Consider the following 224,738-nt stretch of genomic DNA (forward strand, 5'->3'; position numbering starts at 1 on the left):
GGCCACCAGCGCATGCACGCCCTCGAGGCTCGGCGTCAACGACAGCGCCAGGCCACCCAGCCCGACCCAGCCCGCCAGCAGCAGCGCCCAGGCCGTGGCGCGCGCGATGGTCAGGCGCGGCGAGAAGGCGTCCGGCGCGGCAGCATCGTTCATGGCGTGGCGGCGAGTGCCGGCGAGGCGGGCCATGTCAAGCGGTGGCCGGTCGCTGCCGCGAAGCGTTCGATGTCCTCGGGCGTGTCGATGTCGATGCGGTAGCGGCGGTTGTCGGTGTCGAACCAGCGCACGCGTTCGGGATGCGCTTGCCGCCACTTGCGGCAGGCGAGGTTGGCATCGCCGGCGAGCCATTCGTCGCGCAGCGCGGCATCGAAGATGACGGGGTTGCCAGGCGAGGTCTCACCGCCTTCTTCGCGCACGCGCGGCACGACCATGGCCGCGTCGCCGCGCTTCTTGAAGGCGCCGATGAGGTCGATCACGTCTTGCGCGTCGATCATGGGCTGGTCGGCCAGCGCCACCATCACGGCGTCGAGCCTGGGCGACAGGGCCTGCAGGCCGATGCGTACCGACGAAGGCTGGCCCGCATCGGGATCCGGGTTGTGCACCAGCGTGATCGGGAAGGTGCGTACCGCCGCCTCGACCGCTTCCGCATGGTGGCCGAGCACCACCACGACTTCGTCCACGCCGGCGCCCGAGAGTGCGATCAGCTGGCGCAGGATCAGCGGCACGCCGCCGAGTTCCAGCAGCGCCTTGGGCCGCCCGCCCAGGCGCGACCCTGCGCCGGCCGCGAGCAGCACGGCGCCCACCGTCATGCGGCTGTACAAGCCGCTGTTGCCCTTGAGGATGCAGCCCATGGTCGATGGCTCCTTTCAACGCAGCGCGCTCATCAGCGCAGGCAGCACCGCGGCGATGCTCGCGAGGTCCGCGCCCGGCGCGAGCAGGTCGAGGTGCGGCAGGGCGGCCTGCATGCCCTGGCTGACCGGGGCATAGCCCGGCCTGTTGCACAGCGGGTTGAGCCAGACGATGCGGCGTGCGCGGCGGCGCAGTTGCACCAGCGCGTCCGACAGCTGCGAGGGCTCGCCGGTGTCGTAGCCATCGCTCATGACGATGACGGCGGTGCGCGAATGCACGATGCGCGGCGCATGCTCCCGGTTGAACTGCGCCAGGCTCTCGCCGATGCGCGTGCCGCCGGCCCAGCCCTGGGCGATGAGGTGCAGTTGCTCCTGCGCGCGCCACGGGTCGGGGTCGTGCAGCGCGCGCGTCACCGCGGTCACGCGGGTGTGGAAGATGAAGCTGTGCACGTCCGTCAGCTCGGCGCCGAGGGCGCGTGCCAGGCGCAGGTAGAAGAAGCTGTAGGCGGCCATCGAGCGGCTCACGTCGATCAGCAGCACGATGCGCGGGCGCACGCGTCGGCGGTCCTTCCACGCGAGATGAAAAGGCGTCCCGCCGCTGGCCACGCTGCGGCGGATGGTGGCGCGCAGGTCGAGGCGGCGGCCGTGCAGGGCGGTGGCCTGGCGGCGCAACTCGATGTGCTTCAGCCGGCGCGCGAAGCGGCGCATCAAGGCCTCGATGTCGAGCGTGTGTTCGCGTGCGACGAGGTCGCGGAAATCGGCGGAACTCAGGACCTGCTGGCGGCTCGCGGTGTCGCGGCGTTGCGCGCCCTTGTCATCGTCGTTGGCGGCATCGCCCTCGCGCGGATGGCTGGCCGACCGGTCGCCGCTCATGCCTTCGGCATCGGGTCCGCGACGTTCGGGGCGCTGCCATTTGTTGGCGGGCAGGAACCAGGCATCGAAGAGTTCGTCGAAGCGATGCCATTCGTCGCGGCGGCCGCACAGCAGCGCCTGCAGGCTCCAGCGCAGGACGGGCCGGTCCAGCACATCGATGCGCTGCGCGGCCTGCAGGACGTCGACCGCATCGGCGCCGCCGACGGAAAAGCCATTGGCGCGCAGGAAGCCGGGGAAGCCGGCCAGGCGCTGCGCGGCCCGCTCGCCTGCCGCGGGGGCTTGGAATGTCAGCATGCGGCCGCCAGTCGCGCCACCACGGCGCGCGGTAAGGCGGCACGGTCATCGCGTGTCTTGATGAGCGCGCTGAGCGTTTCCATGATGCGCTCGGCGCCGTCGATGTCGATCACCGAGATGCCCAGGCGCAGCAGCGCGGCGGTCCAGTCGAGCGTCTCGGCGATGCCGGGCTTCTTCTGCAAGTCCATGCGCCGCACGGACTGCACGAAGGAGACAATCTGCTGCGCCAGTTGGGCTGCTGCATCGGGCGCCTTCTTGTGCACGATGGCGAGTTCCTTCTCGTGGTCGGGATAGTCGATGAACTGGTAGAGGCAGCGGCGGCGTAGCGCGTCGGACAGCTCGCGCGTGCCGTTCGACGTGATCACCACGATCGGCCGGCTGGTGGCATGCACGGTGCCGAGCTCGGGGATCGACAACTGGAAGTCGGAGAGCAGTTCCAGCAGGTAGGCCTCGAAGGCTTCGTCCGCGCGGTCGACCTCGTCGATCAGCAGCACCGGTGGTTCGTCGCAGGTGATGGCCTCTAGCAGCGGGCGCTTGAGCAGGTAGCGCTCGGAGAAGATGTCCTGCTCTTTCTGGGCAAGGTCCTTCGAGCTTGCGCGCTCGTCCTGCTCGAGCAGCTTGATGGCGAGCAACTGGCGCTGGTAGTTCCACTCGTACATCGCCGCGTGCGCGTCCAGGCCTTCATAGCATTGCAGGCGGATCAGGCGGGTGTTGCGCACCGCGGCCAGGACCTTCGCGACCTCGGTCTTGCCGACGCCGGCATCGCCTTCGAGCAGCAGCGGGCGTCCGAGGTCCTGCATCAGCAGCAGCGCAGCCACGAGGCCCGGCTCCGCGACATAGCCCGCGTCGCCGAGTTGCTGCTGCAAGCCGGCGAGCGCGAGGGAGCGCTCGGAGGTGCTCATGCGCGTCTGGCGCCGAAGAGCGAGCGCAGCCAGTCCTTGAAGATGGCCCATGCGATCGCGAAGGCGTTGAGTTGCGCGGCTTCGGCAGGGGCTGTCGAGGCTGCGACCATCGCAACGGAAGGCGCCGCGGAAGTCGACACCGACGCGCCGGGCGAGCGCACGGGCGTTGCGGAACCGACTTGCGCTGACCCCGCCGCGCCGGATGCCAGGGACGCCGCTTCGGTGGACGCCGCTGTCGATGCCGACGATGACGCCGGAGTGAGCGTCGTTGGCGATGCCAACGATGCCGCCGCAGTGGGCGACATTGCCCCTGTCAACGCCGCCTCCGAAGCGAACGTCGTTCCTGATACGCCGGTGCCTGCCAATGTGGATGCCGCTGGCGATCCAGCCGCGACGCCCGCGCCGGATGGCACCTCCGCCGCTATCGCCGGTGAAGCGGGCTCCGCAGGCCCACCCACCGGCCCCGCCGCCCGCACCGCCTTCACCCGCCCCGCAAAGTTCGCCGCGAACTGCTTCAGCACCTGGTCCGCCACCGAATCCATCATGCGTCCGCCGAAGGCCGCGGCCTTGCCGCTCATCGCGACCTCGCTCGTGCCCACGAGGTTGCAGGCAGCCGCATCGATCGCCTCGACACGCGCCGTCAGATCCATCGACGCACCCGAGCTGCCCGTGCTGTCGGTGCCCTTGCCCATGAGCCGCAGCGTCCGGCCGGTCGCATCGAGCGCCAGGATCTCCACGTCACCCCGGAACGACATGCTGGCCGGCCCGAACTTCACGCCAACCGTGCCCTTGAAGTGCGTCGCGTCGATGCGCTCGGTGATCTTCGCGCCGGGCATGCAACCCGCGACGGCGTCGATGTCTTGCAGGACCGTCCATGCCGCGTCCGAGGACCCGGGCATGGGAAAGGTCTTTTCGAGCTGTACCTTCATGGGCGCTTGTCGATGCCCAGCGCGTGGCATTGCTTCCACACGCGCCAGGCGTTGTGCGGCATGTCCATGTGCGTCACGCCCAGGTGCGAGAACGCATCGATCACCGCGTTGCTGAAGCAGGGGATGCCGCCCACGTGCGGCGACTCGGCCACGCCCTTGGCGCCGATCGGGTGGTGCGGGCACGGCGTCACCGTGTGGTCGGTCTCCCAGTGCGGCGTTTCCATCGCGGTTGGCAGGAAGTAGTCCATCAGGCTGTTGCCCAAGTGGTTGCCGTTCTCGTCGAAGGGAATCTGCTGGCCCATCGCCACCGCGAAGGCTTCGGTCAGGCCGCCGTGGATCTGGCCTTCGATGACCATCGGATTGATGCGCGTGCCGCAGTCGTCGAGCGCGTAGAAGCGGCGCACGTGGACCACGCCGGTGAACTTGTCGACGTCGACCACGCAGAGGTAGGTGCCGAAGGGGTAGGTCATGTTCGGCGGGTCGTAGTAGGAGACCGCGTTCAGCCCCTGCTCCATGCCGGCCGGGATGTTGCTGGTGTGCGAGACCATGCAGATTTCCTTCATGGTCTTGGCCGCGCTCGGATTGCCCTTGACCTTGAAGCGGTCGATCTCCCATTCGAGGTCGCCCTCGGCCACTTCGAGCAGGTGCGCGGCGATCTTCTTCGCCTTGTCCTTGATCTTGCGTGCGGCCATCGCGGTCGCCGCGCCCGACACCGGTGTGGAGCGCGAGCCCCAGGTGCCGGCGCCGTAGGGGGCCTTGTCGGTGTCGCCCTCTTCCACCACGATGTCGCTGGCCGGCAGGCCGAGCTCGGTCGCGATGATCTGTGCATAAGTGGTCGCGTGGCCCTGGCCTTGGGTCATGGTGCCGAGCCGCGCGATCACGCCGCCGGTCGGATGCACGCGGATCTCGCAGCTGTCGAACAGGCCGATGCCGAGGATGTCGCAGACCTTGGTCGGCCCGGCGCCGACGATCTCGGTGAAGGTCGCGAGGCCGATGCCCATCAGCGTTTCCGAATTCGGATCGGCGCGGCGTGCCGCCTGCTCGCGGCGCAATCCCTCGTAGTCGCAGGCCTTGAGCACCTTGTCCAGCGCGGGCTCGTAGTTGCCACTGTCCAGCGTCCAGCCGAGCGAGGTGGTGTAGGGGAAGTCCTCCGTCTTCACGAAGTTGCGTCGGCGTATCTCGGCCTTGTCGATGCCGAGCTTGAGCGCCAGGATGTCGATCATGCGTTCGATGAGGTACACGGCCTCGGTCACGCGCAGCGAGCAGCGGTAGGCCACGCCGCCCGGTGCCTTGTTGGTGTAGACCGCATCGACGCGGCAGTAGGCATTCGGGATCGCATACGAGCCGGTGCAGATCGAGAACAACCCGGCCGGCAGCTTGGTCGCCGACACATGCGAGTTGAAGGCGCCGTGGTCTGCGAGTGCCGTGAAGCGCAGGCCCTTGATGCGGCCCTGGCTGTCCGCCGCCAGCTCACCGACGCCGTGGTAGTCCCGCGCGAAGCCGGTGGTCGAGATGTTGTCGATGCGCGATTCGATCCACTTCACCGGCACGCCCGTGACGATCGACGCGACGATCGCCACCACATACCCCGGATACACCGGCACCTTGTTGCCGAAGCCGCCGCCGATGTCGCCGCCCACCACGCGGATCTTGCTTTCCGCCACGCCCGAGAGCATCGCGAGCACGGTGCGCACCAGGTGCGGTGCCTGCGTCGTCATGTAGACGGTGAGGTAGCCGGTGGCCTTGTTGAAGGAGGCGACGCAGCCACAGGTCTCCAGCGGGCAGGGATGCACGCGCGGGTTCAGGATCTCCTCGCGCACCGTGATCTCCGCGCTGGCGAAGGCCGCATCGGCCGCGGCCTTGTCGCCGGCCTCCCAGGTGAAGATGTGGTTGGGATGGGTGCGCGGGCCGTGGCCCACCTCGGTCTTGTCGGCGATGTCCTCTCGGATGACCACCGCGTCGAGGTCCATCGACTTCTTGGGGTCGACGATGGCCGGCAACTCCTCGTAGTCGACCTCCACCAGCGCCGCGCCATCGGCCGCGGCATAGCGGTCGGTGCCCAGCACCATCGCCACTTCCTGCATCTGGAAGCAGACCTTCTTGTCGGCCAGCACCGCCTGCACGTCGCCGCCGAGCGTGGGCATCCAGTGCAGGTTGACCGGCTTGAGGTCATCGGCCGTGAGCACCGCCACGACGCCCGGCGCAGCCAGTGCCTTCGACTTGTCGATGGACTTGATGCGCGCATGCGCGTAGGGGCTGCGCACGACTGCGCCGAAGAGCATGCCGGGCAGCTTGATGTCGTCGACATAGCTGCCCTGGCCGCGGATGAACCGCGCGTCTTCCTTGCGCAGCAGGGAGGTGCCCATGCCTTGCAGATTGAGTTCGCGCTGCTGGAGTTCGGACATGTCGCCCATGGAAACCTCCGGTGGTGATCGGGTGGGGATGGGCGCTGTCAGGCCGTGACAGGCTGCTGTGCCGGGGTGGCTTCCTCGGCCGCGGCAGCGGCGGCAGGCGCTGCGCTGGCGGCCTTTGCGGCGGCGAGCTTCTTCGCGGCGGACTGCACCGCCTTCACGATGTTCTGGTAGCCGGTACATCGGCACAGGTTGCCGGCGATGCCGTAGCGGATCTCCTGTTCGCTCGGATCCGGGTTCTCCTGCAACAGCCGCCAGGCGCGCGTGATCATCCCGGGCGTGCAGTAGCCGCATTGGAGGCCATGTTCCTCATGGAAGGCCTGTTGCAGCGCGTGCAGCACGCCGGCTTGTTCCAGGCCCTCGATGGTCACCATCTCGGAACCATCGCACTGCACGGTGAGCACGGTGCAAGACTTGACCGACATGCCATCGAGGTCGACCGTGCAGGCCCCGCAATGCGAGGTCTCGCAGCCGATGTGCGGGCCGGTGTGCGCGAGCCGTTCGCGCAGCGTGTGGATCAAGAGTTCGCGCGGCTCGACCGACACGTCGACGGGCTTGCCGTTGAGCTTGAACGACACGGTGTGATTGTTCGCCATCCTGCTGTCTCCTGGTGTCAGTGTTGGGTGCGGGCCCACGCGGCCTGCAAGGCGCGGCGGGTCATCTCGCCGCACATCGCGACCTTGTATTGGGCGTCGCCACGCTGGTCGGGTGCCGGGTCGCAGATGGCCATGGCCAAGCGCGCGGCTTCGGCGAGGCTTGCGTTGTCGATGGGCTGGCCGATGAGGGATTGCTCGGCATCGTTCGCCCTGAGCGCGGTTGATGCTGCGTTGGTCAGCGCGATGCGGACGCTGGCGACTTTCGCGCCATCCATCTGCAACTGCACCGCTGTCGCCGCCGTGGCAAAGTCGCCCGTCTTGCGCTTGAGCTTCTGGTACGACCATCCGGTCCCCGCCGGCGGGATCGGGATGCGGATCTCCGACAGGATCTCATCCGGCTCCAGCAGCGTCGAATACATGCCGAGGAAGTAGCCATCGGCCTTCACGACACGCTCGCCCTGCGCGCCCGCCAGCACGAACGATGCATCGAGTGCCAGCATCAGCGCCGGGTGGTCGTTGCCCGGGTCGCCATGCGAGATGTCGCCGCCGATGGTGCCCTTGTAGCGCACCTGCGGATCGGCGATCCAGCCCGCGCCTTCGACCAGCAAGGGCAGCTTCTCGGCCAGCAGCGCCGAGGTCAGCAGGTCGTTCTCGGTCGTCATCGCGCCGATGTGGATCGCGTCGCCGACCTGCCGGATGCCGCGCAGCCCCGGCACCTTGCCCAGGTCGATCAGGTGCGTCGGCGTCGCAAAGCGCAGCTTCATCATCGGCAACAGGCTGTGGCCGCCTGCCAGCAGCTTGGCGTCGGGGCCGAGTTCGCCGAGCAGGCGGATGGCATCGGCCACCGAGCGGGGTGCGTGGTATTCGAATGCGGCTGGCGTCATGGTCGCTGTCTCCAAATGCAACGGCTTCGACCATATCTACAGTGCGGTGCAGCAAGCGCAGGCATTGCACGAACCGCGCGCCGCCGTACACGAACGGCGGCGTTCAGCGCACGAAGAACGCAGAACGGGCTGCGATCAGGGAGACCCTGAACAAGTCCTCGCGAGGGCGAGCGCCGAGGATGCGCGATCCGCGAAGGACTTGTTCAGAGTCTCCTCAGCGCTCGGCCACGGTCTCGGCAATGCCGAGCCGGTCGAGCAGCCGCGGCACGCTGGTGCGCGCTACCGGCAATCCATGGTCGTCGCCACCGCTCAGCTTGAGCATGACCTTGCCGTCGTCGCGCACGATCTGTTCTGCGAAGTCGAGGTTCGCGACGTAGCTGCGATGGATGCGCAGGAAGGAGCCGCTGTCGAGCCGTCCCTCGAGGTCGCTGATGGTGAGGTTGCAGAAGCTCGACCCCTGCGCCGTGTGCACCCAGGTGTAGTGGCCCTCGGAGCGGATGTAGCGCACGGTGGACGCATCCACCAGCACGATACGGTTGCCCGAGACGGTCGGAATCTTGAGCAGTTGCCGCTTGGTGCCGGGCCGCTGGCCGGCTGCGTCGTCGCGCGTCACGGCATCGGTGATGTCGTAGAACACCAGCGTGTAGCCGAAGGTGTCGCCGCGGCCGTCCGACATCTTGCTCACCTTGATCAGCAACACGCTCTCGGGGATGTTGATGATCATCGTCATCGGCGGCGGATTGCTGACCGGGCATTCGGCCTGGTCGAGCAGGAACTTGACCTTCGACTGGGAGCGTTCCGGGTGGAACGAGAGCACCATCTTCTCGAAGGGCTGCTTGTCTTCCACCGGCAGCGCGCGCCGGGCAAAGCTGTTCATCGCGACGACCTTGAGGTCGCGGTCGAGCTGGACCAGCCCGACATCGCTGCGCTCCAGCAGGTAGAGCGGGCTGCTGCTTGTTGTCCCCACGCGTGCATCCACGGTCGAATCCCCGTTTGAACGGAAAGTACCATTTAAGCGCCCGGACCCTCGGGGCGCATCGGGTAAAGCCCAAGGCCGGGCCCGGCGAAGGGCAATCTTTTTGACCCTGCCGCATCCGGCGAGCCTGCCAGCAACGAAACTCCATCCCCATCCATGATCCGGCCCCCTGGCTTTCCGACCTCGCAATGACAGACACCGTTCTACTCCCCGGCTTCATGGCCGTGCACGGCAACCACCCCGAAGCCCTGCGCGACCTCATGCTGGCCTGGATGGCGAGCCACCCCCTGGCGCCGCTGGAAGACGAATGGGTGCTGGTGCAGAGCAACGGCGTGGCGCAGTGGCTCAAGCTCTCGTTGGCGCGCGATGCGGACCAGGGCGGCGTGGGCGTTGCCGCCGCGATCCAGACCGAGCTGCCTTCCAGCTTCATCTGGCAGGCCTACCGGGCCGTGCTCGGCGCACAGGGCGTGCCGGCAACATCGCCCTTCGACAAGACGCTGCTGGTCTGGCGCCTCATGCGCCTGCTGCCCGCGCTGCTGGCCGAGGACGTGTTCGCGCCGCTGTCACGCTTCCTCGTCGACGACAAGGACCTGCGCAAGCGCCACCAGCTGGCCGAGCGCCTGGCCGACCTGTTCGACCAGTACCAGGTCTACCGCGCCGACTGGCTCGCGGACTGGGCCGCGGGCCGGGACGAGATCGTGGCCAGCCGGGGCGGTCGCCAACCCATCCCGCCGGAACTCCGCTGGCAGCCGCGGCTCTGGCGCGCGCTGCTCGATGACGTCGGCCCCGAGGGCGCCACGAGCAGCCGGGCCGCCGTGCACCAGCGCTTCATGGCCAGGGCTGCGGAGTGGCAAGGCGAGCGGCCGGCCGCATTGCCGCGCCGGCTGGTGGTGTTCGGCATCTCGTCGCTGCCGCAGCAGTCGCTGGAAGTGCTGGCGATGCTCGCGCGCTGGGTGCAGGTTCTGATGTGCGTGCACAACCCCTGCGAGCACGACTGGTCCCACATCGTGGCCGACAAGGACCTGCTGCGCGCCGAGCGCTGGCGCCAGCAACGCCGCCCCGGCAGCGAAGGCCCGATCGCCGACGAGGCGCTGCACCTGCATGCGCAACCCTTGCTCGCGGCCTGGGGCAAGCAGGGCCGCGACTTCATCCGTCTGCTGGACCTGCACGACGAGCAGGAAGCCTATGCGCAGCGCTTCGAGGCTATCGGCCAGCGCATCGCCTGCTTCGATGCCAACCCGCAGGACACCGTGTTGCGCCAGTTGCAGGACGACATCCGCGACCTGCGCCCGCTGCCCGAGACCCGCGCCGCCTGGCCCGAGATCGATCCGAGCGACGACCGCTCCATCGCCTTCCACGTCACGCACGGCCCCCAGCGCGAAGTCGAGGTGCTGCACGACCAGCTGCTCGCTGCCTTCGCCGCCGACGCCACGCTGCATCCACGCGACGTGATCGTGATGGTGCCGGACGTGGCCGCCTACGCGCCGCACGTCCAGGCCGTGTTCGGCCTGCTCACGCCGGACGATCCGCGACACATCCCCTTCACGCTCGCCGACCAGGGCCAGCGCCACCACGACCCGCTGCTGGGCGCACTGGAAAAACTGCTGGCGCTGCCGCAGTCGCGCATCGCGGTGAGCGACGTGCTGGACTGGCTGGAGGTGCCCGCATTGCGCGCGCGCTTCGGCATCGAGGAAAGCCAGGTGCCGCTGCTGCACCGCTGGATCTCCGCGGCCAACATCCGCTGGGGCCTGCACGCGGAGCAGCGCCAATCGCTGGACCTGCCCGAGGCGCTGGCGCAGAACAGCTGGGACTTCGGCCTGCAGCGCATGTTGCTGGGCTATGCCGTCGGTTCCAGCGAGGCCTGGGCCGGCGTGGAGCCGCTCGATGAAGTGGGCGGCCTCGACGCCGCCTTGCTCGGCCCGCTGGTGCAACTGTCGACCACGCTCGAAGCGCACTGGCGCACGCTCGCCACGCCGGCCGCGCCCAAGGCATGGGGCGAACGCCTGCGCGCCCTGCTGGCCGACTTCTTCGAAGCGGGCGAAGACGCCGACGGCTTCACGCTGATGCGGCTCGGGACCTCGCTGCAGGACTGGCTCGTCGCCTGCGACAACGCCGGCCTCGTCGAGGAACTTCCGCTGTCGGTGGTGCGCGAACACTGGCTCGCCCAGATCGACCAGCCGACGCTCAACCAGCCCTTCTTCGCCGGCGCAGTGACCTTCGCGACGCTGATGCCGATGCGCGCCATCCCCTTCCGCGTGGTGGCGCTGCTGGGCATGAACGACGGCGACTATCCGCGCAGCCGCGTGCCGATGGACTTCGACCTGATGGGCCACGACTACCGCCCCGGCGACCGCTCGCGCCGCGAGGACGATCGCTACCTGTTCCTCGAAGCGGTGCTGTCGGCGCGCGAGAAGCTGCACATCAGCTGGGTCGGGCACAGCATCCTGGACAACTCCGAACGACCGCCCTCGGTGCTGGTGGCGCAGTTGCGCGATCACCTGGCCGCGGGCTGGCGAGGGGCCGGCGACGAGGACTTGCCGCAAGACAAGGCGGGCCAGCGCCTGCTGCACGCGCTGACGGTCGAGCACCGGCTGCAGCCCTTCCACCCCGCCTACTTCACGCTCGGTGGCGACGACCGCCTGTTCAGCTACGCGACCGGATGGCGCGTCGACACTTCGTCGCCGGAGAACGCACCAGACGACCAGGCACTGCCACCGCGTCCATTCGAAGGCCCGCTGACGCTGCGCATGCTCGCCGACTTCCTCAAGGAGCCGCCGCGCGCCTTCTTCCGCTTGCGCCTCGGCGTCTTCCTCGATTCCCGCGAGAGCGCGAGCGAGGACCAGGAGCCCTTCGACCTCGACGCGCTGGAGAACTGGAAGCTGCAGGACGAACTGATCCAGTCGCAACGCAGCGCGCTGGAAGCCGGCGCGCTGCGCGAAGACGCGATGAACGACCAGCTCGAACGCATCGCGCGTCGCGGCGCACTGCCGGTGGGCCCCTTCGGCATCCTTCAACAGCAGGCACTCGCCGAGCCCATGGAGCCCATGTTCGCCGAGTACGCCAAGGCGCAGGCCGAGTGGCCCACGGTGCTGCCCGACGAGGCACTGGACCATCTGCCCGACGGCCTTGATGAATCGCTGCGCCTCGTCGACTGGCTCGACGGCCTGCGCGCCAACGCCAACGGCGACCGCTGCAGGCTGGTGCTCCACAGCAGCAGCTTGGTCAAGGACGACCGCTACCGGCGCGACAAGCTGGGGCCTTTCTGGATCGCCCACGTTGCCGCGCATCTGGCCGGTGGATCGATCACCACCCACATCATCAGCAAGGCAGGCAACGTGATCCTGCAACCCCTGGCCACCGAGGACGCCCGCGCCTGGTGGTCCGCGCTGCTGGACGCATGGCAGCAGGGCCAGTGCCGTCCGCTGCCATTGGCACAGCAGACGGCCTTCGCCTGGCTCGACGCTGGCGGCACGCAGGCCGATGCGCCGCACGAAGCCGCGTTCGAAGCGGCACGCAAGTGCTACGGCGACGCGCGAGTCACCGGCAGCGGCGAGGTGCAATTCAGCGACTACCTGCTGCGCGCCTTCCCCGACTTCGACGCGCTCTGGTCTGGCGGCGAATTCGCGCAATGGACATTGGCCTTGCTCAAGCCCCTGGGCGACGCGGTGGGCAACGCCCGCATCAAGTCAGCCAAGGGCGCACCGGCCGCCGCCAGGGAGAACGCATGACCCGCGCCGTGACCCCTCCCTTGCTGCAGCCCCTGTCCTTCCCGCTGCGCGGCAGCCGCCTGATCGAGGCCAGCGCCGGCACCGGCAAGACCTTCACCATCGCCGCGCTGTACCTACGCCTGGTGCTCGGCCACGGCGGCGCGGCGGCCTTCACACGCGCGCTGACGCCGCCGGAGATCCTCGTCGTCACTTTCACCGAGGCCGCCACCAAGGAGCTTCGCGATCGCATCCGTGCGCGCCTGGCCGAGGCGGCGGAAGCCTTCGCGGTCGACCCGGCCACGGTCAGCCCGCCGGCGCCGGGCGACGACCTGCTCCACCAGTTGCGCGCCGACTACCCGCCCACCGAATGGCTGGGCTGCGCACGCGCCCTGCGCCTGGCCGCCGAGTGGATGGACGAAGCGGCCGTGTCGACCATCCACGGCTGGTGCAACCGCATGCTGCGCGAGCACGCCTTCGACAGCGGTGCTCTGTTCACGCAGACCCTCGAAGCCGACCAGGCCGAGCTTCGCGCCGAAGTGCTGCGCGACTACTGGCGCACCTTCTTCACGCCGCTGACGCTGGAGGATGCGACGCAGGTGAGCGAGTGGTGGGCGACGCCGGCGGTGCTGTCGCAATCGGTCCGCAACCTGCTGACGCTGACGCAGTCGCTGGAGGCAGGAACGGAGCCGGCCGTCGCGTTGCGGGCCGCGCGCGAGGAGGTGACCCGCGAGCTGGCCGACATGAAGGCGCCGTGGTCCAAGTGGGCTGACGAACTGGAGGCGATCTTCGACAAGGCCTGCGCCGCGAAGCAGGTCGATGGCCGCAAGCTGCAAGCCCGCTTCTACCAATCGTGGTTGAGCGACCTGCGCGACTGGGCCCACGGCGATGCGGTGCAACCCCTGCAGAAGGGCAGCACCGCGTGGACCCGCCTGACGCCCGGCGGCATCGCCGAAGCTTTCACCAAGGGCGTGCCGGCGCCGGACCATCCCGCGCTCGACGACATGCTCACCCTGCGCGAGCGCCTGGCCGCGCTGCCGGACGCGCATGACGAGGTGCTACGCCACGTCGCGCACTGGGCCGCCGCGCGCCTGGCCACCGAGCAGGCACGCCGGGCCGAGATGGGTTTCGACGAACTCCTCACGCGCCTCGACGCGGCCCTGCAAGGCCCGAACGGCCCGCGCCTGGCCGCGCTGATCCGCACGCAGTTCCCCGTCGCGCTGATCGACGAATTCCAGGACACCGACCCGCTGCAATACCGCATCTTCGACGCGGTGTACGGCGTCGCGGCCAACGCGCAGGACACGGCGCTGGTCCTCATCGGCGACCCCAAGCAGGCCATCTACGCCTTCCGCGGCGCGGACATCCACACCTACCTGGCCGCGCGCCGCGACGCCGCCGACCGCCATTCGACGCTGGGCACCAACTACCGCTCCACCACCGCGATGGTCGATGCGGTCAATCGCGTGTTCCGGCTGGCCGAGGACCGCGAGGACGGCAAGGGCGCCTTCCTCTTCCGCAGCGCGGACGACAACCCCCTGCCCTTCCACGCCGTCGAAGCGCAAGGCCGCAAGGAGCGATGGACCCGCGACGACGCGCCCGCACCCGCCCTCACCTGCTGGACCGTCGAAGGCGGCGAGACCATCGGCAGCGGCGAAGCGCAGCAATCGATGTCCGCCGCATGTGCCACCGAGATCGTGCGCCTGCTGGCCGGCGGCCAGGCCGGCACCACCGGCTTTGTCGACGCCGCCACCGGCACGCTGCGCCCCGTGCAGCCCGGCGACATCGCGATCCTCGTCAACAAGGGCGGCGAGGCGACGGCCGTGCGCCAGGCCTTGGGTGCGCGCAACGTGCGCAGCGTCTACCTCTCCGACAAGGGCCTGGTGTTCCAGAGCCCGGTCGCCGTCGAGCTGGAACGGCTGCTCATGGCCTGTGCCGAACCCGACGATGACCGCCCGCTGCGCGCCGCCCTGGCCTGCGCCGTACTCGCCCTGAGCTGGCCCGAACTCGACCGCCTCAACCATGACGAACTGGCCTGGGAAGACCGCGTGCTGCAGTTCCGCCGCTACCAGCAGATGTGGCAGCGCCAGGGCGTGCTGCCGATGCTGCGCCAGTTGCTGCAGGACTTTGCCGTGCCGCAGCGCCTCCTGGCCGCCGGCGACGACCGCACCCTCACCGACCTGCTGCACCTGGCCGAACTCCTGCAGCACGCCAGCGTCCAGGTCGAGGGCGAGCACGGGCTGATCCGCTGGCTGTCCGAGCAGCGCGGCGAGAGCGAGACCGACAACGAGAACGACGCGCGCAAGCTGCGGCTGGAAAGCGACGCCGACCTGGTCAAGGTGGTGACGGTGCACAAGTCGAAGGGCCTGGAGTACCCGCTGGTGTTCCTGCCCTTCGCGACCGCCTTCCGCGCCGCCACGGCGAAAGACCTGCCGCTCAAATGGCACGACGACCAGGGCCGGCTCGTGGTGGCATTGCAGGCCGGTGACGAAGCCGTTGCGCGCGTGGACGAGGAGCGCCTGGGCGAAGACCTGCGCAAGCTCTACGTCGCGCTGACCCGCGCCCGCTACGCAACCTGGGTGGGCGTGGCGCCGTTGTCCGGCGTGGAGCGCAGCGCGCTCGGGTACTTGCTCAACCCCTCTGGCGGGGTCCAGGCCGGCCCGCCCCCGGCGGGGGAGCCGGTCGCGCAGGCCAGGCTCGCCCGGCCTGCGGGCAATGGCCTGCCGCTGTCGCCGACGGCACTCAACGAAGCGCTCGCCGAACTGGCGCAGAGCGGCGACGGCATCGCCGTCCATGCCGCCCCCGCGCCCGACGACACGCGCTACCAGCCGCCAGCCACCGCGGTCCTGCCCGCGCCCGAACCGCCGCTGCCCGCCGGCCCGCGCGAGAGCTGGTGGATCGCCAGCTACTCGGCCCTGCGCAGCGTGGGCGCGATCGACGACACGCCCGTCGACGACACGACCCCCGCCTTGCCACCGGCCATGCTGCCCAGCCCCGCCACGGCCGCCGAGGACATCTACGCCGAGAGCCGCGTCGGCAGCGAATCGGTCGCTGAAGACGCGGACGCTGGGCACGCAGCCGAAGCCGCGGTCGGCGGGCTGCACGGCTTCCCGCGCGGCGCCGGCCCCGGCAGCTTCCTGCACGGCCTGCTCGAATGGGTCGGCCGCAAGGGCTTCGCGCGCGTGCATGCCGATGCGGACGCGCAAGCCGACCTGGCCGACCTGATCGCCCGGCGCTGCAACCTGAACGGCTGGAGCACCTGGATCGAGCCCTTGCGCAACTGGATGCTCGACTGGCTCGGCACGCCGTTGCGGCTCGATGCGTTGATCTCTCAAGGAGACGTGGCTTCGCCAACTCGACTTGATGAACCCTTGCGGGTGGCGGGCGAGGCGCTGGCCGACCCTGGGGCCACGGGCGCCACGTCCGTGAGCCCCGCATCGCTGGGCCGCGTGCAGATCGAGATGGAGTTCTGGCTGGCCGCGCAGCAGGTCGACACGCGCGCGCTGGACGCGCTGGTCACGCGCCACACGCTCGATGCCGCGCCCCGCCCGAAGCTGCTGCCGCAGCAGGTCAACGGCATGCTCAAGGGCTTCATCGACCTGGTGTTCGAGCACGAGGGCCGCTACTTCGTGGCCGACTACAAGTCCAACTGGCTCGGCCCGCGCGACGCCGACTACACGCCCGCTGCCCTGCGCAAGGCCGTGCTCCATCACCGCTACGAACTGCAATACGTGCTCTACATCTTCGCGCTCCATCGCCTGCTGCGATCGCGGCTGCCCGACTACGACTACGAGCGCCATGTCGGTGGGGCCGTCTATGTGTTCCTGCGCGGCCATGCGGCGCCGGGGCAAGGCCTGCATTGCGAGCGGCCGCCGAGGGTGCTGATCGACGCGCTCGATGCGCTCTTCAGCGGCACCGCAGTGCGGCGCGCGGAGGTCGCCCCATGATCACGCCAGTCGTCATGCCTCGCGTCTTCCTCAGCCCCTTGCCGGAACGCCACGCGCCGTTGCTCGCCGACCTGGACCGATGGGTCGCGCAAGGCTGGCTGCGCGCGCTGGACCGCAGCTTCGCCGCGTTCCTCTCCCAGCAGGCGCCCGACGCCGACCCGCTGCTGATCCTCGGCGCCGCGCTCGCAAGCCACCAGTTGGGTCGCGGCCATGCCTGCCTGGACTTGCGCGCGGCGTTGGCCGATGCGGGCCAGGCCTTGTCGATGCCACCCGAAGGCCTGGCGCGGGAGGTCGAGGGCCTGCCGCCGACGCCGCCCTCCACCCTGCTCGCGGGCGTCACGCTGGCCAGGTGGAACAAGGCCCTCAAGCATCCCGCGCTGGTCGCCGCCGGCCCCGGCGCCACGCCGCTGGTCCACGCCGGCGACCGCCTGTACCTGCGCCGCTACTGGCAGTACGAACAATCGGTGAGCGAGGCCATCGCCCGCCGTGTCGCGATGCCCACGCCCGCCGCTGGGCCCGAGGTGCAGTCCGACTTGGCGGCAGCGCTGGACGCCCTGTTCCCGCCCCGCGACGGCTCCGGTACCGACTGGCAGAAGATCGCCTGCGCCATCGCGGTGCGGCAGGGCTTCAGCATCATCACCGGCGGTCCCGGCACCGGCAAGACGACGACCGTGGTGCGCCTGCTGGCCATATTGCAGCACCTGGCGCTGTCGGCGGGCCACGGCGCGGCCGGACGCCTGCGCATCCGCCTCGCAGCGCCCACCGGCAAGGCAGCGGCACGCTTGAACGAATCCATCGCCGGCGCGGTCGCGCGCCTGCCGCTGCAGGGCCTGCCCAACGCCGAAGCCGTGCGCGCCGCCATCCCGACCGACGTCAGCACCGTCCACCGCCTGCTCGGCAGCCGCCCCGACACGCGGCACTTCCGACACAACGCGCGCAACCCGCTGCCGCTCGACCTGCTGGTGCTCGACGAAGCCTCGATGCTCGACCTGGAGATGATGGCCTCGGTGTTCGCCGCGCTGCCGCCGCACGCGCGTCTCATCCTGCTGGGCGACAAGGACCAGCTCGCCTCGGTGGAAGCTGGCGCGGTGCTGGGCGACCTCTGCGCACGCGCCGACGCCGGCCACTACAACGCCGACACGGCGGCGTGGCTGCAGGCCGTCACCGGCGAATTCTTCGACCCCGAACTGTGCGACGCCACCGGCAAGCCGCTCGACCAGGCCGTCGTCAAGCTGCGCGTGAGCCACCGCTTCAGCGCACAGAGCGGCATCGGCAAGCTGGCCGAGGCCGTCAACGCCGGCGATGGCCTGAAGGTGCAACACGTCTTCGACAGGGGCTATCCGGATGTGTCGCAGCAATGGCCCGTCGACGACGCGACGCTGCGGCGGCTGGTGGTCGACGGCGCTGCCGAAGGCTTTGCCGCTCAGGGCCGAGGTCGGGTCGAGGGCGACAACCAGCCCGTGGCCCCGCCGGTCGGCTACCGCCACTACCTGACGCTGATGCGCGAGCGCCAGCCGGGCATCGACGCGCCGCAGCCCGCGTTCGACGCGTGGGCGCAAGAGGTGCTGACAGCCTACGGCCAGTTCCAGTTGCTGTGCGCGCTGCGTGGCGGGCCGCAGGGCGTCGAAGGACTGAACCTGCGCATCGCGGCGCTGCTGCGCACCGAGAACCTTCTCGAAGCCGAACACGGCGGCTGGTACCCGGGCCGCCCCGTGCTGGTCACGCGCAACGACTACGGACTGGGCCTGATGAACGGCGACGTGGGCGTGACGCTGGTATTGCCGACGACGCCGCCGGGCGAATCACGACCGCGCTGGATCCTGCGCGTCGCCTTCGCCGCCAGCGACGGCAAGGGTGGCATCCACTGGGTGCTGCCCAGCCGCCTGCGCGCGGTGGAAACGGTGTTCGCGATGACCGTGCACAAGTCGCAAGGTTCCGAGTTCACGCACACCGCCTTGCTGCTGCCGGAGCGGCCGAGCCCGATCGTGACGCGCGAGTTGGTCTACACCGGCATCACGCGCGCACGCCACTGGTTCACGCTCGCGGCGGCGCCGCAACTGCTGCAGGCCGCGATTGCGCGGCGGGTCGATCGTGTCGGTGGACTGGCGGGCAAGCTGGCCGCATCCGTGGCACCGCGGTGATGGCGGAACTCCCAAGCGCCTGAAAGCAAAAAGACCGGAAGCCTTGAAGCCTCCGGTCTTGAATGTGAGTCGCGGGGGCTCCCCCGATTCCTCTGGCTCCGCTCAAACCCAGGCAGCGCGCAGCAATGCAGCGGCGTCTTCGGTGCCGCAGGTGATGCCGCCCACCGCACCCCACTCCGGATCGAAGCGGCTGTTGATGAAGGCTTGCGCCGCAATCGGCTCGGCATGCTGGAGCATCAGGCAGGACTGCACCGTCAGCGCCAGGCGCTTCGTGAAGCGGCGAGCCTTGCGTTCCAGCGCATCAGGCGGGAGTTGCAAGTCATCGCGCAACGCTTGCACCTGGGCCATCACGCGCGGTTCGTTCGCCGCGATCTCGCCCAGGCGGACCAGCACCATCAGCGCGTCGTTCGGGTTGCGCGAAATGGCGCGCAACACGTCCAGGCACATCACGTTGCCCGAGCCTTCCCAGATCGAGTTGACCGGCGCCTCGCGGAAGAGGCGACCCATCGGACCGGTCTCCACATAGCCGTTGCCGCCGAACACTTCCATCGCCTCGGCCGTCACGGCGATCGCTCGCTTGGTGACCCAGAACTTGGCCGCCGGCGTGAGGACGCGGCGCCAGGCCATGTCCAGCGGTTCGGTCGACGCGAAGTGCTCGGCCAGGTCCATCACCAGCAGCGTGGCGGCTTCGGATTCGAGCGCCATGTCGGCGAGCACCTCGGTCATCAGCGGCTGGTCGACCAATGCCTTGCCGAAGGCATGGCGATTGCGGGTGTAGTGCAGCGCCTGGGCGAAGGCCGCACGCATCTGGGCCGCGCCGGCGAGCGCGCAGTCGAGGCGGGTGATGGCCGCCATGGAGATGATGGTCGGGATGCCGCGGCCTTCCTCGCCGACCAGCACGCCCCAGGCACCATGAAACTCCACCTCGCTGCTGGAGTTGGAACGGTTGCCCACCTTGTTTTTCAGGCGCTGGATGTGGATCGGGTTCTTGGTGCCGTCCGGCTTCCAGCGCGGGACGTAGAAGCAGGAGGCGCCGCGCTCATCGGTCTTGGCCAGCACCAGGTGGGCATCGCACATCGGCGCGGAGAAGAACCACTTGTGGCCGGTGAGCTCGAACTCTTCTCCGAGCGGCCCGCTGCCGATGGGCACCGCGCGGGTGATGTTGGTGCGCAGGTCGCTGCCGCCCTGCTTTTCCGTCATGCCCATGCCGACGGTCATCGACCGCTTCTGGGCGACCGGGATGTCGCGCTCGTCATGTTCCATCGAGGCGAGCTTGTCGGCGATCGAGGCGTAGAGGGCGGGATTGAGTTTCAGCACCGGGACGCTGCCCTTGGTCATGGTCGTCGGGCAGGTGGAGCCGGCCTCGACCTGGCACTGCATGTAGAGCGTGGCGGCATAGGCGGCCCATGCGGAGGGGCGGCTGTCGTTGCTGGGCCGGTTGGCCATGCCGTTGCGGCGCGCCATGGCCATCATCTTGTGCCACGCCGGATGGAACTTGACCCAGTCGATGCGCTCGCCGGTGCGCGAGAGCGTGTGCAGTTCGGGCTCGTAGGTATTGGCGTCCTCGCCGGCCTGCAGTGTCTCGGCCGAGCCGTATTCGGCACCCTGGGCCACGAGTTCGGCATCGCACCATTCGGCGCCGGCCCGCTTGACCGCGCGGCGCAGCACGGGGTCGCTGGTGTAGAGGTTGTAGTCCTTCAGGTCGATGGCCTGGTTGTTGGGGTGGATGCCGATCATGATGTTTTATCCCTTGGTTTTTTTAGCGCGCACGACCATCAGCAGGAGGATTCCCGAGACGATGTATGCCGCCATCACAGCGTACATGCTGTAGACGCCGTTGCCGGTCGCCTTGGTGATGGCCGCGTTGACCGACGGGCTCACCGACGGGCCGAAGGCGCCCAGGCTGCTGATGAAGGCGATGCCGCCGGCCGCGGACGACTTGGGCAGGTACTCCGTCACCGCGGTCCAGAACAGCGGCGTGGCGGCGGCGACGCCGATCACCGCGAAGGACAGCGCTGCCAGCGAGGGCACCAGTGCGCCGGTCAGCAGGGTGGTGATGCCCAGGCCGATCGCTGCGATGAACACGCACGCGAAGTAGTGCCAGCGACGCTCGCCGTTCTTGTCGGAACTGCGACCCAGCCAGATCATCCCGACCACGCCCACCGCATTGGGGATGGCCGCATAGATGCCGACCATCAGCACGTCGTTCACGCCCCAACTCTGGATCAGCGTGGGCAGCCAGAACACCAGCGCATAGGTGGCGCCCAGCAGGAGGAAGTACGCCAGCGACAGCAGGTACACCTTGGGGTCACGCAGCGACTTGCCGAACGAGTGACCGGCCTTGCCGCTGGTGTCGATGTCGTTCTCGAGGTTGAACTGCAGCAGGTTCTTCTCGGCCGGGCTCAGCCATTTCGCCTGGGCCGGCTTGTCATCGAGCCAGAAGAAGAGGACCACGCCGAGGATCGCCGCTGGCATTCCCTGCACCAGGAACAACCACTGCCAGCCATGCCAGCCATTGACGCCGTCCAGGAACTTCAGCGTCGCGCCGCTCATCGGCCCGGCCACCACGCTCATGAGGGTGGTGGCCGACATGAAGATCGCGATCACCTGGCCACGCCGGATCGACGGGTACCAGTAGGTGAAGTACAGGATGATGCCGGGGAAGAAACCCGCTTCGAATGCACCGAGCAGGAAGCGGACCACGTAGAACTCCGTCGGCGTGGTGACGAACATCATCGCCGTCGCCGCCAGGCCCCACAGCACCATGATGCGCAGCATCGTCTTGCGCGCGCCGATCTTCACCAGCATCAGGTTGCTGGGCACTTCGAAGATCAGGTAGCCGATGAAGAAGATGCCCGCGCCGAGGCCGTAGACCTCGTTGCTGAAGGGCAGCGTCTGCTTCATACCCAGCTGCGCATAGCCGATGTTGATGCGGTCGAGGTAGGCGACCATGTAGGCCACCAGCAGCACCGGCAACAGGCGCCAGCCAACCTTCGAATACAACGATTCGGCCCGACCCATCTCGGCCGGCGTTGGCATGGTCGCCAGACCCACTGTCGCACTGGAACTCATTCTCTTGTCTCCTCAGGTTGATGCCGCGGGTTGCGGCACATGGCGGCGCCCCGGAGTGCGCCCATTGTTTTGGTGGTGTCGTGGCTTCGGAAGATCACGGTGACTGCCTTGCATTGAGGCGAATCATCTTGAGATCCCGGGTGAATCGCGCTGCCGCCGCACAGGGCGGCCGGTGGCCCTGGGGTCATGGCGGCGGCCACGACTTTGGCGTTGCAGTTCGTTCGGACTTGATTCCCTCCCTCCGCGCCGTGAGCGCGTCGACCCCATGGAGGTTAGGCCTCTTGTGCCGCTGCGACCTTCCCGTTAGTGACAATGTCGCGCATTCGTTGCCTGTCGTTTTCCCTGATTGATGCGGCGCAATCAACCGGCAAGGCAAATAATTGCGAATGGTCGCGACCGTGAACACCCCGTCGAATCCGCCCTGGTCCATGGCCACCGACGGCCCGGTGCTGGCGCATCTTCCAGCCGAGGCAGTCGAGTTGCTGCTGCAGCGAGGACAGCGCAAGCACTGGCAGCGCGGCCAGTCCATCGTTTCGCGCGGAGACAAGTTGCAGGCGGTGATGATCGTGCTCGAGGGCCGGGTCCGAGCTTCCACGCTGACCTCCGATGGGGACGAGAGCCTGCTGGGCTGGCTCAAGGAGTACGAGTTGTTCGGCGTGCCCAACGTGCTCGGCGGCATGCCGTTCGCCGTCAACATCATTGCCGACAGCCCCGCTGTCATCCTGCAGGTGGCGAGCGAGGACTTCATGGAAGTGCTGCACCAGGTGCCGGAGGCCGCGATCGGCGTTGCCGTGGCCCTGAGCCATCGCGTGGGGTTGATGTTCGACATCATCAACGCCAGCGGCTATCGCACCCTGACCTCGCGTGTCAGGGCGCAACTGCTGCGCATCGCCGAGCAGTTCGGGCAGAAGGACGGCGAGGGACAGACGGTGCTCGAGATTGCCCAGGACGACCTCGCCGCGGCGGTCGGCGCCTCGCGGCAGCGCGTGCACATGGAACTGCGCAAGCTCGAGGATGCGGGCTTCCTCAAGCTCGCATACCGGAAGATCATCCTGGTGGCCCCGTCGTTCGACGGGTGAACGCCTGGATCAAGCCGCGGAGGCTTTCTCCGGCCGGCGCTTTTCCGGCGGCTTGGCCGTTGCGTCGCGCACCGCGACGTGTTGCGACAGGATGCAAAGCTCCTCGAACGCCGGCAGGATGTAGGAACCCAGCACTTCGATGTCCGGCACCGTGCGGCGGCAGGCCAGCAGGCCGAATGCCAGTTGGTCGTTGTAGCCGTGGATGGTCATGTTCAGCGCCATGCCGTGGGAGATGGCCGACACCGGAAGGTAGGTGGTCATCTTCCCGCCTGCCATGTAGAGCGGCTCGCGCGGACGCGGCACGTTGGAGATGAGCACGTTGGCAACGGCCGGCAGCCGTTCGGACAGCTTCGAGCGGCCCATGAGCGAAGCCATGCCCGAGGCCAGCATGGGTACGCCCAACGAGGGGAAATCCATCGGGATCGCGCCGCGCATGCCTCCGGCGTTCTGCTTCATCTCCTGCGCCGAGGCCTTGATGCCCGCCAGCCGCTTGAGGGGATCACCCTCGTTGGTGAACAGCTCCACGCGCCCCATCGTGACCTGGTTGTTGGCGGAGGTATCGCCTTCGGCGCGCACCGAGATGGGCACAGCGGCCATCAGCGATTCGTCGGGCAATTCGTTCGCGTCCTTGAGATAGCGGCGCAGCGCCGTGCTGCAGATCCACATGCCCACGTCGTTGACGGACGCGCCGTGGAGCTTGGCCACCCGCTTCACGTCGTCGACGAGCAGGCTCACGCCAGTGAAGCTGCGCTGGTTCGTGATGGTCACGTTGAAGGGGGTGCGAGGGGCGGCCTTGAACTTCATCGTCTTCAATTGCGCGAGCAGGCCATTGCTTGCCGCGCCCTTGGCCCATTCCTTGTTGCCCTCGTCCCATGCCGCGTACATGGCACGGGCCGTGCGCGGGAGCATGGTGACCAGCTTGGCCGTTTGCGCGACGTTGTTCTGGACCGCTGCGCCGAGCAGTTCCGCGAAGCCGAGCTGATAGCGGCCGGCTGACTTGCGGCGGTGAGGCTTGCGGATGACGCGCGGCTCGGGCGTCGCGTCGAACATGGCGCTCGCGAACGCGACGCCGGCCTTGCCGTCGATGCCCGCGTGGTGCAGCTTCATGTAGAACGCGCGGCTGTTGCCCGGCAAGCCGTCGATGGCATAGAACTCCCACAGCGGGCGGCTGCGGTCGAGCAAGGTGGAGTGCAGCCGCGCGATCAGCGCATGCAGGCGAACTTCGCTGTAGGGCGCCGGAAGCGTGACGTGCCGGATGTGCTGGTCGAGGTCGATGTCGTCGTCCTCGATCCAGATCGGGTTGGCCAGTTCGAAGGGCATGGCCGCCAGCTTGCGCGTGAACACCGGCGCCAGGTGCATGCGCTGGGCGACGTGGGCCTTGACGTCCTCGAACCAGTTGCCTGCATAGCCATCCGGCATCTCGAAGTGGTGCAGGCTGCCGACGTGCATCGGTGTCTCGGCGGTTTCCATGTGCAGGAAGCCGGCGTCCAGGGCGCTGAGGTGGTTCATTTCGTTCATGCGGTGCTCGCTTGGTTTGGTGAAGAGCCGTGACGTCTTGCACGGCCGGTCACTCTATGCAGCGGGCCGCGGCCGAAAATGCGCCGTTGTGACAGTCAAGGGAAAACGCTGAGGTAGATCGGCGGCCGATTGACGCCAATGCGCGTGTTGCAGGCGACGACTGCAGATAGCCTCGGGCGGCGGTCGGCCGGGAGGCGCGCGCCGTCGCCAGGCAGCCCCAGTCATCGAAGGAGACAAACCATGAACATCAATTCGCTTTTCGAAAGCAACGTCCGCAAGTACCCATCGAAGCCGTTCTTGCGCTATCAAGGCCAGAGCCATACCTACGCCCAGGTGCTGGACCAGTCGCGCCGTGCTGCCGCGGTGCTCCAGGCCCAGGGCGCCGCGGCCGGCGACAAGGTGGCGGTGATGGGCTACAACACGCCCGGCGTCGTGGTCGCGATGCTCGGTGCATGGCGGCTCGGCTGCGTGGTCGTGCCGGTCAATCACAAGATGCAGGCCCCCGAAGTCGACTACGTGCTGTCGCACTCCGGCGCCCGCATCTGCGTGTTCGACGGTGCGCTGGCGCCGGTGATCGACAAGCTGTCGGTGCGCGTCGCCGCGCTGAGCACCGATTCGGCGGCGGAAGGCCATGCATCCTTCGACGCTGCGATCGAGCAGGCGCAGGGCATCGACGGCAGCGAGCCGGCCGCCGCCGATGCGGCCGAGGTGCTCTACACCTCCGGGACCACCGGCAAGCCCAAGGGCTGCCTGCACAGCCACCATGCCGTGTGCCATGTCGCGTTGACCACCGCGGCGGCGCTGTCGATGACGCGCAACGAGCGAACCTTGATCGCCATGCCTATCTGGCACTCGTCGCCGCTCAACAACTGGTTCATGGGCACGATGTACGTCGGCGGCACCGTCGTGCTCATGCGCGAGTTCCATCCGCGCCACTTCCTCCAGGTCATCCAGGACGAAAAGGTGACGCTGTTCTTCGGCGCGCCCGTGGCCTACACGATGCCGCTGCAGGTGGTCCCCGATTTCGACAGCTTCGACCTGAGTTCGGTGCGGGCCTACATCTACGGCGGCGGACCGATCGGCGCCGACGTGGCCCGCAGGCTGTCGGCGGCGTACAAGAGCGATTGCTTCTTCCAGGTGTACGGCATGACCGAAACTGGCCCCGGCGGCACCGTGCTCTATCCGGAAGAACAGATCGACAAGGCCGGCTCCATCGGCCGCGTCGCGACGCCCGGCATCGACATGCGCGTGGTGCGTGAAGACGGCAGCGATGCCAGGCCGGGCGACATCGGCGAGATCTGGATCAAGGCCGAGTCGGCCATGATGGAATACCTCGACGACGCCGACGCCACGGCCAAGTCCATGAGCAACGGCTGGTACAAGTCGGGCGACCTGGCCCGGCTCGATGCCGACGGCTACCTCTTCATGGCCGACCGCAGCAAGGACATGATCATCACCGGCGGCGAGAACGTCTATTCGAAGGAAGTGGAAGACGCGGTGTCGGCGCATCCCTCTGTCGCCGGCGTGGCCGTGGTGGGCCGTCCGCATCCGGAATGGGGCGAAACCGTGGTCGCGTTCGTGGTCCCGCAACCTGGCGCAGCGATCGATGTCGACAACTTGCGAGCCTTTCTGACGGAGCGGATCGCCAAGTACAAGATTCCGCGCGAGTTCATCATGCGCGCTGATTTGCCGCACACGCCGACGGGCAAGGTGCAAAAGCACATGCTGCGGAAGGAAATGGAAGAAAGCGCGGCACACTGAGCGACAGGGCGATCGTGCTGGCAGGCTGTGTGAGCCTGCCTCGCGGAGAAACGAAAAAGGCCGGAAGCTCTTGGAAGCTTCCGGCCTTTGCATTTGGTCGCCGCCAGGAACCTAAAATCGGCCTGAAACCCGCATGGATCCTTGATGTCGTCGGCTTGGTGGCAGAATATGCCCCCAAATGTGCCCCCACCGCATCAAGGATGCTATGAAACTGACCGACGCAAAGCTGCGCAACCTCAACACGACCGGCAAACACGCCGATGGCCGCGGCCTGTATCTCGAAGTCACGGCTGCCGGCGGCCGCTACTGGCGCCAGAAGTACCGGTTTGCCGGCAAGGAGAAGCGCTTGGCGCTCGGCGTCTATCCCGATGTCTCGCTCAAGGATGCCCGCGACAAATGCGCCATCGCGAAGCAGGCACTTGACCGTGGCGAGGATCCGGGCGCACTGCGCAAAGCCGCAAAGGTTCAGGCGGCACATGAATCTGCAAATTCCTTGGAGATCGTGACCCGCGACTGGCTGGCCCACCAATCCGGTCGCTGGGATCCCGTCACGCTCGCGCGTGCCACCGCTTCGTTGGAAGCAGACATCTTTCCGACGCTCGGCAGCCTGCCCATGGCGAGCATCACGGCGCGTGATGTGATGAACGCCGTGAAAAAGATTGAAAAGCGCGGATCAAGCGAGGTGGCTGTGCGGGTGCTGCAGCGAATCAAGAGCACCTTCCGCTACGCCGTGACACATGGGCGCATTGATCACAACCCCATGCTCGACTTAGTGCCCTCGGAAATCCTCAAGCCGCGCCGCGTGCAGCATCGGCCCGCACTCGCCGATCGCGAACTTCCAACATTCTTCAAGAAGCTGGCCGAGTATGAAGGCGACCCCCACACCTTGCACGCGCTGCGACTGCTGATGTTGACCGCCGTACGACCGGGCGAAGTGCGCGGAGCGCGTTGGAGTGAATTTGATCTCGACGCGGCGCTGTGGCGGATTCCCGCGGAGCGCATGAAGATGCGCTCGGAGCACCTGGTGCCGCTGTCGGTGCAGGCCATCGATGTGCTCAAAGCGATGCAGCCACTCAGCAGCGACCGGGACCTGGTCTTCCCGAGCCCTTTTTACCCAAGCAAATCGCTCAGCGAGAACACCATCAACAGCGCCCTCGCGCGCATGGGCTACAAGGGCACTGCGACAGCGCACGGCTTCCGATCTCTCTTTTCGACGGTGGCCAACGAAGCCGGCTGGTCTCCCGACGTGATCGAGCGCCAGCTCGCCCATGTCGAGCGCAACCAGGTACGCGCGGCATACAACCGGTCAACCTATTTGCAAGACCGCGAAAAGCTCATGCAATGGTGGGCCGACTATCTGGATGGCCGAAAAGTCGGGAAGGTTATTGCACTCCGCAAGCGTATGAATTGAGCACCAACGACGCGCCTCAACATTTACTACTTGCCGAAATGTTTTCGAAAATTGCTTGAAGCTGCCCCAGAATCATGCCATGAGAAAAAAATCTACCCTGCCAGTCCGAGTCGACATTGACGCTGGATACGAAGTCCTGTCTTGCACGCTGACGATGGAGGATTGGCATTGCATCCAAGCCGGCGAAGTGTTCTGCTGCGAAGTCCCCTATTGGTACGAAGGCAAGAAATTTACCAGCGATTGGACTTTCAACGGATCGCGGGCCGGCACGCTCTATGTCGGCTACGACGACGGCGGCGTGCACCTTGACGGTCGACTCAGCGAGGCACGCGTTTTTCTGAACGAAGAGCCAGTTAAAGGGTGGCAAACCAAGGCAAAAGAACCTGCTGCAGCCGCTGACCCTCCGTTAGCACAGCCGAAGTTCGATTGGGAAGAGCATCTTCAGGAACTAGATGCGAGGTTGAGGGCGGCCGGCCGTACGGTCACCGTTATCGAGCCATCGGATACTAACGTGTTCACGGCAACGTTTCCGCAAGGCCGCCGACCAAATTCGACGGAGCGCGGATAGACAAAAGAAATCGGCTGCGTGAATTATCTAGTTATTAACGAGACGAATCTCCGGCGCCCCAAACGAATAGCGCCAAAGGATTACTGCAGACGAACGTAATCCAGTTAAGCAGCACTGCGTGCAGTGCGCGGCGAATTTAGAAGAAAGCTTGAACTCGAATGTTGACGTCGATCGAATTTTTGAGCTGTCACTGGTATTCGGAACGAGAAGACAGAGTGCGTCTACTCCGAATCAACTGCGAAAGACATCCACCTTGGTTTCCAGGCAGCGGCGCAGGCTGAGGTCGTTGGCTCCCACGCCAAACCAACTGTCCGGTTTCTGAAAAAAGTCCAGACCGCGGCCTATTTTGATAGTCCAGCCGTTGTCGATCCGGATTTCGCGATCGTGCAGGTTTTCGTTAACCTTGACCTCCAGCGCGACGTCCAATTCCAACAAACTTTGCTTGAGCTCATCCAGGCGTGAAGCCAGTTCCTGCAAATTGGTGGCCTCGTCGTAGCTGGTCACAAGCACGATGTTGCGCACCGAAGGCGCCTTGATCACGGCCTCGCAAAAGCGTACGAAGTTCTGTACCTGATGCGTGGCGCGAATATAGGGATCCTCGATGGTGATGGTGCGCGCGCCGCGCAGGTAGGGCAGCGCAATGGTTTCGTAGCTATGACCTGAATCACCATAGTGGATCGTGTAGTGCTGCTCTCCCAATACGGCTTCAGTCGGCGCAAGCTCGGCAGGCTGCACCAAGACATTGGCCAATGCGTTGGCGTCCAGCGCAGGCGTACCAACGGCCGTTGGCGTGGACAATGCAGCGGCCGCCGGCGCGGGCGGCGCGGACGGCACCAGCGGCGGCAGCGACGCGTCCCCATGGATGCTGCGTCGGCTCGGCTCCAGAGTAGCCGTGGCCGTTCGTGACTCAGGGCAGAACACCACAACCTCTTGGCCGGCGGTGTCGAAGTAGGACAAATTGATGCGCGCGTACTCGTCATCGGTCTTGCGCTTGTTCATCTGTTCCTTGACCCGTCGGCGGCCCTCCACCGCGTAGGCCACATATTCCTCGAACTCAGCGTCGGTCGGGCTGCCGTTCGGGTGGAGGATCTTCAGGAAGGCGCAGACGGTCTTCTTGATGCCTTTCTCGTCGCGCCCTTCAACCGCACGACCCAGCTTGATGCGCTTGCTGACCTCCTCGTAGCGATTGGTCTGCTTAAGCTGGTGGTGAAAGGCCTCGGCCAGGTAGTCGGTGATGAAGCCGTAGCGTCCCGTCAAAAACTCGCTGCTGTTCTTGGGCATTTCCCAGCCCGGCAGGTAGCAGGCAAAACGGTCCTGCACCGCCAGGTCGAACTCCTTGGGCAGCGGCTGGAACAGGTCGTAGACCTCGGAGTGGACGATCTGCTCCACCGACAGGTCCAGGTTGCCAACGAAGGCCATGGACGCGTCGGCGATCACCTCCACGCCACGCGAGAAACGGCCGTTGGCCATGAAGTCCTTCATGATCTGGATCGTGTCCGGATCTTTCACCTTCAGGCCGCCCACCTCGTCAAAGGCCACGGTGTCCCAGTAGCCGACCAGACCAATCTTATGGCGTTGGCTGTTGTAGAACAGCACCGCCTTCGTGGCTTGGCCACCGCTGATCAGCGTGGAATACGGCGAGAACTCGCTAAAGAAATACGACTTGCCGGTGCCGCGAGGCCCCAGCTCGATGAAATTGTAATTGGCCTCAATCAGCGGGGCCAGGCGAGCGATGAAGTGGAACTTCACTCGCTGAGTTAACTTGCTCGGCTCCAGGCCCACCGAGCGGAGGATCACATCCATCCACTCGTCGCGGCTGAAGCCCGAGCGGCCTTCGCAGTAGCGGTCGAAGTCGAAGCGGCTGAGCTGGATGGGTCGCAGGTCTTCCACGTAGAAGGTGTACTTGTCGTCCTCCACTTCGTTGAAGGCCACCGTGATCTCCGCCCACAGGCCGCCCTGAAGCAGACGGTCGGTGTCACGGTAGTATTTCTCGCTGATGGCCACACGCCTGGAATCGAAATTCTCGAGTGCGGCCCAGTGCCGCCGGTCTTTCTCGACGTAGTTGACGTGCACCTTGTCGATGAAGCGGTGCTTGCCCTTGGTGGCCACTCGCGACTGCGCTGCGTTGGCATCGTTGGGGCGAACGTAGTTCTCGTTCAACGTGTCCAGCACAGCTTCCATGCCGGCCTGGATCTCCGCCGGGTCATCGCTGGCGCAGTAGCGCGCCAGCAAGAACTCCAGCACGAACGTAGGCACGTTGGTGCCCTTCTTGATGCGGTGAAGCAGGTCCTTGCGCACCACCTTGCCATCGAATGCGGCGGCCAGCTTGCGGTCCAGATCGTCGGGGCTATATTCCATGGTTTACACCGTGTAGTCAGTCGCCAGATCGATCTGGCAGTAGGCGACATTTGTCTTCGGGTCGAGCGCCTTCACCTTGAACTTGCCCTCGAAGTCCAAAAGCATTTTCAAGGCCACTTGCACCTTTTCGCCGGCGCGCAGCGTAAGCGTTCCAGTGGCGGCGTTCACGGCGCCGCCGGCGCGGGCTTCACCCACCACTTGGCCCTTAGCATCCTGCGCTTCCAGCAGAATCTCGAACGCGCTGTCAGCCGAAAACATATCGGCGCCATCCACGGCGACCTCGATCACCGGCACGCGCGTCGTCACCTTCGTCGCGCCGTTCTTGTAGCTCAGCCGAACCACGGCACGGGTCATCTCGGGCTGGGCTTGCAACTTGATCTGCAGCGTCAGCACTGGCACCACGCATTCCTGCAACGATGCGCCGCCGTGGAAGTACGACAGCCCAGCACGGTAGGTGGCCAGCGTCATGGGCCCGGCCACTTTGGCCACATCGCCACGCAGCCCCGCTTTGTCAGCCGCCAGCACAAAATGGGTGCTGCCCACCGCGCCATCGCCCAAAGCTAAGCGGTCGTGCTCGATCAGCCAATTGCCATCGGGCTTACCGCACACGTCACCCGCACCAGCATGGGTATTGATGAAGAAGCCGTGGTCGGTGGCGATCACCACTTCACGGAAACCGGCTTCGGCCAGACGGTGGACGGCCACGCGGATGCGGCGCAGCGCATTGATGATTTCGGCCGGCGCGGTGTCAGGGTGGTTCTCGAAGTGGCTGTCGATCTCCACCGCGCGCAGCACCAACAGGTCGGCATCGGCGGGCACGTCAAATCGGCCGCGCACGTATTCTTCCAGGCGCCCTTCGGCAAAGCGTTGGCCGTAGCGCTTGCGCAGCACCTCCATGCGCTGCCCCACTGTGGTCAAAGGCTGGTCGCCGAGCATGGGCACCAGCGCCGTGCCATCACGGCGCAGGCTCAACAGTTGGCCGGCGCCTGGTAGCAGCGCGGCCATGCCCACCGGCGTGATGGTGGGCAGCGGCGCAAGGGCCGCCTGCAGGGTCACGGCACCGTCCTCAGCCAGCTGCTGCTCCAAGGCCACTCCCAACTCATAGCGCAGCGCATCGATCATCAGATAGGCCACCTTGTGACCGTGCTGCTGCAGCTTGGGCGCCACCAGGCGGTCGAACACGTCGGCATTGGCCAGTTGCTCCGGTAGCGGCCAGCCACCGACCTGCAGGTGGCGCGTGAAGGCCAGCTGCGCCTTCTCCGCAAGGCGGCCGTAGGCGCGTCGAGCTTGCTGACGGACGGGCTTCATCTCGCCCTGCGTGTCTTGCCACTCGAAGTCGCCCAAGGCCTGTTCGAACTCGCGCTGCAGGCGGTCTGCCTCACGCAGCTGGCCCGTGTAGAAGGCCAGAAGGCGCGCCATGTCCTTGCTGTGCTGGGGCAGTTGCTGATCAAGTTCGTCGCAGCGCAGGCCCAGCTCCAGCGCGGCGCGCAGCAAGTCCCACTTCAGGCGGCTTTCACCACGCGCTGCCCACACGGAGCGGCGCTGGTGCTCCAGCACTAGACGCACTGCGTCTACGTCGTCGCGCAGCAGGGCCGCGATGCCGCGGGCCAGCGCGCTACGTTCTTCGAATGGAAAGGTCTCGCGCGGACCCAAGTCTTGGATGGTGGCGCAGTGCTGGGCCAAAGCCAACTCTTGCTCCAGTGTCTGCGCCCGGTCGATGTAGACCGGCTGGGTGCGGTGGTCGCTGCGCAAGTCGTCACACAGCGCAAAAACCACTATCTGGCCGGCGACAGGGGCACGCGGCAAGTCTTGCAAAGCGGCGGGCAGCGGACTGGGCAGGTCAAACGCGAACTCGCTGAACAGCACATAGCGCCACAGTTCCTCGGCAATGCTCGCCCAGCTGCGCCCACGGGTTCGCAACGTAAGCTCCAGGCTGGCCTTCAGCAGCTCGCGCGCCTCGTTCACCCAGGTGTCACTGGTTTTCAGGGCCCGCTCTTGCGCTGCGTTGGGCGCCATCAGCGACAGCAGGATGTCGCGGCCCGATTCCACGTCCAGCAAGGCGCGCAGGTTGGGCCAGCCTAGGCCGCCGCCCAGTGCATCGATCACCGCAAACGAGGGTTGGGCGTCGGCATCGAAGATGCGCCGCAGTTCCAGTGTCTGGTCGGGTTTCGCCGCCAGGCAGAGGCTTTCAAAACGATCGCCATCGCCATCGGGGAACACCCGGCCGCAGGCTGCGTAAGGGCTAAAAGGATCATGCTGCCGGGCCTCGTCGCTCAGCGGCGCAGGTACGGGCACATAGATCAGCAGGTGGTCGATGCCGCCCTGGCCCAGCGCCACCAGCGCCTGCGTGGCCTGCTCGCGGCTGGTAATGCTGCTGCCGCTGGCATCCACCACAGTGCAGCGCTCGTCGGCCAGGGCCTGGCAGATTGCTTGGTAGCGAAGCTCGGGGTCGTAAACCACCAACACGCCCTTGTCGGCCATGCGGGGCGCCAGAATCTCCTGCCGGACAAAGGTTTCTATACGCATTGTTGTGGGTGGTGTAGGCAGATTCCAAGAATCAGACGGCCTTCTTGCGGCCTCGGGTTTTCTTGGGCGCCGCTTCGGGTTCGATGTACAGATCTTCCAATCCGTGGGCGATGGCCAGGCTCTTGTCGGCCTTGCACTTCCCGCGCACGCGCTCGGGCCAATAGGTCATAGCGAGGTGCGCCCAGTCGTAGTCGCCTTTCTCCAGCTTGGCCCAGGTGTCCTTCAACAGCTTCTGCCAGGGCTTGTGGCGGAACAGCGGCCACAGAGGAGCAGCGTTGATCTGCACGCCGTCATCGTGATTGGGTTGGTAGGTGTCAGCCAGATCCTGCAAGGTGTCGCGCAGATCGCTCAATTCCAGCGCCAAGGTCTGCAGTGCCTCGAGTCGTTTCTCGTCATCGCGCGTGCGCGCTGTGCCCTTACTTTGCAAAGCGGCCACGTCGTCGCCCGCCTGCTTGAGCTTGGGTTCGACGAAGTCGTTGATGGCGGTATACAGCGTCTGGCGGCTGAGGCTGGGGTAATACACCCATAGCGTGTAGCCACCTGAAACTGTACTCATTGGCCAGTAGATAGGGGCCTTGCGTCGACTCTTGGAATAGCGCTGCAGGTGGAGGGAGAAGAAGTCCTTCTGCAGCCAGCGGCGCAAGTCTTCGGACACCAGGGCGTCCACGTGGGTCAGCACCTCTTCCACCACGCGCAACAGGTCGTGTGGATGACCGGGATCGTCCACCAGGATACCAGCGTGGGCGTGGAAGGGCGCCGCGCCATCGGGCAGCATACCGGGGCTCTTGGCGGACAGCGGGTCGAAGGGTTCCGGATCGGGCGGCGCAGTTCTCTCGCCGGTGGCCAGGCGCCAGTCGAAGCGGCCGAAGGCCACGCCCACGGCCCAGGACAACAAGCCGTCGGTCTGAGCGACGGGTGCGGTGTTGTCTTCGTCGTCGGCCTCGTCGTCTGCACCGGTCCCGGAGTCCCCATTGTTGCCGGCCGCGTTGTGGCCGGGCTGCGCGGCCGTGCGATGGTCCTCGCCGACGCCGTAGAGGTCGGCCGCAATTGTTTCGACTTCGGACTGGATGCGGGCCAGCTCAGTTTCGATTGCCGGCGGATCATAGTAGCCAGTCCGCTCGCGAAGTGCGGACGAGAGGGCAAACGCGTGTGAAGTTTCGACGACCGAATCCAACGTACGCTGGAGGGTCCAGGCTCGGCGAGCACAATCGGCAAGCCTTCGCATTCTTGCGCTGTCGATTTCTGGAATTGGGACCTTCTGTATAACCCCAACCTCAAATGAATGCGCGGCCCCGCCAGCGCGAACATCGCCAGCCGCAAGTTGCAACTTTATAAATTCGTAAAATGCCGAACTATTGCTGAGCGCGAGAAGCGCGAGAAGTACTTCCGAATCATCGCCGGATACAAATATTGCGGGACCCTTATTTGTAAATATACAACCCTTCGGCATGGCGCGCATCGATAGACGACTCTTCGTTCTCAGCGACCATGTGAGTCCCCTTCGGGAGTAGAAGGCAGGATTTCGAAGAACGCTCCCCGGAAAGTCCTTTACTTCTATGCCGTCTCTTGCCCACCTTGTAGTCAAATATATGTCGGCATACATGGGCGAGTACGGCCCACCCTTTGCAAGCGGACGCCAAGAAGCGTCCGATTCAGAGTCAACCTCCCAAGCCAAGCGCATGAACCGAAAGTCATCACCAGTTTGCAAGCCAACTCGTGCTGTCCGCTCATCAGTCTCGAAGGATTGCATCCTTTCGAAGGTTTTCCGAATTCGAGAACTCGCCCAATACGCAAATGGCGAGCCAGGTATCAACTGAAACTCTTGCGGCGCTGCACTGAATATTCGAGCAGAGGCACTGTTTGCCCTAAATGCCGAAACCGCTTCGTCTAGCCCAAGTTTTTTGTCCAAATCCTCCAGCAATCGAATGATGATCATGAATCGCGCTCCAGAACATAGGCGGCTGACTCCACCAACGCATCATCCATAACGCCAAGCCCCAAATCCGCCATTGCAACGGCCTCTGAGCCCCCGAGTACGATGTTTTTTCTCCATTGCTCAAATGAAGCCAGAAAAAATGGGGTCCTTGACGTAATTGCCCCTAGTCGGCCTCCTACACGTAGAAGGTTAATACCTCGTTCTACAAAGACGGCCAGCAGGTCGTTCTTTCCGTGCGGGTAAGTCCTTGATAGCGCATCCTTCGTGATCATGGCCGGCGCGCCGAACGGCGGATTCATCACCACCACGTCAAACTCCTCGCGGCACAGATCAATCAACCGCAGCCCCTGCAAGGCATCCTGCGCAAATAGGCGCCCCTGGTAGGTGGCCTTGGCCGCCTGCGCAAAATCGGTGAGTGCTGCCCGCAGCCGAGTCTCGGCCTTGCGCCACTGCTCCGCATCCGCATCCTGGAACAAGCTGCCGTGCTCGCCAAAGACCTCGCGCACCAAGCTGGGCAGGTCGCGCTCCACCTGCAGTAGTACGCCCAACTCGGGCACGCCCTTCAGCAGTTGCAGCGTCTTGGTGAACAGCTCGGCATCTAGGCTATCCAACTGTGCCGAGAACTGCTCGCGCAGTTCCTTCTCGGCCGGCGGCGCGGTAGCGGCAATGATGTGGCTTCGCTCGATTTCCGGCCGGGCGTTGGCCTTGATGCCTTCGTCGTGCCACGCCCGTTGTGCCCGCAACCACAGTGCCAGCGAGGCGATTTGCGCAGCGCGCGGGTCGATGTCTACGCCGTAGATGTTGTGCTCGATCACCAGGCGCGGCACGTCGCGCAGGTAGGCCTGCTGGTCGGCATAGGTCCGGCACAGCGGCAGCAACCCAGCACTGGGCTGGGTGCTCACGTCCAGGCTACCGGCGCCGTGGGTGTGCTCCCAATCCCAGGCCTCGCGATAGATGGTCAGGAACAGGTCGAAGGCATACAGGCCGAAATGCATGGAGCCGCAGGCCGGGTCAAGTAGCTTCAGGGTGCGTGGGTCGCGCAGGCGCAGCGCGTTGAAGGGCTGTTCATCGGGCTTGACCAGCAGGTACTGGCAGCGCTCGCGCAGACTGGTCTGGCCGACGGTGGCGTCGAACCACAGGCGGCCCAGCGTGTTGTCCACCAGGAACTCCACTACGTAGCGTGGAGTGAAGAACTGGTTGCGCACGGCGAGTTCGCGGCTGTCGCGCGGGGCCTGACTGGCGTCGCGCATGGCTTTGCGTTCTTCCTTGCTGTTGAAGTATTGGTAGATCCAGCCGATGGTTTCGTCTTGCGCCCACAGCGGTTGGATCTCATGATGGTTCAACGCGGTCAGCACCTGCAGAAGCGCGCCCTCGCGAGGGAACAGGCGGCACTGTGGCGCGAAGCGGTCGAACAACGCCGGCAATTCTTGCGAGAATTCATCGAACAGGCTAAAGAGAAAATGGCGATAGGCCACGCCCGTTTCGCCCAGGGCACTGCCGGCGGCGAACTTGTAGAGCTCGAACGCCTTGGACTGCTGGCCTTGACCGACGGCGGGCAGCAGCACACCACGTGCTTCCATCATCAGCAGCGCGGCCAGGCGATTGAGCACGGTGAACGCCTGCTCACGCACGATGCGGTCGATGACAGGCACTCGCCGGGCCATGCTCTCTGCGGCGCCATCGGCCGCGAGATAGTGGTCCAAGGTCTGGCGCAACACTTCGGCGATGTCGCGTTCGGCGGCAGAGAGATGTGGCAGCCGCTCCAACGGCGTCACGTCCCCGGTATGCGGGTCCAGGCCGTAGGTTTGCTGCACTTGGATACGGAACTCGTCGGTCAGCAGCCCCCTGCATTCGGTGACCAGCTTCTGCAGCCGGCCGCGGGTCTTGTCGTCAAAGGCCACGGCTGTCAGTCCTCTAGCTTCAGGTCCAGCTCGAAGGCATGGGCGTAGCGCAGTTCGCCGCGGAGGCGCTGCAGGTCTTGAATCAGCGCGTCCAAATCGGTCAGCGTGGTGATGTGGCCCCGGGCCTTGATGTGGCGCTGGATTGTGAGTTTGGGCTCCTGTACCCCAGCGCCGGCGGGGAGCTCGGTTTCGGCCTTGATGCGGGCCTGCACGCGTTCGCGGCCCAGGCGTTCAATGCGGGCCTTGGCGTCTTGGGCGTGGGTCTGGATGCCGAACTCGTGGTTCACCAGGGTGCGCAGACCCTCGGCATCGGGCTCGGCCTGCACGGCCAGGGCGTCCAAGTCGGCCAGCAGTTCCTGCTGCTCTTGCTGGGTCAGCTCGGCCCATTCCGGCACGCGCTGCAACTCGGCGGCCACCTGTTTCAGGCGCTGTGCCTGCGTGGCTTGCTGGGCCAGGGCGGCCTCGCGTATGCGCGCGTGCTGGGCGGTCAAGCGGCTGCTCAGGTCAGCGGCGGCGCGGTAGAAGTCGTCTTGCGCCAGTTGAGCGTCCAACTGGCTGAAGGGCTCGGCCAGGTCGGCCTTTAACGCTGCGGGCGCGCCAGTGTTGGGCAGGTGGTCCACCAGGGTGCGCAATGCGCGCAGCTCGCGGAGCGTAGCTTCCAGGCCTTGCTCCAGCGCTTGGCGCAGTTCGGCTGCCCACCTCAGGCCGGCATACAGCGGAGACTCGGGCTTACCTAGTCGCTGAGACGCGTCGGATGCATCGCTGAGCAACACCTCTGCCAGTTCATGGCTCAGCGTATTGAGTCGATCTTCGCCCGGCAGGTCCAGGCTCTTCAGTTTCTCGGCCAGCGGCGCGTAGCGCTGCTGCAGGCCGGGGAAAAGGCGGATGGTGGCCTTGCTGATGTCGTCTTCCAGCGGCACCACCAAGTCACCGCTGAGGTCAGTCAGCCGCTCGGCCGCCAGTGCCAACATGTCCATCGAAGGCTTGTCTTCGCGCAGTGACACGCCCACATTCTTGAAGCTGTTGTTGGTCTTCAACGCGTCCACGGCCTGCTGGCCATTGACGGTAACTTCTCGCCCGGCAACCTTGAGCTTCACCTCACCTGCCACCAACAGCGCAGCCACCAGATAGCGCAGCGTATCGGGCGACCAGCCGAAAGGCGCGTCGGCAAACCGGTCCGACAAGCTCTTGCCCTCGATCACGCCCATGCGCTCGATGGTGTCGCGGATGCTTACGAGGGCTTTGTGCTCCACCTTCACCGAGGGCTTTCCAGACTTGATCTGCACCAGGCCCAGCGGGTCGATCTGCAAGGTGATGGCGGCCAAGTTGCCAGCGCGCAGGAAGCGCTCGGCGGTGTCGGTGGACACACGCACCGGCGCTTCGCCATAGCGGTCGAACACCTGCTCGGCTACGCTGGCCAGTTGCTTGCGGGCGGCATCCAACAGCTGTGGAGCCTGTGATTCCGCCGCCGCTACTTGGCCACGGAAGATGAAGGAGCCTTGCAGTAGGCTGCGGCGGATCAGGCGTTGCAGATCCCCTTCGAGGCGACCGGCACGGTCGAGCTGACCGCTGCAGTAATCTTTGACCTCCTGGTCGGGGTCGTTGCGGTGCTTGTTAGCGATCTCGCGGCAGCGAAAGACCTCGGCCGTCAATTCGTCGATCTCAGGCGTGGCTCGACCGATCAGGAACACCTGGTATTTACCTGCGGCCTGGCGCGATTCTTCTTGCAGGCGGGTGCGAGTGGCTTCGTACTCTTTGGGATCGGTGAACTCCACCAGCGTCTGGATGGGGTTGCGATCCCCCGCCAGCGGTGTATGTAGGCCGCCAGGACCTTGGGCTTTCAGGCCCGATTGCACGGCCAGCGTGCCGTTCAGCTGGGTGCTGGGCAGCGGGGAATACACCTCGGTCAAGGCAGAGTTCGCGATGCGCTTGAGTTCTACGCCACGCAGCGGGATTTGACTACGTTCCTGTTCGACGTTGTTGAGCTTTTCGCTGAAGAAGCGCAACTGTCCGTCTTGCTCGCCGAATGGAACAAAGCGATCGGTGATGAGCTCTTCGATAGCGCGGTTGACGTCGTCGGCTCGGTTGGCGGCCGCCACGCCATCGTGCATGAGGCCGGCCACGTTCTGTCGCGTGACCGGCAGGTTGCCCAGTATCTGCAGGATGGCGACGGTCTTGCCCACCTGCTGGTGCAACGGTGAGCCAGCAAAGCGGTTGCGGCAGACGTCTTGCACAGGCTTGTGCAGGTTGGGGAAGGCGCGTTGGATGTCTTTGTCGAGCGCGTCGAACAGTGTGGCGGTGGTGGCCAGCCAGCCTACTGACTGGTCGGCCACAGCGGCGCGCCCGGCATCGGAGTCGATCAATATGTCTTGTATGACCTTGATTGCGGAGCGCAGCCCGATGCCGCCGGTGGACCGCGCGAGTGCGCCCAACAAGTGCAGCAGGATGTCGAAATGCGCTGGAAGGAAAGGGTAGAGATTGACGAAGGTCTGGCGGTCGAAATCGGCGCCAAAAGCGCGCGCGTCTTCAAGCTTGGTGTGGTGACGCAATGCTTGGCCGTGCTGGTCGAACAACGCGCCAAGGGCGCCTACGCCGTGAGGCGATTTTCCTAGCAAGCGGGTGAAGCAAATTTCCTTGATGTCATTGGCTTCCAGGTCGATCTGGATCGGGAAGCGATCCTTCAGCTTGAAGAGTTGCGGCGAGTTGAGCGCGGCGCGCGGGTCATCCTCGGTCAACGTCTGTTGGGCAGTGCCGATGATCCATACCTTGCCGCCGCCCAGGGCCTTGAGGTTCTTGGACAGGCCGTCAAGGTTGAGGATGAGGTTTTGGCGTGAGCCAACGTACTGGCCCACCTCGTCGATGATGAAGATGATGTAGTCCTTGCCCGAGGCCTCTCGGGCAATAGCCAGCATCTCCTTGACGCGATCGTTCTCGAACACCACCACATCGCTTGTCTCGGTGGTGAACGAGGTTTCCGTCTTGAATAGCTGCGGGTACAGCTGGTGCGCAATGCCCGGCACCAGGCTGTCGACTACCAGGTCGTCATTGCGGTACTGCGACCAAGGTTCGCCGCCAGTGGCTCCCTTAAACAGGTTCAGGAATTCGTCGTAGCGGCCCTCCTTGCGCAGTCGGCGTTCCAGCGCCGCCACCTTCAAGTTGCGCGAGTAGCCGGCCCACTGCAGCACCTTGTAGAAGAGGACTGTGGACACCTCTTCCATCGTGGCGCCTGCCAGCTGCTCGCTGGCCAGATCCAGCAGCAGCACGGCGGCAGGGAAGCGCTTGGCGACGGTGCTGAGCAGTTGGCGCGTGGTGTTGCGCTTGAGGCGGTCTTGAAGGTGTTGCCTAAACGGGGCGCCATCGATTTGGATGCGGTCATCAAACGCGAGGCCCAGGTACTTGGTGAACGAGCTCTTGCCTGAGCCGTAGAAACCAGAGACCCAAACGCCGACCTCGTTTTCGCCGCCGGCATCCATGGCCGCCTGCATCTTCAACAGCAATTTGTTGAACTGCTCGTCGATGCTGTCGGTGACCACGTATTCGGTGATTTCCTTCTTCAGCCGTTCTTCCTGCGAGACACCGTAGGCGATGACCTTTTCGATGCTGCGGTAGATGTCCTTGGACGGGTCAAAGAGTTGCTTAATGTTCATGATCAGAAATTCCGGATTCAGCCGCCCACATGGACCGAACGGTAGTTGCCGTCTTCCGGGTAGAAGCCCAAGAACTTGAGACGTGTCTTGCCGGTGCGCACGCCCGGGTAAAGGAAGACCGTGGGCACATGGAATTTGCCCTGCAACTGGCCTTCGACGACGCCAATGCGCATATAGGGGTGCAGGGCTTCCAGATCGGTGACCAGCAGTATCGAGCGGAGCTTACCTTCCAACTCTGCGAGACGCGCCTCCAGCCGTTGCTGCAACGCACCTTGAGCCACGGCGTTGGCCAGCGACTTGTTTGTCTTCTCCCAGGTCAGGGGCGCCTTCTGGTCGGCCGCCACCCAGATCTTGCGCATTGGGGCATTGGCCAGGATGTCGCCTACCTCATGTGCCACGGAGAATCGGTGAACGGCCCAGCCTTCATTGGCTAGGCGGCTTTCCCAGGCGGCATGGCGCCGCTTCACGTCTAGGATCTGCTCCGGGTGGAAGACGAGGTAGAAGATTGGTTCGAAGCTGGCATGGCCGAACTCGCGGCCATGTTTGATGCGTTCGATCAGCTCATTGAAATCATGGTCGAGCGAGGACATCGATCAGTTCCTCCATGGTTTTGTAGTGCCAACCGATGTGGACCACCTCTCCCGCGGCCTGAAGGATGAGGTAGCCCTGCAGCGACAAGCGTTTCAGGACGTCACGAACGTCGTTGGGCTGCAAACCGAGTAGTTGCCAATCAGAGTGCGCAACGATCTGGTTGTCAGCCAAGCCCTGAAACTTGAGGTCGTGTGCCAGGTAGGCCGCTACGCGGTCCTGCACGCGGAGTGCTTGAATGCGCCGCGGGCCGCGGACGTTGTTGGAGAGCAGTTCGTAGTCGGCGCAGCAACTCAGCAAATAAGTGCCCACCCGGCGAACAGTGCCATCGGCCCAGGGCTTCTGAGTTCGCCCCCCTCGAACTCCTGCGAGAACGAACTCCTTCGCGTCATCCAGCGTCAGGGAGTCACGGCCGGCGGCGTAACGCGGCCAGTACAGCTGCGAAACGAAGTCCGCCAGGATCAGGTTGGCGCGAGCGGTGTGGATCAGTAGAAGCTGCAGAAACTCTGCGCGGCTGAGAAGGTCCGCGAGTCGCTTCAATGCGCGAGCGACACCAACGTCGCGCATATAACGTGGCGCGAAGCATTCGATGACGACGTTTCGCAAGCGCCGGGCGGTCACGCGCGCGAATAGGCCCGAATCCAACGCGCGAGCCAGCAAAGTTTGTGGCTCTATGCCGGTCTCATAGAGGGAGAGCAGCAGCCGGGTCTCCTCGACGAGTCCTAGGCCCGCCTGCAACTGCGTCGTGTAGAACTTCGGACGCGCCATTAGACCCGCCGAACGAAGGGGAAGGTTCGGATTCCCCGTTGGAATGCGTCAATGTACAGGCCTGCAAGGACTTGCATTAGCGGCGTCGGGTCGTCGTCGAAGTGACCAGCGACGACAACTGCGCCTTCAGCTGCCTTGCCGGCGGTCGACAACACTCTTAGCCGCGCGAGCGCGGTGGCCTGCGACTCCGTCTGCCTTTGAAGTTCTGAAGCAAAAGCACTGTCGTTCAGCGCGGTAGCGATGCCCTGCTCAAAGACCTCGGGCAGGCGGAAGAGGTGATGCGTCCGACCTACACCGATGAACTCGTCATGCAGGCGCGCGACGGCGGCCGTGACTCCGTGGCACTGCGCCTGGAAAGTGGTTCGCGCGAATACCGGTACGAGAAATGCGCCAGTCCTCGCACCAAAGAATTGGCTAGTAACCCAGCCTGCATGTTGCTCGGCCATGTAGCCGATGACCACCCGGATCTCTGCTGCGCGCTGAAAAACGTCAGACATGTGGTTTCTATGGAAATGATGAAGCGTCGCGCTCGGCAGTTTCTTTGACCTGACATCGCTGCGCCCCTCTAAATCGCGAGTAAGTGCCGGTCGCAAGGCACCGATCTCTTAGAGAAGGTCAAGCTGCCTAAAAGTGCACCGAATTGTGACACGGGCCGGGCGGACCAAATCCCGCAGCGTAGTTGCACTGTCCAGCGCATTGACCCTTCGAAAGCACTGGCAGGTCCAAGGGCGACACGTCGTGGTCGTCTTCGTAGCCACAGCGCAGGCTGCGCGCGATGCACTTGGGGTCGCGTGGATCACCGAGCACGACCGCAGCCGCACGACCCAGACTCGTGCGTTCATTCACGCGCCAGCAGACGCAGCCCACGGGGATTTCATCGCCCTTGAAGTTGGCCTCGATACGGGGCACCTCGTCGTGCGCGTAAGGGTTCCTCAACGGCCTGCAGAGGCCCCGCCTCCTACCGCGGGCCCTAGACTGCACGACTCCCACGCTCAGGAAAGCACCAATGGCGAAGGCCGCTGTCGAATTCGTTGCCCAAGGCACAAAGCTCCACCTCGTCTACCGACCGGACATCAGGGACCCCGAGCACCTGCGCATAGACCTCGCCAAGGGCAAATTGGTGACCATCAAGGGCACCTACCACCTGACCGAGGCTTACTTATTCAAGGGCCGGGTGAAGCGCGACCCGAACGACTGGGAGGACGACGATTTAGTGATGCGCTTCGTGGTCGCCAAGGCCGAGGGCAAATACTTTGTCTTCGACCCGGCGGTCTTGAACGTCGACGTGCCGGTCATGGTCGCCCGCGACTCCCGGCCGACTTGGAAATGGTTCACCGCCGAGGAGCGAACCTCCGTGATGCGGCGGCTGGCCGAGCTCAGGCCCACCCGCATAGTGATCGGTGGACCCCTCCAGGACGCCATCCCCGTCGCGGAATATGAGAAGCTGATCAACCAGTTTCCCTCGCCACACGAGATGCGGTTGTACGTGCAGTCGCGCCTAGCTGTCGTCTTCCGCGAGCTCACGGACGCAAACGTCGACGCCGGCGAAAAGCTCGGCAAATATGTGGCGAAGCGGGTCAAGGTCAAACCGAAGGACCTGATCCAGCCGTTCCGACAATTGGAAGTCTCGAAATATGAATTCTTGCACTCCAACTTGCTGGCGATGCTCCAGGACGATGCTGGGATGCCGGAGCGGCAGTGGCAAGCCCAGATTCTGGACATCGTCCGGCTGCTCAACCCTAAATACATCGCGGCCTTTGCGTCTGTCACGATCAAGGACAGCCTCACCGGCGGGCACCGCCAGGTCGACATCATGCTGGTCGACGTAAACGGCCACGTCGACGTCATCGAGATCAAAAAACCGTTCGATGCACGCATCGTCACGACGACCACCTACCGAGACAACCACGTTCCGCACCGAGAGCTCGTCGGCACCGTCATGCAAGTGGAGAAGTACCTGTTCCACATGAGCCGGTGGGGGACGGCGGGTGAAGACGCGCTCACGAAGCGCTACAGGGCAGAGTTGCCGCCACAGTTGAAGCTGCGCATCGTCAATCCCTGCGGGCTCATCATCATGGGGCGCGATGACGACCTCACGACCGAGCAGAGAGGAGACTTTGAGATGTATCGACGCCAGCACAAGAACGTCATCGACGTAGTCACGTACGACGACCTGCTGCGCCGGCTTGAACGAGTGTTGCAGCAGCTCAAGGCGGGCCGCTGATCGGACTGGGGCGCCTACGGGCCGACCGTGTCACTTTAGAGTTCCACCAACTGCCAACACAGCCCAGGAACTCCCGGGAATCGGTGGCCGCGAGCCAATCCGTGCGCGTAACTGCAGCGCCATGGTTCTATAGCGCTGCCAGAGCTGCCTCGGACAAATTGAAGTCCTTGAACAGCATTGCTGGCGCGCTCATAGCGCCATCCTGCGCAAAGCAAAGGACTGCGAATAGTCGTGCGGCAGACGCCATCGAACCCCGCTGCGACAGCCTTTTATTGAGCGAGCGTACGAAATCGACCGAATTCGGACAGCGTTGCGAATCACTGTTCAAAACCTAGCTTGACGGACTTGTGGACATGGGCCAAGATATGGACATCCTTTATGGACATATTTGGAGGCCCCCTACGATGTCTCGCGTGTTTGCATACTGCCGCGTCAGCACCGCCAATCAGACCACCGACAACCAAGTCCAGGAGATCGCCGCGGCTGGCTTCAGTGTGACCGCCCAACGAACAGTCACCGAAACTGTCTCCGGGTCCGTAGCAACTTCTGAGCGAGAGGGTTTCGGCAAACTCTTGGACAGGCTAGAAACAGGCGACGTGCTCGTCGTCACGAAGCTGGACCGCCTTGGGCGCAATGCGATGGACGTGAGGGCCACGGTGGAGGCGCTCACGGGACTCGGAGTTCGAGTTCACTGCCTTGCGCTCGGCGGGGTGGATCTGACGAGCCCGGCAGGCAAGATGACGATGGGCGTGATCGCAGCAGTCGCAGAGTTCGAGCGCGATCTCTTGATCGAACGCACCCAGTCAGGATTGGCGCGAGCCAAGGCTGAGGGCAAGACGTTGGGGCGACCGTCAGCGCTGTCGCCAACTCAAATTGCAGAGGTGCGTCGCCGCCTGTCGGCAGGCGAGACCACCGCGGCGATCGCTCGGGCTCTAAAGACCAGTCGTCAAACGATCATGCGGGCTCGTGCACCCGATCAGCAAATTTCCGCGTAACCCTTCGGATCGAATGCTGATGGCGACGGTCTACCGCGCGTTGCCGGGTGTCTCTTGTCTGTTGGCAGGCAGCAGCAGAGAGCTCAACCCGGCCTGTCCTCACTGGCGGCCGGCCAGGTACGCAGCGGGAGCCGCCCTCCGACCTTGAAGCTCGAAGTGGAATGAACGGCCAATTGTGTTGAAAAACTCGGTTTCGGCGTTGCGACGCAGTCGATTTCAACGCACGAGGCGTCGAAGGGGCACCCGACCTACCGCAGAAGGAAATTCGCCTGAGCGGCTCTACGCGGCTCTGATGAGCATCGATACAAGACGCGCGCTCTACGCCTGACATTTGGGCGCCGGCAAGCCTTGTCGGCAACTCGAGTTTTTACCACAATTGGCCATCACCAGCCGTTCAATGTGGATGAAGAAAGCGGCCACTCGACGCCGCTCACGACCCAAACCTGACCCAACTCGTCCCCGACGCTGTTCGGGTCGAGCGACCGGTGTACCTTAGTAGCCGCTGAGTTCGTCGAGAACTTCAGGCTGGGAGCAACCGGTCGTATGCCTTTTACTGCCTCCCATTCCTTTCAGCGCGCACACCTACGCTTTCCAGGTATGCGAGGACTACGGTCAGCATGTCTTGCTGATGCACGACCTTGCGGGAATGCTCTTTTTTTCCGCCTCTCACTATATATGCGCTGTCACCATCGATCACGAGATACGTCGATGCGTGGCGCATCTCAAGCGTCTGCCAACTCCATTCAACTGTTAGGCGCGAAAGGCCATCGCCGCCATCACCCGCGCGCATCGCTATTCCTCGCTGGATTGCCGTTTCTTCATCGAGGCCAGGCGCCGGACGGTAGTGCCGTAACCGTATCGCAAATAGAACGCAAGCCCGCGATGACCTGACCGCCCAAACGAGCTTCTCAATCAGATACTTCTTCTGACCCTCGTCATGGATAGTGCCGAGGTTTAGATACTCCCGATCCAGAAATACACGAAAACCCAACGACCTAAGTTGCTCATCCAGCCAATTAGCTTGCTCAGCAGTTCTGATCCAGCTATAGCTGACGAATACGTCAAACTGGCCCGGTGATGGGGTCACATTCGAGAGGTTTTCTACATCCAATACGACATTGCGCGGAATTGCCGCCAAACCTCGGGGAGGCGAGAACGTGGGTGCGTCATTAGGGACGTTGAAAATAGCTTCGTCATAGTTTGCTACCTTCACGAGTTCACAAAAACGCGCCCAAGCCAATTTCGGATACTTGCCCAGTCTCCCAAAAACCCAATTGTCAAAATGCTTCGGGTAACTTTGCGTCAGGTACTTTCTGAGCACTTCTTCAAATGGGTAATGATAACAATCCGCTTCGGCGTGCCATGTGGGCTGATTAATTTCGTCCCCTACTAGACCCCTTGGCGAAGGCACCGAGACGCGCGCTCGAGCCAAGATCACAAAGTTTGTAGCTGATATTTGGTAAGTTGCTGGAGGCTCTGCATTTGCGAGCCTCGTGTCTGCGATGCATGCAATAAATCGAAGAGCGCTATCGTCGAAGGCCTGAACATCATCAAAGACAATTACGCCACATTTTCTCGTTTCTATGAACCGTGACAAGGTCTCGCCGGGTGGCTTTTCAAAGCCCGAAGGCGACCCTCCCAACGCTGCGGTCGCATCAAAATCGGCGCACTCGAGTAGGCGAGCCGTACAGTCGTATACAAGGTTTCTGTCGCCGAAACATGCTTGCGCCACACGTTCCGCTATCGATGACGACTTTAGCGTTGTCTCAGCGAAATCCAGGCAAGCAGGAAGACAGCCGCCGAGCTTCAAAATGAACGAGAGGACGCCTCGCCATACCTGATCCTCCCAACTTGTGCAGGAACGTTCCCATTGTGCGCGCGCCGATTCGTATGCATCCGGGGCAAGGACCTCATCCGTTCGTCCTACGGCCGGACGGAGCAGCTTCTCGAGGTCGTCGAGGAGTGCGAGCACCGACGTAGACGCTCTCGCGAATTCGGCGCGTAGGGCGATCACGGCCGCGAGTCTGAGGTCGCACTCGTCATCTGGGTTCCAAGCCTGAGGCGGCTGCAACTCGTACTCGGTCCCCATGGATCGTCGCCGTTGCAACTCCCGGCTGCAGGCGGCCCCAAGCCAATCGGCCATGTCCGGGGCCAACTGTGGCCATGTGTTCATGGCGTCGATCAGCGCGATGAGCTCGTCATCCGTGCATGCGGCGAGATCGGCTTTGATCGGATCGAGGTTTGCTCCCATCTTCGCGCTCCCTTGTTTCCAGGCTGCTATCAACCGCCGGTCGGCATCGGGTCGAAAGCAACTGGTCGATTCGTTGCCTCTTGGTGGCCCTGAATTTTGCACGTCTGATTCTGGGAATTTCTCGTTGCACCTACGGAGTCCACCTACGTATCTTGCCCACGGAGACTGGCCATTGCCGACGCGAGAACTTCTGCCGGCGATCTTCCGGAGATAGCCGTTCATTGACTTTGACGAAGGTCAGCTTCTTCTGAAGCTGATGAACCGCACCGGACCCGATCCAGTCTTTGCCACTGCAGCCGCGAGCGGCCGCTGCTCCACGCTCTGCGGCCATTTCACCAGTGAGTCGCCTCCACCTATCCCCGCAGCACCGTTTGCCGATCGTGGCTCGGCGCCGGGTCTTCGCGTCGAAGTTGGTCTGTCGGCCCGACTCATTGGGGGCGCTCGTGCCAGGCGTTTTTTGAGCGAAGCATAGAAAGAATGGGAGCAGCGCGCGTAGCGCAACAGGTCTCACGATGGTGCGGCCCCATCGCCGCTTTCGATCTTGCCCAACCCCAGGACTTGCGCCACTTCTTGCATGAGCGTGATGTTGGGCTCATGTGCTGCCGTTTTGGCGTACTGCAGGTGGTGTCGCGCAAGCGAGGTGGCTAATTGTCTGATGGTCTCGGGAAAGCGTCCGAGCAGTGGCAACAACACCGCGAGCCCTTCCCCGGCGCCCAATGCCGCCTCCGTGTGCTGGCCCATAGCGGCCAGCACCATCGACCTCATGCCAAGACTCCCTGCAAGGTCGGGCACGAAGGCGTCGGGCCGGGCCTGGGCGAGGCCGCGGTAGACCTGCACCGCCTCCTCGATGGCGGCCAGCGCGTCCTCGCGGCGGCCGAGGTCGGACAGCCTGTTGCCCAGATTGTGCAGGCTCGTAGCCAGGTTGGGCAGGAAGGCGTCGGGCAGGGCTTGGGCGAGGCCCCGGCGGATCGTCACGGCCTCCTCGGTGGCGGCCAGCGCGTCCTCGCGGAGGCCGAGGTCGGACAGCCTGTTGCCCAGATTGTTCAGGCTCGTAGCCAGGTTGGGCAGGAAGGCGTCGGGCCGGGCGTGGGCGAGGCCCCGGCGGATCGTCACGGCCTCCTCGGTGGCGGCCAGCGCGTCCTCGCGGCGGCCGAGCTCGGACAGCATGTTGCCCAGATTGCTCAGGCTCGTAGCCAGATCGGCCAGGAAGGCGTCGGGCCGGGCTCGGGCGAGGCCGCGGTGGACCTGCACCGCCTCCTCGGTGGCGGCCAGCGCGTCCTCGCGGCGGCCAAGCTTGGACAGCATGCTGCCCAGATTGTTCAGGCTCGCAGCCAGGTTGGGCAGGAAGGCGTCGGGCCGGGCTTGGGCGAGGCCGCGGTAGACCTGCACCGCCTCCTCGATGGCGGCCAGCGCGTCCTCGCGGCGGCCGAGCTTGGACAGCACGTTGCCCAGATTGTTCCGGCTCATCGCCAGATCGGGCAGGAAGGCGTCGGGCCGGGCCTGGGCGAGGCCGCGGTAGACCTGCACCGCCTCCTCTGTGGCGGCCAGCGCGTCCTCGCGGCGGCCGAGGTCGGACAGCGGTTTGCCCAGATTGCTCAGGCTCAGCGCCAGGTCGGGCAGGAAGGCGTCGGGCCGGGCTTGAGCGAGGCCGCGGCAGATCTTCACGGCCTCCTCGGTGGCGGCCAGCGCGTCCTCGCGGCGGCCGAGGTCGGACAGCATGTTGCCCAGATTGTTTAGGCTCGTAGCCAAGTTGGGCAGGAAGGCGTCGGGCCGGGCTTGGGCGAGGCCGCGGTAGACCTGCACCGCCTCCTCGGTGGCGGCCAGCGCGTCCTCGCGGCGGCCCGCTGCCGACAAGCGCAGCCCCCAAGTCCCCCAACGGGCGGCGAGTCCGGCCCATCCATCGACGCCGACCAGCGTGTCGCTGCGAGGGGCTGCGCGCTCTTGCTCGAGGCGACACCACGCCACGTCCATGGCAACCTGGTCGAGCGCGAGCGTCTGCAGAGGAAGAGCCTCGTCGAGCGCGGCCAGCGCCGGCACATCGAGGCGGGCGATGCCGGCCTGCAGGCGTTGCAGCAAGTGCCCTGGCGTCTCGACGATGGTCGCGACGACAGCGGGCGCCCAGCGCGTGAGATGAGATTGCACCAGCCGATCGAGCAGGGGCGCGACCCGCTTCGAGCCGTGTGGGCCATGCTCGGGCGCCGTCACCCGTTGGAGCACCGTCGTGAGCTGTCCCCGGCGCAGCGAGGTGTCATCGGTTCCCAGTTCGGCTTGTGCATCGACCCAGGTAACGCAGGCTTCGAGCAAGCGCAGGTCGGCTGCGCGCGCCACCAGCCGCTCACCCAACAGGTCAGGCTCGAGGGGACGCAGGCCACCGGCGCCGTCGCCATAGAGCCGGCCGAGGCGCCTCAGCACCGAAGCCATGTCCGCCGGTGCCTCGCGAGAACCCTGGTAGTACGAATCAAGCGCCATCAGCGCCTCCGCTGCCGCCGCGTCGGCTGCGCCCTGAACCAGTGTGAGCTGCGCGAGGCCACGCTCGAGCTCGGTGAGCGCCGCCTCGTCGAGCATGCCGCACACCCGAGCCCAATGGCGCCGCTCGAGGCCGAGCACCTGGTCGAGCAGTTCGGCAACACCCGCGGTTTCATACGCGGGCGCACTGCAGGCCAGCCACACCAAGGCCTCCATCTGGATCGAAAGCGGTCGGCTCCGCTTCTCGCCGCCTTCGATGCGCCGACGCAGGGCGGCCGGCGGATCGGCCGCCGGGCCCGCCAGACCCTGCATGGTGAGCACCCGCCGATAGGTGGCGCAACTCGTCTCGAACAGTGCGCGCCGCTGCGCGGGTGATCCGAAGACCGCCAGTTCCAGCACCGCGGGCCGACCGGGCTGCGCGCGCAACAGCATACGTAGGCTTGCCTGCTCGTCGGCCAGACGCGACCACCACTCCCCGGCGCTGCGTGCCAGCAGCACCAGACGCACGGGCCGCCGCGCCAGCTCTGGGCTTACTTCGATCCATTGCGCCAATTCGAGCAGTTCGTCCTGCCGTCCCTCGGCGTAGTCCAGCACCAGCAGCAGCCCCGGCTCGTCGCCAAGCTCAACGAGCTGGCGCAGCGCCTGGCGCCGCTGGCTCCGATGGGCGTCGTCGGCGTTGGCCGGGGCGTGCTCCACGAAGCCGGCCATCCAGCCATGCTCGCGCCGCAATTGAGCCGCCACTTCGATCAGCAACCGCGTCTTGCCGATCCCGCCCGGGCCGTGAAGCAGGCGTCCGGCGGCCCGGCGCGAGCGGTTCAGGGCCCAGTCGATCAGCGCGGCGCGTTGCCCCGTGGCGTCGAGGTAGTCCACCTGTTCGTATCGCGCTTGCAGCAGTTGGCTCGGCGAGATGTCGAGCACGTCGGCGGGCAGCGCTTCCTGTTTGGCATCGATCAGCCTGTGACCATGCTGGCGGAAGTAGAGCTCGTGCAGCGGGACGACGGTGGCGACCGGGTGGCCAGTCATCACGCCGGCGACTGCGCGCAGGATTCGCTCTGTCGCGCACAAGTCTTCGACGTGATGGATGTTGAACGGCTCAGGGATCTGTGCGAAGGGCGTGGTGGCCGGGCGCACGTTGACGAGCTTGCGAGCTGCATGCGCCACCATGGCTTCGGCGTAGACGTACTCCGACACCTGCGCGCCGGCAGTCCAGAGCACGACGACCACGCGCGCCGCGTCGAGCGCGGCGCGGATCTGCGTGGCGTATGGCCCGCGTGCCTCGAGCGCATGGTCCCACCAAACCGAGCTGGGGCCGTACTGCGCCTCGATCGCCGCGGCGAGTTCGCGCGTCAGTTCGCGGTGCTTCGACGAGTAGCTGATGAAGATTTCTTGGGCCAAGACCGTATCGCAGATGCTGTACGCGTCCCATCTTCCGCGCGCTATGCGCAGTTGGCAATCCACACAAGTGGGCACCGAACACGCCCATGTGAAACACGTGCTGGGGCGTCAAGCCCGTCGGCGACGCGGAGACCCCCGGTGGGGTCGCGATGGTCCATGAGAGTTGGGGCTCCGGTGTGGATCCGCCACTCCGAAACAGCGAGGGCCAAGGCCACCCGGCGCAGGACTGCTGCTGCTGTCTGCGCAGCGAGTGACCCGCGTCAAGCACACTTCCGACGGGTGACCCGGGATCCTCAATGCCCGCTTATGGCGGCAGTAGGCGGTGCACTCGCCAATGCCCTCGATTGTCGATCTACGTGGCGTCGCGAAATCGAAACGGCAGACCGAGCCCTTGTGCAACCGTGTTGGCCTCGTCGATTCCGCTATAAAGCTGTGCCCCGAAGTAGGAGCTTCCCGGCTGATCGCCATCAACGATCTCGACGTCAAGTTGATGGCGCAGGTCCGCGTCGAGGTCCTCGAAAAACCGCGTCGCCACACCTTGCCCACCCCAGCAGCGTGGGAAATGTTCGACATCACTCCAGTCAATCGAATCGGCCAGGCAGTCTTCTACGATGCCGCGCAAGCGTGGCAATGCGGCCTCACCCTCGTGGAGGATGTACGCCGCCCAACCGTTCTCCTCATCTTCAAGCGCCTCCTCGAGCGCCTGCATGCGCTTGCGATCGCGGAGCTTGAGGGTGTCCCAGTTGTCTGCAAGTTCCTGCCGAAGATCGTCGAGTTCCGAATTCGCATGGAATTGAAAAATGAACTTCAGGGGATAGCGGTCCTCCACTTCGCTGATCAGCTGCTCGAGCGTCGTCAGGTCGTTGCTCTGAATTGAAAAGACGTCGGCGTAGATCGATGGCTCCTTGGCCGAACCCGCCGCGATCGTGCCGCTGTCGTCGATCACGTCAAAAAACCACGGGTCCTCAACGAGGCGCCTCCACTCTTGGTCGACCAGCGCGTTCGAGACTTTCGCACCGGGCGAGGACATGACCAGGGACGCGCCCACGGCGAAGAGGTTTGCAAGCATCTGCCGACGGTTCAGAAAGATTGACATGTCAATTCCTTTCAGCGGAAGTTGCGATGGATCGACGGGCAAACAAGTCAGCGCACGCGCTCGCCGCCACGAGGTCCTCAGCTGGCTGCGTGCTATCAGCCTTTTCCTCACCGCCCGATTGCTCTCGCGAACACTCGCGCTCTGACGCGCCGGGTTGCTGACGAATGGGGAGGAGCCATGCATCAGGATGCTCGACCGAATTGCGCAGGGGAAATTCGGTGTGGACGCTGCCGTCGAACTCGAGAAATGTCCATGGTGCCGATGTCACCGGCGTGATCAGCCAGGTAGGGCCGACGTCAGCGCGTGAAATGACCGGACCTCGAACTTGGACGAGTCGACCAAGGTTTGCTTCACAGCCTTCAAAATCCCGCACGACGAAGGCCAAGTCGCCCTCTTTGCACTGCAACTGCATGATGAACTCCGCGCCTCCTGGCGATGGTGGCATCGCCAAGTGCGCAAGGAGGCTGACAGCGCAGGCGACGCTTTAGCAGCATTTTTTTAAGTCGCCCTGCAAGTGGTCATAAATCAGCGACTGCGAGTACTCTACTGCTCGCCTTCGCGGACCTCAAGGGGGTAAGGTGGTGATCAATGGGCTACGACTTCATCGGGGACATCCATGGCCAAGCCGGCAAGCTCGAGGCGCTCCTGCGCGAGCTGGGCTACGTCGAGAAGGCCAGCGGCTGGGCCCCTCCGTACCGACGCAAGGCCGCCTTCCTCGGCGACTTGATCGACCGTGGCCCTGAGCAGGTCAAGGTGGTCAAGATCGTCCGCGCGATGGTCGACAACGGACACGCGCTCTCGGTATTGGGCAACCACGAATTCAACGCGATCGGGTTCGTGACGCCGCGCCTTGATGACCCGACCGGCTTCTTGCGTCGGCATAGCCCCAAGAACATTGCGCAGCATGCCGAGTTTCTGCGCCAGGTCGGATGTGGCTCTGCCCTCCAACTCGAGTTGGTCGAATGGTTCAAGACCTTGCCACCGGTGCTCGACCTGGGCGGAGCCCGCGTGGTGCATGCCTGGTGGCACCAGCCGTATGTGGACCTGATCACGAAGCAGCTGCGGCCCGGAAAGGCAATGGACGAGGACTTCCTGCATGCCGCCTATGCCAGGGGATCGCCCGAGTACCTAGCGATGGCGGGCCTGACCAAGGGGCTGGAGATCCGCCTGCCGGCCGGCCACTCGTTCATGGACCACGGCGGCATCGAAAGGCATGACGTACGGGCGAAATGGTGGAAGGAAGGCGCGCGCAGTTTTCGCGACGTCGCCATCGTTGGCGCGCACCAGGACGATCGCATGCCGGAGTGCGACCTTCCGCCCGACTACCCGGGTGGCCCGGTCGCGGGCGCGCCGGTGTTCATCGGCCACTACTGGATGGAGGGCACGCCTCACCTGCAATCGCCGAAGGTAGCGTGCCTGGACTGGTCGGCTGCAAAAGCGGGGCCGCTCGTGGCGTACCGCTGGGACGGCGAGCAGGAGCTGGACGGCGAACGCTTCGTCGCAGCATGGTGAAGATGTATCCGACGCAAGAGAGGAGAAGTGGGCTGGGATGGGACGATCGACGATGACGTGCGATGCATCGTGCCGAGCGCCACCAAGGCGAAGGCAAGTCGTACGGCCAAGGCTGCTCGGTAGATCGATTGGGTCCAGGAAGCTCTAGATGGGCTCAGGAGCCCGTTTCGCCGAGCCTGCTACCAGAGTGGTGGGCCCACATCGGCGCGTTCTGCTGGCCGTTGACGAGCGCGACGATCAACGCCTCGGGATTGCCACAGCCATGCACTTGGTACGCGCCGGAGGTTGACAACGCCGAGACGAATCCCGTGGCGCGCGATTCTGCAGGCCGCCAAAACACTGGATGTGCATCCAGTACCATCCGGCGATGCGGGTGCGAATCGAGATGCGGGGAAAGGACGGGGTGTGGCTTGCGAAATTCCGCAAGCAGGTGGAGATCCGCGGCGAACTGGTGTGCGGCCTGCGCGAGATGGGCGGGCGGCCGGTGGCGTTCGTGCACCTGTCGCCGCTCGAGTTACTGCCCAACCAAGCGGCCTACGCGACGCCGGTGCTCTTCGAGCCGAAGCTGTGCGCCGCCGCGGGCGAGGAGTTCAGCCTGCAGGGTTGGGAGCAGACCGAGGAGCGCGCCTGGTGCGCGCAGGAGTGGGACTGCTGGCTGCTGCGGTAGAGACTTCCGCGAGCGCACGGGCTGGTGTCCTTTACGCCCAACATCTTGAGGACGCTCACCACCCGTCGCGGGACATCGCGCTACCGTTCGGCGACGACCAAGCCGCATAACATGCCGACCCCCAGCAATCCAGCCATCCGGCCGCTGCCCGTCGAGCAAAAGGAATTCTGTCGGCCTGGCGAGCCAGACTTGCAGCCGCTGATCAAGTCGCTACGCCAAGTGCCGGCCGACCCGATGACGCGCATGGCCTTGGCGCTCGATCAGGGCGGCGCGCTGTGGTCGCCTCGCTGCGTGAAGAAATCCGACTGAGAGCCGGCTCGGCGTCGCTTAACGGACGCCCGGCCAGCACGTTGTCCCGCCCACAGCACCGTAGCGCGCGCAGCGGCCGGGCGGCAGGCAGGCAGGCAGGCAGGAACGCGGGCACGCGAACAGCGCGTGACTCCCGCCTGCAAATCGGATTCGACGCAGCCGGAAGGTCACGAGTACGCGCCCTTGCCCTCTTCTGCTGCTCATGTTCGTGTGCTGCCGCTACTGCAACGTCCGACGAGGCTTTAGTCAGTCGGCGCTCCTACTGCGCGAGTACCTTACTCTTCCTCACGTCAAACTCCGCTTGGGTAATGATTCCCGAATCCAGAAGTTCTTTCAGCTGTTTCAGCTGGGTATAGACGTCGCCATGGGCCTTTGGACTGGCACTGGAATTGATGGAGTCGTTTTGGGGGCAAGCTTTGGCGCACGAACGCAGCGCGTATACGCAAAGATTGTTGCGGGCAATCGGGGTCATCGACGGGCCGCTCATGCATGCCTCGTGGTCCGCTTGGCAGGTAGATGTGCACGCAGCATCCTTCCCTGTGAGGTTTACCTCGGCGGCGCTTTGGCAACCTACTAGAACAAAGGCAGTTGCTGCCGCGAGGGAAATACTGAGGGTACGTCGAGTGCTAAACGGGAAAATTCTCATGGAGGTCTCTGGCGTGAATAACGTGAGCAGGAAACAGTAAATGTAATCATTTGTTATATAACGTTCAGCCAGCGATCGTGCTCCGGGGCCGGACTCGCCCGATGACTCTGGTTGATGTCGACGTGCGGCGAGATGATCTCCAGCTCGTTGCGCCCGTTTTTGAAGATCGACTGATCCCGCGCCACCGTTCCGGTAAGCACAAGCGCCTGGGCGTTCTGGCGGTAGCGATTGAGCAACGGGAAGGTCTGCGCGATGCCGCGATCCAAGGTCCAACTCAAGCCGTCCGCGTTGTTCTTATAGCAGCCGCGATAGACCGTGAGCATGGGTGGCATCGCGCGCAGTTGTGCAAGCTCCTCGGGCGTCATCATGTGCACGTGCTCTGCACGCTTGATGGCCTGGACCAACTGCGACGCAAGAACATCGCGATAGCCGGCAATGTTGTCGCAGCACTCCCATTGCTCGCCCAGCACGGCCAGCCACTCGGGCGCTCTCATGTGCTTGCGCAGGCCAAGGACAGCCTCCATGCGCGAGTAGCTATCGGCGAACTGAAGGCGCCTTTGCGCGTCGGCGCGGCTGGTCACGACGGCCCCACAATGGAGTTCTTGGCCTCGGCCAGCGCAGTATTCAGCGGGCCCAAGAACATGGCCGCCGAAGCGCACCGGCCCCTTGGCGGCGGCGGCGCGCCTGATGGCGTCTTGGGCTTCGAGCGCCGCCTCGATGGCGTCGCGCTCAACTTTAGTGCGATTGGGCAATTCAGTTCCCTGGTGGTGATTCGTTGCGGTAGTAGTGCGCCGGCATCGCGCCACCGCGCACCGGTCCGGCCGCGCCACGCATAGTGCGGAGGCGCGCCGCAGGGGCGGACGCGTGATCCGTTGCATTTGCGGCAAGTCCGTCGATGCTCTCGACCTGCTGCCGTTGCTGACGCATCAAGGCTGCGAGCTCGCGAAGCAAAGAGCGCATCGTTACCTGCGGCTTGTTGACGAGCCCGTTAGCTGACGACATCGCCTTGCCCTCTAGCGTTCGCGGGCCGGTCGACCGAGTCCACGGCGACCAAGTCCGAATTGCCTTTGCCTGCGCGGCGCGCCGCTCCGGTGTCCATCTGTTCGACAACGTTATTTCCTTCTTCATGTGTGATTAGTTCGACCCCGCCGACTTTCTTTTTTTTCTTTCGCGCGCGCTGCGATGCGAGGTCGGTCGGAAACGCCGAACTCATGTTGTTGACCTGCTGCGCACCATGCGCGATGTTCGCCTGATGGGCGAATACAGGGCCAGGGTTTTGAATTACCGCGATCGACTCAAACGTGGCCCGGCACTGGCTCTGAGCCTTCAGGGCCAGCCGCAAAAGGCGTTCTGCATCCGGCAGGTTCCCATCGAACTTCTTGCAAGCCCTCCTTGCAAGGTCACTGAAGACAGCATTCAACGCGACGGCCTGTGACGCCAGCATCGCCTCGGCGGGGCCGGCATCGCGGGCGTTAACACTGTCGACCAGTTCCTGCATGGCCTCGACGCCAGCAACAAGGTTGTCCGCCGCATCTTCGCTCGAGTACTCGAACGTCGTCATCACATTCTCAAGTCCGCCACGAACGAGCTGCCGCGCAAAGTCAACTTTGTTCTCGGCGTCGGTGCGATAGACAGGCAAGTCAATATATTTCATAAGTTAATTAATCTTCTGGATGGACGTACAACTTGAGAGCTTCATCCCCGGCTTCGGCGACGTATTGCATAGAAACCTTGTCGAACCAAAGCCCGATCTTTCCTTCCCATTCGCCGTGGCGCTGCTTGTCGCAGATCAGCAAGGCATCGGGGTCTCGATCGCTGACAGCTTTTTTGTCTTCACGCATTTTTTCTTTGGCCTTGTTGCGCCAGACGCTGATCACGTTGTCGACCTGGTCGGTGATGGCACCGGACCCCTTGTAGTCGTACTTCGTGGGCTTGTGATCTTCGCTGGGCGGCTTCTTGATGTGGTGCACGAGGTGGATGTGGATGCCGTAGTCGCGCGCGATTGCGGTCAACTCGTCGACCATCCGTTTCTGACCGTTGTAGTCGTCCTCGTCAGCGACGCACTTCATGAGGCTGTCCACGAAGAAGTGGGTGATCCCGCGCTCCTTGGCGCAGAAGCGGACGACCGCCGCGACCTGCGAGGGCGCCACGGTGCCCTGCTGGTCGTAGAGCCAAAGCCGCCCGGTGGTCCAGTCACGGAATTCTGTGTAGACCTCGATCAGAAGGTCGGCCGCCTTTTCGCTGCCGCGCATGGACGGGTGGTCGGGGTTTTGCCCGGAAAACTGCCGCCCCATTCGCTCCAGCGTTTTCAGCGGCTTCATTTCGAAGCTGGCAATGCAAACCTTCTCGCCCTGCGAGCACAGCGACAGCGCGACCTGGCCGGTGACAAGGCTCTTGCCTTGGCCGTTGGCGCCACCCCAGATGGTTACCTCACCCGGGCGAAACTGAACAAGGTTGTGCGTCTTGCGCCATGGCATAACCGCGCGCGGCTGAGTAATTGGTGAGCGGATGCGGTCGATCAGTTCCTGCACCCAAAGGTGTGCCGACTTGATCTTTTGCTGCAAATCGGTCTCGCGTTCGTACTTCGCGAAGTCGACCTCGTCGGGGATGATGATGTGTGCCATTTTCTTTCTTGTAGTGAATGATTTCTAAGTCCTGCTCGATCGTCGTGGTCACCGAATCGGCGCCGGCGTCGATCAGTGCGCGATGCAGCCTCAGCCCGCGCTCTTTGCCGCGCGCGGCCCAAAGATGAACCTGTAGCCCGATGACGCAGCGCAGATCAAGCGCTTCTGGGATCTCGTTTGCCGCGATGCCGATCTCGGCGTGCCATTTCAGGTCGAAGCAGTTGATCTCTTCATGCCAGTCGCGGGCGCGGATGTTGTGCCCGTCGGTGATATGCACCGCGCAAGGCACCTGCCCCGCGCGACGCATGACCTTCAGGGGCTCATCCCCGATCAAACGAACGACTCCTGTACGACATTGACCTCAGCGCCTTCCCAGCGGCGTCCGTTGAGATAGGAGAGAGGCGCCGGAATGAACTGGCCGTCGTTCTTGGTCCAGTCGAGCGATTGCTTGAGCGCCTCCAGGTGGTCGAGGATCTCGGCCGCGACGCTCTCGGCGCCGGCCTTCTTCCAGACCTGAAGACACTTGCCCTGCGCCTGCTTGCGAACGGATTTCGGCCAGGATGCCCAGAACGCGGCGAAGCCGGAAGGAGGATCGTTCAGCGCCGAGCGCGAGATGTCTCCTTCCTTTTCCTTTCCTTCCCTTCCCCCCTGCGCGTCGATCTCACCTGCGTCACCCGTGCCGACGCGTGCCTCACGCGTCATATCCGAGGGAGGTGCCGGCAGTCGGCTGGCTCCTTCGCGCGGATTAACTCGCTGGTGGGTGTTGAACGACGGCACCACTGCGTAGCCAGCGCCGTACACAACAACCAACTCGGCGTCGAGGAGTTCGGCGCACAACCCCGCGATGTCACAGTTGTCGGCGGGGAAGTACCGGAGCTTGAACGTCGAAGGCTTCCACAAGAGGCGCCCTTCTCGATCAGCCTCCAACCAGGTGGCGATATACAGCAGCCTTGCAAGCGGCGACAGCCCGACGACGTCGACGCTGGTGAAGAACTCCGGTTTGATCGTGCGGATATGAGCCATCAGGCAGATCCTCCCAAGACCGGCGTTGCGTCCACAAGCGCGCAAAGATCGTCGATGGTGTCGTGCTGCTTGATTCGCCCACAGTGCTTAGTGAAGTAAGTTGCAGCGCCGTCCGGCGTCTTCGCACAGTAGAGGTCATGTCCGCGTCGCGCCAAAAGGCCGGTTAGCAGCTGATGGGTCCACCGGCTCGGACGGCCGTCTGGAAGCGCGGAGATGAGCTTGATGGAGGTCAACTTTGGGGAAAGCGTTCCGGCCGGGTTGCTTGATTCGCCGCGCGAGGCTTTGCGCCGCTTCGATGACGTCCGGCGCGGGCGGAAAGGTGCCTGGGACAATCGTGCTGCGGGCTGTTCGGGCGTGTTTGTCCCTGGCCGCCGCATTGGGCCATTGAAATTGATGTTCATTTGGTGCTTGCGACCGACTTAGCCGGCCTGCAGGATGAGAGCCGTACCGCTTCACGCTTGGAAGCGGACGGGACCTAGGAGGAGGATGTGCGCGAGGGCGCTTCAACCAACGCTGTTAGTGGGCGGGCTTTCGCAATTGGTGTTCCAGAACTGACAGGAAGCCGTAAAGCTCCTGCGAGCCACACTCGTTATAGATCGCCATCGTGTCCTGGTAGAGCTGACCGTTGACGACGTGCCCCAGTTCCAGCTGGTGGAGGTAGTCATACGCTGCCGCTTCACCGCGCAAAATATCGCCATACGGAGAGCGTGTCGCGGCAACTCTTTCGATAGTCTTATTCTTGGCCATGATCAGGTGCTTCCCAAGGACTTGATAAGGGCCTGCAGATCCGACTTTTTCCAGAAGGTCATGCCGGACTCCCGCACAGGGGCGGGATAGCGGCCCTCCTTCACGCCCTTCCACCATGTTGAGCGGCTGACTGGGAACTCGGTGAGGACGCCCGCAAGGCGCAGCAGGCGTTCGGATTCGACGGTGGTGTGGCAGGTGTTTGTTGTTGCCATGATTTGTTCCTTGTTGTCGTCCCATCACCGAGCAATTGCAGCGCCGCATTGACCACGCTTTCGCGCGGTCATAAACTGCACCTCGTCCTTCCAAGACTGGGTTCTGTAGCCGCTCGGCTTAAGGACCTTTGGCAGCACCTGGCGAAGAGATTCGCCAAGGTGCGCCGCCTTTTAGACACGATGAACTCGCATCGGCCTGGGTCGAATATAGCGACCTTTGCTGTTCTGCGCACATCACTGATTTTCAATTTCCCTTTCAAATCAATGAGTTAGCGGTACTCGTGTATCAACATTGTGTTGAGCGCTCAACGCTTTCGTAGGTTTTTTCGCCAGTCCTCGGAACCATTGAAATTCCGTAGGCATCCTAGGGTTATTCCACTATGCGAAATTATTCGTTGCGAGTTCGCAACGATTTTGAGTCGACTGGGCGCGTCGCGATGACAAGAGAGCCGATCCGGCACCGCTCGCGGCGCTGACAAGTAACAGTGACCTCGGGTTGGCCGCTTCGACGGGAACTTGAGGTGGCGCTCGACCCATCGACGGCGTAGCCGCTGCCGCCGTCGGCAAATCCAAACCTGAACTACTTCGACGGCGCCAGCGGCGGCCAGTTCAAGATCGATTTTTTCCCGCCGGCGACGGCACGCTGAAGAGGGTCAACCGCTGCGGTGCCTGCACCGATGACCGCCCCATCATCTGGCGCGAGAACTTTCGTAACCGTTGAGCAAGCCTCTTATACAAATACGCCCGTAACACGCCAGGCGCCAAGCAGGCTTTCACGCTGATCGAACTGATGATCGTGGTGGCGGTCGTAGCCATCCTCGTGGCCATCGCGCTGCCGGACTACTCGCAATACATCAAACGCTCCCCGAAGGGCCGAGGCCCGCGCCGAGGTGTTCAAGGGCGAAGGCTGGCTGGAGCGTTACTTCACCAAAAACAACGACTACACAGTACGCCGACCAACACCACTAAGCCCGTCTTCACTGCATGTTCGGCGCGGTGCCCGCGGGCGGCCCTGCGCGCTACAACATCACACTGGACGCGAATATCAGTGAGCTACACGATGACGGGTGACTATTGGTGTTGGAGCGTAGCTGTAGGCGTAGAACTGCACGTCGGCCTGCGGGACTTAGAGTTTCCGCACACGTACAACTGTTGTCCCCGAAGATCGGGCGGCATCTTCTTGCCGAGCCCAGGCAGACGCAATTCGAGCATAGCGGCAAGCCCATCGACAGCGACTTTGTCGAAGGGGTCGAATGCTGGGTCGGTGAGCCTGACTTGTAGGGGCTGTTATTGGATTCAAGAGTCCGAGCTGTGCTGGGAGAAGCACGAGCAAGCCGCTCACGGCCTATCGCGATGAATACGAGCCGCGGCGCGAGGCGCGTCGATCGGCACAGCTCTTCAAGCTAAGACTACAGTTGTTACCGGTGCGACAGATACCAGACGTGGAGATGTGGCACCTTTGACGAGTGAGCACTGCCATCTTGGAAGCCGCAGTTGGGTCGCTCCAATTAGGAGCTCTCGGGCTGATCGCCGTCGACGCTCTCGCTGGCAAGTTCATGGCGCAGACCGGGCGTCGAAGTCCATGAAGAACCGCGTCGCCTGCCCCCCATTCGACAGTGCTGGCGAGCCAGTCCTCGATTTCCTCGTGCTGATGCTATGGGTAGTCGACCAGCAAGAGGTCCAATGGCGACGCGCGTTTAGACGACACACGCTTCCCGGCGACGAGGAAATCGTCAAACTCGAGGCTTGCAGCCTCGTAGGACTGGAGAGAAATCCCCGGGTCGGAGGCCGCAGCCAGGCGGCGGGCGCAGCGGTGGTTTGACCGCTCCACAGTTTTCGGCGAGCGCGCGCAACTCAAGAGGGCAGCACCGACTTGCTCAGCCATCACCTCGCTGCGAAACATGGCGCTTTCTGAGGCAGTCCGGAATATGCCCCCACTTCGCGAATCTGTGCCCCCAAAGATGCCCCCATGTACGCTCGGATTCGCGCATACTTGGATGGACGACATCGGACAGATCGAGCAGATCTCTCGAGGGGAAAACAAAAAAGTCCGGACGGTAAAGGACCGATCCGGACTCTAGAATGGTCCCGCCGCCAGGAATCGAACCTGGATCTCAGCCTTCGGAGGGCCGAATTCTATCCGTTGAAATACAGCGAGAGAGGTTTGCGCCGGTGCTGAACCGGAGCCTCGCATTATCGCCTATTGCGTGGCATGACCCGCATATTCAGGGGCTTTTGCGTCGACCCCCTTTGGCCCACTGCCTCGAGCGAATCCCAGGCCGGCGAGGTACGCATTGAAAGTGCATCGCCCCGTCGCCACCAGCGCGAAGGCCTCCGGATCCAGCAGCCAGTTCTGGATCAGCCCGCTGATCAGCGCATGCAGGCCCTGCGCGGCCATCGGCGCGGGCACGGTGAGCTTGACCTTGGCACTGCGCGCGGCCCGGCGCAGTGCGTCCTCGAAATCGCTCACGCAGGCATCACGGCATTCCTGATGGCGACGCTGCAGGGACGCGGTCTCGCCGGCGTACTCGACCTTGTGCGTTGCCACCTCGAAGACGCGGCGCACCTGCGGATCGGTCGCGACCTGGCGCAAGGCAGTGACCATCGCGTTCTCGATCACGTCCAGCGGGTCCAGCGCAGGATGCTCACCCATGCGTCGCGCGGCCTCGAGCGGCAAGGTGACGCGCTCCAGCATCGCGTGGAACAGATCGGCCTTGTCCTTGAAATGCCAATAGACGGCGCCGCGGGTGGCGCCCGCATGCTCGGCGATCTGCTGCAGCGAGGTGCTCGATACCCCCTGCTGCTGGAACAGCAACTCGGCCGCATCGAGCAGACGGTGGCGGGTGGCGAGTGCTTCTTCCTTCGTACGGCGTGCCAATGCACCTCCTCGGTTAAACAGGTTCCGGTCGACCGGCGCACCAATATACATACACCGCCGTATGTAAACTAGCGGGCCTGCCCAGGTCTCGGCATTGCCACGGTTTTTGCTTTGCAGACTGCGCCTGGTCCCGTCTCTCTCTCCTCGCTGTTCACTGGAAGGAACCGCATGCCTGCCTCGCATGTCACTCAACGTTTGTCGTTTTCGATGCGTGCACTCGTCGCCGCCGTCACCACAGTGACGCTGCTGGCCCTTGCCGGGTGCGGCAAGGGCGAGGCGCCGGCAGCAGGCGGCGGTGCGCCCGCAGGTGGCGCTGGTGGCGGCAAGCCGCCGGCGCCGGAAGTGGGCGTGGTCGTGGCGACGCCCGGCAACATCGGCCTGGTGACCGAACTGCCGGGCCGCCTCGAAGCCTCGCGTGTGGCGCAGGTGCGCGCCCGCGCCGCCGGCATCCTGCAGGAGCGGCTGTTTCGCGAAGGCAGCGACGTGAAGGCCGGGCAGCCGCTGTTCAAGATCGACCCGGCCCCCTACGCTGCGGCCGCGCAGAGCGCCGCAGCCGCCCTGGCGCGTGCCGAGGCCAACGCCGCGCAAGCCCAGGCGCTGGCCGATCGCTACAAGCCGCTGGTCGAGGCCAATGCGGTCAGCAAGCAGGAATACGCCACCGCCGTGGCGTCAGCCAAATCGGGCGTGGCCGACGTGGCCGTGGGGCGCGCGGCGGTGACGACCGCCAACATCAATCTCGCCTACGCCACCGTGACGGCGCCGATCTCGGGCCGCATCGGCCGCGCGCTGGTCACCGAAGGCGCACTGGTCGGCCAGGGCAATGACGTGACGCAGCTGGCGGTGATCCAGCAGATCAACCCGCTCTACGTGAACTTCACGCAATCGGCCACCGACGTGATCAAGCTGCGCCGCGCGATGGACGACGGCCAGTTCAAGCGGGCCGATGGCTCCGGCGCCGCCAGCGTCCGCATCGTGCTCGAGGACGGCACCGAATACCCGCTGGCCGGCAAGCTGCTGTTCACCGACCTGACGGTGGATGCGACGAGCGGCCAGGTCATGCTGCGCGCCGAGGTGCCCAACCCCAAGGGCAACCTGTTGCCGGGCCTCTATGTGCGCGTGCGCATCGAGCAGGCGCGGGTCAACGATGCCATCACCGTGCCGCAGCAGGCCGTGACGCGCACCCAGCAAGGCGACACGTTGTCGGTGGTCGAAGCCGACGGCAAGATCACCAAGCGCACCGTGAAGATCAGCGCCGCGCAGAACAACCAGTGGGTCGTGCTCGATGGCCTGAAGGCCGGCGAGCAGGTGATGGTGGACGGCTTCCAGAAGCTCCAGATGTTGCCCCCCGGCACGCCGGTGAAGGCCGTGCCGTGGAAGCCGGCGGAGTCTGCCACTGCCGCAGCCCCTGCGCAACCCGCCGCCCCCGCCCCTGCCGCCCCCGCCGAGGCGGACAAGCCGGCACCGGCCGCGAAGCAGTAAGGAGCCCGCCCGCATGGCCAAGTTCTTCATCGAGCGTCCGATCTTTGCGTGGGTGATCGCGCTGTTCATCATCGTGATGGGCAGCGTTGCCATCACGCAATTGCCGATCTCGCAGTATCCGCCGGTGGCGCCGCCCGCCATCGTCGTGACCGCCGCCTACCCCGGCGCGTCGGCGCAGACCCTTGAGGACAGTGTGCTGTCGGTGATCGAGCGCGAGATGAACGGCTCGCCCGGGCTGATCTACATGGAATCGGTGGCGCAGGCCGACGGCACCGGCACCATCACGATCAGCTTCGAGACCGGCACCAATCCCGACCTCGCGCAGGTGGACGTGCAGAACCGCCTGTCGCGCGCCTCGCCGCGGCTGCCGGCCGCGGTGACGCAGCAGGGCGTTCGCGTCGACAAGTCGCGCAACAACTTCCTGCTGTTCACGATCCTCTCGTCGGACAACCCGGCCATCGACCCGATCGCGCTGGGCGACTATGCCTCGCGCAACGTCGTGCCCGAACTGCAGCGCGTGCCCGGCATCGGCCAGGCGCAGCTGTTCGGCACCGAGCGCTCCATGCGCATCTGGATCGACCCGAACAAGCTGCAGGGCCTGAACCTGTCCGCCGGCGACGTCAACAACGCCATCCGCGGGCAGAACGCGCAGGTGGCCTCGGGGTCGATCGGCGACCTGCCCAACGTCACCGGCCAGGCCATCGCGGCGACGGTCGTGGTCAACGGCCAGCTCACCTCGGTCGAGCAGTTCGGCAACATCGTGCTGCGCGCCAACACCGACGGCTCCGCCGTCCGGCTGAAAGACGTGGCGCGCATCGAACTGGGCGGCCAGGCCTATTCGACCTCGGCGCGCCTGAACGGCCAGCCGGCCGTGGGCATCGGCGTGCAGCTGGCGCCGAGCGGCAACGCGCTGCAGTCGGCCAAGGCGATCCGCACCAAGATGACGGAGCTGGCCAAGTACTTCCCGCAAGGCGTGAAGTGGACCATTCCGTACGACAGCTCGCGCTTCGTCAGCATCTCCATCACCGAAGTGGTGAAGACGCTGCTGGAGGCCGTGGCGCTGGTGTTCGTGGTGATGTTCCTGTTCCTGCAGAACTGGCGCTACACGATCATCCCGACCATCGTGGTGCCGATCGCGCTGCTGGGCACCTTTGCCGTGCTGTTCGCACTGGGCTTCTCGATCAACGTGCTGACGATGTTCGGCATGGTGCTGGTGATCGGCATCGTGGTGGACGATGCGATCGTGGTGGTGGAGAACGTCGAGCGCATCATGAGCGAGGAAGGCCTGCCGCCGCTGGAGGCCACGCGCAAGGCCATGAAGCAGATCTCGGGTGCCATCATCGGCGTGACCGTGGTGCTGATCTCGGTGTTCGTGCCGCTGGCGTTCTTCGCCGGCTCCACCGGCAACATCTACCGCCAGTTCTCGGCGGTGATGGTGGCCTCCATCGCCTTCTCGGCCACGATGGCGCTGTCGCTCACGCCGGCACTGTGCGCCACGCTGCTGAAGCCGGTCGAGGCCGGGCACCACCATGAGAAGACCGGCTTCTTCGGCTGGTTCAACCGCGGCTTTTCCAGCACCGCCAAGGGCTACGAAAGCCTGGTGGCGCGCATCCTGAAGCGCGCGGCGCGCTACCTGATCATCTACGTGGCGATCATCGTGGCGGTGGTGTTCGTGTTCCGCAGCCTGCCCACCTCGTTCCTGCCGCAGGAAGACCAGGGCAACATCATCGTCAACATCCAGCTGCCGCCGGGCGCGACGCAGGAACGCACGCTGTCGGTGGTCAAGCAAGTGGAGGACTTCATCCTGAAGCAGCCCGAAGTGCAGAGCATGGTGGGCGTGCTGGGCTTCAGCTTCTCCGGCCAGGGGCAGAACGCGGGCCTCGCCTTCGTGACGCTGAAGGACTGGGACCAGCGCCGCGAAGCGGGCCACTCTGCCGATGCGCTCGCGCAGCGCGCCTTCGGCGCGCTGATGGGCGTGCGCGACGCCTTCATCTACCCGCTGTCGCCACCGCCGATTCCCGAACTGGGCAATGCCAGCGGCTTCACGTTCCGCCTGCAGGACCGCGGCGGCCTCGGTCACGAGGCGCTGATCAATGCGCGCAACCAGCTGCTGGGGATGGCGAGCCAGAGCAAGCTGCTGACGCAGGTCCGCCCCGATGGCCTGGAGGATGCGCCGCAACTGCAGATCGACATCGACCGCGACAAGGCGAACGCGCTGGGCGTGACCTTCGATGCGATCAACACGACGCTGTCGACCGCGCTCGGCTCCGCCTACATCAACGACTTTCCGAACCGCGGACGCCTGCAGCGCGTGGTGGTGCAGGCCGACGCGCCGGCGCGAATGCAGCCGGGCGACCTGCTCCAGCTCAACGCCAGCAACGTGCAGGGCCAGCCGGTGCCGCTGAGCACGTTCGCGACGACGCGCTGGGTCAATGGCGCGCAGCAGACGGTGCGATACAACGGCTATCCGGCCGTGCGCATCTCGGGCTCGGCCGCGACGGGCTACAGCTCGGGCGCGGCGATGAACGAGATGGAGCAACTGGCCGCGAAACTGCCGGCCGGCTTCGGTTTCGAATGGACCGGCCAGTCGCGCGAGGAAAAGCTCGCCGGCTCGCAGGCGATCATCCTGTACGGCTTCTCGATCCTCGCGGTGTTCCTGAGCCTGGCCGCGCTGTACGAGAGCTGGACCATTCCGCTGGCCGTGATCCTGGTGGTGCCGCTGGGCGTGCTGGGCGTGCTGCTGGCCACGCTGCTGCGCGCCTATTCGAACGACGTGTACTTCCAGGTGGGGCTGATCACGATCATCGGCCTCTCGGCGAAGAACGCGATCCTGATCATCGAGTTCGCGAAGGATCTGCAGGCCTCGGGGCGCGGCATCGTCGAGTCGGCGCTGGCGGCGGCGCACCTGCGGTTCCGGCCGATCGTCATGACCTCGCTGGCCTTCGGCCTCGGCGTGCTGCCGCTGGTGCTGGCCTCGGGCGCGGGCTCGGCCAGCCAGCGCGCGATCGGCACCGGGGTGCTGGGCGGCATGCTGACCGGCACCTCGCTGGCCGTACTCTTCGTTCCGGTGTTCTTCGTGGTGGTGCGCACGCTGTTCAAGGGCAGCAAGCGCCAGCATGAAGCGGACTTGCGCCATGCGCAGGCCGCAGGCATCCAGGAGGAAGCCCATGACTGATCGCGAGCACGCCATGTCTTCACGCAGCATGAAACTTATCCCACTCGCGTTGGCCGCGGCACTGTTCGTGACCGGCTGTTCGCTCGCGCCCACCTACGAGCGCCCGGCCGCACCGGTGCCGACCGTGTTCCCCGGCGACCCGTCGCAGCCCGGCGGCGCAGCCGCATCGACCGTGGCCTGGCAGGACTTCTTCACCGACCCGCGCCTGGCCCGGCTCATCGAGACGGCGCTCGCCAACAACCGCGACCTGCGCGTCTCGGTGCAGAACATCGAGCAGGCCCGCGCGCAGTTCCAGGTACAGCGCTCGGCGCTGTTCCCCAACGTCGGCGTATCGGCCAATGGCTCGCGCACCAGCCCCAATCCGTACCAGGCGATCGGCCTGGGCGGCAGCGTGCTGTCGCAGTATTCGGTCAACCTCGGCATCACCGCCTGGGAGCTCGACTTCTTCGGCCGCATCACCAGCCTGAAGGACTCGGCGCTGGCCCAGTACCTCGCGACGGAAGAGGCGCGCAATGCGGCGCAGATCAGCCTGATCGCAGCGGTGGCCAACGGCTGGCTGCAGTTGCTGGCCGACGAGGAACTGCTGGAGATCACGCGCCAGACCCTGGCCACGCGCGAAGACTCGCAGCGCCTGACCAAGATGCGCTTCGACAACGGCGTGTCGTCCGAAATCGACTTCCAGGCGACCAGTTCGCTCGCCGAGAACGCGCGCGCGGCTCTCGCGGCACTGCAGCGCCTGCGCATTCAGGACGAGAACGCGCTCGCCTTGCTGCTCGGCGCACCGGTGCCGGCCGAATCGATGAGCGGCATCCGCAGCCTCGAAGACGCCAGGCCCATGGCCGATGTGCCGGCCGGCCTGCCATCCGACCTGCTGACGGACCGGCCCGACATCCGCGCCGCCGAGCAACAGTTGATCGCTGCCAATGCCAACATCGGCGCAGCGCGTGCGGCCTTCTTCCCACGCGTGGCGCTGACCACGTCGATCGGCACGGCGAGCACGCAGTTCTCCAACCTGTTCGACAGCGGCACCAAGGCGTGGGCCTTTGCACCGCAGATCACCTTGCCGATCTTCGATGCGGGCCGCAACCAGGCCAACCTCGACTCGGCACGCGCAGGCCGCGAGATCGCCGTGGCGCAGTACGAGAAATCGATCCAGAGCGCTTTCCGCGAAGTGGGCGATGCGCTCGCTGGCCGGCAGACGTTCGGCGAGCAGGTGCGCGCATTGCGTGCATCGACGGATGCGGAAAACGTGCGCCTGAAGCTCAACACCTTGCGCTGGCGCAACGGCGTTGCCAACTCGCTCGACCTGCTCGACTCCCAGCGCGCGCTGTTCGTCGCGCAGCAGGCCGCGGTGCAGGCGCGGCTGCAGCAACTGCAGAACCAGGTCACGCTGTACAAGGCGCTGGGGGGCGGCTGGAAGGGATGAACGGGCGCAAGAAGCTTTGTTCCGCGGCCCGAGGCGAGCAATAGCCCTCCCTATAATCGCCGGTTGATTTGCAGACCCCCGAGAAGCCCCCGATTTTGAGGACGCCATGAGCGCAGACCCGCACTACCAGGCCACAGAAGAAGCCCACACTGGCCCCATCAAGAATCCCAAGCAGCTTCTGCTGGCGGTTTTTTTCTCGTTCGTCGTACCGATCGGGATCATCTTTGCACTGGTTGCCTACGTGGTGTCGGGCTCGCAGCCCGCTGGCGCGGCCAAGACCGAGCTCGACCTGTACGGTGTCACCAAGGAGGCGCGCGACACGGAAGTGGCGGATCGCCTGAAGCGCGTCGGCAGCATCGAGATCCGTGACGCCAACCGTCCGCTCGTGCAAGGCGAAGTGGTGTTCAAGACGCAATGCGCCGCTTGCCATGGCGCCCCCGGCCTGCCGACCGCACCACACTACGGCGACGCTGCCGCCTGGGGTCCGCGTATCGGCCAGGGCTATGCCACGCTGCTCGAACATGCGCTGAAGGGCAAGGGCGTGATGCCGCCCCAGGGCGGTGGCGACTTCGAAGACCTGGAAATCGGCCGTGCCGTGGTCTACATGGCCAATGCGGGTGGCGCCAAGTTCCCCGTGCCGGAACGGCCGGCCGAAGGCGCCGCGCCGGCGGCGGATGGTGCGGCGGCTCCTGCTGCGCCGGCTGCTGCGGCTCCTGCTGCTGCGGCTGCTGCTGCGACTGAAGGTGCACCGGCTGCTGCTGCGGCGGCGGCTCCTGCGGCAGCCCCTGCCGCCACCACCGCCGAGGCGGCGCCTGCTGCTGCACCGGCACCGGCCAAGTAAGCACGCAGACCCTGCAAGACGAAGCCGACCCCCGAGGTCGGCTTTTTCATTGGCGCGGTGGATGCCACGCGTGACTCGCTCGTTGCCGCACGCAAACCGAGTCCTTTGCCCGGCGCCGACGCCGACCCGCCCGGATGCCGGTGAAGCGCTACGCGCGCTGCGCGGCATGCATCGCCGCGGGGCTCATGACGTGCCCAAAGCGCGCGGGCAGATCGGCGGCGAGGACATCCTCCGGCTGCCAGCGCCCCTGCTCGATGGCTTCGGCCGCCACGCCCACATCCTGCGTGTGGACCAGGCCCAAGCCGGCATCCGCGACGAGATAGAGCTTTCCCGCTTCGTCCATCAGGCAGGCGGTGGGTTCGGCGGCAGCGCCGGTGTGCGCCGTCACGGCGAAGTCGCCCTCGGCAATGCGCCATACGAAAGGCGCCGCTTCCAGTTCCACATACACGCGCTGCGGCCCGTTCTGGAAGAACCATTGGCCGGCATCGTCGTGTTCGTAGTTGCGCTGGATGAAGTCGATCAGCTTGGCATGCTCCAGCAGCGAGCCCCGGGCCTCCACGAAGGATCCGGCCGCCTGCGTGCGATCGTCGCGCAGATACCAGTTGCCACGCGCATCGAGACCGAGCCAGCCGTAGCAATGCGGCACGTTGGGCCATTTGACAAGGGCTTGCTTGACGATGTCATCCATGCGGGCATTTTGCGCGCATGGATCCGGCACGCACGGCCCGGGTCCGAATGAATCTGCACCATGCCTGATCGCGCCGCATCGCGCCACCCGGTTGCGGGCATCCGCAGCCCCACAGGCGCGGTGCAGCCGCCCACCGCTATTGCGCCCGCAACCACTCCCCCACCGCCTGCGGCATCGTCTGCACATGCCCCGGCGGCAACCCGCGCGGAAAGCCCACGTGCCCGCCCTGCGCCGGTTGCCACAGCGTGACATTGGCCCCCACCTCACCCGGACGCGGCAGGCTGTCCGCCGGCACGAAGGGGTCGTTGGCCGCGTTGACCACCAGTGCCGGGATGCGGATCTCCGACAGGTGCGGCTTGGCCGAGCCGCGGCGCCAGTAGTCCTCGGTGTCCTTGAAGCCGTGCAGCGGCGCGGTGAAGACGTTGTCGAAGGTGTAGAGGTCGCGGGCCGCGACGAGCGCCTCGCGGTCGAACAGGCCGGGATGCTGTTCCAGCTTGGCCAGCGCCTTGGGCTTCATGGTCGACAGGAACATGCGCGTGTAGACCAGCTTGTTGAAGCCCTGGCCGATGGCGCGACCGCCGGCGGCCAGGTCGACCGGCGCCGACACCGCCGCCACGGACCGCACGATGCGGCTCGCGCCGTTGCCCGCTTCCTCGGCCCAGCGCAGCAGCGCATTGCCGCCAAGCGACACGCCCGCTGCATACATTTCGCCGCCGCCCGCGGCATCGTGCTTCGCGCGAAGCCGCCCGAGAATCCAGCCGATCTCCTCGAAGTCGCCCGAGTGGTAGGCGCGCGGCCCCAGGTTCAGCTCACCGCTGCAGCCGCGGAAGTGCGGCACCGCGAAGGCCATGCCGCGCGCCGCCGCAAAGGCCGCAAAAGCCTCGGCATAGTGGCTTCGCGACGAGCCTTCGAGCCCATGGAACAGCACCAGCAATGGCTGCCCCTTGCGCACCGGCGCTTCGAGAAAGTCCACATCGACGAAGTCGCCATCCGGCGTGGGCCAGCGCTCGCGCCGATAGACCGGTGCGGGGCCCTCGGTGCGACGGCCATAGAGTGCGGGCCAGATGGTTTGCAGGTTGCCACCGGGCAACCAGCGCGGGGCTGCGTAGGTCTGCATCAATGAAGGGTCTGGGGGAGTTCGCTCGCGTCGTCGGGTTCGCGGGCGGAGCCGGGGCTGGCATGGTGCGCGACCATGCGCCAGCCCTCGGCGGTCTTGTGATAGACGTTGGTGGCCAGCACGTAGGCGTGGCGAGGGCCGTCGGGCGTGAGCACCTCGATGCGCTCCAGCACGTTGTGCACCGCGCTGGCCAGCGACTCGACCTTGCGCACATGCGCCGGCGTGGCATGGATGGCGCCGTTGCCGAACATCTGCTCGAAGGCTGCCCGGATCGCCACCGGCCCGACCAGGCGCGGACCGCCAGGATGCACGCAGAACACCTCGTCCTCGTCGGACCAGCAGGCCATCAACGCCTCGACGTCGCCACGCTGCAGCGACTCGTAGAAGGCGGCCTCGACATCGTCGGCGGTGCCGCCCAGGGCGGCGGCTCGGTGAGGGGTCTTGGGCATGGCCCGATTTTGCCTTGCTCTCCCGTGATCGGTCCGATGGTCGGGAGGCTTTGATTCACGATCAACTGACAAATAAGTGTCGTCAAGCAAGAAATGTCAAGTCTTGACAGCCCGGCACGTTGGGCCGATCTTGCGCAGACAACTCCAGGGGATCGCATGCTCACCCAGACCACCCTTGCCGGGCCGGCGCCCGCGCCCTTCCTGGTGCGTCGCCGCATCGCCATCTGGCGGGTTCTGCTGGGCAGCATCCTGCTCGCGCTGTTGCTCGGGGAATCCGCGTCGCCGCCGCCGTGGCTGATGAGCGCGATGGTGCTGGTGGCGATTGCCTTCGTGAGCCTGGCGCTGGTGGGACGGCTGTGGTGCGCCCTCTACATCTCCGGACGCAAGGGAACGATGCTGGTGAAGGACGGCCCCTATTCGATGTCGCGCCATCCGCTCTATGTCTGCAACCTCATCGGCATGGTCGGGCTGGGCGCGCTCACGGGCTCCCTGCTGGTGTTGACCGTGCTGGTCGCCGCTTTCGCGATCCTGTATCCGGCGGTGATCAGGGCCGAGGAGCAGCTGATGCAGGACCGCTTTCCCGAGTACGCGGTGTACGCGCACGCCACGCCGGCCTTTGTCCCGCAGGTGGCGCTGTACCGCACGCCGGCCGAGTGGACCGTCAATGTCCGCGCCTACCTGCGCAACGCCCGTGATTCGATCTGGTTTCCCTTGATGACGGCGGTGATCGCGGGCATCCGGCATGCGCACGATATCGATGTGCTGCCGGAGTTGTTCGACTTGGTATAGGCCCCGAATGCGCCTGCGGCGCCACGTGCGGCCGCAGGAGGCGGCTGCTCTTGCGGGCGGGCCGTCCAAGCCTGCACGGGCAGGCCTCGAGCCGCGGCCCTCAGTCCCTCAAGCGGGTGCACCCAGCGGCACGGCAAAGTCGGTTCCGCGGGTGCCCCCGAATGAATTCCTGGCAACAACAGACTGCTTCACCTTGTTGTGCCTCCCAGCCAGCCGTCCACCACCTCGTCGAGGCTGCCTTGCGTGGCCCGCCACACGATCTCCGGCGAGGCCACGTGCACGCCCGGTGGCGCCACTTGCAGGGCGCGCTCGACGAACTCCGCGACCTTGCTCGCGCGCACCGGCTGCTCGCTGCTCGGCACCATGAAGCGAAAGATCGAAAGCATCCACGCGGCCAGTCGCTCGGCTGGATTCGCGAAGCGCTGCGCCGTCGGCTTCTGCGCCGAGCGCACGAGCAGCACGCGCTCGAAGCCCAATGCGACGACGGCATGCTCGTCGAGGCCGGCCAGGCCGTGCTTGAGGGCGTCGGGCATGCGGCCTTGCGCATGCGGTTGCACGACGGCGATGGTCCGCACGCCGCAGGCCTTCAACCAGCGCGCGAGCTCGGGCAGGTCGGTTGGCGCGGGTGTCCACAGCGCACGCTCGCGATCGTGAAAGAGCCGAGGCGGATCGAAGGACACCAGCGCCACGTCCGCCGCGCACAAGGGCCACTGCGCGATCGGCAAGGCGGGCACCTGCAAGGACGCGACGCCGCGCAAGCCATCGGTGATCGGCTCCTTCGCGAGCAACAGCAGCCGCGCATACCGTTGCGCCCCGGCCAGGCGGTTGAACAACTCGTTGCCCAGCGCACCCGTGGCGCCGGCCAGCAGCAGCGTGGATGCGGCGGTACGTGCAGGCGGTGGCACATGGCGGCCCGCGGCCTGAATCGCTTGAAAGGTATCGACCGCCATGGCATCTATGCTACCGTCGCCGCCTTGTCTTGCAGGAGGAACGAACGATGAAACGCTGGCTGTTCATGATCATGGTGGCCCTGTCGTTGACGGGCTGTGGTTACAACGATTTCCAGACGCTCGACGAGAGCAGCAAGTCGGCCTGGAGCGAGGTGCTCAACCAATACCAGCGGCGCGCGGACCTGGTGCCGAACATCGTGGCCAGCGTGAAGGGCGAGGCCAGCTTCGAGCAGGACACCTTGACCAAGGTGGTGGAAGCGCGGGCCAAGGCCACGTCGATCCAGGTCACGCCCGAGACGCTCAACAACCCCGAGGCCTTCAACAAGTTCCAGCAGGCGCAGGGCGAACTGTCGGGTGCGCTGTCGCGGCTCATGGTGGTGGCCGAGAAGTATCCGCAGCTGCAGGCCAATCAGGCTTTTCGTGACCTGCGCGTGACGCTGGAGGGCACCGAGAACCGCATCACCGTGGCCCGCAACAACTACATCAAGACGGTGCAGGCGTACAACGTGCTCTCGCGCAGCTTCCCGACCAACATCACGGCGAAGATCTTCGGCTATCCGCCGAAGCCGACCTTCAGCGTCGAGAACGAGGCCGAGATCTCGAAGCCGCCGAAGGTGGACTTCGAAAAGAAATAGGCGCGCTCCCGGTCTCCGCGCAAAACATGTGACTTCCCTCCAGGCTTCGCGCACCGCGTGCGCTTCCGCCCCTTGCCGAGAACGACGCAGTCGGCTTGGTCATTCCGGGTCCGAGGCGATTTCCGAAGGGACCGTGCCGGGGGCGGCACTGGTGAAGCGTGTCCTCGCCGCCCTCTTGCTGTTCACTCTGGTGCTGGGCACGGCCTTCGCGCAAAACGTGCAGCCGGTGCCCGCGCTCACGGCGCGCGTGATCGATCAGACCGGCACGCTCGATGCCACGCAGCGCCAGGTGCTGGAGGCCAAGCTCGCCGATTTCGAGACGAAGAAGGGCTCGCAGATCGTCGTGCTGATGGTCGCGACCACGGCGCCCGAGGACATCGCGAGCTATGCGTACCGCGTGGCGAGCACCTGGAAGATCGGGCGCAAGGACATCGGCGACGGCGTGCTGGTGATCGTTGCCAAGGACGATCGCAAGATGCGCATCGAGGTGGCCAAGGCCCTCGAAGGCGCGGTGCCCGACCTGGCGGCGGCGCGCATCATCGACAACGAGATGAAGCCGCGCTTCCGCAACAACGACTTCGCGGGCGGGCTCAGCGCTGCCACCGACCAGCTCATCGCGCGCATCAATGGCGAGGCGCTGCCGGAGCCGACGGCCCGCGACAGCGGCGACGATGGCTTCCACATTGGCGACGTGGACTGGGGCGAACTGGGCATCTTCCTGTTCTTCGGCGTGCTGGTGGTGGGACGGGTGGCACGCTCGATCCTGGGCAGCAAGCTGGGGCCGCTGGTCACTGGCGTGGGCGCGGGCGTGGTGGCGATGGTGATCACGTCGAGCATCGTGCTCGCGGTGATCGCGGGCATCGTGGCGCTGGTGTTCACGCTGGTGTCGGGCGCGATCGGCCTGCCGGCGTTGGGCGGCGGGCGGCGCGGCGGCTTTGGCGGGGGCGGCTTCGGTGGGGGGTTCGGCGGCGGTGGCGGCTTTGGCGGCGGCTCATCGGGCGGCGGCGGTTTCAGCTCCGGCGGGGGCGGCGATTTCGGTGGCGGCGGCGCCTCGGGGGATTGGTAGGCATGGCCGATTTCTTCTCCAGGCTCGGGCGCATCTGGCGCCATCGCTGGCTCGACGAGGCGCAGGTGCGCCGCGTGCTGCCCGAGGACATGCTGGAGCGGCTGACGCGCCGCGTGGCCGCCAGCGAGCATCGCCACACGGGCGAGATCCGCATCTGCGTCGAGGCCGGCCTGCCGATGTCCTACCTGTGGCGCGACGCCCCGGCGCGGCAGCGCGCGATCATGCTGTTCGGCAAGCTGCGCGTGTGGGACACCGAACAGAACAACGGCGTGCTGGTCTACCTGCTGCTGGCCGAGCACGCGATCGAGGTCGTGGCCGACCGCGGCATCGATGCGCATGTCGATGACGCCGAATGGGCGGCCATGACGAAGCGCATGGGCGCCGCCTTCCGCGAAGGCCGCTTCGAGGACGGGCTGACGCAGGCGCTGGAGGAAGTGTCGGCCTTGCTGGTCGAACACTTCCCGAGTGCGCCGGATACGCCCTCGCGCAACGAACTGCCCGATGCGCCCGTGATCCTGTGAACGTGCCGGCGGAACAAGCGGCACGCTTCATCGAGGAGGTGCTGCGCAACGATCACAACCGCGTCATCCTCGCGCGAATGCCGGCGCTGGCGCTGCCCGATGCGTGGCTGGTGGCGGGCTGCCTGTTCCAGACCGTATGGAGCCTCCGTGCCGGGCGCGCGCCGACCGATGGCATCCGCGACTACGACCTGTTCTATTTCGATGGCAGCGATTTGTCGGAGAAAGCCGAGCAGGCCGTGGGTGCACGCGTGCATCGCCTGTTCGAAGACCGCGGCATCGTGGTCGAGGCGAAGAACCAGGCGCGCGTCCATACCTGGTACGGCGACTGGTTCGGGCATGACTATCCGGCGCTGACCTGTGCCCGAGACGGCATCGACCGCTTCCTGGTGGCCGGCACCTGCGTCGCACTGCAACCGGGCCCGCACGGACCGACGCTGTATGCGCCGCACGGGCTCGACGCGATCTACGACGGCGTGCTGGCGCCGAATGCGCTGTGCGACCACCGTGCGCTGTACCTGCGCAAGGCCCGCGACTATGCGGCGCGCTGGCCCGGATTGCGGCTGGCTGAGGTAGCTGGGGGCGTTTGAAGCAGGAAATACGGAATCGGACTTGACCGTACGCGAAGGACGCGAAGAAACGCGAAGGACGCAAAAAAGTCAAAAGATAACCAAAGAAGCATTTTTTGGTTTCCTTTCGCGTCCTTCGCGAAACCTTCGTGTCCTTCGCGTACGGTCAAGTCCGCATTCCCGCTGCCTTGGAACCCCTGCGAACCCCCGCCACGGAAGACATGCCGCCAGGTTACTGGCTCGCCCGCGGCCCGCGGGTGAGCGCGGTGGCCGAGGCCAGTCGCTCGCTCGAACCGGACGCACGCGCGGCTGCCGACTTCACGTCAACGCCGTGGTCGTGCCGCGCCATCTGTGATGCGCATTTCGGCACGGCTCGCTTGTACTTGCTGTGCTTGGCGCTCGCGTTCTGGCAGCCTGGCGCGGAGGCCTTGGCGGTCAACGCGAAGAGCGTGCACATGAGCGAGATCGCCAGGGCGATGGCGACGGGAATCCAGCGTCGCTTGAAGACGGGTCTGATCGTTGGGGAATACATGGCAATCGGGAAATCTGAGATCGGGGTGCGCCAGGCCGCCGCCGGTGGGCGTGCGAGCCTTTATTGCGGGCTGCGCGGACGGGTTCTCCACCGGCCGTGCTCGCGATCTGGCGCTGCGAGTGGGGAGTGTCCGGTCGGCGTCCCCCCTCGACAATGGCCAGAGCGCGCTTTCAGAAGCGGCCCTCACGACTTTGGGAAAGGTCGCACAGGAAAAGGACTTCGTCAGGCTCCCAGGAGGCGGCGGTTGACCGAGTGGGTCGCGTCCAGCTCCAGTTGCACCGCGCGGGTGACGTTCGACAACGCCAGCAGCCTGCGGTTGTTCTCGCGCAGCCGCGCCGACATGCCGGTGCAAATGGCCAGCAGCAGCCGCGCCGCGACGGCCGGGTGGGTGTCGATCAGCGCCAGCAGCATGGCGCTCGACAGGATGGCCAGCTTGACGTCGGTGAGCGCGGTGCAGGTGGCCGAGCGGGGCGAGCCGTCGATGGCGCCCATGTCGCCGAGCAGGCTGCCGGGGCCGATCATCGAGATGACCAGCCGCTCGCCGGCGATGCCGTTGCCGCTCTCGGCGCGCAGGTCGCCCTCGAGCACCAGCGCCATGTAGCCGGTGTCCTCGGTCTCGCCCTCCTCCATCACCACCGTGCCCATGGTGACGAAGACCGGCTCCATCGAGTCCACGATGATCATCGCGTCGGCCAGGGTGAGCTGGGTCATGGGCGCGGACGCGATCAACAGCCGGGCCGCGCGCTCGCGCAGGTCGGGTGCGGCGAAGGAAGGATGGTCGAACAGCATCGAGGGTCTGGAACTAAAGTGCCGGCAACGTCCATACGTTGTTGCCACCGACGCCATGGAATCGCCGGTGCGGCATCGCTTCCATCAGCCAGCCGCCAGTGAACTCCCCGAAGGCAGGCAGGATAGCGCGGTCCGGTTCGCTCACGAAGCAGGGTAAGCGCAAACTGTCGCGTCCACGCCCATGCAACTTGCATACCGGATGCAGATGACCTGCCAGGACGAAATGCGTGGGGTGCGCTTGCGGATGGTGGCAGCAGGCGAAGGGACCGAGCAGCCAGGGCTCGTCGACCACGTCGATGTCCAGCGCACCGGGCGGATCGCCGGCGCGGCTGTCGTGGTTGCCGCGCACCAGCGTCATCGCGATGGCGGCATGGCCCGCGCGCCAGGCTTGCACCGCGGCGAGCACCGTGCGCGCCTGCGCGGCATGCAGGAAGTCGCCGAGGAACACGATGCGCCGCGGCGCACGGCGCGCGATCAGATCGTCGAGCCGCGCGAGGTTCTGCCGCGTCGTGCCGCCCGGCACCGGCTGGCCCAGCGCGCGGTACGTCGCGGCCTTGCCGAGGTGCAGGTCGGCGACGAACAGCGTGCCGCCGGCCGGCCACCAGAGCGCGCGTTGGGGCAGAAGGCAGAGGGACTCACCCGCCCATTGGACCTGGCAAGGCGATGTTTCGGATACGGATACGGACATGGGCGCAGTGTCCGTCGAGTGTCGCAAAGTTCGAATGCCCCCGGCGCGCCGAAGCCTCTCGTGGACAGCCCCAGCGCGTATGCACCCAGGGCGAGCAAAGCGAAGCCTGCCGCAGGCGCATTCGGGAGTGGGCTTAGTCCGGCACACCTTTCAATTCCGCCAGCCAGACCTCGGCCTCCGAATCGCTCGGCGCGCGCCAGTCGCCGCGCGGGGACAGCGAGCCGCCGGAGCCGACCTTCGGCCCGTTCGGCACGCAGGAGCGCTTGAACTGGCTGGTCTTGAAGAAGCGCCAGAGGAAGGTGCCGAGGTGGCGCTTGATGTCGCGCAGCCCGTACTCGTTGCGCACCAGTTCGTGCGAATCGTCCGGCCACGCGCCTTGCGTGAGGTCGTGCCATGCCGTGTAGGCGAGGAAGGCCACCTTGGTCGGGCGGAAGCCGTAGCGCAGCGTGTAGTAGAGATTGAAGTCCTGCAGCTCGTAGGGGCCGATGGTGTCCTCGGTCTTCTGGCTCGGCTGGTCGGCGCCGGGCGTGGACGGGATCAGTTCGGGGCTGACCTCGGTGTCGAGGATGGCGCGCAGTACGTCGCTGCCGTCACTGCCGATCTGGCCGGTGTCGGCGACCCAGCGCACCAGGTGCTTGATCAGCGTCTTCGGCACGCTGGCGTTGACGTTGTAGTGCGACATGTGGTCGCCCACGCCGTAGGTGCACCAGCCGAGTGCCAGCTCGCTGAGGTCGCCGGTGCCGACCACGATGCCGTTGTGCAGGTTGGCCAGGCGGAACAGGTGGCTGGTGCGCTCGCCGGCCTGCACGTTCTCGAAGGTGATGTCGTATCGGGGCGCCGCGTCGGAATGGGGATGCTCCAGGTCCTTGAGCATCTGCAGGCAGCTGGGACGGATGTCGATTTCCTGCGCCGAGCAACCGGTCGCGGCCATCAGCTTGTGCGCCTGCGAGAGGGTGCGGTCGCTGGTGGCAAAGCCGGGCATCGTGTAGGCCAGGATGTTGGCGCGCGGCAGCTTCAGGCGGTCCATGGCCTGCGCGCAGACCATCAGCGCGTGGGTCGAATCAAGGCCGCCGGAGACGCCGATGACCAGCTTCGAGATGCCGGTCGCCTCCATGCGCTGCACCAATGACTGCACCTGGATGTTGAACACCTCATGGCAGCGCTCGTCGCGCGTCCTGGCATTGGCCGGCACGTAGGGAAAGCGCTCCACCTTTCGCATGAGGCCATGCGGCGGCTGCGCCGGCACGGCCACGTCGAAGGGCACCGTGCGCCACTTCGACAGTTCGGCCTTGTGCTTCTGCACCGACACGCCGAAGGAGTTCTGCCGCATGCGCTCGCGCGAGACGCGCTCCAGGTCCACGTCGGCCGAGACGATGTGCGAGCTGTTGCTGAAGCGCTCGCTCTCGGCCAGCATCTCGCCGCTTTCGTAGATCAGGCCCTGGCCGTCCCAGGCCAGGTCGGTGGTCGACTCGCCGATGCCGGCCGACGAGTACAGGTAGGCCGCCAGGCAACGCGCCGAATGCAGGCTCACCAGCTGATGCCGATAGGCCGACTTGCCGATGGTGATGTTCGATGCGGAGAGGTTCACCAGCACCGTGGCGCCGGCCAGCGCGGCGTAGCTCGATGGCGGGATCGGCACCCAGACGTCCTCGCAGATCTCGACGTGCAGCTTGAGCAGCGGGATCTGCCGGCACTGGAACAACAGGTCGGCGCCGAAGGGGATGCGCTCGCCGCGCCAGTCGATCTCGGTGGACAGCGCGGCATCGGCGGCGTTGAACTGGCGGCCTTCGTAGAACTCGCCGTAGTTGGGCAGGTAGGTCTTGGGCAGCACGCCGAGCAGCTTGCCGCCGGCGACCACGGCGGCGCAATTGAAGAGCCGATGGTCGACCCGCAGCGGCAGGCCGACGATGGCCGCCGCGCCAATGGATGCCGAGGCTTCGACCACCTGCTGCAGCGCGACTCCGCACGCATCGAGCAAGGCGGCCTGGTGGAACAGGTCGTCGCAGGTGTAGGCCGACAGGCCCAGCTCGGGGAAGGCCACGACGACGGCGCCTTCGGCCGCCGCCTCTCGGTAGAGCCGGATCGCCTCCGCCGCGTTGAACACCGGATCGGCCACGCGATTGCGCGGCACGGCGACGGCGACGCGGGCGAAGCCATGCGCGTAGGGGTTGAGGAACGAGAGCTGCGGGTCAGTCATTCATGTCTTCCGATGGGACGTTCTGGGCGCCACGCGATGGTCGTCGAAAAGCGTGCTGCCCGGATTGTCGGATCACCGCGCGAAATCGTCTGACGCGGGGCCATGCCACGCAGCTGCATCATGGGACATCGTCGCGGGCATACTTCGCGGCCAACGGTCCACCCCCCCCAAGCCTGGAGCAAACGCCAATGACGACGCAGCAGGAAAGCAACGAGCCCGGCGCGCGCACTCATGTGGTCGACGGCGCCGCCGTGCTCGGCCATGAGGTGTACGGCCGCGGACCGATCCCGGTGCTGGTCATGAACGACTGGCTGTGCGACACCTCGACCTGGGACGACGCGCGCAAGTACCTCGACACCAGACGCTTCGCCTTCGCCCTCGTCGATCTACGCGGCTACGGCAGGTCGCGTGACCGCACCGGCACCTGCACACTGGCGGAGGCCGCAGCCGATGTCATGGCAGTGGCGCAGGCTCTTCGGTGGGATCGATTCGCGATCGTCGGGCATTCGATGAGTGCGCTCGTGGCGCTGCATCTCGCACAACACCATGCCGACCGCATCACGCGGGCCGTCGTGCTGACGCCGCCACCGCCCGCGGGTTTCGGCGCGGACGACGCGATGCTCGCGGCATCCCAAGGGCTCGCGCTGGCCGATGACGAGACGCGCCTGCAGAGCTTCACGCAGCGCTTCGGCGCCCGCCTGTCTCCGGGCTGGACGGCGTACAAGGCCGCTCGCTGGCGCACCTGCGCCGAGCCGTCCGCGGCGGCCGCGTACGTCGCCATGTTCGCCCGCGACGGCTTGCCCGATCCGCCTGCGCGCATCGCGCTGCCGGTGCTGGCCATCACCGGCGAGCAGGATGCGCCACCGATGCGCCGCGAGGCGGTCGAGCGCTCGCTGGGGCCGCTGTGCCACCAGCTCACCATTGAATCGCTGGCCGACTCGGGCCACTATCCGATGCAGGAGATGCCGCCATTGACCGTGGCGCTGGTCGAGCGGTTCCTTGGCGCATAGCGCACCGTCCGTCATTCATCCCACAGAAGAGGCATTCATGATCGATCACACAGGCTTGGGCGTCAGCGACTTCGCGCGAAGCAAGGCCTTCTACACCCAGGCGCTCGCGCCCATCGGCTATGCGCTGTTGATGGAAGTCCCCGCCGCGCTCAGCGGACACGGCGACAACGCGGGATTCGGCGTCGCGCCCAAGCCCGACTTCTGGATCGCCGCCGGCACGGCGAACGTCCCGCCCATCCACATCGCGTTCCGCGTCGACACACGGGCCCAGGTCGACGCCTTCCATGCCGCGGCCCTGGCCGCGGGCGGCAAGGACAACGGCGCACCGGGACTGCGGCCGCACTACCACCCGAACTACTACGGGGCGTTCGTGCGCGATCCGGACGGGCACAACATCGAGGCGGTATGCCACGCGCCCGCGTAGCGCTCCATCCATGACCTCCCTGTGTCTCCACGTCGATGCGCAGTTCGCGAGCCCGTACGCGATGTCCGTTTTCGTCGCGCTTCATGAAAAGGCGCTGGCCTTCGAGATGGCGACCGTGGACCTCGGCGCCGGTGAGCAGCATGCCGCGGTTTTCGCGGCGCTGTCGCTCACGCGCCGCGTGCCTGCCCTGGTTCACGACGGCTTTGCGTTGTCGGAGTCGTCGGCGATCACGGAATACATCGACGAGGTCTTCGAAGGCCATCCGCTGTATCCCACGCAGCCGCGCGACAAGGCGCGGGCGCGGCAAGTCCAGGCATGGCTGCGCAGCGACCTGATGCCGCTGCGGCAGGAGCGGCCCACGGAAGTCCTGTTCTACGGCGCCCGGCCGCCGGCGCTTTCCGCGACTGCACAAGAGGCCGCGGCCAAGCTCTGCGCGGCCGCGCAGAACCTGTTGCAGGAAGGCGCCAAGCACCTGTTCGGCCAATGGTCCATCGCCGATGTCGACCTTGCACTGATGCTGAACCGGCTCATCCTGAGCGGCGAGCCGGTGCCCCGGCGGCTCGAAACGTATGCGGCGCACCAATGGCTCCGGCCCACGGTGCAAATGTGGATCGACCAGCGACGGCCGCCGCTGTAGGCGAGCGCATTGGCGCGCGGCACCGACGCGCCCGGACACTTCAAGGTAAAGGCGCACGAAGGACGCTTGACAGCGCCCGCCCGCGGCAGTAGATCCATCCGAGCAGTCCAGCGCCCACCGCCTGAAGATCAACCGAGCGAGAGGAAGCCGCATGAGCCAGCCAGTTGCATCGCCGCGCAAGCCCGTCGTCCTGGCCCCTGGCGAGGGCCGCGCCTATCCGATGGGCCGGATCTCGGCCGTGTTCAAGGCCGACGAAGCGGAAACCGCGTCGCGCTACTCGGTCTCGGAATGGTGGCTCGAGCCGACGACGCAGGGGCCCGGCGCCCATTCGCACGACGAGGACGACCTGTTCTACGTCATCGAAGGCGCCATGAGCCTGCGCGTGGGCGATCCCTTCGAGCCCATGATGCCGGGCATTGCCGAGTGGTTCACCCGGAATCCGCCGAAGGACGCCGGCAGCTGAGGCAATTGAGCCCGCGAGCGACGGGCGCAGCGTCACGACGGGCACGACGGCCACGTCGAGCCAAGGCCGGGCGCTGGTTAGGATGGCAGCGATTTCCGAAGGACCTTCATGCCATTAGCGAGCGAGATCGCCAGTTTCCTGGCCGCCGAGTTTCCGCAATCCAAGTGCACCGTGCTCTCCGTGGGCGACAAGGCCGCGACCATCCGACACGAAGTCGGTATCGCCGAACTGCGGCCGGGCGGCACGGTCGCCGGCCCGGTGCTCATGACCGTCGCGGACGTGGCGCTGTACGTGGCCCTGCTGGGGGAGATCGGCATCGTCCCACTGGCGGTCACCACCAGCCTCAACATCAACTTCCTGCGCAAGCCATCGGCTGACCGGGCCATCATTGGCGAGTGCAAGCTCATCAAGCTGGGCCGGACGCTGGCGGTGGGCGAGGTGAGCCTCTATTCCGAAGGACTGGAGGAGCCGGTCGCGCATGTGGTCGGCACGTACGCGATTCCGCCCAGGACCGCCTGAGCCTTGCACTGCGCCAATCCGCCCCCAGTTCCGGCCCATGACCGAATCGCCGTCACTCCACATCGTCTGCCCGCACTGCCACACCACCAACCGCGTGCGCGAGGCGCAACTGGGCAGCGCGCCCGATTGCGGCAACTGCCACAAGCCGCTGTTCACGGCGCATTCGGCCGCGCTGGACGAAGCGGCGTTCGACCGCCACGTCGCGCGCAACGAAATCCCTGTGCTGGTCGATTTCTGGGCGCCCTGGTGCGGGCCATGCCGGCAGATGGCGCCGGGCTATGAGCAGGCCGCGGCGCAACTGGAGCCGCATGTGCGCGTGGCCAAGGTCGACACCGAGGCCGTGCCGAACCTGGGTGCGCGCTTCAACATCCGCAGCATTCCCACGCTGGCCCTCTTTCGCGGCGGCCGCGAGGTGGCGCGCCAGGCCGGCGCGATCGGTGCGGCGGATATCGTGCGCTGGGTGAAGGCGAACCGGGGGCGCTGAGGGGGCTACCGGGCATGGTCGACGGACGCGACCACGTACAGCACGCCATCCAGGCGCACCAGGTTGTACGACTCGCGCCAGGTGGCGAGCGTTTCCCCATTCACGCCGCCGATGTGCCAAGTGACGCTGGCCACCACGGCCTGGCTGCCGAGCGGCGTCACGACCAGGTCGTCGAAGCGGCCCGAATGGCAACCCTTGCCGCTGTAGTCCTCCACCATCATCTGGAAGTACGCCTCGACTTCCGCTTGCGTCTGAAAGCAGACCGCGCTGCCATCGCTTTGCACGGCAAGAAAGGGCGCGCGATACAGCCGCGCCACCTGGCGGCCGTCGAAAGTGCTGAAGGCGACGACGAATGCGTCGAAGAATGCGTTGACTTCCCTGTGCAGATCGATCGTGTCGTCCATCCGCTGTTTATACGCCCTGGACAGTTGCCGGGACAACGCGGAAGAAAGCATGCATTCGGAGGCGTGTCGTCGCGCTCACAACGGCGGCAGCGGCCGCGAGACCTTGCGCTCCCGGCGCCCCCTTCCCGCGCGCTCGCCACCTCCCGCCGACACGTTCTCCTGCCCGAACGCCAGCGTCTTCTTCACACGCTCCACATCCCCCATCGGCACCGCCCCGCCGGCGGCCTTCTCCAACTGCTCGACCATGCGCGCGATGCGGTCGGCGACGCTCTCGTTGGTGAGCTTCTCGCGGAACAGCTCGACCATCAGCGGGAACGAGAAGGGCGTGGGCCGCGCCAGCGTCTTCACCACCAGTTGCTGCGTCGCGATGCGCGCGAGGCTGGCGCGCAGGCGGGTGATTTCGAGTTCCTGCGCCAGCAGTTCCTGCTCGGCCTGCAGCAGCAACATGTTCTGCGGGTCGTACTTGCGAAACACCTCCCAGAACAGCGATGACGAAGCCTGCAGTTGCTTGTTGCTGCGCTTCTCGCCGGGGTAGCCCTGGAAGATCAGGCCCGACACGCGCGCGATCTCGCGGAAGCGGCGCCGGGCGAGTTCGGTCGCGTTGAGGCTCTCCAGCACCTCGTGCAGCAGCGTGCTTTCATCGCGCGCCTGCAGCACCTGCGGCAGCAACGCCGGCCAGTCGACTTCGGTGGCACTCAGCAGCTCGAAGCCGTAGTCGTTGACGGCGATCGAGAAGGTGCGCGGCGCCAGTTGCGCCACGCGCCAGGCGATCAGGTTGGCCAGGCCCATGTGGACCTGCCTTCCAGCGAACGGGTAGAGGAAGAGGTGCCAGCCCTCGCGCGTCTTGAGCAACTCCGCCAGCAGGGTCTGCGGCGTGGGCAGCGCCGACCACTGCTGCTGAAGCTCCAGCAGCGGGCGCACGCATTGCAACTCGGGCGACTCGTAGCGGCCCTCGCCGGCAAGCGCCAGTTGCTGCACGACCGCATCGGCCAGCGTCGTGGTCAACGGCATGCGGCCACCGTTCCAGCGCGGCACCGCCGGCCGCTTGCCTGATGCGCGGCGCACCCAGGCGGTCATCTCGCGGATGCGCACCAGCTCCAGCAGCCTGCCACCGAACAGGAAGCAGTCGCCCGGCTTCATGCGTGCGACGAATCCCTCCTCCACGCTGCCGATCTTCGCCCCGCCGACGTACTGCACCGCCATGCTCGCGTCGCTGACGATGGTGCCGATGTTCATGCGATGACGCCGCGCCAGCCGCGTGTCGGGCACGCGCCAGATGCCTTCGGCGTCGGGCACGGCGCGGCGGTAGTCGGGGTAGGCCGCGAGCGACGGACCGCCTTGCGCGACGAAGGACAGGCACCAGTCCCAACTTTCGCGACCGAGGTGTTCGTAGGCCGCCGTCTCGCGCACTTCGTCGTACAGCTCGTCGGGCCTGAAGCCGCCGCCGAGTGCCACGGTGACCAGGTGCTGCACCAGCACGTCGAGCGGCTGGATCGGCGTGCTGCGCGCCTCGATGTGGCCGGCCGCGATGGCGGCGCGCGCGGCGGCGCCCTCGACCATCTCGATGCTGTGCGTCGGCACCAGCGTGATGCGCGACGGACGACCGGGCGCGTGGCCGGAGCGCCCCGCCCGCTGCAGCAGGCGCGCGACGCCCTTGGGCGAACCGATCTGCAGCACGCGCTCGACCGGCAGGAAGTCCACGCCCAGGTCGAGGCTCGAGGTGCAGACCACGGCGCGCAGCTCGCCCTTCTTCAGGCCGGCCTCGACCCACTCGCGCACCGCACGGTCGAGCGAGCCATGGTGCAGCGCGATCACGCCGGCCCATTCGGGCCTGGCTTCGAGCATGGCCTGGTACCAGATCTCCGACTGCGAGCGCGTGTTGGTGAAGACCAGCGTGGTGCTGCTTCCTGCTATCTCGTCGATGACCTGCGGCAGCATCGTCAGGCCCAAGTGGCCGCCCCAGGGGAAGCGCTCGGCACGGCCGGGCAACAGGGAATCGATGACCAGGTCCTTCGGCACCTCGCCCTGCACCATCACGCCTTCTTGGCCGGCGAGCAGGGTGCGCATGGCCGCGGGCAGGTTGCCGAGCGTGGCCGACATGCCCCACACGCACAGCGCCGGATTCCAGCGGCGCAGGCGCGCGAGCGCCAGCTGCACCTGGACGCCGCGCTTGTTGCCGAGCAGCTCGTGCCACTCGTCGACGACGACCATCCGCACGGTGTCGAGCACGTCCCTGGCGTCGGCGCGGGAGAGCAGGACGGAGAGGCTTTCGGGCGTGGTGACGAGCACGGTCGGCAGGCGCGTGTTCTGCGCGCTGCGCTCGCCGGAGGGCGTGTCGCCGCTGCGGGCGCCGGAGGTCCAGTCGGGTTGGAGCGCTTCGAGCGGTTGCTGCAGGGCGCGCAGCGTGTCGGCGGCGAGGGCGCGCATGGGGGTGAGCCAGAGCACCGCGAGGGGTGGCGCTGATTTTCTGGCGGTTGCGGTTGCGGTTGCGGTTGCGGTTGCGGTTGCGGTTGCGGTTGCGGTTGCGGCTGCGGCTGCTGATTCAGTGCCCGCTACGGACGGCCGTGCAGCGGGCGCCTTGCCGAAAGCCTTCAGCGCGCCCAGCCACACCGCATACGTCTTGCCCGCCCCAGTGGTCGCATGCAGCAGGCCCGAGCGTCCATCGGCGATTGCCTTCCATACCTCGCGCTGGAACTTGAAGGGCTTCCAGCCACGCGAGGCAAGCCATGCGAGCAGATCGGCCTGCTTCACGGCGAGGCCCCTTCGTCCTCCGGCAACAGCCCGGGATCGGGAGAATCGTCCGCGGATTGCACGGCGCCACGCCGACGTGTGCCCGTACCCATGCCCGTACCCATGCCCGCGCCCGTGTCCGCTCCCGCAACAGGCGGCAGCAACGCAGCCAGCGTGTCGAGCGTGTCCGCCTCCTCCACCGGCTTGTCTTCCCGCCACCGCAGCATGCGCGGAAAGCGCACCGCGATGCCGCTCTTGTGCCGCGTGCTGCGCGCGATGCCTTCGAACCCCAGCTCGAACACAAGCGTCGGCCGCACGCTGCGCACCGGGCCGAAGCTCTCGACGGTGGTCTTGCGGATGACCGCATCGACGCGGCCCATCTCCGCATCGGTCAAGCCCGAGTACGCCTTGGCAAACGGCACCAGCTTGCGGTCCTCCTGCCCCGGCGCTGCGTCCCACACCGCGAAGGTGTAGTCGCTGTAGAGGCTCGCGCGACGCCCGTGGCCGCGCTGCGCATAGATCAGCACCGCGTCGATGCTGAGCGGATCGATCTTCCACTTCCACCAGGTACCGACGTCCTTGGTGCGGCCCACGCCATACGCGGCGCGGCGCTGCTTCAGCATCATCCCTTCGACGCCCATCTGGCGCGCGGCCTCGCGTTGGCGGGCCAGGTCGGCCCAGGTCGCGCCGGTGAGCATCGGGCTCGCGATGAGTTGCGGATGCCGCAGCTGCGCGACCAGTTCATCGAACAATGCGCGGCGCTCGTCCTGCGGCAGCGCGCGCAGGTCCCGGCCCTGCCATTCGAGCAGGTCGTAAGCGAGCAGCACCACGGGTATCTCGCGCAGCAGCTTGGCGCCCAGCGTCTTGCGGCCGATGCGGCGCTGCAACTCCGCAAAGGGCTGCACGCGACCTTCGCCCGCGGGCGAAGTCTCATCGCCGCGCCAGACGACGATCTCCCCGTCCAGCACGGTGCCATCGGGCAATGCCTCGCCCATGGTCGCGAGTTCCGGGAAGCGGTCCGTCACCAGTTCCTCGCCGCGCGACCACAGCCACACCGCGCCGGCACGCTTCACAAGCTGCGCGCGGATGCCGTCCCATTTCCATTCGACGATCCAGTCGGCGGGCGGCCCGAGCAGTGCGTCGAACTGCTCGATACCCACGTTGAAGGGATGCGCGAGGAAGAAGGGATAGGGCTGGCCGCTGGTCTTCTGGTTCTGTTCGCCGTCGCTCTCGGCTGCAATCAGCGCCGCATAGTCCTTCGCGGTCGGCTGCCCGCCGATGTGCGTGTAGCCCATCAGCCGCTGCGCGACGCGCTTGGCATCGATGCCGCCCACTGCCGCCAGCGCCTGCGTCACCTGCAGCTTCGACACGCCGACGCGGAAGGCGCCGGTGATGAGCTTGAAGTACACCAGCCGCTCGTCCGGCGCGAGTTGTCGCCACTGCGCGCGCAGCGTGTCGGCGAGTTGCTCCGGCGCGGTCTTGCGCAGCGGCAGCAGGTGTTGCTCGACCCAGGTCGCCAGGCCGAGGTCGTGTTGTTCCGAGGGTGGCGGCAGCAGCAACGCGATGGTTTCGGCCAGGTCGCCCACCGCCTCGTAGCTTTCGTCGAAGAGCCACTCCGGCAGGCCGGCCGCCTCCTGCGCGAGCAGGCGCAGCAGCTTCACCGGCACGAGCTGGCGCGGCTTGCCGCCCGCGAGGAAGTACACGGCCCAGGCCGCGTCCTGCGGTGGCGCGACGCGCAGGTAGCGCTGCAGCGCGGCCTGCTTGCCAAGGCTCGACGTCGTCGCGTCCAGTTCGCGATACAGCGCCGCAAACCTTTTCATGGCTGTTCTTTCGCGTCCTTCGCGGAACCTTCGCGTCCTTCGCGTACGGCCAAGTCCGCTCCCGCTCCCGATCCCGATCCCAATGCCGCCTCCGCCCGGTCCGCCACGTCTTCATCGCCGTACTCGGTCTTGAAGCCTTGCGCATCGAGCCCGTTCTCGCAGAGCCAGCGCACCATCACCGCGACGCTGCCGTGCGTCACCAGCACGCGCTCGGCGCCGGTGCCGGCGATGGCCAGCTGCAAGCCGGGCCAGTCGGCGTGGTCGCTCATCACGAAGCCGCGGTCGACGCCGCGCCGGCGCCGCGTCCCGCGCAACTGCATCCAGCCGCTGGCAAACGCATCCGCATAGTTGCCGAAGCGCCGCATCCACGGCGTGCCCTGCGCCGACGGCGGCGCCAGCACCAGTGCACGCTTGAGCATCGCCGCATCGACGCCCACGTCGGTCACGCGCACCGTCGGCGGCAGCGCCACGCCGGCCGCGCGGTACACCGCGTTCAGCGGTTCGACCGCGCCATGCACGACGATCGGCCCGATTGACGCGTCCACCCCATGCAGGATGCGCTGCGCCTTGCCGAAGGCATAGCAGAACAGCACCGACGCCCGGCCCTCCTCCGCATTGCGCCGCCACCAGTCGTCGATCTCGGCGAACAGCACGGCTTGCGTCGGCCAACGGTAGATCGGCAGGCCGAAGGTGGATTCGGTGATGAAGGTGTCGCAGGGCACCGGCTCGAACGGCGGGCAGGTGCCGTCGGGCTCGGTCTTGTAGTCGCCGGACGCCACCCACACGCGACCGCCATGTTCAAGTCGCACCTGCGCCGAGCCCAGTACGTGGCCGGCCGGATGCAGCGACACGCGCACGCCGTGGTGCTCGATGGTCTCGCCGTAGGCCAGCGTCTGCAACTGGATGTCGGCGCCGAGTCGCGTGCGCAGCGTGCCTTCGCTGTCGGCCTGCGCGAGGTAGTGCCCGTGGCCGACGCGCGCATGGTCGGAGTGCGCATGCGTGATGACGGCGCGCCCGACCGGACGCCAGGGGTCGATGTAGAAATCGCCGGGCGGGCAGTACAGGCCCTCGGGCCGCGCGACGACGAGGTCGCCGGGACGCGAGGCGGAACTGCCGGATGGTGCGGTTGGCTCGGACATCGGCTCCGTTATCGGCTCGGTCATCGGCTCGGTCATGGCGTGCCATCGTAGGCCGCCGCACGCGTGCGCGCACGGAACGGGGCGCCGCGAAGCGCTGTGGGCAGCGGACTACGTCGGGCCGCTGCGGCAGGCCGCCCGAATGATGCGGTCGGTCGGGTTCGGCTCGACGTCGAGGAACTGCATCGGCTTCGGCTCGGTCGTGTAGTCGGTGGTGATGGCCGGCAGGCCGGTCCACAAGGGCTCGGGGTAGAAGGTCGCGATGATGTAGCTGGCCTTGTTCGCGCGGCAATCGAAGGCGACCCGGGCCTCGTAGGAACGGTAGGGCAGCTTGTCCCAGTTGAGCCGGCGCTTCGACCGGTTGACCCGCATGTACATGTTCTTCACGCCGCTGGGCAGCGTCAGGGCCACGGGATCGACCTGCACCGTGTCCACGTCGGGCGATTGCGGATTGCCCACCACGGTGAACCATGCGGTTTCAGCGCATGCGCCCACCCCGGCGCAAGCCAGGCACATCGACACGAACCACTTCTTCACGCCGACTCCTTTCACCGTTGTTCACCACGGTGAACTGTAACGGCTGCGTCGGTTTTAAGGCGTCTCAAACCGCCCCGTGCGACTCCACGTAGAGCGCGTACAGCGAATGGCTGCTCGCCATGTACAGCCGGTTGCGCTTGGGCCCGCCAAACTCCAGGTTGGCGCAGCGTTCGGGCAGGCGGATGAAGCCGATCGGCTTGCCTTGCGGGCTGAACACCTTCACGCCGTCCATGTCTTCCGGCCTGGCCAGCGGCTGGTGCGCCTTCATGCCGCCGGGCACGTCGGTGGCCTCGGGCGCGAAGGCGCCGGTGTAGCCCCAGCCGCACCAGAGGTTGCCGTCGCGGTCGACACGGAAGCCGTCGATGGACGCCGGGCCGCCCGCGTCGATCAGCTTGGTCTTGCCCGACACGCTGCCGTCGGCGCCCACGTCATAGCTCCAGATGCTGCGGTTGGGCGTGCCCTTCCACTCGACCACGTAAAGCTTCTTCTCGTCGGGCGAGAAGGCGATGCCGTTCGGATTCAGCAGGTCGGTGATGACGGCCGTCAGGTTGCCGTCTGGTGCGAGGCGATAGACGTTGGTCGTGGCCTGCTCGGATGTACCGCGCGCACCCTCCCACTCGCCACCGATGCCGAAGATCGGATCGGTGAACCAGATGGTGTCGTCGGACTTCACCACGATGTCGTTCGGCGCGTTGAGGCGCTTGCCCTCGAACTTGTCGGCCAGCACCGTCACCTGGCCATTCTTCTCGGTGCGCACGATGCGCCGCGTCACCGAGTGCTCGCAGGTGACCAGGCGGCCCTGTCGGTCGCGCGTGTTGCCGTTGGCATAGTTGACGTTCTCCTTGTGCACGCTGAACTTGCCCGTCTTCTCGTCGAACTTCATGAGGCGGTTGTTCGGGATGTCGCTGCACAGGAGGTAGCCGCCTTCCGGGAAGTACACCGGGCCCTCCGCCCAGCGCATGCCGGTGCCGACCTGCTCGACCGTGCTGCTGTAGAGCCGGTACTTGGCAAAGCTCGGGTCGAGGATCAGCACCGCCGGGTCGGGGTACCGTTGCGCCGGCTTGAAGTCGAAGGACTGCGCGCCGGCCAGGCCGCCCAGCGCCGCGAGTCCCGCGCCGGCCGCCGACTTGAGGAAGCCGCGGCGCGCCTGAAGGCCAGTGTCATCTTGCATTTGTCTGTCTCCGTCTTGTTTTTCGAGGGAAACCCGCCCACCCGGCGGGCGCTTGCAGGTCTTCGCGGCTCAGCCTTGCGCGACCTCGTGCGAAGCCATCAGTTCCAGCGCCTTGACCAGCGCCGAATGGTCGAGCTGGTCCCAGCCGTTGGCGGCGCAGGCGCCCATGAGTTGCGCGGCGGAAGCCGTCTGCGGCAATGCGACGCCGATGGCCTTGGCACCCGACAGCGCGAGGGCCAGGTCCTTCTGGTGCAGCGCGATGCGGAAACCCGGATTGAAGGTGCGCTTGATCATGCGTTCGCCGTGCACTTCGAGGATGCGCGACGAGGCAAAGCCGCCCATCAGCGCCTGCCGCACCTTCGCCGGGTCGGCGCCGGCCTTGCTCGCGAACAGCAATGCCTCGCCCACGGCGGCGATGTTCAGCGCCACGATGATCTGGTTGGCCACCTTGGTGGTCTGCCCGTCGCCGACGCCGCCGACGTGCGTGATGTTCTTGCCCATCAGCTCGAACAGCGGCTTGGCCTTGGCAAAGGCTTCCTCGGTGCCGCCGACCATGATGGTCAGGCTCGCGGCCTTGGCGCCCACTTCGCCACCGGAGACCGGCGCGTCGAGGTAGTCGCAGCCCAGATCGGCGATCTTCTTCGCGAAGGCCTTGGTCTCGATCGGCGAGATGCTGCTCATGTCGATCACCGTCTTGCCCTTCGACAGGCCCTCGGCCACGCCGCCCTCGCCGAACAGCACCGCCTGCACGTCGGGCGTGTCCGGCACCATCAGGATGATGACCTCGGCCTGCTGCGCGACTTCCCTGGCGGAGGCGCAGGCCACGGCGTTGCTCGCCGCGATCTCCGCATTCACCTTGCTGCGCTTGACGTAGTAGAGCTGGTGGCCGGCGTTGACGAGGTGCATGGCCATGGGCGCGCCCATGATGCCGAGGCCGATGAAACCGATCTTCATGATGTGTTGTTCCTTCTGGGTTCAGTAAGTGGAGGAGCCGGACGAGGTTGCGACGACCGGCTCGGCGCGCATCTTCGACAAGACCGCCTGCGAGCCCGCAGCCATGAGCCGCGCGTCCGAGCTGACGGTGACGAACTGGAAGCCCTTGGCGATGCGGCTCATCGCGCCTTCGGGCGTGCCGTTGTGGATGCCTGCGACCAGGCCGTGGGCCTTGGCGCGTTCGAGGATGTGGTCGATGGCTTCCTGCGCCTTCGGGTCCACGTCGTCGAACACCGGCCGGCAGCCCAGGGCCAGCGACAGGTCCGACGGCCCGATGTAGACCGCATCGAGCCCTTCGACCGACATGATCGCGTCGAGGTTGTCGAGCGCCTGCGCGGTCTCGATCATGGCGAAGGTGACGATGGTGTCGTTGGCATGCGAGGCATAGTCGGCGCCGCCGTAGAGCAGCGCGCGGATCGGGCCGAAGCTCCGCGTGCCGCGCGGCGCGTAGTGGGTGTAGGCGACCAGCTTCTGCGCCTCTTCGCGCGTGCTGATCATCGGGCAGATGACGGCCATCGCGCCGGCATCCAGCGTCTTCATGAGCGCGCTCGGGTCCAGCCAGGGCACGCGCACGACAGGCACGGTGTCGGTGGTGGAGATCGCCTGCAGCATCGGGATCATGGCCTGGTAGTCGACCACGCCGTGCTGCAGGTCGATGGTCAGCGAGTCCCATCCCTGGTGCGCCATCGTCTCGGCGGAAAAGCTGTTGGCAATGGCCAGCCATCCGTTGATGGCGGCGCCGCCGGATTTCCAGAGTGTGCGCAAGCGGTTTTCTCTCATGGCGAACCTTCTCGTGGTTGTGTCGGGGTTGAAATCAGTTCAGCGGTCGAGCGCGGGGCGTTTCGGATCGAACTTCCAGCCCGGCACGAGGAACTGCATGGCGATCGCATCATCGCGCGACCCGAGCCCGTGTGCCTTGTAGAGCTGGTGCGCCTTCTCGACCTCCACCATATCGAGCTCGACGCCCAGGCCCGGCTTCTTCGGCACCTGCACCAGGCCACCGACGATCTGCAGCGGCTCCTTGGTCAGGCGCTGGCCGTCCTGCCAGATCCAGTGCGTGTCGATCGCGGTGACGCGACCGGGCGCGGCAGCGCCGACGTGGGTGAACATGGCCAGCGAAACGTCGAAGTGGTTGTTCGAATGCGAGCCCCAGGTCAGGCCCCAGTCGCGGCAGGTCTGCGCCACGCGCACCGAGCCGGCCATGGTCCAGAAGTGCGGGTCGGCCAACGGGATGTCGACCGATTGCAGCGCCAGCGCATGGCTGAGCTGTCGCCAGTCGGTGGCGATCATGTTGGTGGCCGTCGGCAGGCCGGTGGCGCGGCGGAACTCGGCCATCACTTCGCGGCCCGAAAAGCCATCCTCGGCGCCGCAAGGGTCCTCGGCATAGGCGACCACGCCGCGCATGTCGCGCATCAGGCGGATCGCGTCCTTCAGCAGCCAGCCGCCGTTCGGGTCCAGCGTGACGCGTGCCTGCGGAAAACGCTCGTGCAACGCGACGATGGCCTCGATCTCTTCTTCCGCACGCAGCGTCCCGCCCTTCAGCTTGAAGTCGTTGAAGCCGTAGCGCGCGTGGGCGGCCTCTGCCAGCTTGACGATGGCGTCGGGCGTCATGGCCGCTTCATGGCGCAGGCGGAGCCAGTCGTTGTCCGCGCCCGGGTCGCTGGCATAGGGCAGGTCGGTCTTCGCCTTGTCGCCGACGTAGAACAGGTAGCCGAGCATCTCGACCGCCTCGCGCTGCTGGCCTTCGCCGAGCAGCGCCGCGACCGGCACGCCGAGGTGCTTGCCCAGAAGGTCGAGCAGCGCCGACTCGATGGCCGTCACCGCGTGGATCGCGATGCGCAGGTCAAAGGTCTGCAAGCCGCGCCCGCCGCTGTCGCGGTCGGCGAACTTCTGCTGCACCTCCTGCACCAGCCGTTGCTGCGAGCCGAGCGGCTGGCCGACGATCAACTCGCGCGCGTCCTCCAGCGTCTGCCGGATCTTCTCGCCACCCGGCACTTCACCGACGCCGGTGTTGCCCGAGCTGTCGGTGAGGATCAGCAGATTGCGCGTGAAGAACGGCCCGTGCGCGCCGCTCAGGTTGAGCAACATGCTGTCGCGGCCCGCGACGGGAATCACGCGCAACTCGGTGATGACGGGGGTGGCTGAGGAAGCGGGTGCGTTCATGGTTCTACGTGGGGGTGTGACAGTAATGGGAGCCCGAATCAAGCGCAATCAGATTCGTCGGGCAAGCGCATCTCGACGAGCGCAATCAAGATTCGTGAGACTCCCCGGGGACCGGCTTGCCGGGCGACCGGTGTCGCCCCCGGTACGGGGTGGGAGCAGATACGCGAAGTGCGCGGCGACTTGGGGACGAGCCAAGCGCAACTGCGGAGCCGGCGTTGCCGACCCGTCGGTGTCGCCTCCGGTGGGGGTGGGCGCTCCACGCGCAGTGAGGCCAAGCTGGGGCGGAGCAACACTCAATCCGCCGTGATCTTTCCGATCTCGATCACCTTCTTCCAGCGCGCGTACTCGGCCTGCTGAAACGTGGCGAACTGCGCCGGCGTGTTGGCGACGACCTCGAGCCCGATGGCCGAGAACTGCTGCTTCACGCCCGGATCGTTGAGCGCGGCGACAGTGGCTTCGTGCATCTGCGCCTTGATGTCCGCCGGCAGTCCCTTGGGCGCGACCAACGCCTGCCAGGAATAGACGTCGACGCCCTTCACGCCCGCTTCGCCGAGGGTCGGCACGTCGGGCAGCACCGGCGAGCGCTTGTCGCCCGTGACGGCCAGCGCCTTGAGCTTGCCGGCCTTGATGTTCTGCACGACGGCGTTGACGTTCTGGAACGACGCATCGACCTGGCCGCCCAGCAGGTCGGTGATGGCCGGCGCCCCGCCCTTGTACGGCACGTGCAGGCCAGTCGTGCCGGTCTGCTGCCAGAACACCTCCGCCGTGAGGTGGTCGCTGGAGCCGTTGCCCGACGAGGCGAAGGTCATCTTGCCGGGGTTCTTTTTCTCGTTGGCGATGACGTCGGCCACGCTGTTCATCGCCGAATTGGCCGGCACCACCAGCACGTTGGGCGCCTGCACGGCGACGGTGATCGGGTCGAAGTCCTTGAGCGCGTCGTACTGCATGCCCTTGATCAGGTGCGGCGCGATCACCAGCGGGCCCAGCGAGGTCACGAGGAAGGTGTAGCCGTCGGGCGCGGCGCGCTTGACCTGCGTGGCGCCGATGGTGCCGGTCGCGCCGGCCCTGTTGTCGACCACGAAGGACTGGCCGAACTTCGCGCCGAGCCTGGTGCCGATCGCGCGGCCCACCATGTCGGTCGAGCCGCCGGCCGGGAATGGCACGACGATGGTCACCGGCTTGCTGGGCCAGGCCTGGGCGAAGGCGCCCGTGGCGGTTGCCACGCCGATGGCGAGCGCCGCGATTGCTTGCTTCATGAGCTTGTCTCCTGGAAATTCGCGCCGATCCTCGGTTTGGTAGCGCTATCTATTTGTTGAGGATTGAATGATAGCGCTACCGTCCATGCCGTCAAGTCCTTCGGTCACCTGGTTGAAGGAGACTCAGGCGCTTTCGCGCTCGACGATGGAAAAACCGACGTCGACCACCCGCTGCGCGATCTCGTGCCCTTCGGCCCGGTCGACGATGAACTGGGCGGCCTGGCGCCCTATCGCGGTGCCATCGATGCGGACCGTGGTCAGCGCGGGATGCAGGTCGGCCGAGAACTCCAGGTCACCGAAGCCGACCACGGCCAGCCGGCCGGGCACCGCGATGCCGCGCGACTGCGCCTCTGTCATCACGCCGAGCGCGAGCAGGTCGGAACTGCAGAACACCGCGTCGACGGAGGGGCTGCGTGCCAGCAACTCGCCCAGCGCGATCCGGCCGCTCTTGAGCGTGGTCGGCGCGGGCATCCGCACCACCGGCACCTCGCCCCGGCCGGCGGCCTGGGCCGCTTCCTGGAAGGCGGCCAGCCGCCGGATCGAACGCTCGTCATCGCCAGCCACCACCGCCAGCGACTGGCGCCCCTTCGCAACGAGGAATCCGGCCACCGCGCGCCCTACCTCGGCGTGGGAGAAGCCCACCAGCATGTCGAGCGGCGTGGGCGTCAGGTCCCAGGTCTCCACCACCGGAATGCCCGCGGCCATCAGCCGCTTGCGCCCCTCGGCCGAATGCACGATGCCGGTCAGGACGATGCCGTCGGGCCGCCGCCCGATGATGGCTTCGAGCAGCGCGTCCTCGCGTGAATCGACGTACCCGCTCTGGCCGAGCATCAGTTGGTAGCCGTGCGCCGCCAGCGCATCGGTGAGCGCCTGCACCGTCTGCTGGAACACCGGCCCGGAGATGGTCGGAACCACCGCGGCCACCAGCCGGCTGCGCGCCGACGCCAGGCCGCCGGCCAGCACGTTGCGCACATATCCGGTGCGGCTCACCGCATCGGTCACCTTGCGCAGCACGTCCGCGGACACCTGCGAAGGCTTGCTCAAGGCCCGCGAGGCGGTGATCGGCGCCACGCCGGCCAGCTTGGCCACGTCATGCAGGGTGACGGCGCCGCTGCCGCGCCGAGGACGTCGTGTGGGGCTGGCGGAACTGCTCATTCTTGCGATTCTACCGACGCGTTAGCGCTACCGCCGATGGATCGGCGACGTGGCGAAGCCATTCGGCATGCAACTTGCACTACGCTGCCGCCATGACCGCCATCAATCTCCCCGACGTCCTCGCCGAAGTCGAAGCCGTCTTCGCGCAATACCAGCAAGCGCTCGTGAGCAATGACGTGCCCGTGCTCGACATGCTGTTCTGGAACTCCCCCCACACGCTGCGCTATGGCGCGAGCGAGAACCTCTACGGCTACGACGCGATCCGCGATTTCCGCAAGGGCCGTCCGGCGGTCAACCTCGAACGCGAGATCACCGCCACCTCGGTCACCAGCTTCGGCCAGGACTTCGCCGTGACCAACGTCGAGTTCAGGCGCGCCGGCAGCGACCGCATCGGCCGGCAAAGCCAGACCTGGGTGCGCATGCCCGAAGGCTGGCGGGTGGTGTCTGCCCACGTCAGCCTGATGGGTTGAGCGGAATACGGGCGCGGCCTCGTTACTTCTTCGGCTGCTGCTTCATCATTTCCAGCACGTTCATCGTCTGCCCGCCCGGCATGACCATGTCGCCTGGCTTCTGGCCGGCCTTGCAGGGGCCGAGCCACTTGGCTTCCATGACGGTCTCGCCCTGGGTCCGGCCCATCATCGGCGGGTCGTAGGTGGAACGCATGACCATGCGGTAGGCGGAACCAAAGTCGCCGCTGATCACGCCGTGCGTGGTCGCGGTGCTGGCGGTGCCGCTGCCCAGGTCGATGCGGCACACCGAATCGACGACGAAGCCGCCGCCCTCGGCCCGCATTTCCTGCTTGCTGCACATCTTCTCGCCGATGCCCATGCCCATCTCGCGCATCGCCTTGTCGCTCGCGGTGTCGATGCATTGCTGGGTGACGTGCGCCGCGAGCGTCTTCGCGCCGGTGGCCCCACCGGTCTGCAAGCTCATCTCCCAGAGCCCGGGCTTGCGCGGCGGATAGTCGGTGGGCGAAGCGGCAAGCGCGCTGCCGCAGAGCAGGCAGAGCGCGACGCAAGTCAGCGGCTTTTTCAGGGTCGGGAACGGGGAAGGCGCAAGCATGCTGGGCTTGTACAGCCCCGCGCCGCGCACCGATATAGCGCAATCGGCATACGCCCGCCCGCCGCAGTGGCCACGTGCCACAGCGCACCTCAGCGGATGCGGCGGTTCAGCCGGCCCAGGGTGTCCACTTGGCCTCGCTCGCCGCGGACGCCACCGTGCGCTCGATGAAGCGCACGCCGCGCGCACCGTCTTCCACGTGTGGATAGTCGGCGACCAGCGGGTCGGCCTGGCTGCCGTCCAGCCTGGCGCGGATGTCGGCGACGACCCCGCCATACACATTGGCAAAGGCCTCGATGAAGCCTTCCGGATGCCCGGCGGGAATGCGGCTTGCGCGCTGCGCCGCCGGATGCAGCCACGGCGCGCCGCGCGTGTAGATACGCAGCGGTCCGTCGTGCGACAGGTGCTCGAGCCGGCTCGGCTGCTCCTGTCGCCAGACCAGCGTGCCGAGCGAGCCCGACACGCGCAGCCGCAGGTCGTTCTCGAGCCCGGCGTTGATCTGCGAGGCGATCAGCACGCCGCGCGCGCCGCCCTTGAAGCGCAGCAACAGGCTGCCGTCGTCGTCCAGCGCGCGGCCCGGCACGAAGCGCGTGAGGTCGGCGCAGAGGCTTTCGATCTCCAGCCCGGTCACCGTGGCGACGAGGTTCTCGGCGTGCGAGCCGATGTCGCCGATGGCCCCCGCCGCGCCGCTGCGCGCCGGGTCGGTGCGCCAGTCGGCCTGCTTGTTGCCGGTGCCTTCCAGGTGCGATGCCAGCCAGCCCTGGTTGTATTCGACGACGACCTTGCGCACCTCGCCGATCTTGCCGGCCTGCACCATCGCGCGGGCCTGCCGCACCATCGGATAGCCGGTGTAGTTGTAGGTCACGCCGAAGACCGTTCCCTGCCTTTGCACCGCCGCCACGAGCGCATCGGCCTGCGCGCAGGTGTGCACCAGCGGCTTGTCGCACACCACGTGAAAGCCCGCGTCGACGAAAGCCTGCGCCACAGGGTAGTGCACATGGTTGGGCGTGACGATCGCCACGAAGTCGATGCGTCGGTCGGCCGGGCGCTTCAGTTCGTCGGCGAGCAACGATTGCCAGTCGGCGTGGTTGCGGTCGTCGGCCAGCAGCAAGTCGCGGCCGGAGGCGCGCGCCTTGTCCGGCGTGGAGGACAACGCGCCCGCCACGAACTCGGCCTGCCCGTCCAGCGCGATCGCATGGCGATGGACCGCGCCGATGAAGGCATCGCGCCCGCCGCCGACCATGGCATAGCGCAGCTTGCGCGGGGAAGTTGAAGTGCTCATGGATGGGCCCAAGGTCTGGAAGTTGTCTGGCCCCTCTCCCTCCGGGAGAGGGAGCAATACCGGGGAGCGATCGCTCAGAACGGCGAATCGGGGTGGTAGAACTCCTTCGCGTTGTCCTTCGTGATCAGCACCGACGGAATGATCGTGGTCGCCGGCAGCTTCTCGCCCTTCAGCCGCGCTTCGGCCGTGAGCTTGATGGCGTCGTAGATGAACTTCGGCGAGTAGCTCACGTCGGCCGTGATGCGCTTGTCCTTGCCGTCCATGATGGTCTTGACCATGTCCTTCGCACCGGCGCCGCCGAAGATGACCTTGATGTCGTCGCGCTTTGCCTGTTCGATGGCCTTCAGCACGCCCACCGCCATGTCGTCGTCGGCGGCCCAGATCGCGTCGATGCTCTTGAAGCGCGTGAGGTAGTCCTGCGTCACCTTGAAGGCATCGTCGCGATTCCAGTTGGCGTACTTGGCGTCGAGCAGCTTCACGTCGGGGCTGCCCTTGAGTACCGAGTTGAAGGCGTCCATGCGTTCGTTGTCGAGCGTGGTCGCGATGCCGCGCAGCGCCACCACGTTGCCCTTGCCGCCCAGCTGCTTGACGATGTACTCGGCCGGGATCTTGCCGAAGGCCGTGTTGTCGCCGGCCACGTAGGCGTCTTGCGCACTGGTGTCGGTCAGGCCGCGGTCGACCACCGTCACGTAGGCGCCCTTGGCCTTCACCTGCGCCACCGGCTTGGTCAGCGCGGCCGATTCGAACGGGAACACGACCAGCGCGTTGATCTTGGTCACGGTCGACAGGTCCTGCAGCTGGTTCGCCTGCTCGCCGGCGTTGGCCGCCGTCTTGATCGTGATCTTCAGGTCCGGGTTGGCCTTCTCCAGGTCCTTCTTCGCCTGGTTGGCCCAGTAGTTGATGCCGCCCATGAAGCTGTGCGTGGCGGCCGGGATCGACACGCCGAGATTGACCTTCTCGGCGGCCAGCGCCGGCAGGCTGGCGAACGCAGCGGCCGCGACGGCGGTGAGTGCGATGCGACGGGTGATGGATGTCATGCGGGATGTCTCCTAGGGGTGGTTGGAACGACGGGAACGAACTAGCGACGACCGCGCTGCAGGAACGCGACGATGATGATCACGAAGCCCTGCACCGCCGCGTTGAGGTACACGCTGATGATGCTGGTGAGGTTCAGGATGTTGCTGATGACCGAGAGCAGGATCGCGCCGATCACCGTCCCGGTGATGCTGCCCGCGCCGCCCTTGAGCGCGGTGCCGCCGACGATCACGGCCGCGATGGCTTCCAACTCCCACAGCAGGCCGGTGGTCGGCGATGCGGAGCCCAGGCGCGGCACGTAAAGCAGCGTCGCAACACCCACGCAGACGCCGAGCAGCACGTAGGTCAGGATCTTCACCCGGTCCACGTCCACGGCGGCGTAGCGCGCCACCTGCTCGTTGGACCCGATCGCCTGCACGTAGCGCCCATAGGCCGTGCGGTTGAGGATCAGCGCGCCCACCACCGCGACGATGACGAACACCCACACCGGAATCGGAATCCCCGCGAGGCTCGCGTAATAGACCGGCGCGTAGAGGTCCGACAGATCGTTGTCCAGCGTCAGCGCGCCGCCGTTCGCAAAGTACGTGAGGTATGCCCGAAAGATCCCCAGCGTGCCCAGCGTCACGATGAAGGGCTCGATCCGCCCCTTGGTGATCAGCAGCCCGTGCGTCAGCCCGAACAGCGCACCCAGCACCACCGCCAGCCCCGCGCCCAGCACCACCGCCATCAGCGGCGAGCCCGTCGCCGGTCCCGCCCAATTGATGAACATGATCACGCTCCCCGCGATCAGCGCCGCCATCGAGCCCACCGACAAGTCGATGCCGCCCGAGATGATCACGAAGCACATGCCCACCGCGATGATCCCGATGAAGGCCGTGCGGGTGAGCACGTTCATCACGTTATCTGGCGTCGCGAAGTCGCTGTTGAGCAGCGTGCCGGCGATGCAGAGCAGCACCAGCCCCGCGACCGGCCCGATGCCGCGCAGGTGCTCGGTCCAGCGCGGCTTGGCCTCGGCGCGGTGCTGGGCGCCCTCGGACTCTTTAGTTTGTTCCGGTGGCATGAGCGATCAGCTCCTCTTCGGTGAGATGGTCCGCGTCCAGCGTGGCGACGATCCGGCCCGCGCGCATCACCGCGACGCGGTGGCACAGGCCGATCAGTTCCATCAACTCCGACGAGACGACGATCACGGCGAGCCCTTCGCGGGCCAGTCGCTGGATCAGGAAATAGATGTCGCGCTTGGCGCCGACGTCGACGCCGCGCGTCGGTTCGTCGAGCACCACGATCCTCGGCTTCGGCTGCAGCACCTTGGCCAGCGCGAGCTTCTGCTGGTTGCCGCCCGACAGCGACGACGCCTTCGCCTCCAGCGTTCCGGTGCGGATGCCGTAGTCCTTCACCGCCTGGCCGAGCGCCGCGCGTTCCGCATCGGGCCGCAGCCATGGGCGGGCGTATTGCTCCAGCGCCATCAGCGTGAGGTTCTGGCGCAGCCCGAAGTTCACGTGCAGGCCCTTGCCCTTGCGGTCCTCGCTCAGGTAGGTGAAGCCGTGCCGCGCCGCATCGCGCGGATTGCGCAGGCGCACCGGCTTGCCGAGGATCTGCACGTCGCCGCTCGACGGGCGCAGGCCCATCAGGCCTTCGAACAGTTCCGTGCGCCCCGCGCCCACCAGCCCGGCAAAGCCCAGGATCTCGCCCGGCCGCACCTCGAAGCTCGCCTCCCGCGCCCATCCGGGCACGCTGAAGTCGCGTACCTGCATCGCGGGCGGGGCGTCGTGCGCCACCAGGTCGCGCGGCGGAAAGAGATCGGCCAGCTCGCGTCCGACCATGAGGTTCGCCATCTGTTGCCGCGTGAGATCGGCCGTCGGCGCCCGCGCCACGAAGCGGCCATCGCGCATCACGATCACCTCGTCCGTCACGCGCTCCACTTCGTCGAGCTTGTGCGAGATGTAGACGATGGTCACGCCGTCCGCGCGCAACTGCGCGATGAGCTTGAACAGGCGCTCGGTCTCCCCCGGCGTGAGCGTGGCGGTCGGCTCGTCCATGATCAACAGCCGCGCGTGTCTGGCGATCGCCTTGGCAATCTCGACCAGCTGCTTCTCCGCGACGATGAGGCGCCGCACCTTTGTGCGCGGGTCGATCTTCAGCCCGACCTCGGCCAGCGCCGCCGAGGACTCGCGCTCCATCGCGGCGTCGTCGAGCCAGAACCCCTTCTTCTTCTCGTGGCCGAGAAAGATGTTCTGCGCCACGCTGAGGTCTTCCGCCAGGTTGAACTCCTGGTGGATCAGCACGATGCCCAGCGCCTCGGCGTCGCGCGAGTTGGCGAAGTGCTGAACCGCGCCGTTGACGCTCACGCTGCCGGCGGTGGGTTGCTCGTAGCCGGCGAGGATCTTCATCATCGTGGACTTGCCCGCGCCGTTCTCGCCCAGCAGCCCGTACACGCGCCCCGGCGCAAGCGAGAAGCTCACGCCATGCAGCACCTGCACCGGTCCGAAGGCCTTGACGATGTCGGTGAACTCGACCGCGACACTGCGCTTCACGGTTTGCGGCGAAACGACGGCGTTCATGCGATTGCTCCCGCGGCCAAGGGCCCGCACGCGCAGCGATTGGTCATGGCGCCACCCCGCGAACCTTCAAGGTCTCATGCAACGCGAGCACCCCGGCCCCGATCACGCCGCCCTGCATGCCCAGCGGCGTGTACTGGATCTCCAGGTGCCGCGTCGACAGCGCGAGCGAGCGCTGGTACACGCTCTGCCGCACGGCCGCCAGGAACAGCGGTCCGATGCCGGTGATGCCGCCGCCGATGAACACATGCGAAGGATTGAAGAAGTTGACGACCGACGCCAGCATCTGACCGATCAGGTTGCCGGCACGCTGGATGATGCCGTTCGCTGCGGCATCCCCCGCGCGGCTCGCCTCGCCGACATCGGTGGCCTCGATGCGCCCTTTCTCGCGCAGGCAGGCGGCCAGCGCCGCGCTCTCGCCCGCCTGGGCCGCCTCGACCGCCATGCGCGTAATGGCCGGTCCCGCCGCCATCGCTTCCACGCAACCCACGTTGCCACAGTGGCAACGCGGCCCTTCCTGGTCCACGCAGATGTGGCCCACGTCGCCGGCCGAACCCGCGGCGCCGCGGTACACCTCGCCATGGCAGACGATGCCGCAACCGATGCCCGTACCCACCTTGATCACCAGGAAATTGCTCAGCGAGCGGCGCAACCGCCACAACTCGCCGAGCGCCATCAAGTTGACGTCGTTGTCGACGAACACCGGCGCGGCATATTCCTCGCGCAGGTAGTCGCGGATCGAGAAGCTGTCCCAGGCCGGCATCAGCGGCGGGCTGACCAGTTGCCCGATCGCGAAGTTCACCGGCCCCGGCACCCCGATGCCGACGCCCAGCACATCCCTGGCCGTGAGCCCGGCTTGCGCCAGCAGCTCCCGCATCAGCGTGCGCACCCGCGCCAGCACCACGCCGGGCCCCTGCCGCACGTCTGCGGATTCGCCGTGCTGCGCCAGCAGCGTGAGGTCGGGACGCAGGATCGCCACGTCCAGGCTGGTCGCGCCGATGTCCACACCAATGAGCGCACCGAGGCCGGCGTTGAGCTGGAGGTTTTCCGCACGGCGGCCGCCCGACGAAGGCTGCAGGCCGTACTCGGCCAGCATGCCCTGGTCGATCAGGCCAGCGATCAGCGTATTGGTCTTGCTCTTGGAGAAGCCGAGGCGTTCCGCCATGCCATGCCGCGAGCCACCGGCCGACCAGAAGGCCGCCTCCAGCAACTGCATTTCATCGGCAGTGACCCCGCTCCAGCGCATCAGCAGCACCTTGTCTCCGTCGTTGTTCTTGCACGGCATCTGCGTGCCGGGCGAAGGCGGATACTAGGAGCTTGGCTTCAGCCGGGCAAGGCCTATCTTTGGTCTATTTCAGTCTGAAGATCATTCGTCGCCGGGGAGTTCGGCTGTGCAGCACGTTTTACCCACGTTGCCGCGCACACCGGTGCAATAGCCCCGTGTCTTGTTTTCATCGATGCCTCCCTGGGCACCGATGCTCGCCAGCCGTCACCCAGACGTGAAAAAGCCGCCCGAAGGCGGCCTTGCGAAAAGCGCGAATCTTGCGCTTACTTGGATTGGCGGTACTTGCGCAACGCTGCGATCTGCGCGGCCATAACGGCCAGTTCCGACTGCGCCATGGCGATGTCGATGTCGCTCTTCGCGTTCTTCAACGCCTCTTCGGCCGCGGCCTTGGACTTGTTCGCCTTCTCTTCATCCAGGTCCTTGCCGCGGATCGCGGTGTCGGACAGCACGGTGACAGAAGTCGGCTGCACTTCCAGGATGCCGCCGGCGACGAACACGAACTCTTCGCCGCCCTCGGCGGTCTCGATGCGCACCGCGCCGGGGCGGATGCGCGTGATCAGCGGCGTGTGGCGCGGATAGATGCCGAGCTCGCCGGCTTCACCGGGCAGCGCGACGAACTTGGCCTCGCCCGAGAAGATCTGCTCTTCCGCGCTGACCACGTCCACATGAATGGTGTTTGCCATTGGTTGTCCTTTGCCTTATTGAAGAAGGGTGCGGAAAGCAAGCAGTCAGCCGTCTGGTTAGGCGCCGCGCGGAGCCGTACAACAGTACGGCGAGCACGGCAACGACGCCAGACGGTCGAATGCGCCGCTTTACGCGACCTTCTTCGCCTTCTCGAAAGCCTCGTCGATACCGCCCACCATGTAGAACGCTTGTTCCGGCAGGTGGTCGGCTTCGCCGTTCACGATCATCTTGAAGCCGCGGATGGTTTCGGCCAGCGGCACGTACTTGCCAGGCGAGCCGGTGAACACTTCGGCCACATGGAACGGCTGCGACAAGAAACGCTGAATCTTCCGGGCGCGGGCCACGGCCAGCTTGTCGTCCGGTGCCAGTTCGTCCATGCCCAGAATCGCGATGATGTCGCGCAGTTCCTTGTAGCGCTGCAGCGTGCCTTGCACGGCGCGGGCCACGTTGTAGTGCTCTTCGCCGACCACGTTCGGGTCGAGCTGGCGCGAGGTCGAGTCCAGCGGGTCCACGGCCGGGTAGATACCCAGCGAAGCGATGTCACGCGACAGCACCACGGTGGAATCCAGGTGGGCGAAGGTCGTGGCGGGCGACGGGTCGGTCAAGTCGTCGGCTGGCACGTACACGGCCTGGATCGAGGTGATCGAGCCGACCTTGGTCGACGTGATCCGCTCTTGCAGGCGGCCCATTTCCTCGGCCAGCGTCGGCTGGTAGCCCACGGCGGAAGGCATGCGGCCCAGCAGCGCCGACACTTCGGTACCGGCCAGCGTGTAGCGGTAGATGTTGTCCACGAAGAACAGCACGTCACGGCCTTCGTCGCGGAACGACTCGGCAATGGTCAGGCCGGTCAGCGCCACGCGCAGACGGTTGCCCGGGGGTTCGTTCATCTGGCCGTAGACCATGGCCACCTTGGACTCGGCCAGGTTCTCCAGGTTCACGACGCCGGAGTCGGCCATCTCGTGATAGAAGTCGTTGCCTTCGCGGGTCCGTTCACCCACACCCGCGAACACCGACAGACCCGAGTGAGCCTTGGCGATGTTGTTGATGAGTTCCATCATGTTCACGGTCTTGCCCACGCCGGCGCCACCGAACAGGCCCACCTTGCCGCCCTTGGCGAACGGACACACAAGGTCGATCACCTTGATGCCGGTTTCCAGCAGGTCTTGCGAAGGCGACAGTTCGTCATACGCCGGTGCCTTGCGATGGATCGACGCGGTCAGCGTCTGGTCGACCGGGCCACGTTCGTCGATGGGCGCGCCGAGCACATCCATGATGCGGCCGAGGGTGCCCTTGCCCACGGGCACCGTGATCGGGGCTTGCGTGTTGGTCACGATCAGGCCGCGGCGCAAGCCGTCGGACGAACCGAGCGCAATGGTACGCACCACGCCGTCGCCGAGCTGCTGCTGCACTTCGAGTGTCAGCGCACTGCCTGCGAACTTCAGGGCGTCATAGATTTTCGGCATCTGGTCGCGCGGGAACTCCACGTCGACCACGGCGCCGATACATTGAACAATCTTGCCTTGCACTTCAGCCATTTTTCGATTCCTTCAAGATCTCAAACTTGCACTGGCTCTCGCCAAACCGTGTTCAGGGCCCACCGGGCACTTACTTCAACAAAAAACTGCGTAAATAACTTCTTGCAGAAGCGCCCGGACCCTGTTGTCAGACGCTTTTGCAAGAACGCCGGCTATCGCCAGCATTCCCGCACTTCCATCTTCAGCGCTTCACTTCTTTTCAGAAGCTGGCTTTTCCGCCTCCGCAGCCTTGGCTGGCTCGCCAGCCGGGGCCGGTGCTGCAGCAGGCGCCGCTTCTGCCGGAGCGGCAGCCGGAGCTGCTGCAGGCGCCGCCGCGGGTGCTTCGGCCGGAGCCGCCGCAGGCGCTGCGGCCGGGGCTTCTGCCGGAGCTGCCGCTGCAGGCGCCGGTGCTGGCGGCGCTGCAGGCGCCTCTTCCTTCTTCGAACAAGCCGTGAGCGCTGCCGCCACGGCGACCAGCGCGATAACCTTTTTCATTTTTCTGTCCCTGTACTGCGAAGCCTGTGATAACGCGACCTCAGCAGAACTTCTGGTGTCGCGGCAGCAATGCGGCCCCTTCCATTGCAAGTTTTCTTGTCAGACCCCAGCCGCCGCAGCCGCACCCGACACGATTTCGGACAGTTCCTTGGTAATGCCCGCCTGGCGTGTCTTGTTGTAGATGAGCTTCAGCTCGTCGATCACGTTGCCGGCGTTGTCGGTTGCCGCCTTCATGGCCACCATGCGAGCCGAGTGCTCGGAGGCCATGTTTTCGGCGACCGCCTGGTACACCAGCGATTCGACATAGCGAACCAGCAATTCATCGATCACGCTCTGCGCATCAGGCTCGTAGATGTAGTCCCACGAGTGCGTGCCGGCTTCGGGTTGCAGCGACTCGGCCGCCAATGGCAGGAGTTGCTCCACCATCGGCTCTTGCTTGATGGTGTTGATGAACTTGGTGTAGCACAGGTACACGGCCGAGAGCTTGCCTTCCGCATAGGCGTCGAGCAGCGTCTTGACCGGGCCAATGAGCTTTTCCAGGTGGGGGGTGTCTCCCAGGTGGGTGACATGCGCCACGACGCGCCCGCCAATGCGGTTCAGGAAGCCAAGGCCCTTGCTGCCGATCGCGACCGATTCAACGGTCTTGCCGGCAGCCTGTGCCTCGCGCAACTTGGCCGTGACCAGGCGCAGCAAGTTGGTGTTCAAGCCACCGCACAAGCCCTTGTCGCTGGTCACCACGATGAACCCGACAGCCTTCGCCTCGTTCGTCCTCATGAACGCGTGCGTGTACTCCGGGTTCGCCTTGCCAAGGTTGGCCGCGATGTTGCGAATCTTCTGGCTGTACGGGCGAGCGGCGCGCATGCGTTCCTGCGCCTTGCGCATCTTGGAAACCGAGACCATTTCCATGGCCTTGGTGATCTTCTTGGTGTTCTCCACCGATTTGATCTTGCCGCGGATTTCCTTACCAGCTGCCATGAGAGCTCCTTGTCAGTTCAGTGCGGTCGATCAGGCGAACGACTTCTTGAACGACGTGATGGCAGTCGTCAGCTCGGCTTCGGCTTCCTTGTCCAGCGCCTTCGTCTTCTCGATCTTGTCGAGCAGCGCGGCGTGGCTGGACTTCAGGAACTGGTGCAGGCCGTGTTCGAACGACAGCACCTTCTTGATGTCGAGGTCGTCCATGAAGCCCTTGTTCACCGCGAACAGCGTCGCGCCCATCAGCGAGATCGGCAGCGGGCTGTATTGCGACTGCTTCAGCAGTTCGGTCACGCGGGCACCGCGGTCGAGTTGCTTGCGGGTGGCTTCGTCCAGGTCGGAAGCGAACTGCGCGAACGCAGCCAGTTCACGGTACTGCGCCAGGTCGGTACGGATACCGCCGGACAGGCCCTTGATGACCTTGGTCTGCGCCGACGAACCCACGCGCGACACCGAGATACCGGCGTTGATGGCGGGGCGGATACCGGCATTGAACAGGTTGGTTTCCAGGAAGATCTGGCCGTCGGTGATCGAGATCACGTTGGTCGGCACAAACGCGGACACGTCGCCGGCTTGCGTCTCGATGATCGGCAGCGCGGTCAGCGAACCGGTCTTGCCCTTGACTTCACCCTTCGTGAAGGCTTCGACGTAGTCGGCGTTCACGCGGGCTGCGCGTTCGAGCAGGCGGCTGTGGAGATAGAACACGTCGCCGGGATAGGCTTCGCGGCCTGGCGGGCGGCGCAGCAGCAGCGACACTTGGCGATAGGCAACGGCTTGCTTCGACAGATCGTCATAGACGATCAGTGCGTCTTCGCCGCGGTCGCGGAAGTACTCGCCCATCGTGCAGCCGGAGTAGGCCGACACGTACTGCATGGCAGCCGACTCGGAAGCCGAAGCGGCCACGACGATGGTGTATTCCATCGCGCCAGCTTGTTCCAGCGCGCGCACCACGTTCTTGATCGACGAAGCCTTCTGGCCGATCGCAACGTAGACGCAGGTCATGTTCTGACCCTTCTGGTTGATGATCGCGTCGATTGCCACCGCCGTCTTGCCGGTCTGGCGGTCGCCGATGATCAGCTCGCGCTGGCCCCGGCCGATCGGCACCATCGAGTCGATCGCCTTCAGGCCGGTCTGCATCGGCTGGTCGACGGACTTGCGGGCGATCACGCCTGGCGCGACCTTCTCGATCACGTCGGTCATCTTGGCGTTGATCGGACCCTTGCCGTCGATGGGCTGGCCCAGTGCGTTCACCACGCGGCCGATCAGTTCGGGGCCGACGGGCACTTCCAAGATGCGGCCGGTGCACTTGACCGTGTCGCCTTCGGAAATGTGCTCGTACTCGCCCAGAATCACGGCGCCGACCGAGTCGCGCTCGAGGTTCAGCGCCAGGCCGAACGAAGGCGTGCCATCCGCGCTCGGCGGGAATTCCAGCATTTCGCCTTGCATCGCATCCGACAGGCCGTGCACGCGCACGATGCCGTCGGTCACCGAGACGACGGTGCCTTCGTTGCGGATGTTGGCGGAAACGCCAAGACCTTCGATACGGCTCTTGATGAGTTCGGAAATTTCTGCGGGATTGAGTTGCATGACTCGTTCCTTCTTTCTTTGTGAGGGGCCGAAGGCTTACGCCGCCAGCGCAACTTTCATTTGTTCAAGACGGGCCCGGACCGAAGTGTCGAGCACCTCGTCACCCACTGCCACGCGCACGCCGCCGATCAACGACGGGTCGAGCTTGACCGAGACCTGCAGCTTCCGATCGAAGCGCTTTTCCAGCGCCGTCGACAACTGCGCCAGCGCATCGCCGTCGATCGGGAATGCGCTGTACACGACGGCATCGGACGAGCCGCTGCGTGCGTTGGCGAGAACGCGGTATTGGCGCGCGATTTCAGGCAGCGCCGCGAAGCGCCCGTTCTCGAGCAGTGCGCCGAGGAAGTTGTTGGCCTGCGCCGACAGCGGTCCACCGGCAACGCTGGCGATCACGCCAAGCACTTGCTCGGGCGTGGCCTTCGGGTTGTCGGCGAATTGCTGCAACTGCGGCTCGGCCGCGATGGCGGCGACTTGCTCCAGCCAGGCGCCCGTACCTTGAAGGTCAGACGCGGCAGCCTTGAACAAGGCCTCGGCGTAGGGGCGTGCAATGGTGGCGATTTCTGCCATGTTGTTCCTCGATGCGCCTTCTGCTTCAGAGTTCGGTCTGCAGGCGGGCCAGCAAGTCGGCGTGAACCGCGGGGTTCACTTCCTTGCGCAGGATCTGCTCGGCGCCCTTGACGGCCAGCGCTGCAACCTGCTCGCGCAGTGCTTCACGGGCCTTGACGGCTTGCTGCTCGGCCTCGGCACGTGCAGCGGCGACGATCTTGTTGCCTTCTTCCGTGGCGCGGCCCTTGGCCTCTTCCACGATCGCTTGCGCGCGGCGCTCCGCATCAGCCAGGCGCTGCGCGGATTCGTTGCGTGCCTGGCTCAAGGCGGATTCGACCTTCTTGTCGGCCGCAGCCAGTTCGGTCTTGGCCTTGTCAGCCGCGGCCAGGCCGTCGGCGATCTTGACGGCGCGCTCGTCGAGCGCCTTCGCGATCGGTGGCCACACGAATTTCATCGTGAAGGCGACCAGGATCAGGAACACGATCAACTGGACGATTAAGGTACCGGTAATGCTCACTTTTCACCTCTCTATGCAATGGAACTCGCAGCCATTCCAGGCGGAATGACAACTGGATCCGAGGAGAAAAACTTACTTGGCCAGGGTGGCGATTTGCGCCAGGAACGGGTTGGCCGTTGCGAACCACAGCGCCACACCGGTACCGATGATGAACGATGCGTCGATCAGGCCGACCAGCAGGAACATCTTGGTTTGCAGTTCACCCATCAGCTCGGGCTGGCGTGCAGCCGATTCGAGGTACTTGCTGCCCATGATGCCGATGCCGACGCAAGCGCCGAATGCGCCGAGACCGATGATGAGGCCGGCGGCCAGGGCAACAAAGCTGATAACTTCCATGATGACTCCTAAGGGGACTTGGTTGACGAGAAAAAGAAAAACGGAAACTGAAAAGACGGATCAGTGGTGATCGTGGGCCTGGCCGATGTAGACCAGCGCCAGCATCATGAACACGAAGGCTTGCAGCGTGATGATCAGGATGTGGAAGATCGACCAGACGGTGCCTGCGATGATGTGACCGATCGCCAGGCCGATGCCGGTGGCCGACATCGTGAACGCTCCACCCATGAGGGCGATCAGCAGGAAGATCAGTTCGCCGGCATACATGTTGCCGAACAGCCGCATGCCGTGCGAGACGGTCTTGGCGACGAACTCGATGATCTGCATCGCGAAATTGAAGGGGTACAGCGCCCAATGGTTGCCGAACGGCGCCGTGAACAGCTCATGGACCCAGCCGCCAATGCCCTTGATCTTGACGTTATAGAACAGACAGACCAGCAGCACACCGACAGACAGGCCCATGGTCACCGACAGGTCGGCCGTGGCCACGACGCGCAGGTAGGCATGCTCGGGCTCGTGGCCCATGGCAGCATAGACCTTGCTCCAGAGGAACGGCAGCAGATCGACGGGCAGCAAGTCCATCGCATTGAGCATGAAGATCCAGACAAAGATCGTCAGCGCGAGCGGCGCGACCATCTTGCGGCTCTGCTTGTTATGGACGATGCCCTTGGCTTGCTGGTCGACCATTTCGACGAGGAACTCGACGGCAGCCTGGAAGCGCCCCGGGACACCCGAAGTCGCCTTGCGCGCGGCAAGCCACAAAATGAAACACCCGATCGCGCCGAGCGCGATCGAGAAGAACATGGAGTCGTAGTTGAAAACCGAGAAGTCGACAACCGCCTTGGGCTTGACGTTTTGCAGTTGCGTCAGATGGTGAATGATGTATTCACCAGCGGTCTGACCGTGTTCCGCAGCGTTTTCAGCAGCCATTCTGTTACTCGTTCTCTCGTTTCTTGCGTTTGGGGGCGAACATCAACGCCATCCAGTACGCTTGCATTGCCACCGCCAAACCGACCAGCATCGCAGGCCAGCTCAGCGCCGTAATCAGCTTTGGCGCCGCCAGCAACATTGCCAGCGTCAAAGCCATCTTGACCATTTCCCACACAAAGAATCCGACCATCGCAGTGGCCGGATTCAGGGAGGACAGGCGGCCCGTCAATCCGCGCGCGAAGACAGCAGCAGGAATAACCACTGACAGCGCGCCGTAACCGGCCGACCAACCCAGATTTTGCCTCCCGGTCAGGCCCCAGGTAGCCAACGCCACCAGCAAGCCTGCCACCACCTGACCCGAAATCACCCGCCAAGGGGAGACCGACGGACTCTTTTCCCGAAGCCGTTGCGCCTCCTCGGCAGTCAACGGCTTGAATTCTTCTTCTGGGTCTTCGAACCCGACATCGTGGGCTGTTTTTGTCATGTGCGTGCGCCCGGATGTCGAACCAGAATTTCACAAAGCCATTGATTATAGGTAAGAACCCAGCCCTTCCCGCCAGTTTGGCCGTCCGATGTCAGTGAAGGGTGTTGCAACAGCGCTGCGAAGCCTGTACACGGAGCTGCCGCAGGGCGTGCCGCCCATAATTCCGGGATGGACCCACACGCCTCCCCGCACGCCTCCCCGCACGCCTCCTATTTGCCTGACACCCTGTGCTACCTGGACGGTGCATTCACACCCCTGCGCGACGCCAGGATCAGCGTACTGGACCGCGGATTCATCTTCGGGGATGGCGTGTACGACGTGGTGCCGGCCTATCACGGCCGCCTGTTCTGCTTCGACGAACACATCGCCCGGCTGGGTCGCTCGCTTGCCGAGTTGCAGATCGAGAATCCGCACACGGAGAAGGAGTGGCGCGCCATCGCGCAGCAACTGATCGAACCCGTGGGCGGCCCTTCGCTGGCCGTGTACTTCCAGGTGACGCGCGGCGTCGCCCCCCGCGACCATGCGATGACGCGCGGCATTCGGCCCACCGTCTTCGCGATGGTCAACACGATGAAGCAGGTGCCCGACAGCGTGCGCGCAAAGGGCGTCGCGTGCGTGACGGCCGAGGACTTCCGGTGGCAGAAGGCGCACATCAAGAGCACCAGCCTGCTGGGCGCGGTGCTTGCGCGGCAGATCAGCATCGAGGCCGGCGCGACGGAGACCATCATGTTTCGCGGCGAGGCGCTGAGCGAAGCGTCGTCCAGCAATGTCTGGGTGGTGAAGGATGGCCGCGTCGCCGGGCCCGTGCCGGACGAGATGGTGCTGAAGGGCATCCGCTATGGCCTGCTGGAGCGCCTGTGTCACGAATGCGGCGCCCCTTTCGAGCTGCGGCGGATCACGCGGGAAGAAGTATTTGGCGCCGACGAGCTCATGCTGTCTTCCGCGAGCAAGGAGGTGCTGCCCGTGACCCTGCTGGACGGCATGCCCATTGGAACCGGCGCCCCCGGCCCCATTTACCACCGCTTGTATGCGGCCTACCAGCAGGCCAAGCAACGCAATGGAGTTTCCCCATGACCACCCCCAGTAACGACAAGATCGAGACGCGACAGGAGTCGCTGATCGAATACCCCTCTCAATTTCCGATCAAGGTGATGGGCGAGAACGCCGACGGCTTCGTGCACGCGGTCACGTCGATCGCCAGGCAGTTCGACCCCGACTTCGACGCCGCGACGATCGAACTGCGCGACAGCAAGACCGGCAAATACCTCGGCGTGACCGTGACCGTGACCGCGACCAGCCGGGAGCAGCTCGACGACCTGTACCGCGCGTTGTCATCGCATCCGATGGTCAAGGTGGTGCTCTGACGGCCCGGGCTGCGGCCCCCATTGCAGTCGATTGGCTTGGCAGGGTCGACTACGAGCCGACCTGGGCAGCGATGCGGCAATTCACCCAGCAGCGCACACAGGACTCGCAAGACCTGCTGTGGATCTGCGAGCACCCGCCGGTCTACACGCAGGGCATTGCCGGCAAGCCCGACCATGTGTTGACTCCGCGCGACATTCCTGTGGTGCAAACCGATCGCGGCGGCCAGGTCACCTTTCATGGGCCGGGCCAGGTCGTTGCCTATCCGCTCATCGACCTCAAGCGCGCCGGCTACTACGTCAAGGAATACGTCTACCGCCTCGAGGAAGCAGTGATTCGCACGCTGGCGCATTTCTCGGTGACAGGACATCGCGTCGGCGGCGCGCCGGGCATCTACGTGCGACTGGACGATCCGTTCTCGCATGCGGCGCTGACCGGGCCGACCGCGCCGGGCGACCCGTTTCGCGGCCTCGGCAAGATCGCGGCGCTGGGCATCAAGGTCAGCCGGCACTGCACATACCACGGTGTGTCGTTCAACGTCGCGATGGACTTGGAACCCTTCGATCGCATCAACCCTTGCGGTTATGCCGGGCTGAAAACGGTCGATCTTTCTACAATCGGGGTCCAAACCACTTGGGAAGAAGCTGCGCAGGTACTGGGCCAGAAGCTCGTCACCTTCCTGGCACCCTGAACCATGAGCACCCCTGAAGTCGTTCGCGAGGCCCAAAGCCAGGAAACCTACAACCCGCTCGCCAAGCAGAAGGCCGCCGCCAAGCTGTCGCGCATTCCCGTCAAGGTGGTGCAGGGCGAGGTGCTCAAGAAGCCCGAGTGGATCCGCGTCAAGGCTGGCAGCCCGACCACGCGCTTCTACGAGATCAAGCAGATCCTGCGCGAGAGCAACCTGCACACGGTCTGCGAAGAGGCATCGTGCCCGAACATCGGCGAATGCTTCGGCAACGGCACCGCAACGTTCATGATCATGGGCGACAAGTGCACCCGTCGCTGCCCTTTCTGCGACGTTGGACATGGCCGGCCGGACCCGCTGGATGCGGATGAACCGCTGAACCTGGCCAAGACGATTGCCAGGCTGAAGCTGAAGTACGTGGTGATCACCAGCGTGGACCGCGACGACCTGCGCGACGGCGGCAGCCAGCATTTCGTCGACTGCATCCGCAACATCCGCGAGCTCTCGCCGATGACGCAGATCGAGATCCTGGTGCCCGACTTCCGGGGCCGCGATGATCGCGCCCTGGAAATCCTGAAGGCCGCGCCGCCGGACGTGATGAACCACAACCTGGAAACTGCGCCGCGCCTGTACAAGGAAGCGCGCCCCGGCAGCGATTACCAGTTCAGCCTGAACCTGCTGAAGAAGTTCAAGGCACTGCATCCGGATGTGCCGACCAAGAGCGGCATCATGGTCGGCCTGGGCGAAACCGATGAAGAAATCCTGCAGGTGATGCGCGACATGCGCGCCCATGACATCGAGATGCTGACCATTGGCCAGTACTTGTCACCGAGCACCAGCCACCTGCCGGTGCGCCGCTACGTGCATCCCGACACCTTCAAGATGTTCGAGGAAGAAGCCTACAAGATGGGCTTCAGCCATGCGGCGGTCGGTGCGATGGTGCGGTCGAGCTACCACGCCGACCAGCAGGCACACGCTGCAGGCGTGTGACCTTGCGAGAGCAGGCCCGCTGTTCAGCGGCCTGCGAGCGGCCAATCAGGCGGGGTTGGATTGACGGACCGGACGGCGGCGGGTCGGCGGGCCGGAGCGCTTGTCGTCTGCGCGAACGTCGGGTTTGCTGGAACGGGTCATCATGCGTCCTGGTTTTTGGAATCGCGGCCTCATGGCTCGCGGCATCATTCAACGCAGCGCGTCGACCGTTCGTTGACGCCTCAATCACTTCACCCATGACCTCCACGGACACCTTGCAAAACGCCATTGACCAGGACTTCGGGCTCATTGCCGACCTCATCCGCATTCACGCGATCGAACGGCCTGAAAGCCTTGCATTGCGAGATAGCGAGTGCACGCTTACTTATGATTCGCTGAATGAATTGATGGACCGGGTCGCATCGGCGCTGCAGCGCGAAGGCCTCGGAACGGGCGACGCCATTGCGATTTGCGCGGCATCTTCTGTCAACTACGCGACAGTGTTTCTGGGTGCGCTGCGCGCTGGGGTGGCAGTTGCGCCGCTGGCGCCGGGATCGACGCCCGAGAGCCTTGCGCGCATGCAGCGGGACGCCCAGGCCCGGCTGCTTTTTGCCGATGTGACCACGGCCGACGTGATCGGGTCGCCGGAAGGCAGCGGCATTCCCCGCATCGCGCTCGATGGTTCCGGCATCGGCCGCGCCTTCGACGACTGGCTGGCGCCGGTGGGCTCGACGCCCGACGCGGTCGCGTTGGCGCCCCCTTCGCCCTTCAACATCATCTATTCGTCCGGCACGACGGGGGAACCGAAGGGCATCGTCCAGGGGCACGGCATGCGCTGGTCGCATGTGAAGCGCGGCGCGCGCTATGAATACGGGCCGGCGACCGTCACCCTGCTCTCCACGCCGCTCTACTCCAACACCACGCTGGTCGTGTTCTTCCCGACCATCGCGTTTGGCGGGCAAGTGATCCTGATGCCGAAGTTCGACGTGACGGGCTACCTTCGGCTGGCGGATGCCAACCGGGTGACCCACACGATGCTCGTGCCGGTGCAATACCAGCGGCTCATGGCAAGCCCGGCGTTCGACACGCACGATCTTTCGTCGTTTCAATACAAGTTCAGCACCAGCGCGCCCTTTGGCGCCTCGCTCAAGGCGGACGTGCTGAAACGCTGGCCGGGCGGCCTGGTCGAGTTCTACGGCATGACCGAAGGCGGCGGCACCTGCATCCTGGAGGCGCACCTGCATCCCGACAAGCTGCACACGGTCGGTCGCCCGGCCGAGGGCAGCGACATCCGGCTGATCGACGATGCCGGCCTGGAAGTCGCGCACGGTGGCGATGGCGAGGTGGTGGGCAGTTCCGCCGGGATGATGGTCGGCTACCACCGCCAGCCGGAGAAGACGCGCGAAGCCGAGTGGTTCGCGCCCGATGGCAAGCGATTCATCCGCACCGGCGACGTGGGCCGCTTCGACGCGGACGGCTTCCTGACGCTGTTCGACCGCAAGAAGGACATGATCATCAGCGGCGGCTTCAACATCTATCCGAGCGATCTTGAGGCGGTGCTGCGCGGCCATCCTGCCGTGGCCGATGTGACCGTGGTGGGCGTGCCCTCCGAACTCTGGGGCGAAACGCCGGTCGGCTACGTGGTGCGCCGGGAGGGCGACGCGACCGATCCGGCCGAGTTGCTGGCATGGACCAATGCCCAGGTCGGCAAGACACAACGGCTCGCAAGCGTGCAACTGATCGACGAACTGCCGCGCAGCGCCATCGGCAAGGTGCTCAAGCGCGAACTGCGCGAGCGGCATGGGCGTAGCTGAGGCCACGCAGCCGCCGCAGACCGGCAAGGAGGGCGGCGGCAACGGCTTGTTGTGGGTGCTGCTGGCGGTGGCCGTGATGCTGGCTTTCGTCCGGCCGCGCGCGCCGGTGGACCTGCTCAAGCTGGTCGACTGGCCGACCATCGGCGCATTGGCCGGCCTTCTGGCCATCACGCAAGGCGTGGAGCGCAGCGGCATGCTGCAATCGACGGCCGAACACCTGCTGGAGCGCACCACCAATCTGCGCAGCCTGGCGCTGTTGCTGGTGGCGACTTCGGCACTGCTGTCGGCGCTGGTGACGAACGACGTGAGCCTGTTCCTGCTGGTGCCGCTCACGCGGGTGCTGGCGACGCAGGCGCACTTGCCGCTGGCCCGGCTGGTGGTGCTGGAGGCGCTGGCGGTGAATGCGGGCTCGGCGCTGACGCCCATCGGAAATCCCCAGAACCTCTACCTGTGGCATCGCTCCGGCGAGAGTTTCATCGGCTTCATGGGCATGATGGCCCCGACGGTCGGGATCATGCTGTTCTGGCTTCTTGCGGCGGTGTGGCTGCTGATGCCGCCCACGCCGATCGAGCTGAAGCACGCGGACGAGACCAGGCCGATGCAGCCGCGGCTGCTGTGGCTTTCCGCCGCGCTGTTTGTCGCGTTCGTGGTGGCGCTGGATCGCCATTGGCTGCTGGCCGGCCTGGGCCTGGTCTTCGGCGTCTACCTGTTGACCTACCGCGGCGTGCTGCGCGGCATCGACTGGTCGTTGCTGGCGATCATCGGGCTGATGTTCGTCGACTTGCGGCAGCTGGCCGAGCTGCCCGCCATCGCATCGCTGCTCGGACGCTGGCCGATCGAGGAAGGCTGGCGCGCCTACCTCGCCGCGGTGCTGACCTCGCAGGTGATCAGCAACGTGCCGGCGGCGATCGTGCTGGACGGCCCGGTGCGCGACCTGCCGGCGCTGGCGGCCGGCGTCAGCGTGGGCGGCTTCGGCTGCGTGCTGGGGTCGCTGGCCAACCTGATCGCGCTTCGCCTGGCGAAGCTGCCTCATGGCCTGCGCGACTTCCATCGGATCAGCATTCCGTTCCTGCTGGTGTGCGCCGCCTCCGCGCTGCTGCTGCGGCTGGGCTGAACCGAAGCACGTTGCCGGCGGCGAGGCGCTCGTTCGACAATGAGGCCGATCATGCAACCGCCAGTCCACGCCGATCCCGTCGCGCCTGCCACGCGCGGCCTGTCATTGCGCCGCTACGGCGCCTCGCGCGGCAGCCATGCGCATGACCATTTCCAGGTGCTCGTGGGCCTGAGCGGCCAGCTCGACCTGGAAGTGGAAGGCCGCGGGCGACACATCGCGCCCGGGGAAGGCTGGGTCATCGCGCCGGGCGACCAGCATGATTTCGAATCGAGCCAGGGCGCGCAGTGCCTGGTGCTCGACACCTCCGACCTGCCCTGGTCCCGCGCCGTAGGACGCACGCCGATGGCACAGAGAACCTTGTCGCTGGCCCGCTACCTGGCGCTGTGCCTGGGGCAGCCCGATTCGCCGAGGCTCGCACTGCACCATGGTCCGGCCTTGCTGCTGGAGGCCTGGGGGCCGTTGCCGGCCAGCGCCAGCCGTCGCCGTGCCATCGACTGGGCCGCGCTGAGCCTTTGGGCGCAGGCGCGCTGGCAACGTACGCTGACGGTGGCCGACATGGCGGCCGTCGTGTGCCTGAGCCCGAGCCAGTTCGCGCAACGCTGCCGCGACGAATGGGGCATGGGCGCCATGCAGTGGCTGCGCCAGCAGCGACTGGTGCACGCGCGCCAACTGCGCGGCCACGGCATGAGCGTGGCCGAGGTGGCGCGCCGCACCGGCTACCGTTCGCCCTCGGCGCTCACGGCGGCGATGCGGCGCGAGGAGGCCCCCGCGCCACTGTCGCGGCTGTCGTCGCCTACCAGCGAACCTTGACGCCGAGGCTGCCGTTGAGGCTGCTGCGCACGTGCGTGTCGCCGCCCAGCGCCCACAGCTTGCCCACTTCGCCGTAGAGGCTCACGACCGGTGTGACGGACAGCGTTGCGCCGACCGCGACTTCGCCGCTGGAGCCACCGGTGTTCGTGAGGATGGCGGTGTTGCCCGCCAGCGTGCCGAAGTTCGTGACATCGGTGCCGTTGGTGCTCGCGTACAGGTTGACGCGGCCATAGGGCTGCAGGACGCCCACGCCCGTGGTGATGTCGCCCTTCACGCGCACGCCCGCGCGGGCCAGCCAGCCATCGGTGGTCCACTGCCGCACCAGCGTTGCACCGGGGATCCAGGCGCTGTCCAGGCTGAGGCTTTGGTGCGCGATCTGGACCTGGGGCTCGATCGTCCAGTTCGGCGCCAGCCGGATCGACTGGCCCAGTTCCAGCGACATGACCAGGCTGTCGCCCTTGCCCGAGATGGGCAAGGACGTTCCGGTCGAGGAGGTGTAGCGATGGCGGCCCGCCTGCACGACCGTGTCCGCGTAGAAGCCCGACGGGCCCCGGTAGGTGGCATAGGCGCCGAGGTACTGGTTGCGCTGGTCGTTGGACCCGACCGCGCGGTTCAGCACGCCGCCGGAGAAACCGTTGACCTGCATGTCGCCGTCGAGCTGGCCGACGTAGAGGCCGGCGCGCCATCCGCCATTGGCGAGGAGATCCGTCCCTGCCTGGAAGCCGGTGACGCGGCCGCTGCTGCGAGGGCTGACCGTCCCTTGCTGGCTGATCGTGTTCTCGACGCTGATCACGCGCGCCCAGCCCTGGCGACTGCCGTCGGTCATGCCGGCATCGTCTCCCACGCGCTGGTGCAGGTTGCCGAGCATCGCGTAGTTGCGCTGGCGGAACTGCTCGGGCAAGGCGGCCAGCAGCGGCACTTCGGCGCGGTAGGCCGGGACAGTCACGGAGGCCGGCGCCGGGGCCTGTTGCTTGACCACATCCTCGGGCGCCGGTGCCGGTGCCGGTGCGGGCGCGGGTGCTGGCGCCGGTGCGGGTGCAGGCGGTGGTGCGGGCGGTGGCGGCGGTGGCACCTCCACATCGGAGCGCAGGTAGCCGCCACTGGCCATCGTGTTCAAGCGGTACTCGAATGCGCCCGCGTCGACATGGCCGCCCGCCAGCGCGAATGCGTTGGCGCCGATGCTGCCGCCATTCGCCGTGCCGATGACTTCGATGCCGTTGCCGGTGGTGCGCGCGCCCAGGCCGCCGAGGCTGGTGACTTGCACCGAGGTCGTGCCGGTCGCCACGGCGGTGGCGCCGCTGAGCAGCAGGCGGTCCGAGGGACTGCCGCTGTCGCCGAGCGCGGTGCCCAGGCGCAGCACGCCGTTGTTGCCCACATAGGGGCCGGTCACGGTCAGCGTGGTGCCGGGCACCGCGCCGAGCAGGCTCACGGTACCGGCATTCGCAAGCGATGCCACCGTCTGGTTGAAGCCGGCGAGATCCAGCGTGGCGCCCGCCCCCACTGTGTGGGCGCTGGCCGCGCTCAGCGCGTTGGCCGCAGCCGCTCGCACGGTGCCCGCGTTGACGTTGGTTGCGCCGCCGTAGTTGTTCGCGCCCGCCAGCACCAGCGTGCCGGCGCCCTCCTTGGCAAGGCCGCCCGCACCGGTCATGCCGGTGCCCAGGCTCAAGGTGGTCCCGGCATTGGTGCGCAGTGTCGCGCCGCCAGCGCCGAGCTTGAGTTGGCGCGCGGTGGCAATGTCGGCCGTGGTCTGCAACGCACCCCCGTCGAGGGTGAGCGCGCCGCTCAGGGCGCCGAGGCTCGCATCGTCGGCGATGGACAGGGCGCCTGCCTTCACGGTCCACGGCGTGACGCCGGGCTGGATACCGTTCAATGTCCAGGTGCTGGCGCCCGTCTTGCGGAAGTCGGTGAAGCCCTGGTACTGGTTGCCGATGGCGGACACGCCGAATGCGGCGTCGGTGTTGCCGCCGAGCGCGAACGCATTGGCGGCGCCTGTGGCCACGGCATTGCCTGTGAAGCCGTAGCCCGATTGCAGTTCGAGCGTGTTGTTGTTGCCGGCGATGGTGACGGCGTTGCCGCGTGTGACGCCATCGCCGCCCAATCCGCCCGAAATGCTGCCGGCGTTGACGACGCTGTTGCCATCGCCGACGACATTGACACCGACACCCGCAGCCCCCGCGGCGCCGCGCGGACCGGTGCTTGCGCCAGCGACGCCGCCATTGCCTCCGCTCAGGTTGCCGGCGTTGACGACCTGCGCACCGGTCGCAGCGACGTTCACGGCATCACCGCCGCTGCCGCCGCCGCCCGAGGGGCCGCCTTCGATCGTGGGATTGCCGACGCCGCCACTGCCGCCGTTGCCACCGCTGATCGCCGCACCCGCCTTGTTGTCGAGTCGTCCGCTCATCAAGGCAATGCCGTTGCCACCGCCCCCGCCGCCGCCGCTGGACCTGTTGTTGCGCACCAGGCCATCGCCACCGTTGCCGCCGTTGCCGCCCGTGATCGATCCGCTGTTGGCGGCCACGCTGGCCGGATCGGCTGGCGCGAAGTAGACGGCGGTGCCGCCGCCGCCACCGCCGCCGCCTTGCGAAGCTGCCGTGCCGCCGTCACCACCACGGCCACCCGAAATACTGCCGCTGTTGCCGATGGCGGTGACGGATGGGTCGATCACGACGCCATATCCGCCGCCACCGCCGCCGCCGGCTGCCCAGAAGCCGTTGCCGCCTTTGCCACCGCTGCCGCCGACCACGGTGCTGGAGTTGGATGTCACCACTCCCGTGGCACCGGCATTGCCGCCGGCACCGCCGCCGCCGAAGCCATTGCCGGTGGTTGGATCGTCCTGGCCGGGTGCACCGTTCGGCGCCGCCGCGGTGCCGGCTGCACCTCCGGCGCCGTCGCCGCCCAGGAACGTGGGATCCGAACCGAGTGTGCCGATCGAGGCGTTAGTACCGGCGGTCGGGCCGGCGGGTGTGGCGTTGCCGCCATTGCCGGCATACGAGCCGACTTCCGTGTCATTGACCGCACCGGCGCCACCCGTGCTGTCCCGGCCGCCTGCACCGGACCAGAGGACGGGATTGGCCGGATGGCCGCCCGCACCGCCATCGCCAGCCGCGGCCGAGCCCACGGCCAGCAACATCGTGGCCGCGATGGCGATCGCCCGCACGCGAGCGCCGTGAACCGCGGTGGCGCTTCCAGCACTTGCGCCAATGTCGCTGGCGGAACCGCTGACCCGGCCACGCGCGATCTCCGAAACGGCCTGCCAGCATCCAAGCGCTTTGTTGAAAACGACGCGATATACGCAGTTCATCAGAAGTCCCCCTGTTTCCTTGTTGAGATCGGCACTCCGGTCGTGAGACATTTCCACGTCTCGTGACGGGTATTTCGCACAACTTAAGTACTCAAGTTTCTATTTGACACGGGGTGTGACTTTTGAGTTACGCAAAATTCCCGGTTTTGGTGCTCTGCGAAGGCGCAGAAGCGCACGGTCCGTCGTTCCGCGACGAGAAACCGGCATTAGTCGACGACCGCGCCGGCTAGCCTCGGTGCATGCCAAAGTCGTATCTCCATGCCTTGGGGGCCATTGCGCTCTGGGCCACCCTTGCCTCGCTCGGAACCGCGCTGTCGCATGTGCCGCCCTTTCTCCTGACCGGCCTGTCCCTGGCGATAGGCGGCCTGCTCAGCCTGCCGAGCGTGCTGCGCGACCGGGCCGTCTGGCGCATACCGCCTCGCACCTTGGCGCTGGGCGTGTACGGCCTGTTCGGCTTCCACTTCCTGCTGTTCCTGGCGTTGCGGCACGCGCCGCCGGTGGAAGCCAACCTGGTCAACTACCTGTGGCCGCTGCTGATGGTGGTGCTGGCGCCGGTGCTGCTGGCGGGCGTCTCGTTGCGGCCTGCGCACCTGGTGGCGGCGTTGCTGGGCTTCACCGGCGCGGCCATCGCGATCCTCGGCGCGCGCGACGGCACGGCCGGCGCGACCACCGAGACCTGGGGCTTCGCGCTGGCCGCCGGTTCGGCGTTCATCTGGTCCAGCTATTCGCTGTGGACACGGCGGGTGCCGGCGTTCTCGACCGCGGCCATCGGGCTGTTCGGGTTGGTCTCGGGGATGCTCTCGCTGGCGTGCCATGCGGTGCTGGAGCCGTCGGCGAGCCTGTCGATGCGCGACTGGCTGCTGCTGGCCGTGTGCGGGCTCGGACCGCTCGGCGCTGCCTTCTACCTCTGGGACATGGCCCTGAAAGGCGGCGACGTGCGCCAGATCGGCATCCTGAGCTACCTCACGCCGCTGGCGTCGACGGCCTTGCTGCTGGTGGTGACGGGCCGGCCGCTGAGCTGGACGATTGCGCTTGCCGCGGCGCTGATCATTTCCGCGGCCGTGCTGGGCGCGCGTACGAAATCCGCCTGATCCCGCGCATCGGCGCATGCCGCCGCTGCATGCGCCCACGCCAAATTTGCGGAGCGCGAATCGATTTCGCCGGTCATCATCTGCAGGTGCGCTGCGGCGCTGGCATCGAAATCGCTTGCCCGCCGCAGACGACAACTCCAGGGTGACAAAAGATGGCAAAGATTCCTCCCGGCGTCGGTCCGCGGTTTCCGCAAGTGGTGGTGCTGGTCGGCGCGACCGGCGACCTCGCGCGGCGCAAGCTGCTGCCGGGCTTGTTCCACCTGTGCAGCACGGGCTTCATCCCGGGGTGCCGGATCATCGGCGTGTCGCTCGACGAAATCGATGTCGAAGGCTTTCGCAAGTCCGCCCGATCGGCGCTCGACGAGTTCGGCAGCCGCAAGGTCACGCAGGCCGCGTGGGACACCTTTGCCGCGACGCTCGACTACGTGCCGCTGTCGGCCGGCGCCCCAGCGCTGCGCGAGGCCGTCGAGCGTGCGGAGCAATCCTTCGGCGCCGAATGCCGGCGCCTGCACTACCTGAGCGTGCCGCCCAACGCGGCGCTGACCGTGGTGCGCATGCTGGGCGAGGCGGGGCTGGTGGAGCGCTCGCGCATCGTCATGGAAAAGCCCTTCGGCACCGACCTGAAGAGCGCGGTCACCCTCAACAGCAAGCTGCACGAGGTGTTCCAGGAGGAGCAGATCTTCCGCATCGACCACTTCCTCGGCAAGGAGCCGGCGCAGAACATCCTGGCCTTCCGCTTTGCCAACGGCCTGTTCGAGCCGATCTGGAACCGCAACTTCATCGACCACGTGCAGATCGACGTGCCCGAGACGCTGGGCCTCGGCAAGCGGGCCGGCTTCTACGAGCAGACGGGTGCCTACCGCGACATGGTCGTCACCCACCTGTTCCAGATCCTCGCGTTCATGGCGATGGAGCCGCCGACCGCGCTCGACCCGGCGCCGATCAGTGAGGAGAAGAACAAGGTCTTCCGCAGCATGGAGCCGATCGTGCCGAGCGACGTGGTGCGCGGCCAGTACATGGGCTACCGCGGCGAGGAAGGCGTGGACCCGGACTCCGACACCGAGACCTTCATCGCGCTGAAATGCCACATCGACAACTGGCGCTGGGCCGGCGTGCCCTTCTACCTGCGCACCGGCAAGCGCCTGGCCGAGGGGCAGCGCATCATCTCGATTGCGTTCCGCGAGCCGCCCAAGAGCATGTTCCCGCCGGGCTCGGGCGTCGGCGCGCAGGGGCCGGACCACCTGACCTTCGACCTGGCGGATGCCTCGAAGATGTCGCTGTCGTTCTACGGCAAGCGACCCGGGCCCGGCATGCGACTGGACAAGCTGAGCCTGCAGTTCGCGATGCGCGACACCGGGCTGGCGGGGGAAGTGCTCGAAGCCTACGAGCGGCTGATCCTCGATGCGATGCGCGGCGACCGCACCTTGTTCACCACGGCGGAAGGCATCGAGCGGCTGTGGGAGGTGTCGACGCACTTGCTCGAATCGCCGCCGCCGGTGCGGCTCTACGAGCAGGGCTCATGGGGGCCGAAGGCGGTGCACCAGTTGATCGCGCCGCACGCGTGGCGACTGCCCTTCGAGCGGGCTTGGCGCGATCCGAACAAGGCCGGCAGCTGATTCTTATCAGCTTTCCACGGCGTGCGCGCCACCCACGACGCATGAAACCGGCGAGCAAAGCGAAGCCCGTTCGTGGCCCCCCCGTGGAACCGGCTTTGCCGGGCCGCTGGGTCCGCTCCCTCGAGGGGGAAGCGCCTCCGGCGCTTCGGAGGTGGGTGTCAAGCCCCGCGCAAGAAGGCTTCGAAGCGACTGACCAGCGCGATGGGTGTTTCCTCCATCGGATAGTGGCCGGCATTGCCGATCACCTCGAGCCGCGCCTGCGGATAGTGCAGCATCCACGTCGCCTTGCTGGTCTCGGCGCCGAGGGCCGGGTCATGCTCGCCGGGCAGCACCAGCACCGGCAGGTTCTTGCCCTGGATACGTGGCGCGATATCGGTCTTGGCCCAGGCCTGCAGGTAGCCGGCCACGGCCTCTTCGTCCGAGTTCGCCACCGAGGCGGCCACCATCGCGTCCAGCCAGGTGCCGGTCAGGCGGTTGCCGGTCGTCAGGTCGATGATGGCGCGGCGCGTGCCGGGGTCGCCCGCGGCGGCGGAGAAGAAGGCCCAGCCGTTGTCGTCGAAAGGCACGCCGGATGCGGGCACCGGCGTGATGCCGACCAGCGCGCTCACCCGCTCCGGCGCATCGGCCAGCACCTGCTGGATCGCCATGCCGCCCATCGAATGGCCAATCAGCGCGAAGCGGTCCCAGCCGAGTTGGTCGGCCAGCGCCAGCGTGTCCTCGGCGATCGCTGCCATGGTGTAGGGGCCGCCGCTGCCCTTGCGCGCGCCGTAGCCGCGGTAGTCCATGAGGGCATAGCTGAAGTCCTTGCCGTCGAGGTGGTGGACCATCGGTCCCCAGTTGCGGGCGGTGCCGAACCAGCCATGCAGGCAGATGACCTTGCGCGGGCCGGTTCCGATCACGAGGGGGTCTTGCTTGCTCATTTCTTTCTGTCTCCTTGTTGTGGTTGCACGGAATCGATCGGTCCTAAAGTTCCAGCACCAGCCGCCCGTCGCAGGCGCGCGAACAGCAGGCCATCATCCGCGTGCCGGCCTCGCGTTCGGCGCGCGTGAGCACGACGTCGCGATGATCGATCCTGCCGGCCAGCACGCGCACCTCGCAGGAGCCGCACAGGCCCTCCTCGCAATCGCTCTGCACGTCGATGTTGGCGGCGCGCAAGGCGCTCAGCACCGTCTGGTCGGCCGGGACGTGGACCGTGATGCCGGAGTCTTTCAGTTCGACGTCGAAGGCGTGTTCGCGCGACGGGTCGAGCGTACGCAGCGTCGATTCGAAGTGCTCCACATGCAGCGCATCTTCCGGCCAGTGGGCGCAATGCGCCTCCAGCGCCTGCAGCATGCGCATCGGGCCGCAGGCGTAGACCTGCGTGTCCGCATCCGGCGTGGCGAGCAGCGCGGACAGATCGTTGCGCTGCCCTTCGCTCCCGGCATGGACATGCAGGCGCTCGCCGTGCAACGCGGCCAGTTCGTCGAGGAAGGCCATGGTGTCGCGCGAACGGCCGCTGTAGTGCAGCTGGTAGTCGATGCCAAGTTCCTTCGCGCGCCGGGCCATCGCGCTGACCGGCGTGATGCCGATGCCGCCGGCGATGAAGATTGCGCGGCGTGTGGATTCGTCGAGGTGGAAGTGGTTGCGCGGGCCGCGGATCTTGAGCCTGTCGCCGGCCTTCACATGCCCATGCACCCACTCCGAGCCGCCGCGACCGGCAGGCTCGCGCAGCACCGCGATTTCCAGCGCATGCGCATCGGCCGGATCGCCGCACAGCGAGTACTGGCGCGACAGGTCCGGATGGCCGCATTCGATGTCGATGTGCGAGCCCGGCGTCCAGCGCGGCATGGCGCGACCGTCGGGTGCGACGAGGCGCAGCCTGACGATGCCCTCGGCCACCGGCGTCACGCTTTCCACGACCACCGGCCGCGTGATCGCGCCCTTCGACGGCTCGCCGATGCGCACCGGCGCCGGCGCGTCGAGACGGCGAAGCGCTGGCTGCGTGCGTTCCGGGTTCCGCGAAGGATCCCATTCGACCCATAGGTGCTCCGGCCCGCGAAACGACGTGTTGGGCACGTAGCTGAACTTCTGCGGTGCGAGGCGCATGTGCGGCAGGCGGCGCGCGAACTCCTCCAGGAAGACCTGCATCTCCATGCGCGCCAGGTTCTTGCCCATGCACTGGTGCGAGCCGTAGCCGAAAGTCAGGTGGTCGCTCGCGTTGTCGCGGCGGATGTCGAACAGGTCGGCGTCGGCGAAATGGCCTTCGTCATGGTTGGCCGACGAGGTGACGATCAGCAGCTTCGACCCCGCCGGCAGGTCGACGCCACCGACCTGCGCGTCGGCCGTGACGATGCGCCGCCAGGCGGCCACCGAGCCGTTGTGGCGCAGGCATTCCTCCACCGCGTTCGGAATGAGGCTGGGGTCTTCGCAGACCTCGCGCCACACGTCCGGGTGCTGCAGCAGCAGCTTCATCGCGTTGGCCGTCGCATTGGCCGTCGTCTCGTGCGCGGCGACGATGCCGGCCATCATCATCGAGTGCAGGTAGGAGTCGGTGACCACCTCGGGCTGTTCGCGCTGCTTGCGCAAGCCGTACTGCATCCAGCCGCCGCCCTCGGGGTTCTCGCGCATCTTGTCGAGCACCTTGCCGGCGTACTGCCAGAAGTTGCCGACGGCGTGCGCCACCGCGACCTGCTCCTCCGGCTTCGGGCGGCCCCAGGTGTTGACGGTGTGCGCGATCGAATACTTGCGCAGCGTGTCCATGTCTTCCTCGGGCACGCCGAGGAAGTGCAGCGCCACGGTGAGCGGGATCTCCCACAGCATCTGGTCGACCAGGTCGGCCCGGCCGTCATCGATGAAGCGGTCGACGTATTCGCGCGCCAGTTCGCGCACCATGGGCTCGTGGTGCCGGAGTTCCTCGGGGATGAAGGAATGCATCAGCGCGCGGCGGCGCGGCATGTGCGCGGGCTCGTCCTCGTTGACCAAAGTGCGGTTCAGCGCGAAGCCGTAGGAGGCCAGCACGGCGTTGGCCTCCTCGCCGGTCGGCGTGATCTTCTCCAGCGCGATGGCCGGGCTGAAGGTGATGTTGTCGCGGAAGATGGCCTTGATGTCGTCGTAGCGCGTGACCACCCAGTAATTGAGCTTGGGGCTCCAGAAGATCGGCTCCTGCTCGCGCGCCCATCGCACGCACTCGGGCGGGTCTTGCTGGTAGCCGTCCCCGAAGGGGTCGAAGTCGGCCGCGCGCTGGCTGACCGGGCAGCCGGTGGGCGTGCGCTCGGTGGACAACGGACCGTGGGCCACGGGGCAGCCGCTGGCGCGGGGCGGGGAGCCGACTTCGGCTGGCTTCATCGGTGCCTCCTTGAAGGTGTTGAGATGTCCTGGAGATCGGTGGCCGCAGTTGAAATACTGCCTTCCTAGTCCAGCGAGATGTTGAGGTCGCGGATCAGCTTCTGCCACTTGGCCGATTCCGTCTTCAGCAGCGCGGCGAACTGCGCCGGCGTGTCGCCCACCGGTTCCACGCCGAAGTCGACCAGGCGCTTGTTCACGGCCGGGTCCTGGATGGCCGCGACGACCTGCTTGTTGAGCGCGGCGATGGTGTCGGCCGGCGTGGCGGCGGGCACCACCATGCCGACCAGCGCGGCCGCCTCGACGTTCTTGTGGCCGAGTTCGGCAAAGGTGGGCACGTCGGGCAGTTGCGGCAGGCGCTTGGGGCTCGCCACCGCCAGCGCCCTGATCTTGCCGCTCTTGATGAAGGCCGCTCCGGAAGCCAGGTCGATCATCATCGCGGGCACCTGTCCGCCGGCCAGGTCGGCCAGCGCGGGCGCGGCGCCCTTGTACGGCACGTGGACCATGGCCAGCCCGGCCTCCGACTTGAGCAGTTCCATCGCCAGGTGGTGCGGGCTGCCGGCGCCGGCCGAGGCGTAGTTGAGGCCGCCGGCCTTGGCCTTGGCCTCCGCGATGAAGTCCTTCGCATTGGCCGCCGAATTCCCCGGGCCGACCACGAGGATCATCGGGAAGCGCCCCATCAGCGTGACCGGCGCGAGGTCCCTGGTCGGGCTGTAGCTGAGCGACTTGTAGAGCACCGGGTTGAACACCAGCGTGCCGTTGTCGGCAGACAGCACCGTGTAGGCGTCGGGCGCAGAGCGCGCCACGTCCGACGCGCCGATGGCCGTGTTGCCGCCCGGCTTGTTGTCGACCAGCACCGGCTGCTTGACCTGCGTGGACAAGGCCTGGCCGATGGTGCGCGCCAGGAAGTCCGATCCGCCGCCCGCCGGGTAGGGCACCACCCAGCGGATCGGCTTGGCCGGCCAGGTTTGCGCCATCGCATGCGAGGTGGCCAGCAGGGGAACGGCCAGCAGGCAGGCGGACAACAGTTTCTTCATCGGGAGTCTCCTGGTCTTGAAAGAGAGTGCCCCCAAGGCAGAGCCACCCGGCCCGGCCCCCGCGAGGGATCCAGTCGAGACGGCTCGGCTTGAGAGGGGTATGTACGAATAGCGTAAGTTTGATACGCAATGCGTAATTGCGTTTTGGTGTTTACCCTTCCACCTCATGCCTGCACTCGCCAACGCCCCCAACCGCCGCCAGCGCGTTCAATCCGCCGAGACCGGCATGGCCGTGCTGAAGGGACTGGCGCGCCTCGGTGGTCGCGCCAGCCTGACGGCATTGGCAGCGCACATCGAGGAGAGCCCTGCCAAGGTCCATCGCTACCTGGCCAGCCTCATGGAAGAAGGCCTGGTGGCGCAGGACGCCGGCTCGCAGCACTACCACCTGGGTGCGGAAGCCATCCAGATCGGGCTGGCCGCGATGCGCCAGGCCGACCCGATCCGCGTGGCCGAGCCTTCGCTGATCCGTCTGCGCGAGAGCCTGGAGGTGACCTGCTTCGTGGCCGTGATGGGCAACAAGGGGCCGACCATCGTGCGCTTCGAGGAGCCCGGCCTGCCGGTGACGGTGAACGTGCGCGTCGGCTCGGTGATGTCGATGCTGTGGTCGGCCACCGGGCGCGTGTTCCTCGGGCTGCTCGCCGGCTCGCGCGTTCGGGCGCTGGCCCAGGAGGAATGGACCGCGGCCTCCCCCGAGATGCGCGCGCAGCTCGACGCCAAGGACCCGATCGGTCAGGTGTGCGAAGAACTGCGACATCACCATTGCGCCACGGTGCGCGACACCTACCAGCGCGGCATCAGCGCCGTGGCCGCGCCGGTGTACGACCATGCCGGGCATGTCTGCGCCGTGCTTACCGCCCTGGGCGCGACGGGGGGTTTCGACCCTTCGGTCGACGGCGTGATCGCCCAGGCGGTGCGGCGCGAGGCGGCTGCGGCCAGCGGGCTGCTCGGCGGCGAGCGCTTCGTCGTCAGCGAACCGTGAGCGCGCGGTAGACCTTGCCGAGCTGCGCCGGCAAGGCGCTGACATCGTCGATGACGAGGTAGCGGTCGGGCGCGCACGTGGTGCGCAGGTAGTCGTGGCCGGCCGGGTCGATGGCGATGCAGAAGGTGTCGATGCCCGATTGCTCCGCCTCGCGCAAGGCACGTGCCGTGTCATGGATGCCGTAGGCCGCATCGCCTCGCACGGGGCCGTAGTCGCTGTCCTGCGGATAGCCGTCGGACACGACGATGAGTACGCGCGTGGCCGCGGGCTCGCGCGCCAGCCGCATCGTGGCATGGCGGATGGCCGCGCCGGTGCGCGTGGCGCCCATCGGCTGCATCGCGGCGAGCGCCGCGGCCGTACGCGCGGACCACGGGTCGTCGAAGGCCTTGGCCACGTGGAAGGCGACGTTGTGGCGCCCCTCCCCGGAGAATCCGTAGACCGCATGACGGTCGCCCAACTCGTGCAGCGCATCGCACATGAGGCCCAGCGCATCGGCGGCGATGTCGATCACGCGGCGGCGCGCGGGGCGCTGCGCGGCGCGCATGGCGACACGGCCCTGGTAGAGGTAGTCATCGTCGTCATCGTCTTCGCTCGCGGCCTGCGCCATTGCGTCCGGTACGAGGAAGCCGGTAGAGCCGCTCATGTCGACCAGGAAGGCGGCGCACACGTCACGGCGCGGTTGCTGCGCGGCGATGAAGACGCGGCCCTCGGCGAGCCGGCCCGCGCGACGCTCCACGGCTTCCGCGATGGCAGCGTCGAGGTCGATCTCGTCGCCGTCGAGCCTTCGATGCACGCGCTGGCGAAAGGCCGGACGGATGGCCGCGAACCGGTGGCGCACCTCGCCGCGCAAGACGGCATGTCGCTCGCGCAGGTCGTGCAGGAAGCGGATGTTGTCGCCGCGCAGGCGCCGCTCGCGGACCTGGCACCAGTCGGGCAGGTAGCGCCGCGCGGTGTGGTCCCATTCGTCATGGAAGTAGCTGTGCGTGGCGGCTGGCGGGGGTGACGATGGGGCGCTCGTGGCGGATCGCTGCGCTTTGGCGGGCGGGTCGGCGTCCGCCGCGTCGAAGTTGAAGGCCAGCGCGGCGCTCCAGCCGCCATCGCCGGCATCGCCGTTGGTGCTATCGCCGTCCGGCGCATCGCCATCGACGCGGCCTGCCCGCAGGCCATCGTATGGCGCCTCGCCCGTTGCCTCGACGAAAGACGTCGCCCGCCTCGGTCGCGCTGCGGCGTCGAGCACGGCGCAGATCGCAGCTGTGACGCGCAGGCTGTGGCGTGCATCGGCAGCTTCTGCCTGCACCGTGGCGGCGAGGTCGAGGATGCGATCGAGCATGGGGTTGCTCCGCGGCTGCGTGCGACCAGTGGGATCAACGGCACCAACTAGACCAACGGGATCAGCTAGACCAAGGGGATCGACGGAATCGACGGAATCGGAGCGTCCCGCGCCCAGCGTGAAGCGCGCGAGTCCGTCGATCACCGAATGCATCGGTCGCGCTTCATCGCACACAGGCGCGCGGCGGGCCAAGGCATGCGCTCGAACACGCTGCAGATCGCCCACCGCGCCCGGGTAGCGACGCTCGATCACGCTGTCGATGCGCAGCCTTTCGAGCCAGCGGTAAACCCGTCGCGCGAGGGTCGGTCGCGGCCATCGATGGAACTCGGGCGCGGCATCGGCATCGCCCAGCTGCCGCAGCACGGCGACGCGGCAAGCGCCATGGTTCTCTCGCCGCGAGCCGAAGTCGTCCGTCACCGCAGGCAGGCGGATGGCCTGCGCGTCGCCAGCGCCCTCGCCTTCCAGCTGGACCGCCTTCGCCCTGCCGCCCAGCCCTTGCGCGAACAGCGCCATCGCGCGGTGCAGCTGTTCGAAACGAACCGCGTGCGCCGCGCCGGGGTCGTTCATGGCAGCAGCACGTCGACGATGTCCGCGAGCGCCTGCTGCACGTCGGGCTCGTCGCTGATCGCATGCGTGATCGCGATGTCGCAGGCGCGGCGTGGCGCGATGCCGCCGGCGATCAGTTGCCCGGTGTAGACCAGCAGGCGCGTGCTCACGCCGTCCGTCAATCCGTGTTCACGCAGCGCACGCACCTTGTCGCCGATGGTCGCGAGCCGATGCGCCATCGCCGCATCGACACCGCTTTCATGCGCGACGATGGTCGCCTCGACATCGACGGCCGGGTAGTTGAACTCCAGGCTCACGAAGCGCTGCCGCGTCGATGGCTTCAGGTCCTTGAGGCTGCTCTGGTAGCCGGGGTTGTAGGAGATGACGAGCAGGAAGTCCGGGTGCGCCTCGAGCAGTTCGCCGGTCTTCTCGATCGGCAGCATGCGGCGGTGGTCGGTCAGCGGATGGATCACGACGGTGGTGTCCTTGCGCGCCTCGACTACTTCGTCGAGATAGCAGATCGCGCCGGTGCGCACCGCGCGTGTCAGCGGGCCGTCCGTCCAGACGGTGCTGTCGGCCGAGAGCAGGTAGCGTCCGACCAGGTCGTTGGCCGTGAGGTCTTCGTGGCAGGCCACCGTGACCAACGGCTGGCCCCACAAGCGCCAGGCCATGTGCTCGATGAAGCGCGTCTTGCCGCAGCCGGTCGGCCCCTTCAGCAGCACCGGCAGCCGCGCGCGCCGGGCCGCCTCGAACACCTGCACCTCGTCGCCGACGGGCAGGTACCAGGGTTCCGGCGCGGCCATGGCGTCAGTCGGCTGCGACTTCCAGCACCAGCTTGCCGAAGTTCTCGCCCGCGAACAGCTTGTTCAGCGCCTCGGGGAAGGTGTCGATGCCCTTCACCGTGTCTTCCTTGCTCTTCATGCGTCCGTCCTTCAGGTAGCCGGCGAGTTCGGCGATGGCGATGTGATAGCGATCGGCATAGTCGAATACGACGATGCCTTCCATGCGCGCACGGTTGACCAGCAGGCTCAGGTAGTTGCGCGGGCCGGCGGCCGGCATGCTGTTGGCGTTGTTGTACTGGCTGATCGCACCGCAGATGATGACGCGGGCCTTGCGCGCCAGCTTGGCCAGCACCTGGTCGAGGATCTCGCCGCCGACGTTGTCGAAGTAGATGTCCACGCCCTTGGGGCAGTGTTCCTTCAGCCCCGCGCGCACGGCGCCCTCGCCGGCCTTGTAGTCGATGCAGGCGTCGAAGCCCAGCTCCTTCACCACCCAGTCGCACTTGGCGGCGCCGCCCGCGATGCCGACCACGCGGCAGCCCTTGATCTTGGCGAGTTGGCCCACCGTCTGGCCGACCGCGCCGGCCGCGCCGGAGACGACGACCGTCTCGCCCGGCTTCGGCTGGCCGACGTCCATGAGGCCGAAGTAGCCGGTCATGCCGGGCATGCCGAGCACGTTGAGCCATTGGCCGATGGTGCCGGCGCGCAGGTCGATCTTCACCAGGCCGTTGCGCTTGGTCTGGTCCTGCTCGATGACCATGTACTCCTGCACGCCCAGCGTGCCGTACACCGTGTCGCCCACGGCAAACGCCGGGTTCTTCGACGCGACCACGCGGCCGATGCCGCCGGCACGCATCACTTCGCCGATGGCCACGGGCGGGATGTAGCTCTTCGCATCGTTGAGCCAGCCGCGCATGGCCGGGTCCAGCGACAGCGTCAGCGTCTTGATGAGCACGCCGCCCTCGGCCGGTTCGCCAACCGGTTCGGTCGTGAAGTTCCAGTGCTCGCGCGTGGCAGTGGTTTCGGGGCGCTTGGCCAGGCGGACCTGGTGGTTGGTGAGCGTGGTGGCGGACATGGTGTCTCCTTGGGAATAGCGTGATGGAGTTGGATGCTAGCCGGGGCATCAGCCGTGCGGCGTAGCGCGCGCGACAACCGACGTGTGCACAATGGCCCGATGAGCACGCTGACGCCACCCCGAATCCAGACCCTCGGCGAGGAAATCGCCAACGCGATCAGCCACGGCCTGGGCCTGCTGCTGGCGGTGGCATCACTGCCGATCCTGGTCTACAACGCGTCGATGCACGGCCAGGCGGCCAACATCATCGGCGCATCGCTGTTCGCGAGCACCGCCATCGTGCTTTACCTGGTTTCGACGCTGTACCACGCGCTGCCGGCCGGCCGCGCCAAGGTGCTCCTGAACCGGCTCGACCACGCGGCCATCTACCTCTTCATCGCGGGCAGCTACATGCCCTTCCTGCTGGGCGTGCTGCGCGGGCCGGTGGGCTGGGTGCTGTTCGCCGCCGTCAGCTGCGCGGCCGTGCTCGGCGTCGGCGCCAAGCTGTTCGACCGGCTGAAGCATCCGCTGTGGTCCACCGGCCTCTACGTGGCGATGGGCTGGATGGCCCTGATCGCGGCGGTGCCGCTGTACGAGCGCATGTCGCCGGCCGGACTCGGCTGGCTGGTCGCGGGCGGGCTGGCGTACACCGCGGGCGCGGTCGTGTTCCTGCTCGATTCGAAGCTGCGGTACGCGCACTTCGTCTGGCACCTGTTCGTGCTGGCCGGCAGCGTCTGCCACTTCTTCGCGGCACTCTGGCACGCGTATTGAGCGGGCCTGGGCTCAAGGCTCAATCCAGCGCCAGCGCGACGGCTTCCTCCTGCCAGGCCAGCGCCGCGAGCAGCTCCGGATCGGCCGTCGAAGGCCTACGCATGGCCAGCGCCAGTTGCGCCGCGAAGTCCAGCGACGCCGTCTTGCCGCCAGCCTTCGGCGTGTCCTTGCCGGCCTTGTGCTCGACAGTCTTGCCGAGCTGCCGCATCTCGCCGCCGTTGAAATCGATCTCGATGACATGCGAGCGCGACGCGCCGTTCCTGCGCTCCACCGTGATGCGAAGTTGCAGGCGTTCCGTGCCGGCCGGACGATCGATGGCGATGTAGCCGCGGCCATCGGTCCGGATCCACGCAGGACGCGCCGACCCGTTGCCCATGGCCACCTGAACCTGCGTGATGGGCGACTTGCCGGACGCTGGCTGGTCGTTGACGTCGATCCAGACCTGCTGCTCGACAGCGTAGAGTTCCAGCCGAACGTCGGCGGTGCGCAAGGACATGATCGAGCGCGGCGCGACGTCGAAGCCGTCGCGCGCACGCAGCCCGAGGCGATCCGCGACCCGGTCGCGCTGCACGCCGTCCTCGCCGAGGCGCCACGGACGATCCATGCCGACGCCAGCGCGCAAGGCCGGCTCCATTGCCAGGTCCGGTCCGGCACCGCCGAGCCAGGCGATGTCGTTCACGACGCCCAGGATCACGCCGGACGCAGGGGGAGGCAGTCCGCCGGCACCCTCGAATGAAGGCGCCTCCTCCGGCGCATAGACGAAGGGATAGTCGCCAAGGTACAGGTTCGGCAACTCGACATGCAGCGTCAACGTGCCGGCCGTGAAGCCGCCCCTGCCATCCGCCACGGTGAAGTCGACCACCAGGTCGCCGGTGAAGTCCGGGACAGGCTTGAAGCTGTAGCTGCCGTCGGCGTTGACGGTGAGCGTGCCGACGCCGTCGATCACCAGCGGCACGCCCGCGGCCACCGGCCCCGGCACACCCGCGACGTAGAAGTTGCTGATCGTCAAGGAGTCGCCATCCGGGTCGCTGTCGTTCGACAGCAGGCCGTTGCGCGCACCCACGTCCAGGCTGCCGCCGGCGGTCACCGTCGCGGCCTGGTTGGCCACCACGGGTGGTTCGTTCACCGCCTTCACGGCGATGACGAGGCTGGCAGTGGTTTCGCCGCCGTCACTGTCGGCGACCGTGTAGTGCACACCCGGCACCGCCCCGCTGAAGTTGGGCGCCGGCACGAAGCTGTAGCTGCCGTCGGCGTTGATGGTCAGCACGCCGACACCGGGGATGTCGGTGGGTTGGCCTGCCGCGATCGTGCCCGGCAGGCCATCGACCGCATAGCTGGCGACGTGCAGTGCATGGCCTTCGGGATCGCTGTCGTTGGCCAGCAAGCCTGGGCCCGCGACGACCAGCGGCGTGTTCTCGTCCGTCGAGACCGTCTCGCCCGCCACGACCGGCGGCAGCGTCGGCACGTCCGCGAAACCCAGCGTCGATGTGGCGGTGTCGATGCCGTCGCTTACCGTGACGCTCGCGCCGGGCACCGGGCCGCGGTATCCGGGCGCCGGCGTGAAGATGTAGCGCCCATCCGAGTCCAGCGTGAGGGTCCCCACGGGGTTGCCGCTGTTGTCCTTGATCGAGGCTGTCGCGCTGCCGCCGGCGGGCACGGTGAATGTCTCGGGCACGCCGTCGCCATCCGTGTCCACGCTGAAGGCGGTGACCGTCAGCGGGTCGCCGTTGGGGTCGATGTCGTTGGCGATGACATTGCCGCTGACCGGCGTGTCGGGAACGATGGCGACCGGCCCGTCGTTGCCGGGCGCGGGCGGCGCGTTGGGCACGTCGGCGAAGCTCAGCGTGCCGGTGTCGGTCTGGAGGCCATCGCTGACCGTGTAGCTCGAGGCGGGCACCGGTCCCCTGTAGCCCGGCGCCGGGGTGAAGGCATAGCTGCCGTCGGAGCCGATGACGAGTGTGCCGAGCGGATGATTTCCGGCATCGGCGAGCGGCACCTCGACGCTGCCGCCCAGCGGCACGGTGAAGACCTCCGGCGTGCCGTCGCCGTTGGTGTCCACGGTGAACTGCGTGAGGGTGAGCGGGTCGCTGTTCGGATCGGTGTCGTTGGCGAGCGCATTGCCGGACACCGGCGCGCCCGGCAGGGTCGGCACCGGCCCGTCGTCGACGGCCACTGGCGGCAAGTCCGGCACGTTGGCGAAGGTCAGGAATGCGGTGTCGTCGTTGGTGCCGTCGCTGACCGTGAAGCTCACGAGCGGCACCGGCCCCTGGTAGCCGGGCGCCGGCGTGAAGGTGACGGAACCGTCCGAGCCGAAGTCGAACGTGCCGATGGCGCGCTGGCTGGCATCGGTGGCCGGCACGCTGATGGTGCCGCCGCCCGGCGGGAAGATCAGCGCATCGGGCTTGCCGTCGCCGTCGAGGTCCACCGCGAACTGCGTGACCGTGAGCGGATCGCCGTTGGGGTCGGTGGCGGTCGTGAGGACGTTGGCCGACACGGGGGTGTCCGGCGCGGTCGGCAGCGGCCCCAAGGCCTGCGCCACCGGCGGCGCGTCGGGCACGTCCGCGAAGCCCAGGATGCCGGTGTCGGTGCTGCCGCCGTCGCTGGTCGTGTAGGTGGTCGCGGGCACCGGGCCCTTGTAGGTGGGCGTGGGCGTGAAGGTGTAGTCGCCGGTCGATGTGATCGTGAGCGTGCCGATGGGGGTGCCGCTGCTGTCGGTGAGGTTGGCCGTGATGCTGCCGCCCGGCGGCACCGTGAAGACTTCGGGCGTGCCGTCGCCGTTGGTGTCGATGCTGAACTGCGTGACCGTCAGCGGTTCGTCGTTCGAGTTGATGTCGTTGTCGAGCATGTTGCCCAGCACCGGCGCGTTGGGCGACGTGATGATCGGACCGTCGTCCACCGCCACCGGCGGCGCGTTGGGCACGTTCGCGAAGCTCAGCGTGCTGTCGGCGGTGGTGGTGCCGTCGCTCACGGTGTAGGTCGTCACGGGCACGGGGCCCTTGAACAACTCGTCCGGCGTGAAGGTGAAGGCGCCGTCGGAACCGATGGTGAGCGTGCCGATCGGGTTGCCGGTGGTGTCGCGCAAGGTGGCGGTATAGCTGCCGCCCGGCGGCACGTCGAAGCTCACCAGCGCGCCGTCGGTGGCGACCGTGAACTGCGTGACCGTGAGCGTGTCGCCGTTCGGGTCGGTGTCGTTGGTGAGGACGTTGCCCGACACCGGCGTGTTCGACGCGGTCGGGATCAGGCCGTCGGCCGTGGCGACGGGCGGCCGGTCGGGCACGTCGTCGAAGCTGAGCGTGGCGGTGTCGGTGGCGCTGCCGTCGCTGAGGGTGTAGGTCGTGACTGGCACCGGCCCTTTCCAGGCCGGGTCGGGCACGAAGCTGAACGCGCCGTCGGAGCCCAGGGTCACGGTGCCCACGGTCTTGCCGACGTTGTCCTTGACTGTCGCGGTGGCGGTGCCGCCCGTTGGCACGGTGAACACGTCGGGCGTGCCGTCGCCGTCGATGTCGACGCTGAACTGCGTGACGGTCAGCGTGTCGGCGGTGTTGGGGTCGGTGTCGTTGGTGAGCACGTTGCCGGACACCGGCACGTTGGCGACCGTGACGAAGGGTCCGTCCGCCGTGGCGACGGGCGGCGCATCGGGCACGTCGGCAAAGGACAGCGTGCCGGTGTCGGTGGACACGCCATCGCTGACGGTGTAGGTCGTGGCGGGCACCGGGCCCTTGTACGTGGGAGCGGGCGTGAAGGTGAATGTTCCATCCGAGCCGATCACCATCGTGCCGAGCGGGTTGTGGCTGGCGTCGAGGATGTTGATCGGCACGCTGCCGCCGGGCGGGACGGCGAACGGACCGTCGGGCGTGCCATCGCCGTTGGTGTCGATGGTGAACTGCGTGACCGTCAGCGGGTCGCCGTTGGCGTCGGTGTCGTTCGTGAGCAGGTTGCCCGTCACCGGCGTGTCGTGCGCCGTCGCCACCGGGCCATCGTCCACCGCGACCGGCGGCACGTTGGGCACGTCGGTGAAAGCCAGCGTCGCCTCGCCGGTCAGGGTGCCGTCGCTGACCGTGTAGCTCGCGACAGGCACCGGCCCGCCCCAGGCCGGGTCTGGCGTGAACGTGAAGCTGCCACCGGAACCGATGGTGAGCGTTCCGATGGCCTTGCCGCTGGCGTCCTTGATGGGCGCCGTGAAACTGCCGCCCGGGGGCACCGTGAAGTCTTCGTCCGTGCCATCGCCATCCACGTCGATGCTGAACCGCGTGACGGTCACCGGGTCGCCATTCGGGTCGCTGTCATTGGGGAGGAGCACGCCGTTCACGGGCGTGTTCGGCACCGTGGTGAAAGGCCCGTCGTTCGCAGCCACCGGCGGGGCATCGGGAACGTCGTCGAAGCCGAGCGTCGCGGTGGCTGTGCTGATGCCGTTGCTGATCGTGTAGGTGGCGACGGGCACCGGCCCCTTGTAGCCAGGGTCCGGCGTGAAGGTGTAGTCGCCGTTCGCGCCGATGACCATCGTGCCGATCGCCTTGCCGGTGTTGTCGGTGAGCGGCGTCGTGGCGCTGCCGCCCGGGGGCACGGCGAAGACTTCGGGCGTGCCGTCGCCGTTGATGTCCAGCGTGAATTGCGTGACCGTGATGGGCGGGCCGACGCCCGCGATGTCGTTGTCGAGGACGTTGCCGGACGCCGGCGTGCCGGGCTCGGTCGGCTGCGGACCATCGTCCTGGGCCAGCGGAATGTCCGACACGGTGACGTTGGCGGTGCCCGTCCCCTGCGCGCCCGACGGGTCCTGCACCACATAGTCGAACTGGCCGGTGCCGACGAAGCCCGGCGCCGGATTGAAGATCAGGTCACCGTTGGCGGCGACGTGCACGCTGCCGCCGGCCACCGGGATGTCCTGCGCCGCGCCGGGCGTGAGCACGACACCATTGATGGAGAAGATCGTCAGCGTGTCGCCGTCGACATCGGTGTCGTTGCCCAGCAGGTCGACGGGCACCGGCGTGTCGCGGGGCGTGCCGATGTCGTCGTCGCCGGCCACCGGTGGGTCGTTGACCGGGGTCACCGAGAGGGTCAGCGTTCCGTCGGTGGTGTCCTTGCCGTCGCTCACCGTGTAGGAGACGAGGGGAACGGGGCCGTTGTAGTTGGGCTCCGGGGTGAAGCTGTAGCTGCCGTTTGCGTTGATGACGAGCACTCCCACGCCGGGGATCGTGGCCGGGCTGCCGGCGGGCGTGGTGCCGATCAGGCCGGGCACATTGAATTCGACGATGGTCAACGGGTCGCCGTCAGGGTCGCTGTCGTTGCTCAGCAGGCCGCTGGCGGCCGGCACGATCAGCGGCGTGTCCTCCGTGGCTGTGCCCGTGTCGTTGACGGGTGTCGGCGGGTCGTTCACCGCGGTGACGGTCAGCGTCAGCGTCGCGGTGCTGGTCGCCACGCCGTCGCTCACCGTGTAGGTGGCCACCGGCACAGCGCCGTTGTAGTTGGGCGCGGGGGTGAAGCTGTAGCTGCCGTCGGGGTTGATGGTGAGCACGCCCACGCCGGGGATGGTGGCCGGGCTGCCCGCGGTGATGATGCCGGCCACGCCGGGCACCGTGAAGCTGGTGATGGTCAGCGTGTCGCCGTCAACGTCGGTGTCGTTGGCGAGCAGGCCGGTCGCCTTGGGCACCACCAGCGGCGTGTCCTCGGTGGCGGTGCCGGTGTCGTTGGCGGGCGCGGGCGGGTCGTTCACCGAGGTCACGGAAAGCGTGAGCGTCGCGGTGGTCGTGACCTGGCCGTCGCTGACCGTGTAGGTGGCGACGGGCACCGGGCCGTGGTAGTTGGGCGCGGGCGTGAAGCTGTAGCTGCCGTCGGCGTTGATGGTGAGCGCGCCCACGCCGGGGATGGTCGTGGGGCTGCCCACCGGCCGGGTGCCGCTGATGCCCGCGATGGTGAAGCCGGTGATGGTCAGCGTGTCGCCGTCCACGTCGGTGTCGTTGGCCAGCAGGCCGCTGGCCTTCGGCACCACCAGCGGGATGTCCTCGGTCGCGGTGCCGGTGTCGTTGGCGGCCACCGGCGGATCGTTGTCCGCGGTGACCGTGAGGGTGAGCGTGGCGGTGGCGCTCACCAGGCCATCGCTCACGGTGTAGGTGGCCACCGGCACCGGGCCGTTGTAGTTGGGCGCCGGCACGAAGCGGTAGCCGCCGTCGGCATTGATGGTGAGCACGCCCACGCCGGGAATCGTGGCCGGGTTGCCCGCGGTGATGGTGCCGGCCACGCCGGCCACGGTGAAGCTGGTGATGCTCAGCGTGTCGCCATCGGGATCGACGTCGTTGGCCAGCAGGCCCGTGCTGGCCGAGACCACGAGCGGCGAGTCCTCGGTGGCCGTGCCGGTGTCGTTGACGGGCACCGGCGGCCGGTTGGGCGGCGCGACCACGTTGAAACTCTCGGTGGCCGTGGCCTGCCCGCCGAAGCCGTCGTCGACCGTGTAGTCGAAGCTGGACGGCCCCACGTAGCCCGGCGTGGGGATGTAGGTGATGGTGCCGTCGCGCGCCACCTGCACCGTGCCATGCAGCACCGGAATGTTCTGGATCAAGCCCGGCGTGATGGTGACGCCCGCGATGGCGCTCACGCGCAGCACGTCGCCATCGGCATCGCTGTCGTTGACCATCGGGTTGAGCACCAGCGAGCCGGTGGTGACCGCGAACACGCCGTCGTTCACCGCGATGGGCGGGCTGTTGGTCAGCCGGCCAGCGCTGCTTGCAAACGCATCGGAACCGGAAAAGGCGCCCAGGTTGGTATTGGGCACCGCGGTGGCCTTGCCCGTCGTCAGGTCGAACTTGTAGACCTGGCCGGTGGTCGTGGAAATGCCGTAGACACTCCCCGTCGCGTCGGCATACATGCCGCCGAACGCGCCGTTCACGCCGGTGGCGCCAATGACGATGGTGGCGCCCGTGGTGCGGTCGATCGAGACCAGCCCTATGCCCGGCGCCACGCCATAGAACTTGTCGTCCGCGGCCCGCCATGCGATGTCCGCGATGTTCGGGGTGGCCCCGGGCGTGTTGAAGGTGATCGAGCGCACATACGTATTTGTCGTGACGTTGATGGCGTGCAACTCCTTGGAAGTCCCGTTGAAGGCGTACAGCAGCCCATCCGGGCCTATGTCCCCCGCGATGAAGGCGCCCGCAAATGTGGAAGGCGCGCCGGCGGAATTGATCGGCCCTACGATGACGGCCGACCCATCGGAGCCGATGCGCACGAGGTTGGCCTGGTTGATGCCATACGCATAGCCATCCGCCACGTTGAAGCCCACGGCGTTGTAGCCGAAGCCATTCGACGGCGCGGTGACAAAGGTTGAACTGCCAAGCGCGATTGTCACCATCTGCGTGTTGGAGGCATTGATGGTGCCGTAGCCATCGGTCGAGTTGATGAAGCGCGGCTGCTTGGTGCCGCCGATGGTCGAGACGCGCGCCGCAGAACTGCTGGTGCCGTCGCTCAGGACGAAGCTCACGGTACGGTTGCCCACCACGGCACTGGCCGCGGCCACGTCGTTCTTGTAGCCGATGTTCGACATCAGCGCGTTCAGGTCGGCCGTGGGAATGTTGCCGCCGCCGTCGCGCGTGACGGTGATCTGCGTGCCGTCGAAGTCGACCTTGAAGGTCGTCCCCCCGGCCGCGATCAGCATGGGCGCGTGCGCGACGCCGTCCATCCGCACGTACTTGGCGCCATTGCCCAGGCCGAAGGTGATGCTCTCGTTCACGCCGTTGGCAAAGCCCGCCATCGTGAGCGTGAGGCTCTTGATGTCGCCATCCGCGTCGGCGGCCGACACGTCGGTGTCCGTGATGCGCGTCGGAAAAGATCCGCCCGGACCGGATGCGATCTTGAAGCCGCCTCCGCCCACGCCGGTCGAATTGTCGGCATCCAGCGTCAGCGTCGGCGCCGCGGCCAGATGGTCCCAATCGGGCGCCGCGATCGGTTGGGCCTCGATGTTGCCCACATGGCTTTCCAGGGTCCAGTCGCCGCCCAGCGATGCCGCGCCGGTGGCGTCCTTGGAAGCGGCCACGTCGGCCCCCGTGATGCCCGCCAACACCTGCATCGCCCGCTGACCATCCGCGCCTTCGGCGAAGTCGCAACCGTAGATGAGGATGTCGCCGTTGGCGGACAGGCTGCTGCCAATGGCCGCAAGCACGTCGCGGTATTCGCCCTGCATGCTCGTGTCGGTGAGGATGTCCCGGCCAAGGTGCAGCTCAGCTTCGCCGCCATGGCTCACGATCTGTATGGAGGCAATGTTGCTGCGGCCTTGCAGCGCCTGCGCGATGGTCTGCAAGCCATCGGCACCGGGCTCGATGAAATGCACTTCGGCAGCGGGGCCAAGCGACGCCACCAGGGCCTGGGTGTCGGGCAGGGTGCGGTCGATGAAGTAGACGTTGACCGGCGGCGGGGGGGCAACGAACTGCGCACTGACCTGCTGCAACGCATGGACCAGGTCGGCACTGGCCGCAGCGGCGTCAGGCACTTCGGCGGCGTGAGCCGCCTCGACCACCTTCACGGCCGAGGCCGCCGTGGCGGCCGTGGCGGCGTCCAGCAACACACGCGGTTCCAGCGCCTGCAACCAGAGGGATGACGGTGCCTCGCTCGCGAGCGAGGTCAGCGCCCTTTGCTGCTTCCGGGGATGCGAAAACCAGGCCATACGCGTCCTCCTCCGAATGAATTCGAGTTCGACCCACCATGCTTTCGATGACCCGAACCGTCAAGGCGGCCCGGCATGAAAGGGCGGTCGCACGCTCGCGAGCGTACGCCAAAAACCGATCGCGAATGTCCTTCTGAAATACACGGACCCGTACCTCACTGCAATGCAGGAAGTCCGTTCGCCGGATCGCGAGCCTCGCGCGATCGCGTCACGCAAGCCGCACGGCAATGGCCAGACCGGGATGCGCATTGCGCACTTCCAGCGAACCGCCGTGCGCTTCGGCAACCAGTCGGCACAGGTACATGCCCAGGCCCACGCCGCCGGTGGCGCGCTGCCGTGCGCTGTCGGTGCGATAGAACGGTTCGGCCAGGTGCTCGAGCTGCGCGTCGTCCACGCCAGGACCGAAGTCGCGAACTTCGAGGCGCACGCCTGTGCCTTCCGCTTCCAGCAAGACGCGCGGCGGCAGTGCCGCACCGGCGCTGTAGCGCAAGGCGTTGTCGAGCAGGTTGCGCACGAGCAGGCGCGCCCGCGTGCGGTCGAGCGGGCGTGGCGGCAGGTCGGCGGCAAGTTCGAGCGCGATCGACTCGCCGTGCGGCAACTCGGCCGCCACCTCACGAATGAGCGCCGCCAGGTCGACTGGCTCGCGCTGAAGCGCCGCATGCGGGCTCGCCAGACGCTCGCTTTCGAGCAGGTCGCTGATCAAGTCGCGCATCTCGTTGAGGTCGCGCAGCAGCGCGTCGCGTTCCGCGGCGCCTTCGGGTGCATCGGGCAGCAGTTCGGCATTGAGCCGTGCGCGCGTCAGGGGCGAGCGCAGTTCGTGGCTCAGCGCCAGCAACAGCGCGCGCTTGGCGTCGAGCATGCCCTGGATGTCGTGCGCCATGGTGTTGATGCGCTGGGCGAGGTCACCGAGATCGTCACGGCGCCGGACGGGAATGGGCTGCGCGAATTCGCCGCGCCCGAAGCGCTCCGCACCTTCGCGGATGTCGATGAGCGGCCGAAGCAGTCGGCTCACGGCCGCATAGACGAGCACGACGAGCAGGAGCAAGGCGGCCAGGGTGAACCATCCGATGGCATGCGGCGCGCCCTGCCAGATGCGCGGCGCCCAGCCGAACACGATGCGATGGCCGTCGGCGGTGGGCCGCACGAACCAACGATCTTCGGAGAGTCCGCGCTCGTACCGCCAGGGGCCGGTCTTCTGGTCGGGATGCGAATCCCAGTTCACGGCCGGGCCCATGATCCGGATGCTGATCGGCAGCCGCTGTGTCAGCGCCTGCGCGCGCGCCACGTCCGGTGGCGTGCCGATCTCCGCGACGAGCCGGTCGGCGTAGTCGGTGAGCATCGGCCGCGCGGCCTCGGCCCAGCCGCCGGAGAACGACTTCTGCATGCCGAAGATGAACACGCCCGCCATCAACAGCGCCAGCACCAGGAACCACATGACGAGGCGCACGCGCAAGGAGCGCCTCCAGCGCCGCCTGCCGCTGTGCGCGCCGCGCCTCACGCGCCCTCGCCGCGCGCGACCGCCAGCGTGTAGCCCGCGTTGCGCAGTGTCTTGATGCAGTCGAGCGGTTCCAGCTTCTTGCGCAGCCGACTCACGACGATGTCGACCGCGCGGGTGTACAGGTCGGCCTCGTGACCCCGAAGGCGGTTGAGGATGTCGTCGCGACTGAACACCTTGCCGGGCTCGGCGGCGAGCAACGCCAGCAACTCGAACTCGGTGCCGGTGAGCTCGACTTGCCCGCCCTGGCGCAGCACTTCGCGCCGGTCCAGGTCGATGGTCAGGCCATCGAAGACAAGGCGCTGCGCCGCAGCCGCCGGACCGGCGGGACGCGCGCGTTGCCGCCGCAGGATGGTCTGCACGCGCGCGACCAGTTCGCGCGGCTCGAATGGCTTGGGCAGGTAGTCGTCGGCGCCGAGTTCGAGGCCGACCACGCGGTCCATCACCTCGCCGCGCGCGGTGAGCATCACGATCGGGATGTCGCTTTCGCCGCGGATCTGTCGGCACAGCGCGAAACCGTCCATCTCGGGCAGCATCACGTCGAGGATGGCGGCGTCGTAGTGCGTTGCGCGCAGCTTGGCCAGTCCTTCGCTCGGCCGCGTCGCGTTGTCGAGCACACAGTCGAATCGCGCGAAGTAGGTCGCGAGCGGCGCGGCCAGGTGCTCGTCGTCGTCGATCAGGAGGATGCGCGGCATGGCGGGATTGTGACGGCGCAGCGGCGTCGCCGCCCCACTCCAATCCTCACCAGGCATCGCGCTTACCGACTTGGCCCAGGTGCGTGGCGCCGAAGCCGCTGCCGTACTTGAGGCCATAGCCCAGCATGCGGTCGAACCCGATGTGCGCCATCCACACCAGGCCCAGCGCCAGCACAGCCGGTTGCGCCGCGAGCGCGCCGAATCCGATCAGGGCGGCCGGCCCGACATACGAATGCGCCGCGTTGTAGAGCAAGGCCCCCGTACGCGCACCCGCCAGGTAGCCGAGCAACGAAAGGTCCGGCACAAGGAACCACAGCGCGAAAGCGCTCCAGCCGGCGCCGACCTGGTCGTAGGCGACGAGTGCACCGGCCAGCAGCACGACGCCCTCGAGGCGCAGCAGTGCGCGAACACCGCCGCGCACGGCGCCGGGCAGCACCGCCGGTTCCACCGTCGTAACGCGCTGGCCGACGCGGCCCCAGCCGGGCAAATCCCGAAAGCCTGCGGCCTCAGCCACGATGGCCCCAGCGACGGCCGCGGTCCATGAACTCGCGGACCTTCTGCTGCTGTGACGGATTCAGGCCGTCGAAGAAATCAGCCGCGGCGGCGATGACTTCCGGGCTGCCCGCGCGCAACGCCGCAGTCTTCTCGTCGACCAGCTTGCCAGCACCCGCCTGGTCCAGCTTGTCGCCGGCAAACAGCGCCTTGAACTGCGCCCGCGGGTCGCCGCTGCCGCGCATCGCCATGCGTTGGGCGTGCAGCTTGTCGGCCAGCACGTTGAGCTTCTGCTTCTGCGCGCCGTCGAGTTCGAGCTTGCTGCTGACGCGTTCGACCACCTTGGCCCGGAACTCGGCCGAATCGCCTTCGCCCCAACCGTGACGATGGGCCGCGCAACCCGCGATGCTGCCGACAACCAGTGCGCCGCCGAAGAGGCCGAAAAGAGAACGTTTGATCCAGTGCTTCATGAGACTTCCCGTGTGTGTGAATGAGGAAGCCTGATGGTGCGGCCGTGGCGCCGCGCAGTCCTTTCGCCGCGGTATCGCTGTGTTTCGTTTTATTGCGACGCGGCAAGCGGGCGCCGCGACTTCGACGGCGGGCTCAGCGCGCCAGCATCGCAGCCGGGCTGTCGGCTTCCAGCACCTCTTGCGCCCACGGCACCAGCTTGGTGGTGTCGGCGCGCAGCACCTCCTGCTTCACGGTCAGGATCTGCGACGGATGCATCGAGAAACTGCGCAGGCCCAGGCCCAGCAACAGTCGCGTGAACAGCGGGTCGCCGGCCATTTCGCCGCACACGCTCACGCCCTTGCCCTGGCGCCGGCATTCGGCAATGGTGTCGGCCACCAGCTTCAGCACCGCCGGATGCGCGGGGTCGTAGAGGTGGGCCACGGCCTCGTCCGTGCGGTCGATGGCCAGCGTGTACTGGATCAGGTCGTTGGTGCCGATCGACAGGAAGTCGAAGTACTTCAGGAAGGTCTTGAGCGTGAGCGCCGCGGCCGGAATCTCGATCATCGCACCCAGCTTCACGCTGCCGTGCACCACGCCGCGGTTGTCGAGCTCCGCACGCGCGAAGTCGATCAGCGCCAGCGTCTGCCGGATCTCGCTGGCATGCGCGAGCATCGGAATGAGCAGATGGATCTCGCCGTGCGAGGCCGCGCGCAGGATGGCGCGCAACTGCGTCAGGAACATGGCCGGGTCGGCCAGGCTCCAGCGGATCGCGCGCAGTCCGAGCGCCGGGTTCAGGTGCTCCTGCTTGCCGGCGGACTTGCCGTCGAGCGGCTTGTCGGCCCCCACGTCAATGGTGCGGATCGTGACCGGCATGCCCTGCATGCCCTCGACCGCGCGCTTGTAGGCCTGGTATTGCTCTTCCTCGTCGGGAAGACGGGTCTGGCGCGGCGTCTCGCGGCCCATGAACAGGAACTCGCTGCGGAACAGCCCCACGCCGACGGCGCCGGCCTTCACCGCGCCGAGCGTGTCCTCGGGCATCTCGATGTTCGCCAGCAGGTCCACGCGCTCGCCGTCCAGCGTCACCGCCGGCTTGTGGCGCAGCCGCGAGAGCCGCCCGCGCTCGAGGTCGCCCTGGCGCTGCTTGAAGCCGTATTCGGCCAGGATGATCGGCGACGGGTCGACGATCACCACGCCCGCATCGCCGTCGATGATGACCCAGTCGTCCTGCCGCACCAGTTGGCTCGCGGTTCGCGCGCCGACCACGGCCGGGATGTCCATGCTGCGCGCCACGATCGCGGTGTGCGAGGTACGCCCGCCGACATCGGTGACGAAGCCGGCGAACACGCTCTTCTTGAACTGAAGCATGTCGGCCGGCGACAGGTCGTGCGCGATCAGCACCAGCGGCACGTCGACGCCGTCGCCGGCGGTCGGATCGTCCTCCCCGTCGTCGCTGCCGGTCGAGCGCTTGCGCCGCGGCGGGGTCGGCGCGAGCACGGCGGCCGTGCCCTTCATGCGATGCAGCAGGCGCTCCACCACCTGCTCGAGGTCGGCCTTGCGTTCGCGCAGGTACTCGTCTTCCATTTCGTCGAACTGCCGCGCGATGATTTCCAGCTGCGTCGTCAGCGCCCATTCGGCGTTGTAGAGCCGGTCGGTGATCCAGTGCTTGACGCCATCGCTGAGCGCCTCGTCCTGCAGCAGCATCTGGTGCACTTCGAGCAGGGCGGAAAGCTCGTGCGGCGCTTCCTTCGGCCCCATCTGCGCGATGTTGGCCTGCAGCTTGACCAGTTCCTCGGCCACCGCCTTGCGCGCCGTGCGCAGTCGCCCGATCTCGGTCTCGACCTCTTCAGGCTTGATGAAGTAGTGGGCAACGTCGATCCGGCTCGACACCACCAGCACGGCCCTGCCTATCGCGATGCCGCGAGCGACTGGTAGACCGTGGACCGCGAAGGTCATATGCCGGCGCCGGGACGCTCCAGGCCGGCCGCGCCCACGCGGGGGCCGGCGATGACACAGGGTGCAATGCGTGCTGGCAAGGTTATTCGCCTTCTCCGAACTTGTCGTCCATCAATGCCACGAGGGCGTTCATCGCTTCTTCTTCGCGCTCCCCGCTGGTTTCGATTTCCACCGTGATGCCCATTCCGGCAGCCAGCATCATGACACCCATGATGCTCTTGGCATTGACCCGGCGGTCGCCACGCGCCATGAAGACTTCGCACGGGAAACTGCCGGCCAATTTGGTGAATTTGGCCGAAGCGCGGGCGTGCAGCCCGAGCTTATTGCTGATGGTCACGGATTTCTTGATCACTGTGTTTTCTTCTCGCCTGATTCTGGGGTGCAGCCACCGCCACTTGCATGACACCGGCGTTGCCGCCCGCGATGGCGCGTTGCACCAGCGCATCGAGCGGTTCATGCCGGTAGGTGACCGCGCGCAACAGCATGGGCAGGTTGACGCCGGCCACGAGCCGCGAGCGCGTCCCGTCGATGAGCTTCTGAGCGATGTTGCAGGGTGTGGCGCCGAACACGTCGGTCAGCACCAGCACCTGCGAACGCGGCGCGTCGTACTGCTGCTCCAGCATGATGCGCGCGCTTGCCAGCGATTCCTCCGGTGGAACATTGGGCAGCACATCGAGCGCCACGATGCTTTGTTCGCAATCCGGAAAGACATGCAACGCGCACTGCCTCAGGGCCTGGGCCAGCGGTGAATGCGCGATGACGAAGATGCTGTTCATGCGGGGACGGTGGGTGGTCAACAATTATGCGGGGCCACCTTGAAACTTTCGCGGTAAGACAGCACGGGCCGTGCCCAAAACACACCGATCGTGCATTTGAACCGACCAAGTGTGTCGAATCCGGCACGCTGCATGCGCCTGGTGAGCCAGGGAGGCTCTGAATTAGTCCTCCGTGGACCGCGCATCCTCGGCTCAGGCGGTCTGCGGCGTTGCAAATCCTCGCCATAGCTCCGGCTATGGCTGCGGTTCGCGCCTTGCATCGCATCCCGAGCCTAGGCGCGCGCCCGCGGGGACTTTTTCAGATCCTCTTAACGCAGCCGCAGTCCATCAAAGAATGTGCCCGTGGCGTCGGCCGCCGACGGCCTGCCCAGCACGGTGGCCTGAAAGATCACCACGCCCCCATCGCGCTGGAACTGGGCAAACCACCGCACGCTGGCTTCGTTCGGCTTGCCGGCGGCATCGGCACCATGCGCCTCGATCTGCCACGGCGCGGGCCTGGGCGCGGCACGCACCACACTCACGGGAGACTCCTGGATCTGCCCCCCGGTGGCTGCCTGCCATTGCGCACGCGTGCTGGCGCGCCAGGCGTCGAGCCAGGCTTCTGCCTCGGCCACGTTGCCCGCACGCGCCGTCGCCACGGCAAAGGTGGCGTCGCCCGCCTCGCAGCCGGCCATCTGCACGGTGACCGTGGTGGCGGCGAGCGGGATCGTGCGCTCGGCGCGGTCGGGCTTGCAGGGCAGCAGCGCGGTCAGGTCGCCATCCGCCATCGGGACATCGCGCCAGTTGAAGGTCGGGCTGCATGCGGCCAGCAGCGCAAGGGCAGCGGCTGGCAGGAATATCCCTGCGGAACTAAAATGGCTTCGCCTCATCTGCCTTGGTACCCATGAAAAAAGCCCTCTATGTTGCCGCAACCGCGATCGCCCTGGCAGCCGGCGTTGGCGTGTACCTGCACTCGGGCGCCACGGCCGCCCCGGCATCGAAGTTCGTCCTGCTCGACGGCAGCCAGAGGACCACGGCCGACCTCAAGGGCAAGGTCACGCTGGTCAACTTCTGGGCCACGAGCTGCGTCACCTGTGTGGGCGAGATGCCCAAGGTGATCGCCACCTACGACAAGTACAAGGACAAGGGCTACGACACGCTGGCCGTGGCCATGAGCTACGACCCGCCGAGCTACGTGGTCAATTTCGCCGAAACGCGCAAGCTGCCGTTCAAGGTGGCGATCGACAACACCGGCGCGGTGGCCAAGGCGTGGGGCGATGTGCAACTCACCCCGACCACCTACCTGGTCAACAAGCGCGGCGAGATCGTCAAGCAGTACGTGGGCGAACCCGATTTCGCCGAGCTGCACCAACTCATCGAGAAGCTGCTGGCCGAGGCCTGAAAAGGCGTGATCTTTCCGGCGCGGACGCCGATCTCCGGTCTGCGGTGTTGGCTCCCGCATGCGGAGCGCTTTGCGCAGTTGTCAGCCTCCGCCGAAGCTTCGATGTCACCGCACGAGAGTGCGGTTCCGCTGCGCGAACCGGTCTCCCGGCAGGCGCCCCTCTATGAGACCTTCACGACTTTTTTGAACGCTGGACGCCGCCGAGTCATTTCGACCGGAAGGCGTCGTGGCAGGACTTGCAGGTGTCGCCCGTCGATGCGACCGCCGCCTTCAGCGCGTCGAGGTCACCGGTCTTCGCGACGGTCAGCAGCTTGGCGGTCTCCGCCACCAGCTTGTCGCTGGTTTCCTTGAACTTGGCTGTGTCCTTCCAGATTTCCGGCTTCGCCTTGCCGCCTTCCGTGCCGGGCGCATAGGCGCCACTCCACGGCAGTTGCGAGATCGTCGCCACCAGTTCGGCGTTGGCGATCACCGCCGCCTTGTCGTAGGGAACGCGGCCGTTGGCCATCGCCGCGATGCGCCCGAAATGCGCGCCCTGCAGGGCCATTGCGCTCTGCCGGTACTTGACGGCGTCCTCCGGCTTGGAGAACTGCGCCGCCGCCGGCACTGACAGCGCAGCGCAGACGGCCGCAATCGCAAACGTGGCAAGTCTTTTCATCGTGTGAGTCCTCCAAAAAAGGGCGCTGAGGCCGCGCCGCATGTCAGTGTGAGGAGGGCGCAACAAAGCGCTCATAGCGACAACCCGAAGACAGGGTGCCCCGACTTTGCTAATCTGCGCCTTCCGCAGTCCGCCACCTATCCGATGAGTGTTCCGTTCGAGCCGACCACCCGCCGCGCCGCGTTGGGGAACGAGCTTGCGCGCCCGACCCGGATCTGGGACCTGCCGACGCGCCTGTTCCACTGGGCGCTGGCCGCTGCGGTGATCGGGCTGCTCATTACCGGGATGAGCGGCATCATGGAGTGGCATTTCCGGCTCGGCTACACCGTGCTCGCGTTGCTGCTCTTCCGATTGCTGTGGGGCTTCGTGGGCGGGCGCTGGTCGCGCTTCGCGTCCTTCGTCTATTCGCCGCGCTGGGTTCTCGGCTACCTGCGCGGGCGCTCGCACCCTGACCACCTGGTCGGCCACACCCCGCTGGGCGCGCTGTCGGTTTTTGCGGTGCTCGGGATGCTTATCTTGCAGGTGTGCACTGGACTCGTCTCGGACGACGAGGTCTCGGCATCCGGGCCGCTCACGCGCTTCGTGTCCAACGCAACCGTGAGCCTTGCCTCCCAATGGCACACGCAGTTCGGCAAGTGGGGCGTCATCGCGCTGGTCAGCCTGCACGTGCTGGCCGTCCTGTACTACGTGCTGGTGAAGCGCCAGCGGCTGGTGAGACCCATGATTTCCGGCGACAAGCTGCTCGCCGGCCTGCGCGTGGCGGAAAGCCGCGACACCACCTCCACCCGGTTCACCGCACTGATACTGTTCCTGCTGTGCGCGGCGTTCGCGGCCTGGATCGCCTCCTTACGCGCATGAGCCATTCCGTCTCCCGCCCGCTTCCGCTGGCCGACGCACCTGAAATCATCCTGCTCATGCCCGATGAGCCGCACGAGATGGAGGCCACGCGCGCCATCTTTCGTGAGTACGCTGCCTCGCTCGACTTTGACCTCGGCTTCCAGAATTTCGAAGAGGAAGTGGCCGGGCTGCCGGGCGAATACGCCGAGCCGCGCGGCGCACTGCTGATCGCGCTGGTCGATGCCGCGGATGTCGTGCCGGGCATCGGCGCACCCTTGCTTACCCGCAGCGACGGCAGGCTCGCCTGTGTTGCCGGCTGCTGCGCGCTCCGCCCGCTCGACACGGTGGACGAGCCGAACGCCGCCGAAATGAAGCGCCTCTATGTCCGGCCGGCTTTCCGCGGCTTCGGGCTGGGCCGCCAGCTCGCCGAAGCGGCGCTCGATGCCGCCCGCAGCGCTGGCTATGCCTGCGTGCTGCTCGACACCCTGGACGAGATGGAACTCGCCCGCGCCATGTATGAGGACCTGGGGTTCGAGGAAGTGCCGCCCTACTATCACAACCCGATTCCGGGCGCGCACTACCTCAAGGCGGAGCTTTGATTCAGCCCTTGGCCTGGGCGAGGATGGTCTCGGCGTTGCTGACCTCGAACTTGCCGGGCGCCTCGACGTTCAACGAAGCCACCTTGCCGTCCTTCACCAGCATCGAATAGCGGTTGCTGCGCAGTCCCATGCCGCGGCTCGTGAGGTCAAGCGTCAGGCCGGTGGCCTTGGCGAAGTCAGCGCTGCCGTCCGCCAGCATGCGCACCTTGCGGCCGCTCTTCTGGTCGCGCGCCCAGGCGCCCATCACGAAGGCATCGTTCACGCTCACGCACCAGATCTCGTCGACACCGGCCGCCTTGAGCTCGTCGAAGTGCTTGACGTAGCCCGGCACGTGCTGGGCCGAGCAGGTTGGCGTGAAGGCACCGGGCAAGGCGAACAGCGCAATCGTCTTGCCGGCCGAAGCCTTGGCCACGTCCACCGCGTTCGGGCCGATGCTGCAGCCTTCGCCTTCGACTTCCGAATACTCCATCAGCGTGGTCGCGGGAAGGGTGTCGCCAACTTTGATCATGAACATTGCTCCAGAGTTAAAACAAAAACGGCCCACATTGTGGGCCGTTTTCGAGGGGTCCGTCAGGACTGGGGATCAGACTGCAGCAGCCTTTTCAACCAAGCGGGTCACAACCCAGTTCTTGGTCTTCGAGATCGGCTTGCTTTCCGTGATCTCGATGGTGTCGCCCAGCTTGTACTCGCCCTTTTCGTCGTGCGCGTGGTACTTGCTCGTCTTGGCAACGATCTTGCCGTAGAGCTCGTGCTTCACGCGACGCTCGACCAGAACGGTCACGGTCTTCTCACGCTTGTCGCTGACCACCTTGCCGATCAAGGTGCGCTTGAGGGATCTTTTAGCTTCCGTCATGTTCACTCCTTACTTGGCGGCTTGGGTTTCTTGCTTTTGGGCAAGAATGGTCTTGGCGCGGGCGATGTCGCGACGCGTGACGCGCAGCGTCGAGGTGTTCGACAGCTGTTGCGTGGCTTTCTGCATGCGCAGGCCGAAATGGGCCTTTTGCAATTCCTTGATTTCGGTCTGCAGGCCGGCGACGTCCTTGTCGCGCAGCGTTGCTGCCTTCGATACCTTGGCCGTCTTGGCGTCGGCCTTCTTACGTGTTGCCATGTGATGTTCTCCTCGTTCAGGCGCCGAGTTGGCGCGATACGAACGTGGTGCGCAGCGGCAGCTTGGCAGCAGCCAGGCGGAACGCTTCGCGGGCGAGTTCTTCGGGCACGCCGACGATCTCGAACACGATCTTGCCTGGCTGGATTTCAGCGACGTAATACTCGGGGTTGCCCTTGCCGTTACCCATCCGCACTTCTGCGGGCTTGTGGGAGATCGGCTTGTCGGGGAACACACGAATCCAGATACGACCACCGCGCTTGACGTGGCGCGAAATCGCACGACGTGCGGCTTCGAGCTGGCGTGCCGTCAGGCGGCCGCGGTCGGTGCATTTCAGGCCGAAGTCACCGAAGGCAACCGAGTTGCCCCGGGTTGCGATGCCGGTGTTGCGGCCCTTTTGTTCCTTGCGGAACTTTCTGCGTGCAGGTTGCAGCATGTTGTTTACTCCTTGGTTCTAAGAGCGATTACTCGCTCTTGGCACCGTCAGCTGCTGCAGCTGGCGCGGCTTTGCGGACGCGCTTAACGGCGGGTTTCGAGTCTGCACCGCCCGCTTCGGCGGGCTTGTCGCTGCCGTCGGCCGGTGCGGTGTTGCCACCGATCGGGCCGCGGGCACCGGGGCGAGCCGGACCACGACGATCCGAGCCCGGACGGTCGCCACCCGGGCGGCCATCGCGGCGCGGACCACGCGGACGACGCTCGTCGTCCGGACGCGGCGTTTCGACGGCCGGCAGGTCGTTACGACCCAGCGTGTCGCCCTTGTAGACCCAGACCTTGACGCCGATGACGCCGTACGTGGTCTTGGCTTCCGAGGTGCCGTAGTCGATGTCGGCGCGCAGCGTGTGAAGCGGCACGCGACCTTCGCGGTACCACTCGCAACGTGCGATTTCGATGCCGTTCAGGCGGCCCGACGACATGATCTTGATGCCTTGTGCGCCCAGGCGCATCGCGTTCTGCATCGCACGCTTCATGGCGCGACGGAACATGATCCGCTTCTCGAGCTGCTGCGTGATCGAGTCGGCGATCAGTTGCGCATCGATTTCAGGCTTGCGCACTTCTTCGATGTTCACTGCCACCGGCACGCCCAGCTGCTTGCCGAGTTCGCGCTTGAGGTTCTCAATGTCCTCGCCCTTCTTGCCGATCACCACGCCCGGACGTGCCGAGTAGATCGTGATGCGGGCGTTCTTGGCGGGGCGTTCGATCATCACGCGGGAGACCGATGCGTTCTTGAGCTTCTTCTTCAGGTACTCGCGCACCTTGATGTCTTCGGCCAGCATGCCCGCGAAGTCGCGGTTGTTGGCGTACCAGCGGCTGGACCAGTTGCGGGTGACCGCAAGGCGGAAGCCGGTCGGGTGGATTTTTTGTCCCATAGTCTTCCAGCTCTTTAGTTGCCGACCGTCACGTACACATGGCACGTGGGCTTGCTGATGGAATTGCCGCGACCCTTGGCCCGAGCGGTGAAACGCTTGAGCGTTGCGCCTTGCTCGACGTAGATGGTCTTGACCTTCAGTTCGTCGATGTCGGCACCGTCGTTGTGCTCGGCGTTGGCGATGGCCGACTCGAGCACCTTCTTGATGATCACAGCGGCCTTCTTCTGCGTGAATTGCAGAACGTTGAGCGCTTGATCGACCTTCTTGCCGCGGATCAGGTCAGCGACCAGACGGCCCTTGTCGACCGAAAGGCGAACGCCGCGGAGGACTGCACGTGTTTCAGACATGGTCGTTCCTTACTTCTTCTGGACTTTTTTGTCCGCGGGGTGCCCCTTGAACGTACGCGTGAGCGCAAATTCGCCGAGCTTGTGGCCGACCATCTGATCGGTGATGTAGACAGGCACGTGCTGCTTGCCGTTGTGAACGGCAATGGTCAGGCCGATGAACTCGGGTAGGACCATCGAGCGACGCGACCAGGTCTTGATCGGCTTCTTGTCCTTGGTCGTCACGGCCTTGTCGGCCTTGGCCACGAGGTGGTGGTCGACGAACGGACCCTTTTTGAGAGAGCGAGTCATGAGGCTGTCCCTTACTTCTTGCGACGCGACACGATGAAGACTTGCGTGCGCTTGTTGTTACGGGTCCGATAGCCCTTCGTGAGGTTGCCCCACGGGTCGACCGGATGACGGCCTTCACCCGTCTTGCCTTCACCACCACCGTGCGGGTGGTCCACCGGGTTCATCACCACGCCGCGAACGGTCGGGCGGATACCCATGTGACGCTTCACACCGGCCTTGCCGAGGCGGCGCAGGCTGTGTTCTTCGTTGGCGACTTCACCGATCGTTGCGCGGCATTCGACGTGCACGCGGCGGACTTCGCCGGAGCGCATGCGCACCTGGGCGTAGACGCCTTCGCGTGCCAGCAGCGTGGCCGACGTGCCAGCCGAACGCGCGATCTGCGCGCCCTTGCCAGGTTGCAGCTCGATGCAATGGATGGTCGAACCCACCGGGATGTTGCGGATCGGCAGCGTGTTGCCGGCGCGGATCGGGGCTTCCGAACCGCTCAGCAGCGTTGCACCGGCTTCCAGACCGCGCGGGGCGATGATGTAGCGGCGCTCGCCGTCGGCGTAGCAGACCAGCGCGATGTGGGCGGTACGGTTCGGGTCGTATTCGATGCGTTCGACCTTGGCCGGGATGCCGTCCTTGTTGCGCACGAAGTCGACGACACGGTAGTGATGCTTGTGACCACCGCCCTTGTGACGCGTCGTGATGTGACCGTTGTTGTTACGGCCAGCCTTCTGGAATTGCGGCTCCAGCAGGGCTGCGTGGGGAGCACCCTTGAACAGGTGATCCCGCGAGATCTTCACCGCGCCGCGTTGGCCCGGCGAAGTGGGTTTCATCTTGATGACGGCCATGATTAAGCGCCTTCCCCGACGAGGTTGAGCTCTTGACCGGCCTTCAGCGTCACATAGGCCTTGCGAACGTTGTCGCGGCGACCGATGGACTTGCCGAAGCGCTTGGTCTTGCCCTTGATGTTGAGCACCGACACGCCCTGGACTTCGACCTTGAACATCAGTTCAACAGCGGCCTTGATCTCGGGCTTGGTGGCGTCCTGCAGCACCTTGAAGGTGACTGCGTTCGACTTCTCGCCGACCATCGTGGCCTTTTCGGACACGATCGGTGCGACCAGCACCGACATCAGCCGGCCTTCGTCGAACTGGCGTTCTGTGGGCGTAGGATTCATGCGGCTCATGCGAACATCTCCTTGAGCTTGTCGATGGCGGCCTTGGTGACCAGCACCTTCTTGTAATGCACCAGCGAAACCGGATCGGCGTAACGCGGCTCGACGACGAGCACGTTCACCAGATTGCGCGAGGCGAGGTACAGGTTCTCGTCGACTTCGTCGGCGATCACGAGCACCGATTCAAGGTTCATCGCCTTGAACTTCGCGGCCAGCGGCTTGGTCTTGGGCGAGTCGACCTTGATCGAATCGACCACGGCCAGACGGCCTTCGCGAGCGAGCTGCGAGAAGATCGACGCCATGCCGGCGCGGTACATCTTCTTGTTGATCTTCTGCGAGAAGTTTTCGTCAGGCATGTTCGGGAAAATCCGGCCACCCCCGCGCCACAGCGGCGAGGACGTCATACCGGCACGGGCGCGGCCCGTTCCCTTTTGCTTGAAAGGCTTCTTGGTCGAGTGCTTGACCTGCTCGCGGTCCTTCTGGGCGCGCGTGCCTTGGCGGGCGTTGGCCTGGAATGCAACGACGATCTGGTGGACCAGGTCTTCGTTGTAGGCACGGCCGAACACGGTCTCGGGGGCGTCGTACTTCGACGCGGCCTGGCCTTGTTCGTTCAGGAGTTCGAGTTCCATTACTTCGCTCCTTCAGCAGCTTGCGGCTTGGCTTTGACAGCCGGGCGCACGGTGACGAAGCCACCCTTGGAGCCCGGGATCGCGCCCTTGATCAACAGCAGCTGACGCGCTTCGTCGATACGGAACACATCGAGGTTCTGGGTCGTCACGGTGACGTCGCCGAGGTGGCCCGTCATGCGCTTGCCCGGGAACACGCGGCCTGGATCCTGCGCCATACCAATGGAGCCGGGAACGTTGTGCGAACGGCTGTTACCGTGCGACGCGCGTTGCGAGCTCATGTTGTGACGCTTGATGGTGCCAGCGAAGCCCTTGCCGATGGAAGTGCCCTGCACGTCCACCTTCTGGCCAACCGCGAACACGCTGGCTGCGGCAATGACGCCACCCGCCTTGTGCTGACCAGCCGTATCGGCGGTCACGCGGAATTCCTGGATGATTTCACCGGCTTCGACACCTGCCTTGGCGAGGTGGCCGGCTTGTGGCTTGGTCACGCGCGATGCTTTGCGTGAACCGAACGTCACCTGCAGGGCAACGTAGCCGTCAGTCTCTTGCGACTTGATCTGGGTCACGCGGTTGTTGGACACATCCACCACCGTGACAGGAACTGCGTCCCCATCATCGGTGAAGAGACGCATCATCCCCACCTTGCGACCCAGCAACCCGAGGGAGTTGCTCAGACTCATATGTTTTCTCCAAAAATGGAAGTCTTCTTCCGCCACTGCCACTTCAATTGGCGACAGCGTTTTGCCGATTTCCTCGGGCAAAGCCCGGGAGCCCGGTAACGGGAGAAGGTTGATAAACCCCGGCCAGTTCAAACGCCCATGATGGACGCAGGAAAGGCAGAGCCAGCGATTATAGCCCGGCTCCGGGTTTCTACGCAAGCGGCGATGGAGCCGCGGCGTAGCGGTCAGCGTGCGGGCATGGAGATGACCGCGTCGCCTGCTGGCAGCTTCTGCAGCTCGCCGGCCGAGCGCAGCTTTGGCGTGGCCCCGCCGACCCGCACCGGAATGGAAGTCGCGCTGCTCATGCCGTTTTGCGTCGTGAAGACGTTGATGTAGGCGATGCCTTCGCTGGCCGGCGTCGCACGGACGGTGACTGTGGTCGTCTGGCCGGCCGGAAGGCGGAGTTCATCGGCACCCACGAGCGTGAGCCCGGCATCTGCGGTGAAGCGAGCGGAGCCCCCAGCCGGGTCGCTGATGTTGCCGAATTGGATCACGACGGCCGCGCCTTGCCCGACGTTCACCGAGTCATCGACGGAATACTGGACGTCAACGCCTGAGCCGCTCTTCTTCACCGCCGCCCGGGTCAACGCCCGCTTTGCCGTGGTGCCCGCCTCCTCCGCCTTTGCCTGGACATCGGCGAACGTGATGGCCGGCGCCAGCAAGGCGAGAGCGAGAAATGTCGGGCCAGGCCACCTGCAGGATTTCATCACCGCGTTCCTCAATTGATCGTGACGGTAAAGCATGTCACCTGCGTCGGTTCCAGGTAGTCATTGAAATCATTGACCACGATGATGTTGTCGCCCGCACGCATGGCCACGGTGGCCGATTCGGTCGGCGCGACCACGTCGCTCACGGCCAACAGGCCTGCGCTATCCACTTCGAAATCCGGGTCGGAACCGTTGGGCCCCTTCACCGTGATCACATGGCTGCCTGCCGCGGGGAGGCTCACGCGCAGGTAGGCATAGCTGCCGAGCTTGTTGACGAAGCCGGCCGCGGTGGAGACGCAGGCCTGTGTCGAGCCACCGAGGTTGGCGGGGATGTACATGGGAAAGACTGTCGTGACGGCCGGCGTCCCGCCGCCATTGGCCTCCTGGGCGCCAAACGGATCGTTGGCCGCCGTGCTGATGTTCTGGGCGCTCAGCAACCCATTCAGAGTGGACACGTTGCCGGGCGAGGCCGCGCCGAAGGCCGCAGAGAACGAATGAATGGATGTCATGGCTACGCTGGTCTTCATCCCGCCGGTCATGGCAGCGTGGATGGGTTGGAAGCCGATACTTTGGTTGAGGTTCCACAGGATCGCCTGAATCGACGGCTCCCGGTACCAACCCGGGTTGCTGGCCGGGCCCACGCTCAGATCGATCAGCGTCGCGCCGCTTTGCGCACTGCCGCTGGAGTCGGTGTAGGTGCTGCGGGCCAACGCGATGCCGGACCAAGCGTCGCCCCAACCCTCGGAGAAGGCGACACGGCGGTCCAGGCGATCCCCGCCGGAATGACCGCCGCCGGGCGAGTCGTCGCGACTGAAGACCGCCTGGTAGTAATGGCCCCACTCGTGCGCGACGACGGAAGCATCGTATTCGTCAGTGTCGACATTTTCCTTGCCGAGAACGTAGATGGAGCGCGGACTGGTCGCATCGGAAAAGGCCGTGGTGCCGATCTGCCCGATGGCTGGATCGCCATCTACAGGCACGTTGTTGGCGCTCCAGAAGACCTGGAGAGCCGGAAATACTGAATTGGGGGCGACGGACAGCACCTTTTGCATCGCCGTGTTGATGGTGTCGAGCAGGGCGAACGGAGCCGCTGCGCGCGTCGAGGTGTAGGACGCGCCGCCCCATCCAGAGGCGGCATGGAGATTTTGTGTGGCGGCCACCGCGCCCAAGCTGAAGGTTGCCGAGTCCATCACGTAGATCGCGTTGGCATGCGTGTTGTCGCGCACGCTCACATCCCATGTCGCACCGCTGCCGCCAGTCTGCAGCATCTGCGCCTTGACGCGAACAAAGATGGTGGTGTTGACTGGAACCGAGGCCGAGTAGCCGCCCTTGGAATCGGTGGTCGTGGTGGCGAGCACGGTCTGAGATGAATTCAGCACCTCGACGACCGAGCCGCGGATCGGCTTGGCAGCGGTCGCGGCGTAATCGAGCGCGCCGGTGTTGTTGGGCACGTAGTCGTAGGTGGCGGTGCCGCTCACTGTGCTGGTTGCGGCGGTGACTGGAAGGAAGCCTCCTCCGCCGCCGCCACCGCCCCCTCCGCCACCGCAGGCGGTCAGCACGAGGGCGACGAGAATGGCCAGGCAGCGCAACGCCAAAAATTTACTCAAGCTCAAGCAGGGCCTCCATGAACAGCAGAAAACGCGGGGCTTCGCCCAAGCCGGCTGAGGATGCCACAAGCCGGCCCTGAAAACGAAAACCCGCGGGCATTTCTGCCCGCGGGTTTTGTAAGTCAAAGTGACTGCTCGTGACTTACTGGAGCTTGATCTCGACGTCGACGCCAGCCGGCAGGTCGAGCTTCATCAGCGCGTCTACGGTCTTGTCGGTCGGGTCCACGATGTCCATCAGACGCTGGTGCGTGCGGATTTCCAACTGGTCGCGCGAGGTCTTGTTGACGTGCGGCGAGCGCAGGATGTCGAAGCGCTTCATGCGGGTCGGCAGGGGCACGGGGCCCTTGACGATCGCGCCGGTGCGCTTGGCGGTGTCAACGATTTCGGCAGCCGACTGGTCGATCAGCTTGTAATCAAACGCCTTCAGGCGGATACGGATTTTTTGCTTGGTAGCCATGATGTTTCCTTTTCGCCAAGCTGATTAGACGTCCAGGATCTTGGCAACGACGCCCGAACCCACGGTACGGCCGCCTTCACGGATGGCGAAGCGCAGGCCTTCTTCCATCGCGATCGGGTTGATCAGCTTCACGGTGATGCTGACGTTGTCGCCAGGCATGACCATTTCCTTGTCCTTCGGCAGTTCGATCGCGCCAGTCACGTCCGTCGTGCGGAAGTAGAACTGCGGGCGGTAGTTGTTGAAGAACGGCGTGTGACGGCCGCCTTCGTCCTTCGACAGCACATACACCTCGGCGGTGAAGTGCGTGTGCGGCTTGATCGAGCCCGGCTTGCACAGGACTTGGCCACGTTCGACTTCTTCGCGCTTGGTGCCGCGCAGCAGCACGCCGACGTTGTCGCCCGCCTGGCCCTGGTCGAGCAGCTTGCGGAACATTTCGACGCCGGTGCAGGTGGTCTTGACCGTCGGGCGGATGCCCACGATTTCGATTTCTTCGCCGACCTTGATCACGCCGCGCTCGACGGCGCCGGTCACGACCGTGCCGCGACCCGAGATCGAGAACACGTCTTCGACGGGCATCAGGAAGGTGCCGTCCACAGCGCGTTCCGGCGTCGGGATGTAGGTGTCGAGTGCGTCGGCCAGCTTCATGATGGCTTCTTCACCGAGCTTGCCCTTGTCGCCTTCCAGCGCCAGCTTGGCCGAGCCGTGGATGATCGGGGTGTCGTCGCCCGGGAATTCGTACTTGTCCAGCAGTTCGCGGACTTCCATTTCGACGAGCTCGAGCAGTTCGGCGTCGTCGACCATGTCGCACTTGTTCAGGAACACGATGATGTAGCCCACACCCACCTGGCGTGCCAGCAGGATGTGTTCACGGGTCTGGGGCATCGGGCCGTCAGCAGCCGAGCACACCAGAATGGCGCCGTCCATCTGGGCGGCGCCCGTGATCATGTTCTTCACATAGTCGGCGTGGCCGGGGCAGTCGACGTGGGCGTAGTGGCGGTTGGCCGTTTCGTATTCGACGTGGGCGGTGTTGATCGTGATGCCGCGGGCCTTTTCTTCGGGCGCTGCGTCGATCTGGTCGTATGCCTTGGCTTCGCCGCCGAACTTGGCCGACAGCACCGTTGCGATCGCAGCGGTCAGCGTGGTCTTGCCGTGGTCGACGTGACCGATCGTGCCGACGTTGACGTGCGGCTTGGTGCGGGTGAACTTACCTTTTGCCATTTTTCAATCCTTGAAAGAGCATGCCCGTGTGGGGGTTTAACGTCTGCATCGCACTGCGGGTTCCCTTGCCACGGGCAGCGAGGGGCGTGTGATCGCAGACAGATTCAAAATTTCAAATACGGGTACCGGACGCAGAGGACGCGAAGGTTCCGCGAAGGACGCAAAAAGAAAACCAAAAATGAATCTGGATTCTTTTGCGTCCTTTGCGTTTCATCGCGCCCGGTCAAGTCCGATTTATTCTTACTTCGCGCGGGCGGCGACAATGGCTTCGGCGACGTTGCGCGGAGCTTCGGCGTAGTGCTTGAACTCCATCGTGTACGTGGCGCGGCCTTGCGACATCGACCGCAGCGTGGTCGAGTAGCCGAACATTTCCGACAGCGGCACTTCGGCCTTGATGGCCTTGCCGCCACCGATCATGTCGTCCATGCCCTGCACCATGCCGCGACGGCTGGACAGATCGCCCATCACGTTGCCGGCGTAGTCTTCAGGCGTTTCCACTTCGACGGCCATCATCGGCTCAAGGATGACCGGGCTGGCCTTGCGGCAGCCTTCCTTGAAACCGAAGATCGCGGCCATCTTGAATGCCATTTCGTTCGAGTCCACGTCGTGGTACGAACCGAAGTGCAGCGTGACCTTGACGTCCACCACCGGGTAGCCGGCGAGCACGCCCTGGCCCAGCGCTTCGATGACGCCCTTTTCGACCGCGGGGATGTATTCGCGAGGAACCACACCGCCCTTGATCGCGTCGACGAACTCGAAGCCCTTGCCGGCTTCCTGCGGCTCGACCTTCAGGATCACGTGGCCGTACTGGCCCTTGCCGCCCGACTGGCGCACGAACTTGCCTTCAGCATCTTCCACCGTCTTGCGGATGGTTTCGCGGTAGGCCACTTGCGGCTTGCCGACGTTGGCTTCCACGCCGAATTCGCGCTTCATGCGGTCCACGATGATTTCGAGGTGGAGCTCGCCCATGCCCGAAATGATGGTCTGGCCCGATTCCTCATCGGTCTTGACGCGGAACGAAGGATCTTCCTGCGCGAGACGCTGCAGGGCGATACCCATCTTTTCCTGGTCGACCTTGGTCTTCGGCTCGACGGCCTGCGAGATCACCGATTCCGGGAACACCATGCGCTCAAGCGTGACGATCGCGTCCGGATCGCACAGGGTTTCGCCCGTGGTCACTTCCTTCAAGCCGACGCAGGCAGCGATGTCGCCGGCGCGGATTTCGCTGACTTCTTCGCGGTTGTTGGCGTGCATCTGCACGATACGGCCGATGCGCTCTTTCTTGCCGCGCACCGGGTTGTAGACGCTGTCGCCCTTCTTCAGCACGCCGGAGTAGACGCGCACGAAGGTCAGCTGGCCCACGAACGGGTCGGTCATCAGCTTGAACGCGAGGGCCGAGAATTTTTCGCTGTCGTCGGCCTGCCGCACCACCGGGTGCTCGTCGTCATCGGTGCCCGAGACCGGCGGAATGTCGGTCGGTGCGGGCATGTATTCGATGACGGCGTCGAGCATGGCTTGCACGCCCTTGTTCTTGAAAGCCGAGCCGCAGAGCATCGGCTGGATCTCGCCAGCGATCGTGCGCGTGCGGATGGCCAGCTTGATCTCTTCCTCGGTCAGCTTTTCGCCTTCGAGGTACTTGTTCATCAGCTCTTCGCTGGATTCAGCGGCGGCTTCCACGAGCTTCTCGTGGTATTCGTTGCAGACGTCGACCAGGTCGGCCGGGATCTCACCGTAGGTGAAGGTCACGCCCTTGTCTTCGTCCCAGATGATGGCCTTCATCTTCACGAGGTCGACGATGCCCTGGAACTTGTCCTCGGCGCCGATCGGGATCTGGATCACAACGGGGTTGGCCTTCAGGCGGTCGATCATCATCTGGCGAACGCGCAGGAAGTTGGCACCGGTGCGGTCCATCTTGTTGACGAACGCGAGACGCGGAACCTTGTACTTGTTGGCCTGGCGCCAGACGGTTTCCGACTGGGGCTGCACGCCGCCGACGGCGTCGTACACCATCACGGCGCCGTCGAGCACGCGCATCGAGCGCTCGACTTCAATCGTGAAGTCCACGTGGCCCGGGGTGTCGATGATGTTGATGCGGTGTTCCTGGAAATTCTGGCCCATGCCCTTCCAGAAACAGGTGGTCGCAGCCGAGGTGATCGTGATGCCACGCTCTTGCTCTTGCTCCATCCAGTCCATCGTGGCGGCGCCGTCATGCACTTCACCGATCTTGTGGTTCACACCGGTGTAGAACAGGATGCGCTCGGTCGTCGTGGTCTTGCCAGCGTCGATGTGCGCCGAGATACCGATATTGCGGTAGCGCTCGATGGGGGTATTGCGTGCCATGAAATTACTCCGTTAACGGCGGAAAGCCCGCCCACCACATGGCAGGTCGGGCCTCAAGCCTGGTCTGATTGAAAAGACGGTGCTTAGAAGCGGAAGTGGCTGAAAGCCTTGTTGGCTTCTGCCATGCGGTGCACTTCGTCACGCTTCTTCATCGCGCCGCCACGGCCTTCCGTGGCTTCCATCAGTTCGTTGGCCAGACGCAGGGCCATCGACTTCTCGCCGCGCTTGCGGGCAGCTTCCTTGATCCAGCGCATCGACAGGGCGAGGCGACGGACCGGGCGCACTTCGACGGGCACCTGGTAGTTCGCGCCACCGACGCGGCGCGACTTCACTTCGACCATGGGCTTCACATTGTTGATGGCCATGGTGAAAGCCTCGACCGGGTCCTTGCCCGGGTTCTTCTTTTCGATCTGTTCGAGCGCGCCATAAATGATGCGTTCTGCAACAGCCTTCTTGCCGCCTTCCATGATCACGTTCATGAATTTGGACAGCTCGACATTGCCGAACTTCGGGTCCGGCAGGATTTCACGTTTGGGGACTTCGCGACGACGTGGCATTTTTCTAACCTCTTTGCTTCAGTTGGCACCGTTTCCGGCACCGCGAGAGCTAACAAAAACTCTCACTTACTCGACCCGAACCTGGGTCACTACGTCCGATGCACCCGCCAAGGCACGCCGAACACCGCTGAATGAGAACGACAGAAGGACGAATCCTTCAAAAAAACAGAGGACCTATCAGGCCTTCTTCGGGCGCTTCGCGCCGTACTTGGAACGCGACTGCTTGCGGTCTTTCACGCCTTGCAAGTCGAGCGAACCGCGCACGATGTGGTAGCGCACACCGGGCAAGTCCTTGACACGACCGCCGCGAACCAGCACGACGCTGTGTTCCTGCAGGTTGTGGCCTTCGCCGCCGATGTAGGAGATGACTTCGAAGCCATTGGTCAGACGGACCTTGGCAACTTTGCGAAGCGCCGAGTTGGGCTTCTTTGGCGTCGTGGTGTAGACGCGGGTGCAGACACCGCGACGTTGCGGCGAGTTCTGCATGGCAGGGCTCTTGGAGTTGACTTTCTCAACTTCGCGACCCTGACGCACCAATTGATTGATGGTTGGCATGAATGAATAGTCCAAAAATTCTGCAGTGTGGACCCCTGTCGTGACACAGGGACTGCAGATGACGAAAACGTGAAACCCTTCGGAATTTTCCGAAAAGCCCACGATTATAGCAGGCGCGCTCTACTTGATCCAGAGGCGCATGGCATCCCAGGCGCGGCCCGTGATGCCGGCCTGCTCGACGCCCTCGAGCGCCACCAGAGGAACCTCCGTCACCGGCTGGTCGCCCAGCGTGACCCTAAGCGAGCCGATCGCCTGGTTCCTGGCGAAAGGGGCCACCAGCGGATCGGGACGCGCGATCTGCGTCTTGATCTTGCTGGCCGAGCCCGAAGGCACGGCCACGACGATGGGCTCGACGCGGCCGATCTTCATCGTGTTCTGCTTGCCCTTCCACACCGCTGGCGTGGCAACGGGCTGACCGCCGTCGAACAGGCGGACGGCGTCATAGGCCGTGTAGCCCCAGTTCAGCAGCTTTTGGGATTCGTTGGCCCGTGCGTTTTCGCTGGAAGCGCCCAGCAGGATGCTCAGCAGGCGACGGCCACCGGCGAGGTTGGGGAAATCGCGCTTGGCCGTGACGATCATGCAGAAGCCGGCCGCCTCGGTGTAGCCGGTCTTCAGGCCGTCCACGGTCGGGTCGCGGAACAGCAGCAGGTTGCGGTTGGTGTCGTTGGTCGAGGGCGTGCCGGGGTAGCGGTACTTCTTGATCGCGTAGTACTTCACCTCGTCCGGAAAGTCGCGCAGCAGGCGCGTCGCGAGGATGCCGAGGTCCCTTGCGGTCGTCGTGTGGCCGGGCGCGGTCTGGCCTTCCGGATTTTTGTAGGTGGTGTTCTTCATGCCGAGCGCCTTGGCCTGCTCGTTCATGAGTTCGACGAAATGCTCGACGGTGCCACCCACGCCTTCGGCCAGCGCCACGGTGGCGTCGTTGCCCGACTGCACGATCAGGCCCTTGATCAGGTCTTCTACCGGCACCTGCATCTTCGGGTCGATGAACATGCGGGAGCCGGGCATCTTCCAGGCGCGCTGGCTGACCGGCAGGGTCTGCGTCAGGGTGATCTTCCTGGCGCGCAGCGCATCGAAGACCACGTAGGCGCTCATGAGCTTGGTCAGCGAAGCCGGTTCGACGGGGCTGTCGATGTCCTTCTGCGCAAGGATCTGGTTGGCGGTGAGGTCCAGCAGGAGGTAGCTGCGGGCCGCGACATCCGGCGGCGCGGGAACCTGGGCGGATGCCGGGATGCAGAACGGCAATGCGACAGCGAGCAGAAGCGCACGCAGCGCATTCGAAAAACGGGTCATGGAAGGACGGGGAGCGAAGGGAAAACTAGCTCGGGCGCAGATGGCGGGCGACGAGATTCTTGAGCAGCGGCAATTGTCCGTGAAAGAAATGCCCGCCTCCGGGAACCACCATGACAGGAAGTGACTGCGGGCGTGACCAATCCATCACTGCGGCGAGCGAAACCGTGTCGTCCTGTTCGCCGTGGACCACCAGCACGCGCTCGTGCGACGCGGCGGGTATCGGCGGCGGCGGCACGCGCTCGACGCTCGGGCCGACCAGTGCGATGCGCTGGATGTCGCGTGAACCCCAAAGCGACTGCAGCGCACTGATGGCGACGAAGGCGCCGAAGGAGAAGCCGGCGATCGACAAGGGCCCGTCGGGCGCGACTTGCTGCACCACCGCCAGCATGTCCTCGGCCTCGCCGCGCCCCTCGTCGTGCGCGCCTTCGCTGGCGCCGACGCCGCGGAAGTTGAAGCGCACGGCTGTCCACCCGGCGCCGACGAATGCGCGCGCCAGCGTCTGCACCACCTTGTTGTCCATGGTGCCGCCAAACAGTGGATGGGGATGCGCGATGACGGCAATGCCCTGGGGCGCCGTGCCGGCGGCCGGCGCATCGCGCAGGGCCTCGATGACCCCGGCGCCGCCGTGCAACTGGATTCTTTCGGTCCGGGGGTTCACCTTCAGCGCCCCACGCTGGGCGGCAGCAGCAGGCGCTCGACGACCTGGCCGTTCTTCAGGTGCGAGTCAACGATCTCGTCGATGTCTTCCGTGTCGACGAAGCTGTACCAGACCGCGTCCGGATACACCACGGCCACCGGACCGCCCGCGCAACGATCGAGGCAGCCCGCCTTGTTCACGCGAACCTTGCCCTGGCCGGCCAGTCCGGCCTGCTTGACGCGCATCTTGCAGTGGTCGAAGCCGGCCTGCGCGTTGTTCTGGGAGCAGGAGTCTTCGCCGTTCTTGCGTTCATTCAGGCAGAAGAAGATGTGGCGGGCGTAGTAGCCGCTCTGTGCGGGGGGCGGAGGCGTGGGCATCGGACGATTCTAGGTTTGGCCGCCGCGGCGCGAGAGCGCCAGCACCACGTAGCCCAGCGTGGCGAAGGGCCAGAGCCAGCCGAGCCACTGCGCCAGGCCGTTGAAGCGTATGAAGCGACCCTGCTCCCAGGTCGCCAGCGTCTGGGCGAAATAGGCGCTCTCCGGCGCCTGATTGAGCAGGCTCAGGTGCACGACCAGCGCCAGGATCAGCAAGCCGCCGCACAGGCGACGCGGCGCCCACAGCAGCGGCACGCCCATCACAACGGCCGCCGCGATACCGACTTGCACCGGCAGGCTGAGCCAGGACCAGGCATGCGGCGGCCCGTAGCTCAAGGCCGCCGACAGCGCGCTGCCGGCAATTCCGGCCAGCAAGGTCAGCGACAGCAGCAGCGCGCGCTGCGCCACCGCGCGTACCACGAAGAAGCCCAGCAGGCAGGGCACCAGAGCGCCCAGCATCACGCAGAGCAGTTCGACGCCCGGCACCAGCGGCTGCAACTCGAACTGGCGCACCGGCATCCAGTCGAGGAAGGGAGTGTCCATCAGGAGTTCGGAGATGGCCGCCTCGACGCGCTCGAACACCTGCCCCAAGCCGAAGGTCACCGCCGCAGGAAACAACAGCGCGACCGGCCAGAGCGCGATCAGCACCAGCGCCCCGCGCGGCTCCTCGACGAACCATTTCGAACGGGCGGTGTGCCAGTGCGCAATCACGCCCAGGCGTTCCAGGCCGGCCGCGAGCACCGCGCCGACCAGCGCGCCGGCCGAATTCAGGCTGAGGTCCACGTTGGAAGGCACGCGCACAGGCAGGTAGCTTTGCAGCGTCTCCATGGCAAACGAGATCGCCACGCCGGCGAGCGTGGCGCGCAGCACGGCGCCGGGTGCCCCCAGTCCCGTGCGTGTGCGCATCACGGTCAAGGCGGACAGGAACCCGAAAGGGACGTAGCCCACCACGTTGACGGCGAAATCGAACCCGGTCCAGTACTTCGGCCACGGCGCGGCCAGGTAAGCCCAGGGCGCGATCCCCTGGTCGCGCCAGTCGGCAAACGGATACAGGCTGGCGTAGACGATCAGCGCCGCATAGGCCAGCGCAAGGGGGAGAGCGGTTGTCTTGTGGGCGGCCAAGGATCAGAACGGGCGCACGACCACCAGCAGGACGATCGCCAGCAAGAGCAATACTGGCGCCTCGTTGAACCAGCGGTACCAGCGATGGCTGCGCCGGTTCTCGCCTGCCTCGAAGCGCCGCAGCAGCACACCGCAGCCGTGGTGGTAGCCGATGACCACCAGCACCAGCGCGAGCTTGGCATGCAGCCAGCCATTGCCCGGCCCGCGTCCGGCGCCGAATCCCAGCCAGAGCCACAGGCCGAGGACCAATGCGGGAACGGCCAGCACGGTGGTGAAGCGCATCAGCTTTCGGGCCATCAGGAGGAGCCGCGCCCGTTCGGCGATCGACTCCGGCGGCACCATGGCCAGGTTCACAAAGATGCGCGGAAGGTAAAAAAGACCGGCAAACCAGCTTGCGACGAAGACGATATGCAGTGACTTGACGACGTTGAACCAGAGCATCCGGCGCAGTTTAGTGGGCGCACGCTCCGGTGCGAGCGGGCAAAAAAAAGCCCGGCGTCAAAACGCCGGGCCAGGAAGCCCTTTTGCTGTCACACATCAAGGCACCCGCTCAGGGAGGAAAAGCGGGGGACGACAAGTCGCCCAAGACAGAATTTAACAAAGCCTTCCGACCCTTTCAACCCAGTGGTAACTATTTTTTGACGTTTGTGGCGCGCAAGATACAACCAAACGTTTCATCTCGTCGAAATCCCCGGACGAACGGTCGTGCGAAAACAACAAGCCGGCGCCGACATCACTTCAGGCACAATTTTCGGCATGACCCCCCTCGCCCCCTTCCCCGCCGGCCGGCCGCGCAGGCTGCGCCGCGACGCCTTTTCGCGCAACCTGGTGCGCGAACATGCCGTGACCGCCCATGACCTGATCTACCCCGTGTTCGTGCAGGAGGGCCAGAAGAAGCGCGATGCCGTGGCCTCGATGCCGGGCGTCGACCGGTTGAGCCTGGACTTGCTGCTGCCGGTGGCGGAGGAATGCGTGGCGCTGGGCATCCCGGTGATGGCCCTGTTTCCGGTGATCGACAGCAGCCTCAAGACGCCGTCGGGCGATGAAGCCTTCAACCCGGATGGCCTGATTCCCCGCGTGGTCGCCGCGCTCAAGTCGCGCTTCCCCGAACTGGGCGTGATGACCGACGTCGCGCTGGACCCCTACACCAGCCACGGCCAGGATGGCTTGCTGGACGACACCGGCTACATCCTCAACGACGAGACGGTGGAAGTGCTGACGAAGCAGGCACTCACTCAAGCCGAAGCCGGCGTCGACATTGTGGCGCCCAGCGACATGATGGACGGGCGCATCGGCGCGATCCGCGACATGCTCGAAACCGACGGCATGATCCACACCCGGATCATGGCCTACAGCGCCAAGTACGCCAGCGCCTTCTACGGCCCCTTCCGTGACGCGGTCGGCTCGGCCGCCAACCTCGGCAAGAGCAACAAGAAGGTCTACCAGATGGACCCGGGCAACAGCGACGAGGCGCTGCGGGAAGTGGCCATGGACATTGCCGAAGGCGCGGACATGGTGATGGTCAAGCCCGGCATGCCGTACCTCGACATCGTGCGCCGCGTGAAGGAAGAGTTCCGCGTGCCGACATTCGCCTACCAGGTCAGCGGCGAATACGCGATGCTGAAGGCCGCTGCGCACAACGGCTGGCTCGACCACGACGCCGTGATGCTGGAAAGCCTGCTCGCCTTCAAGCGCGCGGGCGCCGATGGCGTGCTGACCTACTTTGCGCTGGACGCCGCCCGCCTGCTCCAAAAACAATAGCGCCGTCTGCCCGATGCATGGGCAAGGGCGGGTTCGGCTCACGGAATACATCGACCACCGATGCGCAGCTTCGAGATCAACAGCTCCCAGGTGCGCGAGCATGATGCCTTGGCGCCACTGGCCCTGCCGGGCGCCTGCGGCGGCGACAGCTACCTGTGGATTTCCCTGACGCGGGAGGAATTCCGGTCGCAGCTCGACACGGTGCAGGACGTCCTGCAAAGCCTCTGCGGCACGCAACTGGTCGACCTGCACGTGCTGGACCTGCTCAACGAGCAGTTGCCGTCTCACTACGACTACACCTCGATCTACGACGTGCTGGTGATCCGGCGCCTGGCGACGAGCCCGGGAAGCCTGGGCGCTGCCGCGCAGGCGCCCGCGCCGGACAACCCGACCGCCGTGCCCGATGGGCAGTCGCTGCTCAAGCGCATCGAGACCCGCCCGGTGGGCTTTGCCGTGTTCGACCGCGTCCTGCTGTCGGTGCACCCGGAAGACGGCGCGGTGCGCGACGCCTACGCTGCCAAGCTGCTGGCCACGGGCACGCCGGGCGTGGCCACATTCGCGCCCTCCCCCGCTCCAGATGGGAGACCGGCAAGCAAGCGCCTGCCGACAGGCCCGTCCGACCTGATGCTGCGATTGGTCAACCAGATCGTCGATGGGTACCTGGAACTGCGACGCGAGATGACGCGCCAGATCGACCACTGGCAGGCGGAACTGATCGACATCAAGAGTCGCTTCTCCAATTGGGGCGCGCTGATGCAGGCGCGCCAGTCCCTGCATCGGCTCGACGAGATCTGCGAGGACCAGCGCGGCGCGGTGCAGGACTGGATCGACGCGCTGGAGACGCTGCCCACGCCCGACGACCCGGCCGAGCGCCGCGAGCGCGAACTGGTGATGATCCGCAGTCGCGACGTGCATGAGCACATCGAGCGCGTGCTGCACCACGTCCGCCGGCTGGAGCAGAACGCCGAGACCGCGGTGCAGATGCATTTCAGCGTGCAGAGCCATCGCACCAACGACATCATGCGAGTGCTGACGGCGCTGACGGCGGTGTTCCTGCCGCTCAATCTCATCGCAGGCATCTTCGGCATGAACTTCGAGTTCATCCCGCTGGTGCACAAGGCCGATGGCTTCTGGATCGCGATGGGGGCGATGGGCGTGATCGCGGTGGTGTTGGTGGTGGTGTTCTGGCGGAAGCGGTACCTCGCCCGCACCGCTCGTTAGGAAGGGGTGAATCTTCCTACTGCGGACGCCGATCTCGGGCCTGTGCTGCTCACCGCACGGGAGTGCGGTTCCGCTGCTCGACCCGACCTCGGCGCCCTCGCTACGGAATCTTCACCCCTTCCGGCCGGCGCTTGACTGAAAAAAAGGGCCGGGTGGTGCTGCGCACCTACCCGGCCCTTCATGCGTCCTGCGGACTCTTACATCCGGGTCGAGTTCCTGCGGACCAGCTCGGCGCGGACGTCGACCGGGTTGCCCATCGTCGACACGAGCTTGCTGTTGACGCGCGAACTTGCGTTCACGTTCTGGTCCGGGGCGGCCGCGGTGCGGACGGCCTCGGCCTTCACCACGCTGCGATCACCCGAAACCTCGACGGTTTCCGCACCGCGCGAACCGCGCGTCACGTTCTGGTCCGGAGCGCGGGCCGCACGCATGGCCTCGCCCTGCACATCCGCACGATTGAGACCGGACCGGGGCGCTTGAACACCTTCGTAGGTCTCTGCCTGGGCGCCCGTCGCAGCGATGAGCCCGACGGCTGCGAACACGACAGATGCGAAAAGATTGGAGGCTTTCATGGGAGTTCCCGGATCAGGTGGTGTGGCAGCGTGGGGACGGATCACAGCGCGGCTTGGCGCTGTGCCGCCGGGCGACGGACCGCCAGCGAACCGTTGGTGTACTGCGCCGGCACGGTGTCGCGGTAGAAAGCGCGGCGGTCGAGGCTGGCCAGCGGGTCATGCGCCTTGGCGAAGGCTTCGGCACGCATCACGGCGCGATCGACGGTGCTGTTGGTGGCAGCGACCACGCCGTCATTGGCACCTTCGGCGTAGGGGTTGGCCGAGTGGGCGGCGACGGTCGCTTCTGCCGCGACTTCGGCGCGGGCGCGCTGGTTCGTCGGCGCTTGCACGCCTTGATAGGTTTCAGCCTGGGCGCCAGCGGCGGCAAAGAGAGCGATGGCAGCGGCGGCGAGGATGTTCGAGGTCTTCATGATGATGTTTCCTTAGGTTGGGACTGGACTTACAGACGAGACGTCAACGATGCCGTGCCGGGAGCAACGGGCATCATGTGCAGCGCGCGTGCTGCGGCATACGTTTCTGCTTGCACGCGGGTGACAGTCAGCAGGGCCCTGAGTACGTCGATGAACTTGGCGGTCATTTCTTTTTCCTTTCGAGGTTCAACAAGAATGGATTTCTCGTCCGGTCCTTGTTTTGTCGGATTGGCAGTAGTGCCGCTCCGTGCATCGAATTTTGGACGCATTGCCTAGGTAAAAACCCTCGAAAATCGAATCACCGCGTTCACGAACTGGAAACAATGGACAGCCTCGACCTCATCAAGACCTTCAGGGAAGTGGCGGCCTGTGGCAGCTTCTCCAAAGCCGCCGCCAGGCTCGACATGTCCAAGGCCACGGTCAGCAAGTACGTGGCCGAACTGGAGACCCGCTTCGGCGTGCGCCTGCTGAACCGGTCCACGCGCTCGGTCAGCCTCACCGATGCCGGCGCCCTGCTGCTGGAGCGCAGCAAGCCGGTGCTGGAGATGGTCGAGTCGACCCAGGCCGAGATGCAGGGCCTGGCCGAACAGCCGCGCGGGCGCTTGCGCATCTCGGCGACCCACGGCATGGGGCAGGGCAACCTGCCGGGGTTGCTGGCGCAATTCATGGGCCACTACCCTGACGTGCACATCAGCCTGCAACTGACGAACCGCACCGTGGACATGGCCGAGGAAGGCATCGACCTGGCCCTGCGCTTCGGCCCCATCACCGACGACAACCTGATCGTGCGTCGGTTGCTGCTGATGGACCTGGTCGTCTGCGCTTCACCACGCTACTGGAAGAAGCACGGCAAGCCCATGCTCCCGTCGGATCTCGCACATCACGATGCGCTCACCAACTTCAACCAGGGCCAGCATCCGCAGTGGGGCTTCGTGGTCGATGGCCAGCCGGTCACGGTGAATGTGAAGAGCCGCATGGACGCCACCGAGGGCGCACCGCTGATCGAGGTCGCGCTGCATGGCTACGGCGTGCTGTACCTGCCTGCGCTGCTGGTGCAGTCGCACATCGACCGGGGCGAGCTGGAGCCGGTGCTGCAGACCTACGTGCGCAGCGACATGTGGCTGTCTGCGGCCTACCTGCAACGCCGCCACAACAGCGCCGCGTTGAGGGCGCTGCTGGACTTCCTGGAGACGCGGATCAAGGGGCCGGCCAGGATCGTGCGGCCGAAGAAAGCCTGATCCAGGCTCCAGCAACTGCCGGTCGCCCCGGCATGGGGGCGCGCGTTGGCGATGACGGCCTTGACGCCGTTACTCGTCAGCCGACGTGCTGGGCAAAGAAGGCCAGCGTGCGCTCGAGCGCGAGCTTGGCCGCCACGGCGTTGTACGAACCGCGCTGGTCGCAATTGAAGCCGTGGCCGCATTCGTACACGTGCACCTCCACCTCGGGGTGCGCGGCGCGGAAGGCATCGACGGTGGGCATGGGGATCCAGTGGTCGTTGTTGCCGAAATGGACCAGCACCGGCACCTTGGGTTGCAACGCGCTTTCTTCCGGCGTGGTCATGCCGCCGCCGTAGTAAGGCGCGGCGGCGGACAGGCCCGACACCACGGCTGCCGCGCGCCAGGTGAGCAAACCGCCCCAGCAATAGCCCACGATGCCGACCTTGCCGGCCTTGCCCGCGTAGTCGACCGCGGCCTGGATGTCCTGCAGCACACCCGGCGGCGGCAGGGCTTCCACGGCCGTCTTGAGCGCGAAGCCGGCCTTCATGTCGTCCTCGGTGTAGCCGAGTTCGACGCCCTGCTTCACGCGGTGGAAGGTGGCGGGCGCCACGGCGAGATAGCCCGATGCCGCATAGCCGTCGGCCACGGCGCGGATGTGCGAGTTGACGCCGAAGATCTCCTGCACGACGACGACGGCGCCCTTCGGCTGGCCCGCGGGCTCGGCCACGTACGCCGGGAAAGTGAAGCCGTCCCTGGCAGTGAGATCGATGAATTGGCCCATGGTCATTTGCTCCGTTGGTGGTGATGGTTATTGCAGCGCGCTGGCGAGGAAATCGAGCCGGTCCTGGCCCCAGAAGATCTCACCGTCGACAACATAGCTCGGCGCGCCGAAGACGCCGGCGTCGATGGCCTCTTGCGTGTACTGCTCGTAGGCTTCCTGCGCGGCCTGGCTTTGCGACTGATCGATGAGGCGCGCGGGCAGGCCGCATTCGACCACCAGCCCTTCGAGGTGCTTCGGGTCGGCGATGTTGAGTTGCTGAACCCACACCGCCGCGAATATCGCGCTGCCCAGCTTCATCGCGGCGTCGGTGCCATGGTGGAGGTCGGCGGCGATGATGAGCTTGGACGCATCGTCGGTGGCCACCGGGAAGAACTTGGGCTTGGGCACCAGCGGCATGCCGAGATGGCGCGAGAAGCGTGCAAGCTCCACCAGTCGATAGGCCTGTCGTTGTGGCGCACGCTTGCCGAGCGGCAAGCCGCCCGACACCGGGAATACCGCGCCCATGTCTATGGGCCGCACGCGCACGGTGGCGCCCGCGGCCTTCGCGATGGCGGCCAAACGTGCATGGCCGAGGTAGGTCCACGGACTTTGCGGGGTGAAGTAGTAGTCGATGGTTCGACTCATGCCGTCTCCTCGATGATGTAATCGGCGCTCGAGGGGGTTTTAACTGAGGCACGGATTCTGTGCAGGAGATGGGCTTTGAACAAGGTGCTATTGATCACTGGCGGCAGTCGCGGCATCGGCGCGGCGACGGCCCTTCTCGCCGCGCAGCGCGGCTGGGCCGTGGCGGTCAACTACGCCAGCCAAGCGGCGGCGGCTGACGAGGTGGTGCAAGCCATCCGCGCTGGCGGCGGCACCGCGATGACCGTGCAGGGCGACGTCGGCGACGAGGCGCAGGTGATGGCGATGTTCGCCCGGGTGGACGCCCAGCTCGGCCCGCTCGCCGGCCTGGTCAACAACGCCGGCGTGGTCGACATGCAGGCGCGCGTCGACGAGATGAGCGTGGCGCGGCTGGAACGCATGATGCGCATCAACGTGATCGGCAGCATCGTCTGCGCACGCGAGGCGGTGAAGCGCATGAGCACGCGGCACGGCGGCAAGGGCGGCGTGATCGTGAACCTTTCGAGCGCTGCGGCGCGGCTCGGCTCGCCGGGCCAGTACGTGGACTATGCGGCGAGCAAGGGCGCGATCGACAGCCTCACCATCGGCCTGGCCAAGGAAGTGGCCGACGAAGGTATCCGCGTGAACGCGGTGCGCCCGGGCTTGATCGACACCGAGATCCATGCCTCGGGCGGCCTGCCCGACCGGGCCAGGCAACTCGCGTCGACAGTGCCGATGAAGCGCACCGGCAGCGCCGAGGAGGTGGCGCACGGCATCGTGTGGCTGCTGTCGGACGAGTCCAGCTATACCACGGCGACGATCCTCGACGTGACCGGAGGACGCTGACGTGGCCACCGCATCGCAGACGATGGACCTCATCAAGCCAATGATCTCGCTGCTGGCCATCGTGAACCCGTTGGCCATCGTGCCCTTCTTCATCCACTACACGCAGGGCTTCACCGACGGGCAGCGGCGCAGGACGATCCTGGTGTCGTCGTTCAGCGCGTTCATCGTGATCGCCACCTGCGCGTTGCTCGGCTTGCAGTTGCTGGACTTCTTCGGCATCTCGATCGCAAGTTTCCAGGTGGGCGGTGGCTTGTTGCTGCTGATGAGTTCGCTGTCGATGCTGAATGCGCAACCGGCCGAGATGAAGACCACGACCGAGGAAATCCGCGCGACCGAGGTGAAGGCCTCGCTGGGCGCATCGATCGCGGTGGTGCCGCTGACGATTCCGTTGCTGACGGGGCCGGCCACCATGTCGACGGTGGTGATCTATGCCGAGAAGACGCGGCACATCTGGGAACTGCTGCTGCTCGTGGGCTACGGCGCGGTGATCGCCCTTGCAACGGCAGCCGCCTTCTCGCTGGCCCAGCCGATCGCGCGCGCATTGGGCAGGACGGGCATCAATGTCATGACGCGGCTGATGGGATTGATACTTGCGGCGCTGGCGGTGGAAGTGATGGCGGACGGGTTGGGCAAGCTCTTTCCTATCCTGCTTCGCACGCCCTGAGGCCGTCGCACGGCGGCGGAGTTAGTTAGCACTCGGCGCCTACATCGTCAAGCCCCGCAGCGGGCATTACAGTCAGTGATCCCGATGCCCATACTGGCCTTCTCTTTCCAACGAGGAGAAGTCCATGAACCTGCGTCCAATCGCGTTGAGCATGTCCGTCGCGCTACTGGCGGCATGCGCCGCGCCCCCATCCAAGGCGCCGTTGCCGCCTGACATCAGGATCGAGGCGCCGAACGACTCCCTTGCGCCGGATATCAAGGCGTTCTCCGGCAAGTGGACCGGCAGGTGGATCAACAGCCTGACCCAGCTCGACCACACGCTCGTCGTCGAGAAGATCGATGCAACGAAGGCGACGGTCATCTATTCGGTTGGAGAGCCGACCACTTCGAACGTCAACATCACGCCCCAGTGGCGAAGGGTCACGGCGACCGTGAGCCCCGGCACACTGGAGTTCAAGTTCCCCAATGGCACGGCGGTGGTCTACAAGCTGCAGGCCAATGGCACGCTGGCCGGCACCTACACGAGCAACGGCTTCAACACGACCGCAACCCTGACACGCGCGCCGGCTTGAAGCGCAGCGCGCCAGGGAGACTCCGAGCGACGCCATGAAGGGGCTCAGCTGTTCGGAGTCTTTCTACAAGTCCAGCCGCGCGAGTGCCTCGCGCACGTCGGCCGGCGAGCGCACCTGCACCGCCTGCAACCCGGCTGCCACCGCGCCAACCACGTTCTCGACCAGGTCGTCGAAGAACAGGATGTTCGCGGGCGCGACGCCGATGGCATCGGCGATGTGCACGAAGGCTGCCGCCTCCGGCTTGCGCATGCCGATTTCGGAGGACACGAACACGCGGTCGAAAGTGGCCGCGATGCGCGGATAGGCCGCGTTCCAGGCGCGCTGGTGTTCCGCGTTGGTGTTGCTGAAGGCATAGCAGGGGCAGTGCTTGCGCGCCTGCGCAACAACGTCGAGGGTTTCGCTGATCTCCACCCCGAAGATGCGATTCCAGCCTTCTGCGATCTGGGCGTCGCTCGCGCTGAGTTCGAGGTTGCGGCGCAGGCCATCGAAGTAGGCGGCCGGCGTGATCTCGCCGCGTTCGAACTGGCGGTAGGGCTCGTCGTGGCCGAAGCGCTCGCGCAGTTCGCGCAATGGAAGTGCGGAGAGCGGCGCCCAGTGCCGGATCGCATGTTCGAAGTCGAACTCGAACACCACGTTGCCCAGGTCGAACAGAAGTGCCTCAACGCGCGGCACGGGCATCCCTCGAAGTCTCCAGGTCGACGATGCGCGGCTTGATCGTGCCGCCCTCCACGATGAGTTCGCCGATCGAGATCGGCAGGCTGAATCGACGCGGCCCGGCGCTGCCGGGGTTGATGTAGAGCACGCCGTGGCGCGACTCGATCTTCGGACGATGCGAATGCCCGGTGAGCACCACTTGCACGCCGGCCGCGGCGGGGTCGATGTCGAGGTCCTCGAGGATGTGCAGCGCGTAGATGAAGATGCCGCCGACCTCGACCATGTCGGTGTCGGGCACGGCGTCGGCCCAGGGCTGGCGGTCGTTGTTGCCGCGCACGGCGGTGAGGGGCGCGATGGCGGCCAGCCGGTCCAGTACTTCGGGGCCGCCGATGTCGCCACCGTGCACGATGTGGTCGCAGCCCTTGAGGAAGGACAGCGCCTCGGGCCGCAGCAGGCCGTGGGTGTCGGAGATGAGGCCGATGCGTGTCAATTGCTTTGCTCGATGTGCTGCTACTTCAGGCCGTCGACCCATTGGACCATGTCGTTGACGGCGGCATCGGTGGCGGCGGCCAGCGCCTTGACGCCGCCAGGGGCATCGGCTGTCGCTGCCGGACGCTGCACGGTGAAGGTCTTCTGGCCGCGCACGCGGTCGCCGCCCGGCGCGCCGGTGATCAGGGTAGCCCGCAGGCGCACCAGGCCGGCGCTGGTCGAAGGCGTGTCGAAGACCTGGCTGAATTCCTCCAGCGTCACGCGCAGGGTGTCGGGCGCCTTGCCTTCGGCGCGGGTCATGCTGGCGTTCTCTTCGGCATTGAGCACCAGGCGGTGTTGCGACAGGCCGTTGCGCAGCCGCTGCCGCACCATCTGCGTCGGCGCCATGCTCCAGCGGGCCTGGCCGTAGGGGCGCAGTTCGTTGGCGTCGGCATAGCCGAGGCGGTAGAGGATCTGGGTGCCGTCCAGGCGCGGGTTGGTCTCGGGTTCGGTGAGCGCGATGGTCGGCAGCGTCGGGGCGGCGACCGGCGCGGGCGCGGTGTCGCCGGGGCCGAAGTCGTACAGGGTGATGCGCGAGGGCTTGTCGGGCAAGGCACCGCAACCGGCGAGCACGGCGCTGATGCCCAGGAAGGCGGCGGCAGCCGTGCCGCGAGCGCGATCGAAAAAGGTCTGGATGGCAGGGGTCATGCGTGTCACCTTCAGGGTCGCGCGGTCGCGGGTGGCGCGGAGAAGCCGGGCTCACCCGGGCCGGGCGCGACGCCGCCGTTGCCGTACAGCAGCGACTGCGGGTTGTCGTTGATGTTGTCCGCCGTTCGGCCAAGCCGGCGCACGGTGCGCGAGGCGTCGTCGGCCACGCGGTTGATGCGAGGCATGGTCGTGCCGCTGAAGTTCTCGACCGCGACCGCAAGCGACTTGGCGCCATCGCCGACACGCGTCAGGGCGCCGTCGGGCTGGTTGAGCCGCGCGACCGTGGTGTTGAGGTTGTTGGCCACGCGCGAGACGTCGCTGGCGGCCTTCTTCACACGGTCGAGCGTCTCGGGCATGCGCTTGAGCGCTGGGCTCAGGTCGGCCTTGATCGTCTTGTCGAGCGTCTGCGTGAGGCGATTGGCGCCGGCGGCCGCCTGCGAGATGTTCTCGAGTGCATCGCCGATGCGCTTCTGGTTCTCGTCGGCGAGCAGCACGTTCGCGCGCTTGGCCGCCAGCTCGACCTGGTTGAGGATGGCCTCGCCGCGTTCCTGCAGCGCCGCCAGCAGGGAGGGCCGCAGTGGAATGCGCGGCGGGTTGTCGTTGTTGGGCGCGAGCGACTCTTGCGACTCGCCCTTGTCGTCCAGCGCGATGAAGGCCAAGCCTGTCACGCCCTGGTAGCTCAGCGACGCGAAGGTCGACGTGGTGAGCGGCACCTTCTCGTCGACGCTGATGCGCACGCGCACATTGCCCTTCACCTTGGGGTCGAAGTCGATCGACGCGACCTTGCCGACCGCGATGCCGCGGTAGCGCACCATCGCTTGCGGCTGCAGCCCGCTGACGGCATCGCGCGTGGAGAGTTCGTAGATGTTGCGCACCGTGTCGTCGCGCGTGAGCCAGACTACCAGCGCGACGAGCGCGGCCAGCAAGCCGATCACGAACGCGCCTGCGGCAATGGCATGGGACTTGTTTTCCATGGCGACCTCGCTATCGTTTCTCGTGCAGGGCTTCCATGGCACGCTGGCCACGGCCGCCGAGGAAATACTCGTGGATGAACGGATGCGGATAGGCGATCACGTCGCGCGCGCTGCCGGTCACGATCACCTTCTTGTCGGCGAGCACGGCAATGCGGGTGCTCAGGTCGAACAGCGTGTCGAGGTCGTGCGTGACCATCACCACGGTGAGCCCCAACTCGCGGTGCAGGCCGCTGAGCAGGTCGCAGAAACCATCGGCGCTTTCGGGGTCGAGGCCGGCGGTGGGCTCGTCGAGCAGCAGCAGCGGCGGGTCCATGATGAGCGCACGCGCCAGCGCCACGCGCTTGATCATCCCGCCCGACAGGTCCGACGGGCTCTTGGCCGCCTGCTGCGGATCGAGCCCCACCATCTGCAACTTGACCAGCGCCGCGTCGCGGATCAGTTCGTCGGGGAAGACCTTCAGCTCGCGCAGCGGAAACGCGATGTTGTCGAGCACGCTGAAGGCGGAGAACAGCGCGCCGTGCTGGAACAGCATGCCGACGTTGGCTGCGGCCATGCCGCGGAAGTGGCCGGGCGGCCGGCCGAGCACGCTGACCTCGCCCTTGTCCGGATGCTCCAGCCCCAGGATCTGGCGCAGCAGCACCGTCTTGCCGGTGCCCGAGCCGCCCACCAGCGACAGCACCTCGCCGCGGCGGATCACCAGGTTGAGATCGCGGTGCACGACCTGGTCGCCGTCGGGCGACTTGAAGACGGTCCAGAGATTGCGGATCTCGACCACGTTCTCGACTGTGTTGGCCGGCCCCATCATTGGCGCAACCCGAAGCCCTTGAAGAGCACGGCGAACAGGGCATCGACAAGGATCACGATGGTGATCGAAGTCACCACCGACGATGTGGTGCCGCGCCCCAGGCTCTCGGTGTTGGGCTTCACCTTGAGCCCGAAGTAGCAGCCGATCAGCGCGATCAGGATGCCGAACACCGCCGACTTCGACAGGGCAATCCAGAGGTTCGACAGCGGCACCGCGCGCGGCAGCGCCGTCAGGAAATAGATGGGCGAGATGTCGAGCGCCGCGTTGGCCGCCATCATGCCGCCAATGAGCGCGGCCATCGAGGTCCACATGCTGATCAGCGGCATCGCGATGGCGAGCGCCAGCACGCGCGGCATGACCAGCCGGAAGCCGTGCGAGATGCCCATCACGCGCATGGCGTCGAGTTCTTCCGTCACGCGCATCACGCCGATCTGCGCGGTGATGGCCGAGCCGGAGCGCCCGGCGATCAGCACTGCCGCCAGCACCGGGCCGAGTTCGCGGATGAGCGACAGCCCGAGGATGTTGACGATGAAGGCCTCGGCGCCGAAGTTGCGCAACTGTTGCGAGGTGAGGTAGGCCAGCACCACGCCGATGAGCAAGCCGACCAGCGCGGTGATCGGCAGCGCGGTGGCGCCGAACTGGTAGAGCTGGCCCGAGAAATCGCGCCACGGCGCGCGGTGCGGCGCGCGGAAGAGCCGGACGATGTCGAGCGTGAGCTGGCCGATGATGCGCAGGAAATCGCGCGCCACGAACAGGACGCGCGGGCCGGTGTGCGCGAAGGCCCGGACGCGGTCGGCCAAGCTCTTCGGCGGCTCCTCGGGCATGCTGCAGGTGTACTGCGCGACCTGGTCGAGCACGGCCTTGTGCTGCGCGTCCATTTCCAGTTGCGCGGGCCATGCCTTGCCCCAATGGTTCCAGAGCACCTGCGCGCCAACGTGGTCGAGCGCATCGATGGGCCGCAGGTCCCAGGCCGTCGCGGAACGCGTAGAGGCCAGGCCTTGCAGCAGCGTCTGCCATGCGTTCGGCTGGGCAATCGCCATGGCGGTCCAGCGGCCACTGGCCGTGACCGTGCCGGACGTCTGTTCGACGCGCGGTGCGGTGTCAGGCGCGGGAGGCGCAACGGCGGGCATGGGCTCGATGTGTTCCGGGAAGCGCGCTGGTTGGGAGGGGTGTCAAGGCTCGCGTCATCGTAACCGCTGGGGCTGCGCGCGCGGTGTAGGAACGACCCCCACCCGGGCACCGCTGCCGAAGCCACCCGCCAGCGTTTCGCGCAGCCAGGCGACGAAGGATGCGACGGCGCGCGGCACATGGGTCGCATACGGGCGGATGGCGTAGAGCCGATCGCCGAAGGCACCGACGGGTTGCCACTGCGGCAGCACCTCGACCACCTTGCCGGACTGCAACGCGGCCTGCGCGCTGAAGTCCGGCAGCAGCGCGATGCCGAGGCCCGCGATGGCGGCATCGCGCAGCGCTTCGCTGTTGTTGGCGGCGAGCGGGCCGGTGACCGCCACCGTGACGCGCGGGGCATTCACGGGGGTCCGTCCTGTCGCCCTGGCCTCGAAGTGCCAGGCGGGCGTGTCCTGTGCGCGTGGGTAGTGCAGGCAATCGTGATCGGCGAGTGCCTGCGGTGTGTCGGGATTGCCACGTCGGCGCAGATAGGCGCGGCTCGCGACCAGCACGGAACGCGTGTCGCACAGCGTCCAGGCGACGTGCGTGTCGGGCGGCGCAGCGCTGTGGCGCACGGCGAGGTCGAAGCCTTCCATGGCGAGGGAACTGAGACGGTCGGAGAGGTCGAGTTCGATGCGCACTTCAGGCTGTGCGCGCAAGAAGTCCGCCAGCCGCGGCACCAGTTGCTGCCGCGCGAAGGCGACCGGCGCCGTCACGCGCACCAGCCCGCGCGGCACGCCTGCGAGGTCGCGCACGCCCGCGAAGCTGTGGGCGATGTCCTCGAACGGCTGCCGCATGTCTTCCACCAGGTGCCGGCCGGCGTCGGTGAGCCGCATGCTGCGGGTGGTGCGCTGCACCAGCGGCACGCCGGCGGCGCGCTCGAGTTCGGCGATGCGCTGGCTCATCGCCGCCTTGCTCACGCCGAGCCGCTGCGCCGCCGCCGTGTAGCTGCCTTGCTGGGCCAGGACCGTGAGCCAATGCAGGTGCATCCACAGCGATTCGATTTTTTGTTGCGCCATGCCTGCATTGTTCATGATGACGAACAATCAATTCAGCTTTTCATGGCTTGGCGCGCTCGGCCGGCATGCCTAAACTGCCCGCACTTCATCGACACCACCAGAGACATCGCCATGCAAATCATCAAGGCTCCGATCGATCACTTCATCAACGGCCGCATGGTCGCCAACACCTCGGGCCGGACGCAGGACGTGACCAATCCCGCCACCGGCACGGTGACCGGGGCCGCGGGCCTGGCGAGCGCAGTCGAGGTCGACGCGGCCGTGGCGGCGGCCAAGGCGGCCTTTCCGGCCTGGGCCGACACGCCGCCGATCCGCCGCGCGCGCGTGCTGTTCAAGTTCCTCGAATTGCTGAACCTGCACAAGGACGAACTGGCCCACCTGATCACCGCCGAGCACGGCAAGGTCTTCACCGACGCACAGGGCGAAGTCACGCGCGGCATCGACATCGTGGAGTTCGCTTGCGGCATCCCGCAATTGCTGAAGGGAGATTTCACCGACCAGGTCTCGACCGGCATCGACAACTGGACGCTGCGCCAGCCGCTCGGCGTGGTGGCCGGCATCACGCCGTTCAACTTCCCGGTGATGGTGCCGATGTGGATGTTCCCGGTGGCCATTGCCGCTGGCAACTGCTTCATCCTCAAGCCGAGCCCCACCGACCCGAGCCCCTCGCTGCGCATCGCCGAACTGCTCAAGGAAGCCGGCCTGCCGGATGGCGTCTTCAACGTCGTGCAAGGGGACAAGGTCGCTGTCGATGCGCTGCTGGAACACCCCGACGTGAAGGCCATCAGCTTCGTCGGCTCGACGCCCATCGCCAACTACATCTACGAGACCGGCGCGCACCATGGCAAGCGCGTGCAGGCGCTGGGCGGCGCGAAGAACCACATGGTCGTGATGCCCGACGCCGACATCGACCAGGCCGTCGACGCGCTGATCGGCTCCGGCTACGGCTCGGCCGGCGAGCGCTGCATGGCGATCTCGGTGGCGGTGCTGGTCGGCGACGTGGCCGACCGCCTGCTGCCCAAGCTCGTAGAGCGCACGCAAACGTTGAAGGTGCTCGACGGCGAGAACCTCGCGGCCGAGATGGGCCCGATCGTGACCAAGGCGGCGCACGAGCGCATCACCGGCTACATCGGCGTGGGCGAGAAGGAAGGCGCCAAGCTGCTGGTCGACGGCCGCGGCTTCGATGCGAAGAAGGCCGGCGAAGGTTGCGACGACGGATTCTGGATGGGCGGCACGCTGTTCGACCATGTCACGCCCGAGATGCGCATCTACAAGGAAGAGATCTTCGGCCCGGTGCTGGGCTGCGTACGCGTGCACGACCTGGCCGAAGCGGTGGACCTCATCAACGACCACGAGTTCGGCAACGGCGTGAGTTGCTTCACCCGCGACGGCAACGTGGCGCGCGAGTTCAGCCGGCGCATCCAGGTCGGCATGGTCGGCATCAACGTGCCGATCCCGGTGCCGATGGCCTGGCACGGCTTCGGCGGCTGGAAGCGTTCGCTGTTCGGCGACATGCATGCCTATGGCGAGGAAGGCGTGCGCTTCTATACGAAGCAGAAGTCGGTCATGCAGCGCTGGCCGGAGAGCATCGGCAAGGGCGCGGAGTTCGTGATGCCGACGGCGAAGTGAAGAGGTGCGGGTGTTACCATGGTGACACCCAAAGGATTCGACATGGCCACCACTTCGCTCAAGCTCCCCGAGGAACTGAAGACGCGCATCCAGTCGCTGGCGTCCCACCACGGGTTTTCGTCACATGCCTTCATGGTCAGCGCGCTTGAACGCGCCGTCGAGCAGGCGGAAGCGCGACGTTCATTCATTGAAGCCGCCGGAGCATCGCTGGAGGATGTCCGCAATGGCGGCCCGGTGTATGCGGCCGAAGACGTCCACCAATGGGTGAAAGCTCGCGTCGCGGCGCACACCACCGGCGAAAAGGTGCCTGAACCCACGCCCATTCGCGGGCGCGGTTCCAAGCCGGCCGCGAAGAAGGTCGGACGCGGGTGACACGTATTGCCTATTCGTCCGACGCTCGCGCCGATGTGGTCCGCCTGGTCGACTTCCTGGCCGAAACCGAGCCGGAAACAGCGCGCGCTACCGCCGACTTGATCAGCGAGGCTGTGCAGATCCTCCCGCGGCATCCGGAGATCGGGCGACGCGTCGGCAAGGAGCTTTGCGAGTTGGTGATCTCGCGCGGCCGCTCTGGCTACCTCGCCCTCTACCACTTCGATGTGCGCGCAGACGAAGCGCTCATCCTCGCCATCCGGCACCAACGCGAATCCGGCTACCACCAGGAAGACCTGTGACCGACACCACTTTCGACTACATCGTCATCGGCGGCGGCACCGCCGGCGCGCTGCTGTGCAACCGCCTCACGCAGCAAAAGCAGAAGCGCACCCTGCTGATCGAGGCCGGCCGCAAGGACGACTACCACTGGATCCACATCCCGGTCGGCTACCTCTACTGCATCGGCAACCCGCGCACCGACTGGCTCTACAACACCGAGCCGGACGCCGGCCTCAACGGGCGCAGCCTGCGCTATCCGCGCGGCAAGACGCTGGGCGGCTGCTCCAGCATCAACGGGATGATCTACATGCGCGGCCAGGCGCGTGACTACGACCAGTGGGCCGCACTCACGGGCGACGACGAATGGCGCTGGGACAAGGTGCTCCCGGCCTTCAAGAAGCACGAGGACTATTACCTCGGCGCCGACGACCTGCATGGCACCGGCGGCGAGTGGCGCGTGGAGAAACAACGCCTGCGCTGGGACATCCTCGACGCCTTCGCGGAAGCCGCCGTGCAGGCCGGCGTCCCGCATTCCACCGACTTCAACCGCGGCACCAACGAAGGCGTCGGCTACTTCCAGGTCAACCAGAAGAACGGCTGGCGCTGGAACACGGCCAAGGCCTTCCTGCGGCCGGCCTGCTACGGCCGGCCGAACTTCGAGATGTGGGTCAATGCCCACGTCACGAAGCTGATCGTCGAGACGCAGCCCGACGGCAGCCAGCGCTGCACCGGGGTGGAGGTGTGGGACGGGCACCAGATGGTCACGGCGCATGCGACGCAGGAGGTGATCCTGTCCGGCGGCAGCATCGGCTCGCCGCAGATCCTGCAGCTTTCGGGCATCGGTCCGGCGGAACTGCTGCGGCAGCACGACATTCCGGTGGTGGCCGAACTACCCGGCGTGGGCGCCAACCTGCAGGACCATCTGCAGATCCGGGCGGTGTTCAAGATCGACGGCGCGCCGACGCTCAACGTGCTCGCCTCCTCGATGCTCGGCAAGGCGAAGATCGGCCTCGAATACCTCATGAAGCGCAGCGGCCCGATGAGCATGGCGCCATCGCAGCTCGGCGCCTTCACGCGAAGCTCGCCCGCGTACGAATGGCCGAACCTGGAGTACCACGTGCAGCCGCTGTCGCTCGACGCCTTCGGTGAGCCTCTGCACGCGTTCCCCGCGTTCACCGCCAGCGTGTGCAACCTCAACCCGACGAGCCGAGGCACCGTGCGCATCAAGACCCCGCGCTGGCAGGACGCGCCGGCCATCGCGCCCAACTACCTGAGCACCGAGGAAGACCGCAAGGTCGCCGCCGATTCGCTGCGCGTCACGCGCAACATCGTGGCGCAGCCGGCGCTGGCACGGTACAAGCCGCAGGAATGGAAGCCCGGCGTCCAGTACCAGAGCGACGATGAGCTGGCCCGGCTCGCGGGCGACATCGCCACCACGATCTTCCACCCGGTTGGCACCACCAGGATGGGTGCCGACAGCGATCCCATGGCGGTGCTCGATTCGCGACTGCGCCTGCGCGATGGCCGCGGCGGCTTCATCGCGGGGCTGCGCGTAGTCGATGCCGGGGCCATGCCGACCATCACCAGCGGCAACACCAACAGTCCAACCTTGATGATGGCCGAGAAGGCCGCGGCGTGGATTCGCGCGGCGGCCTGATCGAGCGCGCACCAGCAGCGTCGCGAGAAGCTACTTGCACGGCGGGAACCGTCGAGCATCCGCCTCTGCACGGTGCAAAGCCCGATGCGGCGGGTTGTTAACATTTGCGAACGAAAGACACAAACCTAATGCCGACGTTGCCACTGAGCAACGGGTATCCCCCAATGCACTCCGAAGGTGCTAACGCTAAAGTCTCGCCACTCGCAACGGGCCATGCCCGCTGGGCGGGGCCGAGGAGACAAAACTTCGCGACCAAGTACAACAAAATTAAAAAAGGCCTCCGTGCATTGACACTGTGTGCCGCACCTTGATAAAGCGCCGCTAGCCGGCGCTTTTTTTATGCCCGGGCGCCCTGGGCGGCCATGCACGGGCCTCATTTGCTATCAATTCGATAGCAATTCACGGTGAGACAATGCCCGCGATGGAAATGCTGGTGGTCACGGGAGCGTCCCTCCTCGGGGGATTTGTCGATTCGATCGTGGGCGGTGGCGGACTCATCCTGGTGCCGGCGCTTTTCGCGACCTTCCCCGGTGCACCGCCGGCGACGTTGCTGGGCACCAACAAGAGCGCTTCGGTTTGGGGCACGGCGGCTGCGGCAGCCCAGTTCGGCCGAAAGGTTCAACTGCAATGGGCGTCGCTGCTGCCCGCCGCCGCGGTCGGCTTTGCAGGATCGTTGCTCGGAGCCTGGGCGATCACCGTGTTCCCGGGCGAATTCCTGCGGCGCGCGCTGCCCTTCATCCTGCTGGCGGTCCTGGGCTACACCCTGGCCCGCAAGGACATGGGACGCCACCATGTGCCGCGCTTCGCGGGCAGGCACGAGATCCTGGCCGCCTGCGCGATCGGCCTGCTGATCGGGCTGTATGACGGCTTCTTCGGTCCCGGCACTGGCAGCTTCCTGGTGTTCCTGTTCGTGCGCTGGCTCGGCTACGACTTTCTCAACGCGTCCGCCTCGGCCAAGTGCATCAACGTCGCCACCAACCTCGCCGCCTTGATGCTGTTGGCGGCCAAGGGGCACGTATGGTGGCACTACGGCCTGGTCATGGCCGTGGCGAACGTCGCTGGCAGCTTGCTCGGCACGCGCGTGGCCCTCAAGCACGGCGCGGGCTTCGTGCGCGGCGTGTTCATCGTGGTGGTGAGCGCCTTGATCCTCAAGACGGGGTACGACGCATTTCTACGTTAGCGGGACTTGATCAGAGTCTCCATGGCGATTGCGATCCGCCGCAGGATCACCGATCTAGCCCGTGCGAGCGACGGATAACAACAGGAATCCCCAAGCAGTTCACGAACATTTTTTACAGTGAGGCGCGTGCTGGAACGATCATCGAAGGCGTTCAAAAGGGATCCATAAAAATGCGCACTCAACTCAGCACCGTCCGCACGCCAGCCGTCGCTCAACAACGGACCCCCCTCGCCGCAGCCGTGGCACGCCGGTTCGACCTCCTCTCGGCTCACCGCAGTCGCGTCAATGCCCAGCGCCGGCAGGATCATCTTGCGCACCTGGACCTGGACCAGCGCGTGCGTGAAACGGGGGAGTGGTAAACCGGCCCACCTCCGAGAGGGCGCACCCGGCGGCCCGGCAAGGGCGGTTTCGCGGGTGCTTATGGGCCTGCGTAAAAACGGAGAGCGACAGCTCTGCGCAAGGCCATCAAACGCAATGTCAGGGCGTAGCGGCGGGCGCGCTGGTCGACATGCCACCTGGCGTTGACGCCGGCACAGGCCACGCGGCCTCGCTTGCCAGCCGGGGCTTGCCGATGGGCGCAGAGGCCTTGCCCAACTTGATGGCCGCCATGTCGGCCTCGCTCGGATACTGGCCGAGCAGCCAGTAGTCGAACACCCGCCGCGCGATCGGCGCTGCGGCGCCCGCACCCCAACCCGCGTTCTCCACGATCACAGCCACCGCGATCTTCGGATCGTTGGCCGGCGCGAAGGCAATGAACAAGGCATGGTCGCGCTGATGTTCCTCCAGCGCCTTGGCGTTGTACTTGGTGTTCTGCGCCTGCGTCACGGCCTGGGCCGTCCCGGTCTTGCCGGCCGCGACGTACCCGGCGCCAACGAACACGGCACGCGCCGTACCGCCGGTGATCACGGCTTGGAGGCCTTCCCGCACCACGGCCACGTTGGCCGGTGCGAAGTGGAGGTCGATGGTCGGCGGCGGCTCGACCGGCGTGGTCTTTCCGGTGACGGTGTCGCGCGTGGCGACCACCAGGTGCGGCTGATGCTTGCGGCCGACGTCCGCGATGATGGAGGTGGCCTGCGCCATTTGCAGCATCGTGAAGCTGTTGTAGCCCTGCCCGATGCCCAGGGAGATGGTCTCCCCGGCATACCACTTCTTCATCTCGGGGCGCTTGTAGGCGTTGCGCTTCCATTCGGTGCTGGGCAGCACGCCGCGCACCTCGCCGCCCAGGTCGATGCCGGTGATCTGGCCGAAGCCCATCGGCTTCATGAAGTCATGGATCAGGTCCACGCCCATCTCGTTGGCCAACGAGTAGTAGTAGATGTTGCTCGACAGCTGGATCGAGCGGCGCATGTCGACGTTGCCGATGTTGCCCTCGGGGCTGCCGAAGCGGTGGCCGGCGAAGTTGTAGAAGCCCGGGTCGTTGATCTGCACGCTGGGCCCGCGCTTGCCGGTCTGCAGCGCGCCCATGGCCATGAAGGGCTTGTAGGTGGAGCCGGGCGGATAGGTGCCGCGCAGCGCCCGGTTGAGCAGCGGCTTGTCGATGGACTCGCTGAGTTCCTTCCAGCTCTCGCTGTCGATGCCTTCGACGAAGAGGTTGGGATCGAATGTGGGCTTGCTGACGAAGGCCAGCACCTCGCCGGTCTTGGGGTCGAGGGCTACCATCGCGCCACGGCGCTCGCCGTACATGTCCTCGACCATCTTCTGCAGCTTGATGTCGAGCGACAGCATCACGGTGTTGCCGGGCGTGGCCGGATGGCCGTTGAGCCGGCGCACCGCGCGGCCGCCGGCGGAGGTTTCCATCTGCTCGACGCCGGTCAGGCCGTGCAGGGTCTTCTCGTAGCTCTGCTCGATGCCGAGCTTGCCGATGTACTCGGTGCCCCGGTAGTTGTCGTAGTCCTCGTCGCTCCAATCCTCCATCGCGGCCTTTTCGGTCTGGTTGATGCGACCGATGTAGCCGAGCACGTGGCTGGCGATCTCCCCGTGCGGATAGTTGCGGAACAGGCGCGCCTTGATCTCCACGCCGGGGAAGCGATAGCGCTGCGCGGCGAAGCGGGCCACTTCCTCGTCGCTCAGGCGGGTGCGGATGGGGATGGAGTCGAAGCTGCGTGAATCCTCGCGCAGCCGCTTGAAGCGCCGCCGGTCACGCGGCCCGACCTCGATCACGGTGGCCAGGCCGTCAATGGTGTCCTCGAGGTCGGCCACCTTGGAGGGCGTGATTTCCAGCGTGTAGGCCGAATAGTTGGAAGCCAGCACGATGCCGTTGCGGTCGAGGATCAGGCCGCGGTTGGGCACCACCGGCACGACCGCGGTGCGGTTGTTCTCGGCCTGTTCTGCCAGGTCCTCATGGCGCACCACCTGCAGGTAGGTCAGTCGCAGGCCGAGCAGGCTGAAGGCCGTCAGCACGACGAGGCCGATCGCGATCACGCGACGCTTGAAGCGCGCGATGTCGGCGGCGACGTTGCGGATTTCAGTCATCGAGGGGGCTAGAGCTTAGGCTTGTGGGATATCAATGGCAACGTCCCGCGAAGGCATGGCGATCACAGGGGCCGGTTGGCGTCGGGCTCCGGCGTGCGGCGTTGCGGTGCGAGCAGCAAGGCACTGACGAACGGCCAGAGCACCGCTTCGATCAACGGCGCCAGCGCAAGGTTCCAGCCTGGAAACACGCCGCCGCCGATCATGCGGATACCGAGCTCGACGAAGTGCGACAACGCGAACAACGGCAGCAACTGCAGCGCCTGCGATGCCACCGAATACCAGAGCAGGCGCCGGTGAATCATGATCGCGAAGAAGCTCAGCGCCGTGTACGAGAGCGCATGCTGGCCGAGCATGGCGGCCTGGTGCACGTCCATGAAAAGCCCGAACACGAAAGCCACGCCGATGCCGATGCGCGTGGGCTGGTGCACGCTCCAGAACACGATGGCCAGCGCCATCAGGTCAGGGAACCAGGCGATGCGGCCGAGCGGCAGCATGTTCAGCAGCAGGGTCAGCAGCAGGCTGCCCCAGATGAAGAGCGGGCTGACGGGCAGCAGGAGCTGCTGCTGGCCGGGACGCATGATCATCGCGCGGCTCCTTTCTCTTTGCGGTCGGCCTTCTCTGCCGCCTTGTCGGCGGCCTTGTCCGCGGCCACGTCTGCCTTGTCGGGCGGGGGCGGCGCGGCGGCCTTGGCCGGCTTGTCGGCCTTGTCGGCCTTGTCGACAGGGGCAGCCTTGTTCGTCTTGTCCGCCTTCTCGCCCTTGGCCGGCTTGTCGCCCTTCTTCTTCGCGGGAGCGACCGGCGGCGCCACGACCGGCGCCGGCTTGGGCGGCAGATTCACGTTCGCAGGCACCAGCACCATCACGTAGCGCGCGGCCGCCACGCCGCCCGCCGGCACGCAATGGATGCGCGCGAAGGCAGAATCCGCGCGTCGCTCGATGCGGTCGATCTTGCCGACCGGCAAGCCCGCCGGGTAGACACCGTCCACGCCGCTGGTCGTCAGCACATCCCCTTCCTGCACATCCGAGTTGGCCTGCATGAAGCGCAATTCCAGCCCACCCCCATAGGCATTGGCCTCGCCGAAGGCCACGCTGCGCGCGCCCGTGCGGGTGTTCTGCACCGGGATGGCCAGGTCGCGGTCGGTCACCAGCGTGACCTCGCTCGTGAACGGCTGCACCTGCGTGACCTGTCCGAGCACGCCGCGCTCGTCGATCACCGGCGAGCCGGGCAGGATGCCGTGCGTCATGCCCTGGTCGAGGATCAGCTTGCGGGTGTAGGGGTCGGCCGCGTCATAGAGCACCTCGGCAACGCGGCCCGGCGTGGTGGTGCTGGCCCGCAGTTCGAGCATCGAGCGCAGCCGCGCGTTTTCCTGGGCGAGGGCGTCGGATTGGCTGGCGCGCTCCGACTGCAGCGCGAGCGATTTGCGGGCCTCGGCCTCATTGCGCTGAGCCGTTTGCAGGTCCTCGACATAGCGGGTGCCGCCGAGCACGAACTGCACCGGCTTCATCGCCACCCATTGCACCGGGTACAGCACCGCACCAATGGCCGCGCGCACCGGCTGCACGATGTGGAAGCGCGCATCCGCCACCATGAGAAACAGTGACAACGCGCTGAAGAAGATCAGCTTGCTGAGCGCCGACGGCCCCTGGTTGAAGAGGGGCGGCGCGGTGCGATCGAGGGTGCCGAGTGGCATGGAGGAGTTTTACGCCAGAAACGCCCGAGTTCGTGAGGTGCCGCGAAAACCGGCGCCTGCCGGCTCGCTGGCGCCACCCCCACATGGCGGCGGGAGCGCCGCAGAATGTACGCCCGCCGGAAGCGGGCCGCACTCACTCGCTCGTGAAGATGCTTCCGAGACGGTCCATGCGCTCCAGCGCGATGCCGCAGCCGCGCACCACGCAGGTCAGCGGGTCTTCGGCCACCAGCACCGGCAGGCCGGTTTCTTCCGCCAGCAGGCGATCCAGGTCGCGCAGCAAGGCGCCGCCGCCGGTCAGCATCATGCCGCGCTCGGCGATGTCTGCGCCGAGTTCGGGCGGGGTCTGTTCCAGCGCGTTCTTGACGGCCGAGACGATGTTGTTGAGCGGATCGGTCAGGGCTTCCAGCACTTCGTTGCTGCTGATGGTGAAGCTGCGCGGCACGCCTTCGGACAGGTTGCGGCCCTTGACTTCCATTTCCTTGACCTCGGAGCCGGGGAAAGCCGAACCGATGGTCTTCTTGATGACTTCGGCCGTCGGCTCGCCGATCAGCATGCCGTAGTTGCGGCGGATGTAGTTGATGATGGCCTCGTCGAAGCGATCGCCGCCGACGCGCACCGAGCCCTTGTAGACCATGCCGCCGAGCGAGATCACGCCGACTTCCGTGGTGCCGCCGCCGATGTCGACGACCATCGAGCCACTCGCTTCGCTGACCGGCAGGCCGGCGCCGATGGCCGCGGCCATGGGCTCCTCGATGAGATAGACGGAGGTGGCGCCAGCCGCTTCGGCCGCGTCCTTGATGGCGCGCCGCTCGACCTGGGTGGAGCCGCAGGGCACGCAGATGATGATGCGCGGGCTCGGCGTGAACAACGAGCGCGGGTGCACCATCTTGATGAACTGCTTGATCATCTGCTCGGTGATCACGAAGTCGGCGATCACGCCGTCCTTCATCGGGCGGATGGCTTCGATGTTGCCGGGCACCTTGCCGAGCATGGCCTTGGCCTCCGCACCGACCGCCTGGATCACCTTCTTGCCATGCGGACCGCCTTCGTGCCGGATGGCCACGACCGAGGGCTCATCCAGCACGATGCCCTTGTTGCGGGCGAAGATCAGGGTGTTGGCGGTGCCGAGGTCAATGGCAAGGTCGGTCGAGAAGTATCGACGGAAAACTCCAAACATTTTGCGGAATCCTTGTGGCACGGCATGCGCTTCGGCATGCGGTCGCCTGTAATCTTGTGGGTCGTCTGACGGGGATGAATAGAGGTTTTTGCGGCAAAAGCCGGCGCGTTCGCGGGGGTTGCGGCAAAGGCGGGATAATAACCGATCCCCTCCGCCTCGCGCGCCAGCACCCCTGCCGCAAGTGCGATTGCGTCCGTTTCTCTCCCGATTCCAGACCTTTCCATGTCCCTTACCGATTCCGATATCGCGCGCATCGCGTCGCTCGCCCGGCTGCAGCTCGGCAGCGAGGAGAGCACGCGCATGCTGGGCCAGATCAACGGCTTCTTTACGCTGGTCGAGCGCATGCAGGCGGTCGACACGACCGGCGTCGAGCCTCTGGCGCATCCAGTGGCAACCATCGAAGACATTTCTTTGCGATTGCGCGATGACGTCGTGAGCGAGCTGAACTGCCGTGAAGCCAACCAGCGCAGCGCGCCGGCGGTCGAAGCGGGACTGTTTCTGGTGCCGAAGGTGATCGAATGAGCCGCCCCGACCTGCATGAGATGGGCGTCGCCCAACTGTCGAAGGCATTGGCTGCGCGCGAGGTGTCGGCCAATGAAACGGCTCAGCATTTTCTGGGGCGCATCACATCGCATGGCGCGCTCGGCGCATTCGTCTCGCTCGATGCGGACGTAACCCTGGCCCAGGCCCGCGCGGCGGATGAGCGCTTGGCCGCAGGCGGCGCACCCGCGCTGGCCGGCGTCCCGATCGCGCACAAGGACATCTTCGTCACGACCGACTTCCCCACCACGGCGGGCTCGAAGATCCTCGCGGGCTACCGCTCGCCCTTCGACGCGACGGTGGTGCGCAAGCTGGCCGAGGGCGGCGCCGTCACGCTGGGCAAGCTGAGCTGCGACGAGTTCGCGATGGGCTCGTCGAACGAGAACGTCGCGGTGCCGGCGGTGGGCTTCGACGCGGCGACACCGGTGCGCAATCCGTGGGACCCGTCGCGCATCCCTGGCGGCTCGTCGGGCGGAAGTGCCGTGGCGGTCGCGGCGCGGCTGGCGCCCGCCGCAACGGGTACCGATACCGGCGGCTCCATCCGCCAGCCGGCTTCGTTCTGCGGCGTCACCGGCATCAAGCCGACCTATGGCCGCGCCTCGCGCTACGGCATGGTGGCCTTTGCATCGAGCCTCGACCAAGCGGGGCCGATGGCTCGCTCGGCGGAAGATTGCGCGATGCTGCTGTCGGCGATGAGCGGCCCGGACCTGGACCGCGATTCGACCTCGATCGACCGGCCTGCCGAGGACTTCTCGCGCAGCCTGGATGACTCGCTCGAAGGCCTGCGCATCGGCGTGCCGAAGGAGTTCCTGGGCGATGGCGTCGCGCCCGGCGTTCGCGCCGCGATCGACGCGGCCTTGGCGGAGTACGAGAAGCTCGGCGCCAGGCGGGTCGCTGTCACCTTGCCGCGCACCGAACTCTCGATCCCGGTCTACTACATCATTGCCGCGGCGGAAGCCTCGAGCAACCTGAGCCGCTTCGACGGCGTGAAGTTCGGCCATCGGGCCAAGGACTTCTACGATCCCGCGAATACGAAGAAGAGTGCGCTCGAGCAGATGTACGAACTGACGCGCGAGGAAGGCTTCGGCGACGAGGTGAAGCGCCGCATCATGATCGGCACCTACGTGCTGAGCCACGGCTACTACGACGCGTACTACCTGCAGGCGCAGAAGGTGCGCCGCATGATCGCGGACGACTTCCAGCAGGCGTTCACGGACTGCGACGTTATCGCCGGGCCGGCCGCGCCGACCGTGGCCTGGAAGATCGGCGAGCACGGGGACGATCCGGTGGCCGACTACCTGGCCGACATCTTCACGCTGCCGGGTTCGCTCGCCGGACTGCCGGGCATGAGCCTGCCTGTCGGCTTCGGCGAAGGCAACATGCCGGTGGGACTGCAGTTGATCGGCAACTACTTCAACGAAGCGAAGTTGCTGAATGCGGCGCACCGGTTCCAGCAGGCGACAGACTGGCATACGCGGACGCCGGAAGGCTTTTGACCGTCGCTGCGGCTGCCCCGCAAGAGAACATGAGTTGGAGCAACAGAGATGAGTGATACAGCAGTCGTGAACCCATTCGCCGAAGCGCAAGCCGGCCGGCCCACGGGCCCCCTGGTGCAGGGCTTCGAAGTCATCATCGGCTTCGAGACGCACGCACAGCTTTCGACCGAGAGCAAGATCTTCAGCCGTGCCTCGACGGCGTTCGGCGCGGAGCCGAACACACAGGCCTGCGCGGTGGACCTGGCCCTGCCAGGCACGCTGCCGGTGATGAACAAGGGCGCGGTCGAGCGCGCCATCAAGCTGGGCCTGGCATTGGGCTCGCACATCGCGCCCCGCAGCGTGTTCGCACGCAAGAACTACTTCTACCCCGACCTGCCCAAGGGCTACCAGATCAGCCAGTTCGAGATTCCCGTGGTGCAAGGCGGTACGGTGAGCTTCTTCGTGGGCGATGAGTCGAAGAGCGTGCGACTGGTGCGGGCGCACCTGGAAGAAGACGCAGGCAAGTCGCTGCACGAGAACTTCATCGGCCAGTCGGGCATCGACCTGAACCGCGCCGGCACGCCGCTGCTGGAGATCGTGACCGAGCCCGACATGCGCTCCACCGCCGAGGCCGTGGCCTATGCGAAGGAACTGCACAAGATCGTGACGTGGATCGGCATCTGCGACGGCAACATGCAGGAAGGCAGCTTCCGCTGCGATGCCAACGTGTCGGTGCGCCGCCCCGGCGAGCCGCTCGGCACGCGGCGCGAGATCAAGAACCTCAACAGCTTCCGCTTCATGCAGCAGGCGATCGACTACGAGATCCGCTGGCAGATCGGCGAGATCGAGGACGGCCGCAAGATCCAGCAGGCCACCGTGCTGTTCGACCCCGACACGGGCGAGACGCGCGCGATGCGCACCAAGGAAGACGCGGCCGACTACCGCTACTTCCCCGATCCGGACCTGCCGCCGCTGGCGATCGCGCAGGAATGGATCGACCGCGTGAAGGCCGGCATGCCCGAGCTGCCGCGCGCGATGGCCGAGCGCTATGTGCGTGACCATGGGCTGTCGGAATATGACGCGGCGCAGCTCACGCAAAGCGTGGCGCTGGCGCGCTACTTCGACGAGGCTGTGAGCAAGGGCGCAACGCCCAAGCTGGCCAGCAACTGGATCACCGGCGAGATTGCGCGCCGCCTCAACGCGCAGGACGTCGGTATCGAGGCCGCGCCGGTGAAGGCCGCGCAACTCGGCCAGCTGATCGCGCGCATCAGCGATGGCACGATCCCGAACAGCGCGGCGCGCGTGGTGTTCGATGCGCTGTGGAGTGGCGAAGGCAGCGATGTCGACGCGATCATCGCGGCGAAGGACCTGAAGCCGATGAACGACACCGGCGCGCTGGAGAAGATCATCGACGGCGTGCTGGCCACCAACCAGAAGAACATCGACGAATACCGCGCCGGCAAGGACAAGGCCTTCAATGCGCTGGTCGGGCAGGTCATGAAGGCCAGTCAGGGCAAGGCCAATCCGGCGCAGGTCAATGCGCTGTTGAAGGCGAAGCTGGGGTGATTGGGGGGCTGAGGCAGCGGCGACTTTGGAGGTCGCTTGCCCTCACCCCAGCCCTCTCCCCCAGGGGAGAGGGAGCAAATGCGGGGGCGCGCTCTACTTGCGGATGACTTCTGGTGCCCAGAGCTGCTTCAAGCGGACGCGCTCGTCATCGAAACGCTGGTTGACGCGTTTCTTCTCGTCTTCCTGCTCGCCGATGAAGCGGCTCTGCACCGCGATGCTCTGGTTGCTCTCCTCGACCTGCCGCCGCAACGAGGGCGGCGCCTTGTTGAGGTCGTTGCGATAGAACTCCAGTTCGGCGTCGAGCTTCTTTCGTTCTTCGCCAAGTTCGCCCTGCCGCTTGCGTGCAGACTGGATCACCGCGTCGATCTGGCCAATGGCTTCGGTGCGGTCGCGCTCGTGGGCGGCGTCATTGGGATAGCGCATGAGCAGCGCGCGCTCGCGCCGGCGTTCCTCGATCTGCCTGGAGGCCGCGATCTGGGCCTGGCGCGTGCGCTCGTCACGCTCGGCCTGTTCCTTGGCCGTGTAGCTGGGCTCGACGCGGCGGCGCACGGTGCCGCTGGAGTTCAGCTCGCGCTGCTCGCGGTCGAGGCAATCGGGAATGGGACGATCGGAGGTGATGGTGCGGCCAGAGGCATCGACGCAACTGAAGATGCCCGCGGGGTTGGCCTGCTGCTGCGCCGGTTGCGCTTGCACGGCGGACGCGGCGAGCCCGAGGGCCAGTGGCAATCCTGCAAGAACAAAGGCAAGGCGCACAGCATCGACCCTTTTGATGCGACCCTCCTCAGACAGCGCCGTAGCGTGCCCGGTAGGCCAACACTCCCTCGCGATGGGTGTCCAGCGAGTTGTCCGGACGGCCCGAGAGGTAATGTAACAAGTCGCCGAGCGTTGCGATGGCCATGACCTGCAGGCCAAGCTGGTTCCGGACATATTGCACAGCGCTGTGGTCCACGTCGACGCCGTTCTCGGTCGCCTTCTCCTGCCGGTCGAGCGCGATGGCCACGGCATGCGGCGTGGCACCGGCGGCTTCGATGATGGCGATGGATTCGCGCACCGCGGTGCCGGCCGACATCACGTCGTCGACGATCAACACGCGGCCCTTGAGCAGCGCGCCGACCAGGCTGCCGCCTTCGCCATGGGCCTTGGCTTCCTTGCGGTTGTAGGCGAAGGGCACGTTGCGGCCGCGCCGCGCCAGTTCCGCTGCGACCGTGGCGCCGAGCGGTATGCCCTTGTAGGCGGGGCCGAAGATCATGTCGAACTCGAGGCCGCTTTCGAGCAGCCGCTCTGCATAGAATTCGGCCAGCCGCGCCAGCTTGAGGCCGTCGTCGAACAGGCCCGCGTTGAAGAAATAAGGGCTGATCCGGCCCGACTTGATCTTGAACTCGCCGAAGCGCAGCACGCCTGAATCGAGCGCGAACTGCACAAAGCGCTGGGCCAGATCTTCTCCACCCTTTTCTGCCATATCGGGAATCCCTTTCGTGTTCAAACTGACCAGCCTCAACCTCAACGGCTTGCGTTCCGCCGCCACCAAGGGCGTCGCCGACTGGGTCGCCGAACTGGCGCCGGATTGTATTTGCATGCAGGAGATCCGCGTCCAGGCGAGCGACATCGAGGGGCGCTTCGAGGAGATGGCGGGGCTGAAGGGCCACTTTCACTTCGCCGAGAAGAAGGGCTACGCGGGCACCGCGATCTACACGAAGCATGCGCCGAGCGATGTGGTGGTCGGCTGGGGCGACAGGGAGTTCGATGCCGAGGGGCGCTATCTGGAGCTGCGCTTCGACACGCCGCAGCGCAAGTTCTCGGTGATCAGCTGCTACTTTCCGAGTGGGTCGTCGGGCGAGGAGCGGCAGGCCGCGAAGTTCCGGTTCCTGAAGGGGTTCTTCCCGCACCTGATCGAGTTGAAGAAGACGCGCGAGTTCGTGCTGTGCGGGGACATCAACATCGCGCACCAGCAGGCCGACCTGAAGAACTGGCGGGGCAACCAGAAGAACAGCGGCTTCCTGCCGGAGGAACGTGCGTGGATGACGCGGCTGCTGGATGCGGGCGCGGAAGGCGCGGGGCTGGTGGATGTGTACCGGTTGCTGAAGCCGGACACCACCGAGGAGTGCTACACGTGGTGGAGCAACCGTGGACAGGCGTATGCGAAGAACGTGGGGTGGCGGCTGGACTATCACCTGGCGACGCCGGAGATCGCTGCGCTGGCGCGCCATGAGGCGATCTACAAGACGATCAAGTTCAGCGACCATGCGCCGATCACGGTGGATTACGAGTTCACGTTGTGACGAATGATCGTCGTCACCAGCGCGTTCTCCGGCGTGCTCGATTGGCCTGACTGGCGGCGACCGGCAAGCCGTCAGGTGCAGCAGTCGCCCATCCCGTCGCGATAGAACGGCGCAAGGTCTTCTCCTAGCGCGCGCACGGTGTCGAGCCAGGCCGGGTGCCTGGCGTCCGCCGCGAGAGCGGCGCGGGCGCTCGCGATCAATTCCGCGCGCAGCCTCGGCTCGTCGATGCCTTGCACGCGCCCGGCGTCGACCACCGTCCGGCCACCGACGATCACCTTCGCGATGTGCGTGCCGTTGGCGCGCGCGAGCAGCAGGTCGAGCGGGTCGACGTCGGGGAACAGCATGTCATCGTCGAGCTTGTCCCAGTCAAGCACGAGCATGTCGGCCGGCGCGCCGGGGATGAGGCGGCCGGTGGCGATTGCGCCTGACCCACTGACGCTGCGCACGCCGTTGCAGGCTGCGAAGCGCCACAGCTGCTCGCGCGTCATCGTCCGCTCGAAGCCCCAGCCGCGGTGCAGCTGGTAGGCGATGCGCATCTCGCGCAAAGCGTCGTCGTCTTCGTCGAAGCCGGTGCTGTCCAGGCCCATGGCTACGCGGCAGCCTTGGCGGAGCATCTCGGGCACTGGTGCGATGCCGGACTTCAGGTAGAGGTTGGAGCTGGTGTTGACCGCGATCGTCACGCCGCGCTCGGCCAGCAACGCGAGTTCGTCAGGGCGCGCCATGGCGCAATGCGCGAGCGTGAGGCGGGGACTGAGCAGGCCGATGTCATCGAGGAAGCGGACCATGCCCTGCGGATGGTGCTTGTCGGCCCAGACGCGCTGGTACGGCGTCTCGAGGCAATGCATGTGGATCGGCCGGCCCGTGTCCGCTGATGCGCGTGCGATGGCTTCGAGCAAAGGCGTACTGCACCAGTGCACTGCCGCCGGGCCGTATTGCGCATTGACGTGGTCGGTGTAGCCGCCCTCCTCCAGCATCTGCGCCACCTCGTCGACCTGTTCGAGGTACTGTGCGGGAGGGATGGTCTTGACGGAAAGGCGGCCTGCGACCGCGTCGCGGATGCCGGGTCGCAGCGCCTGGAGGACGGACGCGTTGTCGGCATAGGCGATGCCGTTGCGTTCGCGGATGGAGACGGCGAAGCCGATGCGCACGCCGACGTCCTTCGCGGCCCGTGCAACCTGCCTGGCCTCGTCGACATAGGGCATGCCGCCCTGCACGCCGGTGTAGTGGACCATGAGGTTGGCCACGCCGTGCCGCACCGAGCGGGCGAACGATGTGGCGGCGCAGATGTACGGGTCGAGCCCGGGCACCGTGCCGAGGAAGGGGAGCCAGGTTTCGAGCGGCTTGTCGAAGGCGCCGAGCGTGGCGCTGCGGAAGGTGCGGCCATGGTCGTGGGCGTTGGAGAGCGCCGGCAGTGCGAGCTGGCGCGGACCGGGCGCCGGGGAACCGATCGGCGCGATCGAGGCGATGCGGCCATCGGCGCCGATGGCGATGCGCATGTCGGCCTGCGCCGCTTGCGCGCCGGGATCCTGCAGCAGCCAGGCGCAGTCGAGTTGCTGTGGTGCGATCGTCGGGGTGGCAGTCGACATGGATTCAGCGGGCCTTTGCCGTAGGGGTGCCGAGTGCGGCGATCAGCGATTCTGCGGTCGCCACGAAGCCATGCAGTTGCTGCACGATGAAATGGATGCCGCGCGTGACGTAGGCCGGCGACGGCGTGCTGCACGCATCCTTCAGCAGCACGCAGTCGTAGCCGAGGAAGGCCGCGTCCTGCAGCGTGGAGAACACGCAGCGGTCGGTGTTGATGCCCGCGAACATCAGCGTGGTGATGCCTTGCTGGCGCAGCAGCGTGTCGAACTCGTTGTCCCAGAAGCCGCTGAGACGGTGCTTGTTCACCGTGATGTCGGTGGGCGCGACGGCCAGTTCGTCGATGACCTGCGCGCCCCACGATCCCTGGACCAGCGAGGGACCGTGGTCGATGGGGGAATGTTCGGCATAGCCGACCCCGTCGGCGCTGCGCTTGCCCTTGAACTGGATGGTCGGGCTCAGGTTGCGCTTGTCGGCGCGGATGCCCCAGTTGCACCACACGACCGCGCCGCCGGCCTTGCGCCAGGCTGGCAACAGTTGCGCGAGCGTCGGGATGGGCTTGCGGCAGGGCTTGATGTCGATGCCCTTCTGCGCGAACCAGCCTTGGGGATGGCAGAAGTCGTTCTGCATGTCGATGACGACGAGGGCGGTGCGGGCGAGGTCGAATTCGATGGGTTGCGGCAGCGCGGGGAGCGGCACCGGCCGGGGTCGCTTCGGTGTGCGCACGAGGCTGACGGTGTCTCCTTCGAGGGTCCATGCGTTGTGGGCCGCGGGACCGAAGCGCGCGGGAGCCTTGGCCTTGCGTGCAGGCGCGTCGGCGGCTTTTTTCGCGCGAATCTCGCTGGCGGCCCTGGCCAGGGGCGCGGCGCCGATCGGGGTCTTGGAAGCGGTACGGAGTGCGGCGGTCTTGGGTGTCATGCCCGCAAGCAAGCACTGCGCGTGCCAGCAGGCATTGCGCATCGGCATGCGGGCTCGCCGGACCGGGATCGGCCGCGCGGCATGGCATGGGCCCGGTGGCGCTGTCAGTGCGCCGGGCCGACCGGCGTGCCGTTGACGCTGCGCGCCTCGACCACGCGGCCAGCCCCGGTGACGAGCGGCCTGGCTTCGCCCGTGGCCCTGACCTTGTCGCCGATCTTCAGGCCCAGGCGCTCCATGCCTTCGGGCCGGGTGTGGATGAAGTCGCCGCTGTCCAGCACCACGCCGTTGGCTGCGCCGTGCCTTGCATAGTTGAAGCGAACGACGGTGCCGGTGACTTCGTCGTCGTGCGGGCGCGCAGGCTTCGGCGGCTTGCCGTCCACCGACACCAGGCGCTCGAACCGGTAGACGGTGTGCAGCGCCTCGCCCTTGGGGGATGGGCCGGCCTCGGTGCCTTCGATGACGAGCGCCTGGCCTTCGCGCAGGCCTGTGAACTGCTCGGCGACGGACGGGTCGTGCGGGTCGGCGACGAACTGCGTAGGCACGCCATCGGTGTCGATCAGCAGGCCTTCGATGGCGCCCTTGGGGCTGTAGACGAGGTGGTGGAAGCGGCCTTCGACGGACCAGACGTCGAGCAGGTCCTCGTGATGGGCGTGGGCATGTGGCATGGAAAGTCCTCCGGAAGTGGGTGGAGAAGAAATGGGTCGACGCGATGTCGGGACGCGGGCGGCGATGACGGCATCAGGGTGCTGGCGCGTGTCGTCGAGGCGCGAGCGGCATTCATCCGATTGCCGGGTAGGAGAAGTGCACATCAGCGCTCCAGAGGGACATGGTCGGCGAACGGAATCGGCGACTGGCTGGCAGCCGCCGGACTGCCTTGTCGCGCAGCGGGGCATGCCGCGCCTTCATGGCAGCCCTGCAAAGAAGTCGGGCCACGACCGGCCCGGCCTGGGTTCAATCGTCGATACGCGGGGCGCCGACGGCGCCGCGAAATCGAAAGGAACTCCATATGCGCCACGCCAGCAAGGGCGGTCCCGGCAACATCCTCTGGGCAGTCATCTGCGGCGGCTTGATCATGGGCGCCGCGCTCGGCGCGCGCCATGTGCAGGGCCTGTTCCTCATCCCGATGACCCTCGATCGCGGCTGGTCGCGCGAATCCTTCGGGCTGGCGATCGCGCTCCAGAACCTGGTCTGGGGCTGCGCCCAACCCTTCACCGGCATGCTGGCCGACCGCTTCGGCTCGGTGCGGGTCATCGCGCTGGGGACGCTGCTGTATCTGGTCGGCCTGGTCCTGATGTCGCTCTCCGTCACGCCCACGCAACTCACGCTGAGCGCGGGCTTGCTCATCGGCGTCGCGCTGTCGTGCACGGCCTTCGGCACGGTGTACGGCGCCATCAGCCGCATCGCCGAGCCGTCCCGGCGAAGCTGGGCGCTAGGCATGACCGGCGCGGTGGGCGGGCTCGGGCAGTTCGTCATGGTGCCGGTGACCCAGGGGCTCCAGCACTGGCTGGGGTGGGCCGCGGCGCTGGTGGTGCTGGGCCTGGCCATCGGCTTGCTCGGTCCGCTGGCCCTGGCCCTGGACGACAGGGCTTCGACTTCAACTACGACATCCGCAGCGCCTGCCCGCACGCAGTCGATCCGCGAAGCGGTGCACGAAGCCTTCCAGCACCGCGGCTTCTGGTTGCTCAACGCGGGCTTCGTCGCATGCGGATTCCAGCTGGCCTTCATCGGCACGCACCTGCCGGCCTACCTGCTGGGGCGGGGGCTGCGCGCGAGCGACGCGGTGGCGGGGCTGGCGATCATCGCGCTGGCCAACACGGTGGGCACCTTCGCCTGCGGCTACCTCGGGGACTTCTACCGCCGCAAGTACCTGCTGTCGGGCATCTACCTGGCGCGCTCGGCGGCGATGGCGGCGTTCTTCCTGCTGCCGCTGAGTGCCACCAGCCTCTATGTCTTCTGCGCGGTGATGGGCCTGCTCTGGCTGGGCACGGTGCCGCTGACGAGCGGGCTCATCGCGCAGGTGTTCGGCGTGCAGTACATCGCGACGCTGTTCGGCCTTGTCTTCTTCGGTCATCAGGTCGGCTCGTTCCTCGGCGTCTGGCTGGCGGCCCACGTCTTCGACGTGACGAAGTCCTATGACCTGATCTGGGTCGGCTCGATCGCACTCGGCTTGCTGGCCGCGGCGCTGCATTGGCCCATCGACGATCGGCAAGTGGCGCGTGGCGTCGTTCCCGCAGGGGTGATGGCATGAAGACCTCGACGACAACAACGAGACGCGGGCTGGCGCTCGGCGGCGCGGCCGTGCTGGTCGCCGTTGTCATCGCATGCATCGCGCTGCGCCTGTGGCTCGAACCATCGCGCGCCGTTGCGCTCGTGGAACTCGTTTCGTTCTGCCGATGAGGAGGCACGCACCATGAAACCGAACGACCTTCCGCACGACGTTCTCACCGTCGTCTACCGGCAACCGCGCAGGATCGAACCGCTGCGCGAAACCGTGTGCGTGATCTGCCAGTCGGGCACGGCATGGATCACGATCGAGGGGCAACGCGATGACGTGATCCTGGTCGCTGGCGACTTCCATTGCGTGCAGCCCGGCCAGAAGGCGCTGCTGGCCGGCATGCCGGAGTGCCGCGTGGTGATCGATGCGGGAGGCCGCATGCAATGAGGCGTGCGGGGCTGGCTATCGCTGGCTAGACTGCCACGCATGTCCGTTCCGCTCGTCCGGCTTTCCTCGCTCGACCTGATCCGGGGCTTTGTCGCCGTCGGGCGTCGCATGAGCATCACGCAGGCGGCGGACGACCTGTGCCTGACGCAATCGGCGGTGAGCCGGCAGGTGCGCGCGCTCGAAGAGCAACTCGGCGTCACGCTGCTGGAGCGCAAGAGCCGCGGCGTGCAGTTCACGCCGGCCGGCGAGCGGCTGTTTCGCAGCGCCGATGGCGCGGTGCAGCAGTTGCAGGACGTGCTCGGCGAGATCCGGCGCGACAGCGCGCAGCAGCAGGCCGTGACCATCTCGGCCAGCATCGGCATCTCGGGCCTCTGGCTGTTGCCGCGGCTGGGCCGGTTGCAGCAGGCGCATCCCGGCATCGAGGTGCGCCTGTCCGCGACCAACGACGTGGTCGACATGACGGTCGGCCAGGTCGACCTCGCGCTGCGCTACTGCCCGCGCAGCGTGGCGCCGGCGGGGGCCGTCTGGCTGTTCGGCGAGCGGGTGGTGCCGGTGGCGCACCCGTCGCTGGGCATCCGGGCGTTGCAAGGGCCGGATGCGCTGCGCCAGGTGCACTTGCTCGAGTTCGACGACTCGCGGCCATGGCTGCAATGGCGGCCCTGGCTGCGCGAGCGGGGATGGCAACAGGCCAGGCCGCGCGGCGTGCTCCGCTTCAACCAGTACGACCAGGTCATTCACGCGGCGCTCGCCGGCCAGGGGATTGCGCTGGCCAGGTTCGAGCTGGTGCGGCCATTGATCGACAACGGCCAACTCGTCGCCGTGGCCGCGCCGCCCGACAAGGCGGAGACGCCGATTGCCTATTGGCTGATCCGCGCCGAAGCGCAGCCGCGCGAACAGGTGCAGCGGGTGGCCGCGTGGATCGAGGCGGAAGCGGCGGCAGTGCGGGGTTGACGGGGCGCGGTTGACGGGGCGCGTGGCCTGGGCACGCAAGCTTGCGCTGCTCAGTCCGTCCAGGTCGCGAGCAATGGAATCCATTCCTGGGCGCCCTTGTCCGCCTTCTTGGCGGCCGCCTCTGTTGGGAGCCAGAGCAATCGGCCGAGCAGATTGACTACGTCGCCCAGCGAACCCGAGGTCAAGCGGTTCTTGGTCAGGAAGGCCAGCCATTGGCGCTGTTTGACGGGGTCATCACTGAACACCGTTGTCAGCGCAAGCGGCTTCGTTGTCGGCAATGCCGTCGAGCGCCGCGCAAAGGTTGCCGCGATGGCGTCACTCAACGTGGCGAGGTCCAATTCCGTGCGCCGGGCGATCACCGCCAGATCGTAGAAGTCCTTCAGGCGCGTGTTGGCCTGCCCCAGCATCACCATGGCCTGGTACTTCTCGGCAATGACGGTGTAGACCGGATAGGCGCGGAGCACTGGCGCGTCGAAACCGTCCAGCAATGTCGGGAACGCAACCGCTTGCGCCGCAGGCGTCACGGCGTCGCCGAAGCCTACGTCGATTTGCAATCCACAGCGCGCCGAACCAAGCCTCGCCTGCAAGGTGATGCGCATGCCGCCGTAGGCGTTGTCTTCGCGAATGACCTGGGCGCGCACCGAACGGGGATCGAAAACGATTCCTTCATCCTCGACCATCGCCGCGAGATCGCGGAAGACGGCGGTGAGGCTCTCGGCGTCGGCGGGACCAAAGCCAAGCAGGTCCGCATCGCGGGTCGGGCGATGCGGTTCGTCGTACCAGAGCGCAAACAGCAGCGCTCCCTTGAGAAGGAACCGATTCGCATGCGCGGAGGTGCTGATGCGGAACAACAGGCGTTCCAGCGCGAACCGGTTCAACAGCAGGTTGTAGTCGTCCCCCCGCTCCTTCGCCAGCGTCAGCAGGCGCGCCAGGATGGACACAGGCAGGCCTTTGCTCATGCGACGATGGCCTCGAGGTAAGGCTGCATGACTCTTTCGACCCGATTGATCTTGGCGAAGTGCGCAATCCCGGTCATGTCGACCTTGCGTTCACGCCATGCGTCCTTCAGTGCTTCCATTGCCACGTCGAGCCCGATCTTGTTGCGAAACTTGAAGCAGTCCGTCACCGTCTTGGCGGCGCTGTAGACGCGAATCGGCGCGCCATGCTCCAACACGGTCAGGACGCCCTCCGTGTAGGCGTCCCCTCGCAGGCGCGCGATGCGCAGTGACGGATAGCCCAGCGCCGGTGCTTGCGTCCCTTCGGGCAGCGCGATCCAGACCTGATGAGGCGCCTGCGTGCCGATCTCGTGAAACTGCAGTGCGGACAGCAGGCAAACCACGGCTTTCGGCACGCGCGCACAAACTTCCATGAGCGTCTGGTGCTCGGTGATTTCGACATCCAGCAGGCTGTAGACGCCGCGGGCAACGCGTTGCAATTTGCCGGCCTGATGCAGGCTGATCAACTGCTGGGGTGACCAACCGTGCTCCCGAACGTCGGCGGCGCGCAGCATGCGCCGACGCTTGGCAAGCTCAAGAATCTGGTCTGCGTCTGTCATTTGGTGGATTTTAGTATCCGCATTACTTTTTCTCAAATAATGCGTATTTCAAAACGCGCATTGACCCGAAGCCACGGTCCCCTGCCCTGCCGTGCGCAAGGGCAGATGTGGCCGCTATCACGCAACAGCGGGGAGCCGACGGCCCTGTCGAGCACCCACCCAAGTCCATTGGTGTTTTCCCACCATCCCTTGGCACTCGCGGAATGGCTGATATCTCCGTTTGACGCTTCCTCGCGTGGCGCACAGTTTTTAAGCTTGGCCCGTCAATTTCGAATAGGTCGAAGTTGCAGCGGCAAGGCCGATTCGCCAGCCGCCATCAACATGAATGAGGACATCCAATGCCGTTGTTTCTGAATGAAGTCTGGTTGGGCGACATGACGCCCTCGGTCATGGCGGAAGCCGTGGAGTTTTTCGGCAACCTGAGCGTCGGCTCCAAGCCCGACAACCTGCCCAACGATCTGCGGATGGTGGCGGGCCCGTGGCTCTCGGCTGAGGAGACCAAGGTGATGTTCGTCTTCGAGATCAACGACCCGTCGGACATGTTCGACGCCTATGCGGAGCGGGTCGTCAGCGGTCTTTTTTCGCATCGCAAGCTCACGCTGCTTTCCAGTTGGGAAGGCATGAAAGCCTATTCCGACCGCGTCAACGCGATCTAGTTGTTTGCCGAATTCCAAGGAGAAATTCAATGCCGGTTTTTTTCAATGAAGTGTGGCTGAAGGACATGAGTCCGCCGGTCATGAAGGGTGTGACCGATTTCCTCGGCAAGCTGCGTGAAGGCGTCAAGCCGCACAACCTGCCGGAGGACCTCAAGCTCCTCGCAGGCCCCTGGCTTTCCAACGAAGAGGCCAAGGTCTATTTCGTCTTCGAGATCGATGACCCGACGAAGACCTATGAAGCGTTCGCGGAGCGCGTGGCGGAAGGCCTCTTCCTGCGCCGCAAGCTGACGCTGGTGCAGAACTGGGCCGGCGCCCGCTCCTTCGCGGCGCACCTGGCCCGCAAGTAGACCGTCTGCCGGTCCTTGCCGACGCGCAGCCGACGACCCTGACAACAACCCGACAGAGACAACACCGTGACCCAGACAAACACAAACCCAGCGCCCTTCACCGCACCTGCCTCGGACACGGTGGCACACGGAGGCCCGACCTCTCATGCGAGGCGCCAGTCGTTCCGGCAGTTCGCCGCGCTCGGCGCCGCGGCGCTCGCGCCCTCGCTGCTGCTGAAACCGTCCACGGCCAACGCCGCAGGCGCGGAGTTCTCGTACAAGCTCGGCATCGCCCTGGCCCCGTCGCACCCGACGACAGCCGGCTTGCAGGAGGCCTGCGCCACGATCCTGCGCGAGTCCAAGGGGCGGCTCTCGATCGAGGTGTTCCCGAACAGCCAGTTGGGCAGCGACACCGACATGATTTCCCAGGTTCGCTCGGGCGCGATCGATTTCGTGAGCACGGCCGGTCTGATCTGGGGCACGCTAATCCCCGGCGCATCGATCAGTGGCGTGGGCTTTGCCTTTCCCGACTACGACACCGTCTTCAAGGCCATGGACGGCGACCTCGGCGCTCAGATCCGCTCGGGCTTCGCCAAGGCCGGCTTGCTGCCCCAGGCGAAGATCTGGGACCACGGCTTCCGCCAGGTGACCAGCAGCGGCCGGCAGATCAAGACGCCGCAGGACCTCGCCGGGTTCAAGCTGCGCGTGCCCCTCAGCCCGGCGCTCACGTCCCTGTTCAAGGCGTTCGGCGCCGCCCCCGCGGGCATCAACATGGCGGAGGTCTACACCGCGCTGCAGACCAAGATCGTCGACGGCCAGGAGAACCCGCTGACCATCGTCGACACGGCCAAGCTGTACGAGGTGCAGAAGTTCTGCTCGCTGACCTCGCATGTGTGGGATGGCTTCTGGCTGGTCGCCAACCTGCGCAAGTGGAACGCGCTGCCGGAAGACCTGCGCCAGCTGGCGTCCACCACCTTCGACGCGCAGGCCCTGCGCCAGCGCCAGGCGATCCGGGCGCTCAACGTGCGGCTGGGCGATGAGCTGAAGAGCAAGGGCATGACCTTCAACACGCCGGACCTCGCGCCCTTCCGCGAGGAACTCAAGAAGTCGGGCTTCTATGCCGACTGGAAGAAGAAGTTCGGCCCCGAAGCCTGGGCCACGCTCGAGAAGTACGCGGGCAACCTGTCCTGATCCAACTTCGCCCATTCGTTCGTTGACGTGGTGCTTGCGGCACCGCGTCGGCGGGTGCCTGCGCCATCCCAACAGAAACGAGACATGCACATGAAACCGATCCGACTCCTCGGCCTCGCCGCAGCCCTGGCTGCGCTCGTGGCCACCGCCCTCCCTGCACGCGAAGCCCAGGCCCAGGACCTCAAGGGCAAGTACGTCAGGACGCCGACGGGCTACCTGATGGTCCTGCGCAACGGCGACGACGTCATCGCGAACCTGGAGCGGCTGGCCGTGGTGGAGCAGATACCGAGCGCCAGCTTCGTCGGCATCGGCTTCATGCGCGAAGCGACGTTCGGCTTCTACGACTTCAGTCGCAAGGCCTTCGACCCCAAGACCTTCAACAACGTGGAGGTTGCCAACCTCACCGGGACCATCGCGTGGAAGGAGGGCAAGCCTTCCATCCACGCGCACGGCCTGGTCACCGACGGCAGCTTCATGGCCAGCGGCGGACATCTGCTCGGCCTGACGGTCGGCACCGGCTCCTCGGAGATCACCGTGCTGCTGCACCCGGAGAAGTACGAGCGCTTCGTCGACCCCGCCATCGGCGCGAACGTTCTCGGCCTGCCGGGACACCAATGAACACCGCGGCCATCGTCCGGTCCACGACACATCCAGGAGGCTCCATGCACAGCCAACCGCAGGCCATCGTTGCGCCCATCCCGGAGTTGCCGGGCCAGGACGCTGCAACCACGTCGATCCCGGCGTGGCTCGCCCGGTGCGAGAAGTTCCTCGGCCATCTCACCGAGATCCCGGCGGCGCTGCTCGTGCTGGCGGAGATCTGCGTGCTGTTCGCCGGTGTCACCAGCCGCTACCTGTTCCACACGCCCATCATCTGGGCCGACGAACTGGCCTCCCTGCTGTTCCTGTGGCTGGCCATGTTCGGCGCCGCGGTCGCGTTCCGGCGCGGCAGCCACATGCGGATGACGGCCTTCGTGGACAAGGCCTCGCCGGGCACCCGGTCCCGCCTGGACCTGTTCGCGGTGGTGGCGGCGCTGGCCTATCTGGTGCTGATCGCGCATCCGGCCTACGAGTTCGCGGTGGACGAAATGATGGTGACCCTGCCGGCCATGGACATCTCGAACGTCTGGCGTGCGGCGGCCATCCCGGTCGGTGTCGTGCTGATCACGGCGATGGCCTTGCTGCGGCTGGCCAGCTTTGCCAACCGCAAGCAGGCGGCGCTGGTGGTCCTGGCGGTCGCCTTGCTGGTCGGCGCGATGCTGGCGCTGCAGCCGGTGCTGGCGGGCCTGGGCAACCTGAACCTGCTGATCTTCTTCGTGGGTGTCGTCGGCTTGCTGGTGTTCTCCGGCGTGCCGATCGCCTTCGCATTCGGGCTGGCGACGCTGGGCTACATCGGCCTGACGACCTCGACGCCGGTCGGCGTGGTGATCGGGCGCATGGACGAGGGCATGTCCCACCTGATCCTGCTGTCGGTGCCGATGTTCGTGTTCCTGGGCCTGCTGATCGAGATGACCGCCATGGCCAAGGCGATGGTCGACTTCCTGGCCAGCCTGCTGGGGCACATCAAGGGCGGCCTGTCGTACGTGCTGATCGCCGCGATGTATCTGGTGTCGGGCATCTCGGGATCGAAGGCCGCCGACATGGCCGCCGTCGCGCCGGTGCTGTTCCCGGAGATGAAGCGCAGGGGCGCCAAGGAGGGCGACATGGTGGCCCTGCTGTCCGCCTCCGGCGCGCAGACCGAGACCATTCCGCCCAGCCTGGTGCTGATCACCATCGGCTCGGTCACCGGCATCTCGATCGCGGACCTGTTCACCGGCGGCCTGGTGCCCGGCGTGGTGCTCGCGATCATGCTCAGCGCCGTGGTGTGGTGGCGCTACCGGTCGGGCTCGCATGCGGTCGACCGCAAGGCGGCATGGCGTGTCATCGGCAAGACACTGGTCATCGCCGCCCCGGCGCTTGCCTTGCCTTTCGTGATCCGGGCCGCGGTCATCGAGGGCGTGGCAACGGCGACAGAGGTGTCGACCATCGGCATCGTCTACTCGGTGTGCGTGGGCCTGCTCGTCTATCGCAAGTTCGACTGGCGCCGGGTCGGTCCGGCACTGGTGGAAACGGCTTCGCTGTCGGGTGCCATCCTGCTCATCATCGGCGCGGCGACCGGCATGGCCTGGGCGCTGACGCAGTCCGGGTTCTCGCGGCAACTGGCGGAAGTCATGACGCACCTGCCGGGCGGCGCCGCGGGCTTCCTCGCGGTCTCGATCGTCGCGTTCATCGTGCTCGGCAGCGTGCTCGAAGGGATTCCGGCGATCGTGCTGTTCGGGCCGCTGCTGTTCCCGATCGCCAAGCAGTTGGGCATCCACGAGGTGCAGTACGCGATGGTGGTGGTGCTGTCGATGGGCATCGGTCTCTTTGCACCGCCCTTCGGCGTGGGCTACTACGCCGCTTGCGCCATCAGCCGCGTGAGCCCCAGCGAAGGCATCAAGCCGATCGCCGGCTACATGCTCGCGCTGCTCGCCGGAACCATCCTGATCGCCGTCTTCCCGTGGTTCTCCATCGGCTTCCTCGGCTGATCGCTCTTCTCCATTTCAAAGGACTCCCATGAAGTTTTCCTGCTGGATCACCTACGCCCCGGATGCGGCAACGGTGGCCGAACTGCGGCCCCGACACCGCGCCTATCTCGCCAGCCTGCTGGCCCAGGGTGAGCTCGTGCTGGCCGGCCCATTCGCCGACGGCAGCGGTGCCCTGTTCGTCTACGAGGCAGCGGACGAAGCCGCCGCCATGCACCTGATCGGCCAGGACCCCTTCTTCACCGGCGGCGTGTTCGCGCAGGTGCTGGTCAAGCCCTGGACCGCCGTGTTCTGCAACCCCTCTGCCTTGCAGCCAGCGCTCGCCTCGGCAGCGCTGGCCTCCTCCTGAAAAAGAAAGCGACAAACATGACCACCATGCCTCCATCGATCGCCGACATCGCCACCCGCCTCCGGGTCGCGGCCCAGACCGGCATTGCCATACCGCCCATCCGCGATGAACTGAAAGACGGTGGCGCCGATGCGGCCTACCGGATCCAGGAAGCCAACACCCTGTTCCACCTGGCCGAAGGCCGGCGCCTGGTCGGACGCAAGATCGGACTCACGTCCAAGTCCGTGCAGTTGCAGTTGGGCGTCGACGCGCCCGACTTCGGCATGCTGTTCGCGGACATGGAACTGGATGCCGGCGAGGAAGTGGCCCTCGGCCGCGTGATGCAGCCGAAGGTGGAAGCCGAGGTGGCCATCGTCCTGAAGCGCGACCTCTCGGACGAAGGGCTGACGCTGTCCCGGCTGATGTCCGCCGTGGCCTACGTGCTGCCTGCCGTCGAGATCGTCGGCAGCCGCATCCAGAACTGGGACATCCGCCTGCTCGACACGATCGCGGACAACGCGTCATCCGGCCTCTATGCGCTCGGAACCGAGCCGCGCAAGCTCGACCAGGTCGACCTGCGGCTGTGCGGCATGGTCATGGAGCGGCGCGGCGATGTGGTCTCGGTCGGCGCCGGCGCCGCGTGCCTGGGCCATCCGCTGAACGCCGCGCTGTGGCTCGCCAGGAAGATGGTCGAAGTCGGAAGGCCGCTCAAGGAAGGCGACGTGATCATGAGCGGGGCGCTGGGGCCGATGGTCGCGGTGGCGCCGGGCGACTCGGTGGTCACCACCATCGGTGGTCTTGGCAGCGTCACCACCCAGTTCGCCGCCTGAACGCGTGGCTTGAACTCGCCACTGAATTCGCTGCCTGCATTCGCCGCCTGAAGCCACGCCAGCTTCACGCCCCAATCATTCATTTGTTAGGAACCAACCATGCCTCCACACAAGCTCAAGGTCGCGATCATCGGCCCGGGCAACATCGGCACCGACCTGATGATCAAGGTCATGCGCAACAGCCAGCACCTCGAGATGGGTGCGATGGTCGGCGTCGATCCGAAGTCCGACGGGCTCGCGCGTGCCGAGCGCCTCGGCATCGCCACGACAGCCGAGGGCATCGAGGGCCTGCTGCGCCTCGATGTCTTCGAGGACATCGACATCGTGTTCGACGCCACCTCCGCAGGCGCTCACAAGCACCACAACGCCGTGCTGCAGGCGCACGGCGTCCAGGTGATCGACCTCACGCCGGCGGCCATCGGCCCCTATGTGATCCCGGCCATCAACCTCGAAGCCGAGAACGCGAGCAACATGAACATGGTCACCTGCGGTGGCCAGGCGACCATCCCGATGGTGGCGGCCGTCTCGCGCGTGGCGAAGGTGCACTACGCGGAGATCGTGGCATCGATCTCCAGCAAGAGCGCGGGGCCGGGCACGCGGGCCAACATCGACGAGTTCACCGAGACGACGAAGGCGGCCATCGAGAAGCTCGGCGGCGCCGAGCGCGGCAAGGCGATCATCGTGCTGAACCCGGCGGAGCCGCCGCTGATCATGCGCGACTCGGTGTTCGTGCTGTCCGAACTGGCCGACCAGGCGCTGGTCGAAGCCAGCATCGAGCAGATGGTGGCCAGCGTGAAGGCGTACGTGCCGGGATACCGGCTGAAGCAGCGCGTGCAGTTCGACGTCATCGCGCCCGAGCATCCGCTGAACGTGCCCAGGCTCGGGCCGCGCCACGGCCTCAAGACCTCGGTCTACCTGGAGGTCGAAGGCGCCGCGCACTACCTGCCGTCCTATGCCGGCAACCTCGACATCATGACCTCGGCCGCGCTCGCCTGCGGCGACATGATGGCCCAACGACGCATCGCCCGCGGCATCGCCCGCGGCCTGAAGGAGACGACATGAATCCCGGCAAGAAGCTCTACATCAGCGACGTGACGCTGCGCGACGGCAGCCACGCGATCCGCCACCAGTACAGCATCGCGCACGTCAAGGCGATCTCGGCGGCGCTCGATGCCGCCGGCGTCGACAGCATCGAGGTCGCGCATGGCGACGGGCTCGAAGGCTCCAGCTTCAACTACGGCTTCGGTGCCCACACGGATGTGGAATGGATCGCGGCGGTGGCCGAGACGGTCAAGACGGCGAAGGTGGCGACGCTGCTGCTGCCGGGCATCGGCACCACGCACGACCTGCGCAATGCCTACGACGCCGGCGCGCGCATCGTGCGCGTGGCCACGCATTGCACCGAGGCGGACGTCTCGCGCCAGCACCTGGAGTACGCACGCGAACTCGGCATGGACCCGGTGGGCTTCCTGATGATGAGCCACATGACCACGCCGAAGAAGCTGGCCGAGCAGGCGCTGCTGATGGAAAGCTACGGGGCGACCTGCGTGTACGTGGTCGATTCCGGCGGCGCGCTGGGCATGGGCGACGTGCGGGACCGCTTCCGCGCCTTCAAGGAAGTACTCAAGCCCTCGACGCAGACCGGCATCCATGCCCATCACAACCTGAGCCTCGGCGTGGCGAACTCCATCGTGGCGGTCGAGGAAGGCTGCGACCGCATCGATGCAAGCCTGGCCGGCATGGGCGCGGGTGCCGGCAACGCGCCGCTGGAAGTGTTCATCGCCGCGGCCGAGCGCCAGGGCTGGCATCACGGAACGGACCTCTACCGGCTGATGGACGCGGCGGACGACCTGGTGCGACCGCTGCAGGATCGCCCGGTGCGGGTCGACCGCGAGACGCTGGCCCTCGGCTATGCGGGCGTGTACTCCAGCTTCCTGCGCCACGCGGAGGCGGCCGCGAAGAAGTACCGGCTGAAGACGGTGGACATCCTGGTTGAGTTGGGCGCACGCAAGATGGTGGGCGGGCAGGAAGACATGATCGTGGACGTCGCGCTCGACCTGCTCAAGCGCTCGGCACATGCGCACGACCATGCGCAGCCGGAGATGAGCGAAGCAGGATAGATGAACCCACCCCCGAATGCGCCTGCGGCGCTTCCCCCTCAAGGGGCGCACCCAGCGGCCCGGCAAAGCCGGTTCCGCGGGTGCTCACGAACATGCTTCGCTGCGCTCGCGTTGGTTGATGCATCGCGGGCGCTGCGCCGGCATCAGTCCTGTTGCAGCTCGCGGCCGATTTCGCGAATGAGCGAAGCCACGGCCCTGCTGGCCAGCGTCATCGGCCGGTGCACGCTGGTGGAAAGCACCAGCGTGCGCGTGAGGGCGGGCTCCACGATCTGGGACACCTGCAGGCGCTTCTGCGCCAGCTCGAAATGCACGGCTTGCCGGGTCAGGATCGTGTAGCCGGAGCCGCCGGCCACGATCTCCTTCATGGCCGTGAGGGAGTCGACTTCCACGGCCACGTGGATCGGAACCTCGAATTTCCTGGCCGTCTCGGCCAGCATCAGGCGCAGCCCGTCGGGGATGCCGGGCAGCACCAAGGGCAGGTTTGCCAGGTCGGCGAACTTCATCTGCGGTTGTGCGGTGAGCAGGTCGCCCGCCGGTGCAACCAGGTAGAGACCGGCGGTGTTCAGCGCTTCGTCGGTCCTGGCGGCATGGACTCCCTCGTAGCGGGCGAGCACGCCGACATCCGCGCGCCCATTGGCCAGCCATTCCTCGATGCTTCCTGAAAAGCCTTCCATGAGCCTCAGCTCGACTTGCGGATAGTCCCTGAGCACCCGCTGGAACAGCGCACCGACGACGAACTGCGTGATCGACGTCTGCATGGCCAGGCGAACGGGGCCGCTGGGCACCCCGGCATGCGCGCGGATCTCGTCCCTGAGCGCATCCGCCTCGGACAGGATGCTGCCGACGCGCGGCATGATCGCCTGCCCGAATTCCGTCAACACCAGACCGCGGCCCGTGCGATGGAAGAGCTTGGCGTCGAAGTCGCGCTCCAGCGCCGCGATCTGCTTGCTCAACGCCGACTGGGCGATGCCCCGCGCGGCGCAGACCTTGCTCAGGCTGCCCGCTTCGACCAGGTCCACCAGGAGCTGAAGCTGCTTCAGGTCCATGGAGGCCGGCGCTATTGCGGCCCTATCGCCGCCCGCAACGCATCACGGGTGCGCTGGTTCGCCAGCGTCGCGGCAGCCTCGTCGAAGTGGTCGCCGCCCACACGCGCGAACGCATGGTCGACGCCGGGGTACGAGAAGACGTCGATCCGCTCGCGCCCGGCCAGCGCCTTCTTGATCGCCGCCTGCGATTCGGGCGGGCAGAACTGGTCTTTTTCGGCGATGTGCAGCACCAGCTTGCCGCGGATCTTTTCGGCCTCGCCGAGCGCGCTCTCGATGCCGACGCCGTAGTAGCCCACGGCCAGGTCGACATCGGTGCGGCAGCCAGCCAGGTAGGCCAGCTTGCCGCCGAGGCAGTAGCCGAGAGCGCCGGTCTTGCCGGGCAGCGTTTCCGGCCGCTTGCGCAAGGCATCCAGCGCCGCCTGGATGTCTTCCACGCCCTTGGCTTCGTCGAAGCCCTTGTAGTAGCCGAAGGCGCGTTGCCAGTCGGCCTCGGTGTAGCCCAGTTCCACACCCGGCTCCTGGCGCCAGAACAGGTCCGGCACCAGCACGGTGTAGCCCTCGGCGGCATAGGAATCGGCGGCTTCCTGCATCGTCGAATTCACGCCGAAGATTTCCTGCGCCAGCACCAGGCCCGGTCCCTTGCCGGCCGGGGGCACGGCGAGGTATGCACGAAAGCTGCCGCTGCCGTCCGCGGCGTCAACGTTGATCCACTGTCCAGCCATCTGAAATCCTTCCAGGTTGATGTCGATTGAAAGCCCCCCGGGGCCGGCCTTGCCCAGCCCGCCCCCCCGAGGGGGTCAAGTCGAGATGGCAAAGCCACATCGACTCGAGAGGGGCTCATTGTGGGAGTTCCGGGTGCCGCGTGGCCACCCGATAGAACCCGGAGTGAAAAACCAGCGGCTCGCCGTCGAAGCGCTCGTAGTGCTCGACCTCGCCGATGAAGATCAGGTGGTCGCCGCCCTCGTACTGCTTGACGTTGCGGCAGACGAAGCGGGCGATGGCGCCGTTGAGCAGCGGCACACCGCCGATGCCTTCGCAGCAGTCCACGCCGCTGAACCTGTCGGGCAGCGCGGTGGAGAACTGGCGCGACAGGTGGTGCTGGTTCGCGGCCAGCACGTTGATCGCGAAGTGGCTGCCGCCGGTGAAGTCGGGCAGGCTGGCCGCTTCCTTCGCCAGGCTCCACAGCACCAGCGGCGGGTCCATCGACACAGACGAGAAGGAATTGGCCGTCATGCCGATGCGCCGGCCGTCGATGGCACGGCTCGTGATGACGGTCACGCCGGTGGCGAACTGGCCGAGCGCCCTGCGGAAGTCGCGCCGGTCGAAGCGGTCGCCCGCCGCTTCCCTCGCCTTGGTGTCGAGGAAGCGGTCCGCCTCCAGCGCGTCGAACCACCAGGGATGGAAGATGCGCGGATCGTCGAAGCCGTTGACGATGGTGCTCGCCACCGCGGGCGCGCTGGCGGCGCTTTGCAGCAGCTTGAGCACGTGCGGGGGCGGCGCGCCCAGCAGGCTGTTGGTCCACTCCGTCGCCCACGCGGCATAGCCCTTCCAGTAGCGGTCGAAGGTCTGCTGCATCCACTCGGTGTTGAAGGAATCGCCTTCGTGGTCGAGGATGCTCTTGAGGTAGATGTCCGCGCACTTGGCGGCATTGTTGGAGCCCTGGCCGGTGATCGGGTCGTTCAGCACCACCGTGTCGGCCATGCCGAGCACGCAGCGCCCCGAGGGCAGCCTGGCGACGGGCTTGCGCACGGTGGGCGTGAAGCGGCCGGCGAGGATGCCGTTGTCGTCGGTCAGCGCGATGTCCTTGCAGCGCTCGGCCTCCCAGGGCAGGAAGGTGTCGAGGATCCACTTGCTCTTCGCGAGGTGCTCTTGCGGTGTCCTGACGTCGTCCCAGCAATCCATGGGGCCGCCGGGCACGCCCTCGAACACCATGATCTCGCAGGGGCCGGTGGTGGTCAGCGCCGGGAAGACGAAGTATTCGCCCACGCCGGGAATCAGGTTGAAGCACACGCGCGGGTACGGCTGCGCGGGCTTCATGCCTCTGACGTAGGTGAGCGCGAGCGCACGCTGCGGCTTATCGAAGGGCGACTTCGCGGCATCGCGTTCGAACAGCCCGCTGATCTCGCCCTTGCCGCTGGCCACGATGACGAGGTCGTGCGTCTGGCCGTAGGCCTCGATGTCGGCGATGCCGGCCTCCTGGATGATCAGTTCACCGCCGCGCTGCTCGAACTCGGCCATCCATGCCGGGACCTTGAGGCGTTGGTCGACGGACTTCGCGGGGCTGTCGAGCGGCGCGGTCCAGTCGATGGCCTTGCCGCCGCCGGGCGCCGGCACTGCGAGGCCGATGCCTTCGACCGGCGGGCAGTCGTCGTTCCACCAGTCGAGGCCGAGTTCTCGCTCGGCCTGCAGCGCGGTCTCGAACATGCACTGGCTCGACATCACCGGCCCTTGGCGAATCTCCTGCGCGCTGCGGTTGGAGACGACCGTGACTTCATGTCCCGCACCGAGCAGGCCCAGCGCGAGTTGCATGCCGGACTGGCCGGCGCCGATGATGGCGATGCGCTTCATGTCCGCTGCTGCCGCCGGCCTCTACGCGGCAGCCGCCCACTGGCCGATGAAGCGCTCCGACTCGGCCGGGTCGGCAAACCACGGGAAGAAGGTGCGCGGGTCGTCGAAGCCGTTGACGATGGCGGTGGCCAGCGGCGGAATGGCGCCGGCGGCCCCGAGCAGGTTGAGCACGTGCGGCGGTGGCGGCAGCAGCAGCATGTTGGTCCACTGCGTGACCCACTGCGAATAGCCGTACCAGTAGCGGTCGAAGGTGTGCTGCATCCAGACGTGGTCCACCGGCTTGTCGCCATGCTCGACGATGCTCTTCAGGTACACGTCGGCGCACTTGGCCGCGTTGTTCGACCCCTGGCCGGTGATCGGGTCGTTCAGCACCACCACGTCGGCCATGCCCATGATCTTCCTGCCCGAAGGCAGCGTGGCCACGGGCTTGCGCACCGTCGGCGGAAAGCGGCCGGCCAGGATGCCGTTGTCGTCGGTGAGCTGGATGTCCTTGCAGCGCTCGGCTTCCCACGGCAGGAAGGTGTCGAGGATCCACTTGCTCTTGGCCAGGTGCTCCTCGGGCGTCTTCACGTCGGCCCAGCAATCCATCGGGCCGCCGGGGATGCCTTCGAACACCATGATCTCGCACGGGCCGGTGGTGGTCAGCGCGGGGAACACGAAGTACTCGCCCACCGTCGGGATCAGGTTGAAGCACACGGCGGAGAAGGGCTCGCGTGGGCGCATGCCGGTCACGTAGGTAAGGGCCAGCGAACGCTGCGGCTTGTCGAAGGTGGACTTGGCCGCGTCGCGCTCGAACAGTTTGGAGATCTCGCCCTTGCCGCTGGAGACGATGACGAGGTCGTGGCTCTTCGCATAGGTCTCGAGGTCATCGACGCCCGCGTCCTTGACGATGAGTTCGCCGCCGGCCTCCTTGAAGGCGTCCATCCAGCCGGGGATCTTCACGCGCTGGTCCACCGACTGCGCGGGCGAGCGCAGGCGCGCGCCCCAGTCGATGAGCTTGGCGCCCTTCTGCTCCGGGTTGGGCACTGCCAGCGAGATGCCGTCGACGGTCGGGCATTCGCGCTCCCACTGATTGAGGCCGAGGTCCCGCTCGATCTGCAGCGAGGTGTGGAACATGCACTGGCTGGACATCACCTTGCCGGTGCGGATGTCCTCGCCCGTGCGGTTGGTGACGAGCGATACCTCGTAGCCCGCGGCCAGCAGGCCGAGCCCGAGTTGAAGTCCGGACTGGCCGGCACCGACGATCATGATCTTGCGCATGCGATTTCTCCAGCAGGGATTGAGAAGCGGGGGGTTCTTGGGATTCAGGACATGAGCTTGGGGATCGCCGGCTCATACGACTCCGGCCCCATCGCCGAGTAGCCGCCATCCACCGCGTAGTCGGCGCCGGTCACGAAGCTGGCCAGGTCCGAGCAGAGGAACAGCACCACGTTGGCCACCTCCTGCGGGTCGCCCACGCGGCGCAGCATGTGGAAGGGCGCGGCCACGCGGTCGGTCTTGGCGCGGTCGCCGTTGGTGAGCTGGTTCATGATGGCCGACCAGGTCCAGCCGGGCGACACGCTGTTCACGCGGATGCCTTCGGTGGCCATGTCCATCGCCATGTTGCGGGTGAGCTGCACCATCGCGGCCTTGCTCACCGGATAGAGCCAGCGCCCGGTCTGCGCGCACTTGGAGGAGATGCTGGTGAAGTTGACCACCGCGCCCTTGCCCGCCTTGTTCATGTGCGGCCGCACCGCCTTGAGCATCATCACCGCGCTGGCCACGTTGACGTTGAAGGATGTCTGCCAGTCGGCGCGCGAGGCGTTGATGCCGTCGTCGACATAGGAGCAGGCCAGATTGACCAGGATGTCGACGCCGCCATGCAGCTTCACTGCTTCGTCCACGCAGGCCTGCACCTGCGCGTCGTCCGTGATGTCCGTGTGGCGGAACACCACGCCACCCGGCACGCTCGCCGCCACGGCCTTGCCGCCTTCCGCGTCGATGTCGGCCACCATGACCTTCGCGCCGGCCTGCTGGAACGCGCGCACGACGCCGGCGCCCAGCAGCGTGGCGCCGCCCGTCACGATCACACTCTTGCCCGTCAATCCGCTGAACATGGGAATCTCCTTCTTTGGCTGTTGTTGCTGTGGTGTTGATTTGTACGTTCGATCCCGCGCCTAACTCGCAATCGAAAACCCGCCCCCGGAGACATCGAGCAATGCGCCGGACACGAATGACGCCGCATCCGAGGCGAGCCAACAGATGGCCTCGGCCACCTCCTCGGGCTGCGCGACGCGGCCCATCGGGATCGAGCCGGCGATGCGCCGGGCATAGACCTCGTCGTGCGCGAAGGCGCCGAGCATGGGCGTTTCAGTGGCGCCGGGCCGCACGGCGTTGATGCGGATCTTCTCCGGCGCCAGTTCGCGCGCCAGGCCCTTGGCCAGGCCGTCGACCGCACCCTTTGACGCGCCGTACACCGTCTTGCCGACCCGCCCGCCGATGGTCGCCGCCATCGACGACACCAGCACGATGCAGCCGCCCGCGCCGTCACCGCTCGTGCCCATGCGGCGCGCGGCTTCGCGGCAGCACCACATCGTGCCGAGCACGTTCACGCGGACGATGCGCTCGACATCGGCATCCTCAATCTTCGCGATGGGCACCGGCCACGCCGTGTCGACGCCGGCGGAATGCACGAGCGCATCGACGCGGCCGAATTTCGCGATCGTGGTGTCGAACAACGCCGCGACCTGCGCGGGGTCCGAGACGTCGCCTGCCAACGTGATGCATTCGCCGCCCTCGTCGCGAATCTGCCCGGCCAGTGCTCTGGCCGGACCGTCGTCGCCCACGTAGTTGATGGCCACGCGATAGCCCGCCGCGGCCAGCCGCCGAACCGCTGCTGCGCCGATGCCGGAGGCGCCGCCCGTCACCAGGGCGATCTTCGGCTGCGTCATGGCCGCAGAGCCTCAGCGGGCACGGGCTGCGGATGTTGCGCCAGGTACAGCGGATTGCGCGTCGGCGAGATGACGATCTCGTTGACGCAGGCGCGCGCCGGCAACTCCGCCACCATGCGGATCACGCGGCCGAGGTCTTCGGGCAGCAGGAAGGACTGGCGCTCCTCGTCGGTGGGCGGCCGGGGCCGCTGGTCGAGGAAGGGCGTGGACACTTCGGCCGGGCAGATCGTGCAGGCACGGATGCCGTTGACGCACTCCTCGACGTTGATCGCCTCGGTCAACGCGACGACGGCATGCTTGGCCGCGGTGTACGCGGCGCCCGCGGCACGCACCACGTGCTTGCCGCCCCAGGAGGCGATGTTGACGATCAGGCCGTCGCGCTGCCGGCGCATGGCCGGCAGCACGGCCTGCGCACAGTACAGCGCGCCGCTCAGATTGACGTCGAGCATCCTTTGCCAGTCCGCGACATCGAGTTCGTGGAGAAAGCGGCGCGGCACATTGAGCCCCGCACAGTTCACCAGGATGTCGACCGCGCCGTGCCGCCCGAGGATGGCCTTGCCCGCGGCTGCCACCGCCGCGGCGTCCGCCACGTCGAGCAGGACCGAATCGCACATCGCACCGTCGTTGCGCAACGCGCGGGCGGCGGCCTCGAGCGCGTCGGCCTGGTTGCCGCTGATGACGACCTTGGCACCGCCATCGGCGAGCGCCTTCGCGGTCGCGAACCCGATGCCGGTGGCGGCGCCGGTGATCCAGGCCACCTTGCCGTGAAGACTCTCGCTCATCTGCATATCTCCGATGTGCTGAAGCCGTGCTTCATTGCCATGCCAGCAGCCTGACTTCGAGCCGGTTCATGCTCCACGTCACCAGCGAACCGACCAGCGCCAGCAGGAGCAGCAGCCCCATCACGCCGCTCATGTCGAAGGTGGAGGTGAGGTAGGCCACCTGCTGGCCGAGGCCGTGTTCCGACGCGAGGATCTCGGCGCCGACCACGCCGAGCAGCGAGTACACGAGTCCCAGCCGCAGGCCGGAGAACATGACCGGCGTGGCGCTGGGCAACGTCACCTTGAAGAACAACTGCCCCGGCCTGGCGCCCAGCGTGCGCGACAGCGTCAGCCAGTCGGCGCTCACGGCGCGCATGCCGGCGATGGTGCTCGACAGCACGATGAAGAAGGTGAGGCTCACCCCCACCGCGATCTTCGAGCCGATGCCCAGGCCGAACCACAGGATGAACAAGGGCGCCAGCGCGATGCGGGGCATGGCGTTGATGGCCGAGAGGTACGGCTCGCAGAACTTCTCGATGGCCGGGAAGTTGATGAACAGCAGCCCGGCCAGCACGGCCAGCAGGCTGCCCGCGATGAAGGCCAGGAAGGTCGCGCCGAGCGTCCAGCCCAGGTCGACCAGCAGGCTGCGGGAGACGAACAGGCCGTCCCACAGGAACAGGAAGATCGCGCTCGGCCGGCCGAACGACGTCGGCGCGAGCCATCCGGCCCGCGACGCGTATTCCCACGCGCCAAGGAACACGGCGAGGAACACCGCGTGCGCGGCGGGCATCCGAAAGCGGTTCATGTGCTGCTTCTCCTCAGTGCTCGGCGCCATGCATGGCCTGGTCGAGCGTGTTCCACAGTTCCGCATAGAGTTCGTGGAAGCGCGGGCTGGATTGCAGCTCGCGCACGGAGCGCGGGCGCGGCAGGTCGATCTCCACTTCGCGCACGATGCGCCCCGGGCGCGGCGTCATGACGATCACGCGGTCCGACAGGGTGATGGCTTCCGCCAGGTCGTGCGTGATGAAGACCACCGTGCGCTTCTCGCTGTCGTACAGGCGCATCAGCGTGTCGTGCAACATGATCTTGGTCTGCGCATCGAGCGCGCCGAAGGGCTCGTCCATGAGCAGCAGCGGCGAATCGAGGCAGAAGGTGCGGGCCAGCGCGACGCGTTGGCGCATGCCGTGCG

General features: G+C 66.2%; 208 protein-coding genes, 1 tRNA gene and 3 pseudogenes (1 of these 212 running past the window's edge). 72 read left to right on the top strand and 140 right to left on the bottom strand.

The features are described from left to right. Positions 1-149: 149 nt before the first annotated feature. The 8 genes from HCU76_RS14145 to HCU76_RS37200 all read right to left on the bottom strand — a co-directional run bounded on the left by HCU76_RS14145 (position 150) and on the right by HCU76_RS37200 (position 8,713). Complete coding sequence (locus HCU76_RS14145; RefSeq protein ID WP_213958515.1) at positions 150-848, bottom strand: NTP transferase domain-containing protein; 699 nt, start codon at positions 846-848, stop codon at positions 150-152. A gap of 15 nt (positions 849-863) precedes the next feature. Then, positions 864-2,012, bottom strand: coding sequence for a VWA domain-containing protein (locus HCU76_RS14150; RefSeq protein WP_213958514.1), 1,149 nt, complete (start codon positions 2,010-2,012; stop codon positions 864-866). After that, a complete protein-coding gene (locus HCU76_RS14155; protein WP_213958513.1) occupies positions 2,006-2,914 on the bottom strand; it encodes a MoxR family ATPase in 909 nt (302 codons plus the stop codon). Before HCU76_RS14155 ends, HCU76_RS14150 begins: the two co-directional genes overlap by 7 nt. After that, complete coding sequence (locus HCU76_RS14160) at positions 2,911-3,813, bottom strand: SRPBCC family protein (RefSeq protein ID WP_256354188.1); 903 nt, start codon at positions 3,811-3,813, stop codon at positions 2,911-2,913. The genes HCU76_RS14155 and HCU76_RS14160 overlap by 4 nt, the downstream gene beginning before the upstream one ends. 26 nt (positions 3,814-3,839) lie before the next feature. Continuing rightward, the gene (locus HCU76_RS14165) at positions 3,840-6,257 is read right to left on the bottom strand and encodes an aerobic carbon-monoxide dehydrogenase large subunit (RefSeq protein ID WP_218509718.1); all 2,418 of its coding nucleotides are present in this window, start codon (positions 6,255-6,257) and stop codon (positions 3,840-3,842) included. Positions 6,258-6,295: 38 nt separating this feature from the next. Continuing rightward, positions 6,296-6,850 (bottom strand): (2Fe-2S)-binding protein, encoded by a 555-nt coding sequence (locus tag HCU76_RS14170; RefSeq protein WP_218509719.1) that lies wholly within the window; start codon positions 6,848-6,850, stop codon positions 6,296-6,298. A gap of 17 nt (positions 6,851-6,867) precedes the next feature. After that, positions 6,868-7,734, bottom strand: coding sequence for a xanthine dehydrogenase family protein subunit M (locus HCU76_RS14175; protein WP_218509720.1), 867 nt, complete (start codon positions 7,732-7,734; stop codon positions 6,868-6,870). Positions 7,735-7,948: 214 nt separating this feature from the next. After that, a complete protein-coding gene (locus HCU76_RS37200) occupies positions 7,949-8,713 on the bottom strand; it encodes a PAS domain-containing transcriptional regulator (protein WP_218509721.1) in 765 nt (254 codons plus the stop codon). Between the two features lie 185 nt (positions 8,714-8,898). On the opposite strand from HCU76_RS37200, the gene recC reads away from it, so the two are divergent. From recC to recD, 3 genes are read left to right on the top strand one after another with little or no spacing between them, the layout of a single operon-like run. Then, positions 8,899-12,438: an exodeoxyribonuclease V subunit gamma gene (gene recC / locus HCU76_RS14185; protein WP_218509722.1), complete on the top strand. Its 3,540-nt coding sequence runs from the start codon at positions 8,899-8,901 to the stop codon at positions 12,436-12,438. Beyond that, on the top strand, positions 12,435-16,361 hold the full coding sequence (gene recB, locus HCU76_RS14190; protein ID WP_218509723.1) for an exodeoxyribonuclease V subunit beta: 3,927 nt from the start codon (positions 12,435-12,437) through the stop codon (positions 16,359-16,361). The genes recC and recB overlap by 4 nt, the downstream gene beginning before the upstream one ends. Continuing rightward, positions 16,358-18,502 carry an exodeoxyribonuclease V subunit alpha gene (gene recD / locus HCU76_RS14195; RefSeq protein WP_218509724.1) on the top strand — a complete coding sequence of 715 codons (2,145 nt, stop codon included), beginning with the start codon at positions 16,358-16,360 and terminating at the stop codon, positions 18,500-18,502. Before recB ends, recD begins: the two co-directional genes overlap by 4 nt. 102 nt (positions 18,503-18,604) lie before the next feature. Here recD and HCU76_RS14200 read toward each other — a convergent pair whose 3' ends face one another. Beyond that, positions 18,605-20,239: an acyl-CoA dehydrogenase family protein gene (locus tag HCU76_RS14200; RefSeq protein WP_218509725.1), complete on the bottom strand. Its 1,635-nt coding sequence runs from the start codon at positions 20,237-20,239 to the stop codon at positions 18,605-18,607. 6 nt (positions 20,240-20,245) lie between these two features. Further along, entirely contained in the window at positions 20,246-21,574 is a 1,329-nt protein-coding gene (locus HCU76_RS14205) for an MFS transporter (RefSeq protein ID WP_218509726.1), read from the bottom strand. A 386-nt stretch (positions 21,575-21,960) separates the two neighbouring features. Here HCU76_RS14205 and HCU76_RS14210 point away from each other — a divergent pair, with 386 nt between their 5' ends. Then, positions 21,961-22,653, top strand: a complete 693-nt coding sequence (locus HCU76_RS14210) for a Crp/Fnr family transcriptional regulator (RefSeq protein ID WP_213958502.1) — start codon at positions 21,961-21,963, stop codon at positions 22,651-22,653. A 9-nt stretch (positions 22,654-22,662) separates the two neighbouring features. Here HCU76_RS14210 and HCU76_RS14215 read toward each other — a convergent pair whose 3' ends face one another. Then, the gene (locus HCU76_RS14215; RefSeq protein ID WP_218509727.1) at positions 22,663-24,171 is read right to left on the bottom strand and encodes a wax ester/triacylglycerol synthase family O-acyltransferase; all 1,509 of its coding nucleotides are present in this window, start codon (positions 24,169-24,171) and stop codon (positions 22,663-22,665) included. Positions 24,172-24,411: 240 nt separating this feature from the next. Here HCU76_RS14215 and HCU76_RS14220 point away from each other — a divergent pair, with 240 nt between their 5' ends. The 3 genes from HCU76_RS14220 (at position 24,412) to HCU76_RS14230 (ending at position 27,911) form a co-directional block, all read left to right on the top strand. Beyond that, positions 24,412-25,932 carry a class I adenylate-forming enzyme family protein gene (locus tag HCU76_RS14220; protein WP_218509728.1) on the top strand — a complete coding sequence of 507 codons (1,521 nt, stop codon included), beginning with the start codon at positions 24,412-24,414 and terminating at the stop codon, positions 25,930-25,932. A 205-nt stretch (positions 25,933-26,137) separates the two neighbouring features. After that, entirely contained in the window at positions 26,138-27,343 is a 1,206-nt protein-coding gene (locus tag HCU76_RS14225; RefSeq protein ID WP_218509729.1) for an integrase arm-type DNA-binding domain-containing protein, read from the top strand. 55 nt (positions 27,344-27,398) lie between these two features. Then, positions 27,399-27,911 (top strand): hypothetical protein, encoded by a 513-nt coding sequence (locus HCU76_RS14230; RefSeq protein WP_218509730.1) that lies wholly within the window; start codon positions 27,399-27,401, stop codon positions 27,909-27,911. Between the two features lie 231 nt (positions 27,912-28,142). Here the strand turns inward: HCU76_RS14230 and brxL are convergent, their stop codons facing one another. The 8 genes from brxL to HCU76_RS14270 form a co-directional block, all read right to left on the bottom strand. Then, positions 28,143-30,269, bottom strand: a complete 2,127-nt coding sequence (gene brxL / locus HCU76_RS14235) for a BREX system Lon protease-like protein BrxL (RefSeq protein WP_218509731.1) — start codon at positions 30,267-30,269, stop codon at positions 28,143-28,145. 3 nt (positions 30,270-30,272) lie between these two features. Beyond that, a complete protein-coding gene (locus HCU76_RS14240) occupies positions 30,273-32,750 on the bottom strand; it encodes a PglZ domain-containing protein (protein WP_256354189.1) in 2,478 nt (825 codons plus the stop codon). 76 nt (positions 32,751-32,826) lie between these two features. Next, positions 32,827-33,969 (bottom strand): hypothetical protein, encoded by a 1,143-nt coding sequence (locus HCU76_RS14245; protein ID WP_218509733.1) that lies wholly within the window; start codon positions 33,967-33,969, stop codon positions 32,827-32,829. 758 nt (positions 33,970-34,727) lie between these two features. After that, positions 34,728-36,632 (bottom strand): Eco57I restriction-modification methylase domain-containing protein, encoded by a 1,905-nt coding sequence (locus HCU76_RS14250; RefSeq protein WP_218509734.1) that lies wholly within the window; start codon positions 36,630-36,632, stop codon positions 34,728-34,730. A 5-nt stretch (positions 36,633-36,637) separates the two neighbouring features. Next, complete coding sequence (gene brxC / locus HCU76_RS14255; protein WP_218509735.1) at positions 36,638-40,279, bottom strand: BREX system P-loop protein BrxC; 3,642 nt, start codon at positions 40,277-40,279, stop codon at positions 36,638-36,640. A gap of 17 nt (positions 40,280-40,296) precedes the next feature. Next, on the bottom strand, positions 40,297-40,869 hold the full coding sequence (locus tag HCU76_RS14260) for a BREX protein BrxB domain-containing protein (protein WP_218509736.1): 573 nt from the start codon (positions 40,867-40,869) through the stop codon (positions 40,297-40,299). After that, positions 40,850-41,635, bottom strand: a complete 786-nt coding sequence (locus tag HCU76_RS14265; RefSeq protein ID WP_218509737.1) for a BrxA family protein — start codon at positions 41,633-41,635, stop codon at positions 40,850-40,852. Before HCU76_RS14265 ends, HCU76_RS14260 begins: the two co-directional genes overlap by 20 nt. Continuing rightward, the gene (locus tag HCU76_RS14270; protein WP_218509738.1) at positions 41,635-42,132 is read right to left on the bottom strand and encodes a BrxE family protein; all 498 of its coding nucleotides are present in this window, start codon (positions 42,130-42,132) and stop codon (positions 41,635-41,637) included. Before HCU76_RS14270 ends, HCU76_RS14265 begins: the two co-directional genes overlap by 1 nt. Positions 42,133-42,641: 509 nt before the next feature. Between HCU76_RS14270 and HCU76_RS14275 the strand changes: the two genes are divergently transcribed. Together HCU76_RS14275 and HCU76_RS14280 are read left to right on the top strand one after the other, a co-directional pair. Then, on the top strand, positions 42,642-43,859 hold the full coding sequence (locus tag HCU76_RS14275) for a Shedu immune nuclease family protein (protein WP_218509739.1): 1,218 nt from the start codon (positions 42,642-42,644) through the stop codon (positions 43,857-43,859). Positions 43,860-44,263: 404 nt separating this feature from the next. Further along, positions 44,264-44,854, top strand: coding sequence for a recombinase family protein (locus HCU76_RS14280; RefSeq protein ID WP_218509740.1), 591 nt, complete (start codon positions 44,264-44,266; stop codon positions 44,852-44,854). Positions 44,855-45,404: 550 nt separating this feature from the next. Here HCU76_RS14280 and HCU76_RS14285 read toward each other — a convergent pair. The 4 genes from HCU76_RS14285 to HCU76_RS14300 all read right to left on the bottom strand — a co-directional run bounded on the left by HCU76_RS14285 (position 45,405) and on the right by HCU76_RS14300 (position 52,474). Then, positions 45,405-47,105: a toll/interleukin-1 receptor domain-containing protein gene (locus HCU76_RS14285; protein WP_218509741.1), complete on the bottom strand. Its 1,701-nt coding sequence runs from the start codon at positions 47,103-47,105 to the stop codon at positions 45,405-45,407. Positions 47,106-47,612: 507 nt separating this feature from the next. After that, positions 47,613-50,966 (bottom strand): toll/interleukin-1 receptor domain-containing protein, encoded by a 3,354-nt coding sequence (locus HCU76_RS14290; protein WP_218509742.1) that lies wholly within the window; start codon positions 50,964-50,966, stop codon positions 47,613-47,615. Positions 50,967-51,318: 352 nt separating this feature from the next. After that, the gene (locus HCU76_RS14295; RefSeq protein WP_218509743.1) at positions 51,319-52,062 is read right to left on the bottom strand and encodes a hypothetical protein; all 744 of its coding nucleotides are present in this window, start codon (positions 52,060-52,062) and stop codon (positions 51,319-51,321) included. Position 52,063: 1 nt separating this feature from the next. Then, the gene (locus tag HCU76_RS14300) at positions 52,064-52,474 is read right to left on the bottom strand and encodes a hypothetical protein (RefSeq protein ID WP_218509744.1); all 411 of its coding nucleotides are present in this window, start codon (positions 52,472-52,474) and stop codon (positions 52,064-52,066) included. 176 nt (positions 52,475-52,650) lie between these two features. Here HCU76_RS14300 and HCU76_RS14305 point away from each other — a divergent pair, with 176 nt between their 5' ends. The 3 genes from HCU76_RS14305 to HCU76_RS14315 all read left to right on the top strand — a co-directional run bounded on the left by HCU76_RS14305 (position 52,651) and on the right by HCU76_RS14315 (position 54,550). After that, the gene (locus HCU76_RS14305; protein ID WP_218509745.1) at positions 52,651-53,574 is read left to right on the top strand and encodes a metallophosphoesterase; all 924 of its coding nucleotides are present in this window, start codon (positions 52,651-52,653) and stop codon (positions 53,572-53,574) included. 343 nt (positions 53,575-53,917) lie between these two features. Then, entirely contained in the window at positions 53,918-54,241 is a 324-nt protein-coding gene (locus HCU76_RS14310; protein ID WP_218509746.1) for a hypothetical protein, read from the top strand. Between the two features lie 45 nt (positions 54,242-54,286). After that, a complete protein-coding gene (locus tag HCU76_RS14315; RefSeq protein WP_218509747.1) occupies positions 54,287-54,550 on the top strand; it encodes a hypothetical protein in 264 nt (87 codons plus the stop codon). Positions 54,551-54,809: 259 nt separating this feature from the next. On the opposite strand, the gene HCU76_RS14320 is transcribed toward HCU76_RS14315, so the two are convergent. From HCU76_RS14320 to HCU76_RS14350, 7 genes are all read right to left on the bottom strand, one after another. Then, complete coding sequence (locus HCU76_RS14320) at positions 54,810-55,037, bottom strand: SHOCT domain-containing protein (RefSeq protein WP_218509748.1); 228 nt, start codon at positions 55,035-55,037, stop codon at positions 54,810-54,812. A gap of 212 nt (positions 55,038-55,249) precedes the next feature. Beyond that, positions 55,250-55,948 (bottom strand): hypothetical protein, encoded by a 699-nt coding sequence (locus tag HCU76_RS14325; RefSeq protein WP_218509749.1) that lies wholly within the window; start codon positions 55,946-55,948, stop codon positions 55,250-55,252. A 236-nt stretch (positions 55,949-56,184) separates the two neighbouring features. After that, on the bottom strand, positions 56,185-56,850 hold the full coding sequence (locus HCU76_RS14330; protein ID WP_218509750.1) for a hypothetical protein: 666 nt from the start codon (positions 56,848-56,850) through the stop codon (positions 56,185-56,187). 7 nt (positions 56,851-56,857) lie between these two features. Continuing rightward, complete coding sequence (locus HCU76_RS14335) at positions 56,858-57,820, bottom strand: DnaB-like helicase C-terminal domain-containing protein (RefSeq protein ID WP_218509751.1); 963 nt, start codon at positions 57,818-57,820, stop codon at positions 56,858-56,860. Positions 57,821-58,150: 330 nt separating this feature from the next. Next, on the bottom strand, positions 58,151-58,843 hold the full coding sequence (locus tag HCU76_RS14340) for a hypothetical protein (RefSeq protein WP_218509752.1): 693 nt from the start codon (positions 58,841-58,843) through the stop codon (positions 58,151-58,153). 516 nt (positions 58,844-59,359) lie between these two features. Next, complete coding sequence (locus HCU76_RS14345) at positions 59,360-59,590, bottom strand: hypothetical protein (protein WP_218509753.1); 231 nt, start codon at positions 59,588-59,590, stop codon at positions 59,360-59,362. 2 nt (positions 59,591-59,592) lie between these two features. Next, the gene (locus tag HCU76_RS14350; protein ID WP_218509938.1) at positions 59,593-59,802 is read right to left on the bottom strand and encodes an AlpA family transcriptional regulator; all 210 of its coding nucleotides are present in this window, start codon (positions 59,800-59,802) and stop codon (positions 59,593-59,595) included. Between the two features lie 790 nt (positions 59,803-60,592). Here HCU76_RS14350 and HCU76_RS37205 point away from each other — a divergent pair. Next, on the top strand, positions 60,593-61,159 hold the full coding sequence (locus HCU76_RS37205; RefSeq protein WP_371319826.1) for a hypothetical protein: 567 nt from the start codon (positions 60,593-60,595) through the stop codon (positions 61,157-61,159). A 726-nt stretch (positions 61,160-61,885) separates the two neighbouring features. Here HCU76_RS37205 and HCU76_RS14360 read toward each other — a convergent pair. Then, positions 61,886-61,960, bottom strand: a tRNA-Arg gene (locus HCU76_RS14360). 42 nt (positions 61,961-62,002) lie between these two features. Beyond that, positions 62,003-62,680 (bottom strand): TetR family transcriptional regulator, encoded by a 678-nt coding sequence (locus HCU76_RS14365; RefSeq protein ID WP_218509754.1) that lies wholly within the window; start codon positions 62,678-62,680, stop codon positions 62,003-62,005. Positions 62,681-62,848: 168 nt separating this feature from the next. Here HCU76_RS14365 and HCU76_RS14370 point away from each other — a divergent pair, with 168 nt between their 5' ends. The 4 genes from HCU76_RS14370 to HCU76_RS14385 all read left to right on the top strand — a co-directional run bounded on the left by HCU76_RS14370 (position 62,849) and on the right by HCU76_RS14385 (position 69,601). Further along, positions 62,849-64,159 (top strand): efflux RND transporter periplasmic adaptor subunit, encoded by a 1,311-nt coding sequence (locus HCU76_RS14370; protein WP_218509755.1) that lies wholly within the window; start codon positions 62,849-62,851, stop codon positions 64,157-64,159. A gap of 13 nt (positions 64,160-64,172) precedes the next feature. Then, on the top strand, positions 64,173-67,334 hold the full coding sequence (locus tag HCU76_RS14375) for an efflux RND transporter permease subunit (RefSeq protein WP_218509756.1): 3,162 nt from the start codon (positions 64,173-64,175) through the stop codon (positions 67,332-67,334). Between the two features lie 28 nt (positions 67,335-67,362). Beyond that, positions 67,363-68,760, top strand: a complete 1,398-nt coding sequence (locus tag HCU76_RS14380; RefSeq protein WP_213958530.1) for an efflux transporter outer membrane subunit — start codon at positions 67,363-67,365, stop codon at positions 68,758-68,760. A 106-nt stretch (positions 68,761-68,866) separates the two neighbouring features. After that, a complete protein-coding gene (locus tag HCU76_RS14385; RefSeq protein WP_218509757.1) occupies positions 68,867-69,601 on the top strand; it encodes a c-type cytochrome in 735 nt (244 codons plus the stop codon). A 148-nt stretch (positions 69,602-69,749) separates the two neighbouring features. Here the strand turns inward: HCU76_RS14385 and HCU76_RS14390 are convergent, their stop codons facing one another. The 3 genes from HCU76_RS14390 to HCU76_RS14400 all read right to left on the bottom strand — a co-directional run bounded on the left by HCU76_RS14390 (position 69,750) and on the right by HCU76_RS14400 (position 71,855). Beyond that, a complete protein-coding gene (locus HCU76_RS14390) occupies positions 69,750-70,289 on the bottom strand; it encodes a DUF2946 family protein (protein WP_218509758.1) in 540 nt (179 codons plus the stop codon). Positions 70,290-70,425: 136 nt separating this feature from the next. Further along, positions 70,426-71,406, bottom strand: a complete 981-nt coding sequence (locus tag HCU76_RS14395) for a YheT family hydrolase (RefSeq protein WP_218509759.1) — start codon at positions 71,404-71,406, stop codon at positions 70,426-70,428. Further along, on the bottom strand, positions 71,406-71,855 hold the full coding sequence (locus tag HCU76_RS14400; RefSeq protein ID WP_218509760.1) for a nuclear transport factor 2 family protein: 450 nt from the start codon (positions 71,853-71,855) through the stop codon (positions 71,406-71,408). The genes HCU76_RS14395 and HCU76_RS14400 overlap by 1 nt, the downstream gene beginning before the upstream one ends. Before the next feature lie 156 nt (positions 71,856-72,011). Between HCU76_RS14400 and HCU76_RS14405 the strand changes: the two genes are divergently transcribed. Further along, on the top strand, positions 72,012-72,644 hold the full coding sequence (locus HCU76_RS14405; RefSeq protein ID WP_218509761.1) for an isoprenylcysteine carboxylmethyltransferase family protein: 633 nt from the start codon (positions 72,012-72,014) through the stop codon (positions 72,642-72,644). A gap of 188 nt (positions 72,645-72,832) precedes the next feature. Here the strand turns inward: HCU76_RS14405 and HCU76_RS14410 are convergent, their stop codons facing one another. Next, on the bottom strand, positions 72,833-73,594 hold the full coding sequence (locus HCU76_RS14410; RefSeq protein WP_218509762.1) for a hypothetical protein: 762 nt from the start codon (positions 73,592-73,594) through the stop codon (positions 72,833-72,835). A 47-nt stretch (positions 73,595-73,641) separates the two neighbouring features. On the opposite strand from HCU76_RS14410, the gene HCU76_RS14415 reads away from it, so the two are divergent. The 4 genes from HCU76_RS14415 to HCU76_RS14430 all read left to right on the top strand — a co-directional run bounded on the left by HCU76_RS14415 (position 73,642) and on the right by HCU76_RS14430 (position 76,403). Beyond that, positions 73,642-74,229, top strand: coding sequence for a LemA family protein (locus HCU76_RS14415; protein WP_218509763.1), 588 nt, complete (start codon positions 73,642-73,644; stop codon positions 74,227-74,229). A 151-nt stretch (positions 74,230-74,380) separates the two neighbouring features. Further along, a complete protein-coding gene (locus HCU76_RS14420; protein ID WP_371319827.1) occupies positions 74,381-75,295 on the top strand; it encodes a YgcG family protein in 915 nt (304 codons plus the stop codon). Positions 75,296-75,297: 2 nt separating this feature from the next. Beyond that, positions 75,298-75,816, top strand: a complete 519-nt coding sequence (locus HCU76_RS14425) for a TPM domain-containing protein (protein WP_213958488.1) — start codon at positions 75,298-75,300, stop codon at positions 75,814-75,816. After that, positions 75,813-76,403, top strand: a complete 591-nt coding sequence (locus tag HCU76_RS14430; RefSeq protein ID WP_371319828.1) for a nucleotidyltransferase family protein — start codon at positions 75,813-75,815, stop codon at positions 76,401-76,403. The genes HCU76_RS14425 and HCU76_RS14430 overlap by 4 nt, the downstream gene beginning before the upstream one ends. A gap of 211 nt (positions 76,404-76,614) precedes the next feature. Here the strand turns inward: HCU76_RS14430 and HCU76_RS14435 are convergent, their stop codons facing one another. From HCU76_RS14435 to HCU76_RS14450, 4 genes are all read right to left on the bottom strand, one after another. Next, positions 76,615-76,914, bottom strand: a complete 300-nt coding sequence (locus HCU76_RS14435) for a hypothetical protein (RefSeq protein ID WP_218509765.1) — start codon at positions 76,912-76,914, stop codon at positions 76,615-76,617. Positions 76,915-77,136: 222 nt separating this feature from the next. After that, positions 77,137-77,703: a Crp/Fnr family transcriptional regulator gene (locus HCU76_RS14440; protein ID WP_218509766.1), complete on the bottom strand. Its 567-nt coding sequence runs from the start codon at positions 77,701-77,703 to the stop codon at positions 77,137-77,139. A 13-nt stretch (positions 77,704-77,716) separates the two neighbouring features. Further along, positions 77,717-78,391: a ligase-associated DNA damage response endonuclease PdeM gene (gene pdeM / locus HCU76_RS14445; protein WP_218509767.1), complete on the bottom strand. Its 675-nt coding sequence runs from the start codon at positions 78,389-78,391 to the stop codon at positions 77,717-77,719. A gap of 133 nt (positions 78,392-78,524) precedes the next feature. Next, entirely contained in the window at positions 78,525-80,588 is a 2,064-nt protein-coding gene (locus tag HCU76_RS14450) for an NAD(+) synthase (RefSeq protein ID WP_218509768.1), read from the bottom strand. A gap of 188 nt (positions 80,589-80,776) precedes the next feature. Between HCU76_RS14450 and HCU76_RS14455 the strand changes: the two genes are divergently transcribed. The 6 genes from HCU76_RS14455 (at position 80,777) to trxC (ending at position 84,125) form a co-directional block, all read left to right on the top strand. Then, complete coding sequence (locus HCU76_RS14455; protein WP_218509769.1) at positions 80,777-81,598, top strand: alpha/beta fold hydrolase; 822 nt, start codon at positions 80,777-80,779, stop codon at positions 81,596-81,598. Between the two features lie 37 nt (positions 81,599-81,635). Beyond that, complete coding sequence (locus tag HCU76_RS14460) at positions 81,636-82,022, top strand: VOC family protein (RefSeq protein ID WP_218509770.1); 387 nt, start codon at positions 81,636-81,638, stop codon at positions 82,020-82,022. Between the two features lie 10 nt (positions 82,023-82,032). Continuing rightward, positions 82,033-82,659, top strand: a complete 627-nt coding sequence (gene yfcF / locus HCU76_RS14465) for a glutathione transferase (protein ID WP_213958481.1) — start codon at positions 82,033-82,035, stop codon at positions 82,657-82,659. A gap of 151 nt (positions 82,660-82,810) precedes the next feature. Beyond that, positions 82,811-83,122 carry a hypothetical protein gene (locus HCU76_RS14470; protein ID WP_213958480.1) on the top strand — a complete coding sequence of 104 codons (312 nt, stop codon included), beginning with the start codon at positions 82,811-82,813 and terminating at the stop codon, positions 83,120-83,122. 108 nt (positions 83,123-83,230) lie between these two features. Next, positions 83,231-83,641 (top strand): PaaI family thioesterase, encoded by a 411-nt coding sequence (locus tag HCU76_RS14475; protein ID WP_218509771.1) that lies wholly within the window; start codon positions 83,231-83,233, stop codon positions 83,639-83,641. A gap of 37 nt (positions 83,642-83,678) precedes the next feature. Further along, complete coding sequence (trxC, locus tag HCU76_RS14480; RefSeq protein ID WP_218509772.1) at positions 83,679-84,125, top strand: thioredoxin TrxC; 447 nt, start codon at positions 83,679-83,681, stop codon at positions 84,123-84,125. 5 nt (positions 84,126-84,130) lie between these two features. Here trxC and HCU76_RS14485 read toward each other — a convergent pair whose 3' ends face one another. The 11 genes and pseudogenes from HCU76_RS14485 to HCU76_RS14535 all read right to left on the bottom strand — a co-directional run bounded on the left by HCU76_RS14485 (position 84,131) and on the right by HCU76_RS14535 (position 97,490). After that, the gene (locus HCU76_RS14485; RefSeq protein ID WP_218509773.1) at positions 84,131-84,529 is read right to left on the bottom strand and encodes a DUF4440 domain-containing protein; all 399 of its coding nucleotides are present in this window, start codon (positions 84,527-84,529) and stop codon (positions 84,131-84,133) included. Between the two features lie 75 nt (positions 84,530-84,604). Next, entirely contained in the window at positions 84,605-87,280 is a 2,676-nt protein-coding gene (locus HCU76_RS14490) for a ligase-associated DNA damage response DEXH box helicase (RefSeq protein ID WP_218509774.1), read from the bottom strand. A gap of 134 nt (positions 87,281-87,414) precedes the next feature. Further along, positions 87,415-89,079: pseudogene (locus tag HCU76_RS14495) on the bottom strand (ATP-dependent DNA ligase); the annotation flags it as partial. Beyond that, entirely contained in the window at positions 89,076-90,218 is a 1,143-nt protein-coding gene (locus HCU76_RS14500; RefSeq protein WP_218509919.1) for a ligase-associated DNA damage response exonuclease, read from the bottom strand. The pseudogene HCU76_RS14495 and the gene HCU76_RS14500, both read right to left, overlap by 4 nt. Positions 90,219-90,326: 108 nt before the next feature. Next, positions 90,327-90,752 carry a surface-adhesin E family protein gene (locus HCU76_RS14505; RefSeq protein WP_218509776.1) on the bottom strand — a complete coding sequence of 142 codons (426 nt, stop codon included), beginning with the start codon at positions 90,750-90,752 and terminating at the stop codon, positions 90,327-90,329. A 64-nt stretch (positions 90,753-90,816) separates the two neighbouring features. Next, positions 90,817-91,923, bottom strand: coding sequence for an SMP-30/gluconolactonase/LRE family protein (locus HCU76_RS14510; protein ID WP_213958474.1), 1,107 nt, complete (start codon positions 91,921-91,923; stop codon positions 90,817-90,819). Between the two features lie 69 nt (positions 91,924-91,992). Continuing rightward, positions 91,993-92,880: a 2-hydroxy-3-oxopropionate reductase gene (gene glxR / locus HCU76_RS14515; protein ID WP_218509920.1), complete on the bottom strand. Its 888-nt coding sequence runs from the start codon at positions 92,878-92,880 to the stop codon at positions 91,993-91,995. Between the two features lie 18 nt (positions 92,881-92,898). Further along, complete coding sequence (locus HCU76_RS14520) at positions 92,899-93,696, bottom strand: HpcH/HpaI aldolase/citrate lyase family protein (protein WP_218509777.1); 798 nt, start codon at positions 93,694-93,696, stop codon at positions 92,899-92,901. A gap of 39 nt (positions 93,697-93,735) precedes the next feature. Continuing rightward, positions 93,736-95,079: a glucarate dehydratase gene (gene gudD / locus HCU76_RS14525; protein WP_218509778.1), complete on the bottom strand. Its 1,344-nt coding sequence runs from the start codon at positions 95,077-95,079 to the stop codon at positions 93,736-93,738. A gap of 293 nt (positions 95,080-95,372) precedes the next feature. Continuing rightward, positions 95,373-96,335 (bottom strand): tripartite tricarboxylate transporter substrate binding protein, encoded by a 963-nt coding sequence (locus tag HCU76_RS14530; protein ID WP_213958471.1) that lies wholly within the window; start codon positions 96,333-96,335, stop codon positions 95,373-95,375. A gap of 123 nt (positions 96,336-96,458) precedes the next feature. Next, a complete protein-coding gene (locus HCU76_RS14535; protein ID WP_218509779.1) occupies positions 96,459-97,490 on the bottom strand; it encodes a LacI family DNA-binding transcriptional regulator in 1,032 nt (343 codons plus the stop codon). A 92-nt stretch (positions 97,491-97,582) separates the two neighbouring features. On the opposite strand from HCU76_RS14535, the gene hpxZ reads away from it, so the two are divergent. After that, positions 97,583-97,960: an oxalurate catabolism protein HpxZ gene (gene hpxZ / locus HCU76_RS14540; protein WP_213958469.1), complete on the top strand. Its 378-nt coding sequence runs from the start codon at positions 97,583-97,585 to the stop codon at positions 97,958-97,960. Positions 97,961-97,982: 22 nt separating this feature from the next. Here hpxZ and HCU76_RS14545 read toward each other — a convergent pair whose 3' ends face one another. The 8 genes from HCU76_RS14545 to atpD form a co-directional block, all read right to left on the bottom strand. After that, entirely contained in the window at positions 97,983-98,552 is a 570-nt protein-coding gene (locus tag HCU76_RS14545) for a DUF3617 family protein (RefSeq protein WP_213958468.1), read from the bottom strand. A 106-nt stretch (positions 98,553-98,658) separates the two neighbouring features. Then, complete coding sequence (locus HCU76_RS14550; RefSeq protein ID WP_256354191.1) at positions 98,659-99,831, bottom strand: Gfo/Idh/MocA family protein; 1,173 nt, start codon at positions 99,829-99,831, stop codon at positions 98,659-98,661. A gap of 74 nt (positions 99,832-99,905) precedes the next feature. Next, positions 99,906-100,868, bottom strand: coding sequence for a substrate-binding domain-containing protein (locus HCU76_RS14555; RefSeq protein ID WP_213958467.1), 963 nt, complete (start codon positions 100,866-100,868; stop codon positions 99,906-99,908). Between the two features lie 41 nt (positions 100,869-100,909). Next, positions 100,910-101,926 (bottom strand): ABC transporter permease, encoded by a 1,017-nt coding sequence (locus tag HCU76_RS14560; RefSeq protein ID WP_213958466.1) that lies wholly within the window; start codon positions 101,924-101,926, stop codon positions 100,910-100,912. Then, positions 101,907-103,424: a sugar ABC transporter ATP-binding protein gene (locus HCU76_RS14565; protein ID WP_218509780.1), complete on the bottom strand. Its 1,518-nt coding sequence runs from the start codon at positions 103,422-103,424 to the stop codon at positions 101,907-101,909. The genes HCU76_RS14560 and HCU76_RS14565 overlap by 20 nt, the downstream gene beginning before the upstream one ends. 43 nt (positions 103,425-103,467) lie before the next feature. Further along, complete coding sequence (locus HCU76_RS14570; RefSeq protein ID WP_218509922.1) at positions 103,468-104,637, bottom strand: ROK family protein; 1,170 nt, start codon at positions 104,635-104,637, stop codon at positions 103,468-103,470. A 332-nt stretch (positions 104,638-104,969) separates the two neighbouring features. After that, positions 104,970-105,389 (bottom strand): F0F1 ATP synthase subunit epsilon, encoded by a 420-nt coding sequence (locus HCU76_RS14575; protein ID WP_213958464.1) that lies wholly within the window; start codon positions 105,387-105,389, stop codon positions 104,970-104,972. A gap of 129 nt (positions 105,390-105,518) precedes the next feature. After that, on the bottom strand, positions 105,519-106,925 hold the full coding sequence (atpD, locus tag HCU76_RS14580; RefSeq protein ID WP_213958463.1) for a F0F1 ATP synthase subunit beta: 1,407 nt from the start codon (positions 106,923-106,925) through the stop codon (positions 105,519-105,521). A 254-nt stretch (positions 106,926-107,179) separates the two neighbouring features. On the opposite strand from atpD, the gene HCU76_RS14585 reads away from it, so the two are divergent. Beyond that, the gene (locus tag HCU76_RS14585; protein WP_218509781.1) at positions 107,180-107,359 is read left to right on the top strand and encodes a hypothetical protein; all 180 of its coding nucleotides are present in this window, start codon (positions 107,180-107,182) and stop codon (positions 107,357-107,359) included. A gap of 139 nt (positions 107,360-107,498) precedes the next feature. Here HCU76_RS14585 and atpG read toward each other — a convergent pair whose 3' ends face one another. The 7 genes from atpG to HCU76_RS14620 all read right to left on the bottom strand — a co-directional run bounded on the left by atpG (position 107,499) and on the right by HCU76_RS14620 (position 112,771). Further along, positions 107,499-108,374: a F0F1 ATP synthase subunit gamma gene (gene atpG / locus HCU76_RS14590; protein WP_213958461.1), complete on the bottom strand. Its 876-nt coding sequence runs from the start codon at positions 108,372-108,374 to the stop codon at positions 107,499-107,501. A 30-nt stretch (positions 108,375-108,404) separates the two neighbouring features. Further along, complete coding sequence (atpA, locus tag HCU76_RS14595; RefSeq protein ID WP_213958460.1) at positions 108,405-109,958, bottom strand: F0F1 ATP synthase subunit alpha; 1,554 nt, start codon at positions 109,956-109,958, stop codon at positions 108,405-108,407. A 36-nt stretch (positions 109,959-109,994) separates the two neighbouring features. Beyond that, positions 109,995-110,525, bottom strand: coding sequence for a F0F1 ATP synthase subunit delta (locus tag HCU76_RS14600; RefSeq protein WP_213958459.1), 531 nt, complete (start codon positions 110,523-110,525; stop codon positions 109,995-109,997). A gap of 25 nt (positions 110,526-110,550) precedes the next feature. Continuing rightward, positions 110,551-111,021, bottom strand: a complete 471-nt coding sequence (locus HCU76_RS14605; RefSeq protein WP_218509782.1) for a F0F1 ATP synthase subunit B — start codon at positions 111,019-111,021, stop codon at positions 110,551-110,553. A 72-nt stretch (positions 111,022-111,093) separates the two neighbouring features. Continuing rightward, positions 111,094-111,357 carry a F0F1 ATP synthase subunit C gene (gene atpE / locus HCU76_RS14610; RefSeq protein ID WP_165908898.1) on the bottom strand — a complete coding sequence of 88 codons (264 nt, stop codon included), beginning with the start codon at positions 111,355-111,357 and terminating at the stop codon, positions 111,094-111,096. A 60-nt stretch (positions 111,358-111,417) separates the two neighbouring features. Then, positions 111,418-112,287, bottom strand: coding sequence for a F0F1 ATP synthase subunit A (atpB, locus tag HCU76_RS14615; RefSeq protein WP_213958457.1), 870 nt, complete (start codon positions 112,285-112,287; stop codon positions 111,418-111,420). 4 nt (positions 112,288-112,291) lie between these two features. Continuing rightward, the gene (locus tag HCU76_RS14620) at positions 112,292-112,771 is read right to left on the bottom strand and encodes an ATP synthase subunit I (RefSeq protein ID WP_213958456.1); all 480 of its coding nucleotides are present in this window, start codon (positions 112,769-112,771) and stop codon (positions 112,292-112,294) included. Between the two features lie 168 nt (positions 112,772-112,939). Here HCU76_RS14620 and HCU76_RS14625 point away from each other — a divergent pair, with 168 nt between their 5' ends. The 7 genes from HCU76_RS14625 to HCU76_RS14655 all read left to right on the top strand — a co-directional run bounded on the left by HCU76_RS14625 (position 112,940) and on the right by HCU76_RS14655 (position 119,525). Beyond that, complete coding sequence (locus HCU76_RS14625) at positions 112,940-113,845, top strand: D-amino acid aminotransferase (RefSeq protein WP_218509783.1); 906 nt, start codon at positions 112,940-112,942, stop codon at positions 113,843-113,845. Then, positions 113,842-114,135, top strand: coding sequence for a YbeD family protein (locus tag HCU76_RS14630; RefSeq protein WP_213958454.1), 294 nt, complete (start codon positions 113,842-113,844; stop codon positions 114,133-114,135). Before HCU76_RS14625 ends, HCU76_RS14630 begins: the two co-directional genes overlap by 4 nt. Positions 114,136-114,155: 20 nt before the next feature. Next, a complete protein-coding gene (gene lipB / locus HCU76_RS14635; RefSeq protein ID WP_218509923.1) occupies positions 114,156-114,824 on the top strand; it encodes a lipoyl(octanoyl) transferase LipB in 669 nt (222 codons plus the stop codon). Between the two features lie 3 nt (positions 114,825-114,827). Continuing rightward, complete coding sequence (gene lipA, locus HCU76_RS14640) at positions 114,828-115,808, top strand: lipoyl synthase (RefSeq protein WP_218509784.1); 981 nt, start codon at positions 114,828-114,830, stop codon at positions 115,806-115,808. A gap of 236 nt (positions 115,809-116,044) precedes the next feature. Continuing rightward, entirely contained in the window at positions 116,045-117,601 is a 1,557-nt protein-coding gene (locus tag HCU76_RS14645; RefSeq protein ID WP_218509785.1) for a class I adenylate-forming enzyme family protein, read from the top strand. After that, positions 117,588-118,715 (top strand): SLC13 family permease, encoded by a 1,128-nt coding sequence (locus tag HCU76_RS14650; protein ID WP_218509786.1) that lies wholly within the window; start codon positions 117,588-117,590, stop codon positions 118,713-118,715. Before HCU76_RS14645 ends, HCU76_RS14650 begins: the two co-directional genes overlap by 14 nt. 51 nt (positions 118,716-118,766) lie before the next feature. Then, positions 118,767-119,525 (top strand): AraC family transcriptional regulator, encoded by a 759-nt coding sequence (locus tag HCU76_RS14655; protein ID WP_218509787.1) that lies wholly within the window; start codon positions 118,767-118,769, stop codon positions 119,523-119,525. Here HCU76_RS14655 and HCU76_RS14660 read toward each other — a convergent pair. Further along, a complete protein-coding gene (locus HCU76_RS14660) occupies positions 119,509-122,826 on the bottom strand; it encodes an autotransporter outer membrane beta-barrel domain-containing protein (protein ID WP_218509788.1) in 3,318 nt (1,105 codons plus the stop codon). The two genes, HCU76_RS14655 and HCU76_RS14660, sit on opposite strands and share 17 nt — an antisense overlap. Positions 122,827-123,065: 239 nt before the next feature. Between HCU76_RS14660 and HCU76_RS14665 the strand changes: the two genes are divergently transcribed. Next, entirely contained in the window at positions 123,066-123,917 is an 852-nt protein-coding gene (locus tag HCU76_RS14665) for a DMT family transporter (protein WP_218509789.1), read from the top strand. 152 nt (positions 123,918-124,069) lie between these two features. Then, a complete protein-coding gene (gene zwf / locus HCU76_RS14670) occupies positions 124,070-125,533 on the top strand; it encodes a glucose-6-phosphate dehydrogenase (RefSeq protein ID WP_218509790.1) in 1,464 nt (487 codons plus the stop codon). Between the two features lie 158 nt (positions 125,534-125,691). On the opposite strand, the gene HCU76_RS14675 is transcribed toward zwf, so the two are convergent. From HCU76_RS14675 to HCU76_RS14685, 3 genes are all read right to left on the bottom strand, one after another. Beyond that, on the bottom strand, positions 125,692-126,453 hold the full coding sequence (locus HCU76_RS14675; RefSeq protein ID WP_213958448.1) for an alpha/beta fold hydrolase: 762 nt from the start codon (positions 126,451-126,453) through the stop codon (positions 125,692-125,694). A 43-nt stretch (positions 126,454-126,496) separates the two neighbouring features. Beyond that, positions 126,497-128,857 (bottom strand): cytochrome P450/oxidoreductase, encoded by a 2,361-nt coding sequence (locus tag HCU76_RS14680; protein WP_213958447.1) that lies wholly within the window; start codon positions 128,855-128,857, stop codon positions 126,497-126,499. A gap of 65 nt (positions 128,858-128,922) precedes the next feature. Next, entirely contained in the window at positions 128,923-129,891 is a 969-nt protein-coding gene (locus HCU76_RS14685) for a tripartite tricarboxylate transporter substrate binding protein (RefSeq protein WP_218509791.1), read from the bottom strand. A gap of 166 nt (positions 129,892-130,057) precedes the next feature. Here HCU76_RS14685 and HCU76_RS14690 point away from each other — a divergent pair, with 166 nt between their 5' ends. Then, complete coding sequence (locus tag HCU76_RS14690) at positions 130,058-130,870, top strand: IclR family transcriptional regulator (protein WP_213958445.1); 813 nt, start codon at positions 130,058-130,060, stop codon at positions 130,868-130,870. On the opposite strand, the gene HCU76_RS14695 is transcribed toward HCU76_RS14690, so the two are convergent. Genes HCU76_RS14695 through HCU76_RS14705 form a run of 3 tightly spaced genes read right to left on the bottom strand, consistent with a single transcriptional unit; the run spans position 130,857 to position 134,600 of the window. Next, complete coding sequence (locus HCU76_RS14695; protein ID WP_218509792.1) at positions 130,857-132,767, bottom strand: nitric oxide reductase activation protein NorD; 1,911 nt, start codon at positions 132,765-132,767, stop codon at positions 130,857-130,859. The two genes, HCU76_RS14690 and HCU76_RS14695, sit on opposite strands and share 14 nt — an antisense overlap. Beyond that, positions 132,764-133,549 (bottom strand): CbbQ/NirQ/NorQ/GpvN family protein, encoded by a 786-nt coding sequence (locus HCU76_RS14700; RefSeq protein WP_218509793.1) that lies wholly within the window; start codon positions 133,547-133,549, stop codon positions 132,764-132,766. Before HCU76_RS14700 ends, HCU76_RS14695 begins: the two co-directional genes overlap by 4 nt. Before the next feature lie 4 nt (positions 133,550-133,553). Then, complete coding sequence (locus HCU76_RS14705; RefSeq protein ID WP_218509794.1) at positions 133,554-134,600, bottom strand: NADP-dependent oxidoreductase; 1,047 nt, start codon at positions 134,598-134,600, stop codon at positions 133,554-133,556. A 99-nt stretch (positions 134,601-134,699) separates the two neighbouring features. Between HCU76_RS14705 and HCU76_RS14710 the strand changes: the two genes are divergently transcribed. Then, positions 134,700-135,350, top strand: a complete 651-nt coding sequence (locus HCU76_RS14710) for a hemolysin III family protein (protein WP_218509795.1) — start codon at positions 134,700-134,702, stop codon at positions 135,348-135,350. A gap of 19 nt (positions 135,351-135,369) precedes the next feature. On the opposite strand, the gene HCU76_RS14715 is transcribed toward HCU76_RS14710, so the two are convergent. The 9 genes from HCU76_RS14715 to HCU76_RS14755 all read right to left on the bottom strand — a co-directional run bounded on the left by HCU76_RS14715 (position 135,370) and on the right by HCU76_RS14755 (position 150,727). Then, positions 135,370-143,997: an Ig-like domain-containing protein gene (locus HCU76_RS14715; protein WP_218509796.1), complete on the bottom strand. Its 8,628-nt coding sequence runs from the start codon at positions 143,995-143,997 to the stop codon at positions 135,370-135,372. 208 nt (positions 143,998-144,205) lie between these two features. Further along, entirely contained in the window at positions 144,206-145,495 is a 1,290-nt protein-coding gene (locus tag HCU76_RS14720; protein ID WP_371319829.1) for an ATP-binding protein, read from the bottom strand. Beyond that, on the bottom strand, positions 145,492-146,187 hold the full coding sequence (locus HCU76_RS14725) for a response regulator transcription factor (protein ID WP_218509797.1): 696 nt from the start codon (positions 146,185-146,187) through the stop codon (positions 145,492-145,494). The genes HCU76_RS14720 and HCU76_RS14725 overlap by 4 nt, the downstream gene beginning before the upstream one ends. A 46-nt stretch (positions 146,188-146,233) precedes the next feature. Further along, the gene (locus HCU76_RS14730; RefSeq protein ID WP_218509798.1) at positions 146,234-146,701 is read right to left on the bottom strand and encodes a DUF4260 domain-containing protein; all 468 of its coding nucleotides are present in this window, start codon (positions 146,699-146,701) and stop codon (positions 146,234-146,236) included. Further along, positions 146,694-147,149, bottom strand: a complete 456-nt coding sequence (locus HCU76_RS14735) for a Spy/CpxP family protein refolding chaperone (RefSeq protein ID WP_218509799.1) — start codon at positions 147,147-147,149, stop codon at positions 146,694-146,696. The genes HCU76_RS14730 and HCU76_RS14735 overlap by 8 nt, the downstream gene beginning before the upstream one ends. Before the next feature lie 133 nt (positions 147,150-147,282). Next, the gene (ptsP, locus tag HCU76_RS14740; RefSeq protein WP_218509800.1) at positions 147,283-149,082 is read right to left on the bottom strand and encodes a phosphoenolpyruvate--protein phosphotransferase; all 1,800 of its coding nucleotides are present in this window, start codon (positions 149,080-149,082) and stop codon (positions 147,283-147,285) included. Positions 149,083-149,164: 82 nt separating this feature from the next. Further along, complete coding sequence (locus HCU76_RS14745) at positions 149,165-149,434, bottom strand: HPr family phosphocarrier protein (protein WP_213958437.1); 270 nt, start codon at positions 149,432-149,434, stop codon at positions 149,165-149,167. After that, positions 149,403-149,858, bottom strand: a complete 456-nt coding sequence (locus HCU76_RS14750; protein WP_213958436.1) for a PTS sugar transporter subunit IIA — start codon at positions 149,856-149,858, stop codon at positions 149,403-149,405. Before HCU76_RS14750 ends, HCU76_RS14745 begins: the two co-directional genes overlap by 32 nt. A 308-nt stretch (positions 149,859-150,166) precedes the next feature. Beyond that, a complete protein-coding gene (locus tag HCU76_RS14755; RefSeq protein ID WP_213958435.1) occupies positions 150,167-150,727 on the bottom strand; it encodes a hypothetical protein in 561 nt (186 codons plus the stop codon). 14 nt (positions 150,728-150,741) lie between these two features. Between HCU76_RS14755 and HCU76_RS14760 the strand changes: the two genes are divergently transcribed. After that, the gene (locus tag HCU76_RS14760; RefSeq protein ID WP_213958434.1) at positions 150,742-151,239 is read left to right on the top strand and encodes a TlpA disulfide reductase family protein; all 498 of its coding nucleotides are present in this window, start codon (positions 150,742-150,744) and stop codon (positions 151,237-151,239) included. Between the two features lie 205 nt (positions 151,240-151,444). Here the strand turns inward: HCU76_RS14760 and HCU76_RS14765 are convergent, their stop codons facing one another. After that, positions 151,445-151,894 carry a cytochrome c gene (locus HCU76_RS14765; RefSeq protein ID WP_213958433.1) on the bottom strand — a complete coding sequence of 150 codons (450 nt, stop codon included), beginning with the start codon at positions 151,892-151,894 and terminating at the stop codon, positions 151,445-151,447. A 144-nt stretch (positions 151,895-152,038) separates the two neighbouring features. Here HCU76_RS14765 and HCU76_RS14770 point away from each other — a divergent pair, with 144 nt between their 5' ends. Both HCU76_RS14770 and HCU76_RS14775 read left to right on the top strand, forming a co-directional pair. Next, positions 152,039-152,752 (top strand): cytochrome b/b6 domain-containing protein, encoded by a 714-nt coding sequence (locus tag HCU76_RS14770; protein ID WP_213958432.1) that lies wholly within the window; start codon positions 152,039-152,041, stop codon positions 152,750-152,752. Next, positions 152,749-153,330 (top strand): GNAT family N-acetyltransferase, encoded by a 582-nt coding sequence (locus HCU76_RS14775; protein WP_213958519.1) that lies wholly within the window; start codon positions 152,749-152,751, stop codon positions 153,328-153,330. Before HCU76_RS14770 ends, HCU76_RS14775 begins: the two co-directional genes overlap by 4 nt. Before the next feature lies 1 nt (position 153,331). Here the strand turns inward: HCU76_RS14775 and HCU76_RS14780 are convergent, their stop codons facing one another. The 23 genes from HCU76_RS14780 to HCU76_RS14890 all read right to left on the bottom strand — a co-directional run bounded on the left by HCU76_RS14780 (position 153,332) and on the right by HCU76_RS14890 (position 170,252). Further along, positions 153,332-153,838 (bottom strand): peroxiredoxin, encoded by a 507-nt coding sequence (locus HCU76_RS14780; protein WP_213958431.1) that lies wholly within the window; start codon positions 153,836-153,838, stop codon positions 153,332-153,334. Positions 153,839-153,913: 75 nt separating this feature from the next. Next, positions 153,914-154,183 (bottom strand): 30S ribosomal protein S17, encoded by a 270-nt coding sequence (gene rpsQ / locus HCU76_RS14785; protein WP_213958430.1) that lies wholly within the window; start codon positions 154,181-154,183, stop codon positions 153,914-153,916. Between the two features lie 9 nt (positions 154,184-154,192). Next, complete coding sequence (gene rpmC / locus HCU76_RS14790; protein WP_213958429.1) at positions 154,193-154,438, bottom strand: 50S ribosomal protein L29; 246 nt, start codon at positions 154,436-154,438, stop codon at positions 154,193-154,195. Between the two features lie 16 nt (positions 154,439-154,454). Then, complete coding sequence (rplP, locus tag HCU76_RS14795; protein WP_213958428.1) at positions 154,455-154,871, bottom strand: 50S ribosomal protein L16; 417 nt, start codon at positions 154,869-154,871, stop codon at positions 154,455-154,457. A 28-nt stretch (positions 154,872-154,899) separates the two neighbouring features. After that, positions 154,900-155,802 (bottom strand): 30S ribosomal protein S3, encoded by a 903-nt coding sequence (gene rpsC, locus HCU76_RS14800; protein WP_213958427.1) that lies wholly within the window; start codon positions 155,800-155,802, stop codon positions 154,900-154,902. 14 nt (positions 155,803-155,816) lie between these two features. Further along, on the bottom strand, positions 155,817-156,149 hold the full coding sequence (rplV, locus tag HCU76_RS14805; protein ID WP_213958426.1) for a 50S ribosomal protein L22: 333 nt from the start codon (positions 156,147-156,149) through the stop codon (positions 155,817-155,819). Between the two features lie 9 nt (positions 156,150-156,158). Further along, positions 156,159-156,437, bottom strand: a complete 279-nt coding sequence (gene rpsS, locus HCU76_RS14810) for a 30S ribosomal protein S19 (protein ID WP_007838132.1) — start codon at positions 156,435-156,437, stop codon at positions 156,159-156,161. A gap of 11 nt (positions 156,438-156,448) precedes the next feature. Continuing rightward, positions 156,449-157,273 (bottom strand): 50S ribosomal protein L2, encoded by an 825-nt coding sequence (gene rplB, locus HCU76_RS14815; RefSeq protein WP_213958425.1) that lies wholly within the window; start codon positions 157,271-157,273, stop codon positions 156,449-156,451. Between the two features lie 2 nt (positions 157,274-157,275). Beyond that, positions 157,276-157,602, bottom strand: coding sequence for a 50S ribosomal protein L23 (gene rplW / locus HCU76_RS14820; RefSeq protein ID WP_213958518.1), 327 nt, complete (start codon positions 157,600-157,602; stop codon positions 157,276-157,278). Positions 157,603-157,607: 5 nt separating this feature from the next. Then, entirely contained in the window at positions 157,608-158,228 is a 621-nt protein-coding gene (rplD, locus tag HCU76_RS14825; protein ID WP_213958424.1) for a 50S ribosomal protein L4, read from the bottom strand. Next, positions 158,228-158,908, bottom strand: a complete 681-nt coding sequence (gene rplC / locus HCU76_RS14830; protein ID WP_213958517.1) for a 50S ribosomal protein L3 — start codon at positions 158,906-158,908, stop codon at positions 158,228-158,230. Before rplC ends, rplD begins: the two co-directional genes overlap by 1 nt. Positions 158,909-159,132: 224 nt before the next feature. Then, on the bottom strand, positions 159,133-159,690 hold the full coding sequence (locus HCU76_RS14835; RefSeq protein ID WP_218509801.1) for a hypothetical protein: 558 nt from the start codon (positions 159,688-159,690) through the stop codon (positions 159,133-159,135). Beyond that, positions 159,666-161,387, bottom strand: a complete 1,722-nt coding sequence (locus HCU76_RS14840; RefSeq protein ID WP_256354192.1) for a hypothetical protein — start codon at positions 161,385-161,387, stop codon at positions 159,666-159,668. The genes HCU76_RS14835 and HCU76_RS14840 overlap by 25 nt, the downstream gene beginning before the upstream one ends. A 16-nt stretch (positions 161,388-161,403) precedes the next feature. Beyond that, positions 161,404-161,718: a 30S ribosomal protein S10 gene (gene rpsJ / locus HCU76_RS14845; RefSeq protein WP_007838118.1), complete on the bottom strand. Its 315-nt coding sequence runs from the start codon at positions 161,716-161,718 to the stop codon at positions 161,404-161,406. A 24-nt stretch (positions 161,719-161,742) separates the two neighbouring features. After that, positions 161,743-162,936, bottom strand: coding sequence for an elongation factor Tu (gene tuf, locus HCU76_RS14850; RefSeq protein WP_218509802.1), 1,194 nt, complete (start codon positions 162,934-162,936; stop codon positions 161,743-161,745). 240 nt (positions 162,937-163,176) lie between these two features. Further along, positions 163,177-165,276, bottom strand: coding sequence for an elongation factor G (fusA, locus tag HCU76_RS14855; protein WP_213954327.1), 2,100 nt, complete (start codon positions 165,274-165,276; stop codon positions 163,177-163,179). Between the two features lie 83 nt (positions 165,277-165,359). Continuing rightward, positions 165,360-165,833 carry a 30S ribosomal protein S7 gene (gene rpsG / locus HCU76_RS14860; RefSeq protein WP_114968651.1) on the bottom strand — a complete coding sequence of 158 codons (474 nt, stop codon included), beginning with the start codon at positions 165,831-165,833 and terminating at the stop codon, positions 165,360-165,362. Between the two features lie 177 nt (positions 165,834-166,010). Continuing rightward, the gene (gene rpsL, locus HCU76_RS14865; protein WP_213954645.1) at positions 166,011-166,388 is read right to left on the bottom strand and encodes a 30S ribosomal protein S12; all 378 of its coding nucleotides are present in this window, start codon (positions 166,386-166,388) and stop codon (positions 166,011-166,013) included. A gap of 120 nt (positions 166,389-166,508) precedes the next feature. Then, complete coding sequence (locus HCU76_RS14870; RefSeq protein ID WP_213954328.1) at positions 166,509-167,678, bottom strand: D-alanyl-D-alanine carboxypeptidase family protein; 1,170 nt, start codon at positions 167,676-167,678, stop codon at positions 166,509-166,511. A gap of 25 nt (positions 167,679-167,703) precedes the next feature. Next, on the bottom strand, positions 167,704-168,336 hold the full coding sequence (locus HCU76_RS14875; protein ID WP_218509803.1) for an alpha/beta fold hydrolase: 633 nt from the start codon (positions 168,334-168,336) through the stop codon (positions 167,704-167,706). A 2-nt stretch (positions 168,337-168,338) separates the two neighbouring features. After that, positions 168,339-168,692, bottom strand: coding sequence for a ferredoxin (locus tag HCU76_RS14880; protein WP_218509804.1), 354 nt, complete (start codon positions 168,690-168,692; stop codon positions 168,339-168,341). A gap of 9 nt (positions 168,693-168,701) precedes the next feature. Next, positions 168,702-169,811 (bottom strand): VanZ family protein, encoded by a 1,110-nt coding sequence (locus tag HCU76_RS14885; RefSeq protein ID WP_213954331.1) that lies wholly within the window; start codon positions 169,809-169,811, stop codon positions 168,702-168,704. Between the two features lie 3 nt (positions 169,812-169,814). Next, a complete protein-coding gene (locus HCU76_RS14890; RefSeq protein ID WP_213954332.1) occupies positions 169,815-170,252 on the bottom strand; it encodes a CopD family protein in 438 nt (145 codons plus the stop codon). Positions 170,253-170,567: 315 nt separating this feature from the next. Between HCU76_RS14890 and hemB the strand changes: the two genes are divergently transcribed. Beyond that, on the top strand, positions 170,568-171,572 hold the full coding sequence (gene hemB / locus HCU76_RS14895; RefSeq protein WP_218509805.1) for a porphobilinogen synthase: 1,005 nt from the start codon (positions 170,568-170,570) through the stop codon (positions 171,570-171,572). Between the two features lie 60 nt (positions 171,573-171,632). Beyond that, on the top strand, positions 171,633-172,793 hold the full coding sequence (locus HCU76_RS14900; protein WP_218509806.1) for a magnesium transporter CorA family protein: 1,161 nt from the start codon (positions 171,633-171,635) through the stop codon (positions 172,791-172,793). Positions 172,794-172,990: 197 nt separating this feature from the next. Here the strand turns inward: HCU76_RS14900 and HCU76_RS14905 are convergent, their stop codons facing one another. From HCU76_RS14905 to HCU76_RS14915, 3 genes are read right to left on the bottom strand one after another with little or no spacing between them, the layout of a single operon-like run. Beyond that, positions 172,991-173,365, bottom strand: a complete 375-nt coding sequence (locus tag HCU76_RS14905; protein WP_213954335.1) for a DUF4148 domain-containing protein — start codon at positions 173,363-173,365, stop codon at positions 172,991-172,993. 41 nt (positions 173,366-173,406) lie between these two features. Beyond that, positions 173,407-173,775 carry an alpha/beta hydrolase gene (locus tag HCU76_RS14910; RefSeq protein ID WP_213954336.1) on the bottom strand — a complete coding sequence of 123 codons (369 nt, stop codon included), beginning with the start codon at positions 173,773-173,775 and terminating at the stop codon, positions 173,407-173,409. 29 nt (positions 173,776-173,804) lie between these two features. Then, entirely contained in the window at positions 173,805-173,942 is a 138-nt protein-coding gene (locus HCU76_RS14915) for a hypothetical protein (RefSeq protein ID WP_218509807.1), read from the bottom strand. A gap of 156 nt (positions 173,943-174,098) precedes the next feature. Here HCU76_RS14915 and HCU76_RS14920 point away from each other — a divergent pair, with 156 nt between their 5' ends. Next, complete coding sequence (locus HCU76_RS14920) at positions 174,099-175,013, top strand: LysR family transcriptional regulator (RefSeq protein WP_218509808.1); 915 nt, start codon at positions 174,099-174,101, stop codon at positions 175,011-175,013. A 76-nt stretch (positions 175,014-175,089) separates the two neighbouring features. On the opposite strand, the gene HCU76_RS14925 is transcribed toward HCU76_RS14920, so the two are convergent. Both HCU76_RS14925 and HCU76_RS14930 read right to left on the bottom strand, forming a co-directional pair. After that, on the bottom strand, positions 175,090-175,773 hold the full coding sequence (locus HCU76_RS14925) for a dienelactone hydrolase family protein (RefSeq protein WP_218509809.1): 684 nt from the start codon (positions 175,771-175,773) through the stop codon (positions 175,090-175,092). A 27-nt stretch (positions 175,774-175,800) separates the two neighbouring features. Then, positions 175,801-176,397, bottom strand: a complete 597-nt coding sequence (locus HCU76_RS14930) for a 2-hydroxychromene-2-carboxylate isomerase (protein WP_213954340.1) — start codon at positions 176,395-176,397, stop codon at positions 175,801-175,803. 75 nt (positions 176,398-176,472) lie between these two features. On the opposite strand from HCU76_RS14930, the gene HCU76_RS14935 reads away from it, so the two are divergent. From HCU76_RS14935 to HCU76_RS14945, 3 genes are all read left to right on the top strand, one after another. Beyond that, positions 176,473-177,219, top strand: coding sequence for an SDR family oxidoreductase (locus HCU76_RS14935; RefSeq protein WP_218509810.1), 747 nt, complete (start codon positions 176,473-176,475; stop codon positions 177,217-177,219). 22 nt (positions 177,220-177,241) lie between these two features. Continuing rightward, the gene (locus HCU76_RS14940; protein ID WP_213954646.1) at positions 177,242-177,883 is read left to right on the top strand and encodes a MarC family protein; all 642 of its coding nucleotides are present in this window, start codon (positions 177,242-177,244) and stop codon (positions 177,881-177,883) included. Between the two features lie 124 nt (positions 177,884-178,007). Beyond that, positions 178,008-178,454 carry a hypothetical protein gene (locus HCU76_RS14945; protein WP_218509811.1) on the top strand — a complete coding sequence of 149 codons (447 nt, stop codon included), beginning with the start codon at positions 178,008-178,010 and terminating at the stop codon, positions 178,452-178,454. A 63-nt stretch (positions 178,455-178,517) separates the two neighbouring features. On the opposite strand, the gene HCU76_RS14950 is transcribed toward HCU76_RS14945, so the two are convergent. The 7 genes from HCU76_RS14950 to HCU76_RS14980 are packed head-to-tail and all read right to left on the bottom strand — an operon-like array spanning position 178,518 to position 184,249. Continuing rightward, on the bottom strand, positions 178,518-179,126 hold the full coding sequence (locus tag HCU76_RS14950) for an HAD family phosphatase (RefSeq protein WP_213954343.1): 609 nt from the start codon (positions 179,124-179,126) through the stop codon (positions 178,518-178,520). Beyond that, positions 179,113-179,598, bottom strand: coding sequence for a metallophosphoesterase family protein (locus HCU76_RS14955; RefSeq protein WP_256354194.1), 486 nt, complete (start codon positions 179,596-179,598; stop codon positions 179,113-179,115). Before HCU76_RS14955 ends, HCU76_RS14950 begins: the two co-directional genes overlap by 14 nt. A gap of 20 nt (positions 179,599-179,618) precedes the next feature. Continuing rightward, positions 179,619-180,284 (bottom strand): ABC-type transport auxiliary lipoprotein family protein, encoded by a 666-nt coding sequence (locus HCU76_RS14960; protein WP_213954345.1) that lies wholly within the window; start codon positions 180,282-180,284, stop codon positions 179,619-179,621. A gap of 11 nt (positions 180,285-180,295) precedes the next feature. Next, positions 180,296-181,258: an MlaD family protein gene (locus HCU76_RS14965; RefSeq protein ID WP_213954346.1), complete on the bottom strand. Its 963-nt coding sequence runs from the start codon at positions 181,256-181,258 to the stop codon at positions 180,296-180,298. Between the two features lie 10 nt (positions 181,259-181,268). After that, complete coding sequence (locus HCU76_RS14970; RefSeq protein ID WP_256354195.1) at positions 181,269-182,063, bottom strand: ABC transporter ATP-binding protein; 795 nt, start codon at positions 182,061-182,063, stop codon at positions 181,269-181,271. Then, positions 182,060-183,193: an ABC transporter permease gene (locus HCU76_RS14975; RefSeq protein ID WP_213954347.1), complete on the bottom strand. Its 1,134-nt coding sequence runs from the start codon at positions 183,191-183,193 to the stop codon at positions 182,060-182,062. The genes HCU76_RS14970 and HCU76_RS14975 overlap by 4 nt, the downstream gene beginning before the upstream one ends. Positions 183,194-183,247: 54 nt before the next feature. Then, positions 183,248-184,249, bottom strand: a complete 1,002-nt coding sequence (locus tag HCU76_RS14980; RefSeq protein ID WP_213954648.1) for a LysR family transcriptional regulator — start codon at positions 184,247-184,249, stop codon at positions 183,248-183,250. 111 nt (positions 184,250-184,360) lie between these two features. Here HCU76_RS14980 and HCU76_RS14985 point away from each other — a divergent pair, with 111 nt between their 5' ends. From HCU76_RS14985 to HCU76_RS15005, 5 genes are all read left to right on the top strand, one after another. Beyond that, positions 184,361-185,878 (top strand): CoA-acylating methylmalonate-semialdehyde dehydrogenase, encoded by a 1,518-nt coding sequence (locus tag HCU76_RS14985; protein ID WP_213954348.1) that lies wholly within the window; start codon positions 184,361-184,363, stop codon positions 185,876-185,878. Positions 185,879-185,920: 42 nt separating this feature from the next. Next, positions 185,921-186,250 (top strand): hypothetical protein, encoded by a 330-nt coding sequence (locus HCU76_RS14990; RefSeq protein WP_218509812.1) that lies wholly within the window; start codon positions 185,921-185,923, stop codon positions 186,248-186,250. After that, a complete protein-coding gene (locus HCU76_RS14995) occupies positions 186,247-186,549 on the top strand; it encodes a type II toxin-antitoxin system RelE/ParE family toxin (protein WP_218509813.1) in 303 nt (100 codons plus the stop codon). Before HCU76_RS14990 ends, HCU76_RS14995 begins: the two co-directional genes overlap by 4 nt. Then, on the top strand, positions 186,546-188,186 hold the full coding sequence (locus tag HCU76_RS15000) for a GMC family oxidoreductase N-terminal domain-containing protein (protein ID WP_218509814.1): 1,641 nt from the start codon (positions 186,546-186,548) through the stop codon (positions 188,184-188,186). The genes HCU76_RS14995 and HCU76_RS15000 overlap by 4 nt, the downstream gene beginning before the upstream one ends. Positions 188,187-188,607: 421 nt before the next feature. Further along, complete coding sequence (locus HCU76_RS15005; RefSeq protein WP_218509925.1) at positions 188,608-189,366, top strand: TSUP family transporter; 759 nt, start codon at positions 188,608-188,610, stop codon at positions 189,364-189,366. Here HCU76_RS15005 and HCU76_RS15010 read toward each other — a convergent pair. From HCU76_RS15010 to HCU76_RS15030, 5 genes are all read right to left on the bottom strand, one after another. Next, on the bottom strand, positions 189,363-189,683 hold the full coding sequence (locus HCU76_RS15010) for a hypothetical protein (protein ID WP_218509815.1): 321 nt from the start codon (positions 189,681-189,683) through the stop codon (positions 189,363-189,365). The genes HCU76_RS15005 and HCU76_RS15010 overlap by 4 nt on opposite strands. Before the next feature lie 160 nt (positions 189,684-189,843). Next, complete coding sequence (gene mrdA / locus HCU76_RS15015; protein WP_218509816.1) at positions 189,844-191,838, bottom strand: penicillin-binding protein 2; 1,995 nt, start codon at positions 191,836-191,838, stop codon at positions 189,844-189,846. Positions 191,839-191,900: 62 nt separating this feature from the next. Further along, a complete protein-coding gene (mreD, locus tag HCU76_RS15020) occupies positions 191,901-192,422 on the bottom strand; it encodes a rod shape-determining protein MreD (RefSeq protein ID WP_218509817.1) in 522 nt (173 codons plus the stop codon). Continuing rightward, positions 192,419-193,528 carry a rod shape-determining protein MreC gene (gene mreC / locus HCU76_RS15025; protein ID WP_213954354.1) on the bottom strand — a complete coding sequence of 370 codons (1,110 nt, stop codon included), beginning with the start codon at positions 193,526-193,528 and terminating at the stop codon, positions 192,419-192,421. The genes mreD and mreC overlap by 4 nt, the downstream gene beginning before the upstream one ends. 133 nt (positions 193,529-193,661) lie before the next feature. Then, a complete protein-coding gene (locus HCU76_RS15030) occupies positions 193,662-194,705 on the bottom strand; it encodes a rod shape-determining protein (protein WP_213954355.1) in 1,044 nt (347 codons plus the stop codon). Between the two features lie 222 nt (positions 194,706-194,927). Here HCU76_RS15030 and gatC point away from each other — a divergent pair, with 222 nt between their 5' ends. From gatC to gatB, 3 genes are read left to right on the top strand one after another with little or no spacing between them, the layout of a single operon-like run. Further along, positions 194,928-195,227 carry an Asp-tRNA(Asn)/Glu-tRNA(Gln) amidotransferase subunit GatC gene (gene gatC, locus HCU76_RS15035; protein ID WP_218509818.1) on the top strand — a complete coding sequence of 100 codons (300 nt, stop codon included), beginning with the start codon at positions 194,928-194,930 and terminating at the stop codon, positions 195,225-195,227. Further along, positions 195,224-196,741 (top strand): Asp-tRNA(Asn)/Glu-tRNA(Gln) amidotransferase subunit GatA, encoded by a 1,518-nt coding sequence (gene gatA, locus HCU76_RS15040; protein ID WP_218509819.1) that lies wholly within the window; start codon positions 195,224-195,226, stop codon positions 196,739-196,741. Before gatC ends, gatA begins: the two co-directional genes overlap by 4 nt. 48 nt (positions 196,742-196,789) lie before the next feature. Further along, the gene (gatB, locus tag HCU76_RS15045; protein ID WP_218509820.1) at positions 196,790-198,286 is read left to right on the top strand and encodes an Asp-tRNA(Asn)/Glu-tRNA(Gln) amidotransferase subunit GatB; all 1,497 of its coding nucleotides are present in this window, start codon (positions 196,790-196,792) and stop codon (positions 198,284-198,286) included. Positions 198,287-198,379: 93 nt separating this feature from the next. Here the strand turns inward: gatB and HCU76_RS15050 are convergent, their stop codons facing one another. Further along, positions 198,380-199,012, bottom strand: a complete 633-nt coding sequence (locus HCU76_RS15050; RefSeq protein WP_256354196.1) for a DUF4124 domain-containing protein — start codon at positions 199,010-199,012, stop codon at positions 198,380-198,382. Between the two features lie 55 nt (positions 199,013-199,067). Next, on the bottom strand, positions 199,068-199,745 hold the full coding sequence (gene pyrE, locus HCU76_RS15055; RefSeq protein WP_218509821.1) for an orotate phosphoribosyltransferase: 678 nt from the start codon (positions 199,743-199,745) through the stop codon (positions 199,068-199,070). 16 nt (positions 199,746-199,761) lie between these two features. Between pyrE and HCU76_RS15060 the strand changes: the two genes are divergently transcribed. After that, entirely contained in the window at positions 199,762-200,565 is an 804-nt protein-coding gene (locus HCU76_RS15060) for an exodeoxyribonuclease III (RefSeq protein WP_218509822.1), read from the top strand. Positions 200,566-200,636: 71 nt separating this feature from the next. On the opposite strand, the gene HCU76_RS15065 is transcribed toward HCU76_RS15060, so the two are convergent. The 3 genes from HCU76_RS15065 to HCU76_RS15075 form a co-directional block, all read right to left on the bottom strand. Further along, entirely contained in the window at positions 200,637-202,151 is a 1,515-nt protein-coding gene (locus tag HCU76_RS15065; RefSeq protein ID WP_218509823.1) for an amidohydrolase family protein, read from the bottom strand. A 4-nt stretch (positions 202,152-202,155) separates the two neighbouring features. Then, a complete protein-coding gene (locus HCU76_RS15070; protein WP_218509824.1) occupies positions 202,156-203,064 on the bottom strand; it encodes a cysteine hydrolase family protein in 909 nt (302 codons plus the stop codon). A gap of 104 nt (positions 203,065-203,168) precedes the next feature. After that, positions 203,169-203,729 carry a hypothetical protein gene (locus tag HCU76_RS15075; RefSeq protein WP_218509825.1) on the bottom strand — a complete coding sequence of 187 codons (561 nt, stop codon included), beginning with the start codon at positions 203,727-203,729 and terminating at the stop codon, positions 203,169-203,171. A gap of 341 nt (positions 203,730-204,070) precedes the next feature. On the opposite strand from HCU76_RS15075, the gene HCU76_RS15080 reads away from it, so the two are divergent. From HCU76_RS15080 to HCU76_RS15095, 4 genes are read left to right on the top strand one after another with little or no spacing between them, the layout of a single operon-like run. Next, the gene (locus HCU76_RS15080) at positions 204,071-205,312 is read left to right on the top strand and encodes an MFS transporter (protein ID WP_218509826.1); all 1,242 of its coding nucleotides are present in this window, start codon (positions 204,071-204,073) and stop codon (positions 205,310-205,312) included. Beyond that, positions 205,309-205,461, top strand: coding sequence for a hypothetical protein (locus HCU76_RS15085; protein WP_218509827.1), 153 nt, complete (start codon positions 205,309-205,311; stop codon positions 205,459-205,461). Before HCU76_RS15080 ends, HCU76_RS15085 begins: the two co-directional genes overlap by 4 nt. Positions 205,462-205,474: 13 nt before the next feature. Then, positions 205,475-205,726 (top strand): DUF2917 domain-containing protein, encoded by a 252-nt coding sequence (locus tag HCU76_RS15090; protein ID WP_213954369.1) that lies wholly within the window; start codon positions 205,475-205,477, stop codon positions 205,724-205,726. 39 nt (positions 205,727-205,765) lie between these two features. Beyond that, positions 205,766-206,677 (top strand): LysR substrate-binding domain-containing protein, encoded by a 912-nt coding sequence (locus HCU76_RS15095; protein WP_218509828.1) that lies wholly within the window; start codon positions 205,766-205,768, stop codon positions 206,675-206,677. 50 nt (positions 206,678-206,727) lie between these two features. Here the strand turns inward: HCU76_RS15095 and HCU76_RS15100 are convergent, their stop codons facing one another. Both HCU76_RS15100 and HCU76_RS15105 read right to left on the bottom strand, forming a co-directional pair. Beyond that, positions 206,728-207,636: a nucleotidyl transferase AbiEii/AbiGii toxin family protein gene (locus HCU76_RS15100; RefSeq protein WP_218509829.1), complete on the bottom strand. Its 909-nt coding sequence runs from the start codon at positions 207,634-207,636 to the stop codon at positions 206,728-206,730. Further along, positions 207,633-208,232, bottom strand: a complete 600-nt coding sequence (locus HCU76_RS15105; RefSeq protein WP_213954372.1) for a type IV toxin-antitoxin system AbiEi family antitoxin domain-containing protein — start codon at positions 208,230-208,232, stop codon at positions 207,633-207,635. Before HCU76_RS15105 ends, HCU76_RS15100 begins: the two co-directional genes overlap by 4 nt. Before the next feature lie 338 nt (positions 208,233-208,570). On the opposite strand from HCU76_RS15105, the gene HCU76_RS15110 reads away from it, so the two are divergent. The 9 genes from HCU76_RS15110 to dmpG all read left to right on the top strand — a co-directional run bounded on the left by HCU76_RS15110 (position 208,571) and on the right by dmpG (position 216,244). Then, complete coding sequence (locus HCU76_RS15110) at positions 208,571-208,888, top strand: hypothetical protein (RefSeq protein WP_213954373.1); 318 nt, start codon at positions 208,571-208,573, stop codon at positions 208,886-208,888. A gap of 29 nt (positions 208,889-208,917) precedes the next feature. Then, positions 208,918-209,235 carry a hypothetical protein gene (locus HCU76_RS15115; protein WP_213954374.1) on the top strand — a complete coding sequence of 106 codons (318 nt, stop codon included), beginning with the start codon at positions 208,918-208,920 and terminating at the stop codon, positions 209,233-209,235. A 207-nt stretch (positions 209,236-209,442) separates the two neighbouring features. Next, entirely contained in the window at positions 209,443-210,405 is a 963-nt protein-coding gene (locus HCU76_RS15120; RefSeq protein ID WP_256354213.1) for a TRAP transporter substrate-binding protein, read from the top strand. A 90-nt stretch (positions 210,406-210,495) separates the two neighbouring features. Next, a complete protein-coding gene (locus HCU76_RS15125) occupies positions 210,496-211,023 on the top strand; it encodes a PPC domain-containing DNA-binding protein (protein WP_218509830.1) in 528 nt (175 codons plus the stop codon). A gap of 44 nt (positions 211,024-211,067) precedes the next feature. After that, positions 211,068-212,969, top strand: a complete 1,902-nt coding sequence (locus tag HCU76_RS15130; RefSeq protein WP_218509831.1) for a TRAP transporter large permease subunit — start codon at positions 211,068-211,070, stop codon at positions 212,967-212,969. Between the two features lie 28 nt (positions 212,970-212,997). Beyond that, positions 212,998-213,315, top strand: a complete 318-nt coding sequence (locus tag HCU76_RS15135) for a YciI family protein (protein ID WP_213954377.1) — start codon at positions 212,998-213,000, stop codon at positions 213,313-213,315. 17 nt (positions 213,316-213,332) lie between these two features. After that, complete coding sequence (locus tag HCU76_RS15140; protein WP_218509832.1) at positions 213,333-214,124, top strand: fumarylacetoacetate hydrolase family protein; 792 nt, start codon at positions 213,333-213,335, stop codon at positions 214,122-214,124. Between the two features lie 99 nt (positions 214,125-214,223). Then, positions 214,224-215,186, top strand: coding sequence for an acetaldehyde dehydrogenase (acetylating) (locus HCU76_RS15145; protein ID WP_218509833.1), 963 nt, complete (start codon positions 214,224-214,226; stop codon positions 215,184-215,186). Then, positions 215,183-216,244 (top strand): 4-hydroxy-2-oxovalerate aldolase, encoded by a 1,062-nt coding sequence (gene dmpG, locus HCU76_RS15150; protein ID WP_218509834.1) that lies wholly within the window; start codon positions 215,183-215,185, stop codon positions 216,242-216,244. The genes HCU76_RS15145 and dmpG overlap by 4 nt, the downstream gene beginning before the upstream one ends. A gap of 143 nt (positions 216,245-216,387) precedes the next feature. Here dmpG and HCU76_RS15155 read toward each other — a convergent pair whose 3' ends face one another. The 10 genes and pseudogenes from HCU76_RS15155 to HCU76_RS15195 form a co-directional block, all read right to left on the bottom strand. Further along, entirely contained in the window at positions 216,388-217,290 is a 903-nt protein-coding gene (locus HCU76_RS15155; protein WP_218509835.1) for a LysR family transcriptional regulator, read from the bottom strand. 17 nt (positions 217,291-217,307) lie between these two features. Next, positions 217,308-218,012, bottom strand: a pseudogene (locus HCU76_RS15160) (dienelactone hydrolase family protein); the annotation flags it as partial. A gap of 115 nt (positions 218,013-218,127) precedes the next feature. After that, positions 218,128-218,670, bottom strand: coding sequence for a flavin reductase family protein (locus HCU76_RS36635; RefSeq protein WP_256354214.1), 543 nt, complete (start codon positions 218,668-218,670; stop codon positions 218,128-218,130). A 441-nt stretch (positions 218,671-219,111) separates the two neighbouring features. Next, positions 219,112-219,858, bottom strand: a pseudogene (locus HCU76_RS36640) (styrene monooxygenase/indole monooxygenase family protein); the annotation flags it as partial. A 21-nt stretch (positions 219,859-219,879) separates the two neighbouring features. Then, positions 219,880-221,118 (bottom strand): styrene monooxygenase/indole monooxygenase family protein, encoded by a 1,239-nt coding sequence (locus tag HCU76_RS15170; RefSeq protein WP_218509838.1) that lies wholly within the window; start codon positions 221,116-221,118, stop codon positions 219,880-219,882. 44 nt (positions 221,119-221,162) lie between these two features. Then, a complete protein-coding gene (locus tag HCU76_RS15175; protein WP_218509839.1) occupies positions 221,163-221,954 on the bottom strand; it encodes an SDR family oxidoreductase in 792 nt (263 codons plus the stop codon). Between the two features lie 60 nt (positions 221,955-222,014). Then, positions 222,015-222,788: an SDR family NAD(P)-dependent oxidoreductase gene (locus tag HCU76_RS15180; RefSeq protein ID WP_218509840.1), complete on the bottom strand. Its 774-nt coding sequence runs from the start codon at positions 222,786-222,788 to the stop codon at positions 222,015-222,017. Further along, complete coding sequence (locus tag HCU76_RS15185; protein WP_213954387.1) at positions 222,785-223,570, bottom strand: SDR family oxidoreductase; 786 nt, start codon at positions 223,568-223,570, stop codon at positions 222,785-222,787. Before HCU76_RS15185 ends, HCU76_RS15180 begins: the two co-directional genes overlap by 4 nt. A gap of 31 nt (positions 223,571-223,601) precedes the next feature. Beyond that, positions 223,602-224,354, bottom strand: coding sequence for an ABC transporter permease (locus HCU76_RS15190; protein WP_218509841.1), 753 nt, complete (start codon positions 224,352-224,354; stop codon positions 223,602-223,604). A gap of 13 nt (positions 224,355-224,367) precedes the next feature. Further along, positions 224,368-224,738, bottom strand: partial view of an ABC transporter ATP-binding protein gene (locus HCU76_RS15195; protein WP_218509842.1) — the end only. It continues 478 nt past the right edge of the window; only the last 371 of its 849 coding nucleotides appear in the window; the start codon falls outside the window, past its right edge; its stop codon occupies positions 224,368-224,370.

It is taken from the genome of Variovorax sp. dw_308 (genome assembly GCF_019207085.1).
Classification (GTDB): domain Bacteria; phylum Pseudomonadota; class Gammaproteobacteria; order Burkholderiales; family Burkholderiaceae_C; genus Variovorax.

What these genes read in the sequence shown, in the direction of transcription:
- HCU76_RS14625 (WP_218509783.1), top strand. Translation starts at nt 112,940, where the DNA reads ATGGACCCACACGCCTCCCCGCACGCCTCCCCGCACGCCTCCTATTTG.
- rpmC (WP_213958429.1), bottom strand. Translation starts at nt 154,438, where the DNA reads ATGGCAACACGTAAGAAGGCCGACGCCAAGACGGCCAAGGTATCGAAG.
- HCU76_RS14675 (WP_213958448.1), bottom strand. Translation starts at nt 126,453, where the DNA reads ATGAGCAAGCAAGACCCCCTCGTGATCGGAACCGGCCCGCGCAAGGTC.
- HCU76_RS15090 (WP_213954369.1), top strand. Translation starts at nt 205,475, where the DNA reads ATGAAACCGAACGACCTTCCGCACGACGTTCTCACCGTCGTCTACCGG.
- HCU76_RS14385 (WP_218509757.1), top strand. Translation starts at nt 68,867, where the DNA reads ATGAGCGCAGACCCGCACTACCAGGCCACAGAAGAAGCCCACACTGGC.
- HCU76_RS15135 (WP_213954377.1), top strand. Translation starts at nt 212,998, where the DNA reads ATGAAGTTTTCCTGCTGGATCACCTACGCCCCGGATGCGGCAACGGTG.
- brxC (WP_218509735.1), bottom strand. Translation starts at nt 40,279, where the DNA reads ATGAACATTAAGCAACTCTTTGACCCGTCCAAGGACATCTACCGCAGC.
- tuf (WP_218509802.1), bottom strand. Translation starts at nt 162,936, where the DNA reads ATGGCAAAAGGTAAGTTCACCCGCACCAAGCCGCACGTCAACGTCGGC.
- HCU76_RS14395 (WP_218509759.1), bottom strand. Translation starts at nt 71,406, where the DNA reads ATGCAGACCTACGCAGCCCCGCGCTGGTTGCCCGGTGGCAACCTGCAA.
- rplB (WP_213958425.1), bottom strand. Translation starts at nt 157,273, where the DNA reads ATGGCCGTCATCAAGATGAAACCCACTTCGCCGGGCCAACGCGGCGCG.
- HCU76_RS14550 (WP_256354191.1), bottom strand. Translation starts at nt 99,831, where the DNA reads ATGAGCACTTCAACTTCCCCGCGCAAGCTGCGCTATGCCATGGTCGGC.
- HCU76_RS14710 (WP_218509795.1), top strand. Translation starts at nt 134,700, where the DNA reads ATGAGCACGCTGACGCCACCCCGAATCCAGACCCTCGGCGAGGAAATC.
- HCU76_RS14485 (WP_218509773.1), bottom strand. Translation starts at nt 84,529, where the DNA reads ATGGACGACACGATCGATCTGCACAGGGAAGTCAACGCATTCTTCGAC.
- HCU76_RS14975 (WP_213954347.1), bottom strand. Translation starts at nt 183,193, where the DNA reads ATGCCCGCCGTTGCGCCTCCCGCGCCTGACACCGCACCGCGCGTCGAA.
- HCU76_RS14555 (WP_213958467.1), bottom strand. Translation starts at nt 100,868, where the DNA reads ATGACATCCATCACCCGTCGCATCGCACTCACCGCCGTCGCGGCCGCT.
- HCU76_RS14530 (WP_213958471.1), bottom strand. Translation starts at nt 96,335, where the DNA reads ATGAAGCAAGCAATCGCGGCGCTCGCCATCGGCGTGGCAACCGCCACG.
- HCU76_RS14405 (WP_218509761.1), top strand. Translation starts at nt 72,012, where the DNA reads ATGCTCACCCAGACCACCCTTGCCGGGCCGGCGCCCGCGCCCTTCCTG.
- HCU76_RS14205 (WP_218509726.1), bottom strand. Translation starts at nt 21,574, where the DNA reads ATGAGTTCCAGTGCGACAGTGGGTCTGGCGACCATGCCAACGCCGGCC.
- HCU76_RS14435 (WP_218509765.1), bottom strand. Translation starts at nt 76,914, where the DNA reads ATGTATTCCCCAACGATCAGACCCGTCTTCAAGCGACGCTGGATTCCC.
- HCU76_RS14755 (WP_213958435.1), bottom strand. Translation starts at nt 150,727, where the DNA reads ATGAGGCGAAGCCATTTTAGTTCCGCAGGGATATTCCTGCCAGCCGCT.
- HCU76_RS15125 (WP_218509830.1), top strand. Translation starts at nt 210,496, where the DNA reads ATGAAACCGATCCGACTCCTCGGCCTCGCCGCAGCCCTGGCTGCGCTC.
- HCU76_RS14655 (WP_218509787.1), top strand. Translation starts at nt 118,767, where the DNA reads ATGCAACCGCCAGTCCACGCCGATCCCGTCGCGCCTGCCACGCGCGGC.
- HCU76_RS14295 (WP_218509743.1), bottom strand. Translation starts at nt 52,062, where the DNA reads ATGTCAATCTTTCTGAACCGTCGGCAGATGCTTGCAAACCTCTTCGCC.
- pyrE (WP_218509821.1), bottom strand. Translation starts at nt 199,745, where the DNA reads ATGGCAGAAAAGGGTGGAGAAGATCTGGCCCAGCGCTTTGTGCAGTTC.
- HCU76_RS14160 (WP_256354188.1), bottom strand. Translation starts at nt 3,813, where the DNA reads ATGCCCGGGTCCTCGGACGCGGCATGGACGGTCCTGCAAGACATCGAC.
- HCU76_RS14870 (WP_213954328.1), bottom strand. Translation starts at nt 167,678, where the DNA reads ATGACCCGTTTTTCGAATGCGCTGCGTGCGCTTCTGCTCGCTGTCGCA.
- rpsC (WP_213958427.1), bottom strand. Translation starts at nt 155,802, where the DNA reads ATGGGACAAAAAATCCACCCGACCGGCTTCCGCCTTGCGGTCACCCGC.
- HCU76_RS14725 (WP_218509797.1), bottom strand. Translation starts at nt 146,187, where the DNA reads ATGCCGCGCATCCTCCTGATCGACGACGACGAGCACCTGGCCGCGCCG.
- HCU76_RS14660 (WP_218509788.1), bottom strand. Translation starts at nt 122,826, where the DNA reads ATGAACTGCGTATATCGCGTCGTTTTCAACAAAGCGCTTGGATGCTGG.
- HCU76_RS14600 (WP_213958459.1), bottom strand. Translation starts at nt 110,525, where the DNA reads ATGGCAGAAATCGCCACCATTGCACGCCCCTACGCCGAGGCCTTGTTC.
- rplP (WP_213958428.1), bottom strand. Translation starts at nt 154,871, where the DNA reads ATGCTGCAACCTGCACGCAGAAAGTTCCGCAAGGAACAAAAGGGCCGC.
- HCU76_RS15155 (WP_218509835.1), bottom strand. Translation starts at nt 217,290, where the DNA reads ATGGACCTGAAGCAGCTTCAGCTCCTGGTGGACCTGGTCGAAGCGGGC.
- HCU76_RS14400 (WP_218509760.1), bottom strand. Translation starts at nt 71,855, where the DNA reads ATGCCCAAGACCCCTCACCGAGCCGCCGCCCTGGGCGGCACCGCCGAC.
- HCU76_RS14880 (WP_218509804.1), bottom strand. Translation starts at nt 168,692, where the DNA reads ATGCCCACGCCTCCGCCCCCCGCACAGAGCGGCTACTACGCCCGCCAC.
- HCU76_RS15105 (WP_213954372.1), bottom strand. Translation starts at nt 208,232, where the DNA reads ATGACAGACGCAGACCAGATTCTTGAGCTTGCCAAGCGTCGGCGCATG.
- HCU76_RS14510 (WP_213958474.1), bottom strand. Translation starts at nt 91,923, where the DNA reads ATGCAAGATGACACTGGCCTTCAGGCGCGCCGCGGCTTCCTCAAGTCG.
- HCU76_RS14705 (WP_218509794.1), bottom strand. Translation starts at nt 134,600, where the DNA reads ATGTCCGCCACCACGCTCACCAACCACCAGGTCCGCCTGGCCAAGCGC.
- rpsG (WP_114968651.1), bottom strand. Translation starts at nt 165,833, where the DNA reads ATGCCACGTCGTCGCGAAGTCCCCAAACGTGAAATCCTGCCGGACCCG.
- HCU76_RS15180 (WP_218509840.1), bottom strand. Translation starts at nt 222,788, where the DNA reads ATGACGCAGCCGAAGATCGCCCTGGTGACGGGCGGCGCCTCCGGCATC.
- recD (WP_218509724.1), top strand. Translation starts at nt 16,358, where the DNA reads ATGATCACGCCAGTCGTCATGCCTCGCGTCTTCCTCAGCCCCTTGCCG.
- HCU76_RS14455 (WP_218509769.1), top strand. Translation starts at nt 80,777, where the DNA reads ATGACGACGCAGCAGGAAAGCAACGAGCCCGGCGCGCGCACTCATGTG.
- dmpG (WP_218509834.1), top strand. Translation starts at nt 215,183, where the DNA reads ATGAATCCCGGCAAGAAGCTCTACATCAGCGACGTGACGCTGCGCGAC.
- hpxZ (WP_213958469.1), top strand. Translation starts at nt 97,583, where the DNA reads ATGACCGCCATCAATCTCCCCGACGTCCTCGCCGAAGTCGAAGCCGTC.
- HCU76_RS14440 (WP_218509766.1), bottom strand. Translation starts at nt 77,703, where the DNA reads ATGCTGTTCGACCATCCTTCCTTCGCCGCACCCGACCTGCGCGAGCGC.
- HCU76_RS15190 (WP_218509841.1), bottom strand. Translation starts at nt 224,354, where the DNA reads ATGAACCGCTTTCGGATGCCCGCCGCGCACGCGGTGTTCCTCGCCGTG.
- HCU76_RS14370 (WP_218509755.1), top strand. Translation starts at nt 62,849, where the DNA reads ATGCCTGCCTCGCATGTCACTCAACGTTTGTCGTTTTCGATGCGTGCA.
- HCU76_RS14760 (WP_213958434.1), top strand. Translation starts at nt 150,742, where the DNA reads ATGAAAAAAGCCCTCTATGTTGCCGCAACCGCGATCGCCCTGGCAGCC.
- HCU76_RS14700 (WP_218509793.1), bottom strand. Translation starts at nt 133,549, where the DNA reads ATGGCCGCGCCGGAACCCTGGTACCTGCCCGTCGGCGACGAGGTGCAG.
- HCU76_RS14750 (WP_213958436.1), bottom strand. Translation starts at nt 149,858, where the DNA reads ATGAACAGCATCTTCGTCATCGCGCATTCACCGCTGGCCCAGGCCCTG.
- HCU76_RS14560 (WP_213958466.1), bottom strand. Translation starts at nt 101,926, where the DNA reads ATGCCACCGGAACAAACTAAAGAGTCCGAGGGCGCCCAGCACCGCGCC.
- HCU76_RS14695 (WP_218509792.1), bottom strand. Translation starts at nt 132,767, where the DNA reads ATGAACGACCCCGGCGCGGCGCACGCGGTTCGTTTCGAACAGCTGCAC.
- HCU76_RS14165 (WP_218509718.1), bottom strand. Translation starts at nt 6,257, where the DNA reads ATGGGCGACATGTCCGAACTCCAGCAGCGCGAACTCAATCTGCAAGGC.
- HCU76_RS14915 (WP_218509807.1), bottom strand. Translation starts at nt 173,942, where the DNA reads ATGACCGCCAAGTTCATCGACGTACTCAGGGCCCTGCTGACTGTCACC.
- HCU76_RS14900 (WP_218509806.1), top strand. Translation starts at nt 171,633, where the DNA reads ATGCGCAGCTTCGAGATCAACAGCTCCCAGGTGCGCGAGCATGATGCC.
- HCU76_RS14925 (WP_218509809.1), bottom strand. Translation starts at nt 175,773, where the DNA reads ATGGGCCAATTCATCGATCTCACTGCCAGGGACGGCTTCACTTTCCCG.
- HCU76_RS14285 (WP_218509741.1), bottom strand. Translation starts at nt 47,105, where the DNA reads ATGGGAGCAAACCTCGATCCGATCAAAGCCGATCTCGCCGCATGCACG.
- HCU76_RS14320 (WP_218509748.1), bottom strand. Translation starts at nt 55,037, where the DNA reads ATGAGCGGCCCGTCGATGACCCCGATTGCCCGCAACAATCTTTGCGTA.
- brxL (WP_218509731.1), bottom strand. Translation starts at nt 30,269, where the DNA reads ATGGAATATAGCCCCGACGATCTGGACCGCAAGCTGGCCGCCGCATTC.
- HCU76_RS15005 (WP_218509925.1), top strand. Translation starts at nt 188,608, where the DNA reads ATGGAAATGCTGGTGGTCACGGGAGCGTCCCTCCTCGGGGGATTTGTC.
- atpG (WP_213958461.1), bottom strand. Translation starts at nt 108,374, where the DNA reads ATGGCAGCTGGTAAGGAAATCCGCGGCAAGATCAAATCGGTGGAGAAC.
- HCU76_RS14330 (WP_218509750.1), bottom strand. Translation starts at nt 56,850, where the DNA reads ATGAAATATATTGACTTGCCTGTCTATCGCACCGACGCCGAGAACAAA.
- HCU76_RS14335 (WP_218509751.1), bottom strand. Translation starts at nt 57,820, where the DNA reads ATGGCACACATCATCATCCCCGACGAGGTCGACTTCGCGAAGTACGAA.
- HCU76_RS14905 (WP_213954335.1), bottom strand. Translation starts at nt 173,365, where the DNA reads ATGAAAGCCTCCAATCTTTTCGCATCTGTCGTGTTCGCAGCCGTCGGG.
- HCU76_RS14570 (WP_218509922.1), bottom strand. Translation starts at nt 104,637, where the DNA reads ATGCAGTTGCTGGAGGCGGCCTTCTGGTCGGCCGGTGGCTCGCGGCAT.
- pdeM (WP_218509767.1), bottom strand. Translation starts at nt 78,391, where the DNA reads ATGTCCGTATCCGTATCCGAAACATCGCCTTGCCAGGTCCAATGGGCG.
- HCU76_RS15085 (WP_218509827.1), top strand. Translation starts at nt 205,309, where the DNA reads ATGAAGACCTCGACGACAACAACGAGACGCGGGCTGGCGCTCGGCGGC.
- HCU76_RS14565 (WP_218509780.1), bottom strand. Translation starts at nt 103,424, where the DNA reads ATGAACGCCGTCGTTTCGCCGCAAACCGTGAAGCGCAGTGTCGCGGTC.
- HCU76_RS14650 (WP_218509786.1), top strand. Translation starts at nt 117,588, where the DNA reads ATGGGCGTAGCTGAGGCCACGCAGCCGCCGCAGACCGGCAAGGAGGGC.
- HCU76_RS14280 (WP_218509740.1), top strand. Translation starts at nt 44,264, where the DNA reads ATGTCTCGCGTGTTTGCATACTGCCGCGTCAGCACCGCCAATCAGACC.
- HCU76_RS14265 (WP_218509737.1), bottom strand. Translation starts at nt 41,635, where the DNA reads ATGGCGCGTCCGAAGTTCTACACGACGCAGTTGCAGGCGGGCCTAGGA.
- HCU76_RS14155 (WP_213958513.1), bottom strand. Translation starts at nt 2,914, where the DNA reads ATGAGCACCTCCGAGCGCTCCCTCGCGCTCGCCGGCTTGCAGCAGCAA.
- HCU76_RS14145 (WP_213958515.1), bottom strand. Translation starts at nt 848, where the DNA reads ATGGGCTGCATCCTCAAGGGCAACAGCGGCTTGTACAGCCGCATGACG.
- rpsQ (WP_213958430.1), bottom strand. Translation starts at nt 154,183, where the DNA reads ATGACGGAAGCTAAAAGATCCCTCAAGCGCACCTTGATCGGCAAGGTG.
- trxC (WP_218509772.1), top strand. Translation starts at nt 83,679, where the DNA reads ATGACCGAATCGCCGTCACTCCACATCGTCTGCCCGCACTGCCACACC.
- HCU76_RS14985 (WP_213954348.1), top strand. Translation starts at nt 184,361, where the DNA reads ATGCAAATCATCAAGGCTCCGATCGATCACTTCATCAACGGCCGCATG.
- HCU76_RS14970 (WP_256354195.1), bottom strand. Translation starts at nt 182,063, where the DNA reads ATGATGGGGCCGGCCAACACAGTCGAGAACGTGGTCGAGATCCGCAAT.
- atpA (WP_213958460.1), bottom strand. Translation starts at nt 109,958, where the DNA reads ATGCAACTCAATCCCGCAGAAATTTCCGAACTCATCAAGAGCCGTATC.
- HCU76_RS14150 (WP_213958514.1), bottom strand. Translation starts at nt 2,012, where the DNA reads ATGCTGACATTCCAAGCCCCCGCGGCAGGCGAGCGGGCCGCGCAGCGC.
- HCU76_RS15140 (WP_218509832.1), top strand. Translation starts at nt 213,333, where the DNA reads ATGACCACCATGCCTCCATCGATCGCCGACATCGCCACCCGCCTCCGG.
- HCU76_RS14460 (WP_218509770.1), top strand. Translation starts at nt 81,636, where the DNA reads ATGATCGATCACACAGGCTTGGGCGTCAGCGACTTCGCGCGAAGCAAG.
- HCU76_RS15175 (WP_218509839.1), bottom strand. Translation starts at nt 221,954, where the DNA reads ATGTTCAGCGGATTGACGGGCAAGAGTGTGATCGTGACGGGCGGCGCC.
- HCU76_RS15100 (WP_218509829.1), bottom strand. Translation starts at nt 207,636, where the DNA reads ATGAGCAAAGGCCTGCCTGTGTCCATCCTGGCGCGCCTGCTGACGCTG.
- HCU76_RS14475 (WP_218509771.1), top strand. Translation starts at nt 83,231, where the DNA reads ATGCCATTAGCGAGCGAGATCGCCAGTTTCCTGGCCGCCGAGTTTCCG.
- ptsP (WP_218509800.1), bottom strand. Translation starts at nt 149,082, where the DNA reads ATGACCTTCGCGGTCCACGGTCTACCAGTCGCTCGCGGCATCGCGATA.
- HCU76_RS14215 (WP_218509727.1), bottom strand. Translation starts at nt 24,171, where the DNA reads ATGAACGAAATGAACCACCTCAGCGCCCTGGACGCCGGCTTCCTGCAC.
- HCU76_RS14310 (WP_218509746.1), top strand. Translation starts at nt 53,918, where the DNA reads ATGTGCATCCAGTACCATCCGGCGATGCGGGTGCGAATCGAGATGCGG.
- HCU76_RS15080 (WP_218509826.1), top strand. Translation starts at nt 204,071, where the DNA reads ATGCGCCACGCCAGCAAGGGCGGTCCCGGCAACATCCTCTGGGCAGTC.
- hemB (WP_218509805.1), top strand. Translation starts at nt 170,568, where the DNA reads ATGACCCCCCTCGCCCCCTTCCCCGCCGGCCGGCCGCGCAGGCTGCGC.
- HCU76_RS14685 (WP_218509791.1), bottom strand. Translation starts at nt 129,891, where the DNA reads ATGAAGAAACTGTTGTCCGCCTGCCTGCTGGCCGTTCCCCTGCTGGCC.
- HCU76_RS14575 (WP_213958464.1), bottom strand. Translation starts at nt 105,389, where the DNA reads ATGGCAAACACCATTCATGTGGACGTGGTCAGCGCGGAAGAGCAGATC.
- HCU76_RS14770 (WP_213958432.1), top strand. Translation starts at nt 152,039, where the DNA reads ATGAGTGTTCCGTTCGAGCCGACCACCCGCCGCGCCGCGTTGGGGAAC.
- rplV (WP_213958426.1), bottom strand. Translation starts at nt 156,149, where the DNA reads ATGTCTGAAACACGTGCAGTCCTCCGCGGCGTTCGCCTTTCGGTCGAC.
- HCU76_RS14275 (WP_218509739.1), top strand. Translation starts at nt 42,642, where the DNA reads ATGGCGAAGGCCGCTGTCGAATTCGTTGCCCAAGGCACAAAGCTCCAC.
- fusA (WP_213954327.1), bottom strand. Translation starts at nt 165,276, where the DNA reads ATGGCACGCAATACCCCCATCGAGCGCTACCGCAATATCGGTATCTCG.
- recC (WP_218509722.1), top strand. Translation starts at nt 8,899, where the DNA reads ATGACAGACACCGTTCTACTCCCCGGCTTCATGGCCGTGCACGGCAAC.
- HCU76_RS14410 (WP_218509762.1), bottom strand. Translation starts at nt 73,594, where the DNA reads ATGGCGGTCGATACCTTTCAAGCGATTCAGGCCGCGGGCCGCCATGTG.
- rpsJ (WP_007838118.1), bottom strand. Translation starts at nt 161,718, where the DNA reads ATGGCTACCAAGCAAAAAATCCGTATCCGCCTGAAGGCGTTTGATTAC.
- rplD (WP_213958424.1), bottom strand. Translation starts at nt 158,228, where the DNA reads ATGGAACTCGAACTCCTGAACGAACAAGGCCAGGCCGCGTCGAAGTAC.
- atpE (WP_165908898.1), bottom strand. Translation starts at nt 111,357, where the DNA reads ATGGAAGTTATCAGCTTTGTTGCCCTGGCCGCCGGCCTCATCATCGGT.
- lipA (WP_218509784.1), top strand. Translation starts at nt 114,828, where the DNA reads ATGAGCACCCCTGAAGTCGTTCGCGAGGCCCAAAGCCAGGAAACCTAC.
- HCU76_RS14620 (WP_213958456.1), bottom strand. Translation starts at nt 112,771, where the DNA reads ATGACAAAAACAGCCCACGATGTCGGGTTCGAAGACCCAGAAGAAGAA.
- HCU76_RS14990 (WP_218509812.1), top strand. Translation starts at nt 185,921, where the DNA reads ATGGCCACCACTTCGCTCAAGCTCCCCGAGGAACTGAAGACGCGCATC.
- HCU76_RS15130 (WP_218509831.1), top strand. Translation starts at nt 211,068, where the DNA reads ATGCACAGCCAACCGCAGGCCATCGTTGCGCCCATCCCGGAGTTGCCG.
- HCU76_RS15115 (WP_213954374.1), top strand. Translation starts at nt 208,918, where the DNA reads ATGCCGGTTTTTTTCAATGAAGTGTGGCTGAAGGACATGAGTCCGCCG.
- gatB (WP_218509820.1), top strand. Translation starts at nt 196,790, where the DNA reads ATGAGTGATACAGCAGTCGTGAACCCATTCGCCGAAGCGCAAGCCGGC.
- rplW (WP_213958518.1), bottom strand. Translation starts at nt 157,602, where the DNA reads ATGAATCCTACGCCCACAGAACGCCAGTTCGACGAAGGCCGGCTGATG.
- HCU76_RS14835 (WP_218509801.1), bottom strand. Translation starts at nt 159,690, where the DNA reads ATGCTTTACCGTCACGATCAATTGAGGAACGCGGTGATGAAATCCTGC.
- gatA (WP_218509819.1), top strand. Translation starts at nt 195,224, where the DNA reads ATGAGCCGCCCCGACCTGCATGAGATGGGCGTCGCCCAACTGTCGAAG.
- HCU76_RS15185 (WP_213954387.1), bottom strand. Translation starts at nt 223,570, where the DNA reads ATGAGCGAGAGTCTTCACGGCAAGGTGGCCTGGATCACCGGCGCCGCC.
- HCU76_RS14200 (WP_218509725.1), bottom strand. Translation starts at nt 20,239, where the DNA reads ATGATCGGCATCCACCCCAACAACCAGGCCATCGACCTGAAGGACTAC.
- HCU76_RS14775 (WP_213958519.1), top strand. Translation starts at nt 152,749, where the DNA reads ATGAGCCATTCCGTCTCCCGCCCGCTTCCGCTGGCCGACGCACCTGAA.
- HCU76_RS14980 (WP_213954648.1), bottom strand. Translation starts at nt 184,249, where the DNA reads ATGGCGCAACAAAAAATCGAATCGCTGTGGATGCACCTGCATTGGCTC.
- HCU76_RS14375 (WP_218509756.1), top strand. Translation starts at nt 64,173, where the DNA reads ATGGCCAAGTTCTTCATCGAGCGTCCGATCTTTGCGTGGGTGATCGCG.
- HCU76_RS14680 (WP_213958447.1), bottom strand. Translation starts at nt 128,857, where the DNA reads ATGAAGCCAGCCGAAGTCGGCTCCCCGCCCCGCGCCAGCGGCTGCCCC.
- HCU76_RS14945 (WP_218509811.1), top strand. Translation starts at nt 178,008, where the DNA reads ATGAACCTGCGTCCAATCGCGTTGAGCATGTCCGTCGCGCTACTGGCG.
- HCU76_RS15030 (WP_213954355.1), bottom strand. Translation starts at nt 194,705, where the DNA reads ATGTTTGGAGTTTTCCGTCGATACTTCTCGACCGACCTTGCCATTGAC.
- HCU76_RS14260 (WP_218509736.1), bottom strand. Translation starts at nt 40,869, where the DNA reads ATGTCCTCGCTCGACCATGATTTCAATGAGCTGATCGAACGCATCAAA.
- HCU76_RS15070 (WP_218509824.1), bottom strand. Translation starts at nt 203,064, where the DNA reads ATGACACCCAAGACCGCCGCACTCCGTACCGCTTCCAAGACCCCGATC.
- mreC (WP_213954354.1), bottom strand. Translation starts at nt 193,528, where the DNA reads ATGCCACTCGGCACCCTCGATCGCACCGCGCCGCCCCTCTTCAACCAG.
- HCU76_RS15075 (WP_218509825.1), bottom strand. Translation starts at nt 203,729, where the DNA reads ATGCCACATGCCCACGCCCATCACGAGGACCTGCTCGACGTCTGGTCC.
- HCU76_RS14450 (WP_218509768.1), bottom strand. Translation starts at nt 80,588, where the DNA reads ATGACTGACCCGCAGCTCTCGTTCCTCAACCCCTACGCGCATGGCTTC.
- HCU76_RS15145 (WP_218509833.1), top strand. Translation starts at nt 214,224, where the DNA reads ATGCCTCCACACAAGCTCAAGGTCGCGATCATCGGCCCGGGCAACATC.
- atpB (WP_213958457.1), bottom strand. Translation starts at nt 112,287, where the DNA reads ATGGCTGCTGAAAACGCTGCGGAACACGGTCAGACCGCTGGTGAATAC.
- HCU76_RS15095 (WP_218509828.1), top strand. Translation starts at nt 205,766, where the DNA reads ATGTCCGTTCCGCTCGTCCGGCTTTCCTCGCTCGACCTGATCCGGGGC.
- zwf (WP_218509790.1), top strand. Translation starts at nt 124,070, where the DNA reads ATGGCAAAGATTCCTCCCGGCGTCGGTCCGCGGTTTCCGCAAGTGGTG.
- HCU76_RS14930 (WP_213954340.1), bottom strand. Translation starts at nt 176,397, where the DNA reads ATGAGTCGAACCATCGACTACTACTTCACCCCGCAAAGTCCGTGGACC.
- HCU76_RS14170 (WP_218509719.1), bottom strand. Translation starts at nt 6,850, where the DNA reads ATGGCGAACAATCACACCGTGTCGTTCAAGCTCAACGGCAAGCCCGTC.
- HCU76_RS14220 (WP_218509728.1), top strand. Translation starts at nt 24,412, where the DNA reads ATGAACATCAATTCGCTTTTCGAAAGCAACGTCCGCAAGTACCCATCG.
- HCU76_RS14500 (WP_218509919.1), bottom strand. Translation starts at nt 90,218, where the DNA reads ATGTCCGAGCCAACCGCACCATCCGGCAGTTCCGCCTCGCGTCCCGGC.
- gatC (WP_218509818.1), top strand. Translation starts at nt 194,928, where the DNA reads ATGTCCCTTACCGATTCCGATATCGCGCGCATCGCGTCGCTCGCCCGG.
- HCU76_RS14340 (WP_218509752.1), bottom strand. Translation starts at nt 58,843, where the DNA reads ATGGCTCATATCCGCACGATCAAACCGGAGTTCTTCACCAGCGTCGAC.
- rpsL (WP_213954645.1), bottom strand. Translation starts at nt 166,388, where the DNA reads ATGCCAACCATCAATCAATTGGTGCGTCAGGGTCGCGAAGTTGAGAAA.
- HCU76_RS14965 (WP_213954346.1), bottom strand. Translation starts at nt 181,258, where the DNA reads ATGGAAAACAAGTCCCATGCCATTGCCGCAGGCGCGTTCGTGATCGGC.
- rplC (WP_213958517.1), bottom strand. Translation starts at nt 158,908, where the DNA reads ATGAGTCTGAGCAACTCCCTCGGGTTGCTGGGTCGCAAGGTGGGGATG.
- atpD (WP_213958463.1), bottom strand. Translation starts at nt 106,925, where the DNA reads ATGGCTGAAGTGCAAGGCAAGATTGTTCAATGTATCGGCGCCGTGGTC.
- HCU76_RS14225 (WP_218509729.1), top strand. Translation starts at nt 26,138, where the DNA reads ATGAAACTGACCGACGCAAAGCTGCGCAACCTCAACACGACCGGCAAA.
- HCU76_RS14520 (WP_218509777.1), bottom strand. Translation starts at nt 93,696, where the DNA reads ATGAGAGAAAACCGCTTGCGCACACTCTGGAAATCCGGCGGCGCCGCC.
- HCU76_RS14665 (WP_218509789.1), top strand. Translation starts at nt 123,066, where the DNA reads ATGCCAAAGTCGTATCTCCATGCCTTGGGGGCCATTGCGCTCTGGGCC.
- HCU76_RS14690 (WP_213958445.1), top strand. Translation starts at nt 130,058, where the DNA reads ATGCCTGCACTCGCCAACGCCCCCAACCGCCGCCAGCGCGTTCAATCC.
- HCU76_RS15065 (WP_218509823.1), bottom strand. Translation starts at nt 202,151, where the DNA reads ATGTCGACTGCCACCCCGACGATCGCACCACAGCAACTCGACTGCGCC.
- HCU76_RS14380 (WP_213958530.1), top strand. Translation starts at nt 67,363, where the DNA reads ATGAAACTTATCCCACTCGCGTTGGCCGCGGCACTGTTCGTGACCGGC.
- HCU76_RS15170 (WP_218509838.1), bottom strand. Translation starts at nt 221,118, where the DNA reads ATGCGCAAGATCATGATCGTCGGTGCCGGCCAGTCCGGACTTCAACTC.
- HCU76_RS14270 (WP_218509738.1), bottom strand. Translation starts at nt 42,132, where the DNA reads ATGTCTGACGTTTTTCAGCGCGCAGCAGAGATCCGGGTGGTCATCGGC.
- HCU76_RS14890 (WP_213954332.1), bottom strand. Translation starts at nt 170,252, where the DNA reads ATGCTCTGGTTCAACGTCGTCAAGTCACTGCATATCGTCTTCGTCGCA.
- HCU76_RS14715 (WP_218509796.1), bottom strand. Translation starts at nt 143,997, where the DNA reads ATGGCCTGGTTTTCGCATCCCCGGAAGCAGCAAAGGGCGCTGACCTCG.
- HCU76_RS15110 (WP_213954373.1), top strand. Translation starts at nt 208,571, where the DNA reads ATGCCGTTGTTTCTGAATGAAGTCTGGTTGGGCGACATGACGCCCTCG.
- HCU76_RS14630 (WP_213958454.1), top strand. Translation starts at nt 113,842, where the DNA reads ATGACCACCCCCAGTAACGACAAGATCGAGACGCGACAGGAGTCGCTG.
- HCU76_RS14240 (WP_256354189.1), bottom strand. Translation starts at nt 32,750, where the DNA reads ATGGCCGACAAGGGCGTGTTGGTGGTTTACGACCCCGAGCTTCGCTAC.
- recB (WP_218509723.1), top strand. Translation starts at nt 12,435, where the DNA reads ATGACCCGCGCCGTGACCCCTCCCTTGCTGCAGCCCCTGTCCTTCCCG.
- HCU76_RS14415 (WP_218509763.1), top strand. Translation starts at nt 73,642, where the DNA reads ATGAAACGCTGGCTGTTCATGATCATGGTGGCCCTGTCGTTGACGGGC.
- mreD (WP_218509817.1), bottom strand. Translation starts at nt 192,422, where the DNA reads ATGATCATGCGTCCCGGCCAGCAGCAGCTCCTGCTGCCCGTCAGCCCG.
- HCU76_RS37205 (WP_371319826.1), top strand. Translation starts at nt 60,593, where the DNA reads ATGATCGTGGTGGCGGTCGTAGCCATCCTCGTGGCCATCGCGCTGCCG.
- HCU76_RS14960 (WP_213954345.1), bottom strand. Translation starts at nt 180,284, where the DNA reads ATGACCCCTGCCATCCAGACCTTTTTCGATCGCGCTCGCGGCACGGCT.
- HCU76_RS14390 (WP_218509758.1), bottom strand. Translation starts at nt 70,289, where the DNA reads ATGGATGACATCGTCAAGCAAGCCCTTGTCAAATGGCCCAACGTGCCG.
- HCU76_RS14210 (WP_213958502.1), top strand. Translation starts at nt 21,961, where the DNA reads ATGGTCGCGACCGTGAACACCCCGTCGAATCCGCCCTGGTCCATGGCC.
- HCU76_RS14345 (WP_218509753.1), bottom strand. Translation starts at nt 59,590, where the DNA reads ATGGCCAAGAATAAGACTATCGAAAGAGTTGCCGCGACACGCTCTCCG.
- HCU76_RS14920 (WP_218509808.1), top strand. Translation starts at nt 174,099, where the DNA reads ATGGACAGCCTCGACCTCATCAAGACCTTCAGGGAAGTGGCGGCCTGT.
- HCU76_RS14645 (WP_218509785.1), top strand. Translation starts at nt 116,045, where the DNA reads ATGACCTCCACGGACACCTTGCAAAACGCCATTGACCAGGACTTCGGG.
- HCU76_RS14910 (WP_213954336.1), bottom strand. Translation starts at nt 173,775, where the DNA reads ATGAAGACCTCGAACATCCTCGCCGCCGCTGCCATCGCTCTCTTTGCC.
- HCU76_RS14300 (WP_218509744.1), bottom strand. Translation starts at nt 52,474, where the DNA reads ATGCAGTTGCAGTGCAAAGAGGGCGACTTGGCCTTCGTCGTGCGGGAT.
- HCU76_RS14545 (WP_213958468.1), bottom strand. Translation starts at nt 98,552, where the DNA reads ATGCTTGCGCCTTCCCCGTTCCCGACCCTGAAAAAGCCGCTGACTTGC.
- HCU76_RS14535 (WP_218509779.1), bottom strand. Translation starts at nt 97,490, where the DNA reads ATGAGCAGTTCCGCCAGCCCCACACGACGTCCTCGGCGCGGCAGCGGC.
- HCU76_RS14940 (WP_213954646.1), top strand. Translation starts at nt 177,242, where the DNA reads ATGGACCTCATCAAGCCAATGATCTCGCTGCTGGCCATCGTGAACCCG.
- HCU76_RS14425 (WP_213958488.1), top strand. Translation starts at nt 75,298, where the DNA reads ATGGCCGATTTCTTCTCCAGGCTCGGGCGCATCTGGCGCCATCGCTGG.
- HCU76_RS14780 (WP_213958431.1), bottom strand. Translation starts at nt 153,838, where the DNA reads ATGATCAAAGTTGGCGACACCCTTCCCGCGACCACGCTGATGGAGTAT.
- HCU76_RS14735 (WP_218509799.1), bottom strand. Translation starts at nt 147,149, where the DNA reads ATGAAGCACTGGATCAAACGTTCTCTTTTCGGCCTCTTCGGCGGCGCA.
- HCU76_RS14305 (WP_218509745.1), top strand. Translation starts at nt 52,651, where the DNA reads ATGGGCTACGACTTCATCGGGGACATCCATGGCCAAGCCGGCAAGCTC.
- mrdA (WP_218509816.1), bottom strand. Translation starts at nt 191,838, where the DNA reads ATGACTGAAATCCGCAACGTCGCCGCCGACATCGCGCGCTTCAAGCGT.
- HCU76_RS14175 (WP_218509720.1), bottom strand. Translation starts at nt 7,734, where the DNA reads ATGACGCCAGCCGCATTCGAATACCACGCACCCCGCTCGGTGGCCGAT.
- gudD (WP_218509778.1), bottom strand. Translation starts at nt 95,079, where the DNA reads ATGAACGCACCCGCTTCCTCAGCCACCCCCGTCATCACCGAGTTGCGC.
- HCU76_RS14350 (WP_218509938.1), bottom strand. Translation starts at nt 59,802, where the DNA reads ATGGCAACAACAAACACCTGCCACACCACCGTCGAATCCGAACGCCTG.
- HCU76_RS14765 (WP_213958433.1), bottom strand. Translation starts at nt 151,894, where the DNA reads ATGAAAAGACTTGCCACGTTTGCGATTGCGGCCGTCTGCGCTGCGCTG.
- rpsS (WP_007838132.1), bottom strand. Translation starts at nt 156,437, where the DNA reads ATGACTCGCTCTCTCAAAAAGGGTCCGTTCGTCGACCACCACCTCGTG.
- HCU76_RS14470 (WP_213958480.1), top strand. Translation starts at nt 82,811, where the DNA reads ATGAGCCAGCCAGTTGCATCGCCGCGCAAGCCCGTCGTCCTGGCCCCT.
- yfcF (WP_213958481.1), top strand. Translation starts at nt 82,033, where the DNA reads ATGACCTCCCTGTGTCTCCACGTCGATGCGCAGTTCGCGAGCCCGTAC.